Below are 230,686 nucleotides of genomic sequence, written 5' to 3'. Positions count from 1 at the left end.
AAATTTTACCTGCCTTTACGGCCGGGCTTTTTCTATAATAGAGAAAACCGTTAAAAACGGCGGAAAGGATGAATATTTACATGAACATCCGGCTTGTCAGACAGGAAGAAATGCGGGAGGCCGCCGATTTGGCGGATTCGGTCTTCCGGGATTCCGAGCAGATTTCAATGGCAGACGGTTTCCCGTTCCTATTCTCCGCTTTACACTCCCAATCCGTAGGAGCTTTCGAAAACGGGCGGCTCGTCGCCTTCATGGGCCTGCTCCCGTCCGTCATCCGCATCGGTCCCGCCCGGCTTTCCGTGTATTCGCTGGGCTCGGTGTGCACGCACCCGGAAAGCCGCGGAAAAGGCATCGCCGGCGAACTGTTCGCCGCCGTCCGCGGGCAGGTGTCGCGCTCGGGCGGTTCGCTGCTGCTCGTCTCCGGCGGCCGCTCCCTCTACACGCGTGCGGGCTGCCGGCCGTTCGGCTCACTCCGCCGGTATACGCTGGACGGCGCCTCCTCCCCGCAGACGGATGAGTCCGCAGGAGGCTTCCGTCTGCGGCCGTACGAGCGGGGCGATCTGCCCGCCATGAGCAGGCTCGCCGCTTCACGCCGCTCCGCCTTCGAGCAGAGCCCGTGGGACCTCGGCAGTCTAATCGAGGCGCGGGCGTACGCCAGCTGCCTGAAGCTGCGGCATGAGACGTGGATCGCCGAGAAGGACGGTGAGCCGGCGGCCTTTATCGTCGCGGCGGTGCCGGACCCGGCTGTGGCGTCCACGAGGTTTCCCCGGCTGATCGAGTGGGCCGGGGCTCCCGAAGCGGCCGCACGGCTGCTCGCCGGTCTCACAGCGAAGCTGGAGCTTCGCGAGTTTCAGGCAGCGGTCCCGTTTTATGAAACGGGACTGCGGGAAGCACTGCGAAGCTTCCCGTCGGAAGAAAGCCGAAATGAGGGCACCATCCTCGTAACCGGCGCCCAGCTTCTTCTGAGACAGCTCCGTCCTTACCTGGACGAACAGAGCGGAAGCAGGCTCGGGGAGCGGCTCGGCGTCCGTGAAACCGGAGAAGGCGGCGTATGGCTGACGCTGCCCGGACTGCCGGATCTTCTCCTGAGCGTGGACGACTGGACGGCGCTGCTGTTCAACCCGGACGCCGCTGTCCGGGTTGCCCCCGCCCAGTGGCAGGAAGAGCTTCGGTCCGTCTTCCCGCTCCCTTTCCCGTATACGGCGGGACTAAACTACATTTGAGGCTGTTCGGCTGTACGGCCGTACGGATTTACGGCGGCGGACGCAAGTTCGCCCCGCGCCTCCAGGAGCGTTCGCCCCTCCACGGGATGAAGACAGAACCCGGCGGCTAAGGAAAATAAACGATTTCCCGCCCCGCTCCCTGTTCGTTCCCTACCAAAAAAGTCCCGCTCGTGCACGCGAAATGCTGCACAAGCCGGGACTTTTTTCTGCCAGCCTGCCTGGTTTCCCAAGCGGCGGTGTCAGTTTTTATTCGGAAAGACTCTTCTGAACAATCTGCTCCCACTCTTCCTCGGTTAAAATCCCCTTCTCGACGACAAGCTGACGAAGCGGCTTCTGCGTTTTCAGCGACTCCTTGGCAATCTCGGCCGCTTTGTCGTAGCCGATAATCGGATTCAGCATCGTCACCAGGGACAAGCTGCGGTCCATCCAGTAGCGGCATTGCTCCTCATCGGCTTCAATTCCTTTCACGCAGCGTTCGCAGAACGCTTCCGCCGAGGTGCTCAAAATATGTGCCGATTGCAAAACATTGTGGGCGATGACCGGCATCATGACGTTGATTTCAAGCTGGCTGCCTATCATCGCCGTCTGGACGGCCGTGTCGTTGCCGATCACCTGGCAACAGACCATATACAGCATCTCCGGCAGGACCGGATTAACCTTGCCCGGCATAATGGAAGAGCCGGGCTGTACGGCGGGCAGCCGGATTTCGGCAAGGCCCGTCTGCGGGCCGGAATTAAGCAGGCGGATATCGCTGGACAGCTTGATCAGATGCACGGCCACATCCCGGAGAAGCCCGCTTACGCGCAGAGCCGCCGACGGGTTCTGCATAAAGGCGAACCGGCTCGGAGCTTGCCGGTAAGGCGTGCCAGTACGGCGTCCGATCTCCGCCACCATCCTGGCGGCATATTCGGGATGAGTGTTCACGCCCGTGCCGACGGCATTGCCGCCGATGCCCAGCTCCAGGAGGCCATCCGCTGCATGCCCCAGCTGCTTTCGCATCTGGCCGATAGTGGCCGCGTAGCCTTCGAACTCCTGCCCCAGACGAAGCGGAACCGCATCCTGTAAATGGGTGCGGCCCGATTTTACGACCGAATGAAACTCCTTCGACTTGTTCGTGAGCTCGCCCATCAGCTTATCCAGGGCGGGCAAGAGCTTCCGCTCCACGGATTCGTACAAGGAAATACAGATCGCCGTCGGAATCGTATCGTTGGTCGACTGGCCTTTGTTCACATGATCATTGGGATGGATCTTGTCCTTGCGGTCACGTTCCAATCCCAGTTTCTCAAGCGCAACGTTGGCGATCACCTCGTTGGCGTTCATGTTTTGCGACGTTCCGGCCCCGGCTTGAAAAGCATCGACGACAAACTGGCTGTCCCAGCGTCCTTCGATCACTTCGTCCGCGGCAGCCAGGATGGCGTCCGCGATTTCGTCGTCCAGTTCGCCCAGCTCTTTATGTACGGCGGCAGCGGACGCTTTAATAACCGCCTGGGCCTTGATAAACTCCCGCGGCAGCCGGTATCCGCTGATCGGGAAGTTCATCACCGCGCGCTGGGTCTGGGCTCCGTAATAGGCGTCGGCCGGGAGCTGAACCTGCCCCAAAGAATCGCCGGCGGTGCGCCGCTTCGTATTTTTTTCCATGGATGGTTGTTGGTCTGTCATGATCTCACCCTTCCTTCCGTTCACTCTTCTTCGCTCTCTTGTTACAAGAGCATGTTGACAGTTCCGGTATGCCCGTGCTTATTCGTTGTTCTTCTTACCGGGCGCCTTACCGGTTCCGGGTAGAAAGCCTCCTATCATAGATACCCGTTTTAGGTGCCGGTGATACCCGCTATGTGGAAAGGAACAGGCGCTGTTGATAAAATCCCCTGACGGGCCATGGGATGGAAAAGGCGCTTTTTCTACCGGCTGTCTTATGTGAGAGCATGCCCAAGCGCTGAATTAGAAGCCGCAGGAGGCCCGGTGTGCGATCGGCTTTTGGAAGGGGTATAATAAAGGATACCGGTTAGCGTATAATAGGCCGGCTTGCACCTGGTGTTAGCTATGTATACTTTTGATGTGCCGCTTTACAGACAAGGCGGACTGCGCTTTTTATTATTCACGTTTTTTGCTTCACATAAGGAGGAGATTTTCATGACAACAACGACTTCCGGCAGCACTTCCGAACGCTGGCTGAATTATGTGAACGGCCAATGGATTCAAGCGGGCAGCGGCAAAACGATTCCGGTCGTTAATCCTTCCACTCTGCGCGAGATTGCGACCGTACCGGATTCGGGAGAAGTCGAAACGAAGGCCGCTATCGAGGCGGCCCATACCGCTTTTCAGTCCTGGAGCACCTTATCCGCTTACGAGCGTTCCGATATACTGATGCGCTGGTATCACCTGCTTATGCAGCATCAGGAAGGACTCGCCAAAACGATGACAGCCGAACAGGGCAAGCCGCTATCCGAAGCCAAAGGCGAAATCGCTTATGCGGCCAGCTTCATATCCTGGTATGCCGAGGAAGCCAAGCGGCTTTACGGAGACATCATCCCGGCTACCAGCTCGGGCAAGCGGATGTTTGTCCTTCGTCAGCCTGTCGGTGTCGTGGCTGCGATCACGCCTTGGAATTTCCCCGCCGCCATGATTACGCGCAAGGTTGGTCCGGCGCTCGCGGCAGGCTGCACCTGCATCGTCAAGCCGGCGGAGCAGACGCCGTTAACGGCGCTGTACATGGCCAAGCTGGCCGAAGAAGCAGGGATACCCGCCGGGGTACTTAACATCGTGACCGGAGAAGCCTCCGTGATCGGCGATACGCTGTTTGCGGACTCCCGGGTAGCGAAAGTGACGTTCACCGGATCGACGGAGGTCGGCAAGCACATCATGCGCGCTTCCGCCGATACGATGAAGAAAATATCGCTGGAGCTGGGAGGTCACGCCCCGGTGATCGTGCTCGACGATGCCGACGCGGAGCTTGCCGCCGAGCAGACCTTGCTGTCGAAATTCCGCAATGCCGGACAAACCTGCGTCTGCGCCAACCGGATTTACGTCCAGAAGGGTATCCGCGAAACGTTTGAGAACTTGCTGGCGGACAAAATCCGGGCCCTGAAAGTCGGCGACGGCTTGGACCCCGACTCCGCAATCGGGCCCGTCATCGACGAAGACGGCCTGAGCAAGATTCAAAAGCATGTGACGGATGCCGTCGAACGCGGAGCAACCGTGATTACGGGCGGCAGCCGGAAGGAAGTGCCTGAGCATGCCGGCTACTTTTTTGAACCGACTCTGCTCACGGGCGTAGATAGCTCCATGCTGATCATGAAGGAAGAGACGTTCGGGCCCGTCGCGCCGATCGTGGAATTTACCGATCCGGACGATGCCGTCCGGCAGGCGAACGATTCTCCGTACGGGCTCGCGTCCTACGTGTTTACCTCCAACCTGAACCACGCCATCCGGCTCGCCGAACGGCTTCAGTACGGCATCGTCGGTATAAACGACGGCCTGCCTTCTTCCGCACAGGCCCCGTTCGGAGGCATGAAAGAAAGCGGCCTTGGCCGGGAAGGCGGCAAATACGGGATCGAGGAATACGTAGAGATCAAATACATCTCCCTCGGCCTTTACTGAATGAAGGGCGGACAAATGTCTTTCGCCTAAAATAAAACGTCCTGCAGCGACCTTGATTTCATCGGTCATCTGCAGGACGTTTTTTACCTTGCTTTTTACAAAATCAGCAATACCGTGTTAGACGACCGTGCACGGCCCCCCATCTCATACCCTGGAAATCTTCCCTCTTCCCGCGCCCGCCGTCTCAGATCCTTCCGGCCTCTCTTCGAAATACCGCATGACCTGATCCTTCAGGATGGCAAAATCTTTCTCCTTGCAGGAGAGGCGCACAGGGTCCAATGCGCCTGCAACAATAATATGGATCACAGGGCCGTTTCCTTCCGTAATTTCGTACGTGATCAGCCTGCCGCGCTCGTAAAATTTCGTCCCGACTTTAAGCCCTTCCGTACCTAAATAAAACCTTTTGACCCATTCCAGATAGAAAATGAAGCCGCATGATGCGGCAAACCACAATCCCTGCTGCCCTATCAAAAGAGCAAGGATAAGCATGCTGGCAGCAAAAAACCAAAAATCGAGGGGATGCATCTGTCCCTTCGCCACGACAACGCCTACCTTCTTATAAGCCTGCCGAGCTTTATACGACTTCCAGACCACGAGCCCCAACAAAAGCAATCCCACTACCGTGCTGGTCACCATTATGAAGATCACATCCCCGCTTAGATGTCTTCATGATACCTTTATTTGGTATATTTGTTAACCCTTAATTATGCAGTCCGCGTCTAAAAAAATAAGACCGCTTTCGCGGTCCAGGCTGCTCGTTATGATGTAGCAGGCTCTTTACTCATGCCTCGGGAAGCATCAAGCCAGCTTATCAAGTCTTCCATCACTTCTTCGCGGTTCACTTCGTTCAAAATCTCGTGACGCTTGTTCTCATACAGCTTGCATTCCACCTGCTCCAGCCCCAGTTTGCGGTACAAAGCCGCAAGACGCCTCACGCCCTTGCCCTGCCCGCCGACGGGATCTTTATCTCCGGCCATAAGCAGGACCGGAAGGTTTTTCGGGATGCTCCGCATATGACGTTTCAGATGAATATCGGACAGATGGATAAAAAAGTCTTTAAAAAATCCCGTTGTGCAAATGTACCCGCAAAGCGGATCTTTTACGAATTTATCGACCTCCGCCTCATCCGTGCTCAGCCAGTCGAACTCCGTCCGGTTCGGGCGGAAAGGCCGGTTGAAGCTGCCGAGCGCCATGTGGCTCAGGAAGCTGCTGCGGGCGCGGTCACCGCTGCGGGAGACGAGCATTTTTGCCAGAAGTATACCCGCTTTCAAAATCGCGCCCTTCGGTCCGTTCGTCCCGAGAAGAGCCACGCCTTCATAAAGCTGCGGAGCCCGGTACATGACTTTCTGGGAAAGAAACGAGCCCATGCTGTGCCCGACCAGATACAGAGGCAGGCCGCTTCGCTCCTCCTGTATCCGTCTGCCGAGATCGATCATATCGTCCGTCATGCCTGCAAACCCGTCCGGGCCCGGGTATCCCAGGTCGTTCATATGGCCGGCCGTTCTTCCATGCCCCCTGTGGTCGTTGGCGTAGACGATATAACCACGGGCCGTGAGCCTTTCCGCCAGCCGCTTGTAGCGAAACGCGTGTTCCGCCATGCCGTGCGCAATCTGCACGACGCCCCGAAGGGGAGTGTCCCGTTCCGGCTCCCACCGATACACAGCGACAGGCGTATCCGTCTCTTCATTTAAGTGAAAATGTGTTTCTTTCATCCGATCACCCTTGTTTTACGGTTTGAGCAGTACAGGGTTCAGCCGTGGAAAAATCCGATCTGCACAATAAACAGCGCAGCGAATATGTAAAGCACAGGATGGATTTCCTTGAACCGTCCCCGGGCCGCCTTCAGTATAATGTAAAAAATAAACCCGATTCCGATGCTCGTCGATACACTGTACGTCAGCGGCATCGTAACAAGAACGAGAAAAGCGGGGAAAGATTCTTCGAAATCTTTCCAGTCGATATGCAGCAGATCGGTAATCATATAATACCCGACCACAATAAGTGCGGGCGCCGTGACCGACGGCAGATTAGCCAGCGTTTCCGCTACGGGGGCCAGAAAAGACGTGGCGGTCAGCAGCGCGCAAGTGACGACCGCCGTTAAGCCCGTCCTTCCCCCTGCGGCTATTCCCGAGCCCGACTCGATCAGCGTCGTAACCGGGCTTGTCCCCATTACGGCACCGGCCGTAACGCCGGCTGCGTTCGCCATAAGCGCGCTTCTGGAACGGGGGAAAACGCCGTTTTTCATGAGCCCCGCCTGCTCCGCCAAGCTCACAAGCGTTCCGGTCGTATCAAACACCGAGATCAGCAGAAACGTGAATGTGACGGCAAACAGGCCCTGCTCGAATACCCCTTTCACGTCCATCTGCATAAACGTTCCCGTCATGGTTCCGGGCCAGGCAAACCAGTGGTCCGGTAAAATTAGCAGCCCCATCAGCCAGCCCATCGCCGCCGTCAGCAGCATCCCTATAAAAAGCGCCGCACGGACGCGGTACGACATCAAGATCAGCGTCAGCACAAGTCCGATAACGGACAGCAGCGCTGCCGGTTCGTGCAGGCTTCCGAACGTGACGAGCGTATCCGGGGAAGCCACGATCAGCTTGGCGTTTTGCAGCCCTACAAAACAAATAAACAAACCCGTACCGGCTGTAATCGCATATTTTAACGAGGCCGGAATGGATTCGATCAACAACCGGCCGTGCCGGCTGAGTGAAATCAGCATAAATAGAAGTCCGGCCAAAAATACGGAGCCCAGCGCTACCTGCCAGGATACCCCCGCTCCCTGGACGACGCCGAAGGCAAAGAACGCATTAATGCCCATGCCGGGAGCTATGACAATCGGGTAGTTGCCCGCCAGCGCGATGATCAGGGTCGAAAAAATGGTCGTCAGGATCGTTGCGATGAAAACCGCCTGAAAATCCATACCGGATGCGCTTAAAATGCCCGGATTCACGATCACCACGAACGCCATCGTCATAAAAGTCGTGCATCCCGCCAGCACTTCCGTCCCGATCGTCGTCTGGCGTTCTTTTAACTTAAACCACGCTTCTGCCTTGTCCAATCAATTCCAGTCCTTTCCTTGCCGCTAATCAAGAATTGTATCATGGATTGAGATAGACTTCACGCTGAATTTATTTTTCATTCTTGAATGGCACGGCAGATTCCGATTTTTATATTTACATTATTTCCCACATGCTATTGTTTCAAGCCTTTAGACGAAAAAGACCCGCTATCCCTATGGATAACAGGTCTTCATTAAGTACAAGGTTCAGGAAAAAGGAAGCTATCCCCGGCCGTCGCTGGCTTTGCGTTCGATATGCAGCTTGGCTTCGGTGCCGGCCGCGCTCCGTTTCGTCTCATTGTCGAAACGTTTCCGTTCCGTCCGCTCGATTTGAGCGACCCGGCCGTCATGAATAATGATTTGAACGGTTCCGTACTCCAATCCGTTAATGCTTTGAATGATCCGGTCAATCCAGACTTCATTCAGTTCAACAGGTTTGGCCATAATTCTCATCCTCTCTACCCTCGATTCAAATCATCCAATCGTACCATTCTTTTTTACGCTTCTGCAGGTCTACCAGCCAAGCGGACGTTTTGCCTATTAAAGTAAAGGTGGCGTCACGGTTCGAGAACGTATGGTCGGCCTGGAAAATGAGTTCCAGATCGCAGCGTCCGTCCGCGCGGAGCCAGAACATTTTTTGATAAAGCGGGGCATAATCTACGGGTATATCTTCGTCCGCCGTGCCGTGTGCGATGAGAACATCTCCCCCGAATTTGCGCAGCTGCTCGAACGGTTGATGCATGGAGAGAGAGTCGAAAAAAGCCGGGGTAAGCAGATACCCCTGATAATCGATGCCTTTGTCCGGCTCCAGCTGTCGATAAGCTTCCTTGCCTACAATTCTGACAATATCATTGTGCGGGTGGGCTACGGCCGACCACATCACCAGTGTCCGTACACGGTGGTCGGATGCGGCGGTAAGCAGGGCGACCGCGCCGCCGAGGCTGTGGCCCAGCAGCGTAACGCTGCCGGGATCCACGCAGTCCAGGCTGAGCGCATAATCCAGCACCCGGCGCGTCTGGGCGATCATCGGATCGAGTCCTCCCGCTCCGTAGTCGCCGGTGCTTTCGCCGCAGCCGCCGTAATCGAAGCGGAGTACCATGTACCCTTGGCTGCTCAAAGCCCGCGCCGTCTTGACGAACAGCCGGTCGACGCCGATCCGGTTGCCGATAAAGCCGTGGCAGATAACGACAACCGGCCATTTGCCGGCCCCTCCTCGGCAGTCGGAGCCCTCCCCGTCCGTCGGATAGTGCAGCGTAGCCGCCAGTTCCAAGTCCCCGCTCGGGATTGTGATGTGATGTTCCATAGCCCTAGTCCTTTCTGCAAGTGCGCTTCTGTGAGGTCCGGATCAGATATGAACCGGCATGGGATCGTTTTTTAAAGCATTTTCAACGGTTCTTGTCTGATTGCCGTCGAAGATGTACAGGCGGTGGACCAGAACGTGGACATGGTCCCCCGTTTCCAGCTGGGGCAGTTCCAGCGAGCGGTAACCTACCAGGCGGTAAGGTCCGCTCTCCACTTCGATCTGCCAGTTCGAACCGCGGAAATACGTGCTTCTGACTATGGCTTCCGCGGACGCCGTCTGACGGCTGATTTCACCGGGCAGCCCGATCTCCACGAATTCGGGCCGGACGATAGCGGGCGCCTCGCCCGCTTCCGCGAACCCGATCAGGGAGCCGGCTTCCTCCAGCGGCGAAGATTCGCCGATAAAGGAAGCGACGAACGGAGTCAGCGGTTCGCGGTAAATGTCGATCGGCGAACCTTTCTGCTCGATCCGGCCTTTGTTCACGATCATGATTTCGTCGGCCACCTCGACCGCTTCTTCCTGGTCGTGGGTGACGAAGATCGTCGTGATGCCGACGCGGGAAATCATTTCCCGCAGCCAGCTGCGCAGCTCCTTGCGGACTTTCGCGTCAATTGCCGCGAACGGTTCATCCAGCAGGAGCAGCTGAGGCTCGGGAGCGAGCGCCCGGGCGAAAGCCACCCGCTGGCGCTGGCCGCCGGAAAGCTGGTGCGGCAGCCGCTTCTCGAGACCCGCCAGGCCGGTCAGCTGCAGCAGCTCATGGACGCGGGTGCTTATCTCCGCTTTGCCGCGCTTCTGCACCTGGAGGCCGAAAGCGATGTTGTCGAATACGGACATGTGCTTGAACAGCGCATAGTTCTGGAAAACAAACCCGATATGGCGTTCCTGCGGCATAAGGGCATTCACCTTTTCGCCGTGGAACAGAATCTCTCCCGAATCGGGCGACTCCAGTCCGGCAAGCATCCGGAGGATCGTCGTTTTGCCTCCTCCGCTCGGGCCCAGAAGTCCGATCAGCTTGCCCTGCTCAATGTCGAACGAAATATTTTTGGCGGCTTCGTAAGAGCCGAACGACTTGTTAATTCCTCTTACACTGATATGCATGTGTTAACTCCCCTCCGTTGCCTGGTTTGAGCCGGAATCGGCATGCTGCCGGTTGGACTGGTGGAACTTCCATTCGGCCAGACTTTTCACGATCAGCGTCAGCACGGCCAGCATAACGAGCAGGGAAGCAACCGCAAATGCAGCCGAAAATTGATATTCGTTGTATAAAATCTCGATATGGAGCGGAACGGTATTCGTCTTGCCCCGGATATGGCCCGAGACGACCGAGACGGCGCCGAACTCCCCCATCGCTCTCGCATTACATAAAATGATTCCGTACAGCAGGCCCCACTTGATGTTGGGTAGGGTCACTTTCCAGAAAATGCGCCAGCCTTTGGCGCCGAGTGTGGCCGCCGCTTCTTCCTCCTGCGTGCCCTGAGCCTGCATAAGCGGGATCAGTTCCCTGGCAACGAACGGGAAGGTGATGAACACGGTCGCGAGCACGATGCCCGGCAGGGCAAACACGATCTTGAGATCGTGATCGGCCAGCCACGGGCCGAACCAGCCTTTCGTCCCGAACAGCAGGATAAACATGAGACCGGCAATAACGGGCGAAATGGCGAACGGAAGGTCGATCAGCGTAACCAGCACGTTCTTGCCGCGGAATTTAAACTTCGTGATCGCCCAGGCGGCCGCCACGCCGAACACCACGTTCAGCGGAACGGCAATCGCCGCTGTCGTCAGCGTCAGCCGGATGGCCGCCCAAGCCTCCTTCTGGGTCAGGGCCGCCAGATAGACCTCGGTGCCCTTTTTGAACGCCTGGATAAAAATCGTCACAAGCGGCAGCACCAGAAGCAGGGCAAGGAACAGCAGGGCTCCCCCGATCAAAAGCCATTGGACGGCCCTGGGCTCGGTGATATGCTTCGCGGGTTCCGAGGAAGGCCCGCTCAAGTTTGCAGCTACATTGCCTGCCATGTCGCTTCAGCTCCTTTCGCGGTCATCCGCTCACCCGCCGGTTGGATTTCATCTGCAGCGCGTTGGTGACGAGCAGCAGCACGAACGAGATGATCAGCATGACCAGAGCTATGGCTGTCGCCCCGGCATAGTCGTACTGCTCGAGCTTCGTCATGATGAGCAGCGGCGTAATCTCCGTCTTCATCGGCATGTTGCCGGAGATGAAGACGACGGAGCCGTACTCGCCGATCGCCCGGGCGAAGGCGAGGGTAAACCCCGCCAGCAGCGCAGGCACCAGCTGCGGGAAAATGACGCGGCGGAACGTACGCCAGCGTGAAGCGCCGAGGCTCACGGCGGCCTCTTCCGTTTCGTGCTCCAGCTCCTGCAGCACAGGCTGCACGGTGCGGACCACGAACGGAAGCCCGATAAACGTGAGCGCGATGATGATGCCAAGCGGCGAATACGCCGCCTTGATGCCGAGCGGAGCGAGCAGGCTGCCGACCCAGCCGTTGTCGGCATACAGGCTTGTCAGCGCGATGCCGGCAACGGCCGTCGGGAGCGCGAAGGGCATGTCGACCAGCGCGTCGACGAATCTTTTGCCGGGAAAGCGGTAGCGCACAAGCACCCAGGCCACGAGCAGGCCGAATACGGTATTGACCAGCGCCGCGGCCAGAGAAGCGCCGAAGCTGAGCTTGTAAGAAGCGACCACCCGTTCATCGGTGACTGCCTGCCAGAACTGCTCAAAGGTCAGCCCCGTCGTTTTCCACACGACCGCGGAAAGCGGGAAAAGCACGAGCAGGCTCAAGTAAAGCACCGTAAAGCCCATAGACAAGCCGAACCCGGGTAAAATACGTTTCGTTTTGTTTCGTCTTCCCATTGCGAACACGTCCCCTTGATCGCAGACCGAGTGGTGCCGGTTTGTACCGTCGCACCCGGGCACGCAGTTTTATTTCGGTTTGTAAATCTGGTCGAATACGCCGCCGTCGGCGAAGTGTGTTTTCTGGACTTTGGCCCAGCCGCCGAATTCGGGATCGTCGATTTTAAACAGGTTCACTTGCTTGAATTGATTTTCGTACTGCTTCGCAACGGATTCCAGACGCGGCCGGTAGTAATTTTTCGCGGCGATTTTCTGTCCTTCTTCCGTGTACAGGTAGTCCAGATAAGCCTGGGCCACTTCTTTCGTGCCTTTCTTATCGGCGTTCTTGTCGACCACGGCTACCGGGGGTTCCGCCAGCACGCTGATCGAAGGTGTCACGATTTCGAATTTATCCTTGCCCAGCTCGTTAAGCGACAGATAGGCTTCGTTCTCCCAGGCGATCAGAACGTCGCCGAGGCCTCTTTCCACGAAGGTGGTCGTTGAATCGCGTGCTCCCGTTCCGAGTACGGGCGCATTTTTGAACAATTGGGTCACGAATTCCTTGGCTTTGGCCTCGTCGTTATTGTTTTTCTTGAGCGCGTAGCCCCAGGCCGCTACGTAGTTCCAGCGCGCTCCGCCGGAAGTTTTCGGGTTGGGGGTGATGACGGATACGCCGGGCTTGATGAGATCGTCCCAGTCCTTGATCCCTTTCGGATTGCCTTTGCGTACGAGAAATACGATCGTGGAGGTGTAAGGAGTGCTGTTATCTTTTAATTCCGTTTCCCAGCCTTTATCAATAAGACCCGCCGCTTGAACCTGATCGATATCGTAAGCCAGCGCAAGCGTAACCACGTCCGCTTCCAGTCCGTCGATGACCGAACGGGCCTGTTTGCCCGAACCGCCGTGAGACTGGCTGACCGTTACGGTCTGGCCTTTCTTTTCTTTCCAGTACTTAATGAAGGCTTCGTTGTACGCCTGGTACAGTTCTCTCGTCGGGTCATAAGATACATTAAGCAGTTCGACCGATTTTGGTGCGGAGCCGCCGTTATCCGTTCCCGTTTTCGTAGATGTTGTCTCGTTTCCTCCGCCGCAAGCGGTCAACCCGGTGAGCAGCGAAGTCAGGGCAAGGACGGAAACCGTGCGTCCGAGAACCCTTTTGAAAGAATGCGATTGTAAAGCAGCCATGTACATATACCCCTTTCGAATTTGGCACCTCGTTGTCTATCTTTTCACATTCCCTACTGAACTTTTTCTTCGCGTCTCCGGTGATCCGGTGGACAAAATAAACAAATCCTATAAGTTTAGTAAGAATTATTTATACATCAATATAGCATCGCCTATAAATCGTGTCAATACGTTTTTTTGCAAAATATGTAAGTGCCTGTCCGCCCCTCCCCGGGAAAAAAATCCCCCGTTTCAAACGCACTTCCAGCGTGTAAGAAAGGCGTGGGAGTTATCTTGCAAACAGACGTCAAGCTTTGAAATCACTTGTTTCATGGAGGTCAAAGAAAGATGAACAACAACTTAACCGCAGACGCCGAACGCGTTTTAATCGTTTATTTGAATAATGACATCGTCGTGGAAAATGTACCGGGAGAAGTCGATGTGGACTCCTATCTCGACGAACAGGATTACGACGCACGTCAGGTCGAGCTGATTTCGATGGGCGAGTTTAACGAGCGCCTGGATCAAATGCTGCTTCATTACTAATCATTCGTACCGTCAAATGATGCGCGGCAGCGTAAAAACAGAAGCCCCCGGGCTTTTCACATAAAAAGGCAGTTCCTTTCATAAGAAAGGAACTGCCTTTTTCAATGTGTATGCGCAGGTTGGCTGGTTGGAAACGAACTCGGCGCCGGAATCTCCTGATGGTTTCGCCGCCGCCTGTCACGGAGCGCGGTTGCAGATGCCGGGTGATTCCCGTCCAAACCGCCGCTAACGGCTTAGCCGGCATCCGTTCCTGCTTATATATCACGCATACGCAGCCCTGCAACGAAGTCCTAAGCCCGCCGGCGTCAGAAACTTATCCCCTGCCGGACAGCTCGCCCGAACGCCAGCGACCGCAGCTCAGCATTATCCGAGCCTCTCCATGAGACGAACCCTCTAGCGGCCTTGGAACAGATTGCCGAGGCCCCCGAGCACGCTGCCTTCTTCCTTGCCGCGGACGGCTCCGCTCATCACTCTTTCGGCCAGGCGGCTGAACGGCAGCGACTGCAGCCATACTTTGCCCGGTCCTCTCAGTGTGACGAAGAACAGCCCTTCGCCTCCGAAGACGGCCGTTTTGATGCCTTTTACGAACTCGATGTCATATTGCACGTCCGGCGTCATCGCAACGAAGCAGCCCGTATCGACGCGAAGCACCTCACCCGGCTGAAGCTCGCGCTCCAGAATAGAACCGCAGGCGTGCACGAAGCCCAGTCCGTCGCCTTCCAGCTTCTGCATAATGAAGCCTTCGCCTCCGAAGAAGCCCGCGCCCAGCTTGCGCTGCAGCTCGATACCGATGGATACGCCTTTGGCCGCGCACAGGAACGAGTCCTTCTGGCAGATGAGCTTGCCGCCCAGCGCCTGCAGATCCATCGGAATAATTTTGCCCGGATACGGAGCGGCGAAAGTGACGTGCTCTTTGCCCCGCCCGTTGTTCGTGTAGACGGTCATAAACAAGCTTTCGCCGGTAAGCAGCCGCTTGCCCGCACCCATCAGCTTGCCCATCAGACCGCGGCCGCCACCGCCGCCCGATCCGTCGCCGAAAATCGTTTCCATTCCGATATTGCCTTCCATCATCATCATGCTGCCGGCTTCGGCGATGACGCTTTCCTGCGGGTCAAGCTCAATTTCCACGTACTGCATTTCATTGCCGTGTATAATGTAATCAATTTCGTGAGCGTTCAAGCACAAGCACTCCTCTGTTCATTGGGATAGGAACCGACATCATTAACGTATACCTTTACCTGTTGGTACGGTGCTGACGGACACCGGTTCCGCTTCCGCTCAAAAAAATTTAAGCTCGCCTAAGGCTCATCAATCGTCTTCCCGTTCCGCTTTGCGTTTCCTGCGCGCCTCATAGCGAGCCGGAGCGGATTCGTACAAGCGCGTTTCCCGTTCCGTCTCAGGTATGACCGCAGGGACGGGAGTCGGCCGGCCTTCGTCATCCAGGGCCACGAACGTGATAAAGGAAGTGGCGGTAGTCCGCCGTTCGCCGGTAAACATATTTTCGGCCACCACACGCACGTAAACCTCCATAGAACTCCGGTGCGTCCAGGATACGAATGCTTCCAGCTCGATGGCTTCCCCCAGATGCACGGGAGACAAGAAGTCTAGGCTGTCGCTTGAAGCCGTTACGACGCCGCGACGGCAGTGGCGCATGCTTGCGATTGTCGCGATCTTGTCGATATATTCCATAATTTTGCCGCCGAAAACCGTCCCGTGATAGTTCGTATCCAGCGGAAAAATAACCTCCGTCATAATGGAGCGGGAGATGCTCGTCGGTTTCGCTTCCATAGGGGTCAAAGCCTCCTTCTCGTCGGCCGGAGCGGAAGCCGGTAAACTTCGGCCCCGGTCCGTCCTTTTCCGTGACGCTAATCTGCCTGTCCCAACTTGCGCGTCTGGCTTTATTCCCCGTAGCGGATAAAAAGCTTGCCCGCCGCTTCGGCGGCCATCGCTCTGGCCGTTTCCGTATCCGATGCGGCGGCAAGGGCAACTGCCATCCGGCGGCCCGGCTTCGTTTCCGGCTTGCCGAAAATCCGCACCTGGACATCCGGTACCGCTAGCGCCTCTTCCAGCCCGACGATTTCGAAATCGGTGCTGCCGCGATCCGCCTTCAGCGTATGGGAAGCGCCAGGCGTAAGCAGGCGGATTTGCGGTATCGGCAGCCCGAGAATCGCTCTGGCGTGGAGCGCGAATTCGGACAGGTCCTGCGTCGCCATCGTGACCATGCCCGTATCGTGCGGACGCGGCGAAACCTCGCTGAAGTATACGCCCTCGCTCGTGAGGAACAATTCGACGCCGAATATTCCGTAACCGCCGAGCGCATCGGTGATCGTCCGCGCCATCTGTTCGGCTTCCGCGATTTGGGCCTCGCTCATCGCGTGCGGCTGCCACGATTCGATATAGTCGCCTTCCTTCTGCACATGACCGATCGGAGCGCAGAAGGAGGTGCCGCTTACCGAGCGGACGGTGAGCAGCGTAATTTCGGATTCGAACGTGACGAACGCTTCGACGATGACACGGGCTTTTTTCGCCCGGCCGCCTTCCAGCGCCGTATTCCAGCAGGCCTCGATATCCGCTTCGGACCGGCATACGCTCTGGCCCTTGCCCGACGAACTCATGATGGGCTTAATGACGCAGGGCGTACCGATTTCCGCGACCGCGGCATGAAGCTCGTCCAGCGTGTCCGCAAAGGCGTATTTCGCCGTGCGCAGACCGAGCTCCTCGGCAGCCATCCTGCGGATGCCTTCCCGGTCCATCGTCAGACGTGATGCGTTGGCGGTCGGAATGACGCGGTAGCCTTCCTTCTCCAGCTCGACAAGCTCCTGAGTGGCGATCGCTTCAATCTCGGGCACAATCAGATGGGGCCGCTCCCGCTCGATGAGCTCACGAAGCGACTTCCTGTCCAGCATGTCGATCACATAGCTGCGGTGCGCCACCTGCATGGCAGGCGCGTGATCGTAGCGGTCGACCGCGATCGTTTCGATCCCGAGCCGCTGCGCCTCCAGAACGACTTCTTTGCCAAGCTCCCCCGAACCGAGCAGCATAATTTTCTTCGATTTCCCTGATAGCGGTGCTCCAAACATACGGTGTCCTCTCCCCTGAGTGCAGTAGTGTGCCTCTATATTTTGTCGGCTTGCGGTTAGGCAAGTATTCCTATGGGTGATAACGTTCATGACGGCAGGCGCCTAAAATAGCCGACCGGCTATTCGGGATGGCGCCCTTTACCCGCCGCTGCGCAAAAGCAGCTTGCGCAGCAGCGGAGCGAGATGCTCCGGCAGCTCGGCGGCGTGCGGAACCACGATCCCGTGCCGGCCGTAAATGTTGCGCATCGTGCTGCGCTGCGTTTCGTGCACGTCGCCGCTGGCGAGGAAGACGCTGATCACGTCGATCCCGAGCCTGCGGCATTCCAGGACGGCTTCGTACGTGTCGAGGATGCCGTCCTCCTGGTATTCGGCGGCGGAAGGCTCGCCGTCGGAGAAGACAAGCAGCACGCGCTGCTTCTCCGGCCGCCGCAGCAGCCGCCGGGCGGCGTGACGGATCGCGAATCCGTCACGGTTGTCCTGCTGCGGCTCCAGCTGCAGCAGAGCGGCGCCGCTCCGCGGAGCCGAGGACGAGCCGAAGTCGATGACCGTGTGAAACACGTTCGGCGCTTCTTCGGCCGTGACCCGCTCCGCGTCTTCCCAGAAGCCCGTCACCTCGTGCGGGATGCGCAGAGTCCGGAGCGTCTCGTGAACGAGCGAGATGCCCAGCTTCGTCTCTTCCATCTTATCGTACATGGAAGCGGAGCAATCGACAAGAAGCGAGAAGGCCGCATCGAGCTCGGGCGCGGGGTTTTGCTTCTTGGTGAAGAGCCGCGGCGCTTTGTCCGTCACGTAGCGCAGCAGCTGCCTGCGGCCGAGCCGCCCGTAGAGCAGGTCGCTCCGCGGGGCGACCCGCTTGCGCTCCAGCGTCAGCCTCACCGTGCGGGTCAGCTGCCTCGTCAGCGGCTCCACCGCACGGACCGCTTCGCGGTAAGCGTCTTCCTCCGCCGGGGTAGGCCTGCGCGGGGCTTGAAACTCGGCGGCAGCGCGCAGCCCGGAAGGCCCGTCTCCGCTTCCCGCGGAAGCCGCGGACGGCAGGAACGGCGCGCTGCTGTCAGGCGGCGGCTCGGACGACTTCCGCTCGGAAGCGGCGGAACGCCCGCGCGCGGCTGCCGTAGCCTCGTCGGCCGAGTCGTCCCCGGGCCTTGCCGCGGCGCCGCTGAATCGTGCGGTCCTCGTGCCCCGTTCGAGCGACTGCCTCAGCGCTTCCCCGGCGGTGCTCCGCGTCTCCCTGTGCCACATGGACTGGCGCTCGCTTCTGCGGTCTTCGTCCCGCCGGGGGCTAAGCCGCTCCGCATCGTCATTCGCGAGGCGCTTCGCCTTCTTGCCGGCGGGGTGTTCGCCGCGCTTCAAGGGCGCATCCGTGCCGCTTCCGGCCTGGACCGAGAAATAGGCCTCCGCCGCATCCCGCTCCAGCCGGTATTCCAGATGCTCCAGCATATGAAGGCACAGCCGGGCGTTTTCTCCCGTCGTCTCCGCCGTTTCGGCCTCTTCCAGCAGCGGCTGAACGAGCCGGAGCAGTTCCTCTATACGCTTCGCCGGAGCAGAAGCTTCCGTGTCAGAACTCCCCGTCCTGTCATCCGCTTCCTTATAAAGCGCCTGCACGTCCGCCCCTTTAAACCACAAATAAACGGAAACGAACAGGGCGTCCGCAAACTCATTCCGGGCAAGATGTGTTTTAAATTTATGCGTGAAATATCCCTTATACACGTCCGCTCTTTCCTCGAACACAGCTGCGGTACCGGGACGGATGCGCCGGCAGATTTGTTCCAGCCGCAAGTCCTCGCAGAGGGCAAACAGCTCTATGCCCAGTCTGGAGAGCGGCGATTCCGTAACGGACTCCAGAAACGCTTCGGTATCCCGTCTTCCCGAATACCACGCGCTTCCTAGCGCGCGGAGATAGACGTCGCTTTTCATTCCCGCTTCCCGCTGCGCCGGTTTCCAGTCCCGCCAGAACTGGCTGACCGTCAGCAGCGCCTTGCCTTCCTCATAATGGGAATGAAAAGCGAGCTGAAGCTCCAGATCCCCGTTCCGGGTAAAGGTCCGGGCCAGATCGACAAGCTGCATGAGCATAAAGGCTTCCAGCCGGTTATCGAGCAGATTCAGCTTCCCGACGAACATAACTAAAAGAGCGTCTCCGCCACGTTGCGCACGGCAGCCCTTTCGCGTTCGTCTTCCAGCTTGGCGGTAATTGCCCGTTCAACGGCTCTCCGTGGAGGCATGAACGCGGCGAGATCGCATGCATCCAGCAAAGCGCGGATGGAGGCCGCTTCGTCGGACAACTGGCCCATCTGCACGAGAGCGAGCAAATCGGCGGACAAAGCCGCAAATGCTTTTAGAAGCCGGTTATCCCGCAGAACCGTACGTTCCGTCAGCAGACTGAGGAGCGCTTCTCCTTGCAGGTAGGGGACGTCGACGGCCACGAAACGGTTTTTCAGCGCTTCGTTAAGCGGCACGGTCCCGATGTATCCTTCGTTAATCGCCGCAATGACGCGGAAATCTTCATGGGCCGTGACCGTCTCGCCCGTAAACGGATTGGTCAGCGTTCTCCGGTGGTCGAGAACTCCGTTAATAAGCGGCAGCGTCTCGGGCTTAGCCATATTCACTTCATCTATGTAGAGGATATGCCCGGCTTTCATGGCGCTAATGACCGGCCCCGGCACAAATTCAATCGTCGTGCCTTCCCCGGAGCGGCTCAGGGTCTTGAACCCGAGCAAAGCTTCCGCGTCGAGATCCGTGGAACAATTGACACTGTGCATCGGCTGGCCCGTCAGAAAAGACAAGTGCTCGGCCAGCTTCGTTTTGCCGGAACCCGTCGGTCCTTTCAGCAAAAGAGGCTTGCCGAGCGCCATAGCGATGATCGCATCTGTGAGCACTTCGGGCTGTGCGGGGACAAATCCCGGTTTTCCGATTAAATGGAGCTGTTCCTCGGCCAGCCGGCCGGAATCAATCCGGCTGCGCAGGGTAAGGAGACGGTTTGTAATACTTTCTGGCAGTTCCCATTGCTGCATCATAGCGTCAGGTGTCCTATTCATCCGGCGTTCTTCCTTCCCGTGTTGCTTTCTCTCTTTTAACTATCTGCCAAAAGAACAAGCGGTGTCAAGTTCCCGGCTCCTCGATAAGCGCATACGGATAAAAATGCAGCTCATTTCCGCAGGAAGGACAACTCATATAAGACGGGATATCGTTAAGCATGAGCGCCATGGCATAGGAAGATTCATAATTAACTGCCCGGATAATATCCTGGGGATGCACATATGTACAAGAAGAAGATCCGCAGGTCGCGCGGACTTTATATGCGTTTGCCACTGGTAGCCTCATTTCCGGAGGACGCAGGCGTTAAGCCTTGTCCTCCCCTTGTTTGCGGTTGAAATCCAGATTCAAAATGACCGTAAACCGGTCCGGCTTTGTCGGCACGATCGACGCTATCTCGATATAAGAGGTGCCGAACTCATTTTCCGCCCGGTCCACGAGACTGTTCAGACTTTCGCTCAGCGTTGCGCTTTCATCCAATACGACTTCGGCAAAGTATTGTTTAATCATGCCTATTCTCCGTCCCCGGTTGTTCTTTTTCGTAAGCGATCAGGGTGATTGCTTCCCCTGTCTGTTCCTGCAATTTGCTTTCCAGGGTGCGGATTTCTTCGATCAGATCTTCTTTACCTTTCAATTCGGCAAACGTGTACCCGTTCGTTTTCATGTGATAAGCCTCCTGTCGGATGTCTTCCCGTTGAGTGTGATCCGGGCTTAAGCCGTACCGCTTCTTATTCTTTCCACGCCTGTTCTTTTTTAAAAGTAACCCCTTCCCCGTTGCCGGGCACCAATAAAAAAGCATCCTCCCAAGGACGCTCCCGTATAATTCGGGTATTCCGACCCTTAATAGGATAATAAATCGTGCTTATAATGTTAATTATCTGAAACTAATGTAAAAACTTGACATAAATAAAGTGAGCAACCGCCTGAATGGGTTTTCAACTCCCTTTTTCAGGTGACCTAATCCCAAAGAGGAGTGAGAATGATTTGAAGAAGAAACTAGCAGCAACCGCAATCGGTGCCGCCATGGTACTGAGTATGGGCACCGGAGTATTGGCCGGGGCCAATCTGCAGGAAATTAAAGCCTATCTGAACGGTTCCATTACGGTCAAATATAACGGTTCCCCTGTCCAACTGCAGGATGAGCAGGGAGCTGTCGTGCTTCCGATCACTTATGACGGCAACACCTATCTGCCTGTCCGGAGCATTGCCAAAACCTTGAATGTAGCCGTCAATTACGACGGAGCGACCAACACGGTCCTGTTAGGCGAGCAAGCGGAAGGGGTCGCACTGGCCAAGAGCTTCAGCGACTCGTCCTATCATACGAAAGATCCCAATTTGACTACATACAAGGGAAAGGACTACAAAGACGTTTATTTCGATAACGCAAAATCGAGCCGGGCCAGCAGTTTCATGCTGTATCCCAAAGGCAAATACCAGAAGCTCGTGCTCCAGGTAGCGGCGACCGGCAATGATATCGAAAGATTTTTCGTTCAAGACAGCGACAAAGATGTCTACCTGAAAACAACGACAATTGCCGTCGAAGAAGGCTTGAAGACCATTGTAGTCGATATTGCCGGTGTCGATAAACTTTTCGTTCATGCAGATATCATAGGAAATGGCGGATTGTTCGTCCCACTTACGACCTCGTATTTCAAATAATCCGATTTTATTCCGTGAAGATCTCCTTACGCTACAGTAAGGAGATCTTTTGGTTTCTGCCGTCCGCCGGCCTCTATCCATACGCGCCTCCCACGATCTTGGCGGCCAGCAAAAAAAGCGTCCCCGAGAGGGACGCTTACCGTAACGCTTATTTCAACTCATCGAGCTCGCGAAAAAGCCGCTTGACCGCTTCTTCGTCCACTTTGCCCGCCTGCTTCATTCGGAGAAGCCGTTCCCGGACTTCCCGGGCAAACTGTTCATCCGCGTCGGTATCCTCCGAGTAACCGGGATCAAACCAGATGTAGAACCCTTCGGGACCATTGCGCAAGAACGGCCGGTTCCAGGCGGCCGGGTACTCGTAAGGCTGATCCGAGAACAGGATTCCGAGAACATCGTCACTCTCCACGGGGAGGAGCTGATGAAACTGCTCTTCCTCGCCCGTACCCGAAATCTGCCGGTGTTTGTATGCATAATGTACGTAGTGCTCACCGGTTTCCTTGTCTTTGGACAAGGCATACATGTCCAGCTCGCTCTGTTTCAGATCTTTAACCGTTTGGAGTCTTTCCTGCAAAAGTTCGCCTGAAATTTTGGCATGGGCCGAGAAAGATTCAGCTGACATCGAACTCTCTCCTTTCTTCCTGCAAAGCGGGAGGGCGCTGTTTGTTCGGCACGTCATTTTGCTGCAGCAGCGTCCGGAGAGAACGGCGCGGAAGCTTCCATTTAAAGATAACCGAGAACATCCGGGATACGACGACGATCAGGAACAAAACAATCAGACCCAGCGGATTCTGGGGCCAGCCGATGCCGATAAGAAAGCCGGCCAGCATGGCCCAGACCGCGTAGATTTCATCTCTTAAAACGAGAGGCTTGCGCCCGGCCAGGAGATCGCGGATAACCCCGCCGCCGATTCCCGTGAGTACGGCCGCAACGATCGAGGCGCTTACAGGAAGCCCCTGATTGGACGCATAGAGCGCCCCCTGAATCGAGAAGGCCGCCAGACCGATGGCGTCGAAGAACGATTCCCAGGATTTCCATCGCTTAATCCAGGCAAGCGGAAATATAAAGACCAGTGTCATTGCGGCCAGCGCAATCGTGAACTGGAACCCCTGCTGCCAGAGCATCGTCACTTTCTCTCCGATCAGCAGGTTGCGGACAACCCCACCGCCAAATGCGGTTACAAAGCCCAGGACATAAACACCCAGGATATCATAATCCTCTTCCATAGCGACAATCGCGCCGCTGACGGCAAACGCGATCGTTCCGATTAAGCTTAACGCCATCCAATCCACTATTCTGCAGCTCCCCCGGGTTAGTTAGATAAATCCCAGTCCAGTTCAACCTCTTTGCCGGTACGGGACGATTCGTAGATTGCATTGAGAATCAAGTTGTTCGTGTAGCCCGACATGACGGATGTCATCGGTTCGCTTCCGGTCCGGATGCATTCCAGAAAATGCATGTTCATCAGGAGGCGAGGATCGGTCTGCTGCTCGGGCAGCTGTAGCTCCACGTCGATTTCCTTATCGAACATTTCCGCAAAAAGCTTGCCGTAGGAGCTTCCTCTCAAGGTGGCCCCGCCTTCCGTACCGAGAAGATGAATGTACGGCTGATTGTCCGTTTCGGTCAGTGCGGCCCAGCTAACGTCAAGTGTCAGCGTGCTCCCGTTGTCCATCTTGATCAGGGCCGTCGCCAAGTCTTCCACGTCATAACTGCCGCTCCAGTTCGGTTTGCCCCAGCTGCCGATTCCGCGGCGTTTGGGCCCGAATTCCGAATAGGTAGCTCCGAAGACGGAAACCGGACGGGGATTGCCCATCAGCGAAAGGGACAAATCCAGCATATGCACGCCGATATCGATCAGCGGCCCGCCGCCCGATTTGGACATCTGGGTAAACCATGTGCCCCAGCCCGGAATTCCTTTGCGGCGCAGCCAGCCCGTTTTGGCATGATAGATGTTACCGAGCTTGCCCCGCTGAACGAGCTCTTTTACCTGCATATTGAGCGGCTCCCAGCGGCGCTGATGCGAAATCATCAGAACTTTGCCGCTTTCGCGCTCAGCCAGGACGATTTCCTTAGCGGCCTTGACATCGATGGCCATCGGCTTCTCCAGCAGGACGTGTTTGCCGGCCTGAAGCGCTTTTACCGCAAGAGGCGCGTGCCATTCGTTCGATACGGCGATAACCACTGCATCTATGTCGGGATCATGGATCAAATCTTCACCATTTCCGTAAACTTTAGAGATCTGATGTTCTTTGGCCCGCGCTTCGGCAAGCGGAAGAAACACGTCAGCTACCGCGGCTACCGTAACGCCCGGGGTTTCAAGAAGCCCTAGTATGTGCACGTTACCGATATTGCCCGCGCCGATGACGCCTATTCTGATCTCATCATTGAGTGCCATTGTGCAAAACCCTCCGATATCACGTTAAAGTAAGTTCGGCTTTATTTTAACACAAATGAAGGACAGCATCAGCCTTCCGGCTATATTTTCAAAAAGGATTTCTCCAAGTGATTGTCCCAAGGAATAAAACGCTTTCTTTTTTTATATAAAGAATAATGAAGAATATTTTCTTCTATTTATTTAAAAAAGCGAACTATTTTATGGGAACACGGCTCATAAGACAGTCAACAAAATGCCCATCCTAACGGAAAGCAAGGAGGAATGACGACATGAACAGTCGGAAAAAGCACCGCCCCCGGCCAAGCAGCCGCAAGTGGGTCAAACCGTTTACGCTGATCATCCTGATGACACTTCTCGCCCAATTCTTGCCAGCCGTACCCGCACTCGCACAGGAAGGCTCCCAGGCCCCGCCCCTTCACTCCAAAGCCGCGGAAAAAAAACGCAAAGAAGCCGCCCTGAAAGGCCCTTCCATCCAGGTTGATCCCTCTTTTCCGTATTATCAGAACCGGACACCCGAAAGCATAGCCGATGAGCTTCTCCAGAACGGGTACAAAACGGTTCATTATTTTGTCGTCAACGAAAACGATGTAAACCGCACGTTTATCGAAGCCCTCCAGGCAAAAGGCATCGGAGTATGGGCGCTCGTCCTCGGTAACGGAAGCTACTCTACGGCACGCTTTCCGGCGGATTGGCCTTCGTGGCAGATGCAGCTGCTTAAGCCTTTGAACGACGGGTACTACCGTTTTTCTCCCCACAGCCCGGCCTATGTACAGTGGAAAAAGCAGGCGCTCGCCAAGCTCGTGCGCGATTATCCTTTTGACGGGATTGAGGTCGCCGAACCTTACTTTCCCGAATGGGACGGGATCAACCGGGGCGTGTACGGGGACGTCGGGTCTCTGGCGCAGAAGGCGTTCCGCGACAAAACGGGCCTGGAGATGCCGGATTTCACCGACGCCTCCTCGCCCCGCTATTTTTTAACCGACAAGGCGACATACCGGAAGTGGGTCGATTTCCGGGTGGAAGCCGTGAACGATTTCCTGAACGAGCTTATAAACGGGAAAGACGGAGTGCGGGAAGCCCGTCCGGGCATTCTGGTGGCGACCTGGTCTTTGGCCATAGATGCTGGTCCCGGCTCCTTTGACAAGCTGAGGGAACTGCAGGGCCTCGATGCCGCAGCCATGGTCGGCCGGGTTAAGCCGGACATCCATTTCCTTCAAACTCACTGGCCGGACTGGCTCAAACCGCAGGAGAGTCTTCCTCCCGATTACGTGAAGCCGTACAAGGTTTTTGCGGATAAAATCAAGGCGGAGCATCGGGGGCTTCCGCTCGGGGTTCAGGCGGATATCGGCTCGGCTCTGTTGATGGTTAAGGACGGCGGGTGGTTGAGCGCTTTTTCCGATTCCGTCCGCGCGCTCGGCTATTCCGCCTGGACCGCGTACGAATATCACCTGGGCGGTTATATGTACAAGGAAGCCCCGCTCCCCGGCAAAGCGCAGCGGCTTTCACCCACGGAAGTAAAGATACCGTTCCAGAAAAGAATCGACGAAGGCTCGTCGAAAGCCGAAGGAAACGTGACGGTTTCGGCAGGCACGGAGAGCTTTACGCTGAACCCCGGAGAAATCTCGGTAGATGGCAGCAACCTGCTTATCCGGTCGGCCCGCCTGCCCAAAAAAGAATTCCGGCTTACCCTGAACGGGATTACAGATACGCCGGCCTTCTGGTTTTATAACAAGACGCAAAAGCCCAACCTTATCGGACGGGATACGGTTGTAGACGTTCCTAAGCATTGACCGTTATGAATAAAAGGAACGAATAGTCGTCACAAGCATGCTTACATTTCTGCGGAAAAAGCAGGGAATACGTAAAAAGCAGAAAAATCCTGATCACGTTCGTGAAAACAGGATTTTTCTGCTTTTTAACGGATATATTTACGCTTGTCAGGTGTTTCTCATCGCTTGATAACCTGCGCGGCCAACAGGATTACTGCGGGAAATATTCGCGATGCAGCTCTTCCAGCTCCGCAATGGAACGTCTGGCCCACTCTTCCGTCTGATGCAGCATGTTCAGCTCGCGTTCGAGAGCCTGCTGGAGCGAAAGGGTGTAATCCGGAACATTCCCGTGGTAGGCGTGGATGCTAGACAGCGGCATCAGCGCAATTTCCTGGAAGGCCAGCGCGCGGCGCTGATGAAAGAACGGGACATCCCCCTGCTGCGGATTATGAAGATCCCCTTGCGAAGGATGCTTAACGACCGCGAGAACCTGAACGGCCGCTTTTATATTGGACGGCGGCTCCACGATGCGGCCTATATACTCCCCAGTTTTGTAAGATGCTATGACCAGATCACCGACAGAAGCCGTGCTTTCGTTTCTATAGTTCATAAGTGGATGCTCCTCTCTGTTACGGAGTATTTTCCGGAAAATCCGACGATGCGACGATCCTCAAATGCTGCATGCCTGTCAAATAACGAAGTTCGGCCAGCAAATAGTCCACCGATTTCACGGCGTAAATGAATCGTACGGCAGTTCCCTTCTCTACCACCACTATACAGGGGATGGACGAGATTTTCCACTTTTGCACGGACGCCCCCGCGTAATTCGCGTTGCAGGCTTTAAGCGGCAGTTCCGGCTCGATCGTCAGGGCTACGTCCAACATCCGTCCGGCGACTTTGCAAGTTCCGCAAAAAGGGGTATGAAAAAATACGGCGAACGACTGTTTTTCTTTCAAAGCCTGTTCGATTTGCTCATCGTTCCATTCCTGCATGCCAATCTCCTTTCCGTAAAAAGCCGTATTCCGGCAGCAAGGCTCCGGGATTATCGAGTAGTTCCCGTTCCCGGGAGCGCAGAAGCCCGCGCAAAAAAAGCGGACCCGTTGCGGGTTCAGAAAGTATGTTTGTCCCTGAGCACGGACAGCGACAATAACGTATGTTCAAGAAGCCCTTCGAAGTCGTCGAGATGGCTTTCGTTGACCTTGCGGCCGAATTCAAGCAGAACCTCATTGTGCCAGCCTTCGTTTTCGAAGCCGAACACGTAAGAAAGCGTCTGGGTGATGAGCGGCCTTCCGCTCCAGATCGATTCCAGGGAGGATCCGACCGCGGGGCAGTCCCGTGAGGGATCCCCGATAAGGAATCCGAATCTCACCGTCAGCGTGCAGCCCGGCTCGGCTCCTTTGCGGCTCAGCAGCTCCGCCGCCAAATCTTCCAGCTCAGCCGCCAGATGAAGCTCCGCCCACGGAGAAGACGTGTTCTCTTCGCCGCCGCGGAGGACAAAACGGATCCGGTAATGGCGGCCCAGGCTGGACAGATCCATGACGTCCGACCGGTTCGTAACCAGAATCTCGCCGGAGAGATCCAAATCGTAGACCGCTCCTTCCAAGACGACTTTTAAATTCTCATAAACCGTCGGATCAAACATACGCGGCAGCTCCTTTTTCTATGTTTTTGTGTTCAGGCAACGCGGCAGCGGCAATCGGAAGTTCCGGCCAATCCCGCTTCTCCGGAGCGCAGCAAAGGCGCCCGGATGATAAACATCCAAGCGCCTCTTCTGTGTATCCCGTTCGCAAGCCTCTGCTATTTAAGCGTAATACTCTTCACGCAGACGGCGTACATCTTCATTTTCCAGATATTCATCATAAGGCATCATCCGGTCAATCACACCTTTAGGCGTAATTTCGATAATGCGGTTGGCAACCGTCTGAATGAACTGATGGTCATGGGACACGAACAGCATCGTGCCGTCAAAGTCGATCAGCCCGTTGTTGAGAGCCGTAATGGACTCGAGGTCCAAGTGGTTCGTCGGCTCGTCAAGGATAAGAACGTTGGCGCTTGCGAGCATCATTTTGGACAGCATGCAGCGCACTTTCTCGCCCCCGGACAAAACACTCGCTTTCTTAAGAGCTTCTTCACCGGAGAAAAGCATCCGGCCCAGGAAGCCGCGGATAAACGATTCGTCCTGATCTTTGGAATATTGACGCAGCCAGTCAACGAGGTTCATATCCACACCCTCGAAGTACTGCGAGTTGTCTTTCGGGAAATAAGCCTGGGTCGTGGTGACGCCCCATGTATAAGTGCCTTCATCCGCTTCCGTCTCGCCCATCAAAATCTGGAACAGAGTCGTTTTCGCATGTCCGTCCGGACCTACGAAAGCGATTTTGTCGCCTTTGTTCACGGTGATGGAAACATTGTCGAGAATTTTCTGGCCTTCAACGGACTTGCTGACACTGTCAATCGCCAGAAGCTGCTTGCCCGCTTCCCGCTCCGGCTTGAAGTTGATGAACGGATATTTGCGGTTGGAAGGCTTGATATCGTCCAAAGTAAGCTTCTCGAGCTGTTTCTTCCGGGATGTCGCCTGCTTCGATTTGGAAGCGTTGGCGCTGAATCTCGCGATGAACGTTTCGAGCTCTTTGCGCTTCTCTTCCGTTTTCTTGTTCTGCTCTCTGGCAAGCTTTAAAGCCAGTTGGCTGGATTCGTACCAGAAGTCGTAGTTGCCGACGTACATCTGAATTTTGCTGAAGTCGATGTCCGCGATATGCGTACAAACCTGGTTGAGGAAGTGACGGTCATGGGATACCACGATGACGGTGCCTTCGAATCTGGCCAGGAAGTTCTCCAGCCATTGGATCGATTCGAGATTCAAATGGTTGGTAGGCTCATCGAGCAGCAGAATATTCGGGCTGCCGAACAAGGCCTGTGCAAGCAGGACGCGGACTTTCTCGTTGCCGTCCAGATCTTTCATCTTCTGGTCGTGAAGCTCTTTCGGAATGCCGAGACCGATCAGAAGCTCGGCCGCGTCGGATTCCGCCTGCCAGCCGTCAAGTTCGGCGAATTCGCCTTCAAGCTCGCCCGCACGGATACCGTCTTCTTCGGAGAAGTCCGATTTCGCGTAGAGGGCGTCTTTCTCTTCCATAATCTGAAAGAGGCGCGCATGGCCCATCATGACTGTTTTCAGAACATCGGTTTCATCGAATTCGTAGTGGTTCTGCTTCAGAACCGCCATACGCTCGCCCGGAGCGATATGAACATCGCCTTTGTTGGCCTCAATTTCGCCGGACAAAATTTTCAGAAACGTGGATTTTCCCGCCCCGTTAGCGCCAATCAGGCCATAGCAGTTGCCGGGAGTAAATTTAATATTAACGTCTTCGAAAAGAGCGCGTTTGCCGTATCTAAGCGTTATATCCGTTACAGTGATCATAAGTGCGGTTAACCTGCCTTTTTGTAGAATCACGGCTTCTTCCAAGCCAATTCTTTTTAGTATACCATAAAAAAGGGCTCCCCGCTCGGTATTGCGGGAATGAGCTTACTTGCCGCGCTCGATTTCCTCCACAAGCTCCGAGAGAACGGTCCATCGTTCCATGGCCTGCTCCAGTTCTTCGCCCGCGGCAATCTCCTCGGCGTACAGCTCCTGTACGCGGCCGTAGTCGCTTCCGGCTTTTGCGATATCGCTCTTGATCCGCTCCAGCTTCTCTTCCAGCGCCGCGATGCGGTCTTCGATCGTATCCCATTCCTTCTGCTCGTTGAAGGAAAGTTTTTTCTTCTTGGCGCGTTCCCCGCCAGATTCTGCTCCGCCGGCGGAAGGAACGGACGATGCGGAGGCTTGGGTCTGGGCTTTTTCTTTGGAGGCGGACTTAAGCTCGGAGTCTTCACGCTGCTGTTTGAGCTCCAGGTAATCGGAGTACGTTCCGATATACTGTTCGATTTCCCCCCCGCCCGTAAACGAAAACAGATGGTCGGCGGTTCTGTCCAGGAAATAACGGTCATGGGATACCGTAATGACGGCGCCCGGAAACTGCTCCAGATAATCCTCCAGAATAGACAAGGTTTGGATATCCAAATCGTTCGTCGGCTCGTCAAGAAGGAGGACATTCGGCTCTCCCATCAGTGTACGCAGCAGATAAAGCCGGCGCTTCTCGCCTCCGGAAAGTTTTCCGATCGGCGTCCACTGGAGATTCGGCGAGAACAGGAATCTTTCCAGCATCTGCGCCGCCGTGATGCTCTCCCCGTCTTTGGTGCGAATGACCTCGGCCGCCTCCCGGACATACTCGATGACACGCTGCTTGTCATCCATCTCCACGCTTTCTTGTGTGTAGTAGGCAAGCTTGACGGTGCTTCCCCGCTCGATTTCGCCGCTGTCCGGGCTAAGGCGTCCGGCAAGCATGTTCAGCAGCGTCGATTTGCCGCTTCCGTTGCGGCCGATAATGCCGATCCGGTCGTCCGGCAGCACAATGTAGCTGAAATCATGGATGAGTTCATGACCCTCGTAGCCTTTGCTCACCTGCTTGAGCTCGATGACTTTGCGTCCGAGGCGGCTGCCCGCCAGCGCCATATCGAGCTTGGCCGCAGGCCCGTCGACTTTGCGGTCGCGCAGCTCCTCCGCCCGTTCGACGCGGGCTTTCTGCTTCGTCGTGCGGGCTTTCGCGCCGCGGTGCAGCCAGGCAAGCTCTCTGCGGAGCAGATTGCGGCGCTTGTCTTCGCTGGAGGCTTCCCGCTCCATGCGCTCGGCCTTTTTTTCCAGAAACGTCGTGTAATTGCCTTCATAGCTGTATATGCTTCCGCGGTCGAGCTCCAGAATGCGGCTGGTCACTCGCTCCAGGAAATAGCGGTCGTGCGTGACGAGCAGCAGAGCGCCTTTCCATTTGCTTAAAAATTGCTCCAGCCAGTCCACCGTCTCGTTGTCGATGTGGTTGGTAGGCTCGTCGAGGATAAGCAGGTCGGCGGGCTGGATCAGCACGCGGGCCATCGCGACACGCTTCCGCTGGCCGCCGGACAGCTCGCCGACAGGCTTGCCGAATTCCGTGATGCCCAGCTTCGTCAGGACTGTCTTCGCCGTTGTGCCGGCCTCCCAGGCGTCCAGCTCGTCCATTCTCGCCTGCACCCGCATCAGCTTCTGCTGGACAGCCTCGTCCTCGGGGCTGCTCTCAAGCGCCGCAAGCGCCTGCTCGTAGTCGCGGAGCACCTTCATAAGCGGCGTTTCTCCGTAGAAAACCTGCTCCAGAACCGTTGAACGTTCATCGAACTCAGGCTGCTGCGGCAAGTACTCCACCCGGAAGTGATTGGAATGAACGATCGATCCGGAGTCCGGCTTTTCCAAACCGGCCAAAATTCTCAGCAGGGAAGACTTGCCGGTGCCATTGACACCGATCAGGCCGATCCGCTGCTTTTCCGAGATCGTAAAGGAAATATCGTCGAAGAGAACTTTCTCTCCGTAAGTTTTTACTAGATGTTCGGCATGAATAATACTCATGAGTTCCTCCGTCCTTAAGCGGTCGCGCCAAATGAATCCGGCTGCCCTCATGCCCGCCGTTCGGCGTTTTGGATGAGACCAGCCGGATGTACAAATCGAGTTCGCCGAATTAAACCGGGCTGACCGGATTTTCCGGCTGTCCGGGGTCGCTAGCTGCTGCGGCCGGATGCAAGATATATTGCAGCAGAAGAGAAGCCGTTCCCGCGATGGCGTCCACATGCGTGCGTTCCATGCCATGCGAGGCATGAACGCCCGGTCCGATCAGCGCCGCACGGATGTTGCTGCCTCCGCGAAGAGCCGCCGAAGCGTCCGAACCGTACTGCGGATACACATCCACTACGTGCCGGATGCCGGAATGTTCGGCGAGGCGGATAAGCTGAGAGGTCATCGCGTAGTCGTAAGGACCGCTGGAATCTTTTGCACAGATGGAGACGTCCTGCTCGGTGCAGGTCAGATCGTCCCCCATGGCTCCCATGTCGACGGCAAGGAGCTCGTCAATGTCGGCCGGGATGTAAGAAGCCCCGTGGCCGACTTCCTCGTAAGTGGTCAAAATGATTTTAACGGTGCAGGCCGGTTCGATCAGCTCGTTCTTTAGAAGATCCATAAGCGCGAACAAGGCGGCCACGCTCGCTTTATCGTCGAGATGACGGGATTTGACATACCCGTTCTCCAGCATGCGAACCCGCGGCTCGAAGGAGACGAAATCCCCGACACGAATTCCCAGTTTCTGCACCTCTTCGCGATTGAAAGCCAGTTCGTCCAGGCGCACTTCCATATTCTCCTCGACGCGCTTGTGGTCTCTCGCATCCGGAAAAACGTGAACCGAAGGCTTGGTCGTTAAAATGGTGCCTTCATAGCTGAGTCCCTGGCGGGTATGAACGCGGCAGTACTCGTTTTCGATGGCGGCCATCATAAAACCGCCCACCGATGTAAGGCGCAGACGCCCGTTGTCCTTGATGGACCGGACCATCGCACCGAGCGTATCCACATGGGCCGAGAGCCCGATCGTGTAATCGCTCCGTTTACCCGGAATCGTGATGATGCCGCAGCCTTTATTCGTCAGTTCCAGCGTATAGCCAAGCTTCTCGGTTTCCGCCTTCACTTTATCCATAATGTGATGGGTGTATCCGCTCGGACTCGGCGTTTGCAAAAGCATGTCCAGCACTTCGAGCAGATACGTTCTGTTTACTTGCTCCATAAACTCAACCTCTCCTTTTTTAACCCGGTGCGAGTAGTGTCGCCCAATCGAACCGTTTAGCGGCATTCTCACCGCCTGAACGGCGGCCGGTTTCCGTTTGTGAGCGCTATGTAAAGTCTTGCTTCTACTTAATACCCCGAAACTCCCTCTATCCATCAGTCCTAAAACAAGCGTCAGTTTTGACTTGCGTGCATCAATTTTCACTCGCAGATAGGCGATGGTTTTATTTTCATGGAAATTTTTGCCGAATACCTTCATTTTAGAAGGAACTCTCCGGTTTAGTTTCTTGCAATATGATTGTAAAACCGGGTTCGGATTCCGAAATTTCCAGGCGGATTCGGCGTGCATTCAAAAGCGCCTCTTACAGGTGATACTACACTGTTTCCCCTCTGTTTTCAAACGATAAACCCGTTTAGCGGAAAACAATCCGGCCGTTACTGGAAAACTTTGAGCGGTGAAATCTAGCAAATCGCATGCTAGGATTAAAAGGCTTCTTCCGGGACGGAGCGCAGCACAGAGCGTCATGCCTGCTGCTCTTCTCAGGCGGAAAGCAAAAAAACAAGGCCGAAGCTTCTACGGAAGCACGGGGGAACCCATTTTTGGGGTGAAGCCATGATGTTCATGGCCGGGTGATTGCTCTTTGACCCGAATCCGTCAGCTAACCTCGCAGGCCGAAAAAGGAGAGATTCTAACTTGAAATCTATCAAAAAAGCAACTCTCGTTGGTGTTTTTGCCCTTACGTCCGTTTTCGCTACAGGCGCCGCATCCGCCGCGCCATGCAACGTTTCCGGCGGAGACACGCTTGCTGCTCTTTCGAACAAATACGGCATTGATCTCGCCTCTCTTCTCACATCCAATCCGCAGCCCAATAATCCGAATTTCATTTGGAAAGGCATGCAGATCGTCGTACCGGCTGCACCTCCCGCCGCGGAAAAACCGTCTGCCGAGACGCCGGTCGCACCTGAAAAGAAACCGGAGGCCCAGAAGCCTTCCGCACCTGCGGCAAAACCGAGCGCTCCCGTGAACACGACGAAACCGACAAAACCGACAACCAAGCCTTCCGCACCGGCTGCTGCTCCGACACCGAAACCGGCTGAAAAACCGGCCGCTTCCCAATCGGAATATGCGGATCAAGTCGTAACGCTCGTGAACCAGGAACGTGCCAAAGCCGGCTTAAAACCGCTTGCTTCCGACAGCGCGCTTGCCGCGATGGCACTGGATAAAGCGAAGGATATGTACACAAATAACTATTTCGATCACAATTCTCCAAAGTACGGATCTCCATTTGATATGATGAAATCTTATGGCATCTCTTATACGTATGCAGGCGAAAACATCGCCAAAGGACAGCGCACACCGCAGGATGTCATGAATTCCTGGATGAACAGCCAGGGTCATCGTCAAAACATTTTGAGCCCGAACTTCACAAAAATCGGAGTCGCTTACTACAACGGCGAATGGGTTCAAGAATTTATCGCGAACTGATTGATTTTGTAAATGCACAGATGCAAAATTTAAATTAAGGCAATAATTTTATCATACGATCCAATCTAAATGCAGCTATGTACATCGGCCGTTCCTTAAATGGAACCGGCCGCTTTTTTTTGCGTAAAAGGCAGGCTGTAAGGAGCCAAATGCCTGGGTCAAAAGTAAGGAGTCGTCATAATGATGCAGGCGTTGGGGAAACTAGGCTGGACGATTTTTTGAAGTAACGCACCTATAAAAAACAATCTATCCATCGCAAACATTAAGATCAGGGGATTCTGTAGTAGAGCTATGATCATTATACGTTATTTTTATATTCTTTCAGATAACAACCTTACTGTGGCATTAAGCTAATCGGAAGGAGAGTTCCGCCGTTGAATGACATCGGAACAAAGGAATTCGCTCACCTTGAGATGATGATCATGACTTTCACGTCGCTTGTACTGTCGGCGGCTAAAACTATAAAAGAACCCGCCGCGATAAACGGCAAGTTCTTACGGATATAACTGATTTTTTGAAAAATTAGCTTTCAAAGTCTACGCATGGAGCAACGCCGTCTTTGGCTTCACCCATATAGGCGAGCACATCCTGATGGACGGGGTGCACATTGTATGCTTTGAGGTCTTCAAGAGAGTTAAACTTGGTGATCAAAACCAGATCATAAGAGCGTTCGGAATGGATTACATCCGCCCCTACTTCGATATGCAGCAGTTCGGAAATTTTACCTTCCATGTTTTGAAGTTTGGCTCTTGCTTGTTCCACGGACTCCGGGCTGCGGTCTTTAAGCTTGAAAAACACGACATGTGTAATCATTGGGCATTCTCCTCTTTCCCGTTTCTTCAACAACCTGTCCATTATATCATTAACGTTACGGGACCGGAACACATCAGCAGGTTCTGAAGCTAAATTCGGTGTGAATGATCCGCACGATATCACCGTCTTTCAAAGCGACCATTTGGTAAGGAATCAGCATCCCGTCGTTTAAAAACGTACCGTTTCGCGAGCCGAGGTCTTTGACCGCGTACCCTTCCGGCGTCCGTAAAAACTGCGCATGAATCCGCGAGATTCCCAGCACATTTTCGATATAGTCGGCATCCCCTTCACCGCGCCCGATTATAAAAGAATCCGTATCGAGCAGAATCGTTTCTTTACGCCCTTCCCGCATAACTTCGAGTACGGGATGACGGAACTTTGCAGGTGGCGGTGCTAACTCTGCTCCGAGAAAAACCGTCTCGTCTGCGGTCGTCACCGCAGATAAAGGAGGAGCCAGGAGCGTCGTACGTTCGCCCAAACCGGCGTAGTACTGCTCAAGCGACACCGGCTCCCGTTCAGCCGCAGGCGGATACAGGCTGCTGCCGGGGGGTGCCGCTTCTTTCGATTGGCTGGTACGGCGGCGGGGAAAGCCGATAGCCAGCAGAACGTAAGCGGCATCCAGCGCCAGCAGCGTCGCTCCGCTGCTGATATACAGCAGCGGGGACCCGGGAGCGCTGAAATAAGCGTTCCAGATCATCCCGATGATCAGGAATGCGCCTCCCAGCGCGAGGATTTTGCCGCGGGACCCGCGAAGCGGTCCCGCAGGGGCAGCCGCTCCCGCGGGCGCGGAGTGCGCTGGGGGCGCTGTATGCGACTGCGGCGCTGCGTGCGATTCGGCATGCGGCTGCGCCGGGGTTTGCCCGGCCGTCTGCACGCCGGAACCGGTCCGCCGCCGTCTAAGCGGCGCCACCGCAGCAGGCGGCGGCACGATTGACGCAGCCGCGATTGGAGCTGCCGCAGCAGAATCATCGAAATCGCGGTCATTTCGCTCGTCCCGTTGGGACCGAGAAACGCGATTACCCCCCCATGTTCCTGACGGAGCTGCGGTATGCGGAGCTTCAGTAGGCGGATCAGGCGTTTCGGGAACAGCAGGAGTTACCGCAGCCCCCCTTGCGGAAAAGCGGGTTACATCAGCGCCGACCGCCGCGGGTGAACCTTTTGCAAAGGAAGCTGAAATCGAGGCCGCACCGGAAACCCCAGCGGAAACGATTTTGCCCGGCAAGACCGGTTGCGTATAGCCCGAAGAGGCAGAAGCCGTACAATCCGGTCCGATAGTCACAGGATAATCGGTCCCGTCCGCAGCAATTTGTTGGCGTCTTTGGATAAACTTCTCTGCGGCACCGCGCGGCGGCTTCCGTTCTATACGACTTTCATGCCCAAGCCTTCGGGACGGCCCGGCCCCGCCTTGCAGCATATATTCGCTCTCTCCTGGCAAATAACCGTCACCAGCATCGTTACTTTGTCTGTGAAGCTGCAGCGGTTCCGTCTCAGGAATATTTTGCCCTGCTTTCTCCAAAACAGAAAGTGCCTTCCCCCTTCGTTCACTGAAATCCGCCGGGCTCTGTATGCCTGAATCCGGAAGAGTTGAATTCCGAATAAGCGAGACCACCTCATCCCCTCCTTCCCCGCCGTCAGTTCTAAAACTTTGCTTGCTCTCGCTTATTTCCAGATATATTCTCCTTTTGAAGTCTTGAACGGAGAAATTTCCATGCTCACAGTACTTGGCAAGTCTCTCGAGACTTCCGCTCGCTTCGGCCGGCAGCCGGTTGTTTAAGTCACGAACAAGCGCTCCCCACCTGTCGGAGGCGGGCACAGCCGGAATTTCCTTTAATGGAAGGCACAGCAGCGAGACGTCCGCCCAACCTCTTTCGATGTAAATGTAATTTTTGTCCACCACAAATCGGGATTCGGTCAACATATAATTGCCGCTATCGCTCACACAAGCCGCCGCTTCGTGCAGCAATTGTAGACACCCGGCGAGATCGGGACTGTGCTCCTTTAGAATAGAAGCCAAAGACCGTCTGGAACCCAGGTCGTAGAGCAGCTTAAGCTGACCTCCGGTCTCTTCTGTCTTCAAATTCAGCACCCTGGGTATCGGATATTCTTGAATCATCTTCAGCTGCAAAGGTGCCAGAAGTTCAAAGGTCAGCCCGTCTTCCAAGCCCACTTCCAGCCATCTTCCTTGTGATAACCGCATGCTTGCCTGCAATCCGAACAGTTCCATAGCTACATCCTTTCGCTTTCCTGAGGGGAATCAGTTAAAAGCAAAGCTTCCATACCAATAAGCAGCCACAACCCCCGGCAGTACCGCATACATAAAAGGAAACCGCAGCTGATCCTTTTGTTTCAGACTTTTCCAGAACGACAAATCTTTAAGAAATAAAAACATGGCCACCCCGCCGAATAAGCGGCCTAGTCGTTTGATTCCTCCTTTCCTCCCAAGAAGCAATCCCAAGCCGATCGCTCCCGCGAACAATAATGAATAAAGCGCGCACGTAAAAACGTAACCCCCGCCCGTTAAAGCTCCTATTGCCCCGAACAGTTTCACGTCTCCCGCACCGAGCGCCCCTGCCGCATACAAGATAAAGAGCGCAAAAAAACCGGTCATGCAGCCCGCCAGAGAGAAAACAAGTCCGCTCCAGCCATTTGTAAGCAGATGATACATTATTCCGGTGCCAGCACCTGCAGCAGTCAACACGTTCGGAATAATCGATTTTCGTACATCGGCTGCAAGCGCGGCCAGAATAAGAAGAGAAAGCAGCAGCTCCTCCATGGTCATGTCTCCTTTATGCGCCCAGCCAGACCCGCTCCAGCGCTTTCTTTTTCAAAACTAACGTTCGGTTGAAAAAAGGAACGGCAAGGGGAAAATCATAGGTGACTTCAAATCCGAGATAAGCCCGCTCCCGGTTCGTTAAACTGGGTAGTGTCACCCCGCTGATGCGGAATCGTTCCTTCTTCAGAATCCGTTTGTCCGCAAAACTGTACACAACCGGTTTCATGGCATCACGCAGTGCCGAGCTTGCCGCTTCCTCTGCCCCATCCACACCGTTTGCGCCCGCTTGGCGGACCCACGCCAGAAGCCCGACCACCGGATCCGGAATGTATGCTTCAACGGAGTCGATAAATTCCCCCGCTTGCGCGGCTTTTTCTCTTAAGCTTTGAAGAGTATCGACTACATTCTGCACCCCTGATGCAAGAGTCGTCTGATCGAAAGTTTCCTTGCCCTGTCTGTACAGCACTTCCGCCGGATAAATCCCCGCGGCCAAAACCTTCGTAGACTCGCTTACCGCAGACCGCAGCGCCATATCAGCTACCGCTATTTGGATGCATACGATAAGAGCGACGATAAATCCGACGAACATCGGCAAAATGAGTGCCGCCTCCAGCACCATTCCCCCTTGCTCGCTTTTTCTAAAAATGTACATACGTCTCGCTCCCGTCCTGTTCGGTTCGCGTATCTCCCTAATACGCCAAATCCGCACGACTGATAAAACGGCACCGGTTTTCTCTTACTTCGCAGGAAGAAATACCCGTCCCGTTCATCAGCTTCATTACCCCCGGCAAAAACCATAAGGATACGGAGGATTCGGCAGACCCCTGCATGTAAGTTACAGCGTTGTCTAATGTTCGTTCTGTATTCAGCTCGATCAAGGATTGAAGGCGTGCCAAAAGGTTTGTGTCACTGCTGTGCAGGAAAAGAAATATCCGCAAATAGTCTTTATAAGTGAAAGTAAACAAAGGATTCGGCAGTTTGCTTGATATCGGGACTGCTTTTCCTTCAGTTAAGCTGTCCATATCCGCCACTGCTTTGACGGCTGCCTCGGCCGCGCTGACCAGCAGTACCAGCAATGGAGATCCCGCCTGAAGCAATTCGTTTTTTGGGTCCATCAATTCTTCCACCATCCGAACCGCAAAGCGGAAAGCGAACATTTCCCCGTAAGCCGATGAAATGTTTTTGGCACAGGAATTAAATCCGTACAGTAAATACTCGGCTTCCTGACCGGGAAGTTTATGGCCGGACGGTTCGGACAGCGCATGAAGAGGCTTTGTCTGCCCCGATCCGTCCAATTCCCGTCCGTACGTTCTATAGTTAAACTGAGACAAGGCATATTCGTTTACGAATAGCTCATTGCGGATATTTCCCCCCGCTTGGCCAAGCCGCTCCAGTAAACTCATGGCATGCTGAATTTCCGTGTCAGGCTTGCCCTCCAGGTCGTATACCGGACTGCCGCCGGCATTCGAAGAGCTCTCGTTTAAAGTCATGTATTTTCGGTATAACCCCTCTTCTCCTTTTCCCTCCAAAATCTCGTAAAAAGACGTAACCGACCCAGCCGTCTGATCCGTGCCGCAGTCTCCCATGGCCTGCTTAGCCCGATCTAAAGCCGCCTGTATGTTCGAACGCTGCTTTTCTTTTTCTTTGCGGATATTCTCGTTTCGCTTGTTTCGCTCCGTTTCAATGGCAAGCTGTTTCTGGTAGGTTTCGTCCATTCGGGCCTGGTAGGCGTCGTTTGCGGCGTGTATCTGCTGAGCGTTGGCATTCGTGAACAGATTGGTGCTGCCGATGCTGCTGCGAAAACCGCTGAATAAAGCCGCGCTTGCAGCGATTCCCGTCTGATAGTTGCGGAAATCGTCTTCACTAAGAAGTTTCAAACTTTTAAACGCTTCGAAAGCTTTAAGTTCATTTCCCGTACCCGCTGATAAGCGTTTCAACTCCTTATTCAACTCATCATTTGCTTTCTTCGCTTCGCCGAGCAGCTCTTGAACGGATTTTTGCAGAATTTGCACCTTCTCGTCGTCACGGACGATTTCAAGCTTGGTTTCCGCCAGAAGTGCGGTGTATTTCAAAATATTTTCAAGCAGCGCCTTGAGATCGGAAAGCCTGCTTTGCAGGCCGGTCAGTTGGTCCTGAAGGGAACGAATGCTGTCCATCATTCCTTGAATGGCGGCGGCCGCTTCCGGTCCTGCCGCGGCAGCGGCTGCAATGGAGCCGTTCAAACTTGAAATGGAGTTCGAAAGCGTGCGGATCTGTTCTTCCAACGTTTTGATTTGCGACCTCACCTCGTCCGCAGTGTTTAAACCGATCAGTTCCGAGAGACGGTTCAGCTCGGTTATTGTTGCCCGGTACGTATGGTGCCGGCCGCTCAGCTCTTCCTTCAGCTTGACCGTTTCCACCCATGCCCGATCGAGCAACTCTTCCCGCTTCGCAAGCAGTTTTTCGATTTTCTCCGCTTCTTTGGCGTATGCCGCGCCGTTTGCCATCGTTTTGACGGCACCGGGTTTTTGAAGCTTATCCGTTATCTCCAGCACGAATTCGATCGGTGCCGCGTATTTCATGTGTTCAAGAATTTGTTCTTTAAACACCGTGTGATTGGCAAGCGTGTATAGAGAGGTCAGTGACTTTGCCCCCACTTCCGGCTTAGTATCCAGCATTTTATAAAAAACACCATTCGAACTGCCGGAAAGATTTTCTTTGTATATCGAGCTGAACAGGGATTCCGAGCTTTCCAGCTCTTCGGTGAGTCCGAACAGTCCGTATTTTTGAAGCTCGGGATCGAATGCGGACAGAACGGATCGGATCGCAGCCCTTGCGGCCGTATCCGCTTCTCTTTCAGCTGCCTTGACCCGTGCGAAATCAATCAGAACCGCTTGCAGAAAAAAGATGGGCACGAGAATAATGATCAAATAAATAGAAACAGCACCCGTCTCGGAGTTGTAGAAGCTTCTCAAAACACGGTCCTTTCCGGGCAGCCGAAGCCGCCCTTGATTTATTCGTGCAAAATGACGGAAATGCCGTTTTGAGCCAGCTCCCGCTGGATGGCTTGTGAAGGCGCTTTTCCCGACTTGGTTTTGAAAAAGTGCCATACGATCCCCTTAACCTGTGTCCCCTCCTTTTTCAGAAGGACGTCTTTGCGCATTTGTTCCTTAAGGTTCTTCTCATTAAACGTGTAGAAAGCAAGATGCGCCGTGCCTCCGGCATCTAAAGCGTCAATCGTTCTTTTATCTCCCTCCGGGGTAATTACTTCCGTTTTTCGTCCGCTGACCAGCTTCCGGATATAAGCGCTTGCCTGCGCTTCGCTCGTGATTGCGCTTGTCGGAGGGATAGCATCGGCTGCGGGCTCGGTCAGCACTTCCCTGGCTTTTGAAGCGGTAATACGGTTCTTAATCGCGGGGATGTAGCTGCGTGTCAAATCAACGGTCCGTATCAGTTCAACTGGGTCCACTACGTGGGAAGCGCCTTGACCCGTCACTTGGTCGCGTATGATGCTTCCGGGCAGAAAGGAACGCGTTCGGAAAGGCGCTTCCAGCTCGGCCGAAACTTTCCGTTCCCATATATGATTCACGTACGACATCGAGCCTTGGGCTCCGGCCGGAAGGAAAGCGGCCGCACGCGACAATTTACCCGCTGGACCACTTCCTCCCGATATGCCCGGCACTTGGACAGTAGAAGATTTTCCGCTGTAGCCGAAAATGCCGAGAATGCCGTCCTGCGTTAAACGCCAGTAGAGCCCGTCACCGGCTCCCGGTGTAAACGCTCCCGTAATGGGATCTTTGCGGCTGTTATTCCACGAGAACGCGGCTCGTTCGGAAGCGACTCCTGCTTGCTGCTGCAGAGCGACCCGATTGTATACAAACATGCCGAAAATGATAAGGGTTAAGGTAATTAAGATCACCACCGGAAACAGCAGGGTTCCTTCCAAGGTAAAATTACCGGCTTGAGAACGGAATAAGCGAATCGGGCTCACATACTTCCGTAATTCCGCGAGCTTCTTGCTACGGTGTTTTAATGGCATCATCGCTTTTGGAATTGTTGAATTCCGTGTCCGCTTTACCAATCAGTTCATTGAACCATTTAATAATCCACTTCCGGAATATAACGGCTACGGCTATGAGTACGGCGACAATAAGCAAAATTTCAAGCGTGCCCAGCCCTTCTTCATCGTTCCAGAAACGGATCATGGACGTTTGTAATCGGTTTTTCATTGTGTATGACCTCCCAAGAAATGTGGATCGGTTTCCGTCATCCGTTTATGGACAGGACGGCCGGTGAAGCAACGATAATCATGACAACCAGAAAGATAGCCACCATCGGAAACACCAGCTTCGAGGACGCTTCCTCGCCCAGCTTGCGGGACTCCGCCTTGCGGCGGTCCCATAATTCCTTCGCGAGTGAACGCAGGGCAACCAGAAAATCTTCTCCTCCCCTCCGGTAATTCAGCAGAATCGTCGTTGTGAACAGCGCCATTTCCTGCATGGCGCACCGCTTGCTCAAATCTTCGAGCACTTTGGGAAGCGAAACATTCATCTCCAGCTCACGCACCGCCTGCCCAAACTCGGCATGAAGCGGAGATGCCGCTGCCAGCGATCCATCCACACTGCGGATCAGCGCCTTCTGGACGGTTTCTCCCGCATTAATGAGCAGAATCATCTTGCTCAGCACTTCCGGAAGCTCCAGAACAATCCGGCGTTTTCGCAGCCTGATTTTCTGATCGAGCTGTCTTAGCATGAGCAGAGGAGTCAACCCGGCACCCAGCAGACCAAGGAGCGAGACCGCGGGGTCTCCGCCTCCCGCAATGCCCAGCAGACCGCACAACAGAAGAACGAGCAGTGCGGTCAGGAGCATGTCCCCCATCATAAGCTTGGTCATAACCAGCGTATCCTTGTGACCGTAAAGCGTCCGGATTCGCTGCATAATCCGGACGCCGGCATCCGGAAAACGCTCCATGGTTTTGAATCGTTCGACCGCATACAGACCTGCGGGAGCCAGCTTTTTCATATGCAGCGCACAGGGATAGTCCGTCCTCACATCTTTAAAACGCCTGGAACCCAAGACGTACAAGAGCAGCAGCACTAAAAACGAACCCATACTTAAACACATCAGTACAAGCATGTCGTCACACCTTTATGTCCATAATCTTGCCCGTCAGCCACAAGCAGCCTCCCAGAGCAAGCAGCCCTCCCGTCATAATCAGAGGGCCCGCACCACTGTAAAGAGGTGCCATATAGTCGGGGGAGCTGAAGCTTAGCACCGCGACCATACAGACGGGAGCGGCAAGGAGAACGCGCGATTCCAGCTTTTTCTGGGCCACCATAACCGAAATATCCTGCTCAATGTCCAGCTTATCTCCGATAATGCCGGCAGTTCGGCGGATGACCTCAACCAGGTTGCCTCCCGTCCTCTTGCAGGTCGTGAATACATCAGAAAAATTCGTAATATCGTCGCACTGTGCCCGCACCGCAAAATCCGTAACGGCATGTTCAATCGGCTCCCCGTTGTCTAACCTCCTTACGATGATTTCGAATTCCCGGACAATCAGGCAGTTCGGATCAGGATAGAGCAGCTGAAGATCTTTCCATGCTTCGCGGAACGAATTTTCCACGGACCTTCCGGCTGTAAGAGACGTGGACATGCAGTAGAGAGCCTGCTTGAACTGAAGGATCAATTTTGCCTTCCGCCCGGTTATCAGCCGTACTTTGCGGAAGCGGGGAACGAGTAAGCCGAGCAGCGCGCAAAACAAGGCAAGCAGAGGCTCCTTGTAAAAAATAAACGCGATCCCCGCAAAAGCGAGTCCGGATAATCCCGAGGTCAGCACCATTTCCTGGCCCGTCATGCGGTAGCTGCCGTAATCCGTAAGACCCGCGGTTGCAGCGCGTGCCGGCTTTTTGCTTTCAGGAAGGGGGGCTTCTTTCCGAAACTGCCGCGCATTCCTCTCATGCCCGCCACTATCGCCTGCCTCCGGCAATTTCCGCCGCTTTCTTTTGTCCTGCGTCAATAAAACAAACCAAAGAATCAACCCGGCCAGACAGGCCGTAAACGGAAGCATCATGACGCCGCCTCCTTCTCATGGGCAATCCAGCCGGGAAGCTCCACTCCCGCCACGCGGCATTTCCAGCCGTGAACGAGCGGATTTCCCGTATAAACCAATTCCCCTTTCACTCTGCCGTTCTCATCCTCACCTTGGTCTTCAAACCGGAACAGCGGGTTCAAAAAGATTTCGCCATTGGCTAATCCGGCGAGCTCGCTGATCTCAACGACCTTCCGGGAACCGTCCCTCATCCGGGACAAATGCACCATGAGATCTAGGGCCGAAGCGATTTGTTTGCGGATAACCTGCACCGGAAGGTCCGCAGCGCTAAGCACCATCATTTCCAGACGGCTCAGCATATCGAAGGTTGAGTTAGAATGCCCGGAAGAAAAACTACCGTCATGTCCCGAATTCATAACCGTCAGCATATCCAGCGCCTCCGCTCCGCGGACTTCCCCGACAATAATCCGGTTCGGCCGCATCCTGAGAGAGGAACGGATCAGATCCCGGATACCGATCCCGCCCTTGCCCTCGGTGTTCGCGTTTCGCGTTTCCAGGCTCACAAGATTGGGGACCGTGCCGATTTGCAGTTCGGCCGAATCCTCGATCGTGATGATCCGCTCGTCCGCCGGTATTCCCTGGGACAGAGCATTAAGAAAAGTCGTCTTGCCGGAACCGGTGCCGCCTCCGATAAAGATGTTGTATTTCGCCTTCACAAAAACGCCGAGCAGCTCCCCTGCCTGCCCCGTCAACGCCCCTCTGGCGATCAGATCGCTCATGGCCAGCGGTTGTGCCGGAAACTTACGGATCGTCATCGTCGGGCCTTGAAGCGCCACCGGGGGGAGCACCACATTGACACGGGAACCGTCCGGCAGTCTGGCGTCTACGATCGGCGACATTTCATTCACGGTCCGGTTCACTTTGGCGACGATGGCCTGGATAATGTCCTCCAGCTTCTCTCGGCTCTCGAACCGGGCATCGTTCCGGCTGACCCGCCCGTCACGTTCGATAAAAATATCCCGATGGCTGTTGATCATAATTTCCGTTACGGACGCATCGTCGATTAAGGGCTGTAAAATATCAAGGCCGCGGTAGGAGTGAAAAATCCGCTGCACCATCTCCCACTTTTCGCCTGCCGTCAGCCGTCCGTCCCCGGTTTCCCGCAGCACCACCTCCTCGATCAATTCCATCAATTCTCCGTCCGAAGTTGAATGTGTCGGGTCCAGACGGGCGTTGACGGCTTCCTTGAACGTACGGACCCAGTCTTCTTTCACACCGCTTCAGCTCCCTCGGAAAACCTGCGTAAAATATGGCCGACCTGTGCGGCAAAAACAGGCTCGCCGAGCCAGACCGCGGGGTCCGAAACACTTTTCCAGGAAGGGATATAAGGAAGCGTTTCAAATATCGTAACGCCGTGCTCCTTCGTCATTTCGAAATTCCCTCCCGTATATTTGTTCAAAACAAACAAGCTTTTGCCCGCACAGATACCCATGGACTCCATAGACTCCAGGGCTTCCCGGACTTTCCGTGTTTTGTACAAAGCGTGCGAGTCCTCCGTAACCAGCCACATGACGAAGTCGCTGGCCTGTAGGGCACCTACGGTTCTCGGCTGGACGGCACTGTCCAGATCGAGCAGCAGAACGTCACAAATTCCGCTGTCCGCTATGCGCCGGATCAACCCGCTCACGTCCTCCGCCTGCAGCTCGTCCGCTTCCCGGATGTTCGGTAAAGGAGCCAAATAATCGAAACCGTACGCGGGATGGCGGCATTGAAGCAGATCCGCATAGTCCGCAGCCTTGTCCGGGGACTTCCTCCACGCATAGAGAAGCCGCGAAAAGGAATCCGGCGGGCCGTCCTCCATCAGCAGTGCGGAAGAACTTACCGCTTCCAGAGACATATACAGAACCTTCCGCCCCTGCGCAGCGAGCTGTGCGGCCATGTTCAGCGCGAGAACGCTTTTGCCGCTTCCTCCGAAAGCGGAATACACGGCGAGCACATTCGTACGGCCGCTTCGGAATGCGGTTCTCACGAGCTCGGGTTCGCCGGTTTGTTCGGCCGTGCGCAGCAGCAGATCTCTTAGCATCGCTCGAAGCGGCTGATAGCGGTAAATCCGGTTCCCTGCCGGCAAATCCCCGCATTCGGGGGTCTCCGACAATCGGTAAACAAGGCTCACATGCCCCTCCCCGAGACAGCGGTTTACTTCTTCATCCGCAATGCTTTCCGCAAGAAGGATCACCAGAGGCTCTCCCCTGTTCTCCTTCATAAGCAGTCCGGCGTGTTCGCAATGGGCAAACATCCGGATATCCACCCGGTCACGGAACTCCCCCTCCCGGATAAAACGTTCCATTGCGGACGCAAATTCCTTGTCGGGCTCGATCAAGATCAGCAGTCTTTTCATCTTTCAGCCTCCTTACCAGCCATTCCACTGTACGATCCCGCCAAGGATAAGCACCGCGCCGGACACGCCTGCGGCAAGCGCTATACGCCATTTGGTTTGCCGTGTCATTATTCACCTCGCTTATTACCGGAAAACAACACAAAAAAGCACCACTGACAGGGAAGAAACGTGTTCTTCCACATCAGCGGTGCTTCCGCTTTTGTGTATCCGGTTGTTTAATTACCGCTAATTATACCACAATTACCCAGCCGGTCAACGGTTATTTTTCTTTTTTTACAGGCATACCTGTCCCGCATTCCCATATACCTATACTAATGGACAAACAATCCGGGAGGGGGTGTCTTTTTGTTCTACCCATTTATGCTGGCCGCCGTAGTAACGTATGCACTCTTACTCTTATCCGCCGCTCTCTTTCCTGCCGATATACGGTGGTATTCTTCCGTCAAAAAGCCGGCATGGGCTCCTTCCGGGCAGCTGATCGTCAGCGCAAGAGGATTTATGCACGCATGTATGGCCGCTTCCGTCGCGCTTGTCTACGTAAAAACGAGCGGATTTCAAAACGTGGGGATCGCCTGGATTTTTGTTGTGATCCTCCATTATTTATCCAGCCAAGCCTACGGCTTTTTTCTTTTCAAGGCAAAAAGCTATGGACTGGCTTTGGCAGACAGCATGTTCGCCGCCCTTTCGGGCTGGTGGATGCTTATCCTAACGGCGCCTCTATCGAAAGAGGCCGCCTGGCTGCTCCTGCCTTATCTGGTCTGGAACTGCCTGACGACTCTTTTCACGTGGATCATCCAAATGATGAACGCCGAATGACTCCGGCTTATTTTTTGACGAAATAAAGCGTAAGCTCTTCGCGGTTGTGAAACAGCTGCTTCGCCTGCCGCAGTTCCAGTTGGTCTTCAAAATCCTGCTTCAGCTCTTTCACCGTCTGAAAGGGTTTTTTGTGCATCAGTTTCGCCGTGATGATGGCCGTCCCCCCGCTTTGAAGCGCGGGAAGGAGATCGAGGATAAGCCGGCTCATCTGCCGCGGGCTCCAGCTCATATCGCAGACGAGCAGATCGAACTCGTCCTGGCGCAACTTAACGTCCGCGGCATTCTTGCCGTGATACGTGAGCCGCGGGTGTTTAATGAGGCTCGGATGCATTTTGGCCGGGTCGATCGCGGTCACGTAAAGTCCCCGCTCCAGCAGCAGCGAAGTCCAGCCGCCGGGAGCCGCGCCGACATCGACTGCTTTGCGGAAATCCGCAAAATGCAGCCGGAACTTGCGCTCCGCTTCGAGCAGCTTGAATTTCGCGCGGGATACCTGGTTCTCTTCGCGCTGAAAGCGGATAGCGCCGCCGCTCCAGTCGGACAAATTTTCTTCCGGTACGGAGACCCCGGCATAAATCGCCTGAGGCCCGACGTAGACCGAAAGGATCTTGTCCGCATGGCGCACCAGCGTCTCGGCCCCGGTCGCCTCGCTCATCGCGATCTCGGAAGCCGCGCGGACATCGGAAGCGCCGTAAGGCACTTCCAGGCCGTCGGCGATTCTCACCTGGACCGCGCAGCTGCTTCCGACGTGCAGACTGCCGAGTTCGGACGCCAGTTCCGCGGCAGCCAGGATGTCCTCGTCCGTTCCGGACAAATCGCGCTCCTCCTGAACAGGCTGCATATGCCGCAGAAAAATCGGCTCCTGCGCCCGGATGGCCGCCGAGATCTCCTCCCAGCTTCCGGGCGCTTCCGCAAGAAACGTCTCCGTCGGAACAAGCGTCCGGAATTTCACGCCGGGTATAAGGCGCCGGACTTCTTCTTGGGCTTGCTGGGCGAACCCGCGGTTGGCCGTGCCGATGAAGCGGGCCGTGTTTGTAGTCGAATCATGTTCTGTCATTCCTTACAGCACCTTTATCCATGGTCTATTGCGGAACCACTCCACTTCGAGCGGAACCTGAAAAGCTTGGTAGAGATGTTCCGGCGTCAGCACTTCTTCCTTGGGCCCGGCCGCAATGATCCGTCCCTGTTCGATAAGCGCGACGTGCGTAAACATCGGGATGATTTCTTCGATATGATGCGTGACGTAAAGCACGGTCATCTCCTGATCGCTGAATTCGCGGATCGCCGCCAGCAGCTTCTCGCGTTCGTAAAGGTCCAGTCCCGAGCAGGGCTCGTCCATAATAAGGAGCTCCGGCTTCTGCATCATGGAACGGGCCAGCATCACTTTTTTGCGCTCGCCCTGCGAAAGCGTCCCGATCGACTGCATCGCGACATGCGGCAGTCCGATTCTTTCCAGCATGCCGATCGCTTTCTTTTTCACATCTTCGGGAATTTCCTGGTAAAAGCGCAGATAGGCGTACTCGCCGGTCGCCACCGCTTCCCACACCGTATCCGCCAAATTCATTTTTTCAAACAGGGACTGGGAAATATAGCCGATCCGCTTGCGGACTTCGCGCACGTCTACTTGCCCGTAGCGGTTGCCGAGCACTTCGACTTTGCCCCTGGAAGGAAACTGGTAGCCGTTCATAAGCTCAAGGAGCGTCGTTTTGCCGGAACCGTTCTTGCCCAGCAGAACCCAGTGCTCGCCTTTTTCCGCATGAAAAGAAACATCCTGTAGGATATGCCGTTCTTCGCGTATAAAATGAATGTCGTTTAAATGAATCATATCGCAGACTCCTCTCTTCTCTAGAAAAAATGGTTAAATGAGTCAGCCCCCGGCAAGCTCGGCCAATAAACCGGCAGGCGGAGGTCCCGGATGAAGAGAGGTTGTGGAAGGAACCGAAGCGTACAAAGCCTGGTACATCCGGTTCCGGCCTTCCAAGCTGGACGTGTGCAAATAAATGCGGGCCGGAAAAGTGCCGGTCCCGATCATCCAGGCTACGATGTCCCACCCGGATTCGTCCCAGCCCAAATCGTAATCGAGCGACAGGATATCCACCTCGCACTCCTGCAAAAGCAGCCGGCATTCCTCCACGCTGCGCGCAAGGGTAAAACCGGTCGGACATCTGCGCTGATCGTCCAGAAAAACGTGAATCTTCATCAGGTTTCCTTTCCCGCCGCCCCGGCTGTCTGTTTGACCAGCGCAATCTCTTCCCTGTGCGTACCGTCCGGGCCGCTTCCCGTTTCGAGTACAAGCGGTATATCCCGCACGATATCCGAAGCCAACAAGGATCTGAATCCTTCCAGGCCGATATATCCTTCGCCGATATTGGCGTGACGGTCCTTGCCGGAGCCGTAGGGATAGAGGGAATCGTTGAGATGCACAGCCTTCAAATGGTCGAAATACCCGAGCTCGCCGCCTCTTTGCTCGACCTCGTCCCAATCGTTCCCGTGCCAGAGTCCTGACGCAAACGCGTGACACGTATCCAGGCAGAACCCGATTTTGTCCGGGTAATCCGAAAGCTGTCTGATCCGGGCCAGTTCCTCCATCGTCGTGCCCATTTGGGAACCGCTGCCGGCCTGGTTTTCAAGCAGAAGAAGCGCGCTGCCCCGCCACTGGCTCAGCGTCTTATTCGTACATTGTATTATATTTTTATAGCCTTGTAACGGATCTTTTCCGGAAAACTTCCCGAAATGCACGACGAGCCCTACGGAACCGCACGCATCCACGATCTCCAGCGCATTGAGCATCGCTTCCACCATTACGTCCTGCTGGCCGCCTTCCGCGGCAGGATTGAGGGGATAAGGCGCATGCCCGATCGAAAGAAGGCCGTTTTCACGGGAATATTCCGCACACCGCCTGGCATCGCTCCAGTCTACGTTTGTTTTCAGAATCAGGCTGCGGGGATTTTTAGGAAAATATTGAAAGGCCCCGGCTCCGAGCGCGGAAGCGGTCACTGCAGCCCCGTAAAACCCTTTGCGGGTGCTGATATGTGCACCGATGTGAAGATCTTTTTTCTTTTTGGGCGCCACGGTTCTTCTCTCCCCCTCGGCTCTTCATGTCTGGCAGCTGCTGCAAAAGAAACATTTACGCGAAGATAACGTCTGGAACACTACCGGGTTCCCGCATCTTACACACGGTTCGCCGCCCCGGTCGTAGACACGGCACAGCTCGTTGAAACCGCCCGTCCGCTCATCCCCTTCATAGAGGGGCATTTCCATGTACCCGCCCGCTCTGAGCGCTTCGGTGAGCACGCTGTGCATGGACGTGTACAAACGGCCCGTCTCGTGTTCCTCCAGAGCAGACGGACGTCTTGAAGGCAGCAGACCGGCGGCAAAGCAAATTTCGTCGGAATAGCAGTTGCCGACTCCGGCCAGCCAGTGCTGATCGGTCAGGCACGTTTTCAGGTTGCCCTTGCCGGTTTTCAGCATGCCTGCAAACCGGATAGCCGTCAGCTCCGCGTCAAACGGTTCCGGCCCCAGGGAGTCCAGCTCCGCCTCCAGGCCCTGCTTGCTGTACAGGTGCAGATAGCCTAGCCTCAGCCCGATAAAATAAAGCGCAGTTTCCCCGAAGAAAAGCTCGATCTGCGTGGTGCGGTCCGGCTTGTCCGCTTCCGTGCCGAGAACCATCATTCCGCCCAGCATAAGATGCAGGAGGAGATAACGTTCACCGCTCAGCACGAAAATGAGCTGCTTGGCCCTCCGATCCACCCGCTCCACGACCTCTCCCAGAACGGCCCCGCGAAACTCTCCTTCCGGCACGTTCAACGATTTCGGTCTATTTACGGTAATACCGCTGATCGTACGGTTTTGAATCCTTTTGTTCAATTCCTGTCGATAATGCTCCATTTCCGGCCATTCGGGCATAAGGCCACATCCTTTCTCCGGCTTCTTACTGGTATGTCCGTGCTCTCCCCCCTTTAAACGTCAGGTTCTCTTCAGCCCGCCCGCAAAAAACAGCGCGGACCGTGCAGACGGTCCACGCTAGGCTTTACTCTTCATTTTCGGTGATCAGAATGACCGACGCATTGGAAACGGCAACAGTAATAATGTGACGTCCCGAAGTCGAACGTACCCCGTAAGTGACCTCGGCGGTATTCACAAGACGGCGGTCGCGCCCGCCGGTGCCTGCCCTCGGCCTACCCGTACCCGCATTTTTAAAGACATCCAGAACGCGGATAACTGTCACACTCGCGGCCGCCTCAAGCGTCCCGCACGTTTCGCTTACGGCCGTGACCCGGTTCACGAGCAGCGTGCCGGCAGGCGTATCGGGCGGGATGCGGAAAGGCTGGGACAAGAGAACGCCGCCTCCGTAAGGAAGAGTGCCGGGCCCGATCCTTATACCTAACTGAAGGTCGTCAAGCACACCCGTAAGGAGCGTATTGCCGATATTCAGCACCCCGGCTGCGGTATTCGTTAACACCGTTCCGGGCGCAAGACCCTCCGGCAGAGGGCTTGGCAGACATGCTCCGTTTTTATCCGGTAAGAAAAAGGAAAACGCCATGCCACAAATGGGCATGACGTTTCAATAAATCGGACTGCGAGATGCGGGTAACCACCGTCAGGCGATGCCGCACCGCGTGTTCTTGGAGCCTCACGATATGGTGGGTCTTCCATCGTGATTTATGCCTGTCCGGCAGCAGACGGGACGTTCCCGGACGCTTCAGCCGGAGCTCCCGGACACATCGAACAAGCTGTCGGCCGCATAAGCGGGCCGGGACTTGCCGGAAGGCTTGGCGGACTTGACTTGTCCGGCGGACTTAGCCGGCTCGGCCGACTTCGCGGATGCCCGGCTCCTCGGGGCCGGCTTGCCGCAATCCCGAAGCTTGCGCTGCAGGCGTTCGATCCGGTGCGAGATCCGCCGCTCTTCGTCGGCCGACTTCTCGCTGCGCCGCAGGAGCCTGCGTCTTTGGCGGAGGATATCCATCGCTTCGCGCGACAGCTCCAGCGCGAGCGCGTAATCTTTGCACCCGTGCTCGTAGTGCATCGCAAGCTCGATATAGGCTTCCACATGCGCCGCAGCCGCAGGTCCCGCCTGCCGGATCTGCCGGGTCCACAATTCGACGGCTTTATCCCGGGCGCCCGCTTTTTTATAGTGGGCCGCATAACGGAGAAAGAGGTCTCCCCCGGCATGACGCCCCTCTTCCGCCTGCTCCAGGAGCCTGGAAAAGCCCAGTTCCAGAATCTTCTCGGCGGAAGGGAGCCGGTTCATTTTCAGCAGCCACTGGCCCAGCCGGAACAGATCTCCGGGCGATTTTTGATCCAGAGGCTCTCCATCGGCCAAATATCGGGAAATCAGGGCGGATAACGCCGCCAGGGACACGATATCCCGCTCGTTATGCACGAAGACGCCCCGCAGCACGTCTGTTTTCCCTTCCGCCAGATAAAGGACATACAACTCGGGAGCGAACGCACCGGAAACGTCGTCTTCCCGCACATAACCGAGCTGCGCTTCTTCTACCTTCCCCAGCCGTACGGACGGCATGGAATGCTTCCACAAGCTGCGGGATGGATGCAGCAGGTCCAGGTGCAGCAAGCGGTCGATGTCCGGCCGCATCCGGTTCAGAATAAACCGGTTCTGCAAAATCGGCCAGTCGAAAGTCCTTCCGTTGTACGAGACGATATGGGTGAACCGTTCTAATTTTTCTTCCAGATAAGCCAGCATCGCACGCTCTTCGGCCGGATGCCGGATGAAAAGCTGCTCGACGAAAAACCGGCCGGCATCATAGTAGCCGATGCCCACGAGAAAAGCGACATTGCCCGCACCGACTCCGAGCCCAGTCGTCTCCGTGTCGAAGAACAGGAGGCCTTCGGCATGGACCGGTTCCGCTTCGGGGTGGAAAGCCCCGAACTCCCCGACATGCTCATGGAGCGCATCGAGCCGGAACCGGCCGTGACGGGCATCGTGCGGGTAAGTGCACACGCGCCGTACGAAGGACCCTGCCGGGAACTCGTACAGTTCCGCGCCCAGCTTCGCCCACTCTACGGCTTCCGGATTTGCCTGGGCCGCTGCGGGTGAGGCCGGGCCAGCGGGGTTAACGGGGCTTCCCGGCGCCCCGTTGGCGCTTGCAGAAGCGGGTCCGGCGTTCCCGGCCGATTCGCCTGCAGGCGCTGTACCTGCGTCTGTCGGCCCGCTTGCAGGGTCCACGGCCGGATCCGCTCCTTTACCCGGCTTCAGATGCCGGGTAAGACGTTCCCGCAGCCCGCTCATCGGGCTGCTCCCGTCAGGACGGCCCCGCCCCGGCCGTCACCGCTCAAAGAACCGACCGCAATGGACCTGACGAGTCCGTCTATCTCGTGTACTCCCCGGATTTCATCCGGCGCTCCGGCAGCTACATCGTTATAATATTCAACACTTTTATTACGGTACCGATACATGATGGGCATCCATCCTTACCTGGGCATTTTCGGGTAACCCTTGTTTAACGTTCATTCACTGATAACCTTGGACATACGAATATTTGTAGCTTTAAAACCGGCAGATTTATAAAGGTTCAGGGCGATTTCATTGTCTCCGAAGACATGCAGGGAAATTTTCGCAGGATGTCCCTTTTCTTTTATGAAGGCCTCCAGAGCCTGAAGCGTTTTCTTGCCGAACCCGTTCCCACGAAAATTTTCATCCATGCGAATCCCGTAAATAAATACTTCTTGCTGTTCCTTGCGTATTTTGATCCAGAGCGTGCCAACGATTTGACGGCTTTCCTCGTCGGTTATGTTGAAAATATAGCTGTCCGCCGTGTTTAATCCTTCCGGCAGCAGCTCTCTAAATTCACGCGCGGAATCTTCCAGCCCTTTTTCGGCCTCCACATTACCGGCTTTGGTTTTACTTTCGGCATATTCCTTTACGGAAAGTTCCAGCCAGCTATTAAACTGTTCGGGCAGCATAGATTCTAACACGACCATACGGACATCTCCTTTTATATGAAAAGTTAGCCGCAAAGGCTCCCGGATTACAGCTGATCCAGCAGCTTAAGACTAGTCCGCTTCGCATGGACCCCTTCAATCTCCGACCCGATGCATGACGGGCAGCCGTCTTCACACGCGCATTTGCGGATGAGATTCTTAGCGGCCTGTTTAACTTCCTCGAAGCGGGTATAGACTTCCTCGGCCAGACCGATTCCACCGGGGTAATGATCGTAGATGAAAATCGTCGGCAGGCCCGTATGGGCCGCTTTGATCTGGGAAACGACGTGCAGATCGCTGCGGTCGCACATCACCAGAACGGGCGCGATATGCCGCATGACGTTTGAAATTCCCAACAGAAGCTGCTCCAGCGTTTTAACACCGAGCTCCGGATCGACCTCCGCAAGCTCCACCCAGGCCGCGCTGGTATGCAGCTCTTCTTCGGGGAGATGAATGGGGCCGGACCCGATATTTTCAAATGTGGTCAGTTTGATTTTTTTGAAAATGGTCGGCATCGCGTTCACGGTCACATCGCCGTAGTGCAAAGCCGTCTTCTCCCGGCTGCGGGTCTTGTCAATCTCCAGCACTTTCAGCTGGATGGCCAAGTTCGCATCCGTGTAATACTCGACGTCCACTTCGCGGACGTATGCTTTTTTGTGCTCCCAGTCCAGCTTTTCCACTTGATATTGGACACCTTCGTGCAGATAAATCGCTTGGTCGTGCAGAAGCGTCATAGCGCTGAACCGGTCCATCTCCCCGATGATCCGGACGTTTGCCACATCGGACTGGTCGATAATGACGACGTTCTCCTGGGACGCCGACCGCAGGCTTATATTGCTGGCGGGAAAAGACTGGTCCGCCCAATAGAACGTATCCGCATTGCGGTGCAGCACGCGCTCTTCCACGAGAAATTCCATAATCTCGGTGACCGCCAAAGGCCCGTACTCCTCGGTATCCTTGAAGGGAAGCTCGTAGGCGGCGCATTTCAGATGATCCACGAGAATGATCAGATTCTCCGGGTTGATTCTGGCGGCTTCCGGCGTCCTGTCGAAAAAGTACTCCGGGTTCTGGACCACGTATTGATCGATAGGCGTGGAGCTGGCCACCATGATAATGAGCGCTTCTCCGTGCCGCCGCCCGGCCCGGCCCGCCTGCTGCCAGGTGCTCGCGATGCTTCCGGGATAGCCCGTCATTACACACACCTGGAGCTGTCCGATATCGACGCCGAGTTCCAGCGCATTCGTGCTGACCACACCGAGAATTTCGCCGTCCCGGAGTCCTCTTTCGATTTCCCTCCGCTGTTTCGGCAGATACCCGCCCCGGTATCCCCGGATGGATTTCGTGCCGATTTCGTTTTTGACGAGTTCCTGGATATGACTCAGAATGATTTCGACCCGCACGCGGCTTCTCGCGAAAATAATGGTCTGGATTTTATTTTTCAGAAATTGCTTGGCCAGGTTGTTGACTTCGGCGGTCGCGCTTCTGCGGATATTAAGGGGCTTGTTCACGACGGGCGGGTTGTAAAACACGAAATGCTTCCGCCCTCTGGGCGCGCCGTTGTCGTCGATCAGCCTCATCGGAGAGCCGGTCAGCTGCTCCGCCAGCTCCTTCGGGTTGGCAATCGTGGCAGAAGTGCAGATAAACACCGGATCGCTGCCGTAAAACTTGCAGATCCTTTTCAGCCGCCGGATAACGTTCGCGACATGACTGCCGAATACGCCCCGGTACGTATGAAGCTCGTCAATGACGATATATTTCAAATTCTCGAAAAGGCTGACCCATTTGGTATGATGCGGCAAAATGGCGGAATGAAGCATATCCGGATTCGTAATGACGATATGCCCCGCTTTCCGGACGACCTGCCGGATGGCCGGCGAAGTATCCCCGTCGTACGTGTAGCTTTTGATATCGATGCCCATTTCGCCGATGATTTCGTTCAACTCGCTCTTCTGGTCCTGCGCCAGAGCTTTCGTCGGAAACAGATACAGCGCCCGGCTCGTATCGTCATCCGCAATGGCCTGCAGAACGGGCAGATTGTAGCAGAGCGTTTTGCCGGATGCCGTCGGCGTCACCGCCACGATGTTCCGTCCGGTATGCACCGTCTCATAAGCGGTGTGCTGATGAGTATACAGCTCTGTAATCCCCCGCTTCGCCAAAGCAGACTTGATCCGGGCATCCACGCTCCCGGGAATGGCTTTTGTTTTCGCTTCCTGGGGTTCGATCTCGTGCCAGTTCACTATATTTTCATCGGTCCGGAGTTCCTGAATTAAATCGGCAAGCTGTTTCTTCCTCATGTTTCGCGTCCCTTCTTAACCTCAACTGCTTAGAACGACTGTTCTCATTTATTATACGCTTCCCGGGCAAAAGAAAAAAAGCCCCAGTTTTATACGGGGCTTTCGTTAAGGCAAACACCGGCGCCGGGGGCGAAGGCTAGATCGTCTCTGTCCATCGTCTTTGCCCATCGCCTCGTCAAGCAGTTTCGCCCCCTGCATCACAATCGGGATTCCCCCGCCGGGACGCACCTAGGCTCCGACCGAGTACAAGCCGCGGATCGGATAAGGCTTGGCCCCCCCTTTCTTTCCCAGGTCTGGGGCTATATCGCGCTGTGCTCCCGGTATATCGGAATTACAAGACGGAGCTACTCTTGGAAAGGCAGGGTTTACAGATGAACCGCACACCTGAAGGTGTCATAATCGGGGGCGGAATCGGGGGCCTTGTCGCGACTTACGTCGGCTCCTCCCCTTACCGGACTCCGGCGACGTTGTCGATGATCGCTTACCTGGAGCTGTTAAAAGGAGGGTATGACGTTCAGGGCGGAGACTACAAGCTGATCGAAGCGCTGGAAAGGCCGGCACGCAAAAAAGGAGTGGACATCAGGACGTCCATTCCGGTCGGGCATATCTCTGTACGGGGCGGAAAAGTGCAGGGCGTGGAGACTCCCGGCGGCTTCGTTCCGGCTCAATTTGTCGTATCCAATAACGATTATTACGCCGTGCAAATAAACCTGGTACCGGTTGAGTTCCGCAGCATCCCGGTAAGCGTCTTCCGGAAGCGTCTGATCGGCCTCTTGAAGACAACGGACCCTGTAAGGATTGCCCGCAAACACGGAAGTCGAACGCGTCTTCCATCCGGGAGGGCATTGCCGAATTGAGCGGCTCCATGTACGGAGCCCTTATACGGGCGGGCGTCGCACGGGGTGAAGCCGACCTTCTTCCGGCCATCCATCGGGGATCGCCGGATTCAAGGCCTTTATTAGGCGGGCGGAACCACACATCCCGGAGGAGGGACGCCGATGGTCGCGCTCAGCGGTATACTGGCAGAAGCCGTACCCCGCATCTATCCGGTCCGTGACGCCTACAAGAGATCGGACGAATCGTCATAATCATAGCGGATGCCATCATGAACGGCGGTTGTGACGGCGCTATGTTCCTGCAGGGCCTGCAAGGAGCTAAGCTGGAGCTTATGAAGCACCTCGCGGTATTCCTCTGCTTTCGTCTCCTTCGTCTCGCTGCGGATGGCAAGCTGAAGGGCTCTTTCAATCACAATGATATCCTGGCTTGTAAAGTTCATGTTCAGCACCCCCATTTTGTTAAAAAGAAGCTGTACTAGCATGCCCTGTTTTTCCCTGCGTCATACGCCGGTTTGTTTAGGATTCGCCGTTTGCGTCCAAATAAAGAGGTGTTCCCTTTTTGATTTCGTCACCGAACCCGACAGGAGGAATGGTCATGCCGGAACATCGTTTCGACGTACAAAATGAGCGTCATGCCGCCTATGACATCAATCCGATCTTTCTTAACCGCTGGTCATCGCGTGCTTTTCTCGAAAAAGAGATCTCAGGCGAAATTCTGATGAGCCTGTTCGAAGCGGCCCGCTGGGCCCCGTCCGCCAGCAATCTTCAGCCATGGCGTTACATTGTCGCGCGTACGGAAGAAGAGAAGCAGGTGTTCGCCGAATTTATTTCGGCTTCCAACAAATCCTGGTGCCTGAAGGCGCCCGTGCTGGCTCTCCTGCTTTCCCATACGCCTTCCCCGACCGGAGGGGTGAACGGTTCTCATGCGTTTGACGCGGGAGCCTCCTGGAGTTATCTGGCTCTGGAAGCGGTCCGTCAAGGCCTGATTTCCCATGCCATGGCCGGTTTTGACCGGGAAAGTGCCCGTCGGCTGCTCGGTGTGCCGGGCGATTACGATATCCATGCCGTCATCGCCATCGGGTATCACGGAAACACGGAGTCTCTCTCCGAGCAGCACCTGCAGCGCGAGCAGCCGTCGGGACGGCGTGATCTTAACGAGTTTTTATTTGCGGGAAAATTCGGGAACTCTTTCGAATAAATTTAATCTTCATACCGGTCATCAAAGTCCGGGGTCCTCTCTTTTATACATAGGGAGGCTCCCAGGCTTTTTTCGTCCATCCCAGATGTTCGGACAGCACCTTCATTTCTTTATCCAGCGTGACATCAATACCGAACGGCAGCTTGTGCTCATGCCAGAATCTCACTTCGCGCCATTTCACCACATAACCATCCCCATGCGAATCCCAACTTACATGACTGCTCTGCGCAAAACCCAGAAATGCCCGGACGCCTTCGGCAGCCATCGCCGCCTCGACGACCGGATGCGGCCGGTCCTTGGTGTAGGTATCTTTCAAAACAATCTGCGCCCCCCGTACCGTTCCGCTGTGAAAGCTGTCTTCCGTTTCCGCCGCAAACTGCCAGCTTCTCCAGGTCAAACCCGGAACCAGCAGCAGCGGGTCGGCTGTTCCGAACCGGTCTTTCACATACCCGGTCAACCGGCGGAAAAGAATTCGTTTATGGAGCCATCTCGCGATTACGTAAACGAAACTGACCGCATATACAGCGGCCATCCATATCCCCGGGTTTACGTCTCCCGCCGCCCACAGCAGCGCCCCGCCTCCGTGCAGCGCCAAAAGAAACGGATCGGTGAGAGGCAGGATATCGAGATGAAGCCAGCGGGAGGAAAACGGCCTTAAACACTGCACGCCGTATGCGTTCAGCAAATCCAGTCCCACGTGGAGTATAACGGCCGCGGCCGCCCAGCCGAAGAGGAGAGCGTAATGGTCCCACATGGCGAAAACCGCTGCGGCCAGGGCGCTCAGCAAAGCGGGCCAGACCAGCAGGGCAGGCAGCGAATGCGTGATTCCCCGGTGGTGCCTGAGATAGACGGCATACCCTTTCAGGCGCGCGACCGTATCCAGATCCGGCGCATGCGAGCCCGCTACGGTTGCGGCCAAAACCGCCTGCAGAAGAAGCGGATTGTGTGCGACCTCCGGCTGCAGTGTGGCCAATCCCGCTAACGTGACTCCGAAAAGCAGATGACTACCCGTATCCATGCTTTTTCCCTCCCTGGACTGCTTTTCATACGGGGCATCTTGCTGCGGGGCTAGTTGGCTGCGGTGCTATCGGTCGTGGTTACAGCGGCCGGCTCAGGCTGCAAGCCTATTTTAACCGCCGATTTACGGCGTGGTCTTATGGTCGGCCTGATATCGTGTCCGCTCTCCGCACGGCACCGATATTACGCCGCGGCTGTAACTCCGGGCAAGTACATCCCCGTTATTCCAGGACATCCGTTTCCCGCCGCGGGCAACCGCCTGCGCGGTTTGGCGCCTTGTGACGATGGTTCGCCGTTCATTCCGCGCCCGCCTCCGTTAACGCCCGATCCCCTGGGATCAGCCTAGCAAGCCTGCATCATTGGAGCGTTAGCAGAAGATGAAGATTTTATGAATACGCCGTGCCTCATAAGTAAATCGTAGGAGATGGAAAGGAGGGATACCGATGGCCAAAAAAGATAACCGCGGGGATAATGCCGTTCATCTAAAAAACAGCATCCGGAACACGGAAGCCCGCCTTCATGAATCTCAGGAATACCTGGACGAGCATGCGGACGAGATTTCCGCAACGGAACAAGCGACGCTCGAAGCCAAGAACGAACGCCGCCGTCAAAGCGTCGACAGCTTCAAAAGCGAGCTGCAGGACGAAGCCAAATTCGATACGACCGAATGATTCCGGTTTTCACCGGTGGAGCGGAAGTAAACAGCGGATCTTGAGAGGCTGTGCATAGAAAAGCGTCCCGGCTGGATACATGTATCCAGCCGGGACGCTTTTCTATGCGTTTGTGCCTTGTCGGCCTTTTTTCCTTAACGCTTTCCGCCTTGCCGCTGCCGGATGCTTCCGTGTCCGCCGGCTGCCGGCAGTCAGGGTGCATAGTCACCGCGGGTCCGAAGACGAAGCCGATGTAACGGCAACCGTGCTCGGTGTGCCGCCCGACTGGATTCATCCCCGGAGTATGCGAGGCTGCATGAGACTTATCCCCAGCCGCTCTGACCCTTCGGCCTATTACAACGGCGAATTTCAGCCGTTGCTGCCGTGGAGCCGCGGCCGCCGGAGCCTTCGCCGTCAGCACGTACTGCCCCAGTGAACCCGCCGCCGTAAACGACCAAGGCCGCCCGGCCCGAGCAGTCCGGCTCAGCTCTGCTTGCGCGGGACAGCGTGGCTGTAGAAGTCTTCGGCCAGCCACGAATCCGGGTGGATCGCTCTCGCTTCCTCGAGAAGACGCTCGGCACCCTCTCCTTGATAGCGCGAGGAGATGTGCGTCATGACCAGCGTGCCCACGCCGCCTTCCGCGGCTGTACGCGCCGCCTGTTCCGTCGTCGAATGGTCGTACGCCCCGGCAAGATCTTCCCGCTCGGCTCCGAACGTCGCCTCGTGAACGAGCACGTCGGCGCCTTCGGCCAGCAGCGCCGAATTTCCGCACGGCTTCGTGTCGCCGAGAATCGTTACCGTCCGGCCCTTGATCGACGGGCCGACGAAATCGCTTCCGCGCAGCTCGCGGCCGTCCTCCAGCTTAACCGTCTGGCCCTGCTTCAGACGTCCGTAAAGCGGCCCGGCCGTAATGCCCAGCTCATGCAGCTTCTCCTGCTGGAGCTTGCCCGGAAGGTCTTTCTCGACGATGCGGTAGCCGAAGCATTCGATCCGGTGCTCCAGCGGCGCGGCTTCGACCCGGAACGTCTCGTCCTCGAAGACGACTCCGCCTTCGGACGGGATTTCCCGGATAGCCAGCTCATAGTCGAGATGAACCTGGCTCAGCTGCAGGGACATGTCCACATAAGCTTTAATGCCCTTGGGTCCGTAAATCGTGAAGGGCGTATCCCCGCCCTGGTAAGAACGGCTGCTCAGAAGTCCCGGCAGGCCGAATATATGATCGCCGTGAAGATGCGTTACGAACAGCTTCTCTGACTTGCTAAGCTTGACCGGCGATCTCAAGATCTGATGCTGCGTTCCTTCCCCGCAGTCAAAAAACCAGATGCTCCCCCGCTCCGGCAGCAAATTCAGCACAATGGATGTCACATTACGGTGCCTGGCAGGCATGCCTGCTCCCGTTCCGAGAAAATACAATTCCACGACCCTGTTCCTCGTTTCTGCAGATGTCAGTTCCCCTGCTTTTTAACATGCTATAAAAATTCGTTCCGGAAGTCAAACGGCTCTGTACCCTGCGGGAGTGTTCCTTTTAAGTCTCCGCAAGTTTCTTTCCGGCAGAAGTAATTCCGTCCGGGACTGACTTCCCGATCTCCTTCGCGCTGCTTCCTCCTCCGCCTCCGGAAGAGGGCAAAAAAGACGGCTCTTCTCGGAAGAACCGTCCTGCTTTTCGCAGCCTGGCGGCCAAATCTGTATTCAGCCGTCTATTTATTCATAATCATTTTGCGGGCGAAACGAAACGTTAAACTTTGTCGACGTTGAAATAGCGCGCCTGAGGATGGGCGAACACGATAGCCGATACGGACGCTTCCGGCTCCATCATGCAGCCTTCGGTCAGCTCGATACCGATATCCTCCGGCTTCATCAGCTCGAACAGCGGCTCCTGATCCTCGAGGTTCGGACAAGCCGGATAACCGAACGAGAACCGCTGGCCGGTGTACTTCGCCCCGAAACGCTCCTGCATCGTCATTTCCGCAAAATCCGGAATGCCCCATACGTCGCGCATAATATGATGCACGCGCTCCGCGAAAGCTTCCGCCACTTCCAGTGCGGTCGACTGAAGCGCATGGGAGCGCAGATAATCGCCCTGTTCGCGCCATTCGCGCGCCAGCTCGCTAACGCCCTGCCCCGCCGTCACGACGAGGAAGCCGATGTAATCCATGACGCCGCTGTCTACCGGCTTCAGATAATCGGCCAGACACAGGTACGGCTCCGTTCCCTGGCGCGGGAAGGTAAAGCGTTTGAGCACCTTCGACGGGTCTTCCGGATCGTACACGACGACATCGTTTCCATCCCCTTGGGCCGGGAAGAACCGGTACATCCCCTGAGTCCGGATGATGCCGTTCTTCTGCGCTTCGTACAGGATGGTATCCACGGTGTCCTTCAGCTGCATGGCTTTCGGGTCTTGCTCGGCAATGAGCTTGTCGACCTTGCCTTTCAGGCCCAGGTGATGCCCGAGCAGCATCTGCATGTTCACGTACGGCATGAGATGGCCGATCGGGTAATCCCGCAGGACGTGGCGGTCCAGATCCGGCGGCACCGCCACCGGCAGGGTGCGGTCGACTGTGGACGAGAATACGCGCGTAAGGACCGGCATTTCCGTCCCTTCCTTGCGGCCGGCTTCCATCACATCGGAATCTTTCGCTTCCCGAAGCTCCTGGATAAGGCGCTCCCGCTGAACGGGATCGCTCAGCTTGTTCGCGATGTCCAGACCGTCCATCGCGTCTTTCGCGTACAGCACGAGGCCGTCATACTCCGGCGAGATGCGCGTCTTGGTGAATTTCCGCGTCAGGGCGGCGCCGCCCACCATGATCGGAACGTCGATTCCGGCGTTGCGCAAATCCTGCGCCGTGATGATCATCTGCTGCGCGGACTTCACGAGCAGACCCGACAGCCCGATCGCATCCGGCTTTTCTTTGCGGAAGGCCTCGATCAGCTGTTCCGGCGGAACCTTGATGCCGAGGTTCACGATCTGGTAGCCGTTGTTGGATAAAATAATCTCCACGAGGTTTTTGCCGATATCGTGGACGTCGCCTTTTACGGTGGCCAGAATAATTTTTCCTTTCACCGCAGATTCGTTCTTCTCCATGAACTGCTCCAGGTAAGCTACGGATGCCTTCATAACTTCGGCGCTTTGCAGCACTTCCGCTACGATCAGCTCGTTGTTGTTAAACAGGCGGCCGACCTCCGCCATCCCTTGCATCAAAGGACCGTTGATCACTTCCAGCGGCGAATATTTTTGAAGCGCCTGCTCCAGATCGGGAATAAGCCCTTCCTTCGTTCCCTCGACCACGTATGAAGCCAGCCGCTCTTCGAGCGTAAGGGTTGATATCTTTTCCTTCTTCTCAACCTTCTTTACCCGGAAATGAGCCACAAATTCGGCCAGAGTCTCGTCGTTCGTCTCGTAAATAAGCCGCTCGGCAAGCGTTCTTTCCTCTTCGGGGATGGATGCGTAGCGCTCCAGCTTCTCCGTGTTCACGATGGCGTAATCAAGACCCGCTTTCGTGCAGTGGTACAAATAAACGGCGTTCAGCACCTCGCGTCCGGCTTCGGGAAGACCGAACGAAACGTTGCTCAGACCGAGAATCGTTTTGGTTAAGGGCATCGCTTCTTTAATAAGACGGATGCCTTCGATCGTTTCCTTGGCGGAACCGATGTACTGCTGGTCCCCCGTACCGACCGGGAATACGAGCGGGTCGAAAATGATATCTTCGGCATTCATCCCGTACTTGTGGACGAGCAGATCGTGCGAACGCTGGGCGACTTCCAGCTTATCTTCGCGCGTAATCGCCTGGCCGCGCTCGTCGATCGTACCGACTACCGCCGCGGCTCCGTAACGGTGTATAAGCGGAAGAACCTTCTCGAATTTCTCTTCGCCGTCCTCCAGGTTAATGGAATTGATAATCGCTTTGCCCTGCGAATGCTTCAACCCCAGCTCAATGACACGCGTGTCCGTCGAGTCGATCATGAGCGGAACCTTAATCTTTTTGACGACCAGCTCCAGGAAGTTGATCATGTCTTCCGTTTCGTCACGGTCCGGGTCCTGCAGACAGACGTCGATGACGTGAGCGCCGCCCTTAACCTGGGCACGGGCGACCTCGGATGCCTCTTCATACTTGCCTTCGGCGATCAGACGCTTGAACTTGCGGGAACCGAGCACGTTTGTCCGCTCGCCGACCATGTAGGGACGGTTTTCCGGCTCGATGTATACCGTCTCGATGCCGGACACGGCCGACGGGTGCGTACCCAGTTCGGTACGCGGTTTGTAAGCGCTCATCGTATCGGCCAGCGCGCGGATATGAGCGGGAGTCGTGCCGCAGCAGCCGCCCGCGATGTTCAGCCAGCCCTGCTCGGCAAATGCGGCCATTTTCTTGGCCAGGGATTCGGGCGACTCATGGTAATGTCCGTTCTCGTCGGGAAGCCCCGCATTCGGATAACACGAAATATAAGTGCCTGCAAGCCCGGACAAGGTCCGGATATGATCCCGCATGAATTCGGGTCCCGTCGCGCAGTTCAGTCCGATCGAAATCGGATTAAGATGCTCCAGGGAAATATAGAAAGATTCGATATTTTGCCCGGCCAGTGTCGTACCCATCGGTTCGATCGTGCCGGAAATCATGATCGGCAGCTCGATGCCCGTCGTCTTAAAAGCCCGCTGGATCGCGATCCCGCCCGCTTTTACGTTGAGCGTATCCTGGGAAGTCTCCAGCAGAAGGGCATCGACGCCCGATTCGATCAAGGCGACCGTCTGCTCGTAGTAGCTCTCTTCAAGGTCCTCGAACGTAACGCCTCCGGTTACCGAAAGCGTCTTCGTCGTCGGTCCGAGTGCACCCGCAACATAACGCGGCCATTCGGGAGTTGAATATTTCCGGGCGGCTTCTATGGCCAGTTTGGCGGCGGCCAGGTTAATTTCGCGCGCCTTCTCCGGTATATCGTAATCGGCCAGTACGACGCTCGTTGCCCCGAACGTATTCGTTTCAACGATATCCGAGCCGGCTTCGAAATATTTCTCATGGATGCGCTGAATGACATCCGGACGTGTAAGAACGAGCATCTCATTACAACCGTCGAGTTCTTCTCCTCCGAAATCTTCGGCTGACAAATTTTCCTGCTGGATCATCGTGCCCATGGCACCGTCCAGAATGAGAATTTTTTTCTGTAATTGTTCTTTCAAACTAGGTTTCATCGTCCACCCTACCCTTTCCACGAACCTCCTGCTGAGAACGCGCCCTTCAACATAGAAAAGCGCACAAGTTAAGAAATAGTTTAGCAGATACGTGGGGCGAAGAAAAGAAATTTGTCGATTTTCGGCCGCAATCCTCGACTGTTTGTAAAAGCCGTCGCGTCCGCATTTCGCAAACAAGAATATCTCCGGGACATGGACGCCAAACTATAGTCGGGAAACTTTTACTGAATGTAATCGAACGGAGGTGATCTGCATGAACAAACGGATGACAACCTTGATCGGCATCCTACTCGTAACCGCTTCGCTGACGGCCTGCGGTCAAAAGGAAACCGCGCCTACGCCTCAGCCGACGACCCCGGCCGCAACGGCACCGCCCACGGCGTCCCCGACCGCTTCCCCCGGAGCCGCCGCAGGCGGTGGCGCAGCGGAAGGCGAAGGCAGCGGAAGCCAGACGGCTCAGGCCGAATCTCTCTACAAGGCACAGTGTATCGCCTGTCACGGAGTGGATATGGGCGGCGGCGTAGGCCCGAACCTTCAAAAGGCGGGCAGCCGGCTCAGTGAGGCGGACGTCAAGAATATTCTTCTGAACGGAAGAGGCGGAATGCCCGCTTTCAAGGGCAACCTGAGCGATACGGATATTCAGGCGCTGGCCGCATGGCTCGCCGCCAAGAAGTAACGGTTCGCCTACTTGTAGGGCTTCAACGACTCCTCTTAGACAAGTATGCGGAACAAGTTTAGAAAACGGAATCTTCCGAAAGATTCCGTTTTTTCTTTTTCCTTACATACATATCGGCAAAAAGGTGATACTTGGATATAACAATCGTCTCGAAAACTCCACTTCTCTTACAGGAGGAACATCATGTCAGAAAATCAGCAGACCAAGCAGCCCCGGGACGAATCCCGTCGGAAGTTTCTGAAACTGTCCGGAGTAGCGCTCGGCGGAATTGTGGCGGGCGGAGTCGTCGGCGGTATTGTCGGCAATTCCATGGCCAAGAACAAAAAGGCCGCTCCGGGCAGTCCCCAGGGTCAGGGGCAGGCGCAGGCGGGCAACGCCAAGGACTACAACCAGGCTCCGATGTTTTTCAATCAAGAGCAGCTGCGTATAACCGAAGCGGCGGCGGAGCGCATTTTTCCGAAAGACGAACTGGGTCCGGGAGCCAAAGAGCTCGGTGCCGCTTACTATATCGACCATCAGCTTGCCGGCCAGTGGGGGATGAACGCCCGGGATTATATGATGGGGCCTTTTTACAAGGCCGAGGCGACTCAGGGCTATCAGGCGAGCTACAAGCGGCACGAGCTGTTTGTGATGGGCCTTACGGTCATGAACGACCACAGCAGGCAAAAGTACCAGAAAGGTTTTGCGGACCTTGCCGCGGGCGAGCAGGACGAAGTGCTGAAAGCGTTCGAAAGCGGCAAAGACGTGCAGCTTAACGGCGTGCCGAGCCAGACTTTTTTCGAAATGCTGCGCAGCTTGACCATCGAAGGCGCGTATGCGGACCCGCTTTACGGGGGCAACAAAAACATGGCGGGCTGGAAGATGCGCAAGTACCCCGGCGACCAAATGAGCTATACGGCCATCATTGACAAAAAAGAGTTTGCCGCCATGGAGCCGCTCAGCTTGCACGACCACACGAATCATTCCTGACAAGGAGGATCAACGAAGAATGGCAACCAAACTTCCCAAAGTACCTATCCTGATCGTCGGAATGGGCTGGTCCGGCGGTATTCTGGCCGCGGAGTTAACCAAGGCCGGACATAAAGTCGTCGCGCTCGAACGCGGCAAAAGCCGGAAAACCGAAGACTATTACATGGCCCACGACGAGCTCCGCTATTCCCAGCGCTACGAACTGATGCAGGACTTGTCGAAGGAGACGGTGACGTTCCGCAGCAGCGAGAAAGTACGCGCCCTTCCGATGCGTTCCTACGGTTCCTTCCTGATGGGAGACGGTGTCGGCGGGGCCGGCGTGCACTGGAACGGACAAAATTACCGTTTTCTGCCCTACGATTTCGAAATCCGTACCAAAACGATCGAACGCTACGGCAAAAACAAAATTCCTCAGGGCATGATGCTGCAGGACTGGGGCATCACCTACGACCAATTGGAACCGTACTTCGACAAGTACGAGAAAATGGCCGGGATCTCCGGCGAAAAGGAACAAAACGAAATGGTCGGCAAGCGTTCCGCCGCCTTTCCGACCGCTCCGATGAAGAAAACGCCCGCGATGGTTCTTTTCGAGGACGCCGCCAAGAAGCTCGGTTATCACCCGTATGCCATCCCGTCCGCCAACTTGTCGGAAAACTATACGAATCCCGACGGTATTGCCCGTGCGGCCTGCCAATACTGCGCGTTCTGCGACCGGTACGGATGCGAGTACGGGGCGAAAGCCGATCCTGTCGTCACCGTTATTCCCGTTGCCGAGAAGACCGGCAATCTCGAAATCCGCACCAACTCGAACGTCACCAAAATTTTGCACACCGGAGGCAAAGTCACGGGCGTCGTGTATGTCAATACGCCTACCGGCGAAGAATTCGAGCAGCCGGCCGACCTTGTCATCCTGGCGAGTTATGTGTTCAACAACGTCCGCCTTCTGCTGACGTCCAATCTGGGCAAGCCCTACGATCCGAAGAGCGGAACGGGAGTCATCGGCAAGAATTACGCCTATCAAATTACGGGGGGAGGCGCAGCCGGTTTCTATGACGACCAGGAGTTCAACATCTTCGCGGGAGCCGGGGCCCTGGGCAGCTGCTTCGACGATTTTAACGGCGACAACTTCGACCACAGCTCCCTGAATTTTCTGCACGGGGCGAACATCCGCTTTACCCAGGCCGGACTGCGTCCGATCGCCCATAACCCGGCGCCCAATGGCACCCCAAGGTGGGGCAAAGATTTTAAACAGACCACGATCAAATACGCCAACCGGTTCCTGAACGTCAGCACTCAGGGCGCCAATATGCCTTGGCAGCACCACTTTCTGGATCTGGATCCGACCTACAAGGACATTTACGGGCTGCCTCTGCTCCGCCTGACCTACGATTTCGAAGACCAGGACAAAGAAATGGTCAAATACCTCGCCGAGAAAACGACGGCGGTTATGAAAGAAATGAAGCCGACCAAGGTGGAGACGTCCAATACGATCAGCACCTATAACATCGTGCCCTACCAGTCCACCCATAACACGGGAGGCGTCATCATGGGGGCCGACCCGTCAACCTCCGCCGTCAACACCTACCTGCAGATGTGGGATGTCGAAAACCTGTTTGTCGTCGGCGCATCCGCTTTCCCCCACAACAGCGGTTACAATCCGACCGGAACGCTGGGGGCTCTCGCTTACCGAGCTGCAGAGGGAATTTTGACTTATTTGAAAAAAAGCGGCCCGCTGGTCTGAACCGCCAGGGCTTCGAGCATGAAAAGGAGGTGACTGCTTATGGACCGACCATCCGAAATGATCGGTCATCTGGAGGAGCTCCGTAAACGGCTGATTCTGGTGTCCGCCTGGTTTTTGCTGGCCCTGATCGGAGGGCTTTATGCCTCCCCCGTTATTCTGAAGGCGGTAAAAAATTCATCGGCGGCTCTATCGTTTCACTGGAACGTGTTCGCCCTTCCGGACGGCTTGGCCATTTACATGAAATGCGCCGTTTTGTTTGCCGTCCTGCTCACCCTGCCGCTGCTGCTGTACCAGCTTTGGGCGTTTGTCAGACCGGGACTGAGCGAGCGGGAAGCCAAGGGGACGCTGATCTATGTCCCCGCTTCCTTTGCGCTCTTCTTGTCGGGCGCGGCTTTCGGCTACACGGTTGTCCTTCCGATGATGATCCGATTTATGCAGACCATCAACCGCAGCATTGGAGCAGCCGAAACCTACGGCATCGACCGTTTTTTCAGCCTCGTCTTCAACGTCGTGTTCCCGCTCGGGATCGCGTTTGAGCTGCCCCTTCTCGTGCTGTTTCTTACAAGGCTCGGTCTGCTTACGCCCGAAAATTTGCGTAAAACGCGCAAGTATACCTACGTCGGACTGGCAATCGTCGGGGCTTCGATTTCGCCGCCCGACTTCTTCTCCCACATTGCCGTCACGATTCCGTTGATCGCACTGTTTGAATGCAGCATTCTTCTGTCCGCTCGCTATGTCCGCAGGCAGAACCTGTCCGCCGGAACAAGTTAATTCTAAACCGGACAGCTTAAAACTAACCAGGAAAGGAGGCATTCCCATGCTCAACAATATCGGTATTTCGGGACTGCTCATCATCTTGATGCTGGCCCTCATTTTGTTCGGCCCTTCCAAGCTTCCGCAGCTCGGCCGCGCTTTCGGGGATACGCTTCGCGAATTCCGCACGTCGACCAAAGAAATGGTGGATGATGTGGAAAAAAGCATCGAAACGACAGGCCAGGATAAACAATCCTGACGGTTTTGGAGGGTACAACGGGAAGCGGTGCATCCGCCCTTCACGCCAGAAACCGCATTACGTCCCCTTCGCCGACTCGACTTGTCTCCCTAACCGGATCTCTTGATCGGCCAAGAAAAGAGCGTCTCTCCATCCGGAGGGGCGCTCTTTTAAAATCCTATCGGAAAAGTTGTATTTTTTGCCGCGAATTATCGACAGCCGGGAGTTTATCCTCTATAATCAGGTATAAACCTATTCCGACCTACGGGCGGCTATTATTTCCGAGAAAGAAAGAGGGATGAGAAATGGCTGAAATTCATATTCGCAACACGGGTGAACGCATTTCCGGAGAGGAGAACGTCCGGGCGTTTTTGGACCGCCAGGAAGTTTTATACGAGCACTGGAACCCCGCTAAGCTGCCTGCCGGCATTCAGGAGAAATTTATTTTGTCCGACGAGGAGAAAGCTCAAATCCTGAGCACCTACGACGAGGAAATCCGCGATCTCGCAAAACGCCGCGGTTACCAGACCTGGGACATCATCGCACTATCCGACGCGACTCCGAACCTGGACGAGCTTCTTAAAAAATTCGAACAAGTGCATACGCACACCGAGGACGAAGTCCGTGCCATCACCGCCGGTAAAGGGATCTTTATCATCAAAGGTTCCGACGATGTCGGTTATTTCAACGTAGAGCTGGAAGCGGGAGATGTCATTTCCGTGCCGGAGCACAAGCCGCACTTCTTCACTCTGATGGATAATCGTCAAATCGTTGCGGTTCGCCTCTTTATCGAAACCGAAGGCTGGATTGCCCACCCGTTCGAGGATCCGACTTTTCAAAAAGCATAAGACGCTTCACGCCAATTAGCGGCACTCACTCATTAACTTTATAAAAAGCAAAAACCCGCCGCTCGTTTTGAACGAGAGACGGGTTTTGTTTTTATCCGGATATTTGAACTTCCCGCTCCGCTTCCAGAATAGTCCGGATGTCGCGAAGAGAGGTGATTTCAAACGTTGGCTTCGCTTCTCCGTTAAAGAGCATGCCGTGCCGATTAATCCACATGTTCTTCATCCCGCAGCGGAAGGACCCGAGAATATCGGTCGTCAGCTTGTCGCCTACCATTACACATTCCTCGGCTTGTAGACCGAGTAGCTCCATGGCGTGATTGAAAATCGTGACGGCCGGCTTACCGTCGCCGAAATCGCCGGAGATGACGATGTGATCGAAGTAAGGCGCCAGCTCGGGAACTCCCGCCAGTTTTTCGCGCTGCAGATCAGGGGATCCGTTCGTCAGCAGCAGCAATTTGTAAGACTTCTTGAGCTCGGCGAGCACTTCGAAAGTCTCTTCATAGACGATGGGACGCGATCTCCGTTCGGCAGGAAACTGCTCGGCGAGCCGCGCTCCAAGCTCCGGATCGTTAACGCCGAGAGCGGCGAGTCCGCGGGTCCACGCTTCTTTGCGGTAACCGGGAGCCAGAGCCTGCAGCTTGCGGAACTCTTCCTGCTTTCCTTCCGTAAAGTTAGCCCACAGCCCTTCAAACGGGTTGATTCCGATGTGCTGGGTGAAAGGAAACGTTTCGTAGGCTTCATACAAAGCGCGTGCTTCCTTGCGTACGGAAACTTCCAACTCTGCGGGATTCACATCCGCATGGCGGGCTGCTTCCTCACAGGTAGCTTCGAACGCCTCCTTCACACTCCGGTCATCCCATAGCAGAGTGTCGTCCAAATCGAACAAAATTGCTTTTACCGTCATCTTATAGATCCCCTTTACTGCCTCAGGCGGCCGATGATTTATTGTTCATCCGTATAATGGATGGAATCCAGCTGACCTCTTAGCTGTGATTTCATAGCTGCAATATATTCTTTACGCAATTCGTTGCGCTCCTCAAGCTCAGCCTCCGATAATCCGACGCTTTTTGCTTTCCGGGCCAACTCATTTATGCGCTGTACTTTAAGTTGGAAACTGTCGCTCATTCGTATTCCTCCTATCCAGCCGTTCAATATCTATTACTTTGCCACTCGCTATGTGGATTGTCAAGAAGCTGCCTGACTTAAAATGACACGATAAACGAAAAAAAGACATATCCCAACAGGACATGTCGTTCGATTATCCGGTATTTTCATTTCGGCCCGTCAGCGGCCTGCGGATAGGGCTTGCGGAAACACCTTTTAATAGAAGAAAGACTTACGGCAGCTTGATGACATCCCCTACTTTAAGGACGTCTCCCGCGGATAACTGATTAACCTTGCGCAGCTTGTAAATATACGCCCGGACGTCAGAGCCTTCCGGAGCTTGATTCGCAGCGATACTCCACAGCGTGTCCCCTCTTTGTACGATGACGGAAGTCTCTGTGCTCTCCTGCTTGTTAAGAGCCGCAGCCTGGCCCTGTCCGTCGGCCGGATTGTTCTCGCCGCTCGCGAACGCTTGAACCATAATGCCGCAGCTAAAGGCGAGCAGCAGCACAAAGGCGATTACAGCCGTACGGATGATGTTGCGGTTGGATTTTTTTGTATTACGAACCTTTGTTCCCACCCCTGTTATAGAGGCATCCTGTTCACCCTTGAAATCGGAAACACGCGACGTAAAACGGCTGCTGTTCTCCCGATGCTCGTTCGCTCCATTAACCGCGGGTGTATGCGGTGAAGCCTTATCAGCCGGGGGCTGATCCCCGCTTCTTGTATGTAAGGAAAGTTCCGGATTGGCAAAGTATGCATTCATCATTAACGCCTCCAAACATTTGTTCTGTTTTGAATTTAACACGAACGAATGTTTGTGTCAACGCATTTTTTCGAACTTATGTTTGTACGAACTCCGGTTCTGTGCTATACTTTAGGTAATTTATACATATTGGAGTGATACGTAATGGGCAAGGTCTCGCAGCGCCAACTGGCCATCCTTGAATTTATCAAGAATGAAGTGAAAGATAAAGGCTACCCGCCATCCGTCAGAGAAATCGGAGAAGCCGTAGGTCTGGCGTCCAGCTCGACCGTGCACGGGCATCTCGAACGCCTGGAGAAGAAGGGTCTGATCCGCCGGGATCCGACAAAACCGAGAGCCATCGAGATTACGGACGGAGATTCCGATTTCGCGCTTTCCGTCGCACAAGTCCCTCTCATCGGCAAAGTAACGGCCGGTATGCCGATTACGGCTACCGAGAACATTGAAGACTACTTCCCTCTTCCGATGCACCTCGTAAGCGATTATAACGTATTTATGCTCAATGTCGTGGGCGAGAGCATGATCGAAGCCGGCATTCACAACGGCGATATGGTTATCGTCCGTCAGCAGCAGACGGCGAACAACGGAGACATCGTCGTCGCCATGACCGATGAAGACGAAGCGACGGTGAAGCGTTTCTACAAAGAACGCGACCATATCCGTCTGCAGCCCGAGAATTCCACCATGGATCCGCTTCTGCTCAACAATGTGACGATTCTGGGCAAAGTTATTGGTCTGTTCCGCAATATCCATTAATCCGGCCTTGGCAATGGAGCTGCCTATTACGCTAATAACATAGAAGAACCCGCAGAAATTGCTTTCTGCGGGTTCTTTTTTATAAGGCGGCACGGGAGCTGATCTTGTGATCTAGGATACCGACCTTTGATCAGCCTTACCCGGTTATCTTAGTAAAGCGTCATGTACTGCTCGCGTTCCCAAGCGTGAACTTGAGTGCGGTACATGTCGTACTCGATTTCTTTCAGTTCCACGAAATGCGCAAGCGCATGTTCGCCAAGCGCGTCGCCGATAACTTCGCTTTTGAGCAGCTCGTCAAGCGCTTCTCTAAGGTTACCCGGCAGGCTAGGAATGCCCTGCTCGATACGCTCTTCTTCAGTCATCACATAGATATTGCGGTCAGTCGGAGGCGGCAGCTGAATTTTGTTCTTGATGCCGTCCAGACCCGCTCTCAGCAGAACCGCCAGAGCCAGGTACGGGTTAGCCGCCGGATCCGGGTTACGAACTTCAACGCGTGTGCTGAGGCCGCGGGAAGCCGGAATACGGATCATCGGGCTGCGGTTGCTCGCAGACCAGGCTACGTAACATGGTGCTTCGTAACCGGGCACGAGACGCTTGTAAGAGTTCACGGTCGGGTTAGTAATCGCTGCAAATGCGCGTGCATGATGCAGGACACCGGCCATAAAGTGACGAGCGTCTTCGCTGAGACCCAGCGGATCTTTCTCGTTTACGAATGCGTTTTCTTCGCCTTTGAACAGGGACTGGTTGCAGTGCATACCGGAACCGTTTACGCCGAAGAGCGGCTTCGGCATGAACGTAGCGTGCAGGCCGTGCTGTCTGGCGATCGTTTTAACGACGAGTTTAAACGTCTGGATCTGGTCGGAAGCTTTAATCGCGTCCGCATATTTAAAGTCGATTTCGTGCTGTCCCGGAGCCACTTCGTGGTGGGAAGCCTCGATCTCGAAGCCCATTTCTTCAAGCTTAAGTACGATTTCACGGCGGCAGTTCTCGCCAAGATCCGTAGGAGCCAAGTCAAAGTATCCGCCTTGGTCGTTCAGTTCGAGGGTCGGGTTGCCTTTCTCGTCGGTTTTGAACAGGAAGAATTCCGGCTCGGGACCTACGTTCATCGAAGTGTAGCCCATTTCCTCGGCTTCCTTCAGTGCACGTTTCAGAATTCCGCGCGGATCGCCAGGGAAAGGATTTCCGTCCGTCAGGTAAACGTCGCAGATCAGACGGGCAACTTTACTTTCCGTCACCCAAGGGAAGATGACCCACGTATTCAGATCCGGGTACAGGTACATATCGGATTCCTCGATACGCACGTAACCTTCGATGGACGAACCGTCGAACATCATTTTGTTATCAAGCGCTTTTTGAAGCTGGCTGACCGGAATTTCCACGTTTTTGATCGTTCCAAGGAGATCGGTGAATTGAAGACGGATAAAACGGACGTTCTCTTCTTTGGCGATTCTTAGAATATCCTCTTTCGTGTAAGAAACTGTCATGAACTTCTCCTCCTCTTACCCCATGCTTTTTATTTTGGAAAAAATCGGGATAACTCACCTTGAATCAGCGAAACCTGGCCCGGCCGTTTGCCTCCGCCGAGCAGCTGCTGCTTCAACATTTTGTGCAGCTGGGTGTCTGTCAGCTCTTTGCGTTTCACTTCGGTTTGTTCGGTAATAACGGTAGCTTCCTCGGAGTCTTTGGAGATCGGCAGCAGCACTTGTTTAATGCCCGCAATGTTAACGCCTTTCTCAATCAGAGCCTTGATCTCGAGCAGTCTCTCCACATCGTTGAACGAATACAACCGCTGGTTGCCGGAGGTTCTTGCCGGGATCACGAGTTCGTGCTGCTCATAGTAACGAATTTGTCTGGCTGTCAAATCGGTCAGTTTCATCACAATACCGATTGGAAAAAGAGCCATATTTCTGCGGATATCATCACTCATGATCGATTCACTCCTGAACGTTAAGTTCTGCTCTTATTGTAAAGGAAAGTACGGAAACATGTCAAGTCATGTTAGCTTAATTTACAAGAGAAAATAAAACAGACATTCCGGGGCCCTAAAACGCCGAAATGTCTGTCTCTTTTCCGTTTTTCGCATATTAACCGCATGCTTTCTCCCGAACCTCACATGACGTTTATAGCAAACCCCGCTTCTTCATATGCTGCAAAGCCGTCAATACACCCAGTTTGCAATGAGAATAGGTTAATCCTCCCTGCATGTAGGCGATATACGGCTCGCGGATCGGAGCGTCGGCGGACAGTTCCAGGCTTCCCCCTTGAATGAAGGTGCCCGCCGCCATAATAACGGGGTGCTCATACCCCGGCATATCCCACGGCTCCGGCGTCACATGCGCGTCTACCGCAGATGCCCGCTGAACCCCCTGCACGAAAGTGATCAGATGTTCGGCGCTCGTAAACTCGATCGCCTGAATCAGATCCGTGCGGGGGTCGTCCGGTCTCGGTCTGGTTTTGAAGCCTAGCCGCTCGAAAACGGCCGAGGCGACCACCGAGCCCTTCACGGCTTGTCCGACGAGATGGGGGGCCAGAAACAGCCCTTGATAAATCGAGCGCGTCGTTCCCAGCATGGCGCCGACCTCGCCGCCGATTCCCGGTGCCGTCAGCCGGTAGGCCGCCATCTCGACAAGCTCCTTGCGGCCGGAGATATAACCGCCCGAAGCCGCAAGCCCTCCTCCGGGGTTTTTGATCAGAGACCCGGCGATGAGATCCGCTCCGACCTGATTCGGCTCCAGTCGTTCGGTAAATTCGCCGTAGCAGTTATCTACGAAAACGATCAGGTCCGAACGGATGCTTTTCACAAGCTCCACCATTTCCCCAATGGCCGCAACCGTAAATGACGCCCGCCAGTCGTACCCTCTCGAACGCTGGATGCCGATGACCTTCGTTTTCGGCGTAATGGCCGCGCGGATGCCCGCTTCGTCGAGAGAACCGTCATCCAGAAGCGGAACCTCCCGGTAGCCGATTCCGAAGTCCTGCAGGGAACCGGTGCCGTCTCCCGGCTTTCCGATTACTTTATGCAGCGTATCGTAGGGCTTGCCCGTGATATAAACCAGCTCGTCTCCCGGCCTTAAAACGCCGAAAAGCGCCGTACCGATCGTATGCGTCCCCGATACGAAATGAGGACGGACGAGCGCAGCTTCCGCGCCGAACACTTCCGCGTACACGAGATCAAGCAGCTCGCGCCCTCTGTCGTTATAGCCGTAACCCGTAGAAGAAGCGAAGTGGTAATCGCTTATGCCCTGGTTTTGAAAAGCGGCGATAACCTTCCACTGGTTATGGTCGATCGTCCGTTCAATGTCACGGAAGCGCGGCTGGACGTCTTCTTCCGCCTGCTCCATAATAGCCATGATGTCTGAATCAAATTGCATATCGTCCGTTCCCTCTCCCTTATTCTCCCTGCTTGTCTTTATCTTCCTTAACTTCGTAAGGAGTAAGCAGATACTGCACTTTTTCGTAATCATCCTTATTAATGTTCACCCGGAACGTCAATACGTCTTCTTCCGCCCCGCTTTCCGCTACGTCGCCGACCCGGTATACAAGAGCGATGATATCTCCTTTATCCGCAGGAATATGGAACGTACGGCTGTCTCCCATCAGCGTTTCCTGAATCAGGAGCTTAACTCTTTCCTGGTCTTTCTCGTCATAAGCGGATATCCGCAAGTGCGGCAGGTTCGTCGTCAGCATTTGAAGCTCCTGCTCCGTGCACAAGTCGATCTTGTTAAAAAGCACCGCTTGAGGCTTGCCGCTCGCCCCCAAATCGCCGAGCACTTCATTCACCACCCGCATCTGCTCCTCGCGCATCGGGCTGGAGCTGTCCACGACGTGAAGCAGAAAATCGGCTTCGCAGGCTTCCTCCAGCGTCGCCCGGAATGCCGCTACGACATCGTGGGGCAGATTCTGGATAAAGCCGACCGTATCGGTCAGCACGATTTCCTTGCCGCTCGGAAGCTCCAGCGTGCGGGAAGTCAAATCGAGCGTAGCGAACAGCTCGTTCTGGACGTACACATCCGCGTCGGTCAATTGACGCAGCAGGGTGGATTTGCCCGAGTTCGTGTACCCCACAAGGGCCACCTGGTAGACGCCGGTTTTGCGCCGGCGTTCACGGTGCAGCGTGCGGTGGCGGACCATCTCCTGAAGATGAGCCTTCAGCTCGCCGATGCGCCCCCGGATATGCCGGCGGTCCGTCTCCAGCTTGGACTCGCCGGGACCTCTCGTCCCGATTCCCCCGCCGAGGCGGGACAAGTTTTTCCCGTGTCCCGAAAGCCGCGGAAGCAGGTAGCTCAGCTGCGCCAGTTCCACCTGCACGATCCCTTCGCGGGTGCGGGCGCGTCCGGCAAAAATATCGAGGATCAGCTGCGTCCGGTCGATAATTTTGACGTCCAGCGACTCCTCCAGGTTGCGCACCTGCGCGCCCGAAAGCTCCTGGTCGAAGATCGCCGTCGTCGCCTCGTGCTCATCGATCAGCGCTTTCAGCTCTTCGACCTTGCCTTTGCCGATAAACCATTTCGTATCGGCGCGTTCCCGGTTCTGCGTCATCGTTTCCAGCACTTCCACGCCGGCCGTTTCCGCTAACTGGATCAGTTCCTGGAGCGAGTAAGCCACGAGTTCTTCGTGTTTTTTCATAGTATCCGTCACCAGACTCACAAGAATAGCGCGGTCTTTCATTCCGGTTCTAACTTCATGACCTGTTTGTTTCATGCCGTGTCTCCTTTTGCGTATATGTAATCCGCCATGTTCGTGGGAATTATAGGGCTCGTTAGAGGATCTAAATCATCATTATCTCTCATTATTACCTTTTTTACAAAGGTATTCACCAATTTCTTTTGCATCCGGCGAGGACTCATCAGTCCCTTGCTTAGACAGGGTCTTTTCCCGCACTTGTTGAGGTGGATTTAAGGCGAAAAAGCACAAGCTGCTTCCAAATAAAAAAACTTATCTCGCTGCAGATAAGTTTTTTTCGCCCTTGGCCGGACAGATCGTCTCCTGGCTTTGTTCGGCGGTTTTCATATCCGCCTATGACGCTGCTTAAACCGTACACTCCCCTTTTAGGCGAGTCAGGAAACGCCGTACTCCATTTTAAGCTTATTTTCCGCCGCCGTCACATCTTGAGGCAGGATCTCCATCAGGTCCTGCTTGGACGGCTTTTTGTACCGGCTTAATAACCGGACGGCCTGATTTCTTATCGATTTCTCAATCACGTTGCGTACGAACCGCGCATTATTGAAGTTGAGGCTCGTTTCCTTCTCCATAATAATGATGTCCCTCAGTTTGTTGACCGATTCGAGGCGCATGGTATAGTCCCGCTCGCTGATCATTAATTCCGCGATTTGAATAAGCTGATCCACATTGTAATCCGTAAAATCAACCTGAATCGGAAAACGCGAAGGCAGCCCCGGATTCGTCGACAAGAAATAATCGATTTCGTCGGGATACCCGGCGAGAATCAATATAAAATCATTTTTGTGATCTTCCAGGCTTTTTACGAGACAGTCGATAGCCTCCTTGCCGAAGTCCTTTTCCCCGCCTCTTGCCAGACTGTAGGCTTCATCGATAAAAAGGATGCCGCCGAGCGCTCTTTTGATCAAATCCCTTGTTTTGATGGCGGTATGCCCGATATATTCTCCGACGAGATCGGCACGCTCCACCTCGATCAGATGACCTTTGCTAAGAACCCCCAGGCTTTTAAATAACTTGGCCAGTATTCTCGCCACGGTCGTTTTTCCAGTCCCCGGATTGCCTTTAAAAATCATATGGTAAACCTGCGAATTATCTTTAAGTCCGGCTGCGCTTCTCAACTTGTTGATATGCAGCGTAGCGTACATTTGATATATAAGATCTTTCACTTCCTGCAGGCCGATCATCGTGTTCAATTCCTTAAGCGTTTCGTTGAACGTTTCGGATTGGATGTCCAGAGTCGCGCTTTCCGGTTCCTGTATAAGTGGCGCAGCCTCTTGACTGTTGAACACAATATTGATCTGTGAATTGCTTCTCACCGTTATTCGTCTTGAAGTTGCGTCCATTTTCCTCACCTCTTTCGTAATTATATGCAGGGAAGGAACGGCGTCATGCAACAAACTTGGCGGCGGGACAGGAGCGTATGTTAAGCGAGGCTGCGGACCTGGGTACCGGGTTTCGAAACCCATCGTCGGATTGTAAAATTATGGTTATTGTGTTAAGGTCGCCTTGTATCTTCATCTTTTTCGAGGGAAGTGAGTCCGTGAACAAATTAGTTTCGGCATTGCTCGCCGCGGTCGCTGCGGCAGTCTCTCCGGCCACTAAGGCTTATGCAGCAACTACAGAATCCGTGTATACGGATACCTCGACCGGTATCAGGTTCAGCACGTTCAGCATTCTCTCCAAGCACCGGGGAATCTCAAATGCGGCAATTCCGTATACGGATCCTCAACGTAAACAACAGGGCACGGCCCTGCAAAGTAAACCCTCTCTCCGACCGGCGGAACAAATTTCCGAAGTTTATGACCACTCCGTCTATTCCAACGCGGGAACGAGCATAACCGGTTTGGATACCAGCCCGAGAGAAAATGACGTTTTTCTAGTCTCTACCGCTCGCGGCAGCAGCAATACCATAACCGAACCTAAGCAAATAAGAGCTTCTCTGCAAATTAACGGAGTATATAACAGCGGCATCGTCGGTCTTGTAAAGCTCGCCGTAATCGGTAATGCCTTGGGTGAATTCAGCTATGTATGGCCGGATTCCAAGGAATACACGGCACCCGAAACCGTGCCTTTTCACCGTGATTATTATGGAGCCATCCAATACGACGGCTATTCAACACAGGTTCGCCAAACCGATATTTATAAACAATATTACAAATCCATTTATGTAAGAGAGGTTCAATATGACCGGGGGATTGTCCAAACCGTTCCTTCCAAAGCCCCGAAAAGTATAGAATACTCTATTGATTTTTAGAAAATCGCTTAAACCGGTTGAACCGGGTTTACAATTTCATTTTCCTTATCGCAAAAGTTTCATAAAAAAGCCGGACCATTATCGGTTTAACCCTAAAAAAGAGGGGCTCCTCAGCCCCTCTTTTCACGTAAATTTACCTCAAAACAGCCATGCGCCCGATTCTTATCGGCTAACGGCAGTGTTTATTCACGGTCTTCCGTGCCTTCAGCTTGCTCCAACTGACCGGACTCATCCTCTGCCGAAGCGTCACCATTTTCGTCTTCCTCCGGCCCCGTGGATATTCGCTCCGAAGCTCCGCTGCCTGCCGTGTCCAAATAAAGGGAATCCAGATCGGCACGCCAATCCGCGACGAAGTAGAGGATATACTCCGAAGGCACGCCTGCCATGTCCGCCTGATCCCAATCCCCGGCCAAGTCCGTGAGCTTCAGATCCTCTCCCTTATAAGGTCCCGAGGCAAAAAAATCATTCGCCCAGTTCAGCTGGAAAAGATGGCCGTCAGGCGCCTGAACCGCAGTAGGCGCGTAGCCCATCCGGATCTCCCGGGCCCGGGACGTCGCCAGCCGGACATCGGCCCCAAGGGTATAAGGAGACGGCTCCACGCTTGCGACCTCGTCGCAAAAACGGATGCGGCGGCCGTCCTGCCACAAATCAATCGGGGGCCGGCTTTGAAAGCTGACATATGCCATGTCGAACGTTTCGCCGCGCACGGTCGTCACCCGGCAGGGAACTTCCGCGGAAGTCCGGCCGCCGGCAATGCTGCCTTGAGCCGTGGCCCCGATTTTCCCCAGCTCGTCCCAAATTTCATCGGATACCTCGTAGGTCCCCGCATTCCAATGCTCCACCAGCCCGGCTTTGGAAGGGTGAATATAAGACATCATAATGCCGTCCCTGCCCAGGTACCATCTGCTGCCGCAATTTTCACACGCGTATTCCCAGCCGTGCTTCAGCTGCCTCTCGATCTTGAGCGCCCGCTGCACCTGCTTCGATTCGGCATCGTGGCCGTGCTGGAATCTGGCCCAGTTAAAAGAAATGTACCTCTTGCCGCTGCACTGGGGACATGCCGCCGGAGGCGAGGATTTGCGGGAGAGACGAGGCATTACGCCTCCTCTCCTTTCAAAGTCAGCAGCCCGATAAATTCTTCCTTGCCGACTGCGCCGAAATAGGCGGTAATATCCGTCTCCTCCAGAGTCCGTTCCAGCGACTGGGTATCATACTTCACGCCGGTAAGCAGGCGTTCGATTTCCTCGACATCTTTGACCCCGAAGAAGTCCCCGTAAATTTTCATTTTGCCGATCCGGCCTTCCTCCAGATTCATCCGTACATCAATCGTTCCCACCGGAAAACGCTTGGAATTGACAAGCTCGCTTTTCGGCGATTTGCCGTAATTCCAATCCCAGTTGCCGTAGCGCTCCGCGGAAAGCTCGTGGATCGCCTTCCAATCCTTCTCCGTTAAAACATACTGAGGCACCTCCGATGCCTTCATGCCGAAAATATTTTCCAGAAGCTCTTGTCTGAATTCTTCGATCGTCATGGGTTTGTTAAGGAATTCCGTAATATTGGCAACACGGCTGCGGATGGATTTGATGCCTTTGGATTGAATTTTGTCCGCTTTGACCCGGAGTGCCGAGACGACATGCTCGATTTCGGACTGAAAAAGCAGCGTTCCATGGCTGAACAAGCGCCCTTTCGTCGCGAACATGGCGTTCCCCGAAATTTTGCGCTCGCCCACTTGAATGTCGTTGCGTCCGCTCAGTTCGGCATCCACCCCCAGCTTGCGCAAGGCTTGTACGACGGGCTCCGTGAACTTACGGAAGTTATGGAACGATTCGCCGTCATCTTTGGTGATGAAGCTGAAATTCAGATTTCCGTGATCATGATAAACGGCTCCGCCTCCCGACAATCGTCTGACGACGTGAATCCCGTTCTGTTCCACATACTCCGTGTTGATTTCCTCGACCGTGTTCTGATTTTTCCCGATAATAATCGAAGGCTCGTTTATGTAAAAAAGCAGATATGTTTCGTCTGCAGGCAAATTTTTCAATGCGTATTCCTCGATCGCCAAATTGATTTGCGGTTTTGTGATGGATTGATTGTCGATAAACAGCATAGGGACCTCCACAGCGTTTTTCTTTTATTTTAAATCATTTTTGTCGAAAAAGATATTTTCACGCCGACGGCGGATCTGGTCATGAAAATGCTTGAATAAAAATAAAGAACGATGTATTTTTATACACAACTATGTATGTTTATAAGATGCCGGCTCGTTTAATTGTTCCCCTTGTGTGGTAAAGACGAGTTAGGTCAAGGAGATGACCCGATGAACACGAAGATGGATTGGCTTGCTTTGGAAAAATGGGCTGCAAACCAGTGGCCACCGGAGGAAAGTGAGATGCTTGGCCATTGGCGCCTGAGAGCATCGGGCGGGTTTACGAAGCGCGCGAACAGCGTGCTTGCCGTCGGAGACCTTCCGGCCGTGCCTGACTGGTATGAGCGGATAAGCCGCTTCTATTCGGACCGCGGACTGCCAGCCGTGTTTCATATCAGCGATTCGTCGCCGCCGGAGCTGGATCCCATGCTGGAAGACAAAGGCGGCATCGTTACAGCCCCCTGCTTCGGCATGATGGCTCCGGCAGCGGAAATGAACGCGAGGCTGCGCCCGCATCAAGACCGCACCGACGTCGCCGCCGAGCTGCTTGCTGCCCCGGATCCGGCATGGATGGAGGATTACATGCTGCTGGAGGGTCATCCCGCGGAAGCTCGTCCCTTCTACGAAGGCTTGCTGGAACGCATGCCCGCTCCTAAGGTCTTCGTCCGTCTGATGTCGGACGATGGAGAGACCGTCGCACTGGGCACGGCCCTTGCCTCCGACGGATGGGCGATTTTGTCCACTATCATTGTCCGGGAAGACCGCCGAGGACCAGGCTTCGCGAAAGCGCTCCTGGCTCATTCGGCTGCCTGGTGTACCTCAAACGGCGCCCGGTCCGTCTTTCTGCAGGTGCTGCAGGACAACGCTCCCGCTCTTCATCTGTATGAAAGTGCCGGATTCAAACCCGAATTCAGGTACCATTACAGGGTTTTGCAGCAAGGTTGATTTTTTCCGAGGAAGGTAAGCTAGAATAGAAAGGAGACGGTTTTCATGACGACGAATAAGGAGCAGAAGCAGACATTTCCACCGCAGCATCAGAACAATCAACCCGGTATTGAGACGCAAATGACTCCTCAGCCGCAATTCAAGGACAGCAAATACAGGCCAGCCGGCAAGCTTAAAGGCAAGGTCGCGCTCATTACCGGCGGTGACAGCGGAATCGGACGGGCAGTCGCCGTCGCTTACGCACAAGAAGGGGCGGACGTGGCCATCGTTTACTTAAGCGAACATTCGGACGCAGAGAAAACCAAGTCCCTTGTAGAGCAGGAGGGCCGCAAATGTCTTCTCATTCCCGGAGACCTCGGAGACGAATCCTTCTGTAAAAAGGCGATCGACCAGACCGTCAGCGGGCTCGGCAAGCTCGATATTCTCGTCAACAACGCGGCGGAACAGCATCCGCAAAACAGCCTGGAAGATATTACGGCGGAGCAGCTCGAAAGAACGTTCCGGACCAACATTTTCTCGATGTTCTTCCTTACGAAGGCCGCTCTCCCTCATTTGAAAAGAGGAAGCGCCGTTATCAACACGGCTTCCATCACCGCTTATAAAGGAAACCCGACGCTGATCGACTACTCGTCCACCAAAGGAGCCATCGTTTCCTTTACCCGCGCGCTCTCCCAATCCATTATCGACAAAGGGATCCGCGTAAACGGCGTAGCTCCGGGACCGATCTGGACACCGCTTATTCCTTCCACTTTTACGGAGGACAAGGTAGCGGCTTTCGGTTCGGATACACCTATGAAAAGAGCCGGACAACCCGAAGAGCTCGCACCAAGCTACGTCTTCCTTGCTTCGGACGACTCTTCCTATATGTCGGGGCAAATTCTGCACGTCAACGGCGGTACCGTCGTCAATGGCTGAGCCGATAACAGCAGTGGCTAACGATAAAAACTGACGCAGAGAAATTCTCTCGTCAGTTTTTTGCTGTCCGGGTCCGGATATCTTGACAATTCTGTTAAAATCCAAAAAAAGACAGAAGTATTTCTGTCGAATTGTCCGATATGGGTTGTCTTTTATTGGAAAATGGGGTATCTTACTAGAGTAGTAAAAATTTGATAGTGAATGGAGGCGACAAAAATGGAAAAAATGTGCATGCAAATGATGATGACCATGTGTATGGATGAAATGATGTGCAAAATGAACACCATGAAATCCATGATGGACAGCATGATGCAAATGAACATGATGTCTGAGATGAACATGGATATGGACATGATGATGGGTAAAATGCAAGAGTGCGACGAGAAAATGACGATGATGATGAAGATGATGAGCGAAATGAAACAAATGTCTATGTAATCCGGACTTTCTAACCGAATCCCCTATTCATCCCACAATGAGTAGGAGCATCATCCCGGCAGAGCGGACGACCGCATGTCTTTTTTTTTGCCTTTTTAGGACTTTCCGCCGTAAGAAGCCGAGTAAGCTTCAAAACATGTCAGTCTTACTTGACCGCTAATATTTTCTTCGATATTTCAATTCTCTGCGATTTAAGAACCCAGACCTGCTCCCGGATGGTTTCAATCTGAGTACTGTCCTTGCTCTGCCTCAGCTGCTCGAACAACTCCAGCATTTTCAGATTGATCGAATCATACATCTTCCAAAGATCTTGTCTCAACTTCGCCTGAATTTCCTGCTGGATATAATTGTCTCGGAACTTGAGCGATTCCATTAGGGCTTCCTGCCACTCTGTGTCTCCAAGGGAGCCGGCGTAATTATACAAATCAAGATGATCATCTACCCATTTACGGGACCATTCTTGTACGGAGGGTATTCGCATGACCATCAGCTCCTTCAGCACCTTATACCTAGTATTATACTGGGATTAATAAGAAATACAAGAGGGGAATTGAAATAATTTACAACTATTTTTTAGGTGATAAAAAAACACCCCTTACCAGATAGGTAAGGGGTGTTGAATGTACGGCTGCTACCCGTTATTTTGCTTCCGGTCATCGTCTCTGGAACCCGAGGTTCCCGATCCGCCCGGACGTTCGGACGGTGTTATAGTCGGTGTCGGCGAAACCGTTCCGCCGGAACTTCCGCTGCCGCCGTTTCCGGAGTCCGTATTATTGCCCGGGTCCTTATCTTTATCTTTATCTTTGTCCTTTTCTTTGTCCTTTTCTTTGTCCTTGTCTTTGTCTTTGCCGGAGTTGCCGTTTCCATTGCCATTCCCGTTGTTATTCCCATTGTTATTTCCGTTACCATTACCATTGCTATTCCCGTCATTGTTTCCATTGCCGTTCTCTCCGTTATTATTTCCGTCCGGATCGGAAGGCGTCGGAGTCGGCTCCGTTCCCGGAATGGTAACGGACGCAACGTTGGATTGAACCCCTGCGGCGTCTCCGTTGGCCGGAACGACATAGTACTCGTAAGTACCGCCAGGTTGGACGGTTTGATCCATATATTCCGTTGAGTTTGAAGGCGTAAGCTGATTGAAGTCGGCTTCCCCCGGTCCTTTGCGGAAGACCTGATAGGCGCTCGTTCCTTCAGCCGCCGTCCAGCTCAAGCGCACGCCGCTGTTTTGCCAGCCTGCTCTCAAGTCCGTTACGCTCTTCTTCTCCTGGACCGGAGGCTTCTCTTGCTCGATTGGTTTGCCTCCGCTCGGACGCTCGAAGTCTTTTACAGGGATACCTTTCATCGCCTCGGCCATAACGGCGCTGAAGACCATGTTGGCGCGGTCCGAGTAATTTTTGCGGATATAATGCTTGGAATCCGTCTTGTCGAAACCGGCCCAGACGGCTCCCGTCCATTGAGGCGTATAGCCGACGAACCAGATATCGCGGTAGTGCGATTCCAGCCCCTTCAAATCAAGCTGGGTCGAACCTGTTTTACCGGCGAGAGGGCGGCCGAAATCCGCTTTAACGCCCGTACCGCCGCTCGTTACGACTTCCTTCATCATTTGAGTCATGTACCAGGAAGTTTTCTCGCTCATCACTTTCTTAGGCTCTGCTTTATAATCGAGTACGGTTCCGTCGCTTTTCTCGATTTTCAAGATTGCGTGTCCCTGATTATAAACGCCGTTGTTCGCGAAGGCCGCATAAGCTTGCGCCATTTGCAGCGGAGACTCCCCTTTGGTCATGCCGCCCAGGGCCATGGCCAGGTTATTGTCGTTTTCGTCGAACGTGATGCCGAGCTGCTTGGCGAAATCTTTACCGGTGTTGATGCCAATTTTGCTTAACGTCCAAACGGCCGAAATGTTTTTGGATTTCTTGATCGCATAGGTCATATCGACTTGACCCAGATACTGGCCGTCATAGTTTCTCGGGGCATATTTGCCGAATTCCTGCTTTGTGTCGTCCAACATGGATGTAGGCAGGTAACCCTTCTTCTCGATCGCCGGCGCGTAAACAACCAGCGGTTTAAACGCGGAGCCCGGCTGCCGCGGTTTAAACGCACGGTTCCACGTTCCCGATTTATAATCCCGGCCGCCGATCATCGCGACGATCCCGCCGCTGGCGTTATCGAGAATAACCATCGAACTCTGCATCGGCTGCTCCGGTCCGTCCGGCTGGAACAGCTTCGCGTTCGTGTATGCCTTATCCATCGCCTTCTGAGCCGTGCTGTTCAGCGTCGTATAAATTTTATACCCGCCGTTCGAGATCTGCTCGTCCGTAACACCGTACAGATCGTAAGCTTCTTTGATCACATAGTCACGGAAGCTCGGGAACAGGTCGCTTTGCGCAACCGGTGTCTGCTTCTTCGGATCGTAATCGACGGCCGCCGCCTGGGCACGTTCCTCTTCGGTGATCAACCCCTGATCCGCCATAAGTCTGAGAACGACGGCTCTGCGGTCTTTGGAGGCCTCGGGATCCGAGATCGGCGAATACTTCGAAGGTGCTTTCGGAAGACCCGCCAGCGTCGCGATTTGCCACAGTTCCAGATCTTTCAAATCAGTTACGCCAAAATACCGTTTCGCCGCCGCTTTTACCCCGTAAGCCTGGCTGCCGAAGTAAATGCGGTTGAGATATTTCTCCAGAATTTCATTCTTGCTGAACTGGTTGTCGATGGCCAGTGCAATAGACATCTCAGTCCCTTTACGGAAGAATGTCTTATCCGAGTTCAGAAAGACGTTCTTCGCGAGCTGTTGAGTGATCGTGCTCCCGCCCTCAACGGCGCTGCGTGCAATAACGTCTTTGACGACCGCACGGCCCAGCGACCAGAAATCAACCCCGGCATGCTCGAAAAAGCGCCGGTCTTCCGTCGCCACGAAAGCATTCACAAGCTGCTTCGGAAACGCCTCGAACTTGACGTTCTCGCGGTTTTCCTTGATGACCTTGGCGATTTCCTGTTTATCGGCATCATAAATAACCGATGCTCCCAGGGCATCGTCCAATTTATCAATGTTCGCATTAAGGATTTTAAGACCATTTAAATAAACGACTAAATAAATGCTCATCGCGCATATGAGCGCGAGAAGGGCGGCAATAATCACACCCAATATAACCTTCGCGGCACTCCCCTTTTTTTTCGGTTTCTTGCCTTTTGAAGGCGTTTTACTGCTTGCTGCCATCAACGCTCCCTCTCTTTCTGTGCATGGCTCTCTCTGGGGCAGGCTGCCTTGCAAAGTGTCAACTAGTAAAAGAACAACCCTATAAAATAAGGTTGTTCCGGACGGTTCTTTAATTTAGACGAAGCAGGTAAACAAAAAGTTGCCGACTGCTATTCGGCTGCGGACTGTTCAGGCGCCGGCATCAAAGATACGGAGCGCTGAGGCGTAAACGTGGAAATAGCGTGCTTGTACACCATTTGCTGTCTGCCGTCGCTGTCGATAATGATCGTAAAGTTGTCAAAAGCGCGGATCAACCCTCTGATTTGAAACCCGTTGGTTAAGTAAACGGTAACGGGAATGCTTTCTTTACGGAGCTGGTTCAGAAAATTGTCCTGAATATTGATCGATTGTTTCATCAGAAGGTCCCCCTTAACATAATCAAACTGAGCCAAGTCTAAAAGCAAGCGTTTGCTTATGCATTATATTCGTTATCGTGTACAAACTTTCCTGTTATTATAGCATGGAAATGTTCGAGATGCCCAGAAAAGTTTGCGGTATCCGTGACGTCTATCCACTGGATATCCTTCATGTGACGGAACCAGGAAAGCTGCCTTTTGGCAAAATGTCTCGTGTCCCGTTTCAAGAGTTCGACCGCTCTATCCAAGGAGATCTCCCCATCCAGGTAAGAGACCATTTCCTTGTAGCCGAGGCCCTGCATCGCAACTGATTGGCGGGGCACTCCGCTTTCGAGCAGCCTTTTTACTTCATCAACCAGCCCTTCGGCCATCATGATGTCGATTCTCTCTTCGATGCGCCCGTACAGAAGCTGACGGTCCATGGTCAGTCCGACTATACATAGTTCGTAAGGGGATTCTTTTTTCTGGGCGGCGTTATGGGCCGATAACGGTTTTCCCGTCAGATGATACACTTCCAGCGCGCGGACAACGCGACGCCGGTCGTTGGGATGCAGCTTAAGCGCGGAATCCGGGTCCACCTCGGCAAGCGTCCGGTGGAGAGCTTCATCCCCATGTTCCTCCGCAAACCGATTCTTCTGCCGGCGGAATTCTTCATCCGCCCCGGCTTCCAGGAACTGATACTCGTAGCAGACGGATTCCACGTAGAGTCCCGTCCCGCCGACGAGGAAAGGAAGCTTCCCCCGCTCCGTAATCTCAGGCACAAGCTGCCTGACGCGCTGCTGAAACTCCGCGACGGAGTAAGGGTAACCGGGATCGTGAATATCGATCATATGATGAGGGATTTGGGCCCTCTCTTCAGGCGTCGCTTTCGCGGTCCCGATATCCATCCCTCTGTAGACCTGCATGGAGTCCCCGGAAAGGATCTCGCAGTTCCACCTCTCGGCTATTTCAAGGCTCAGCTTCGTTTTGCCGACCGCAGTGGGTCCGATCAGAACGAGCAGCTTCGGTTTAACGCCTGGGCTGTTCAGCATCGGATCACCCCGTATGCCAGCTTGCTGCCCGTAGGAACGGTCTCCCGGAAACCGAGCCGGTCGAATTCTCCGCTTTGCCGGCCTTCCTTGAGGATGACGCAGCGCCGGGCGACACGCCGGGCTTCTTCCACGGCAGCCGTGTCCAGAGGCCGATCATACGCCGCGCTGCGCAGAGGCGACAAACCCGAAGATTCCTCGATCGGCGCCCGAAACATCGGATCGAAATACACGATGTCGCAGCTGTTGTCTTCCATGGCGCGCAGCCCGTCAAGATGATCTCCCTGCCGGATGGCGACGCGCCTCATGGCGGCGTCGAATTCGGTTTCTCCCGTCCGGTAGGACTCCAGGCCCTGCTCAAGCAAATAAGCCAGCACCCGGCCGTGCTCCCAAGCCGTTACGGAGCCTGATTCCCCCACAGCGAAGGAAAAAAGGATCGAATCCGAAGCGAGTCCGGCCGTGCAATCTACAACGGCATCGCCGCGGCCCGCTCCAGACAATTGAAGAAGCGGATCGGAAGAACCCTGCCGAAGCCGTTTGTAGCGGACAAGGGCCATGCTCGGATGGAAAAAGAGCGCGTGAGGGCCGCCGAAGTCATATTTTAAGCCTTCCTTCGTAATCAGAAGGATTTCGTTTTCTCCGAAGCGCGAACGCAGTCCGGAAAGCGTCAGCCGTTTTCGCGGTATAAAGCGGCCGCCCAGCGTCCGGGCTGCGGCAATCGCTTTATCCACGTCTTCGGTGGCTGGGTCGTAAGATGTGGTTACAAGCACAACATTCCCTCATTATCCGTTAGCGAGTTTTAAGCCGATGACGGAACGATTACCCGTTCCGCCAAAGGACATGTACACCATATCACAAAGTCTTTCCGCACGTCAAAACGCGTGTTCGCATCGTTTCACACCGGCCGCCGGCCGGAAAAGCACGCCGCATCAAGACTTGTCCGCTTATACCAGGCGGATGGATGCCAACTTTTACATGACGCGTTTGAACATTTTCTCCAGCTCGTAGACCGAAAACGAAATGACGATCGGTCTGCCGTGAGGACACGTGTAAGGATTGCCGCATCCGCCCAATCGGTCAAGCAGCGCTTCCATTTCCGCGGTACTCAGACTCTGGTTGGCTTTGATCGAAGCTTTGCAGGAACATAGCGTGGACGATTTTTCCCGCAGCTTGGACAGGTCCACTCCCTTGCGCTCCGTCAAAATCCATTCGCACATTTCCTCTACGATTGACTGCTCTTCTCCTGCAGGAAACCAGTGCGGATAGGCTCGCACCAGGTACGTATTACCCCCAAAGGCTTCCAGATAAACGCCTACCTGCTCCAAAAGCGGCAGCTTGTCCCGAAGGGCTTGAAAATCCGCCGAAGTAAACTCCAGCGGGATCGGAACAAGGAGCTCCTGACTGGCTTCCTGGGGTTCTCCGAACTTGGTGTAGTAGTATTCGTAATTGATCCGCTCGTGGGCGGCATGCTGGTCGATCATATAAAAGCCCGCTTCGTTCTGGGCGAGCAGATATGTGCCGTGCAGCTGGCCGATCGGCGAAAGCGACGGAAAATCCGGCCGCTTGAGCGCTTCCTTGTCGCTGCGCGTCGGCAGCGCGGCAAGCAGGCTGCCCGCCGCCTCGCGGGAGTATGGCCGGTCGTCCTGCGCGGGTGCGCGGCCGGTCCGGCCTCCCGCAGCTGAGGAGACCCCGCCGCGGGGCTGGCCGCCGTAAGCCCCGGAGCCGTAAGGCGCGCCGGATGGCTCCGCAGCGGACGGCCGGGACTGCGGCTCGCGCAGATGCGAAGCCGCCGCTTCCCGCGCGGCTGAAGCGGACACGCCGCTCGGGCCGCCCGGAGCTGCGGCGTCCCGGGCGGAGCCGGCGTGCCGGTCGTCCGCTGCCCCCAGCCCGGACGAGCCCGCGGAGCCTCTGCCGGCGTCAAGCGCTCCCGCGCTGCCCGGCGGCTGAAGCGGCGTCAAGCGTGCCGCCTCGGCCCCGGCTCCCGTGCCGGACGTTCCGGCAGCGGGAAGCTGCCGCTCCCGCGTGCCGACGCCGCCCGGGGTGAGGGCCTCTGCCGCGGAGTCTGCCGATCCGGCTCCGCTTTCGCCGGCGGCGCCCGGCGGAGCAAGCGAGTCGAGCGAAGCCAGGCTGCGCCGGTGCTCGTCCGCCTCTTGGGCGGTGTCACTCCCTTCCCCTTCGCGGTTGTCCGCCGCAGAGGCCGGAGCTTGTCCATCCGCGGAGGCGGAAAGCTGTTCTCTCCACTGCGCCGGAGTAATCCCCTGCTTCAGCAAAGGATCCGCTTCCGGGCGGTATAGCGTCATCGTTTCCTGAACGAACGATTCCTTGATCCGTGCGGAAGCCTGAACGCCTTTCGGGATAAGAACCTGGCGACCCAAAGCTTCCTTGATCATGTCCTCGATCATTTTTACCAGCTCCGGCTCTTTGCTGAAACGAACCTCAAGCTTGGACGGATGAACGTTCACATCGACAAGCGAAGGGTCCATCTCAATGTGCAATACGACTACCGGAAAGCGGTTAATCGGAAGAAGCGTATGGAATCCGTTCATGATGGCATGCTGAACGGCAAAGCTCCGCACGTACCGCCCGTTCACCATAATGGACATGGCGCTGCGGTTCGCCCGGTTCAGCTCGGGACGGGAGATATAGCCGGAAATTTTGTAATCCAGGCTCTCTCCTCCGACCGCGATCATCTGCTTGCCGACAGCCGATCCGTAAACTCCCGCGATAACTTGAAGCAGATCGCCTCCTCCAAGAGTTTGCAGCAGACTGTTGCCGTTATGCTTCAATGTAAAAGCGATATCCGGGTGCGCCAGCGCGAGCCGGTACATATAGTCGGAAATATGCCCCAGCTCCGTCTGGATGGTTTTCATATATTTCAGCCGGGCAGGAGTGTTGTAAAACAGCTCTTTGACCGAAATATCGGTCCCTTTGCGGGCGGATGTTTCTTCCTGCGTAACGACGTCCCCGCCTTCCACGGCAAGCTTGCGCCCCAGACCGCTGCCGTCCGTCGACGTCACGAATTCCGTCTTGGACACGGCGGCGATACTCGGCAGCGCCTCGCCGCGAAATCCCAATGTGCGGATGGAAAAGAGATCTTTGCCCGACTGAATTTTGCTCGTAGCATGGCGGTAAAAAGCAAGCTCGCAATCCTCGCTCTCGATTCCGGAACCGTTATCGGTTACGCGGATGAGCTGCAAACCGCCTTCTTCCGCCACGACATCGATGCGGCTGCTTCCGGCGTCAATGGAGTTCTCCACCAGTTCCTTTACGACCGATGCCGGACGCTCTACAACTTCGCCAGCTGCGATTTGGTTGGCGATATGCTCGTCAAGAAGCCGAATTTTGCCCATCTTAACCTACTCCTTCTCCGTCTCCAGCTGCAAAAGATTATCGGCATCTTCCCAGTGCAGCTGCGGATAGATATCGTCGAATTTATCCAAATTGATGTAGCTCGTCCCGTTCTTGAGCAGAAGCGTGTCGGGCGACATCGCGAATGTGTGTGTTCCTTTACCGGTGCTTATATTAACGGCCTGTGCGGCCTGATTCCACTTGATATCGGCACCGATCAGAGCTGCCAGCGTACGGGAAGCGACAAAAACATGGCCTCCTTCGCGAACCGGTCTGTACGGCTCCGTCACTTCTACTTGATTGACCGTTACGTCATGCTTGGTCACCCTCACCTGGAAGGAATTCGTTCCCGCTTTGCGCAGGGCCATAATCAGTTGGGCCGTGTAGCCGTCCGCTTCGATGTCTGGCACAATGCCGACTCCGTTGACCGGCTTCATTTTGGGCGTCAAATATTCTTCGAAGGTCACTTTCACGGCGCTTTCGTCGCTGAGACTGTGCAGACTCTGCATGCTTCCCTTGCCGTAACTCTTCATGCCCACTATCTTCGCCACTCCATAGTCTCTCAAGGCACCCGCAAGCATTTCGGAAGCGCTGGCGCTATTTTCGTTCAGCAGCATGAAAACCGGAATGTCTTGGGTCGTTCCGCCTTTGATTTGAAGAGGCGTATCTTCGTTGTTGCGGTTTTTCGTGTGGGCGAAGACGCCTTCCTTTACAAACTTGGAGGCGATATTCTGCGCCGAGTCCACGAGGCCGCCCGGGTTATCGCGTAAGTCGATGACCAGCGATTTCATGCCCATTTTTTGCAGAGCCGAAAGGGTCGCGTCGAAAATTTCATCGGCATCGCTTGAGAAGCTGTCGATTTTAATGTAGCCCGTGCTCGGCGTAATGAGGTAGCCCTCTACGTTCGGCAGATGTATTTTCGCCCGTGTCAACGTGAGGCTCCGTTCTTTGCCGTCCCGCTTGACCGTTAGTTCGACTTTGGTTCCTTCGGGACCGAGAACCCCGCTTACCACTTCGCTCAGGTTCTTCCCCTGCGCGGAAACGCCGGCGACTTTCAGAATATAGTCGCCTTTTTTTAGTCCGCCCTTTTCCGCAGGCGATCCTTCGAAAATCTTGTCCACATATACGCCGACATCGTCATAACCCATCTGGGCGCCGATTCCGTAATAATTATTTTCCAGGCTGTCCGTAAATTTTTCCAGCTGTTCTTTGGTGAAATACGTTGTGTACGGGTCCTTGGCGTTAATTTTTTTCAGCATGTCCGCGATGCTCAGACCTTTAAGCTCATCGGCCGTAATCCCGCTAACATGATATTGTCCGAGAACTTGTCTTACCTCATTAGTTGTTTGCACGCTTTCCTGAGCCCATGCCGAAGCCGGGATTACCGCACCGAACACGACTGCGGCGGCGGCGGCCGTTTTTAATTTGCGAATACCGGGAAAACCCATTCATAATCACCCTTTTATTAAGATACGATGCGGCAGGAAAACTGAGGCGGACCATAGGTATCGCTTAATCCCGGCTTCGTGCGTCATCTTGATCGGAACCATTTATTTGAAAAAAACCAAATTTCTGCTGTCAAGCCTGTAATTTTTTCTTCAGTTCGTAAATGGCATTTATCGCCTGAAGCGGTGTCATGTTGAGCAGATCCAGCGCTTTAAGCTCCTCGATGACCGCTTGCGTCTGCGGATCCGGTTTGGCGGAAGGTTCCTGTGCCTTCACCGGCTTCGACTCCTCGAAAAAGCTCAGCTGCTCTACAGCGGAGCCCGGAGACACCGCTCCCTTCGGCGCACCGTAAGGAGCGCTCGCCTCACCGGCCGCTGCCGCTTTCGCGGACGTACGGGCTGCCGGAACTCCCGTCAGGACGGCCTCGCCGGACAATCCGGCTTCCGGGTCCGGCGCATCTGCCGCCGCACGCGCCTCGAAAGTCTGCAAAAGCTCGTAGGAGCGGGATATAATGCCGTCCGGCAGGCCCGCGATCTGGGCACAGTAGATGCCGTAGCTCGTACTGGCCGCGCCCCGGATCAGCTTGCGCAGGAAGGTAACCTGTTGACCGCTTTCCTTGACGGCCATGCAGTAATTCCGCAGCTGCGGAAGACTCTCTTCCAGATGGGCCAGCTCGTGAAAGTGAGTGGAAACGAGCGTTTTGCATCCGATCTCGTGATGAAGAAACTCGATGACCGCCTGGGCGATCGCCATGCCTTCACCTGTCGAGGTTCCACGGCCCAACTCGTCGATAATGACGAGGCTGCGCTCGGTCGCTTTCTCCGTCATCACTTGTATGTCCATCATCTCGACCATGAACGTACTCTGGCCGCCGATCAGGTCGTCGGCTGCGCCGATCCGCGTGAAAATACGGTCGATGATCGGAATCTTCGCGCTGCTTGCCGGTACGAAACAGCCGATCTGCGCCATCAGGCAAATAACGGCAACCTGGCGCATATACGTGCTTTTACCCGCCATGTTCGGGCCGGTAATCAGCAGCATGCTTCCGTCCCCGGCGGTAAGCTTCGTCTCGTTCTCGATGAACGCTCCGCTTTCAAGCACCGCCTCGACGACCGGATGCCTGCCTTCTTCGATATGCAAATCGTAGCCGTCGCCGATCTCCGGACGGATAAACCGGTTGGACGCGCTCACCGCAGCCAGCGACTGGTACACGTCCAGCTCGGCTATCGCCTCGGCCAGCTTCTGGAGGCGTCCGATCTGCGAGGAAATCCGTTCACGAAGCTGAACGAACAGCTCGTATTCCAGATCGGTGCGTTTGTCCTCCGCCTCAAGGATAAGCGCTTCTTTCTCCTTCAATTCCGGAGTGACGAAACGTTCGGCGTTCGCGAGTGTCTGCTTGCGTTCGTAGCGCCCCTCGGGAAGGGACCCGACGTTGGCTTTGGTTACCTCGATATAGTAACCGAACACTTTGTTGTAGCCGACCTTAAGAGACTTGATTCCGGTCGCCTCGCGCTCGCTTCTTTCCAGCTCGGCGATCCACTTCTTCCCGTTGGTGCTCGCTTCCCGGAGCTGATCCAGGTAGTCGTGATAGCCTTCGCGGATCATGCCTCCGTCGCGTACGGACACAGGCGGTTCGTCTTCGATAGCTCCCAGAATCATTTCCGAGATATCGGAGCAGGGATCCATTTCATCGACAAGACGCTCGAGTACACGGGCGCCCGCACCGCCGCAGACGTCCTTCAGCCTGGGCACTTGTTCCAGCGAAACCCGAAGGGCAATCATGTCCCGGGCGTTGGCGCTTCCGTAGGCCATCCGGGCAACGAGCCGCTCCAGATCGTACACTTCTTTCAAAACGGTGCGCAGATCGTCGCGCAAAATAAATTGTTTGTACAGCGTCTCCACCGCGTCGTGCCGATTGCGGATCGCATCGGCCTGCATCAGCGGTTTCTCGATCCAACGGCGCAGCATACGGGCGCCCATGGCGGTGACCGTTTCATCCAGCAGCCACAGGAGCGACCCTTTACGGCTGCGTTCCCGGACCGTTTCCACCAGCTCAAGGTTACGGCGTGTGAAAGGATCCATCGTCATATACTGCTGGGGCGAGTAAGCGCGGATTTCTTTGATATGAGTCAAGCTCTGCTTCTGCGTTTCATGCAAATAGGCAAGGAGAAGGGAAACGACGCGTCTTGCGGAGGCGTCCAGCTTCCCGGCCGCCCCTTCGCCGAACTGCGGAGCAAGCTTGTCGTCCGCCGCCTTCTCCCACGCCGTAAACACCGTGGACTTCGCCGTAAGCGGAATCTGGCCCCGGACCTCGTCAAGAAGCGGTCCGTGCCCGATAATTTCTGCCGGTCCGTACGCATTCAGCTCGTCGATCAGCAGTTGGAACGAGTCCGACAAGGAGGTTGCGTACAATTCTCCGGTGGACACGTCGCAGGCGCTGAAGCCGTACCGGCCGCCGACCTGTGCGACGGCCGCTATGTAGTTGTTGCTCGCGTCACCGAGCGTCTTGCCGTCCATCACGGTGCCCGGCGTCACGATCCGGACAATTTCCCGGCGGACGACGCCTTTGGCTGCGGCGGGGTCCTCCACCTGCTCGCAGATGGCGGCCTTGTAGCCTTTCTCTATGAGACGGGAAATATAATTGTCCGCGGAATGATAGGGAACCCCGCACATGGGGATCTTTTCTTCCGTACCGCCGCCGCGCCCCGTCAAGGTTATCTCCAGCTCGCGGGAAGCGTTGATGGCGTCTTCGAAAAACAATTCATAAAAATCTCCCAAACGGAAAAACAAAAAAGCATCCGGCACCTGAGCCTTGATTGCCAGATACTGTTGGATCATGGGTGTGTATTGAGTCATTCTAAACCTCCGACGAAACGTTCAGCGGATAAGGCTGTCTATGATTCTTCTATTATAGCATGTTTTCCTGGGCGGCATCCTGTTTCCGTCCGTAGGGACCGATTTTCCAGCTCCGCCGGAAATCGGCGAGCTCCTGCCAGCCTTCCATGCGCCGCGACTGCTCCCGAAGCGGACGCAGGTACCTCGCGAATTCTCCGTACATGGGCTGTTTCTCGAGATCGGCCCATAAGCTTTCCACGGCATCCGCGAGGCCCGGTTTATTGCCGGCGTAGTAGTACTCCTGAGCCTCCAGGTCGTCCAGCGGCCGTTGATCCAGCTCGAAATAGCGGTCCGCGATAATCCGCGCAAGCGCGAACACGCCGAGGGCGATTTCGGGCGAAACCAGCCAACTCGGAAGCGTCCGGTACTCGAACCCGCCGTGCCGCTGCCGGCGGTAATCCCCCAGCAGCCCGTAGCGCGGGCGGCGCAGCGCCGTCGTCTCTCCCTCGATCATCATGAGAGGAAGCGCCAGGTAGTTATCCAGCGCGCGCAGCAGGTGCGAATTCAGCCAGCACCGGCTGAAATGAACGTGCCCGCCGAGCGGAAAGCCCGGCAGCGGCATGCCGCCGGCAATCCAGGCGAGGCTGTCGTCGCCGATCTTGCGCGCGGCCGTACGCATCGTCCGGCGCAGATTTGCGGCCAACTGCGCCGGGTCGCTGCTCGGCTGCGGCCGCAGCTCGGCCAGCGGCAGAATGACGCGGTGGCCGCTGAGCACGATCGCGTCGCAGCCGACCTGTCCTTCCCGCTCCAAATACTTGGAGGCGGAGACGACTTTGCCGCGCGGATTAACCAGCAGAAACTCGGGATCGCTCCCGAGTACCGCGGGTTCCGTCCGCGCCATCTCCTGCGAGAGCTGCGCGGCATAGCGCCCGATGGCGTGCGCGAAGAGCGCCGCCAGCGGCTGATCCAGCGGCGGTGAAGGATCTACGCGCAGCACGAGCGTCCTGCCGGAAGGCTCGATGGCGATATGCACGAGGCCGTAGTCGAGGCCGAGAGCGTACACCGCCTTGACCGACTCGCGGACAGCGCGCTGGGTGTGAAACGTCTGCTGCTCCAGGCTGACTTCTTGGAAACCGGACGGCTCTGTTCCGGCCGTGCCTGGAAGCAGCAGCAGGTTGTTTTTCTGCCGGTAAGCGGCGAGGGCCTCCATATGGAAAACCGGAATGCGGTATTCGTAGGAATACGATCCGCCGCCTGGACGGCTGCCGCGATCACGGCGGTCTGCCGTATCTCCCCGGGAGACCCGAAGGACCGTCCGGATGCCGTGCACGGCAAGCTGCATCCCCGCTTCCTCTTCCCTGAGCGCCAAGGAGACCGCTTCCGGAGGCTGCAGCAGTCTGCGCCTGGGCAGTGCGGTCAATTCCCTCTCCTGCTCCGCGGACAGTTTTCCCCAGCCCATCACCCTGACCGGTTTCTTGTCCGGAAGCTTTTCTCCATGCGGAAGGTTCAGGAGGCCCAATTCCCGGCCGATGGCCGAAGCCGTCTGCCTATCCCGCCCGGAGTACAGCACGAAGAGCTGCATAGTCGTCCTCCTCCCGGCTGCCCATTTTTACCCGGAGAAACAAAAAAGAGGGCAAATGCCCTCTGCCCCAGCTTCTTCCGCGGCATATGATGAATTAACCTTTAACTTAAATCATCTTCCAGCAGATCGGGGTTCAAATCTTCGTAATCTCCATCATCGCTGATGAGATCGAAGTCTACATGCTTTTCTTCGAAATCTCCGCCGCTCGGATCCACGATCACGTGCACCTTCGTTTCGGCAGTCAGCTCCACATGGAATTCGCGCTCTACGCGGATCAGCACGTTCCCGCCCCCGGAGATGCTCGCTTCTACACAGTTCGGTTCCTGCGTTGCGACCGCAGAAACTTCCGCTGTGGCAGACTTGTGCCGCTTGTCGAGGTACGACAAGCCGACTACCTCCGCATAAGATACCGTTTCTTTCGCGACATCGGTTTTCGTATTCCGATCATACGAATACCAGATGTTGATATCGTAAGTACCGACGACCTCGACTCCCTCTCCAGACTTGACGGCTTCGTACTGATTGTTGATAATCCAAGCGCCTAAGATACTGGTTGGAGCATGAGGCGGAGTCACGGTATGACTTACGTGCGAAAATTTGCGTCCTTTGCCGCAGACAGCTTTCACGATGATCTCTCTGCTTTGCAAATTTCTATCTATTGACATCCTTTCAACCTCCTCCATGCAATCATTCATTACAAGTGTATGCAGGACAGTCGCCCGGGGTGACAACTATTTCAGGAGCGCGCGGACGCGGGCTTCTGTTTTTTTTGCTTTTTGGCGATATTCAAATAATGGCTCAGTTCGCGCGTCAACTGCTGGAGCGCCGCTCTCGCCTCGAACTCGGAAAGCGTCTGGGGCAGCGTCTCCATCTTAAAGTTCGCCTGCAGGGCGGCCAGCTTTTTCTCCGAACGTCCGGTGTAGTAGTCTACCTTGCAATCTTTGCTGAGCTCTTCGAAAATAGAAGCGAGACTTTCCCCGAGAGGCAGCTCCCGGCTGACCTGGGACACCAGCAGCGCCATCCGCTGAAGGGATTCGAACTGCTCGTTGCGCATATAAAAATACAGCTGCATATCCGTATACGTATGAGTACCGAAAAGCAGCGCGTTCTCAATCGACCGGCTCGCCGTTTCGGTTCCCGTTTTCAGCACTTCGTCCAGCTCGAGGAGTTCCTTGCCGTTCCAGACGACGGTCGTATCCCTTAGATGCTCGGCAATATGCAGAAACACATCCGAGAAAAGTCCCTCGACCTTAGCCCGGTAAAACTCGATTTCTTTGTCCGCCTTGGGCATATACGAAATGTTGATCAAAGTGGCGCTTCCCAGGCCAACGATAAGAAGGATGATTTCATTTAAAATAAGCGGGGCGCTGATCAACTGCGCATTATAAATGTGAAAAATGGTTACGGATGCCGTGACCGCTCCGTCGCTCAGCTTTATCCGGTGCAAGACCGGGAAAACGATAAGTATGAACAAACTGAGCACCCAGACGTGGAAGCCGAGCAGGCTGAACAGGACGGATGCGAAAAGGACGGCCAGAATGGAAGCCGCGATCCGCTGAAAAGCGTTGTTGATGCCTCTGCGCTTCGTCACCTGAATGCCCAGAATAGCAAGAAGCCCTGCGGAATTGGGGCTGGTTAAGCCGATCCACCGGGCCAAGGTAATCGATACGATGACGGCCAGAGCCGTTTTTAAGACGCGAATGCCGATGAAAGGAATGTTCATAGATGTTTGCTCCGTCAAGTGGATTTTTTCTGCTTCGATTATTCCATGTTCGGCGTAATTGTTCAAGTCCATCGGTCATAGGTACGGCACGGGACGGCAGTTTATGCTTCTCTCAGGCTTACCGGCGGGACATCAGTTTATTCTCCAGGCAGACGACGGCTTGATACATAAAGGTCGCGACGATTGCGATTACGACCAGGCTTGCGATGACGAGGGTGAAGTTAAACACCTGGAATCCGTACACGATGAGGTAGCCGAGTCCCATTTTGGAAACCAGGAATTCGCCTACAATGACGCCTACCCAGGCAAGGCCGACGTTCGCTTTCAGGGTCGCCACAATCGTAGGAAAAGAAGCGGGAAGGATCACTTTGCGGAAGACCTCGCCCCGGCTTCCCCCGAAGATCCGGACGACTTTCACATAATTGTCGTCGACTTCCTTGAAGCTCCCGTACACCACCAGGGTCGTAATGATGACGGTAACCGAGAGCGTGGTCGCGATAATGGATAGCATTCCGGGGCCGAATCCGACGATAAAAAGCGGGCCAAGCGCCACTTTCGGCATGCTGTTCAGCACGACGATGTACGGATCGAGCACGCGCGACAGGAAGGGCGACCACCAGAGCAGCATCGCCAGCGCCGTCCCGAAAAGCGTGCCCAGTACGAAGCCTACAACTGTCTCATAGACGGTATACCCCGTATGGGGGAAAATGGAGCCGTCCGCGATTTTCGAAGCCAGGAGCACAAAAACTTTGCTCGGATAGCTGAACAGAAGCACATCGATCCATTTCAGGCGGCCCGCGGCTTCCCATAAGCCCAGACTGACTACAAGAATGAGCAGTTGGGTCACACGGACACGAACCGTCACTTTGCGTTTGGTCTCCAAATGAGCCGCATGGATGCTCTCCGCAAGCGTTCCGCCGCCTGTATGATCCGGGCCGGGCGCCTTCGCTCCGGTACCGGCTTTTTTATGTTGTGCGTTTTCATCTGCCGGATGAGTACTCACGCTTCCGCCCCCTTTCCGCCCATACGTTCGAATTCCTGCCAAATCTCGTGGAAAAGCTCATGGAAACCCGGCTTTTCTCTCGCTTCGAAAGGCAGTGTCTGCCGAATGTGCTCCGGAACGGCGATTTCCCTCCGGATCCGGCCCGGATGCGGTTCAAGCAGGATAATCCGGTCGCTCATCGCGATGGCTTCCGTAATATCGTGCGTGACGAGCAGCGCGGTCTTGCCCCGTGATCGAAGCGTCTGCACGACAAGATCCTCCAGCTGCAGCTTGGTCTGGTAATCGAGCGCGGAGAACGGCTCATCCAGCAGAAGCAGCTCGGGCCTCGCGGCCAGCGTCCGGACGAGCGCGACACGCTGCCTCATGCCGCCCGATAACTGGGCAGGCCGGTAATCGCGGAATGCGGCCAGCCCCATCTCCTCCAGGAGATGATCGACGTACGCTCCCGTTTCCTTGTTCAGCCTGCCCAGCAGCTCGAGTCCGATGACGGCATTGCCGTAAATCGTCCTCCACGGAAACAGGTAATCCTGCTGAAGCATATACCCGACCCGGGAAGTGGGAGAATCCATTTCCCGGCCGTTAATCAGCACCTGCCCCCGGGTGGGCCGGATCAGACCGGCGATAATGGACAAAAGCGTCGTTTTGCCGCATCCGCTCGGGCCGAGCAGGCTGACAAACTCGCCGGGCCGGATGGTCAGCCCGATATTTTCCAAGGCCGGGTTCGCCCGGGCATCCGACACGTACACATGCGTCATGCCGCTAACTTGAACCGTAGCCGCTGTATCCATGGTCGCATCCCTCCTTATCCGCTTGCACGAGAATGGCCCGGCAGCCTGAACCGGCAGCCGCGGCAGTGAACAGGCCGTCCCTGCTCACTTCACGTTCGCCTTGGCTTTCTCGGCAAAACTGTTGTCGACCAGTTTGCTCCAATCGGCCTTCGCTTTCAGTTCACCGGCCTGGGTCATGACGTCCTGGAGGTTGTTCCATTCCGTTTCGTCGATAACGGGGTCGCCGGCGTAGGTGTTCTGGTCTTTATACCGTTTGACCACGCTTCTCACGATATCAGGATCGGTATCCTTAAAATAAGGCAGAACCGCATCCGCGATTTCATTGACGCTTTTAGTATGCATCCAATTCTGTGCCCGCTGTACGGCATTCGTAAACTTCTGAACCGCGTTCGGATTTTTCTTGATAAAACTTTGTTTCGCCATGTAAACGGTGTACGGCAGTTTGCCGCTCTCGACTCCGAAAGAGGCCAGGACGAACCCTCTTCCCTCTTTCTCGAATACGGAAGCCTGGGGCTCGAAAAGCTGGACATACTCCCCGGTTCCGGACGAAAAAGCGGAAGCGATGTTCGCAAAATCGACATTCTGGATCAGGTTCAAATCCTTGTGAGGCTCGATGCCGTGCTTGCGCAGCGCAAACTCGCCGGCCATCTGCGGCATCCCGCCCTTGCGCTGGCCGAGGAAGGTTTTTCCCTTGAGAGCGTTCCAGTCAAAACTTCCGGCCGGCTTTGTGCGCGAAACGAGAAAGGTGCCGTCCGTCTGCGTAAGCTGGGCAAAATTGATGACGGGATCGTCGCTTCCCTGCTGATGCACATAAATCGACGTTTCCGATCCGACCAGCGCCACGTCGATGCCGCCGGACAGGAGCGTGGTCATCGTTTTGTCCCCTCCGGCTGTAGTCGTCAGGTCCACTTCCAGCCCTTCATCCTTGAAAAAGCCCTGCGAAAGCGCGACATATTGAGGCGCGTAAAAGATCGATCTCGTGACTTCACCGATACGGATTTTGCTGACTTCTTCCTGTTTCGAGCAGCCCGGCAGAAGCAATCCCGCCAACAGCACCGACAGCAGGAGGAAGACGATGGATCTGTGTAACACGGGCGTCTCCTCCATTCTTCTTGATTGCTATCAGCATATGCACAAGCAGGAAGGCGGGTTAACGGCCGGGGGCCTTACGCGCAAAAAAAAACGCCCCGAAAGGCGATGGCCGAAGCGGCCAACGTCATCCGGGGCGTTTTTTACAACTTCTATCAGCTTAAGCCATAGAGCGGCTTGTATTTGTCCTTGAGGTAATCCACCAGATACTGCGGATTGAGATCCTCGCCCGTCACGCGGCGGACGATCTCGTTAGGCGTCTGGGATTTTCCGTAGCGGTAAATGTGCTCGACCAGGAACTGTTTGATCGGAGCGAAATCGCCTTTGGCAAGCAGCTCGTCAAACGCCGGAATCTCTTTGCGCAGCGTGTTGGTGAACTGAGCGGCATACATATTTCCAAGCGCATAGGACGGGAAGTACCCGAAGGCGCCGCCTGCCCAGTGCACATCCTGAAGCACGCCTTCCGCGTTTGTGTCCGCCTCGATGCCCAGGTACTCGCGGTATTTCGCGTTCCAGGCTTCGGGCAGGTCGGCGACTTTCAGCTCGCCGCTGAACAGCGCTTTTTCAAGCTCGTATCGGATCATGATGTGGAGATTGTAGGTCAGCTCATCCGCTTCAATCCGGATCAGGGAAGGCTCGGTATGATTAATCGCCCGGTAAAACGCCTCTTCGCTCACGTTATCGAACTGTCCGGGGAAGGTGCGCTGCAGGTCGGCGTAGTAGCGGGACCAGAACTCACGGCTTCTACCTACCATATTCTCCCAGAAACGGGATTGTGACTCGTGAATGCCCATCGACGTTCCCGTGCAGAGATTCGTTCCGATCAAGTCTTCCGAAATGTTCTGCTCGTAGAGCGCATGCCCGCACTCGTGAATCGTACCGAAGAGCGCGCTTGTCGCGTCTTCCGGCAGATAACGGGTGGTGATCCGGACATCGCCCGGGTTCAGACCGGTCGCGAACGGATGAACGGTTTCATCCAGTCGTCCCGCTTCGAAATCGTAGCCCAGTTCCTTTAAGATGAACATGGAGAAATGCTTCTGCTTCTCTTTGTCGAACGTCTGGCGCAGGAACGAACGGTCCGGCTGCGGCGCCTTCTTGATTTCGGCCAGAAGAGGCACCACTTCGCTGCGGAGAGCTCCGAACACTTCGTCCAGCTTCTCGACGGTCATGCCCGGCTCGTACATATCGAGAAGGGTGTTGTATTTATGCCCCTTGTAGCCCCACAGGTCGACGAACTCCAGGTTCGTCTCCACGATCTTTTCCAGATAAGGCTGGAACATGGCGAAATCGTTCTTCTCCTTCGCCTCTTCCCATATGCTTTCCGCTTTGGAAGTCAGGACGACGTAGTCCTGGTACTTTTCAGGCGGAATTTTTTTGCTGCGGTCAAATTCCTTCTTCGCTTCCTGAACGACACGGCGGTTCGTTTCGTCCAGTTCCTCGGTGCGTGCCGAATCCGAGAAGAAATCCAGGTATTCGCCCATTTGGTCGGATACCGATAACCGGAACGCTTCCGTGGACAGCTCGCCGACTACTTCGGAACGTTCGGATACGCCTTTCTTAGGAGCGCCGGTGCGCAAATCCCAGTAAATAAGGCCGACTGCTTCTTCATAATGTTTGATTTTACGTATGTATTTGCGGAATTCATCCAGTTTGCCCTGATAGTCTGTCTGGCTCATGGTGGATTCTCCTTTCACTAAACAAGTATACTGTCATCATACTTTCTATGCGGATGATAATCAAATTCTTCCGTTTGTGATACAATTGATAAAAAGGAGGGAGCTTACGAATGTATATTCACTTTAGCGAAGCGGCCGTCGAAGCCCTTTCGAACCGTCTGCCGCAGGATGCGATCCTCAGGCTGTTTTACGATACGGAAGGCTGCGGATGCGCCTTGGCCGGGGTAGCCGCTCTTCAAATCCAGGCCGCTCATACCGAAGGCGACGTAGATGCGCGGAGCAATGCGTTCACCGTGCAGTACGATCCCCGCAAAGAAGTTTTCTTCGAGGACAATCTGTCGGTCGACTACATGCCCCAGCGGGGAACCTATGTCCTGAAAAGCAGCCAGCAGACCTACAATCCGGCCATGAGACTGGTCAACTGCGTGAATTAGCACAAGGCGGCCCGCAGGTTGCCTTTGCCATAAAAAGAAACCATACAATAGAAGCGGAGGATCTATATGAGTTTAATATCCGAAATTCTCAACTACAATGAATCGTTTGTGGAATCCAAAGAGTACGAACAGTATTTGACTACCAAATTTCCCGACAAACGGATGGTTATCCTGACCTGCATGGACACCCGTCTGGTGGAACTGCTTCCCAAGGCGATGAACCTGCGCAACGGCGATTCCAAGATTATTAAAAACGCCGGTGCTCTCGTCTCCCACCCGTTCGGAAGTATTATGCGGAGCATTATCGTGGCCGTATACGAACTGGACGCCGATGAAGTACTCGTAATCGGACACCGCGACTGCGGCATGACCGGCTTGAACTCGGAGAAGGTTCTGAGCAAGGCGCGGGAACGCGGCGTGCAAAATGAAGTGCTGGACACCCTGCATAATTCCGGCATCAACCTCGACAAGTGGCTGACGGGTTTCGAGCATATCGACGAAGCGGTCATCGGAAGCGTGAACATTATCCGCAATCACCCGCTTCTGCCGAAAAACCTTCCGGTACACGGCCTGGTCATGAACCCGCAGACGGGTAAACTCGACCTGCTTACGGAAGGATACGACGCCACCCCCGTAAAAACGAACCCGGAAGAGTATCCGTTCATTTAATTTCCCGGAACGTCTGCAGTCCACCCGTTTACATACAAAAAACCGCCATTCGGCGGCAGGCGCAGCTAACGCATTTGCGCCCGCCCGAAGGCGGTTTTTTTATGGAAAATACAAGCAGCCGTTAGCGGCCGGACCTTCCTGTGCTAGGAAGCTTGCGCGGGATTGCCCGATCTCCTCGTTTTTTTGTAGACAGCTTCGACCACCGCAAGACCGAGCAGATAGAAAACGGCGAAGCCGACCGTCATCCAGAGCGCCCATGAGCTGCCCGCCTGATCCATGACATATCCGATCAACGCCGGGAAAACGGCTCCACCGAGACCCGCCAGGCCGGTAATCAGGCTTGTCACAAGCCGGGCGAGACCCGGAAACGTGTGATTGGCATACACCATCGTAATGGAATACACGCCGGACAGCAGCAATCCCAGCGCGATAATCAGGACATAGCCCGTCCAGATGTTGTGCAGCACGATAAAGGCGGCCAGCACGATCAGACTGCTTGCCATACTGATAAACAGAAACCGGCTGTACGTCACCTTACGGATAATCCAGCCCGTTGCGAGTCGCCCCAGAACCATTGCGCCCCAGAAAAGACCCACGCTCAGTGCCGCAAGGGAAGGAGCCGCATCCAGATACGAGATAAAGATGGAAGACAGGAAATTGTTCATGCTTCCCTCGATGCCGCAGTACATAAAAATCATAAACCCGAAGAAAATGAGCAGCAGCCATTTCAGACGGGCCGAAATATTTTCGGGCGGCGCCATGTTGCTCGCATCCTTGGCGGCATTTTCATCCGTATCCGTTTTGGAGTACGTAATAACGGCCCACACTCCCATCATCGCAAGGGCCGTGATTCCCGTAACCACGAACGAGTATCTCCACAAATCCATCGAGATCAGCAGGCTGGAGATGACAGGCATCAGCAGAGCCCCCAGACCGAACGATACTTCAAGATAACTCATCACAACCGCCCGCCGCCCCACAAAAACTTCCATCATGAGCGTAGCCACAATCGTTTCAACGGCGGCGACTCCGAGACAATTCAGGAAATTGATGACCAGCAGAGCCGAAAACGGCGGCAGCGACCACATCATAAACTGGGAACCGGCTATAATCAGACAGGCTAATGCCAAAATCTGCTTTTCGCTAAAGCGGTTTAACAAAAGAGTGGACACCGGCACTCCGACCAGAAATCCGATGGAGCCCCAGAAAACAAGCTGTCCCCCCATTGTGTAAGTAACCTCGTAATGCCGTAAAATTTGCGGCAGCACGGAACCGATCGTGGTGATAACCAGTCCCGCCAGAAAGTACATCACATAGGATGCCTGTGCAAAACGTTTCAACTCCGATTCACTCCTCTATCGACAGGGCTGTTCTTTCTGTCTAAGCGCCCGGTCGTATTCTGTATAAGTGCCTCATCCCCGCTTTCCGGATAAACGCATCTCTTCTATGCTATAAAAGGAAACGGAATTTGACAACGGAATATTTTTCCCAAAAATATACAAGAGGAGAAAACCTTTATTATATTACTCTGTGAAGCTTTTTTCCTTGAAAAACCCGGCGCTTGTCTGCAATAATCATCCAGCAGAGGAGTCCGCATCCGGCTTTCCGCCCGGATACCCGCCGCTTCCCCTTACACGCGCAAACTCCACGTAAAAAGAGGTGCCTTCCCCGAGCCGGCTCTGTACGGTAATGCGGCCGTTCATGGCCTCGACCAAATGCTTCACGATCGTCAGGCCGAGTCCGACGCCTTCCGTCGTACCTCCGCGGGTGCGGTCGACTTTGTGAAACTTCTCCCAGATCCGCTGGGTTTCTTCCGGCGTCATCCCGATTCCCGTATCGCTCACGGTGAGAACCGCTTTGTCCTCTTTCCGTTCCAGCCGGACCTTAACCGTCCCGCCTTCGGGCGTGAATTGAACCGCATTGTACAGCAAATTGTGTACAATTTGCGCATAGCGGTCGGCATCGAGGCGGGCGAAAAGCCTTTCCCCGGCCGGCACGTGGGCCTGCTCGGCAAGCTCCAGCCGCTTGCGGGCGAAAATCTCCCGCATCACGTCCAGCACTTCCCAGGTCTGGGCCACCATGTCCACCGGCTTCAGCTCGCGCAATCCGGCTCCGTTCTGGATGCGGGCCAGATCGAGCAGCTCCTGCACCAGCCGCTCCAGACGGCGGACTTCCGACTCGCAGATCCGGAAGTAGTGGCCGTACTTGTCCGGCTCGATAATCCCGTCCCGCATGGCGGAGATGAGCCCTCTGAGCGAGGTCAGCGGAGAGCGGAGCTCGTGGGAGACCTGCGCCAGGAACTCCTGGCGCGTGCCTTCCCACTCCTGGAGCCGGTCGACCACGCGGTTGAAGCTCTCCGCCAGCTCGCCTACCTCGTCCTTCGAGGTGACAGGCACACGCAGGGACAAGTCTCCCTGCTCGATGGCCGAGGCGAGCGCGTTCATCTGCTTCAGGGGGGCCGTCATCCGGCGCGAAATGAAATAAAGCAGCAGTCCGACGGCCAGCAGCGAGAACAGAAGCGGCAGCAGGATGATCAGCCGGATGACCGCGATCGTCTGCCGTATTTCCGCCACCGGCACCTGCAGGAAGACGACGATCGTTTCGCCGCCGATCTGGGCCGGCGCGTAGTACGTCAGCAGCCTGTCCATCGGTCGCTTGTCGCCCGGACGCCTCTCGCCCGGCGGCTGGTCGAAGAGAAAGCCGGACTTGCCTTCAAGGCCGCTTCCCAGCGATTTTTCCAGCGTAGGGGGCAGTTTGAAGGTCTCGTATTCGGTGGACCCGTTCAGAATAACTCCCTTTCCGTCCACGAGAAAAATCCGCCCGTTCACTCCGCGTGCGACGATGCGTGTCGCCATCCGCAGCTCCCGGGTGGACAGAGTCCCTTCCTGAAGGGGAGCCAGCAGCTTCGTTACCTCCACATAGCCCTTCTTCAGAAATTCCTGCTTGTCTTTGTAAAAGAAATTTTGGAAATACATGTTCCAGAACAAAGCCAGTCCCACGAAGAACAGTACGCATACGGCGAGAAACAAAAGAAAAACCCGCAGGTACAAACTGCCGAACCGTCCCCGCCAAAAATCCAGAAGGCGCTCAGCCCTTCTCATGCGCCGTCACCTCGAACGAATAGCCGATGCCCCAAAGCGTTTCGATCCGCCATTCGGGACGGTTGCCCAGCTTTTTGCGCAAATTTTTGACGTGGGCATCCACCGTTCTCGTGCCGCCCGGAAAATCGAACGCCCAGACGCCGGCCAGCAGATCGTCCCGGGAGAACACCCTCCCCGCCCTGCAGGCGAGGAAATAAAGAAGTTCCGTCTCCTTCGGCGTCAAATCGATCCGGCTCCCCTCCAGTTCGACCCGGTAACGGGCGAAGTCGATGGTCAGGGTGCCGATGCGGATCGGCTGGGGCAGCGAAGGATCGGCCGGAACGGCAGCGGCTTCTTCCGGTTTGCTGCGCCGGAGAACCGCCTTGACCCGCGCGATCAGCTCGCTGGGATCGAAGGGCTTCACGAGATAGTCGTCCGCTCCGACATTGAAGCCCTCCAGCTTGTCGAACGCCTCGCTGCGCGCGGTGAGCATAATCACCGGGACGTCGCAGAGCGGCTTGCTCATGGAACGGATCGAGCGGCACACGTCGAAGCCCGACCCGTCCGGCAGCATCACGTCGAGAATCACAAGCGACGGATTGTGCTCGCGCAGCAGAGGGAGCACCTCCGACGCGTGATCCACCAGCAGCGGCTGGTAACCGGCATGCTCCAGATAGAGGCGGGCCACTTCGGCAATGTGCGGCTCGTCGTCGACCACCGCGATTTTGTCCTTCACTGCGCCTCGCCTCCCTTCCGGCGCAGTTTCCTGGCTTCCAGCTGGCGGGCTCTTTCCTCCACGACATCGCTGCGGTCCCGCAGCTTGTGGCGGTCGATCAGCATGAGATTGCTTGCGTCGCTCGCCGCTCCCCAACTGAATCCGCGCAGAGCGCACTCACGCTTGCACGCTTCCAGCAAGAGAGGATCTTCTACGGGAAGATCCAGATCTTCGTACGGCCCCACATCAAGCTCCGCTTCCCGCACTCTTTGCCGCACCCGGGCAACCAGTTCATCCCCTTCCAGGCCGAGACCTTTCAAATCTTCCCCGTTCAGATAAGAAAGAGAACTGCCCAGCATTTTAACGGCCCCCGCCTTGTTCCCTCTCCGCTGATGGTAAAGGCCGACAGCCACCTGGATCAAACCGACCAAAGTGTCCGCATACGGATGGCCCGGGTTTTCCTTCCAATATTCTTCCAAAATTTCATGACATTCAAAAAAATCACGGTCCCCGTGAAAATGAACCAAATAATCCAGTACCTCTTGCGGATAACGCTCCATAGTCCGTTTCCCCTCATCCCAAGTAATCGCCGACATCATGCTTTCATTTCCATGTTAACCAAAATACGCGGCATCGTCCAACGTCGCTGTAGACGGATATCCGCAGAGACCGGAACATCGCTTTAAAAAATTTGCCCAATGCCCGCAAAACTTAAAATTTTCTTGGCCAGGCACGTATAAAACCATGCCGAATACGCCCACCCTAATAAAGTTGGAAAAGGGAGGTGAATCAGCATGGCTAAAGATGTTTTGTGTGAAGTAAATTCCTGCAGGCACTGGTCCAACGGAAACAAGTGCGCGGCCGAATCGATTTATGTCGTGAGCCACCACGACGGCAACCAGGCCCGTCATTCCGAAGAAACCGACTGCAAAACCTTCGAATCGAAATTGTCCTGATGCTTACCGGAGAAGAGAGGCCTTTCGCGGGCCTCTTTTTTTTGTTTTCCTAAAGCCATTGTAACCAATAATGATAATTATTATCAGTGATTATCGAAATTTTTGACTCCTCCCCTGAAATTTTTATAAAAAAGTGAAACCGTCTCCCGCTTCCGCACGTATAGCATGTTTGCAGACGAACATTGTTCGCATAATTATTTAAGGGGGACATATATTTTGAAGAAATGGTTGCTTTTAGTTATGGCCTGTATGCTTACGTTTTCGGTGACTATGCCTGGAACCGTCGAGGCCAAGAAATCGTACAGCTCCACCAAAAAATCGTATACACCGTCCACAACCAATAAATCCAACGATAGCGTTAACAAATCGACACCAAGCAATTCGTCCAAAACGACGTCTACCGCTCCGACTCAAAAACGCGGATTTTTCAGCGGCGGTCTGATGAAAGGCCTTCTGATCGGCGGTCTGGCCGGCATGCTCTTCGGAGGATTGTTCGGGGGCATGGGAATGCTCGGCAACGTACTCGGTTTCATGGTCAACATGCTTGCCATCCTGCTCATCGTGATGGTGATCCGCCGTATTGTCGTCTACTTCATGGACAAGCGTAAAGCCGACAAGCTGAAGGAGAAGCACAACCTGACATGAAACTGACCGAACAGGAAATCACGAACGCGTTATGCGTCAACATGGCGCAGCGCAAACAGCTCCACCCTTCCCAAGTCGAGGTGGTCCTCATGTGGGACGAGGATCTCGGATTCTCGGCGGAAGTATTTGCGGAAGGCCGCAATCAGATTCTGATCGAGGCTAACATTTATGAGGCCATCATGCAGTATCTGAGCCAGCAGCAGCTCCGCGTTTTCCGCGATCAGATCCAGCTCGATCTCGAAGACGAAATCGTCGCTTATATCCACGAGTAGACGAAGAGATTGGAAAAAGCCTTTTCCGGCAGAAGCCGGGGAGGCTTTTTCTTTTTTTATCCCGGAAAACGCAACTAAACGGCCCCCCTGAACGTCAAATAGTAGGAAGATTGATAGAAAGAGGCGTGATAAATGAAAGCAGTGCGTTGGATACTAACAGGAGCCGTCGTCGTCAGTCTTTGCTCCCCCCTGCAGGCTCAGGCGGCGGACAAAACCACGAAATACCGGGTTTACCAGAACAACAAAATCGTAACGGAGCTCTCCGACTACAGTCAGGCCGAGGCCTACGCCAAGCAGTTCAAAAATTCCCACGTCGAAGAAATCTCCAACCGCAAGTGGCTTTGGAACAACTTTCCCCGTTATCAGGTGTTTCAATATGATTTTACACAGCCTCAGTGGACGTTTCCTACCCTGGACGCAGCCGTGGCCGAAGCCAGGCGCTGGGGACATGCGAGCGTAAGAGATTTGCAGAGCGGCGGCTGGGTTTGGAACAACTATCCCCGATACCGTGTTTATCAAGGGGACAGCACGCAGGCATCGTGGGAATTCACGACGCTGGCCGACGCGACCGCGGAAGCCCGTAAGTGGAGGCACGCTCATATTATCGACCTGAGCACGAACAAGTGGGCCTGGGACAATATCAGTGCCGCCGACAAAAGTTCCCTCCGTTCCGGAACGCCCGTCTACCGGGTCTATCAAGATACATATTCGGCGCCTGCCTGGAGCTTCGCTTATCTGGAAGACGCCATTGGCGAATCTCTTAAATGGGGGGGTTCCAAAGTCGTCAGAACGACCGACAATGCGGTTGTGCATACGAACGAAGCTTCCTACAAAGTGTATCAGAGCGACAATTTTCTGAGTGAATTCCAGTCGCTTGACGCGGCTGCGGCCTATGCTTCCCGCTGGGCCCACAGCGAAATCTCTTATAACGGCAAAATTATCTGGAGCAATTATCCGAACTATCAGGTTTTGCAGAACAACACGCTGATCGGAGATTTTAACACCATTCCTCAGGCGCTGGAGTACGCATCCAAATATTCGAACAGCACGATCCGTACCTTGGACCGCAATGTCATCTGGGATAATCTCCGCAAAATGCAGTACTGGGGCTGGACGGGCTCTTCCGCAGCCTCGACCATCCAAACGCAAGCATCCGGCACCGTCGGCCTTGATGTGGTATCGCCTACCTACTTCCAGCTTGCGGACGCGAGCGGCAAAGTCGACGACAAGTCCGAAGCGGCTACGGTCGACTGGCTCAAAAAGCAGGGATTTACCGTGTATCCCCTGATCAACAACCAGTTTAATGCGGAAATGACCTCGGCTTTCCTGGCGAATCCCGCTGCGCAGACCGCCTTCATCCGCCAGATCGTCGATAAAGCCGCCGCTTTGAAAGTGGACGGGCTCAATCTCGACTTTGAAAGCCTGAGCGCCAAAGACCGGGCGAGCTACACGGCTTTCGTCAAGCAGTTTGCGAATGCCGCTCACGCGAAAAAACTGAGCGTTTCGGTCGATCTGCCGCGGGGAAGCATCAAATGGAACGACAAAACCGCGTATGACCATGAGAAACTCGCTACATACGTGGATTACATCGCCATCATGGCCTATGACCAGTACTGGAAAGGCAGCACGGAGCCGGGCTCCGTATCCGGTCTTCCCTGGGCGGAGCAGGGCGTGATCGAATTCCTGAGCTACGGGATTCCGCGGGACAAGCTGATCATGGGCATCCCCTACTATGTCCGTGACTGGACCCTGGATGCCGCAGGCAAGCCTGTGGAGAACAAGGCGATCCTGCTCAAGGACATCCCCGCGCTCATCACGGCCAAGAAAGCCGCTAAAACGTGGGATAACGAGTTCAAGCAGTACCGGGTCGACTATACCGAAGACGGCAAAAAGCACGTGTTCTGGTTGGAAGACAACGACACGGTCAAGCAGCGCCTGGCTATCGCGCGCAAGTATGACCTTGCCGGCGTCGCCGCCTGGCGTCTCGGCTACGACACCCCGCAGTTGTGGGAAATGATGCTGCAGGAGAAATAGAAAAAAGTTGGCACCGTCGGGTGTCAGCTTTTTTTGCTTGGAATCCATAAAATTCTAGGTGAAAAATCATACACACTCGCTTAATTATGCAAACTATCGTCAACCCTATTTCAGAGCTTAGTATATAATTACACGAACATCTCATCAATGGCAGGTACGTGGACCTCAGCTTTCTGTTCAAACAGGTTCGAGAGCGTCAATCTTTCGGATATGGATGAGGTTAAGCTCTATAAATTACGCATTGACCGCTACGGAGGTGCCGGGTCTGAATTTATCGAATAAATCAGGGATTTATTCCAATACTTGAAAGTGTTCAGCGGCTTCATGGGTATGAACCGTGAATTTTTTTACGAAAGAATTAATGGGTACTTTATAATGTAGATAAAGAGTGTGTTATGGAGGGAAACAAATGGTAAGTCATAAATGGGTTTTAATCATTGACGATGAAGATGATTTAGCGCGTCTGATGAAGACAGTTTTACATAAAGAAGGTATTGCAGACGTTGTAACTGCCGGGACCGTTGCGGAGGGTTGGGAAAAGTTTCAGGAGTATAATCCTGAGCTTATATTGCTAGATATTATGCTGCCAGATGGAGAAGGATATGATTTATGCAGGAAAATTCGGGAAACGTCAAATGCACCGATCTTATTTATGTCTGCAAAGGATGAGGAAATTAATAAGCTTTTAGGACTGGCGATAGGTGGCGATGATTATATTACTAAACCGTTCAGTCCGAAAGAAGTCGCTTATCGGGTAAAGGCACAGCTGAGAAGAGCTGGCTTTACAGAGGAAAAGAAGGCTCCGAAAAGTTTGCAAGTTGGCCCCTTTGAGCTTAGTGCCAATGAGACAGAATTAAAAAAGAATGGCGAAGCCGTTGTGCTTACTGCCAAAGAAGTCGGTTTAATGAGCTGTTTTATGCATCATCCGAATCAGATAATAAGCAAAGAAACCTTGTTTGGACAGGTGTGGGGTGAAGATTTTTTGGGTTCCGATAATACAGTGATGGTACATATTCGGCGCTTACGCGAAAAAATTGAGGCAGATCCTTCAAAGCCTTCCTTTTTATTAACGGTTAAAGGGTTAGGTTATAAATTACATACCAAGGGGTGAGACAAGTTGAAATGGAAATTGACACTCCGCTTTTTAAGATCGGTTATGACTATTGTTGTGATCGTTGGTATTGTAAACGCGATTTTGTTCCTTTCCCTATTCTTTATGCAGCTAAAGTATAATATTTTCGGCATTGAAGAAGCGTCTGCAGAAACCTTTAGCCGGACCTTTTCACAATATGTAGAACTACATTCTGGCAAACCTGTTGTGAACGAAGAAGGCCTCAAAAAACTACAAGATATGAGCGCTTGGGTACAATTCTTGAATAACCATGGGGAGCAAGTATCAGCATTTTATACACCTGAAGAATTGCAAACAGAGTATTCCCCTATTGAAATTGTCCAAATGTATAAATATAAAGAATTAGATGCAAGCACGACTGTTTTTGTCAGCAAAGCTCAAAATTTCAGTTACTTTTTAGGGATTAAAAATCCGAAAGTAGCCCGCTACGTAACGACCTATGATTATGCTAAAATTTTTAAGGACGTTAATGTTTTTCTTTCCATTTTTTTTATCGTTGATGTTCTTATTGTAATCATCATTGGATTTTTATTTGGGAAAAAGTTAACTGCACCACTTCATACATTAATAGATGGTATTCAACAGCTTAGGGAACGACGTTTTAAGAAAATGCCTACTCCCAGAGGCGTTTATGAAGATGTTTTTCGTAATATGAATGAACTATCTGAAAAGCTCGATCGACATGAAGAGGAACGTAAGCGTCTCGACCAAATGCGTGAGGAATGGATTAGCAATGTTTCGCATGACATGAAAACACCACTTGCTTCTATTCAAGGTTATGCAGAATTTATAAACGACAGTGCCACAGATTTAACAGCCCAAGAATTACAGGAATACACATCCATTATCAAGAGTAAATCTATGTATATGAAGGATTTGTTAGATGACCTTAATTTAACAATGCGTTTGCGTAATCACCAGCTATCCCTGCAATTTGAAGATGTGAATCTCGTTCAGTTTCTACGAGAAATGACGATTGAACTTTTAAATGACCTGACATTTGGTGAACGGCAGGTGGAGTTTGAAGCAAATGTGGTTAAAGCCGTGCATAAAGTGGATAAAAAATTACTAAAACGAGCGATCCTTAACTTTATCTACAACGCGCTGGCGCATAACGATGAAAATGTCGTGGTGAAGATTCGAGTGGAAACCATTCATCCCAAATATGGACAAGAGCACCCGTCCGGCAGCCTATCTCCAGGTCCAGAATTTCATACCCAAATTTCGATTTCTGATAATGGCCATGGTATTCCAGCTAAAGATCTGGAACAGGTTTTCGAACGCTACTATCGGGGTACAAATACGGCAAGCAAGCATGGTACTGGGTTAGGAATGGCAATCGCAAGAGACATTATTTGGGCTCATAAGGGGAAACTCGATTTGACGAGCGTTGAAAATATGGGAACCACCATTACTATACTTTTATAATACAATTGTCTTACTTACTCGTTAGGCAGAGAAAAGGACTGTTCTTTTTTGGAGACAGCCCTTCTTCAATTTATTAATTTTTTTGCGCCTTTTGCGGAATATCCTCTAATTTCACTTCATCGTAGGATGATACTTGATCGCCTTTTTTTACATACATTTTCAAGTAGGCTCCTTTACGAAGATTTTTTTGTGCATTAAATTCAAGTGGAATTGTTTTACCTTTGGCATTTGTAGCATCTAGTGTATACGAATAGGAGGTCATCACTGTACCATCGCTCAGTTTATATTCATGGGGTTTCCCGTCCTCTGTTATTTGTAAATAGTAAGTTTCGGCATTAAAGCGATTGAAGTCAATTTTAGCTAGAGCAAAGACACCTATAGCTCCTATAACAAACAAAATACCAATAGTAATTAGAAATTTTCTCATCTCAATCATCCTTCTGTTCTATTATTTAGTGTGATAATACGATTGTAAGAAGCTACGGTTAAGAAATAATACAACCCGTAAATTACGGTATAAGCAATCATCCAGAGCAACACAGGTTTTGCTAAATCTATCATCAGTAGACCAGAGAATGCTTTTAAAGCCACTACACTGTGCAATAACCCTACTGCCAACGGTACAACAAAGATAACGAATACCTGTGACGCAATGGATTTTCGCATTTCTTTTGCACCGACACCCATTTTATGCAGCATATTGTACTGTGATTTATCTTCTTCTGCCTCTGTTAAAACTTTAAAGTAAATGATACTGCCTGTTGCAGCCAGAAATACGAGGCCAAGGAAACTTCCGATAAAAAGTAGAGAACCCACACTTTCCAAACTTGTTTGGTAATCTTGAGGAGCACTGGAAAATAGCGCTTCTTCAGGTAATTGGTTTGCAATTTTTTTAGATAAATCTACAGAGGCATGATCTACTCCAAGAACACGATAGTGTAGCACTTCTCCATCATTTCGCAATACTTTATACTGGTCATCCGAGACTACCACTGTTATACCTGCTGTGCCTCCATTCAATACGGTTTGTGTTCTAAAACTTTGAAACGTGAGTAGATGGCCGTTTCCTGTTGTTATCGTTTTTCCTGTATATATAGGTGAGAACCTCTTATCATATCCGATATCTAAAATAACCGCGCAGCCATCATTTACATTTAATTTTTCTTTATGTTGTACACTTGCTAATTTGTTGTATGTTTTTTCATCGATAACTGTATATCCTCTTTTATCAGAGCTATCGAATGTTGATGGCGAGTTTAATTCTTTCGTATGAAACGTAATGGACAGTGCTTCGATATTTTCATCGTATTTTGTATCTGATAGTACAGCACTCACTTGTTTATCCATTTCTGCATCTGTTGATTGATACATAAAGGTATTCGGATTAATAGTTTTCGCCGAGTCATTCGTATTGTAATAAAGACTATACACCGCTCCACCAGCAGTTACTGTCGTAGCACTTAACACGGCAATCACAGTTAATGTACGTGCATTCCCACGGATACGATAGAGCAGTTGCGAAATGGTTATTACATGAAGGCCTTTCCACAGCCACTTTTCATTTTTCTTAATCATTGCTAACACAAAGCCAGTCACACTGTGGAACAATAAAAATGTACCCATAATAACCGTTGTTAAAATAATTAATACGGTCATGAGAAATCCAACTTTTTCCCATACCTTAGAAGTGAAAAGGTCCTGCATCGCCAACCAATAGCCCAAGACAATTAGCAATACTCCAAGAACAGCTACTATCATAGATGATTTGGGCGCCAGTTCTCCCTTTTTCGAAGCATGAAATAAATCAATCAGCTTAAATTGATAAATCAAGCGATAGCCTTGATACGATGTCACTAAGAAAATAACCAGAAATACGATAGCAGTGTTCATCGCTGCAGCCGCTGAAAATGTAAAGGGTGCTACAACGTCATAACCCATTAAATGAATCAAAATCGTCATAAATCCTTTTGAACAAAGGAACCCAAGTACAATCCCTACTACTAAAGAGAATAATCCTAATAATAAATTTTCAAAAAAGAGCATAAAGCCTATTTGACGATTACGTACACCCAGCAACGCATACAATGCCACTTCTTTTTTACGTTTTTTCATAAAAAATGAATTGGAATAGGCTATAAATATGAAAACGAAAAAGATGAGAATGACTGCCGCCCCACTCATTAGCGAACCTAGTTTTTGGGATGAAGCCGTCTGTTCTGCTATCGTATCACTATATTTTAATGTCACAAATGTAAAGTAAATGATGATACTAAACACCATCGATGCAATGTATAAAAAATATTGAGAAAAGTTTCGTGCTATATTTCTTCTTGCTAGACTATATAACGTCATCTACCTCACCTCCAATTGCTGCATGAACATCTAAGATCTCTTGGAAGAAGGCTTTGCGTGTCTGATCACGACGATATATTTCTGTTGAAAATGAACCATCCTTGATGAAAATAATCCGGCGGCAGAAGCTTGCGGCAAACGCATCATGGGTCACCATCATAATGGTCGAATTGTTATTTTCATTTAAAGTACTTAAGCTTTCCAATAAATCTGTTGCTGATTTGGAGTCAAGCGCACCCGTTGGTTCATCAGCCAAAATCAGTGCAGGCTCTGTCACAAGCGCTCTAGCCGCAGCGGTTCTTTGCTTTTGACCACCAGAAATTTGGTAGGGATATTTTTCCAGTAAATCTTCAATACCAAATACTTTAGAGATCTGAGTCACGAGGTGATTGATTTTCTTCGCTGGAATTTTAGCAATCGCCAGAGGAAGCAATATGTTTTCCTTTACAGTCAAGGAATCGAGTAAATTGTAATCTTGGAAGATGAAACCGAGATTATCACGTCGGAAGTCTGCCAAAGCTGCTTCCTTCATGTCATGAATACTCTTGTTCTTCATATAAATCTTCCCTTGAGTTGGAGAATCAATGGTTGCTAACAAATTTAGCAAGGTTGATTTTCCCGCTCCGGAAGGTCCCATAATCCCTACAAACTCACCTGCATGAATGTCAAAAGACACGTTTTCTAACGCTGTGTAAGCAGCACTTAACTTCCCGTACACTTTTTTTATATTTTCTACTTTTAATAATGGTTCCATTCATTTCACCTCTTAATTTGCTGATACTTATACTATAGGCTGCGAACCTTACAGCAAATTCATACCAACCTTACAACAAGCTTAAATCCACAAAAAAAGGGGTACCCCGTAGCCATTTAAGACTACGGGGTACCCCTTTGCTATTGAATAGGATTTAGGTGAATCTTTTGAGCGGGCGCTCCGTGGGGACTGTCTCGGCGATCTTCTCTAAAAATAACAAAAAGGAATCGCCCTTCTGCATTATTTTTTTCTGGTTGTATATAAATCAGAAGCTTCATCAAAGTAAAAGCGGCGTTTTTCTTTGCCAAACACGACTAATACAATATGGATGAACAACACGATCATTAAAGTGATAAAGGTCAATCCAGCACCTAGCGTTAAGAATATAGATGCCTTATAAAATGGAGAATCCATTGATATTTCCACGTTATTCAAAGTATTCGCAATTGCTGTTGTGAAGTATATCGCGTAAATAGCACCAAAGCGTTTAAATAATCGCTTGTTTGTTTCCACACGACTTACTTTACTGTCATAGCGATAGCGCATAATTTTCGTACCGACTGTCGATCCGTTCCAAATCCATGGAATAATAAAAAATGTTACAGAAAGTGTAATTGTACTCGCAATAAATTCAGTAACCATATTAACGTTGGTCATACTCAACACTATTTTAACTACCATGTTGCTGATAAATAGATCAATACTAACAGCCAGCAACACAGACATCCCTCTTACTTCATCAAGAGCCAATAATCTTTCTGCTTTCTCATTAATTTTCTTTTTGGATGGGAATAACGCTAACACAGCTGGAGCAATAAAGAAACCCAGTACCCCGCCAGTAGTATTCAACAATAAATCATCCACATCAAAAATGCGATAAGGGCAATTATAAATCCCGTAAATGCCGGTTACCTGTGTTACCTCATAAAATAATGTTAATAAGAACGTGATTCCTAGAGCTTTCTTCCAGTATTTCTTGTCTTGAAAAAAGTATCGCAAGTAAACACCAAAAGGTAATAATAGCAAGAAATTGAAAAACGCTTGATAGAAGGATGGTTGGTTAAATAACAGTTTATAAGTTGCAGGCTGTGATAACACAATGCCGCTATTCCCAAAGGTGTCCACTATAAATTGAAATGGCAGAAGTGAATAATGTTGTGTACCCGGTTTTTGTAGCGAACAAGTATTGCGTATTTCTGGCAAAGGCAACAATACTAAAAATAACGCGGCTAGAAAGTAAAAGATAAATGAAAATGAAATTAACGTGGTAGAAAATGGCAGAAAATTATATTTTCTATATGTATAAATGAGCCATGGGATAACTAAGGCAAATGTTAAAACAACAAAAAAGATCGCTGCCACAAAGATTGGTTGAATATATGCTGACATTGTTTCTCCCTCCTTTATAGGAACTTTGATATTCCGCCCCTGATTCACTCACTAAATTTATTTAGTATTTATATTTACCATAAAACTGATTCTAATTCAAATGAAGTTGGAACATTTTATCCTATTTAAGGATCCTGTAATGTTGGCATTAATTTAATGTAAGGTTCGCAACTTAGCTGCTCCTGAATAATCCCCTTATTGTTTATACATAAATAAAAAAGCTCCTGCTCACCACATGCAGAAACTTCTACTAGAATTGACTCACGCGAACATCCCATCAATGACAGGTACGTCACTAAGTATTTATAACAGAGACCTTATCTTTTGTCTTGAGTCTCGTAAATTCTTTTCTGACCATAACAACAGTCCAGAGTACAATGATGGCATCAATCGCAAGCGAACCCAAATAAATGCCGGAGACTCCCATCATTTTAGGTAAAATCAACATGACCGGTATATAGAAAACGAGCTGTCTTGCAATTCCGATAATGGCTGCCGGTTTTCCTTTATTAATAGAAGGGAAAAATGTCATTGCCATAAAAATCATCGACAATAGCGGTAAAATAGCCATGTGAATTCGGAAATACATCGATTGTGTTCCCGTAAATACTTGATCCGGCAGCATGAAGCCCAGAATCATTTCGGGAGCGGCCATGGAAAAGATCCAAAAAGGCAAGGTCAACAGCATGGAGGCAACGGTAAATATTCTGTAGGCTTTTATAACGCGCTCATATTGCCCAGCGCCGTAGTTTATACCAATGACTGGCTGCAGGGCACGCATTAAACCAAAGATCGGCGTAAGTAAAAAAGTAAACACACGATAGACCACGCCATAAAAGGCAATATCCAGCATCGTCCCAAATTTAGCAAGTGCGTTGAAAACGACAACCCCCTGCACCAGACTCATCACATTCATAATTAGCGAAGACAAGCCCAGTCCAATGATCGATTTGACAGTGGCGGCATCCCTATAAATGGAGAAGACCTTTGTTTGGAAGGAAGCAAAACCTTTGCCAAAGTAAATCCAGCCCAGAAGCGTGTAGACAAACATGCTGATATTGGTGGCCCATGCGGCCCCTTCTACACCTGAATCAAGAACGACCACCAGAATATAGTTGAACAAGATATCTGCCGCCAGACCGATTCCCATCATGACGGCCGCCGACTTCATCTTTCCTTCACCTCTTACAATCATGTTGGCTGCCAGACCATAGATCCAGAAAAACGAGCCTATGACTGTAATTCTAAAGAAACGGTCCCCCAGGAACAACACTTCGCCTTCTCCTCCCATCATCCTTATGAGTGGAGTGGAGAATAGCAGACCCAGTATCATATAAATCACGGTTACAATAAGGGAAAGATAGTTGACATGCCCGAGCAGCCGTTCCTGTGTGCGCTTGTCCTGCCGGCCGATGGCCATACTTAATACTGAGCCAGCGCCAACCCCGATTAAGGAGCCTAGACCGACACTGATCTGGGTTAGCGGATAGGCTACGGAAACCCCGGCCAGAGCGCTTTCTCCGATATAACGACCTACAAAAACGGCAGCAATGACCGCATTTAATCCATAGAGAACCATGGCAATGATCGCCGGCCATGATAATTGAAGCATCACTTTCCACAGATTTACATTCAAGATGAAATCCTGCTGTTTTCCTTTTTCATCTACGGTTGTTGGACTCATATAAAATCCTCCTGACTTTCTAGATACAAAGCGTCCTTATTTGACTCGCCATCCGTCGGATTCTTGCTGCAAGCTCCACAAATCTGCATATAATCCCTTTCTTTTCAACAACTCCATATGAGTACCTTCTTCAACAAGTTGACCTTGATCAAGTACAAGTATCTTATCCGCATGTTGAACCGTCTTCAATCGATGCGCGATAAGGATGACGGTTTTATCGGCGACCAGTTCGTTAATAGCCTTTTGTACAGCAGATTCATTTTCAGGATCAAGTGAAGCGGTTGCTTCGTCGAGCAGCACGATCGACGCGTCTTTCAGCAAGGCACGGGCAATCGATATCCGCTGCTTCTCTCCGCCGGATAGCGTCGAGCCGCCCTCTCCTACCGGCGTATCATAGCCTTGAGGCAATTGAGAGATGAATTCATGGCAACAAGCACGCTTGGCCGCTGCTTCCACTTCTTCTTGAGCAGCGTCCATCTTTCCGATTCGGATGTTGTTGCCGATAGTATCCTGGAATAAATAAACGTCTTGGAACACCATAGAAATATGTTTCAAAAGATCCTCCGGATTTGCATGTCGAATGGATTGACCACCAATCTCGATCGTCCCCTGTTGGATATCCCAAAATCGTGCAATCAAGCGCGTTACCGTACTCTTCCCGCTGCCTGACGGTCCAACCAAAGCCGTAATGGTTCGCGGTTCAATCGTAAATGACAAGTCCCTAATGATAAGTGCATTGTCATCATAGCCAAATAGGACCCGGTCAAAAACAATCTGCCCCTGAGGTTGAATGCTATCTGTCCCCTGCATCGGTTGTTCCTGCTGCACGTCCATGATGCGTTGGGCGCTATAGGCCGAATACCGAATTTCTCCATAGTTCATCAACACCACAGTCAGCGGCTCGAATACTCGGGTACCCACCAGCAAGAACAGGAGAAAAACGGGAAGTGAAAGTGTTCCGCCGACCAGCAAGTAGCTGCCGACAAAAATCATGATCGTCATCCCAGAGCGGGTCAGCAGCATCGCGCCCATAATCAAGGGTCCCATAACGCCTTCCAAGCGGATGGACGCACGCATTAACCGATCAAATGAAAGACGCAATCGCTCAAACCGTTTCCCTCCCATATTATGGGCCTTGATCTCGCGTATTCCGGTTAAATACTCCTGCAGCCGGCTGGCGGCTTCATTCTTGGCCTTGACATGAGTTTCGCTTAAACGCGCCTGAAGCGCGTCCGTCAGCCAAAGCAGCAGTACGCCGAACGGAACAGCAACGAACATCGCTAATGCCATTTGCCAATCCAGAAACATAAGTCCCGACAATGCCAGGAGGGGCAGTATGATAGCGCTGATGAGTTGAGGCACATTGTGGGAAATCGTGTGCTCAACTTGCGAGTAGTCACTTAATAATAGGTTGGTAACATCCCCCGGATCTCGTTTGCCAAAATATCCGAGCGACAGATGACGCAAATGTTCGGCCAACTTCAGGCGGCCGGATGCAGCCAGGCTATAGGCTGCTTTGTACGACTTGTCGTAAAGTAAGGCGTACGCCCCATAAGACACCATCAGCCAAAAAAACAAAAAGGCGCATACCACCCATAACCGTCCGGTACTCAAGCCCGCCTCCGGTTCCGCAAAGGAGCTATAGATCGTATTAAAAATATCAACAAGCAAAGCGGCCGGAATGACTTTAGAGATCCCATCCAGTAAGGCCGCAAAGGAGGATGGCCATAAGCTTCTGGTGTTTCCTCCCGAGATGTTAGTAAAGTAACGGTTCATTAGCCTAAGCCCCCCTTTGCAGCGACCGCATGTGCCGGCGAGTTGTCTTTCGCGCCGAGTCTCCATGAAGCTGCGCTGATATGAGCTTGCCACATCTGCTCATACAGGCCGTTTAATTTCCGCAGTTCGTCATGCGTTCCCCGTTCCGCAATTTCTCCCCGCTTCACGAACAGAATTTGATCTGCCGCGCGAATCGTAGACAGGCGGTGAGCAATGATGAGGACGGTTTTTCCTTTGACCAGCTCGGCCAGACCCCGCTGGATCTTCTTTTCGTTCCCAGCATCCGCATAAGCTGTTGCTTCATCCAACACGAGGATCGGCGCATTTTTCAGCAATGCACGGGCAATCGCAATCCGCTGCGCCTCTCCGCCGGATAAATAGGTTCCGCCTTCCCCGATTTTGGTATCGTACCCGTACGCCAGCTTCTCGATGTATTCATGGCAGCAGGCCGTCTTCGTAGCTGCGATGACCTCTTCAATGGAAGCGGTCGTATTTCCCATCCGGATATTCGCTTCGATCGTATCATAGAACAGATGCACATCCTGAAACACGAAGGAAACCGTATCCATCAGCTTTTCCGTCCCCATCTCACGAATCGGAACGCCCCCAATCGTAATGTCGCCCTCCTGAACATCCCAGAAACGCAGCAGCAGATTGGCAATGGTCGATTTCCCACCGCCTGAAGGACCGACCAACGCGGTCATCTCACCCGCTCGCGCAACAAAATGGATACCGTTAAGCACTGGCTTAAAATCCTTGCTTTCTTTCGTTTCGTAAGCGAAGGAAACCTGCTTAAAGGCGATATCGTGCACGGTTGGAACTTGGGGAGATGCCGGTTCCGTCACCATCGCTTCGGAAAAAATGGCCTCAATACGCTTATTGCCTTCAACAATTTCTCGCATCCCGCTTCCCGCATGCATCAACTTCAATAACGGTACCGATAAGCTCGGTGTAACGATCAGAAACAGAATAAAAGTAATGGCAAACGATTGATTTCCGGAATGACCATTTCCAAGAAGAATGCCCACAGGTACGATAAACGTGAACAAAGAACTGACAATAACGAAAAAAAGACTGTACGGCGTCTTGCATAAATCCGTTATTTTCAATGAGATATCACGGTAGTTGGCAACGGATTGCTTAAACGTCAGGAAGGATTCGGCCGAAATACCGAATATTTTCACAGCGGGCATTGCACGGACATATTCGACACCGGTTGCATTCATTTCTTCCACGGCGTATTGAAATTCGCGATATGCTGTTTGTCCTCTTTCGCTGGTAAACATACGGGTCTGAAGCCAAAATCCGAATCCGATCGGGATGAGCAGAACCAGCGCCAAGCGCCAATCCAGCCAAAAAAAATAGCCCATCAATAAAAGCGGTATCATGACCGCACTGACAATATCGGGTAATTGGTGGGCAATAAATTTCTCGATTTTTTCGACACTGACTTCGATAATTTTTTTCAATTCGCCCGTAGTCGTTTTCGTATGGTAACCCATTGGCACTTTGGCAACATGCTCTGCCAGGCGCACCCGAAGCTGATAGAGAATAGTAAACGCAGCGATATGTGAGCACATCCCGCCGATATACAGAGCTACCAAAGCCCCCATACAGGCTATAAACGCGACGCCCCCCCAATACAGAATAAGCTCCTTGTCTGCACCCTCAGGACTTTGTGCATGGTTCAACAATTCCTCGACTATCTTATACACCGCGACAAAAGGAACAAGCTGCAACAAGCTGGAAAAGAAGGAGAACACGCTTGCGACCGTCAACAGCCCCTTTTTCTCGCCGGCAATATGCAACAGGCCCGACACTTCGGACTTGAAACTCATCTGCCTCCACTCCTTTCCTTTTATGTAGTGAAAAACAAAATCATCCCTGCCCGAATATCAGGCAAGGACACCCAGACCTTCTATACAAAAAATTGGAGTTATCTATTCGTTGCTTTTATGGTTTTTCAATATTTGCTCTCCGAGTCGGTCGAGCAGCTCCATACGACCAATCGCCGTGAAGGAATAATTGTAATTGTCGATATTCGATATTTTGTAGACATTCCCTTTCTGTACGGCTTTGAGATTGTTCCAAACTTTACTGTCGTTCATTGTGTTTTCGCTGTTCTCCATTAGTATCAAGTTGTCAGGATTGATCGTCGCTAAGGATTCAAGGTTTATTTCCCGCCCTCCCCAGCTTTCAGGTTCTGGAATGCCGTCCGTACGCTTCAATGCAAGATCCGTATAAATAAGCTCAGCAGTTCCGGATGAGGAGTAGATGACAAGATTTTTAGGATAGGTTTCGATTACAGCAAAGGTTTCGTTCCCAAGAACAGGTTCTAATTTCTTGCTCCATTCTTCTACCTTTCTGTCATACTCAGACAACCATTTATCCTTCTTCTCTTCTTCTCCAAAAAGATCCGCTAAAAAGGCAAAACGGTTTCTCCACTCGTAATAGGGATAGGGCACAATCACTGTCGGGGCAACCTTGGATAGCTGCTCGTACAGATTTTCATTAAATAAGGTTCCCAGAATAATCAAATCCGGTTTAGCGGATACGACTAACTCCAGGCTGATCGGCTCTGCGTACCAACCCAAATTGACTGTATCTGCGCTTAAAAGATTTTTAATCGTTGGAGACAATACGGCTCTATTGCCGAAATCCGTATTCCCTGAGGCAATCGGTTGTATTCCAAGTAACAGAAGCTCCTCCGTTGATCCTGAAAGGTCGGCGATGCGCTTAGGATGGATCGGAATTTTAACCTTGTCGCCCTTGGCATTTTCAATCTCTTTAAAATTTTGTTGATTCTCCCCGTCGCGGGTCGTCTGGTTTCCGCATGCGGTTATTACCAACATGCAACATAGGATGGCCAAAACTAGTACTCGTTTCATCGTCTCTCCCTTTCATTTATAGATAATGATAATCATTATCAATTATTTTTTTAAAAAAAAGCCTTTACGATTGCTTCCTAGCAACTGTCATGAACTAGTATCCCACTTCCCCCCTTGATCCAGATACCCAAATCGGGAGTAAAAAACACAAATACGGATTTTGTTCTTTCTTACTGGCGAAATTGTCGGAAGTACTCGGAGGGATTGACACCGTATTTTCTTTTGAATTGTTCGGAAAAATGACCTGTCTTCCCGAAACCTACTGCATAGGCCGCCTCCGTAATCTTCATTCTGCCTTCTTCTAACATGTGGAAGGCAGCTTCCAGCCTTCGGTCGATCACATAAGCATGAACTGGCAGGCCAAACAGCAATTTGAATCCTTTTTTAAGTTTGAATTCGTTCAAACATACCCGCTTGGCGAGTGCTCCTAGACCAGGCGGGGAAATCAAATCGCCATCCAGTATGTCTTTGGCGAGATGAAGGCTTGCAACCTCCGTTCTGGACAGACCAAGCGCTGGAGAGGAGGTGTTCTTTTCCAAAATAACTTCGTATAGATACAAGGCAATTAGTTCCAATATTTTTCCTTCCAAGTAAATATGCTTGATATCACCATGGTAATAGCAGTGAATGATATCATGAACAATTCGTTTCATTCCGGATGTCATTTGGCTGTTATAGAAGAGTCCGGAATTTCCTGATAAGGCGGACGATATTTTGTGTAGGGGAAGATGGTGCAGGGGCCCAATCGACTCCATGTGATTAAGCTTTAGAGTAAGACCTTGAAAGTGACTGTCGACGTCATACTGACATCGATTGCTAGTTTGAATACTGCCAAAAGCGGAGACCTCCCACGGATCGAGTCCAAATTCGCCCTTTCTTCCTTCTACGCTCCAACGGATGCTGTCTCCGAGACAGAATCCAAGGTTTATGTTATTCCCTCCTTCTTTACTGCTCAGGGTCATATTTTTAGTAAAGCGTACGTCGCATATTACTAGGTCTATAGAAGAATACGTACGAATACATTTCCAGTAGCCCTTGCCCATCTCTTCAGGCACCTTCACTATCTGTTCAAAAGAGCATGTTCGATACATTTCATTTAGATTAAGTGTGAGTCCGCAGTTACTATTTTCTTCATTCGCAATCTCACAATGTCGCTCAACGCTTTCCACAAATTCAACCCCGTTTCTATCAGAAGCCGCCCTTTCGGAGGACCACATATTTTCGAATGGATGGATATTATCCTTGCAGGAGTTTCCCGATCGCATCCGCGAATGCTTGTTCCTAACGATTGGAAACTTATCATAAGTAATGATAATCATTATCAATTAAATAATCAATAGCAACCCATGTATCCAGGAACCGCCTTGCTCCTTGTCTTCCGCTGACTGCTTACTTATCACGGACTCGTTATATACCTATTCCGAGAATTATACGAACCCTTTGCCTCCTTTTCATAAAAACAAAAAAGAACGCAAACCTCGGAAGTACATCCGAAATTTACGTTCTTCACAAACTATATTTTCATCTCAGTTCAATCATTATGAACCTAAAGTATCACCGCTAATTAGGCAGCGTCGCCTGATACTGACTCCAAAGCGTATTCACGTCTGTTCCGGTAATCACTTTAAATTGATTTTCTTTCCACAGCTGAATTTCATTTGCATTCCCGAAGAGGTTGTAAGGGATCGGAGCCGCATTCAATTCACGGATGAAGCCGCGTTTCTTCGTGTCTTCAACCCAGCGAAGGAAGTTCGCCGTTCCTTTCGTCTGCCAGGTTCCACCCTTGGTCGCGCCATAACGGTCGTGATAGCCTGTCTGGTAACGTAAGCTATCCGCTATCGCTTCCACATCAAAGTTGCTGTACTGATAAACATGGCCTATTTCATGATACAGAATGCCAATGATTTCTTCGCGCAGCGATTTGGAAGGGCTGGCTACAAAATTTTTCAGATACTGGGAACTGAAGCCAACTGTCTTCTGCGTAGAGTCTCCGGATGTCCAAGCCACTCCGGGAACATCTTCAATGGTCACCAGGATTTTTTTAACATCGACAGGCGCATCTGCGGGATTGCTGTATAACAGTTCGTGTACTTTACGTGCGACGGCCAAGATTTCTTTCTCGGCATTGGGAAGGGCATTCGTGAATAAGCTGCCGTTGCCTGCCGAATCCAGATTTTTTACTTCGATGACCGGGTTGACGGCATGCCCGATATCATTCGTGCGCGAAAATTCAACTTCTCCCAATTGTATGGAGGTTCCGCTGTGATTCTTTATGTTGTTGAGCCTGTAGTACCGATAGGCCGTGGTATTGTTAGTTAGAAGGTAATGCTTGCGCTGGTGCCGAGCGTTGAAGTTCTCATCGCTTTTCGTGTCTATGCCGGTCCAGGTATTGTTATCATTGGATCCTTGCAGAACCCAGCTTTTGGGATCGCGTTCGGGTCTATCATTAGCTGCCGTAAGCGCGTAGCCATCGAGCGTCACCTGTTCGCCGAAGTCGAACTTAAGCCATGCGGTATCGTCTTTAATTAACCATTTGGTCACGCTTGTCCCATCCACCAGGTTCTCTTTGATGTTGGTAGGCGTATGTTCTCCGCTTGCCGTAACCGTGGGCTTGGTCGTACTCCATGTTTTCGCGCTGCCGTCATATAATTTGATTTCAGACAGCTGCAGGATACCGCTTCCGCTCTGATTGTTAAAATCATCGAATTTCACGTATTTATATGCGGTCGTATTGGTAAATGAATAAGTTTTCGTCTCATGCCGGGAAGAGAAACTTTGGTTTTGCCGTGTGTCCAGCGGAATCCAGTCAGATCCGTCGTTAGAGCCTTTTAACACCCAGCTTTTCGGATCTCTGTCAGGTACGTCCTCGGCGGAAGTAATGGTGTATGAGGTTACGGCTTTGGGAGCGGAAAATTCATATTGAAGCCAAGCCGGACTGCTGAATGTCAACCATTTCGAAAAAACATCCTGGTCGAACGCTTTATCCTTCCCTTGGTGCGGCGCAAACTCCCCACTTGCCGTTACATTGCCGCCTAAAGCCAAATTAGTCGGTATAGCGATTGAAGTCGGTTGCGCTGCCGCCGCAGATGGAATGTGTACACTGCTGCTGAAGGCTATTCCTACGGCGGCCGCTAAAACAAGAGCTCTAAATTTCCTCACGTTTCGTCCTCTCCTCTATCCTTTTATTTGGTATTATTAGTAAAATATACCATGTTAGGCGTGGAGTCTCAATTGACGATAATTACGGAAATTTTTAACGGATCCTAAAAGAGTTCATTTTATCACTCTACAGGCGGCTTATTATATCCCCTGTCCCCATAAGGCTCCAACTTCTCCAGCCACCGCTTTTTCAGCTGCTTCCGCTCCCAGCGCATGTCTGTAATTTCTGCAGCTTCTTTCTGCTCCAGCACCTCAAAGGTGAAGTTTTCTGCGCCCAGTTCCTTCCAATCCTTTTGAAGCTGAGAGTTGGCAAATCTGCCCATGTCCAGTTGAGCCTGCAGGGTGATCCATTTGTTTTTCAGGTTGGGATAGGTGTCTACGTACATTTTACCGTTGGTCTTGTTGAGAATCTGAATAGCCCCCATGTAGGTCTTCACCTGCTTGTATTCTTCCAAAAGCTCCTTGCGCTTGGTTTTATCCATGTCTTTCTCTCCTTTCGCCACTATATAACAAATACAACTTTACAAATACCGGGCGATAATCCGGACTAACTTAGCAGGCAAATCTGTCAGATTCGTGATATCCAAAAATCGCTCGCTTCCATAGATCTGATGAATGACATCCTTGTCCTGGCCTATCGCGGCTGCAAGAAAAGTAATTCCTTTGCGTTCATATTCGGCCATGGTCTGCCGCATGTCTTTGATGGCGTAGGTTCCGGTATAATCCTCCATCGCTTTGGGCTGCCCGTCGCTTATGCTGATCAATAGTCTTGTCTGCTGCGGGGAACCGGCTAACCGGTCTGCCATAATGCGAAGCGCCATCCCGTCACGGTTGTTGCTTCTGGCGCGAATTCCCGTCAGTCTGTACCGGTCGTTGGGATCTGTTTTGTCCAGATCCGTATAGGCGTAGACGGACATTTGCTCCAGCCTGGAAGCATCTGCCGTATCCCCGTAAATCAGGACCGGAATATGACATAGTTGACAAAATTCATAGACGGCTATCACCGCACGCTTTGCGGCTTCCAGTCTCCCGAAAGCGGACATCGATGCCGACTCATCCACCCTTAGACCGACGACAAGAGAAGGAGAATCGGTTGGCGGAATTTTCTTGGCGAAATTCCTGAGATCCCGGTAAACTGCGCTGTCCGCCTGAAATTTGCTGCCGTAATAGTGATGCCTCGCAAATTCGGAGGAAGTCTCGTGTTCCAGCAGCGGAAGTGTTTTTCGGGCAATTTCCCGTACGACAGGCATGAGCTCCGCACTTAAACGGGCATATTCCGCTTGAGAATCATTATCGTAATCCGGACGGTGAACAATAAGCTTCACCTTGCTGTGAATCGAACCGGACACGATCTCCCGGGCATCGCGATTCAGCTTTTTGCGGTAATCCCGCTCCTTTTGCCTGGCTTCGTCGGACTTCGTTTCAAGATTCGCCTGATGATACTTCGGAGCTCCGTCCTCTTCCCTATCTGAAAACTCCGTGTCGGTGGAGTCGTCAGAAAGCCCGGATGTGTTTTCGTCACTATCGGCGGATTTTTTTAAAGCGATCCCTTGTTCTTCAAGCTCATCGTCCTGTTCAACATCCGTGTTGCCGACCGTTCCCTCTGTTTTTAGTTCTGCTTCGTCCGTTATTCTTTTTTTTTTGCTTCGGCATCGACTTGGTCCAGCCCGTTCAGCAGCCCCCGGCTTTTCAACGCTTCTTCCAATAGGTGGATCTCTTCGGAATCCGTGGTTATCTTGTAGATGACTTTGTGGTAAAGGGATTCTTTAGCCGAAGCGCCTCCGGCCACCGCATCCGCCCAGTAGAAGAAGGAGCGCATGCCCGCTACACCCTTAATCGCGTTGGCCCGGGCCGTTTTGTCCAAAAGGATAATGATCTCCGCTAACATATCCAGCGTTTTTTCATCGCTGAAGCCGGTTTTGGACATGGCCCGTTCTACCATAATTTCTTTGGTCGGCAGGTCCATTTTTTCCGTATGCTGAACTCTGTCGCGCAGGGCCTCGTTTAACGGCCGGGTTCCCGCATAACTGCGGTTCGTCGTGATGACCGCGATGAAATCGGGATGTCTGTGAATGATTTCCGTGGGAAGGTTAATGCTGCCATCAAGCTCTAAGGCGGAGTTGAGTGCCATGAGCACCGCGGCGTCCCGGATAACGGTCGGTTCCTGAATTTCGAGAAGATAGCCGCTTCGATAGGCTCTGACGATTTCGGAGGGGTAAAACCGGTACTCTACCCCTTCATCAGGGGAGTTTTGCTCCATCTGGTCCAATAACTGCTTCAGCCTTAAGGCAGCCCCCTCCCGGGTAACTCCCAGCACGTTCATCACGACTTCAGCCGCGCTTTGAAAACCGTCGCTTTCATATAAAGCTTTCAAAACGGTTTGCTCCGCAGCCTCCATATGCTCCAATCGGTCCGTCGAAATAACGGGCAAAATAGCCCCGATAATATCGGTTTTATCCATATCGGCAAAACAGGTCACTTTCGTGTAAGGCAGCCCCAAATCAGCCGACAAGGCTTTGGCGAGTTGGGTTTTGCCGGAACCTGCGTCTCCCTCAAGCAGAACATTGGCGATTTTCATTTCCCCGCGATTCCAGTTGCGCTTGATTTCTTTGCAAATCCGAATTTCCTCTTCGCTGACCTTGTGAGAGGCCGGCTTTTTCCAAACCAGTGCTTGTTCCGCATCCGTCAGCTGCCTGTCGGGAGACACGTAATAATCCCCGTTGACGTTCATCGCTTTTCACCTCTTATAAGGGGTCAATACCCCATTTCCTCCAGCAGCCGGGATAACACGCGAAGCCGTTCCCCGATCATTTCGCCATCCTCGCTGAGCGCCTGAGCGAACAGCTTAATATCTTGATCCAGCATGGGATTGTCTTCGCAAACGGACACACTCATCGCATCCCCCTGCAGCCCGATACGGTCAATCATGGGGTTCTCGGGATCATACAATTTCGGAAAACGGTAGGCATCCTGAAAATATAAGCTGCTTCTGCAAATCATAATGGCAAGGTCAAGAACACGGTGCATGGGAAGCTCCTCCGACTGTCTGGACCATTTTTCTCCCGTATGTCTCCATACTTTGGCCGAAATATCGACCTTGCCTCTATCGTTCCATTGGGCCAGCCCCAGAGATAATCCTTTGGCGTCCGTGTTCCGGGCGAGCCGTCCGTCGACCTGTTCGTAATTTTCTGAAACGATAACCGGCTTATGCTTTAACGTTGTCGGGATTTTCATAGTTAACACGCTCCAATTTGTATTTTACTGATTTACTAATTTACTAATTTACTAAATCTAAAGTTATCTTACTCTTCATTCCATCATCTGTCAATCCGGGTATTGGTTCAAAAACAAAAGACCGGTAAACCAGTCGGTTCAGCGGCCTGTTTGTTGTGGATTAAATAAGTAGTCTTTCCTTACAAAAACGCCCCGAAATAAAACTCCAGCGCTTCCCGCGAATAACGGTCATCCCCCTGCCAGCCCGCCACGGAATTAAAGTCATGATCTCCGCCGCGACGCCTGCGCGGTGTGTCCCCCTGTGCCAGCAAGCCGGCATATCCCCATATTTCCATCACCACATCCCGTTCATTCTTGCTCGAAGGGAGTACATCCTTCCAACACTTTTCCAGCTTTCGGGCACTATCGTGATCCTCGCATTCCTGAATCGCTTCGGTCATTTTGTGAAGAATGGCCTTATCCTCCGGGGTTACGTCGAAGGCTTCCTCTTTGCTGAATAATTCGAGATCCAGCCAGCAGTAAAGAAGCCAGTTCAAACGAATTCCTCCCCATTTGATCCGCTCGAAATTCAGCACGTTCAGATCCGTATTGACATATTCGAGGTCCGACATTAGCCCGTGGTGGTTGCAGTCCCCGCAGCTGCTGTAATTAGCCCGCACTGCACGGCGCTCTCCATACGTATGGAGGGGCAGCTTAGCTGTCAACGCCCAACTGGAAAGGGCGCTTCGCAAATGAACTTTTTTTGTGGAAAGACTATGCAGAAAAGCGGCGGCTACTTGTTCCTTCGTAATGGTTTGATGGAGGTCGTGGAGGCGCTTGATCAGCTCATCATGCTTAACGGTAAGGGGATCGAACATGAGCCCTTTGCTCTTGGCATATTCGAAATCTTCACCGGCGAAGTCTTCCGGCCTGTATTTCCAACCGGCGGCAGTCCAAAAAGTGGTTGTCAATATTTTTTTCGCTTTTTTATCTATCGGATTCACGTCCTCTTCCGTTTTTCAATCCCCATTCTTCATGATTCAGGAGATGATATGGTATACAGCAGTCTTTTTGTCATGATGATTTCCATGGGTTCGTTTTCGAGCAGCAGACATCCCGCGTCCCGGTACCCCAGCTTTCGGTAAAAATGCTGTGCTTCTTCATTGGCCAAAGTGGATGTCATAACCAGCTTGAACCCGCGTTGTGTCATTTCTTTTTCCCAAAAAAGGACAACTTCCTTTCCGAAACCTCCCCCCCGATACGGTTCGTCGATCCAAAGCATGTTCATAAACGGAGTGTTATCCCAAAAGTATCCGTATCTCATCCAGCCGATGTTGATATTCTCTTCATTCCGCAAGATGTAAATTTCTTTGTTTCTAATTTTGGGAAGGATCAGATTTCCTTCAATATGAGGATCGCGATCACGCAGGTAATCAAAATCCGTTATGGCTGCCGCAACAATTTGCATGGTGTTCTCCTTTGTTTTAATAGGATATACTTTATCTATCATATAACATACGAGTGTGAAAGAAAGAGGTGCGCAGCCTATGAAAAACAACAACACTGTGAAAAAAATCGAACAGCACTATGGAATCGTCTTCCCTTCCGATTATTTGAGCTTTCTGCAAAAGGCGGAGAAGCAGGGATATAACTTCGTAGAGGATGGTGACGTTACCGATTGGGAAATCCGATTTTCCGAGCTGGATGAACGCTTCATCGAAACAAACCGGAATCTTGTGGATGATGTGAATCCCGATCCCAAACGGCTCATTCCTTTTGGATGGAGCGTAAGCAGCGGCAACAATTACTTATTCGATTATCGCACGAACCCTTCCTGCCCTTCCGTTGTTCTAATGGATCACGAGGAAGCGATGGTGCGGGAGGACGCGGAAAGCGAGTCGGAAACGCCCGAAGAGGCGCAGGAGCTGATGGAGCAAAATGTGAGGAAGGTAGCCGGCAGTTTTGCCGAGTTCGCTTCCCGCCTGCAAGCTTATACAGCCGAGTAACTCTATGCCGGGGATAGCCGCCGCATTTCTGTCGCAAAACTTGGCACATTCATTATTCCGATCAGGTATTGCCGCAATAGGCCACGGGAAACCTCGGCCTTTTTTGGTTTCCCTGCAACTCCCTCTAAACGCGAGTCACATCAGCTGATAGACTAGTATGGAACGGTTCTAATTCACATGCCGTCAGGCTGTTCCGTCCAAGCATAAAGGACACCTACCCGGACGTTCTTTCATCACCAAGACATCCTACACAAGTGACAGGAGGCGAGAACATGTCTCTGCTTATCGGTTCGCATGTCTCCATGAGCGGGAAAACGATGCTGCTGCGGGCAAGCGAAGAAGCGGCATCCTACGGCGCAACGACTTTTCTGATTTACACGGGTGCCCCGCAAAATACACGGCGTAAACCTATTGAAGCGCTTAACCTTGAAGCGGGGAAAGCGCATATGAAAGCCCATGGCATTTCGAATATCGTGGTTCACGCCCCTTTTCTCATTAATTTGGGGAATACCGTGAATACGTGGACTTTCGAGCACAGTATCGAGTTTCTGCGTTCTGAAATTCAGCGGACGGAGGCGTTGGGATCGGATCAAATCGTCCTTCACCCCGGCGCACATATGGGAGCCGGAGCCGAGACCGGGATTCGGAGAATAATCGAGGGTTTGAATGAAGTTCTGACTGAGAAAAGGAACGTCCAAGTTTCACTCGAAACGATGGCGGGCAAAGGAACGGAATGTGGCCGAACGTTCGAAGAGCTTGCTGAGATCATCGACGGAGTCACCCACAATGAGCGGCTATCCGTCTGCCTCGATACGTGTCATATCCACGATGCCGGATACAACATCGCCGAGGATTTCGACGGAGTTTTGAATGAGTTCGATCAAATCGTCGGGCTGGACCGCATTCAGGTCATTCATGTCAATGATTCCAAAAATGAACGAGGCTCCCGCAAAGACCGGCATGAAAACATCGGACACGGCTTCATCGGGCTTAAAGCCCTTGATTATATCGTCACCCCGAGTTCGATAGAGTGCCTAAACTGTTGGAGACCCCTTCCATCGGTCCCGTTAAATATAAAAACGCTCCGTACAAACATGAGATCGCTCTGCTGCGAAGAGAGATTACGGAGCCGATCGTCAAGTAATCAAGACATGCGAAAAAGGCGGTACTCCCCTGTAATGAAAGGAGACCCCCTTTTCTGTTTTTCAAAAGCAAGAACGGCAAACCCTACTCGGGACCGTTTGCGTATTCAGTTTACCCGCTTTTCCGCCTTCGCCAGCAGGTTTTCCATAACAAAATCCAACTGCTTGTCCAGCGAATAAATGTCGTTGTAGTACGACAAACCGAAACTCATCTCGGTTAGCCGCCCTTCCTTCACCGCGGGAATTTGATTCCAGACAGGATTCTGGGACAAATCCTCCATCCCTTCGTACGCCGAACGGAACACATAATCGCCCGAATATTGATGGAGCACTTCCAACGAAACGTTCTTCGAGCTCGCCGCTTTGCTTCCGCCATCGATCTCTTTTTGAAGGACAGCAGGTGCTTTCATGCCTAAATATTCATAGATGACCTGGGAACCGCGGCCGTAGTTTCGTGATGAAATGATGGTCATGTTGCCTTTCCCGCCTTCCATGATGGTAACGGTTTTATCATAAATCCCGGCCTGTTTCAGCTTTTGCTTGCTTTGTTCCACCTTCTTATGGAAGTTGTCCAGCAGCTTGGCGGATTCCTTCTCCTTGCCGAGCGCTTCCGCAAGCTTATTTAACCGTTCCTCCATCGTCATCTGTTCATAAGGGAGGTAGACGGTAGGCGCAATTTTGTTCAACATTCCGTAGGTCTCTTCCGAAGGGGCGATAATCAGATCGGGTTCCAGGGCAAGCACGGCTTCCGGACTTGGTTTGAACCATTCGCCGAGCGTTTGGACTCCCGACATTTCCTTTTCAAACGCCGCTCCTTTGTAAACGTCCGATATCCCCACGGGCTTCACATCGAAAGCCAGCACATCGCCCAATAAATACAAAACGACGACCCGTTTGGGATTCACGGGAATTTCGACGTCGCCTTTGGCGGTGGAAATTGTCTTAGTCGCAGGCTTGCTTGGCGCAGTCTGACTGCTGTCGGTATCGGCGCCAACAGAAGCCGGACTTGGCGAAGGAAGCGAATTGTTGTTCGCGGATCCGCTCGTCTTTCCCGTCGAACAAGCACTGAGCAGGATCATCAGGCAAAGCAGCAAAGTGATTGCCGCGGAAGGTCTTCTGCTGTATAACATGGGGAAGTTTAGCTCCTTTTTATATTGAGAATGATTATCATATTCAATATAAAACAGCCTATCTTTTCCCGCAATGTCAAATACGGCCGTATCCGATGGCAAATCGGGACAAGTTCTTCCGTTTCTTTTTTCCGTCCGGTAGCGAATCGGCGCAATTCCTGCCTGTTTTTTGAACATTTTAGCCAACGAATAACTGTCGGGATACCCGATGCTTTCGGCAATCTCCTGTAAGGTCATATCCGTCGCCAGCAGCATTTCCTTCGCTTTGTTCAGGCGGAGCCGGATTATATAATCAATCGGGCTTGTGCCGGTTTTGCGTTTGAACAATCTGGTTAAATGCCGGGGGCTGCTGTCCAGCAGTTCCGCTAATCTCTCCAAGGTAATAGGCTCTGTGTAATTCTCCTGGAGATAGCGGCGCGCTTGCTCCGCGACATCGGCTTTTGCAGCCGGAATGTTGCGGGCGTGAACCTGGGCCAACAGTTCATGCACAAACTGATAAAACAGCGCTTTGACATGAAGCCGCTCCAGATTTCCCTGCGTCACCCACTCCTGATGCATAAGCCGCATTTTGCTCATCAGAGAAAGAGGATGATGCGGCGCAAGGCCATACTGCAGCTGAAACGGATTACAGCCGTCCGCCGTCTCAGCCGCTTCTTTTCGTAAAGGGACAGGGAAATACGCTTTGTAATAGATCAGATAATAGCTCAACGGTTCTTCAACCGCATATATATCTACGCGGCTGCCTTTGCCCCCATGCAGAACATGAAAACCGCTTATCCGAAAAAGCTCACCATCCATTCGCACATACGCTCTCCCGCTCACCGTGTACATAAAACAGCTGGCCGGCATAATCCATGACCGCATCTCCTCGTCCGAAATCAACGCTATGCGGCGGACGTCCAAGATTTTAACGGAAGCCTGATTCCAAAGGAATAAATGGTCGTCTACCCGCATCGATTTTACCAACTCCTCGGAACAATGCTGGTTACCTTATCCGTTTATTATAATTGATAATGGTTCTCATTATCAATTATAAGTTTTCAATAGGGCTCGGTATTCCGGAAGTTTTGTTGGAAATGTTTGCAAATTGGGAGCCTTTTTGCCCGGTTTGGCTGTCTATCGGACAAATGGAAAGCACGCTCATTCCTTTACAGGAATTTGCGTGCTTTTTGTTTGCTTATCCAGATGCTACCTGCGACAGCCGCGAATGAGATTGTGCTTACGATGACATATACGTCAGGTAGGCTGCCGCTTCGTCGTAAACGTCATATTTTCCGCCGCGAGTCACGATAATCCCGCTTTTGCCGGAGGAAGGTATCCTTTTGGCATCTATCACCTCATGCCTGGTCCACTTCTTTTCCCTGGCGGCAATCAACCAGGAAGGGGCATGAATCACCACGATATATTCGGGATCGGGACCGTCAGCGCTCGTCGAAAGCAGGGAGTCGATCTTTTGGAAGGCAGGGTCCTTATAATCCACGAATAAAATCCTCGTCACGTTCCCTTTCCAACCCGAAAGGACTTTGATCTCATCAACCATTTCGGTTATTTCGTTATGTTCTTTTCGCTTATGAATAAACAAAACCAGGATACAAGCAAGGAAACCTATCAAATTACATAGGAACAGCAGATTGCTCACGTTCCTGCCTCCTCTTCCTATGGGTCCATACGGATTGAATAAGCCCGATTGCTATCGACAAAGTCATTACAAAAAGAAGCGAATTGATCCTGGCGTATCCGTCCTGCTCGGGAGCAGGCAAGAGCATATCCACCACCAACAAACCGATAAGAATGGCATTGCGGTAAACGGGAGACCGATTCAGGAATGCGATATCTCCGTAACAAGCGCAAGCGTCGACACCCGTGAGTTTTGTTTTCCGCCATGAAAAGAAGGCAAACGCCGCCAGAAGAACGATGGCGGGAAGCTCCTTCCATCCTTCGAGCAGCCCGCCGGCAAACGAAATAAACAGGATGAATTCGAAAACCAGCACGAAAAAGGCCGCAATCGTAACAAGAGAACGGGGAAGAAGACCGTAAGAGTACAGATCAATCCGAAAATTGGGAAAACGAAACGCTTTTATGTAAAACGGCATGAAAAACAGAACCGACATAGTCATATCCAGAACATAGCCCAACCACTGGATCAAAGTATAATCACCCATTTCTTTATCGCGAGGCAACCGTAACTAGCATCAAGAGACTTTTTGTTCTTGCAGACGAATCGTTAACGGGTACCAGGCCGCTTCTTCTCCGTTTATCATACACCGGATGTAAATAATCCCCGGTTCCGTTACGATCAAGCGGAGGGACACATCCTGATCGACTCCGGGAACCTGATCTTCCGCTCTGTAATTACGCAGAACGGCAGCCGGGGTACGATCAATAATTTCTCCCGACGAGTTTGTAATCATTAAAGCGGTATCGACGAATTCATTACGCGGCAAATCAAACAATTTGATCAGGATATGCATTTCTATCACATACGGCAGCGCCGGAATAGACACTTGATTCAATACAGTGCCCAAAGCATGGCCTCCCAGTATGGTATTGTTCGTAATCTGATCACAGACGAGTAATTGAGCATTCATAACACGCAGCCCCTTTGAAATGGAATAAAAGAGAAGGGACGATCGCCCTTCTCTTTGTCGTGCTTAGTAGCAGCAACCAGCATTGAAAGTGCAAACTACTGTTCTACCGTCATTACAGCCGACACTTTTAGTGGAAGTCAAAATTTTTGGGTAAGAAGTTCCGTTTGCCGTACAGTAACCAGTCAGGCAAGCTCTGGACTCGCTCAATACTACTCCATCTGGACATTCACAAGCCATCTTTTTCACCTCCTTTCAATAAGAGAGTTGTATCGTCAGGCGCAAGCACCGTGATACCGGGTTTTAGAAAGAGGAGATCCGGTTAAATTGTACGATCTGTTCAAAATCATCGGCGTTATAGACGACACCTTTCGCCGCAACGGAATCCGACTCGTCCACAAGCATCATGAAGGGCAGCGCGGTAACCTCGAAATAGGCTTCCATATCGCTTTGATCCATCGTGCTCACAGGGAAATTCCAGCCGAAATACTCCTTCATGCTGCGATGGTCCTCTTCGTCTCCGGTAGTGAACAGACGGATGGAAAAAGACGGGTGATTCTCCGCTATCGTCTGAAGATGAGGCAGCAGATCTATGCAATGCGTGCAATAAACAGAGGCGAACAGCAGGACTCGAATCGTGCCCGATTGATTCCAGGCGGCCCCCACGCGTTCCTTCAAGTAGTCCGGAAGTTCAGGCAGCGTGGCGCCTAAAGGCAGACCGGTATCCGACAAGCGGGACGATTTGGTTGATGACGTCATGGATCTTTCCCTCCTTGTAAGTTCGTTACACATACCACTGCTTCTGCTGATTCCATATCTCGCTGTAGAGACCTTGACGTTCCAGCAGTTCCTCGTGATTTCCGGTCTCGGCAATTCGTCCGCGTTCCATGACGATAATGCGGTCCGCATTTCGCGCGACTCCGACCCGATGGGAAATGAGGAGAACGGTTTTGCCTTTAAAATGGCTCAGAAGTTCATTCATCAAGCGGACTTCGCTAAGCGGGTCCAAAGCGGCGGTGGGTTCATCGAACACGACAAGGTCATCCTCTTCCCGGACGAAAACGCGGGTTAAGGCGAGTCTTTGCCATTGTCCTCCCGACAGATTGACGGCACCGTCATCCAGAAACCCCAACCGGCTATTCAGTCCGTGTTGGAAGGCATCGGCCAGACCGACTCTGGCAAGCATCTGCTCGAGTTTCTCCGAATCTCCGATTTCGGCTATATTGCCGGCAGCCACATTTTCTCTTACGTCCGTCATATAGCGGATGAAATCCTGGAATACGGCACTGCTTTTTTGCCACATTTGAAGGCGGTCCATGTTCTTCAAGCTGACACCGTCATAAAAGATCGAGTCTTCTTCCGTCTGATACAGCCCGAGAAGCAGCTTAATGAGCGTCGATTTGCCGGAACCGTTCTCGCCCAGAATGGCGACAACTTCTCCTTTCTTGATTTCAGCGCTGATCCCGTTCAGAGCAGGCTGATCCTGATTCGGATATCGGAAGGATAAGTCTTGAATCCGGATGTCCTTTTCGAAAACGAACGGCTTGCTCCGGACGTTTTTCTCGGCACTGACGGCCACCTCGTTTTTCTCTTCGATCAGCTTCAACTTCTCGATATGCGTGCAGTATTCTTTTAATCTCGAATAAGAAGTAAACATAGAACTGATGTTGCTTTCCGTCATACCGAGCGCCATCGTGATCGCCACATAATCTCCGATACTCAAAGATCCTGCATAAATCAAGTAGGCCGTTATGGCGGTGACTAAACCGGTGTTCAAGATGGAGACAAGCTCGCCCCGAAAGCTCCTTTGATGATTGATTTTCTCAAGTTTGATTTCCAGCTCCGCGGACTCCGCTTTCTTATCCAGCCATCGTTTTCGAAAGTACGGGAACAACCGGAACAGCATCATTTCTTTCTGAGTCTCCGAATTTGTAAGAAGGTCGTAATAATAATGGTGGCTTCTTGTATTTCTCATCAGCTGCTCATTGATCTCTACACGTCTGCGTACGGCGAGCAGATCGTAAACACCTCTCCAGGCTCCGACAAGAAGAGCGAGAATCCCCGTAATCCAATACGAATGGAGAAGAAAGAACAGGCTCAGAGAAGCGAGAATGATTTGTTTGACCAGACCGATTGCAATCAAGTAGGTATCGTAATATTTATTGTTGCTGTAAGACCAGTAAGAAAAATCGCCTTTGAATCGCGGGTGTTCTTTCTCGATCAGTTCCGTCTTCTCTACAAGATCGATGAGCTTGCCCTCGCACTGGATGGCAAACATCAGGCTCATCTTACGGCTTTTCAGCTGAGCGTACGCATCCAAGGCCGCCCGGAGAAGTTGAAACAAGATTAAAAGTCCAATGCCGCCCATCAGCAGATAGAAGTTTTTAATCGTTAGCTGATCCACTACTAACTTGCTGAGATAAACACTTACATTCGATTGAACAGCCGAGAAGACGTAAGCGAACAAGGAGAAGAGAACAACGATTTTGTTAAACGCGTAAACCTTGGAAAAGGCGCTCCAGGTCGTGCGAATTGTAAACGCCAGCGATCTCATTCGTTCGGATTCAGATTGCGGTAGACATGGATCAAGGGAGCAGCGGCACGGTTCAACTTATCCACTTTGTCAAAAATATCCGCCCCGACAGCCTGTCCGACCTTGTTGAGCACAATCGCATATGGAACCGCATTTACCTTGAGCTGGCTATGCAGTTTTACCGTTTCGCACCGGTGAATCCGTACGTCGGGAGCGATCTCCTCGCGCAGGTCCTCCACTGATTCCGGGCTTCCTTCGAAAAGGATGCAGTAGTTGAAACCGGGGTGACTGCTCATAAAAGATACCGCAAAATCCATGTTACAGGCGGAACAGGTGGCGCTCATCAGGAAAACGATCGTCCCGTGTTCGGTATGCCTCATCCACTCAAAGGATACAGAATCGGATTTGGCAAGAAGAATAAGTTCCTCGGGAAAAAATTGCCCCAGTTTATAATGCTCGATCGTTTGTTTTAAAAATCTTCTATGATCTTTTTCCTCTTGTACCGACTGCACTTTCTTCCCTCCCGGTAGAATGGAATGAGGAAATCTTATTGTGAAGCGTTTTCCTTTATTTGATTTCCTTGTTTATATCTTACCTTTTATCCAGTTTAACTTTAAGTAGGCTATGATTACTTTTTCTGGTACTTTAATGACATTTATAACCTAATTTATATAAATAATTTAATATATAGGAGATCAATATAAAAAAAGACACTGAAATACAGTGTCTTTCTGCTACGCATGCAAAGGAATAGTATCGGGGTACGGTCGTGCGATTCTCCGAAAGAAGACATCCATTATCATTAAATACATTTTAATAATGTATTACTATATTTTTTATATTTTTACCTTTTTCAAGGTTTTCGCTTGGCGTAATATGAACGGGATACAAAAAAAGACACCCTTCAAAAAAGGATGTCTTTTACGGCGTTTCAAACCATTCGTCCTCTACAGACGCATCGGCGAGGACTTGACAACGCGGAGCGGAGAACCGCCCTACAATTCTCTTCTCATGACGGCGAATTGTTTCACCGTTTTAAATCCGGCTTTCTCGTAAATACGGATAGCCGGGTTGGCGCTGCCGGTGTAGAGGGACATATATTCGGTCCCTATGCCCTTAAAAGCCTCGCACAGCTCGAAGAAAAGGAGGCTGCCCAGCCCGTGCCCTTCATGCTCGGGATGGACGCCGATGCCGGCAAAATAGCCGCGGCCGCTTTCCTGGCGGATAACGGGACCGGCGAAGCCGACCGCTTGGCCCCGGTGGGCGGCGATAACGACGGGCACGCCGTTTGCCGTGCTTGCGGCAATTTCTTTCTGCCACAGCGGGTTATCGAAGCCCTGCAGCATGGCCTCGATACCCTCGTGCCGGGCGGGATCGAAAAGCTCGACCGCATAGCCGTCGCCCGCCGTGCGCGCTGCCTTGGTCCGGACTTCATCCGGGATGGAGAACTCCGCCAAATTCAGGTACATGGCACATTCTCGGGCGCGTTCGATATAGCCTTCGCCGAGCAGAAATCCGTACAAACGGCTGTCTGCCGGCACACCCGGAGCATTGTTGTGCTCGTGCCCGGGAGTATCCGGGATGTACCACGGCAGCATCATCGGATTGAAGAAAAGAACGTCGGCCTGCTTCTTCCCCGACTGCCGGAACCGCTCTTCGATTGCCTCCAGCAGCAAGCGGTAATTCGCATCTGTCTGACGGTCCTCGGACAACACGATGCAGGTGATATAACCCGCGACAGCGCCCAAAGGCAGGTCGTCTCCTGTGCAGCCGCAGGCGAACCCCGTGACGGCTCCGTCCTCCTCGCGCATAACGAACGTATTGTCTTTGTCAAAGTAAGGACTGGACAAGAAAATTTCGTTAAAGCTCCGGTCGGTCAGTTCTTTGTAGCCGTCCTTTACGGCTTCCGTGTTCCACAGCCGGATCACCGCGTCCGAATAAGATTGATTCCATGATTCGATCATGTTGACGTTCCCTCCCCGCTCCCCATAAATCTGGTATAGCTGCCGCTGCGTGCCCCTCAGGACGGAATAACGCCCGGGACCCCACCGCCGCTTATAAAAAAACGGGCCTCTGTACTCCGCCGAGATTCTCGGACAAAGCACCTCGCACCGGCATCTAAGGAATGTTTAGATGCCTGTATGCAGGCTGCTTTTCGGAACAAAAGCCCGTCTTGGTTCAGTACGCTGTGATCCCGCCAGCCCGCTATTCCGTCACGATAAACGGAGATAGCCGGATCAGCGCGCTCGTGTTACCCCTTCACCGCACCGACGGTGACCCCTTCAAGGAAATACCTCTGCAGGCTGAAGAAGAGAACGAACATCGGCAGGGCGGAGATCGTGGCACCCGCCATCATCGGCGCAAAATAAGTCGTGTTCGCAAACCGGAAGTTTTTAAGTCCGACCTGAATGGTCTGCATATCCATCGTATTGGTTACGAGGAACGGCCAGAAGAAGGTGTTCCAGCTGTCCATGAACGTCAAGATCGCCATGACGGCCAATACCGTTTTGGACAACGGAAGAATGACCCGGAAATAAATCTGGAACTGATTGCAGCCTTCAATCTTGGCGCTTTCGATAATTTCGGTCGGAATGCTGCTCATGAACTGCTTGGCAAGGAAGATGTTATACACCGTCACCAGACCCGGCAGAATGAGCGCACTGTACGTATTTTGAATATGAAAGATGTTTACGATCAGGATATAAAGAGGAACTTGCGTAACCTGATACGGAATCATCATCGCGATCAATAGGATGGTAAAGAGCATCGCTCTGCCCTTGAATTTAATTTTCGAGAACGCATAACCGGCCATACTGGCGAAAATCACATTGGACACCATCACGGTCGTGGCTACGATCAGAGAGTTGAGCAGCCAGCGGATGGAATACTCGCTATAATCGAAGAAAAACTTATAGGATGCCAGTGTAAATTTGGTAGGAAGCAGGGAATAGCTCACCGCACCAGCCTCGATCGGATCTCCAAAGGAAGAAATAAGCATAAAGTAAATCGGGAAAATCGTAGCCAGCGCAAACAGGGTAAGGATTACGATAATGACCGCATTCCGGCTGTATCTGGCGGTTCGATTTCCTGCGTGATTGTTATAGAGCGCCATAGCTCGCCCCCCCTTTCCTCAATATTCCACTTCTTTGCCGAGGAATTTGAACTGAACCAGTGAGATCCCCGCAATAATAAAGGCCAAAATCAGGGACTGTGCGGCCGCTTTGCCGAAGTCGAAGTATTTGAACGCATTGTTGAACACGAGCAGGCCGACCATCGTCGTCGCATTGTCCGGACCGCCGCCCGTCATGAGATACGCGTTCTGGAAAACTTGGAACGAGCCGATAACGCCTGTTACGAGCAGGAACAAAGTAGTCGGTTTCAAACAAGGAATAACGATGTACCAGAGCTTTTTAAAGAAATTCGCTCCGTCAAGCTCGGCTGCCTCGTAATAGCTCTCATCGATACCCAGCAGCGCGGCCAAGTAAATAATAATGCTTGTGCCGTGACTGGACAGCCAGGCCATGAGAACCAATGAGAACATTGCGGTAGCGCTTGATCCGAGCCAGTTCTGGTTGCTGATTCCGATATAGCTGATCAGTTTGTTCAGAATACCGGACGGCATCGGGTCGAAAATCCACAGCCATACGACCGACAAGGCAACGCCGGAAGCTACGGCAGGCAAATAGTAAATCGCTTTGAACGTCGTCTGCAGCTTTTTCTTCAGCGGAAGAACCAGGATCGCGACCGCAAAAGAAAGGAACAGCGCGACAGGCACCGTCAGAACCGTATACACGATCGTATTTACGACGGATTTCCAGAACAGCGGGTCTTTAAAGGTCGCCGTATAATTGTCGAATCCGATAAAGGTGGAACCCAGCGGTCTGTATTTCTGAAAGCTAATGATGAAGGCACTAATAACCGGGTAAGCCGTAAACAGCGCATAGACGAGAAGCGCAACCGCGATGAAGGCATAGCCCCAGGCGCCGTCTCCTCTGATTTTCCGTCTTTTAACCGGTTTAGCTGGTTGAGTCATCTCTCGCACCCCTCTCTATCCTCTAATTCACTCTACATATCAGATAGCCGCATGTTGAGGCACACGGCTATCTGATTCAAAGCTCTCTATTCTTTTACGACACCGTCTGCGCCGAACGTTTGCACGGCTGCCGACTTAACCGCTTCGAACATCGCTTCAGGAGTCATTTCACCCGAAATTAACGCCTGCAGCTTAGGAATGATCACTTCTTCTTCCAGCTTGATCGCTTTGGCACCCAGGTCGGCCGGGATATCCGGACGGGCAGGAGCCGCGTTTTTCAGCATCGTTTCAACCGCCGCTTTGTTGTCGGCATCACGATTAACGGTCATGCTTTCGGCTTCTTTCTTGCCGCTCTTCGTGATATGGGCGACAAACAGGTCGTTGTTCGTCGTTGCCGCTACTTTACCGCTTGCGAGGAAGTAGGCCGCTTTTACGACGTTGGCTTTATGCTCGGCCGTCGGTTCTTTCGATCCGCGGAAAGTCACGTAACCGTCGACCGCTACGCTGGACTGCTGTTTTTGTCCGGCGAAGGTCGGAACCGGCAGGACCGTATATTCAACCGGGACGCTACCTTTGACGGCGCTGCCGTCATTGGCTTTCAGCTTCTCGTTGTTTTTCTTGGCGGAGTTCTCGAAAGTCGCCAGTCCTTTACCGGTAATCATGGTTTGACCGGTCAGGAACATGTTCCAACGCTTACCGGCGTCGATGGAGCTGAGCTCTTTCGGCATGGAGCCGTCATCGATCATCGTGCGGATGTCTTTTAACACTTCGAGATAATTCTTGCTGGTGTAAGCGTATTTCAGATCTTTGTTGAACGGAGCAGGCATGCCGGCGTTTTTGATCAGGATGTTCAGATAATCTTTGGACGCTACGCCCGCTGTCGCAAACACGAATCCGTAGCGGGATGTTTTGCCACCCTCGGAAACGACGCCTTTCTTGATCGCTTCACGGAACTCGTCAAACGTCCAGCCTTCTTTCTGGACTTTCTTCCAGTCGATGCCCGCTTTCTCGAGGTATTCGCGGTTGCCGCCGATCGCGTGAACTTCCATATAGCCCGGGAAGCCGTAAAGGCCGTCGCCTTTCTTCATATACTCCAGCGGAGCCTGGTCGAAATCTTCCACCATTTCTTTGGTGGCCACGTCCTTAATGTCCATCATCATTTCCTGCTGCATGTACTTGGAAATCCCGTCGGAACCCATGAACGCGATATCAGGAGGGCTGCCCGCATTCACCTGCGTATCCAGCTTCTGTGTAATGTCTTCCCAGCTTGCGGGTTCGATTTTCAGCGTCAGATTCGGGTACAGCGCGTTGAAATCTTTCGACATCTGGGCAAAATTGTTCTGGTAGCTCGCGGAAACCGGCGGAAGCAGGGCCGTGATGGTGTCTTTGGCGTTCGGATCGCCCGCCGCGCCGCCTTCTTTTTTACCAGAATCTCCGCAAGCCGCCAGTGTGGACATTGCCATGGTTAACGCCAATACCGATGCTGCTGCACGCAATTTTCTTTTCATGAATAACAAGCCTCCCCCAAGGATATGAAAATTTACACCACGTTGGTCGTGGTTCGTATTGCCGCTTTTAAACTGCCCTCGCACTGATCCAGTACCCGCTGCGCCGAAGCCGCGTCCAAGCCGCTTTTGATCATCATGATCGCCAGCTTACAACTCATGGAAGCGCTTTCCAAAACTACAGCAGCGGTCTTGTCATCCACGCCCGTAGCCGCTTTTATGATTCGTATGGAGCGGTCTTTCAGCTTGATGTTGCTCGCTTTCAGGTCTACCATCAGATTGTTGTAGGTTTTGCCGAGCTTCACCATCGTACAAGTCGTAAGCATATTCAGGACCAGCTTCTGTGCCGTACCCGCTTTCAATCGGGTTGATCCCATGATGACTTCCGGCCCGACAACAGGGGCAATGCATACGTCGCAAACGGATTCGAGTTTGGAATGTTTGTTGTTCACAAGACCGATGGTCGCCGCTCCGATTTCCCTTGCCTTGTTCAAGCCGGCAATGACAAATTGCGCGCTTCCGCTGGCCGTAATTCCGATTACCGCGTCTTTATCCGTTACGCCGCATCGTTCGATCAGGGCGATTCCCTCATCTTTATTGTCCTCAAAACCTTCAACGGCTATTCTTAGTGCCCCATCTCCTCCGGCGATATGCCCCTGCACCCGCAGAGGATCGATACCGAAAGTTGGAGGACATTCAGATGCGTCGAGTACACCGAGCCTGCCCGAAGATCCCGCTCCGATATAGAACATTCTGCCGCCGTTTTTAAGCACTCGATGCAAAATATCAACCGCTTTCACAATTTGCGGTATTTCAGCCGCAACCGCAGCCGGAACCGTTGCATCCTGCTCGTTCATCAGACGCAGCATCTGTTCCGTCGTACATTCGTCTATCGTTTGTGTTTTCTCGTTGATCTCTTCGGTCGTTAGTCTCGCCAGATACTCATCCACAGCTTTCTCCCCCCCATCTGTTTAGTTCAACTTCTTGATTTCATCTTAACGAGAAATTTCAGTTTGGTCAACAGTTTTTGAAATAATATTTTATGATGAAACATTTCATTGTTTTTTATTTTCGTCTTCTCCTTGCCGCACGGCATTTCCCTCTTCTTTTCGCGCAAAATAAAAAGGACCCTATGCCGGCCCTTGATTTGTCTTATTCGGTATAACGGCGGTTTATGCTTGGATGGCAGCCGGGATCCCGGCATCAGCGGCCGCTGTCGTCTACCCAGCCGAACTCGACTTCCGAAGGCAGGTCCTTGTCCTTCATTTCGGACAACATTTTCTCATGGAGACGCGGCGCGTGCTCTTTCGTCAGAATCATTCCGCCCAGGATGCCGTGAAGGGTTTCCAGATCTGCCGGGTCCCACTCCGCCAAGCTCTCTGCGGTAAACGGAACCGATTTGCCGAATACTTCTTCTCCCGTGGCGGCTATCCTCGCTTTCTCTTCAGCGGAAAACCGCTCCAATCGGGCGGCCACTTCATCTGCTTTAGAGCCGAACATATCCTTTCCTCCTCTCCGGTTCAGACTAGCGCCGCTGTTTGCTTGCGACAATATTGTGCGTTTTGGTTAAATATTTTTTCACGTGTTTGTATTCCGCACTTGCCACTCCGGCGAAAAGAATATCCACGACCGTGAGCATCGCAATCCGCGAGCCCATCGCGCCGCTGCGGATCGTAATTTCCGGCGTGGAAATGCTGAGCAGGATGTTCGCCTGATCCGCCAGCCGACTTTTCGTATACTTCGTGATGGCGATTAGACAGGCGCCGTTCTTTTTGGCGATTTCCAGCGCATCGAGAACTTCGACGGTTTCTCCCGAATTGGAGATGAAGATGGCCACATCGCCTTTCTCCAGCAGTGTCGCCGCCGTCAGCATACTGTGCCCGTCCGTATAGGTGTGACACATCTTGTTGATCCGTGAAAATTTCTGCTCCGCATCGATTCCGACCAGACCGGATGCCCCGATTCCGAAAAAAGCGATCCTCCTGCACGAGCGGAGGACGTCAACGGCCCGCGCAATCTCGCTTTTGTCGATTACCTGCAGCGTATCTTCAATGGACTGGCTGTTGGTGCGGGAAATATTCAAAATAATCGTGGACAGGTCGTCGCCGGGCTGGATATCCCGGTACGGATCCGCATCCTCTTCGTGCATAGAGCCGAGGGAAGCCGAAATACTGACGATAAAGCTGCGGTAGCCCGAATATCCCATCGTTTTGCAGAACCGCAGAACGGAGGCATCGCTGGTTCTCGTCAGCTGGGCCAGATTTTTGATCGAAAGGTGCGGGATTTCCTCCACGTTCTCCAGGATATACTCGCCTACCGCTTTCTCCACGGGAGTCAGGCTCGTTTTCATTTGGCGGATTTTAATTAAAACGTTATCATTTATGGCCATATTTTTCCCTACTCGCTATAAATTCTTGAAGCTGAACCGGTAAGAAAAGAAGTTGAAACGGTGGACATGATTGACCTCTAAAACAATTTCATCATAAGCGCAATTATTATAAAATACAAGATTAATAGCTAAAACTGAAAAATAATAGAAAAAGGAGGAAAGCGGCCGCAGCGCGCCGTTATAATGCCAATGAATAGCAAAAAAGCCCGCAGAATCCGTCCGAAGGACTTGACTGCAGGCATCTTGGGGAGTGCCGGTATTCCGGGGCGGATACCGGTTAAAGAGAATGACCCGTTGAACCTGGCCGAGATTTCGCCAGATAAGCCGCTCTCGAGCCCAAACGATCCGTCCGGGCTAGTTCCGCCCATTCGCTGCCGCCATAGCAGGCATACCCTGTGGAAGGGTGGACACGGAACAGAAGGACCGGGCCCGGTCTTACCCGTTTCCGTTCCGGCTTTGATTGTTCTCGCTCTCGTAGATGGCCATCTGCTCGAAAGCGGCCTCAACCATAAAAGCTCTGGCCTGCTCGGCTTTTCCGGTCGTAATAAACATCCGGACCAGAGAACTGCTCGTCTGCATGTTCGGCGTATACGGCGATAAATAGACGGTATCGGCTTTCGTCGTGTTCCGGACGTACTGCTCCAGCTGCAGCTCGTATTCGAAATCCGTCGCGTTGCGGATGCCGCGGACAATCGCCTTGGCTCCCGCTTCATTGACATAGTCGGCTACGATGCCTTCGAATGCGACGATTTTGATCCTCTTGCCCGGGGGAACGGAAAGCCTGACCAGCTCGGTTCTCTGCCCGATCGTAAAATGATGCTTCTTGGCGCGGTTGTTGGCAACCAGAATGTGGAGCTCGTCGAACAGGTTCGTAGCTCTCTCAATGACCGACGTATGCCCGAGGGTGACGGGATCGAAGCTTCCCGCGTAAACGGCTATCATGCCTGCTCCTCGCTGACGACAACCGCATCCCGGATCTGCCCGAAGGTCAGCGGAGTATAGTCCCAGTGCTCCACGCACACGTTGAAATAGTTCTTGCCTTCATACTTCTGGCCATGGATATGACCGTGCACATTGACGTACGGCATATGTTTGTTCATATAGACCGGTTCGTGCGAGAGCAGGAAGAAGTCTTTGTACAGAATCGGGTATTCGCTCACTTCGTCAAATCCGGCGTCCAGCCACCAAGACCGGGACCTGCCTCTGTCGTGGTTGCCCAGGATGAGAAATTTACAGCCGTTCAGCCGGCGGACGATTTCTTGCGTTCTTTCCTGATTCAGAAACGAGAAGTCCCCCAGATGAAACACCTTGTCTTCGCTTCGGACTACGGCATTCCATTTCTCAATCATGACGTCCGTCATTTCATCCGCATCCGCAAAAGGCCGAGACTCGAAATCGATAATCAATTTATGTCCGAAATGATGATCCGAAATAAAAAAATCGTTAGGCACGCCTTCCCCCTCCTTACATCATATTTCCGGAATGTTATTCCAGCAAGGCGCTATGCTTTATACTTGTTAGTTTACCAACTTCGCCGCAAAAAGGCACGAACGCTGCCTAATCTCCAAGCGTCAGGCAAAAAAAGCAGCGCCACTTACCACTCTCCGCCAAAAAACAGCACGGCCCCGTTCCGGGTCCTTTCGTTTTCTTCAAAATAAAATCAAGTTAATTTAGGGTGAACAAGGTTCTCTCTTTTTGCTTTTACATAAAATGTGGCTAACTAATTTAGGACATTCGTTTCCGTGCGGCGATCCCCCGATTCATTCCTAGCCCTAAAACTTTTGCCCACAAGAAACTTTTTGTTGACAGGAAAAAACTGTTTGCCTATACTAACATCATAAAGCAACGTTAACGGAAGACGGATTTCCATAAACAAAATTTTGCACTCGGCAAACAGTTTGTCCAAAGGGAAAAAGAAAGGTGGGCCCCATGTCTATATCGGAATTGTCATTGGACCAGGTCAAAGTGGGAAGCGTCGTCCGGTTAAACCGGATCGAGGTGCAGGGAGCCATGCGAAGACGGCTCCTTGATCTCGGATTCGTCCCGGGTAACCGCGTGGAAGTGATCCAGCGGAGCCCGCTCGGCGATCCGACCGCTTTTCGCGTCAGCAATACAACCATCGCGCTCCGGAAAGAAGAAAGTTCGCTCATTTACGCGGAGCCGGAAGGAGGCGACAGTCCGTGAAAACCTATACCGTAGCACTGGCCGGCAACCCGAACACCGGCAAAAGCACGCTGTTCAACCGGCTGACGGGACTCCGGCAGCATACGGGAAACTGGGCCGGCAAAACCGTGCTGACCGCGGAAGGCGAATTTGAGCGGAACGGAATTTTTTACAAGCTCATCGATCTGCCCGGCACGTATTCCCTTTATTCGAATTCGGCGGACGAAGAAGCCGCCAGGGATTACATTATTTTCGAGCAGCCGGACGTCACGCTGGTCGTACTGGACGCGACCTCGCTGGAGCGGAATTTGAATCTTGCGCTGCAGGTCCTGGAAATGACCAGCCGTGCGGTTGTCTGCATCAATCTGATGGACGAAGCCGAGAAGCTCGGCATCCGGATTGATCTGGACCAAATCCGCGAGAGGCTCGGCGTGCCCGTCGCCGCTATTTCCGCACGCAACAACAAAGGCATCGGCCCCATGCTCGATCTCGTCGAAAAGGTGGCGGAAGGCGTCCTTCATCCCGAGCCTCCGCCTATCCCGTACAGCGAAGAAATCGAGCGGCAGGTCCGGGAGCTGGAACCTTTCGTCCGGGAGACGCTAGGCGCACGCTTCCCGGCCCGCTGGATCGCGCTCCGTCTGCTCGACGGGGATGAGAACCTCATCGCTTCCCTGAAGCAGAGACTCGGCGGCACGGCCGCCGCCCAAGGACAGGGGGTGGTGAGCTATGGCCACACCGCATGCAACTAACCGGCCCGATTCGATCGATTCCCTGTTGTCGATGGCGCAAACCATCACCAGCGGCAGCTCCATCCGGGATGAAATTGTAAGCGACATCTATAAAACGAGCTGCGACATCTGCAACGCGGCCGTCCGCTACGAGGACAGGAAAAAGCTTGCCGGCACGCACAAGCTCGACAAGATTCTGACTTCCAAGCTGTGGGGCTATCCCATCATGTTTGCAGTGCTAGGCGCGATCTTCTGGATCACGATTGCCGGGGCCAACGTTCCATCCGGCTGGATCGCGGATTTCTTCGGCGTAATCGAAGGGTATCTGACGGCTGGCTTCCAAGCCGTCCATGCCCCTGCATGGCTCCACGGCATTCTGGTACTCGGCTTCTTCCGCGGAACCGCCTGGGTGATCTCGGTCATGCTTCCGCCCATGGCGATCTTCTTCCCGATTTTCGCACTGCTCGAAAATTTCGGCTATCTGCCCCGGGTCGCGTTTAATATGGACCGCCTGTTCAAAAAATCGGGCGGCCACGGCAAACAGGCCCTGACGATGTCGATGGGCTTCGGCTGCAACGCGGCGGCGATCTTGTCCACACGGATTATCGAATCCCCCCGCGAAAGAATGCTGGCCATCCTGACGAACAACTTCGTCCCGTGCAACGGCCGCTGGCCTACGCTGATTTTGCTGTCGTCCTTGTTTATGGCGGCGGGTGCCGCAGGAGGCTGGCAGACTCTGGGAACCGCTTTGTTCGTCATGGGGCTCGTGCTGTTCGGGATAGTCGTCACCTTAACCGTGTCGTGGGTGCTGTCCAAAACGGCTCTGCGCGGTGTACCCACTCACTACACGCTGGAGCTTCCCCCTTACCGGAAACCCCAGATGTGGAAAACGATTCTGCTCGCCTCCCGCGACAAATCGTGGGCCGTGCTCAAACGCGCGGTAATCGTGGCGGCTCCCGCCGGAATCATCACCTGGATTCTGGGCAACATCATGATCAACGGAACGAGCATCCTTGCCCATACGGCAGCCTTCTTTGATCCTTTCGCTCATCTGATCGGTCTGGACGGCTATATCATCATGGCATTTATACTCGGCCTGCCGGCCAATGAAATCGTACTGCCGATTCTGCTCATGGGCTACATGTCCTCCGGCGCCTTGGTCGATGCGGACGGGCTGGACAACATCAAAGATCTCTTCCTTCAGCACGGCTGGACCTGGCTGACGGCTCTTAATATGATGCTGTTTTCGCTGCTTCACTACCCGTGCGGCACGACCCTGTACAACATTTATAAAGAAACCAAGAGCACGAAATGGACGATCCTTTCCGCCCTTATCCCCTTGGCGATCGCCCTTCTGGTTACATTCGCCACCGCCCAGGCGGCCAGAGCGTTCGGCTGGGTATAAGACGTGCTTATGAAATTTCTGGCATGGCTTCTTAAAGCGATTTTCGTCCTGCCGGCCGTGGACAGCCCACAAAACCGCACTTTTAAAAGCGCAAAAAAGAGACCGTCCGACCGGCGGTCTCTTTACGCTGTTTCCCGGGAGTTCATGGAGTCCCTCCGGAGCAGATTGTATAGAATACGTTCTAAACAGTGAATGATCTGTTTGGCGGATGAGGAGAGTTCCCACGCGCAGTACAAAGAGACACTGCCATAATCAGCTTGCCTCCACCCATCTCTATAAGCTTTTCTAGCAACCGTCCACCGTTCGCTTTTTTGCAGGCTCTGCTGCGGCGAACCGCCTGGTTTGCCGCAGCAGAGCGGCAGCGGGATTGTTACGGAAGCGCAAGCTTCCCCATCACAGTCGGACGAGCCGCCCCCGTCGCGGAGGGCAGATTGTTGGGGATGCCGCGCAGGAAGTCGTTTCCGAGCAGCGCGAAAATGACGGCCTCCTTGGCGTCGTCATGCACACCGAGCGCGCCCGAGGTCGTTACCTGCTGGTCCGGCAGAAGCTCCGCGAGCATCGTCAGCAGCGTCCGGTTGTGAGCGCCCCCGCCGGAAACGATGACCTCGTCCACGCGGCAGCGCGGAAACACGAACCGCCGGCAGCCCTCGGCAATCGTACGGGCCGTGAACGCCGTGGCCGTCGCCACGATGTCCGCGTCCGCCAGTCCGAGGGCCTTCGCCCGCGCGATAAAATCGGCCGCATACGCTTTGCCGAACACTTCGCGGCCGGTTGATTTGGGCGGCTTCAGCGAGAAGTACGGATGTGTCATGGCGTCCGCGACAAGCCCTTCATCCGCACGTCCCTGCGCCGCCCACGAGCCGCTTTCGTCATAGGTATGCCGGCCTCCCGACAGCTGATAGACCACCTGGTCGATCACCATGTTGCCCGGCCCCGTGTCGAAAGCGAACACATCGGACGGCCCCGCCTGAGGAGGCAGGACCGTGCAGTTGCCGATGCCGCCTATATTTTGAAGCAGGCGGCCTTTCGTTTCATGGCGGAACAGAATGAGATCGCCATAAGGGACCAGCGGCGCGCCCTGTCCGCCGACCGCCATATCCGCCGGCCGGAAGTCGCCGACGACAGGGACGCCCGTCCGCTTGGCGAGGACGGAGAGGTCGCCGAGCTGCAGCGTCGAACGGACGAGATAAGGATCGGCAGCATCTCCCTCGGGGATGTGCCACACCGTCTGTCCGTGAGAAGCGATGAAACCGATGCGGTCCATGGACAGGCCCGCTTCGCGCACCGCCTCCAGCGCGGCTTCCGCCATCCGCTCGGCAAGAAAGACGTTCATTCCGCAGACGAGCGCAACGTCCGAACGGGCGACGGAGCAAAGATCTTTCAGCTTTTCCCGGAGAGCGTCGTCGTAGGGCCTGCTGTAGAAATGCAGCAGCTCCATCCGGGTATCCATCCCGCTTCCGTTTATCCGCACAACCGCGGCATCGATCCCGTCCAGCGAGGTCCCGGACATCAGCCCGATTGCGATTATTTCCTCTTCCTTTATGCCGAGTATCATGTATACCCCTCCCAAGCGTTGTCCCCGCGCATCCGTACAAGTACATCGAAACGGCCGCACGGGTTCCAGTTGGCTTCATTATAGAAGGAGAGAAAAAATTTTTCAATATAAATATGATTTATAAACTTTTATTTCAAAAAGAAACTCATTCCTTCTGGTTCCCCCCCTCTTCCTGTTCTGTCATCGTCATAGGGATGTAACATGTATCCCCTTTCTTTTACTCACTTCGACTTTTTGCGAAAAAACACATCCGCTTTCTCGCGGATAGAGAGGGCGGGCGTAAACACCCATTCCTCCTCCGAACCCGGGGCCGCTTCCGTTTGCTCCTGCCCCCCTGTATTGTCTCCGGCTTTCTTCCACTTTCGGATCATGATCCAGGTAACCAGCCCGATGGCGCCGATAAAGCCCATGCTGACATAAAAACCCGGGCGGCTGCCGTGATGCGCCAGCGTTCCGCTGACGGCAAGCAAAATAAGAGCGATGCCCGTCATCCGCTTCGTTTGTCCCAGCGCTTTCAGACGAAGCAGTTTTCCCGCCGTTATCAGAATAAACAGCCAGTTGTAGATCAGCAGCAGTCCTGCCGCGGTAGTAATGTATTCATATACGCCTTCGGGCATGAGCAGGGCCAGGACGATCGAAGCCGCCATCCCGCAGGCCGTTAATCCGAGCGCCGGGAGCGGGAGATTTTTTTTCCACCGGCGGGCGAACATTTGCGGGGCATCCTTATCTTCCGCTAACGTTACGAGCATGGTGGTCACCGCGAAGAGCGAAGCTACCATCGTGGAAAATCCGGCGATAATAAGCACTCCGTTGAAAACGTGCGGGATAAACGGCAGCCGGTAATGGCTCAGCGCCAGCACGAACGGGCTTTCTTTCGTATGGAAAACGCCCCATGGCAGAAGCGTAACTGCCAGTCCGATCGACAGCACATACACGACGGCGAGCAGCAGCAGCATGATTTTCCCCGCCTTCGGCGCTTCTTCCGGCTTTTCCAGCCTGAGTGCCATCAGCCCCATAATTTCGATGCCGCCGAATGCGTAGAAAGCGAAAATAAGCGAAGACCAGAGGCCTGCCGCCCCTGCGGGAAATAGCGTCGAAGCTTCTGCGGGAAAGCTCGGCGCCCGGCTTCCGCGAATGATGCCGAACAGGGCCAGCCCCGCGATGACGAGAAACATCACGATGGCGGAAATTTTGATTACGGCAAACAAGTTTTCCATCCGTTCGAATCCTTTTGTGCCGAGCATAATAATCCCAAGCCCGAGAACACCGTAACCCGTCGCAAACACCCACATGGGAACAGCCGGAAACCAGAAACGGGAAAACAGGGACAATGCCGTGAGCTGGCTGCCCATGATGAGCAGCTCCGAGCTCCAGTACACCCATCCGCTGCTGAATCCGGCCCAGCGGCCGTAAGCTTTTTTGGCATAGGAGCGGAAAGAGCCCTTGACGGGGTCCGCAGCGGTCATTCTCGCCAGCACGTCGAACACCATATAAGTTCCTAAAGCGGCCAGCACGAACGATATCAGCACGGCGGGACCGCCGATCGTAATCGCCAGGCTGGAGCCCAGAAAATAGCCGGTTCCGATCGTAAACGCCACTCCCAGAAGGGAGAGCTGCCACCATTTCAGCTTTTTTTCGTTTTCCCCGGCCGTCTGCTTCTTTTCCACGGAAGTCTCTCCTTTGCAATTGAGCTATGATGTTCTTTTAAAAAGAGTTCCCCCAGGGCAACCTTTGTATGCCGATATAGGCCGTACCGATAGGCTTAAGGCGGATCGGAAAATAGACTACAACGCTGTACGCCGGTGCGGATGCCTCTCATAATTTTCAGCTTGCGTAAAACCGGCCTCATATCGAATGCGTGACGATTGGCCCGGCCCGACTCCAATAAAAACAACCGCCTGCATGATGCGGACGGCTGCGGAAAATATAGATTCCTTGTTATTGTTAGGTTGTTGTTAGTTCGTCCTAGTTTGGAAGGAGACCCGATTTCATCGTCTGGGCTTTTATCGGATGACGGGGTTGACCGGTTTTCCTTTCGCCAAGTAAACGGTCACCCAGCAGGATACGGCCGCAGTCAGGGAAATAACGACGCCCATCAGGAGTCCGACGAATTGCATGAAAGGATCTTGTTCCGGTGTGGACGGCGGAAGCAGGAGGATTTGCAAAAGAAGATAGACGGTGAGCGCCCAATAAAAAGCGCTTCCGACCGCACCGATGATCCGCTTTTCTTTCTTCGTGCCCTCACGCGATACGCTCATCTGAATCCAGATCAGAAAGCTGATACACACGCCGGCGCCCGCAAACAAAAACAGGGAAAACGCGACATTCATCATGATGGTGAGCACCACAAGCGCCGTAATGACCAGAAAAATAACCATGTTCACGAGAAATAAGAAACCTCCGTACGCGTAGGGGGATTCCAGCCTTGCCGAAGCGGCCATTCTGGTAAACCAAGGAATCGGACGGAACGTGATCCTTCTAATAAGGATGATTTGGATAAGGACAAGAACCAGACCGAACAGCAGTAGAACCGTCACTTCAAAGCACTCTCCCTTTCAACTCTGCATGTTTTCCTGATTATAGCAAAAGCCGACGCGATGCAACAAGACAAGGCTGCTTATATCGAAGAGATCAGGAGCCTGTTTTCCATTGACAATAATAGTTGTTTGACATATAGTTGTTAAGACAATCATTAATGCGGAGGAATCCAATGACAACGGACCCCATCTTGTACAGGAACGGAATGAACGATTCCCTGGGCTTTTTGCTGGGCGTGGCATACCGGAAAATTTCCAATCTGCTCTCGCAGCGGTTGAAAGAGTACGACATTACGCCCGAACAATGGTCGGTGCTGTACCGGATCTTCGAGCATGACGGCCTCATCCAGAAGGACATCGCCGCCAGGGCGGGTAAAGACAAGCCGACAACGACACGCATTCTGGATTCGCTGGAGGCGAAGCTATTTATAAGGAAGCAAGTCGAGCAAGGAGACCGGCGTTCTTTTCATATTTATATCACGGACAAAGGCCGCTCCCTGATCGAGGAAACGAAGTCCCTTGAGCAGCAGACCATCCGGGATGCCGCCGCGGGCTTGTCTCGGGAGCAGTATGACCAGCTCATTACTTTTTTGCACGTGATCATCGACAACCTTACTTTGACATCAGAAAGCGAATAGGAGTGTCTACACCATGTCTAAACATCCAGAACAGCTGGAACTGCTTCACCATCCGGATGCGGAGAAAACCGAACCGCTCTGGACGAAATCGTTTATTATGCTCACGTTTTGCTATTTTCTTCTGTTTCTCTGCCTGCAAATGCTGCTGTCGCCCTTCCCCACCTACGCGAAGGACCGGTTTCATTCGGGCGATTTCACTTTGAGTCTCTTAACCAGCCTCTTCGCCATCTCGGCCATTATCACCCGGTTCGTAACGGCTGCCTTGATGCGCCGTGTGCACCGCAACACGCTGCTGTTCTGCGGAGTGGCATTCGCCGCCGCCTCGACGGCGGCTTATTCGTTTGCCGGCTCCATGAGCACGCTGCTGGCGCTGCGCGTCTGCTTCGGCATCGGCTTCGGGATGGCCAGCACGGTCATGCCGACGCTGGTATCCCAGATCATCCCCCGCCGCAGAATCGGCGAAGGCGTCGGGTACTTCGGGCTGTCGAGCAGCCTGGCGATGTCCGTCGGGCCGACCATCGGCCTCGCGATGATCGGCAGTTACGGCTTCGCCCCGCTGACCGCCATGGGCACCGCGGCAGCCGCCCTGATCGTGCCGCTGCTGCTCGGATCGCGGAGCATTCCGCCGCAGCCGGCGGCCGCGGCCGCTTCGCCTGCCGGTAAAGCGGCAGGCGATCAGGCGGCAGGCGAAGCCGGCAGAGCCGCGAAGCGCAGCGGCTTCAACAAGAAGCTGCTGCTGCCGGCCCTGCTCAACGCGCTGCTGTCGGTGACGTACGGCGGTCTGCTCAGCTTCATCGCCTTATACGGCAAGGAAGTGCATCTGGAGCAAATCGGGCTGTTCTTCCTGTTCAACGCGATCACCGTTCTCGTTGTCCGACCGATCTCCGGCCGCCTGTTCGACAGCAAGGGCCACGCCGCGATTCTCATTCCCGGCGCCCTCATTCTGATCGCGAGCCTGCTCGTTCTGTCCGTGGCGACAACGATGCCGGTGCTGATCGTCTCGGCCCTGCTCTACGGTCTCGGCTTCGGCGCACTTCAGCCGACGACCCAGGCCTGGATGCTCCGCGAAACTCCGCCGGAGCAGCACGGGACGACGAACAGCCTGTTCTACAACTCCATCGATTTCGGAGTGGCTGTCGGCTCCATGCTGCTCGGCCTCGTCGCCTCCGGCACCAGCTATGCGGTGATGTACCGCTATGCGGCCGGTGTGATGGTGCTGTTCCTCCTTGTGTACAGCGTCTATATGTTGACGCGCCGCCGGAACTCGGGCGCTTCCGCCGTACAGACAGGGACGGAGATGGAAGTTTCCTCCTGAGCGGCGCCTTGAACCTGGACGAGTCGTACACCCGGCTTTCCTTTGTAATCCCGGCACGGAATCACCTGCTTGCATGCGGTGAAATCCGTGCCTTTTTTGGCTATGCAGCCTGCGCTTGATTCTGGACTGGCCGCACAGTTTGGCACGGCTGACACACTTGCCTACCGTCTAGCCCGTAGCCCCTTCACGCTGACCGACTGGCCCCGGCACTCCCAGCGAAAGCATCAGCGCAAGTTTATAAAAAGCTTTCCATCGGATGGACGAATACGTTACCGCACTGATCGGCGGATCGAAACTATGATTGTAAACGGCGTAATCTTTTACATAATCGTCTTTCATGTACCGCTCTTCGATCAGCAGCCTTTCTTTTGGGTGAAGACGGCTTACCGCCATCTCGATTCTTTCGCAGTAGCGGCGCCGGCGTTCCGGCTCTTCCACGTTATAAATCGCTATGCTCGCGGTCTGATCGCTTGTGACATTCGTCGGCCCGTGAAATTTTTCCGTATAGCTCGAAGTTATTGTCGCGGTTCTTTCTTCGAAGGTAATCGTTTTATACATCCGGTATTTGAGCAGCGCTCCCTCAACGGCTGTTTTCGTCTTTTTCCGGTCAAGTTCCGGCATCTCGATACTCGTTTTCATAGGCGGTAAGCCCTCCTTTATAGGTTAAATCTCCTCTTGCGGCAAGCTTCATGGATTATCGTTGAAGCCACTCTTTTTCCTGTCTTAAGTATATTACAATATAACGTTATTTCATAATTCGGTAATATTTTGATTACGTCATGCGAACAAGTGTTCCCTTTAAAAAGCTCTTGTTTTCTTGACTATTCTTAGTTTTTTAACTAATATTACAGTATTCTGGAATAGATAGAGGGTGAATCTCATGACACTTGTCGATACTATAAAAGGATTAATGAAAGAGCAGGGCCTTACCCAATACAAGCTCGCGCAGAGGGCCGGAATTCCGCATTCTACGATGAGCACTTTACTGAACGGCAGCATTAAAAATCCGTCCGCGGATATGGTCGCCCGGATTGCCGAAGTTTTACAGGTCACGACGGATTATTTGCTCGGTCTATCGGAACTTCCCACCCACGAGCACGTGCAATCCCCTGACGAAACGGAAAGAAAAGAAAGCCGCAGCCAATCCAAAAACTCCGACCCGCATAGCAACGAGAAGGAGTTTGTCGATAAAATCGAACTGTCGGATGAAGAATTGCTGAAGCATTTCAGTCTGGAACTTGACGGTCGGGAGCTTTCGAAGTCGGAGACGAAGAACATAATCGCTTTTGTCCGCACGCTGCGCCAGAATAAGTAGCGACCTTAATCAAGGTTTTCAGCTCGATGCCAAGTATGACCGCCAATGATTTCAGGTCTACTTTCACGGGTGCGATGGGTCGTCACCTCCAAGATGATGGTAGAGATCCGTGTGAGATGTAAGTTTATTATACCACAAAATCAACCAAAATAGGAACGTAAGTTCGTACTTTATGTGCACAAAACCAATTATCCCCTTATGATTATGTTCCTCACGCTTTCCAGCCCTTCCATTCTGTCGTTTTTAGCTCCTTAACTGACCCGATTAAATCTCAGAAAATATTCATTAAAAATATCCAGAAAACAAAAAAAGCCCTCCCAACCGGATTCGGTTGAAAGGGGTATCGGTATCATGAAAAGGTTCCTGCTATATTATACGGACATTAACCGGCTGCCGGTGTCGTGTCGGATTCCTTCATTTCCAAAGCTTTATCCGCCTTATCTTGAGCGGGGTTGTATTCCATCCAGGCTTTCTGAATAGCCGCGAGGAGCTTGTCCGGCGTTACGTTCAGTCCTCTTGATTGAAGTTCGGTAGCCGCGTATACGATGGCCGCGTTCATTTTTTCCTTTCCCGTTAAAATCAATCCCTGCGTTTCCGCGAAAGCCATCGCTTCCGATGCCACTCTCATGATGATTTCCTGCTGGGCAGCGTTCGTGCGGGCCTGAAGCCAGGCGATTAGCGACGTTTTAGCCGCGTGAATAAGGACAGTCAAGACACCGGCCAAGGCCGTTACGAGCGCCAGAATGACCGGTGTCAGCAAATCCGTCAGCTGCTGTGCCATAGGAATTCCTCCTTTAAGTGCATAGTTGTGCTATCAAAAACGTCAAACAATGTCCGCCGGAAGCCTCAGCCGATGACAAAACAAATCGGGGGGGGGGCCAGCGTCATGTGACCGAGCACTGCGCGCTGTATTCCAGGTCCATGTGTCCCCCCATTATGTGAGAGCTTCTCTGCGTGTGGAATGTGCGGGTAGGCAAACAGACTGCCGAAAGTTTGCTCCGGTTCGCTGCAGGTGACCGCTCAGCCGCGCAGTTTATCGGCCATTCGCCTGATAAGCAGAGCGGTGTACTCGGTGTCAGGCGTCTTTCCGCTGTTCATTACATTGTTCCAGTACACGGGTGAATCGATCACTCCGTGTTCGTGAAGCTTGGCGATTGCCGCTTCCAGCACTTTGGAAGAATCGGGCTGCGCCTGCGGCCGGGATTTGTCGGGGGACACGGAAATCAGCCCCAGCGAAAAAGCCTCGGCCAGACCTTCCGCCGTCGATGCGGCCAGCTGATCAAGAAACGCCTCGTTTTTCAAAAGCGAAGCATCCGCTGCCCGGTCGATAAAACCGTATTCCAGCAAAACGGCCGGCATAGCAGTCTGACGAAGCACCGCGAGATCGCCGGACTTCCGGCCGCGGTCCTGCAGCCCGTATTTGGCAAATACCGCCGCCACCTTGGTGTGAATGACGGATCGGAGGGTTTCTGTCCGGGAGCCTGCGGCCGTCCCGCTGTACACGTAGGATTCAAATCCTGTGCCTCCCCCCGCGTTGATGTGGACCGAAACGAAATAATCGGCTTGAAGCCGGTTAGCGAACGCGCATCTTGCTTTCAAATCGGCGGACTTGTCCGTATCGAAAGCCAGATCATCCGTACGTGTCATGCGGACGTCCGCCATGCCCCGGAGTTTATTCGCAATACGGGACGCGATTTTCAGCGTGAGCTCTTTTTCCATTAATCCGCTGCCTATTGCGCCGGGGTCGTTCATCCCGTGTCCGGGATCCAGGACAATTACAGGTTTTTTCATCGGTCGTGACCTCCTTGTAAAATAGAAAAAGCCCTCAGCCGTTAAGCCGAGAGCGTTGCGCGGGCAATCAGAACGGGATGAAGCTGAATATATACGCGATCACGGCCGCAATCGTAACCGCAATCACATATTTGGAGAAGCTCATCCAGGCCTGCTGCGCGCTTGTCCGTTCTTTCTGTCCTTCGAGGCGTTCAGAGCTGCCGTCCCGCGTTACCTGCTGGAGCAGCTCGGCGTTGTCTCTGGTCATCTGCTGAAACACGTTGAACATTCTCGTTTCAAAGCCGTCGAATCTCGTCAGCACCTGCCCGACCAGAGTCTCTGTCTTGGCCTGACCGGCGTAAAGCTGCCGGATATCGGCTTCGTTTTTTTGCTCGCATCTCTTCAGCTCTTCGATGTCCGCGCGGAACTGCCGGCTTTCCATGTTCAGCCTTGCGAGATGCTCGGCGAAGTTTTCAGGGGCGATGGCCATCGTTATCGTCACCTCCCCTCATAGGCAGGGTGTTTACCTGCCGGTTTGGTGTTCGGGATGAGAAAGGCCGGGATCCGCTTGAGCCGGAGCAGTAGCTTGGATAACAGCCAGGGTTTCCTCGTACTCCTGCTGATTGATCCAGCCGTTTTCCAAGGCTTCCTTCAACAGCTTCTCCTCATATGTCGCGGCAAAATATTGCTGCACGGGCTCCCTGTATTCCTCCCGAATGCCTTTAAAACCATCCCGCTGCGTAAAGCGATCGGTACCGTAGACGTAAATGCTGCGGCAGTAGGTATTCCGTAAAAAGTCATGAATAACCATTTTTGCTGTCTCCCCTTCCCTGATTTAAGTCGTAACGGATTCCATGAAATTACGGAAATCCTCGTTCATCTTGGCCTGCTGGTCCTTAAGCCTGGTCTGTTCGTTTATCGAATACTCGATATAGGCTTGAAAATCAGCGTTCTGCCGTGCGATTTCCATCCGCAGCTTTTCGTTTTCAACGGACAGTTCCGTCAGAGACGGAGGTTTCGGAGGCTCCGGTTTGCTCCCGATCAATAGAGCAGCCCCTCGTCGGCCTTCCGCTTCCGCTGTCACTTCGTAGAAAGGTTCGCCGGACAGCGAAACAGAAGAAACGCCCTCGTTAACCGAGAGCGTTTGCTGCTTGCCGTTTATGGTTAGCTGTACGTCTGCATTTTCCGGCGCCGGCTCTCCAAGATAGTCGTAGATACCAACTGTGAGAGTAACGGTATCTATGGCGGATTCCGGCTGCTTGTCTGTGGATAAGCGGAGGTGGGTCAGCGAGTCAAAGTAGGACTCGCCGTAAGGTTCGACAATGTAGACGACGGTGCCGTCGATGCGATATTCGCTCATTGAAAAACGCCTCCTGAAAAGTCAATATCAATGTTTATGCTTGATGTTGAATTATTTGTCAACTCAATGACTATCGAAGATTTTGCAAAAATAGGTTGAGAGATAATAGCTGCAGATCCTTGTAACGCATTGCTATTCGGAAAGTCGCTGACCCTGCCATATGAGGAATTGGAACTGTTATAGCCAATATTCCCGGAAGACGGCCTTAATGTCGGTTGATATACGGCTAAGCTACTATCGGAGTTATAACTAACATCATTGTTTTGAAAAATACCGTTCACATAATTAACAACTAATGTTGAATCATAATATAAAGAACCGTCCACAAATACCCTTAACCTTCCAACTCCACCGGATAACGCCGCAATCCTTGATAAATAGCATTTTCCAGTAAAATGTATTGCGTTTAAGGTCTGATTTCCGTTAAGCACTATCGTTTGTCGTTTAATGATCGGCTTATACTGTTCCATTCCGCCTCCCACCGCCTTCCAAGTTGATCCATCCAGGTATTCCAATGTTCCATTATTCATCCTTAAACGCGATTCATCCCAGATTGGAAAACCGTCTTTCGTTAGTTTACCTCCAGCTCCAGGGTTGAATTGAATGTCCCCAGTAGGATACTCATTAACGAATTGAATTGTTTTGGATCCGGCCGCCGGAAAGCCCAGGTACATTTTACGTCCTTTATAGATTCCTTCAGGATACATCGTTAAATAGGAATGGGTCCGACCAACGAGGTCTATAATAGATGCATCATCAAAGAATCGAGTTTTGCCCATATTACCACCATTCTTTGACATAGCGTCTATCTCCAGGATACTAACCCGCGTTTCAACATTAGCCTGAGCCCTAGTTGTCAAATCCGTTGCTGTCTTCAGATTAGCGGATGTGCTGCCTTTTATGCTTTCGATAGGAGTCGTGAGAGTATACAGATCGAGTGCTAGATATGTGACATCATAAGTAGAACTCAAATCAATATTTTGCGGTGTGATATAGGCAAAGGCTCCGCCGTTCCCACCCGTGTTATTAACAGCAATTATAGCTGCTGCGCTTAACGTGCGATTCCTGCAGACCATTAGTATTCGATTTGATCTTCTAGATAAAAATGTTGGGGGAGATGATATATGGTTAATTAAATAATTCAAACCAACAGTTTGAGGATATACTCGCTCACGGACTATTAAACCGGCACCTGTTTCAATTTGATTTAATCCTTCGTGAAGCGTAATACCTCCTTCCGGAATAATTTCCGTTTCGAATGATAGTGACAGCTGATAGGTTAGACGATATGGTGTGTGATTCTTCCATTTAGTTGCGGGTAAAACAGAAGTTTCAGCCCCTGCCTCTGTATTTACGATCGGTTCCCAGCTTTTTGTGCCTTGATTGTTAAAAAGTTCCGTTTGTTGGGTCGTTGAATTCCAATAATACATTCTCCAGCCGTTAAAATAAGCTTTAATTTCCTCTGATGTCGGCGTGTAGTTGTCTCCCCAACCACTATCAGCATTCGGTACTGTAATGTATATCTGATCAGTTCCCTCAAATGAAAAACAATCTGGACCTGTTATATGGTTTCCGATATTTAATATCCTACCATCGTATTTCGTTAATGCCGATTTCCAATGATCATCATAATCAGGAATAGCCCCTGTAGCCACAACTCTTTTCAATCCTTGAGTAGCAATGTTAAAACTCCAAGGAAGTCTACCATCTAGCACTATTTCTTTATAACGTGACGTTTTCCAGTACTTACCGTCACGTTCTGTGATTTCATCTGCTACACTTCCGTCCACACTGGAAGCAAGCTTCACGTCCGAAAAAAACAAATAATCGTCTTCTTTCGGTTTAAACGGAAGAGCGGCTCCTCCCGGGTTAACCATAACGTCCGAAAACGTTACCTTCCCTATAATAGGTTTTAAATTTACGTCTACAGCCTTCAATACAACCTCAATAAAGGCGGATTTTAAAGGAGCCACGTTACTTCCCCGAAGCACATCACTTAAACGATTCTTTTCAGAGTCGGTATAGTAGTAATAAGCTGCCGCATTTGACGGAGTCGTCTTTGCGGAAACGGTATAAGATTGACCAGCTAAAACGGGAGCATAGAACCGCGCGTAAACGTTCACACTCGGATTGTGCACGATATCCGCCGTATAGGCCCCCTTAAAAACGACTTCATTCTTGGCCGCATTTCCCCGCTCCCACTCGTTAGACGAAGGAGCAAGATTTTCCCCGTGTTTAATAATGTAGGCATTCGTCGTATGCTTCACATCATCCACGTATGGAAATCGCAAAGCCGCTTTATCCCAGCCGCTTGTTGTCAAGAAGTTATAGTCAGCCGGACCAATTTCATATAACCTCAAAGAATCAAAATTGGCATACTCAGGTGTGGAGGAATTTGGAATAAACGGACCGCTTCCATCAGGTTTAAACATCTGTCCACGCCATTCAAAAGTGGCTGCCGCTGCCGGTGTTACAAAACGTAAACCGACGACTGACCAGACGCCTGTCTTCGATGCGGTAGTTGTTGGGGCATCACTAACAACGTTTCCTGCCGCATCCCTGATAATAAGTCTATAGCCTGCAACAACGTTCCCCGCTCCGACTCGTGTATCACCAATCAACACGTAGGACTTACTAGGCTCGATAAAATACCGGGGACTTTCATAAAAATGTTCACGTTCTTCGGTTCCCGATGCCGTGACCTTGTACGAAGACGTCCCTGTTGTATAGGTCGATGCATCCTTGCTAATCAGAACGTTAGCTTTAATAAAAATTGAAACATCCGCTTCGCTTCCCGTCCTCCCAACCCGATTCACAAGCGTACGCCCCTTCAAACTTTCCAGCTTGAAGCGGGATGTCCTCTCGGCGTTAACGACCTGCAATCCGTTCTCCAAAGTAAAAGACCTGGAAGGTACATCTTCCAGATGTGACTCGGCATAGTCTTTCAAACGTTTCTCCGAATCGGCCAAATCATTCTGGGAGGCGAAAACCAGAGATTTATCGATCTCCGCCGTCACATTGGCCGCATTGCCCACAACGACGATCGCATCGATGGACTTTTCGATGATGTCCGCGCCGCCAACAGGCGGAATATATTCCGCATTGGCGCCCGCATTGCCGTAGCAGTAAAGGATTTCTCCCTCGTCCGGGTCTTGGGCATAGATGCCGATTTCCCGGAAATAAAAGCCGGTTGTCACATCCTGATTGGACAGAACGGCTCCAATGACCGCACGGCCCTGCGTCTGAATTTTCAGCTTGGAAATCGCCAAGGATTTCTTTTCGCCGATTAGTTTCGTCAATGCCGGAATGGACTGCCCGCCAAGCTGACCGTCCCCTACTCCCATCCGGGTATAGTTCAGCGTTACACCCGTCTGGGCTTTGGCCTGTAAATTGCGCCCTTTGTTCGTCAATACAAATCCGCCAAAGGCTCCCATTATCCCACCTGCCTAATTGTCATTTTTTCGCCCATATGAAAAACGCCCCCGATATACAGAGGCATTTCTTCCGTCTGGGATAAAATCACGCGTTCGAGCCGGGCGCTGAGCCTCTTAACGGACTCGACCGCCCGGTAAAATTCGCGCGCTCTTTCCTGCGTCACTTCCGGGTTGTTCGTGATGACCCGGAAACGGAAAGGCTGACCGCCGTATTCAAACCATTCCTCGACTTTGCCTTCGCCGAAAAGTGCGGCGACCAGCTCTTCTACCGCGGAAGGCGTTCCTTTGCGTTTGTGCCAGCGGAAAGCGTTCCGGACGAGCTCACGCTTTTGCTCCAGAGGAAGCTCCGGTTCGTAGAAATCGACGTGAAACTGCCACGCCAGCTCGTCCGCCTCTTCCTCGGTCAGCTTGTCCAAACGGTCGTAGTACGTCAAACGTCCGATGTCTTCGCTAAGCTGCCGCAGCTGCCCGTCCAAGGAGAGAGCCGCCGCCCCTACGGTCTCGTCTCTCTTCAAATTCGGCGGTAAAATATCCAGCAGACTTGCGTTCCTAAGCTCAATCATCGGCAAGTCCTCCGTAAACGATGTTCACTTTGCCGTCCTGAGCGACTTTTAGGGCGGAAAGCTCCGTGTACGCCGGGCTGGCGACATTCATGCGCAGAGCTCCCGCCGCCATCACCCGCCCGATCAACTCGGAGGGGTTAATGTCCCGGCCGAGCCTGGATTTCTGCCAGAGCCGGTACCCCTCGACCGCTCCCGCGACGGCCGCTTGTATCGCGGCCGAATCGGCGGCACGGCTGCGGCTGACCCAATAGGTCAGGCCGATGTCGTAAGGCACCGTTTCCGGAGCCTGCACGGTGACATGATCGGTCAAAGGCCTGACCCGCCGGTCATTGACGGCCTCTTTTACTGCACCCAGAATATCTGCCGTCGGCAGCTCGCCTCCACGCAGAAGCGGCAGCACGACAACCTCGCCTTCGGCGGGAGAATGTACCCCTACATCCACGATGGCGGGGTTCGCCGATTTCGCCCAGTATTCGTACGCGCCTTCTGGGCCTGCCGTCGAAAACGACTCCGGAGCCGTACGGATCCGTTCGCGGTACGCATCGTCCGACTCCGTCTCGGAACCTCCCGAAGATTCCGTCGTATTCCGGACACTGACGACAAACGGAACCGGGTCTACGAGGACGTTCAAAATCCCCGGCTCAAACCCGTTGCCTGCCGTTCCCGGTGCCGTGCATTTCGCGGATACGGACGCCTTCAACTGTCCCGGCGGGATTTCGGCGACTTCTGTCGTCATGAAATAAAGTGCACCGCCGCCGCCCTGGGGCCCGATCCGGGTCGCTTTCGGAATCAGCGTAGCCGAATTGAGCGGCATGGACAGCGTAAACTCCACCGTCGTAACGGCCGCCGCCGCTTGAAGCCGCTTCGTTTCCGTCATCTCCCCCATATGATCGAGCAGGGCTCCCCTCGCATATCTCAGCAGATTTTGCCTCGCCGTCTGGTTGATCAGCACGCGCTGATGCACGATCATATTCGCCAGCGACATCAAAAAAAGGCGTTCGGGGTCCGCCGGAAACAGCTTGCGGCCCGTAATTGCTTCGTGCACGGCAAGAATCTCCTGAATCGTTTCCGCCGCATCCTCCTGTATGAACTGAACAGCGCCTTCGCTCAAACTCATCACCCCTCTCTCAGCCTGAAGCGGACGACAGGGATAAGCCTGCCTGCGCTTCCGCTCGTTTCATCTTCGTAAAACCGAATCTCTTCCACCAGAGCCCTCGGTTCCTGCTCCAGAATCGCGGTCATCACGCCGCCGCCTAGTCGAGCTTTCGCAACCGGTATCGGTTCGTCAAGATCTTCGAACGGAATCCCCATATTTCTGGCGAAAGGAGCCGACCCCGCAGGCAGACTCAGAATCGTCCGCAAATTCTGGATGACTTCTTCCGCTTCGCTCTTAGGGCCGAAATAAAATCCGCCGGGTTCCCGCATGTCTAAGGTATAATTATTTTTCATACATATTCCTCCAAAGAAATGGAAGCCGACGCGAGCAAAATATTGCCTCGGTTATCGACTTTATCCCAGGATTGCTCCAGAGACGTGATGACCCAGAAGGCTACGCCCAGTCCCTTGCCTCCGATTGTCAGAGACATCGCTTTGCCCGAACGCTCGGTCTCTACCAGCTTATCCAGCTCCTTGCGCGGGTTAATCCCGTACCGGAGGTCGAACCGCATCGTAAATGAGATCGTATCCAAACCCGGACCGATCCACTGTGTTCTGGCTTTTTTGCCGAGAATCTCGTGCTTGGCCCAGCGGCTTGAACTGCTTCTTTTAAATTCGTCGAAGGTCCGTATCGTGTCTGCGGTCGCAATAAACACAATATCGCCCAATGTGCCGATCATAACGCCTCACCGCCTCTCGTTAATGTTCCGGTTACGATCAGGTCACCCTCGATTTTCACGCTGCCGGCGGGTTTAACATGGAGCACGCCCGACTGCCGGTCGTAATAGACGCTGCTGCCGTCTTCAAACCAAACGCCGCGCTGTGACGGTAAGCCGGGAGGCCTTTTATCGGCCGTAAAAAAAGTCCCCAGGCAGTACCCCGCCTGAAGACCGCTGCCCGCAAAGGCGCAGAGCACATTCTCGCCGACCGCCGGCAGGCTGTTTCCCCGCGCCCATCCTCCCATGGGAGAAACGACCGGCAGACCTGCCGTAACGTAATCATTCCGGTCCGGAAAAGTGACCCTAACGGTCCCTTCGGAAGCCTGGACGCTGGATACGATGCCGGCCCGGATTACAGGATATTCTGAAGCCATCTCACCACCCCAGTACTTTTCGGATTTCAATATCGGTCGTGTAGCCGCCGCTGCCCACTTTGTGGCTTGCACTCTCGATCAGGTATTTGCCGTCGAACCGGTTCCATCCCTGAAGAAGAAGGGTGACCCCGGAAGCCAGGCGGACATCCCCGGACAAGGAGAGACTCGCTTTTCCGGCTTCTTTGTTCTTCTCGCGCAAGCTCTTGGCTGCAAGACGCATAGCCGCCGCCTCGGAATCGACCTGCTCGTTGATTTTCAGCACAGGACCTTCCGCCGGAGCGCCCGGAGGCACGTACATGGCCTGAAAAGTCGTGTTTTTCACGGAATCCGAATAGGTGACCTCGCAGGCCCGGTAAGCGGTATAGGCGGTACTCCAGCCGAACTTGTGACTCGCAACGGCGTCTTCTCCGCGGACGAGGGTCAGCGCCGGATCTTTTTTCTCATACTCCGCCTCATCGAACATGACGAGCTGACCCTCGGACACTTTTACTGCAATTCCCTCTTTCATGGCCTGCTCGTTCAAAAAGCCCAAATCGGACTGATCGGTCTGCTCCAGTCTCTCATAAGAAGGATCGACGTCAGCCGAATAGAACAGCGTCAGTCCGGCCGCTCGTGCCACATCTCCGGCCAGCGTACGCAGGGTGACATTTTCCCACGCTTTCGTGCGCTTTTCCTGACGGATGCCGGAATCGACGGGCAGCGAAACAGCCTTAATGCTTACGGTGTCCGGCGGACCTCCGAAATCAAAGGAATCGACTTCAAACGTTCCGCAGGGAAGCTTCTGTTCCTCCCCCGGATAACTCCAGCCGAAGGTCCTGATTTCGGCTTTAATCGTATCACCGGCTGAGGGCGACCAAGGACCCTGCCAATTTTGCAGTCTGTCCTCAAGGGAAAGCTGAAGATCGTCAAGCGATCCCGGCGCCGCATCGTTGTACGTAAAATCCACCAGTGAGTCCGCCAGGGATCGGGTAATGTCTTTCCCGTTGTACTCGATGACCAGCTCCGCCCTTCTTGCGTCCAATACGTCGTTCATACGGGGCTCCTCCTTCTCCAAGGTGGGAGCGTATCCGACGATTGGGCCCGTTTAGGCGGAATTTCAAGTGTAATGCCTGCCGGAAAAACGACGATTGCCGCATGTTTTTCGTTAAAATTCAAGAGGAGCGGCATAAACCGCTCGCTCCCGTAAAACGTATAAGAGAGCCCGTCCCAGGTATCTCCTTGAATTGTGGTGTAGATCATACAAAGCTCACCCGCGCTTTTTGACGTAAATAGGTGTTAAATTCTCTTTCGAAGTCCCGTCTCGTTCTCTGCTCCATCTGCTGGATTGCGGCCTGATCGGCATTTCCGTAGAAGTTATAAGACGGGTTAAAAACAAAGGCTCCGTTCCCCGACGAGGCGCTGCCCGAAGGCGAAACGCCCAGCATCCGGCCGGCTGCCGCATACAATCCGCGGCTGCGGTCGGAATTGTTGATCGGAATAATAACCTCGCGGTCTCCTCCTTCGCCTATCCAGGCGATCGTCGGGCTGCTTACCACACCGCCTCGTGCAAATCCGGGAATGGGGGGAATAAGTGGAATATTGGCACTGAATGTCTGGCCCCCCGCCCATGGAGACCATTCCGGAATCTCGATCTTAATATTATTGATGGCCTTGATAACTTCGTTTATTACGCCGATTACCGCATTGATCGGAACCGCGACCACATTCCCAATGGTGGAGAAGATCCCTTTTAACATATCCATAAGTCCCTGCCAAGCGGCCGACCAGTTGCCCGAGAAAACATTCGTGATAAAATCGGTCGCCCCGTTCAGAGTTTGAATAACGCTGTCGACAATGGAACCGAAGCTGTTCAGAACTGTACTGACCCCGCCTTGGATCATCGTGAACACGAATTGCACGGCACTGAAGATACTGTCCAGCACCGGCTTAATAATGGTGAACAATGTACTGAAGGCCTGAATAATCGCATTGCCCAACCCGTAAATAGCCGGCAGCATATCCGACACGGCCTTGGTCAGAACAGGAAACACTTGGGTGCTCAGGAAAGTGAAGATTTGACTGACAATCGGCCAGATCTGGTTCATTAAATAAGCTCCGACGGGAAGAAGGGCCGCCATTGCGGAAGTAAACAAGCTGTAGAAAACGACGCCGACCTTCATAATCACGGGCAAAATCTGCTGAATAATGCTTCCGATGGAGCCGAAAATCGATTGAATATACGGAAGAAAGCTTTGCCACGTGGTGAAAAACAGATCCTTCATTCCGCCCATTTTATCGAAAATGGAGGCTATACCTTGCACAACCATCGCGGCATCACTGTCGTTCATGCCGAGCATTTTGGCGTAGTCGATAGCTACCCCGCTCATCTTTCCGTCAAAGCCGTTCTGAAACAGATAAGCCACATTGTCCGCCACACCCGTAATGGCAGGGCCCACCGTAGAAGCGATGCTGCCGAATACATTTTTGACGATAGGACCCACTTTCATGATGACCTCGCTGAGCTTCTCCAGCAGCGGAATCGCCATGTCCGCAAGGGGGAACAGGAAATCGGCGGTCAGCTGTCTTCCTAATCCCTTGAACGCATCGCCGATCGTGTTATATTTGACTGATGCCATTTCATTCATGGTGTCCTTCGTCATGTCGAATTCGCTGCGCGTGCTGCCCATGGCCGTCAATACATCGTCTCCGAGATCCTTGAACGATTCCCCGAACAACTGAACGCCGAGTTTGCTTTTCAAAATAGGGTCCTGTACGTTCCCCAGGGCCTGAGCCACCTGTTTAAAAGCGGCTTGCGCTTCAGGTCCTCCGGCTGCAAAGGTTTTGACCATTTGTCCGGCATTCAGGCCAAGTGCAGCGAAAGCGTTCCTGCTTTCTTCGCCGCCTTCTTTCGATTTCTCGCTGAATGCTTTAACGGAATCCCCTATGGCTTCCATATCTGCCGAACCGGATTTCAGACCCGCACCAAACGTGTTAAACATCTGGTCGGCTGAGAAGCCGATTTCTTTAAAGGAAGAACCGTACTTGTCGGCGGACTCCAGCAGTTCATCCGTACCCAGTCCTTTCTGGGAACCTTGAGCGAACAAGTTATATGCTTCCTTACCGGAAATGCCAAACTCCTTCATAACCGACTTTGCCGATTTGGCGGAGTCTTTAACATCGGTTTCAAACACGTCGCTGAAAATCATCGCGTTGCGTGTAGTCTCCTCAAGCGCCGAGCCCTGCTCGCCGGTCAGCTTTTTAACCTCCGTCAAGGTACCGACCACGTCGCCCCAGCCTTCGCCCAAGTTTTGCTTGTACAAGGACGTTGCCGAACTTTTGATTTGGGCCATTTCCGCTTCTCCGGCGCCTGTAGACGCTTGGGCCTGGTTTAAAGCCGACTTGTATTCATCGATCTTCCCCACCACGTTCACGACGACATCGGCAACCTGTCCGAATACGTTGAACCCCTTTTTGAATCCTTCCAGCGCTTTCTGTGCGCCCCCGATCGCCTGCTCGGTCTGCGCCAAATCCTGCCGGATCGGCTCGGTCATATTAGCCGGCACCGCAACCTGGTTCACGCTTTTTAACTCATTTTTTAATTCGACAATCAGCTTGACACATTGGAGGATATTTCCGATCATATCGAAATCCACTTTAGACAAGAAATCGCCAATGGAAGAGCCTGATTTGGAAGCGGATTTCTCAGCAGCCCCGGAAGCGGGAGCGGCATTCGAATTCGTAGTTGCCACCGCAGTCGAAGCCGATCCTGTACTTCCGCTAGATGAAGAACCGGAACTGCCAGTGGAACCGGACGATTTTTTGGGCTTAGCCGCTTTCTTAGATGAAGATTTTTTTTTCGCCATCTATTCTCACCCCCTTTTTGCGAGTACTTCTTGTATCGGCTCCGTCCACTCCAGCAGCTCGGCTACCGGAAGACTGAGCCAGTAAGGAATGGGCGTCTTGGTGGCAACCGAGAAGGAGGCCACCAGCTTGCGCAGGGTGCGTCCCCCTTCTTTGCCCATCCCTAGCCCAGCAAAAAATTTTGCGACCGGACAAGAATTTTGGAGAAATCCTTGCCGGGAAGCGCCTTGATCAGATCCACGGGGACTTTGGCCGCACGGGCGGCTACCAAGGCTTGATATGCCTGGGAAATTTGCTTGACAGGCACGACTTCGTTCCCGGAAGACATCGTGTTCATTTGTCCCTCGCAGGAGAGCAGATCTCCGCCCGTCAAGCTGTCGAAATCGAGCAGCAGCTCGGTATATTCGGTTCCCTCAAAAGTAAACGGCCGACTGAGCTTATAGACACGCTCATCGACCGTTTCGGTTTGACCTGCTTCTGCGGCTGGAGTTTTGGTTTTATTTTCAGACATGTGGATAATTTCTCCCTTCGGATATCAGATGGATTTGAATTAAAGTGCGAGATCCGCGCGGACGGATGCGAGCTGGTCTTTCCCGTTTACGACAAAAATGTAGTTGAATTTGTCCACTTCCAGCATAACTTTGCCTCCTACGGACACTTTCAGGTAAACGACTTCAAACTCGGTGGAGCCTTCCATCGCCGCACCGACTTCGAGACTGCCCAGCGTACCTGTTTTAGGGAAAGCTCGGACCGTAATCTTGGCGCCCTCGGTAGCGTAAATACCGGTCCCCGTATTATAGGATTGCTGGGAAGCGCGGAAATCGAGCGCATGCGCTTCGGGAGCAAGAAGCTCCAGAGCGGCCGGATCCATCGTATTCCAGGTCAGCGAACAGGTCATGGGACCGAATTGGCCGATTGTCGGGCTCTCGACTTCACCCGCGATACCCGCTCCTTTTACGGATTCGGAAAGATATTCGAGGCTGGGCAGTTCAACGGTCGCTACCCCCAGAAACTGACTTCCGTTCTTATATACCGTATACCCTACAATTTTATCGCGTACTTGTTTAGCCATTGTGAAATTCCTCCTTAGGATTGGATGGCGCCGAGATACTGCGCATCATATTCGATTTTGAATTGGATTTCCTGAGCCGGGCTCGGCGGTGTAACGAAAATGTGGAATTTCAGCTTGCCGTTCATGAGATCGGCTGCGGGATTCTCTTCTTTGATAAACTCGACGCGGCCGCCGAGGATGTAACCGCTCGCCTGAAGACCGTTCATCCAGATGTTCAGGGAATCCGTCACGGATTCAACCAGACGTTTGTTGGCGGGGTCATCGACATGCTTCCAGTACGTCAGGATGACCGAATTCTGGATCCAGTCGAACATGCGGCGGACCGGAATAAACGCATTCTGCGGGTCCGTAACTTCCGGGAAAGCGGCCGTACGGTTGCCCCAAGTCTTCCAGCCTCCGACAAAGTTCAGCGCGGTGAAGATGCCTTGATTGTTCAAATATTCGGCCTCGTCCGGTCCAAGCGGAAGCTCGGTGCCGTTGTCCAGTACCGTTCCGTCGGCTTGGAGCAGTTTGTTGGACGGCGAGCGGTGCGGTACACCATCGCTCTCCAGATCGGTCCGGCACATGACGCCGGCGAGGTGCGTGGAGAAGCGGTACGTACGGCCGTCCTTGGTCACGTTCGGATAAGCGGCGATTTGACGCTCGCTGACATACCCGTTTTCTTTCTTGAAAACGGCAAGGTCCGTGAAAGTTCGGTCTGCAGGCAGATCGGTCAGCGCCATCGCTTTGAAATGACCGTTGATGCTTTCCGCTTTAGCGGCCAGAACGGATGCGACTTGCGGGTCGTGCGAGAAGCCCGGAGCGAGCACAAGCGTCGGAACGAGCTGAAAGCGCGGGAAAACCTGCTTGATCAGATCGAGCCCGGTCACTTCGCCTGTAGCCGCGTCCGTACCGCCGATAAGATCGGCTGCCGTCACTTTGGAGCGGTCCAGCTTGTCGTAGCCGACTTTCAGCGCGGTTGCGGCCGGACTGATGGCGCCGCCTTTCACAACGGAGAGCGTCGGACGGCCTTTTTTATCAAAAGCCAGCGTGTAATCTTTCTCTTTGTTGTAAGTCGTCGTGCCGTCTGCGGATTGAACCGTTACGCTTGAAGGCAAAATACCCTCCGCACTCAGTACGGCCATTCCCGCTGTCACCATCGCTTCGGACGGAGCGGCGGACGTTTTGTGCTCGGCCGGATCGAGAATGTTGACCAGCACAACCGGCGCCTGCTTGTACAAGCGGAAATGCGAGTACATGAATTCGCTCAGCGTGTAAGACTCCCAGTCTTCCGAGTAGCCGAAAGCGTCCACCGCTTCATCCCAGCTTTTGCAAAGGACCGGCGTATTCACCGGCGCTGCGGCCAGCTTCGACAGATGAACGGGCGCCGTACCGAATACGACCGGAATGGTCGCCTGCGGGGATACCGGGGTCATGACCGAGAAAGGCACCTCGCTTGTATAAATACCGTGACGTTCTGACATAGTTAATAATCTCCCTTCGAATGTTGACAAATTGGTTTGGGTGGAACTATTAATCCTTAAAACCTGAAGCTGCTGCGCTCTCTTGCGTCTCTACGATCTAGTCGTAGATCAGATCTTCACGTACCGGCGCCGGTACGTTCCATTCGGTGACCATTTCGGCCGTCCACTGCGGGTAAGCCTGCGTATTGGCAAGCTTCCATTTCAGCGGTCGCTGAAGCTCGAACATCCCGCCGATGATTTCCTTCTTAAGAACGGCCTGGCGTACTTTCTCGATCAGATTCAGCACGTCGGCATAACCGAACGGGTCGGTCGAGGAGGTTCCGAAATGAAGCCGGACCTTGACGGAGCCTTCCTCATTCCCGTCCTGCCCTTCCAACGCCCGGAGCAGGACAAAAGGAAACAAGCCCTCCGGCAGCGGTTCCGCGGGCTCGTCCAGCTTGGCCGGCGGAAACCTTTCGGCTCCGGGAAGCCAGCCGACATGGACGGTCACGGGCCTTTCGCCCGCTCCGCTGTCCCGCACCGATTGTTCCACGAAGCTCTTAAGCGTCTGGAGCAGCATGCTCGTGCTCATTGGCCTTCACCTCCACGGTTGCAGTTCGGGACGCCTTCCAGCCGAAGCCGCTGCCTCCATTCATCGCGGTGTGTTTTCGTATTCACCGCCTCCTTTCAATCGTTAAAAATCCGTCGTGACCGGCTGGGCGGTTACAGGCGGATTTTTGGGTCAGGTAATCGGGAGAGCCTTCGGATGATCCGGCGAAACAAAAAAGCAGCCGGGCTATAAAAGCCGATGGCTGCTGAATGGAGTGTTTTCCGGTGTTCGTGTCTCTCTCTCGATTTCCTATGTTATAAATATACCTGACCCTGAAGCAACTAACACATGATTTTCCCATAAAAAACAAACAACAAAAGCATAGCTTTTTTAAAGTAATTTTATCAGGGAAAGGCGCGACCCTCTCCGCTGTGCATGGGCGCTCAAAACACCATAAGCCACCCGGTCTTCCCGCGGCAATCATACCCGAGCAGGATCGGCCGCCCAGCCGAAGCTCTCGAACCAGAGGTTCTCCTGCCGGTTCAAAAGCGCCTCGCGTACATAGGGCACCATCTCGGCGGGAAGCCCGTCCTCCGGGAACCAGCGGAGCTCTTCGCACTTATGGGGTTCCATGTTGCCGATCTCGCCCTGCCAGCTGCGCGCCCTCAGGAAAAAGTCGATCCATTCGGAATTCGTGTTTTTGCGGTGCATGATGCCGGTGATTTCCAGATCCTCGGGCCGGATGTCAATTCCCGCCTCTTCCTTCGCTTCCCGTACGGCAGCCGCTTTCACTTCTTCTCCGCCGTCGATTCTTCCGGCCACGACACTCCACTTCCCGTCCGCGAACCCCGTATTTTTTCTCTTTAATAGAAGCGTTTCCCCATTGCGGGACAGAAAAACATGAACGGAACCGTAAAATATAGGTGTTCTCATTTTAAAACCTCCAAGGAATTGAACATTAAGCAAAACTTTTCTGAAACATATTTCGTTTCATATTATGAAAAACGGTTTAGTAGGAAGTGGATCTTTGCAGATTGACCGGCAAACTCCTCATTTTTGACTTTACATTTATGAAAACAAACGATTTTCCACCTAAATTTCAAACATTCTGTGGCGGAGGTTGATCATTCCCAAAAAAAAATTGCAAAATCTATCGTTTTTTTAAGTTTCCTTTAATATTCGTAATTTATACTATTTTCAAAGATTGATCTATCTTACAGGAGGTAGAAATCACATGAAAACCATTATCGTATTCAATAATCAAAAAATACCCGTCTTTTATACAGAAGCGAGCAAAAAAGCATTAAGCTTATTGAAAATTGCCCTGGAAGCGAAGTGGAACAACGGAAAACGCGCTGTAAAGACGTGTCTGGAGAACCTTATCTCCATCGAAATCGAGGGAACGGAAGCGATTCTGCATTCCCGCCGCGAAAGCGATACGCTTGCCTTGTCTCTCTATTAAAACTCAATCATCAATGATTTGTCAGGCCTCTTACATACGGCCCCGCGAAAAAGATCCCGCCCGGGATCTTTTTTGTGCGTTAAGGGGGAATTTTTCCGGCTTAACGCTTTTCGTTAATCGCTTCATTGCGGAGCGCCTGCTCGAAATCGGCGATGGTCTTTTTAAGCAGCGGCCCTTTATGGCCCGAAAGCATCCTTTTATTTTCCTTCTTCAATACCGCCAAAATAAGCTCTTTCTGATCCCGGCTGAGCAGCATGATCCCAACCTCCCTTTCCTCGGCAAATCTTTTGCACGCCCGCCTGGCAGGCCGGCTGCTTTTCTTCCCTTTTCACGGGGTCCCATTATTTTATCATGTTCACTCCGCAGCGGGATAGACCCGGAAACTTTGCAAGCTTCCTGTCATATTTTCCGCGCTAGTTTGATATAGATACAATATCACGGATGACAAGCTATGAGAGATGAGCCGAGCATAATACCTTTCCTAAGGAGGCATGTGTGAAATGAACGAACTGATCCTGACGGTCCGACCCAAAATCCAGCGGTTCCTGAACGGAACGAAGCGGCTTTTCATCGACGGAGAATTTGTCGATTCCGTTTACGGGCGCACCTTTACGACCCCCAACCCGGCAACGGGCGATATTTTGGCGGTCGTGAGCGAGGCGACCGAAGAAGATATCGATCTGGCCGTAAAAGCCGCCAGGCGCGCTTTCGACGAAGGCCCCTGGTCGACCCTGAACGCCGCGGAACGGAGCCGGCTCATTTACCGGCTGGCCGATCTCGTCGAAGACAACCTGGAGGAACTCGCCCAGCTCGAAACGCTCGACAACGGCAAGCCGATCGTGGAGACGCGTGCCGCCGATCTGCCGCTGGCCGTCGAGCATCTCCGCTACTTCGCCGGCTGGTCCACGAAAATCGTCGGCCAGACGATCCCCGTCAGCGGCGGGTATTTCAACTACACGCGCCATGAGCCGGTCGGTGTTGTCGGGCAGATTATCCCGTGGAACTTCCCCCTGCTCATGGCGATGTGGAAGCTCGGCGCCGCGCTGGCTGCCGGCTGCACCGTCGTGCTTAAGCCGGCCGAGCAGACGCCGCTCTCGGCCCTCTATCTCGCCGGGCTGATCCAGGAAGCGGGCTTCCCGCCGGGCGTGGTCAACATCGTGCCGGGTTACGGCGAAACGGCGGGACAGGCGCTCGTCAATCACCCGCAGGTCGACAAGATCGCCTTCACCGGCTCCACGGAAGTCGGCCGCTCGATCATGCGGCAGGCCGCGGATCGCCTCAAGCGGGTGACGCTGGAGCTGGGCGGGAAATCCCCGAACATCATCCTCCCCGATGCCGACTTGTCCCGGGCCATTCCGGGGGCGCTTTCGGGGATTATGTTCAACCAGGGGCAGGTCTGCTGTGCGGGCTCCCGCCTGTTCATCCAGAAGAAGATGTTCGACAACGTCGTCGCCGACCTGGTGCTGTATTCCCGCAAGCTCAAGCAGGGCGCGGGGCTGAGCCCCGACACCCAGATCGGGCCGCTCGTATCCGAGGAGCAGCAGAACCGCGTGCTCGGCTATATCGAGCGCGGTCTGGAGGAAGGAGCCGAGCTGCTGACGGGAGGGACGAACCCGTTCGAAGAAGGCTACTTCGTGGCGCCCACGGTTTTTGCCGGCGTCCAGGACAGCATGACCATCGCCAAGGAAGAAATATTCGGACCCGTCGTAACGGCCCTGCCTTTCGAGGATCTGGACGATGTGATCGCCCGCGCCAACGATACGGATTACGGACTGGCTGCCGGGCTGTGGACGGAAAACGTCAAAAACGCCCACTACGTCGCAAACAAGCTCCGTGCGGGCACCGTCTGGGTCAACTGCTACAACGTGTTCGACGCGGCTTCTCCGTTCGGCGGCTACAAGCAGTCCGGCATCGGACGCGAGATGGGATCCTACGCGCTGAACAATTACTGCGAAGTCAAAAGTGTCTGGATCAATATGAACTGATCCCGATTTACGGCTCAACCTAGTCAAGCTCTCAACGGAGAAAAGCTCTGTCCCCCTGCGGGACAGAGCTTTTTTATTCACTCCAAAAGCCTGTTGAATGACTCAACAGACTTTTAGCATGCGCCGGCAAATCAATCCTCCATGATCAGCACGATTTTTCCGCGGCCGTGGCCGATCTCCATCTCCCTGTGCGCTTCGGCGGCTTGGCTCAAAGGGAATGTTTTCCGCACATGGATGGAAAGCTGTCCCCTGACATACAGCTCAACCAGCTCGGACAGCCGCTCCGCCGACCGCCTGCTGCGGATCCAGCGGACGCCGAGTTCGCCGGTAAGCTCGAATGCGACCGTCGTCGCTATCCGGTTCCGGTCGGGGACAAGTTCCACCGCCGCAAGCAGCCCATCGGCTCCCCCCGCGTCCAGAGCGGCGTCCACTCCTCCCGGGGCGTGTGCCCGCACTCTCTCGGCAAGTCCCGGTCCATACGTGACCGGAATGGCCCCAATCGAGCGCAAATAGTCGTGGTTGGCGGGGCTGGCCGTCCCGATCACGGTTGCCCCCTTCGCCCGGGCGGCCTGTACCGCAACCGTTCCCACTCCGCCTGCGGCCCCGTTGATCAACAGCGTATCGCCGGGGCCGACGGCCAGCTCTTCAAGCGCCGTGAGAGCCGTCTGCCCCGCTCCCGACAGGCCCCCCGCTGCCTCCCACGGCATAGCGTCCGGCTTCCGCACAAGCTGATCCTGAGGGACGACGACATATTCGGCGTACGTGTACTGCATGCGGTAGCCGAGCACCTCGTCTCCGGGAATAAACGCGGTGACGCCGCTCCCCGCCTGATCCACGATACCGGCAAACTCGCCTCCGGTCACGTGAGGCAAAGCGACGGGAACGCCCTGGGGCTGAAATCCCGTACGGATCGCACAATCTACCGGCTGGACGCCCGCCGCCTTGATCCGCACTCTCACTTCTCCTTCGCCTGCCTGCGGCGCTGCAATCTCCAGCCGCTCCAGAACCTCCGGCGGACCGAACTTGGTAAACCCCATTGCTTTCATCCTTATCTCCTCCTCTTTATAAGGCCGCATATGCAGAAACGGCCCTTTGCAGCGCAGCTTTTCAGCTTCTAATAAACCTGTGTTCAATGAATTTCGTCTTTCAAACTTTCAGGCTTTCAGACAATCCGTCATGTGATGCCGAGCAACGCGCGCTGAGAGCTTCGCGCCCACCGATTTCACCGCATGCTCGGCGGATGCCAAAGGAAGGTTCCTTCTGTGTTACGGGCTACCGAATCCTTGCCATAGCCGACGGACCCAATGATAGCCGGATCTTCACGGGAGCGTGGTTGCCGGCCCCCGTACCCGTATTTTATAATGGAGGCCTGATAATAAAAAATACATCTTATCGCATAGCACTCATTCCATTGAGTATATAAGAGGAGGAGCATATGGAAATTTTGCAGCTCCAATATTTCCGTACAGTCGCCAGGCTCGAGCACATGACCAAAGCCGCCGCAGAGCTTCATATCGCCCAGCCGGCGCTGAGCAAAACGATTGCCCGTCTCGAAGAAGATTTGGGCGTGCCTTTGTTCGACCGACAAGGGCGCAAGATCAGCCTGAACACGTTCGGCAGAGCCTTCCTGAAAAAAACGGAGATTGCCCTGACCGCGCTGGAAGAAGGCCGGAAGGAAGTGGCGGATCTGTCCGGTATGGAGCAGGGGAGCATCTCCATCGCTTCGCCGATCCTTAACCGGCTGTCGGGTCCGTTGGGCGAGTTCCTCAGGCTGTATCCCGATGTCCGCCTCCGTCTCACGCAGGCGCCCACGGAAGATTTGGGCGGTATGCTCGAAAGCGGGGAGGCGGATTTCTGCTTCACCGCTTATCCGGTCGGCCAGACCGGAATCGTCGAGGAGCCTGTCCTCAGCGAAGAAGTTTTTCTGGCCGTGCCGCCGGGGCACCGGTTGGCGGACCGCACGAGCATCGCTTTAAGTGAAGCGGCCGGGGAGCCTTTTATCGGGTACAAAAAGGAGCACGTCTTCCGTAAAAGGGACGACGCTTTGTTCCGGCAGGCGGGCATGACGCCCGATTTCGTGTGCGAAGTAAACGAACCTTCGGCCAAAGCGGCTCTCGTCCACGCAGGACTTGGCGTCGCCTTCGTAGGAGCCTGCAACCGCAGCGAAGAGCCGCCGACGGCTCTCATGGTCCGGATCCCGATATCGGACCCCGTCTGTTTAAGCTCTTACCAGCTCGCTTGGCACGAGAAACGTTATTTATCCAAAGCCGCGCAAAAATTCCGCGACTTCATCCGTCACTATTTCTCAACCGGAACCGATACGATGATATGATCTTGGACTGCGATAGGACTTTGGGTGATCGTCATACAAAGCTTCTGCGTTCAGGACGATGCGGATGATCCGGGTCGTGTCGATTCTGTTCGATCGGCCGCGATTAGAGAGCGTAAGCCTCCCTGTGCGATGCTTTGCGATGCTTTGCGATACTTTGCGATACTTTGCGGAGAAAGCTGCATACTAACACAATAACGGTAGCTTCCTTGGGTGTTTCTGGTTATAATGATTCAAGCGAAACGGATACGGATTTACATACCCGGCGTTTCGAGGGTGGGCCGAGGGATACTTCAGAAAGAAGGATGAATGTTGGTACGTTTTCTCGATCGCCGGTTCGGGCTTGAGGCCCACGGAACGACCGTGCGCCGCGAGCTCATGGCCGGATTGGTTTCATTCGTGACCAGCGTCTACATTATTATTGTCAATTCCGCGATTCTTGCGGATGCCGGAATTCCCGTTCAAGCGGGAATGATCGCCACCATCGCCACTTCATTCGTCGGCTGCTGGCTGATCGGCTGGTGGAGCAACACACCGCTCATTATCGTGCCGGGCATGGGAATCAACGCCCTGTTCACGTACACCGTCGTGCATACAATGGGACTATCGTGGCAGGAAGCGCTTGCGGCCGTCTTCATCTCGGGGCTTCTCTTCTGCCTGGTCGCCTTCACCGGGCTGGCCGGGCGGATCTCGCAATCGGTTCCGCATACGCTGAAAGAAGCCATCGGGGTCGGTATCGGGCTGTTCCTGACGTTTATCGGCCTGCAAAAAAGCGGAATCGTCGTGCCAAGCGCCTCGACGTTTGTTGCGCTGGGCGATCTCGGCAGTCCCGAAGCGGTCGTGACCCTGCTGACGCTCGCCCTCATGACCGTTCTGTACGTCCGCGGCGTGAACGGCAGCTTCCTCATCGCCATCGTGTTCGGAACCGCCGTCGCCTGGCTGCTCGGCCTGGTAAACCCGGCTGCGGAAGCCCCGGGGTTCGGGCTTCGCGATGCCGCCGCCGTCTTCGGCGCGCTCTCCTTCGGGAGCCTCTGGACGCTGCCGTTCTGGATCGCGGCCTTCTCGATGGCGATGGTCATCGTCTTCGAAAACCTCGGCCTGATCCACAGCCAGACGGCCAGCTTCGGGCGCCCGGACACCTACCGCCGCGCGTTTCAAGCCACGGCCGTGTCGAACATGGCCGCCGGACTGCTCGGCTCGAGTCCGACCGTATCCGCGGTCGAAGGCTCGGCCGGAATCGCTTCCGGCGGACGCACGGGGCTGACCGCCGTGTTCACCGGCGTGCTGTTTCTCGGCTCCTACTTTGCGGTGCCGCTGCTTCAGGCCATTCCGGACAGCGCGATAGCGCCCGTGCTGATTATCCTCGGCTCGCTTATGCTCGGCAGCATAAAAGCGATCCCTTTCGAGGATTTCAGCGAAGCGTTTCCCGCTTTTCTCGTGATCGCGCTGATCCCGCTGACTTACAGCATCGTCGACGGAATCGCGCTGGGCTTTATCGCTTACCCGGTCGTGAAGCTTGCGGCCGGTAAAGGCCGCCAGGTTTCCGCGACCCTATACGTCATTGCGCTGCTCTTTCTCCTGTACGAAGTTTTGCAGGTTATGAACAAGTAACGGAATCTGCGGGCGAACCCGGTTTACCCGCTTGCCGCAGCTCTCTTTTCCGGCATAAAAAAACGCCTGTCCGCGCTTCCTTTTCGGAAGACGGGCAGGCGAATTTTTTAACACGAAGCCGCACGGTCACGAGCTCCATCCCGAAGCCATGACGATGAACGTAACGAGAGCCGCCAGACCGACTACGAGGTAGACGGTCCCCTGGACTTTCTTTTTCTGAAAAAACCGCATGATGCTCATGCTGACCATCGACCCGATAAAAAGGATCAGCAGCAGGCTCGTTACGAACATGCCGGTTGTTAACGCGTCCAAAGAAGTTGTTGCCACGACGTTTTCCACCTCGATAAGATTGGTTTTCCGGTATCCTGTAAAGATCCTTCCTCGATTATAACCGGAATCTGGGCGAAAACGGTACATTCTTTCTACATTTCTATGAACAAAAAGAAAGGCGGGGGTCCGGATGATTCTGCATAAAGGTGAAATCCTGTTCCGGCAGGGCGAACAAGGTCCCTTGTTCCGCATCCGAAGCGGTCTCTTCAAGGTCGTGCGCCTTCAGGAGAACGGGGAACAGTTTCTGTTCAACATCCTGAACCCCGGGGAGCTGATTCCCCACCATTCCCTGCTCACGCCCAAAGAATACCACGGGACGGCGATTGCTCTCATCACAAGCGAAGTCGAGGTCATTCCGGCCGCGGAGTGGTACGCGGAGCTTCAAGAGAACCCCCTGCGCTACCGGGACGCCGCCCTTGTGCTGCAAGACAAGCTGAGAGCGATGCAGCAGCGCATCGACCAGCTTACCGCGCTCACTCCCGCCCGCAAAATCGAGCTGCTCGGCCAGTGGTTCGCCCGCTATGTCGGGGACATTCCGCTTGGCGATGTGCTGACCCAGGAAGAGATCGGACAGCTTGTCGGTCTGCGCCGCGAAACGGTCAACCGGCTTCTCCGGAAGGGGCGCTGAGCGCCGAAAGAACAGGTCCGCCATAGAGGCGGACCCGTTTTCTTTTTTACAGGTTAAGGGACGGTCCGAAAAATTCATAGTGGAGAGATTCCGCCGGAACGCCGGACTCCTGCAAGTACCCGATCATGTCACGCATAAACGATACGGGGCCGCAAATATAATAGTCGGCATGCTCGCCGGATTCCGCCGTTATTTCCTTCAGCTTCTCCGCCGTCAGCCGGCCCTCCGAATGGAAGGCGCCCGCGGCTTTGTCTTCGTCCGTCGGCTGTGTGTAGCAAATATGCGTGCGCAGACAGGTTTCGGCCGCCGAGGCAATCCCCTCGTCCTTCATCGCATCCTTCATGGCGTGCAGCCCGCCGTCGGCAGCGCTGTGGATGAAAGCAACGGACCGCGCCGGCTGCTCGGCCCGAATCGTTCTCAGCATGCTCATCAGCGGAGTTAAGCCTACACCAGCGGACAGGAGCACGACCGGCGTATCCGCGGAACGGTCCAGCGTAAAGTCGCCGGCGGGAGCGGAGAGCAGAAGTGTGTCGCCTTCCCGCACGGCTTCGTGCAGATAAGTCGAAGCGACTCCCGGCTCGCGGGTATCCATGCCCGGCTCCTTCTTCACCGAAATCCGGTAATAAGGCTGTCCCGGACGGTCCGACAAGCTGTACTGCCGGTTCACGAGATGTTCCCGTCCGGGGATTTTCATCTGCACGGTCACATACTGACCCGGCTCGAAAGCCGCCAGCGCTCCCCCGTCCTCCGGCACCAGGTAAACCGACGTGATGTTCCCGCTTTCCGCCGTTTTCCTCCGCACCGTAAACTTCCGGAATCCCGCCCAGCCTCCCGGCTGATGGAGCGCCTCATCCGCCATTTCCGTCTCCACGCCGATAAAAGCCGCGGCGATTACGGAGTATGCCTCTTCCCAGGCGCCGAGAATCTCCGGCGTCGCCGCATCGCCCAGCACCTCGGAAATCGCGCCGAGCAAATTCTCGCCGACGATCGGATATTGGTCCGGCGTAACTCCGAGACTCCGGTGTTTATGGGCGATCCCCTTGACGGCCGGCATGATTTCATGAAGCCGGTCGATATGAACGGCGGCCGCATACACCGCGTTGGCCAGAGCCGTCTGCTGCCGGCCCTGCTTCTGATTGCCGTGGTTAAACAGATTCAGCAGCTCCGGGTGGCTTTCGAACAACTTTTCGTAAAAACGGGTCGTAATGGCTTTTCCGTGCACTTCCAGCACCGGTATGGTGGACTTAATGATTTCGATCGTTTCGGGTTTCAACATGATTAATCTCCCCTTCGTCTTCGTTCTTGCTTACAGTATAAAAAATCACACCCCTTCCCCTAGTGATTCCAATCACATCGTATATTGCAGCTTTGTGAACACTCTAGCATCCCTTCCTTCGGCTTTTTTCGTCATAGAGTCGGTTTTCCCCTCATAGAATGGGGTATCACCTGCAAGGAGGATGTCTTCACTTATGAACAAAAAGCACATCGCCGCACTGGTCGCATTAGCCTTTACAGCAGCCTTGCTCGTGCTTCTTACCGGCTCCCTGGGGGACCGGAAATCGCTTCTTGCCGAAACACTGAGCGCTGCAGGCTCCAAGGCAGGTTCGATTACACAGGCGGAAAACCAAGCTTTATCCGCCCCACGGCAGCTCCGGGCCGTCTGGATCGCCACGGCCTGGAACATCGACTGGCCGTCGAGCCAGGGGCTGTCCCCCGCCAGACAACAGCAGGAGTTCGTCGCCATGCTGGACGAAGCCAAGAGTGTCGGAATGAACGCCGTCATCGTGCAGGTCAAGCCCAACGCGGACTCTCTCTATCCTTCCGAGTACGGCCCCTGGTCGGATATTCTGACGGGCAGGCAGGGCCAGTCCCCCGGGTACGACCCGCTCGCCTTTATGGTCGAAGAGGCGCACAAGCGCAACCTGGAATTCCACGCCTGGTTCAACCCCTACCGAATCGGCAAAACGAAAGACGCCGGCAAGCTGGCCGCCGATCACCCGGCTCTAAAGCACCGCGACTGGGTCGCGTCTTACGCGGGAACCCAGTATTACAACCCCGGTGTCCCGGAGGTCAGGGATTTTGTCGTGGCCGGCATTACCGAAGTCGTCCGGAAGTACGATATCGACGCGGTTCATCTCGACGATTATTTTTATCCGTATCCCGAGAAAGGCAAAGATTTTCCCGACGATTCCGCTTACCGGAAATATGGTAAATCGGAGTTCGGCTCCAAGCCCAATTGGCGCAGGGATAACGTTAACCGGCTCGTTGAATCTATTCATGCCGCCATCAAAAAGGAAAAGCCCTACGTCAAATTCGGCATTTCTCCGTTCGGCGTATGGCGCAACCAGAATGCGGACCCGACCGGATCGGAAACGACGGCGGGTACTACGAATTACGACACGCTTTTTGCGGATACGAGAGCGTGGATCAACGCCGGCTGGGTCGATTATATCGCTCCGCAGCTGTATTGGAACTTCGGCTTCAAGCCGGCGGCCTACGATAAGCTGGCCGACTGGTGGATCAAAGAAACCGAGGGCAAGCCGGTCCAACTGTACATCGGGCACGCGCCCTTCAAAATCGGCCAGCAGGACCCGCCGGGCTGGCAAAACCCCGACGAGCTGCCGGATCAGCTCAAGTTCAACGCCCGCAGCGCCGGCAAAATCAGCGGCAGCATCCTGTTCAGCCTCAAGGATATCCGCCGCAATCCGCTCGGCTTCCGTGACCGGCTGAACACGGAGCTGTATGCCAGCCCGGCGCTGGTGCCGCCCATGCCTTGGCTGGGAAGCGCGGCGCCTCAGCCGCCGAAGGCTCTCTCCGCCGAGAGCACGGCGGACGGCGTCCGGCTGGACTGGCGCGACGGCGGCGGGAACCCGGCCTACTACGCCGTCTACCGCGCGGAAGGAAGCGGCTCCGAGGCCGCACGTCTGATCGGCACCGTCCGCAGCGGCGGAAGCGGGGCCCAGACGTTCACCGACCGTGCCGCCCCGGCCGGGAAGCCCCTGCGTTACGTCGTGACCGCGCTGGACCGGCTGCATAACGAAAGCACGACGAGCCGGACCGCCTCCGCCGACGTGCCGGGCAGGTTCGCGAAGGCGAAATAACACGAATACCCTCCATCCGCTTATTCGGGATGGAGGGTATTATTATGGGCGGAACATACCGGGAACGGCAAGCGGCTTACCCGCTCCACCGGTCGGCCCGGTCTACGCGTCCGGTAAATCATCTACGTGCCGGTTGATCCCAGCACCCGCCCGGCGGGAACGTGGTACCGGCAAATGCCGTCGATGTTGTCCTGCAGAACGCCTCCGCAGCTTTCGATCACACGGCGCGAAGGCGCGTTATCTTCGTTGCAGGTCAGCAGCGCCTCACGTATGCCTTTGCCGGCCGCTTCCCGAAGAAGGAGCTGCAGCAGCAGCTTCGCGTAGCCTTTGCCCCGCTCCGAAGGGCGGATAACATAGCCGATATGGCCGCCCCGCTTTTTCAGCTGGACGTTCAGCGCGTGCCGCATTTTCCCGTATCCGACGGGCCTGCCGTCCACATAAAGCCAATAAACCGTTTGAGGGACGAGCCCTTCCGGCAGCTGTTTGGCCCGCGCCATGTTATAATTTTTGACAAGCAGATTATGAAACTCGTCCCGGGTTTCGCTGTAAAAGCTGTTTACGAAGCCGTTTGCTCCCAAACCGATCTCACGCGTCATTTCAAAGATGTCCGAGCCTTCCTCCACATTCAGTTCGCGCAGTTCTTCCTTCATACGGGCAGCTCCTTTACTCCTTTTGAAAAATATACGGGATTTGGCGGCAGAAAAAAAGCCCCCTTTTATAGAAGGAGACTTTCGGACCATAATTGGATGCGTCAGTTGAACCAGGCGCCGCCTGCCAAAAAAACACCGCAGTCCAGGAGGAGCAAGGTAGGTCAATCAAACTAAGAACAGGAGATGTTTATGCCGGAACAAAGCAAACATAAGAAGAAATGGTACCTAAGAAACGGTTTTGTACTCGCTTTATGTGTTATAACACCGCCTATAGGGTACATTCATGTTCTAGTTAACCGGAAACAATGGGAACGCAAAGAAATGTTGCGCTACTTGGCTTGGGCAACCGTGTTTACATCCTTCTGGCTTTTAAAATTTATCTCAAAAGAATTGCAGCTTGTTGCATGGATCCTAGCCTTGGTTTACTTGTCTTTAGGAAAAAAAAGGTAGTGCCCGGCCTTATTTCTTAACACCTTACATATTTACGTTTGAAACCAAGTCGGCCTTTATTTACGGCCTTTTGAATATTTTCGGAAACTTGTAGAAACTTACTTTTTGTCTTGTCCCGATTGACTTCTACCGGGCCTACCGCCTTTGCGGTCTCGACTGCCTTATCATGGAGGGGCAAATAGGATACCCCCACGGTATAAATAAAATTATTCATCGCGTATTTAGCTCTTTCGGGAGCATCATGAATCGTATCTTCTACAATTTTAAGCATATCGGCAAGTTTGCTTTCGGAAAATTCACCGTCATGCCGATTCCCCAAAAGCCAGCAGTAACAACTCCAGCCCGCCGACATTCTCAACTCTTGGCCGCTTGCGATCCATTTATCCGCAACTTCTTGTGCAATATCTGTTTCTGCCAAGGTTACGGCCACCACATAATCGGACAGCATATAAAAATACGCGGCATCTATCCAACGCTCAAAATCCGCGGCAGTCATTGCTTTCGGGTCTGCGATTACGCCGGCAAAGTACATGGCGTCATAATTCCCCGTGTTGTAAAGCTCCTCGGCCAAAGGCTGATTTTTTTTAATTTTCTTAGCCATGGGCTTCATTGCGCCTGTAGCCACACCAAAGAGCGGTTCGTGCGCGCCATTGGAAACGTAAATTTTCTTAGTTCGTTCCTTGCCGAGACTTTCAAGTTCCTGCATAACCATTTCAACATTCATTGTTTATCACTTCCTTATTTCCGAAGGATTTCATCACGTTTATTATAGCCAAAACCGGATAAAGATTATCTGTTGTATGGCCCCATTTAGAAGCTTCACTGCTTATTATACAGTCATTTTCCTGTCGCAAAAAATGATTGACGTATATTCATGTCCTAAACCCGCGACAAGAACATACGTCAATCCGTTAATAAGGCTTTCTCCCCCGTATTTTAATCACATTTTTTAACTTCCCCACGGTAATTTTCCAGTCTGAAACTAGCTCCACATCCACATGAAGCTCTTGCATGAGGGTTATTCAAGGTGAAACCGCCTATCATCCCCCTTTCTTCATAATCAATTTGAAGACCTTCCAAATATTGAATACTATTCGTATGAACCACTATACTAAATTCACCTTTATTTAATAAGATATCACCTTCTGTTTTCTGCTCATCCGCTATAAGCGTATAGGATAAACCGCTGCATCCCCCCTCATCAACGCCTATTCTAAGGAAAGAATTTCGGGGATTAGTACTGGATAAGATTTCGGCGATTTTTTCTGATGCTGCTTCACTGATCTGTATCATCGTTGTATTTCTCCTTGGAACGTCATTTTTGGTTAGCCGGTAGGTTTGTAACAAGAGCAGATCTATAAATGGTTTGCATAGAACCGTTCTATGTCACAACCGGCATGAAACTTCTGTTTTTGTATGTTTAGAAGGCTTGTTTATAGGTTAGTTTGCCGGTCTAATCCGGGTGCTGGCGAATAAACTCATTACGATTAACAAGAGATGAAAACCCATCGTTACAATTAATCCGGATTGCAGCGACATCCCTGCAGCTTGACAAACGACAAGAATAGAACCGCCTATCCCGATGACCACGCCCGGTGTAAAAGAATCCGCGAATTGCAGATTTGCCGAAGTTTCTCCAACATCTCCATTCCCTGTTTGGGAGAATGCCACAACGCCGCTAATAGGATGCGCCAATCCAATTCCGATTCCAGCTATGATTTGTCCGATAACCGCAACGGCAACTGTCACAACAGGTACCCAAAATACAAAGGAAATCCCAATTGCAAGCAATAGCACACCAAGAATAATTCTTGTATGACGTCCGCGACCTTGGTCCGCCGAATCCCAGCGTCCTTGCAAATAGGCAATGAGGCACCAACTTAGCGCAGCGCTCGCTACAATTAATCCGGCCTGAGAAGGAGTAATCCCTTTCACATCTATTAAAGCCAATACCAAGAAATTTTGTGTGCTGGTATAGGCAGCGAAGAACAACCCGCGTGTCGCTAGAATAGCCGGCATGCCTCTCCGGAAAGCAAGCGTCCCCTTGGGCAGCAATTTGCGCAGCGGATATCCCATCAGCACTAAGCCGATCATGACTAAAACAAATCCTGTAAGGATCGGCAGCATGCTTAGACCAACTAGGAAAATCCCCGTACCTAGCGTTAATAGTAAGGCCAGCCATGCAGCTGAAGCCCCGTTGTTCCCTTGTTGTGTCCTCTGTATCTTTAATTTCCTGAATGCAGGTAAACTAAGCAGGGCTGAAACAGCCAGGATCGGCAATATCCCCCAGAAAACAAACCGCCAGGACCACTGATCGGCGATTAGACCTGCAATGTATGGACCGAGCATGGACGGAAGAACGTAGGCAGTACCGAATGCTCCGAGGATCTTGGCACGTAATTGATCCGGATAACTTAAGGATATTGCCGTGTACACGCAAGTCATCATAGCTCCGGCCCCTAACCCCTGCATAGCACGCGACCCTATCATGGTATACATATCGCCTGCTGTTGCGGCAGCGATCAGCCCGACGATAAACAAAATAAGTGCGAAAGTGAACGGTGCTGCAGGTCCTTGTCTATCAATGATTCGACCGACGACCAAGGTGCCGATAATCTGCGCAAGCAGATACGTACTGAATATCCAACCGAACAGGTCGAGGCCGTTTAAGTCACCGGCAATGGAAGGGGCAATCGTCGTTACCGATAAGCCTTCGAATCCGACTGCCATCACCGACAGTATGATTCCTATGGACAGGGCAAAATAACGCGGGCTGAAAATGCTTTGAGAATTAGACGACATGAAAGGTGACCTCCAAGAAAATTATTATGTATACATCGTATCCGGATACTTAGTAAACATTTATGTTGATAAAGTTTAAGTTACAGTCCGATTTTGACTTTGTCAACATTTTTGTTTAAAATGTAGGGAGTGATGTAGATCCGGTCATTGGATAAGGAGGTTCATCATGAACCGAAATCGAACGAGTAAGGATGCTTCGACCAGTACCCGGAGAGCGATTATTGATCTGCTAAAGCAGCAGGGAGGAATGGATGTTGTGGCACTATCCTCCAAATTTTCGCTATCCGGAATGGCTATTCGTCAACATTTAAATGCGCTGAAAGAAGAAGGCTTGGTTACTTATGAAGAAGAAGCCCGCCCCATGGGCCGACCAACAAAGCTATGGAGATTAACCCAAGAGGCTGATCGTTTTTTTCCAAGCGGATATTCTGAGTTATCCGTCAGTCTGATTAATTCGATGAAAGAGGCTTTCGGAAACGAGGGGCTGGACAAGCTGCTGGCTGTCCGGAATAAAAATATGCAAGAGCAATATCTCCAATACCTTGGCGGCGCATCCGGCATAAGAGAGAAGCTGGACAAACTGGCCGATATTCGAACCGGCGAAGGCTATATGGCCGAGGTCAAGGATCAAGGCGATGGCAGTTTCTTGTTTATTGAGAAGCATTGTCCGATCTGTGAAGCTGCTGTTGTATGTACCGGGTTATGTAAGAATGAGCTGCATTTATTTAGTACAATTCTTGGGAAACATGTTCTTGTTGAACGTGTAGAGTATATTTTGGCCGGGGGAAGAAACTGTGTATACAGGGTTAGGGAAAATAATCTGTGACCAAAAAGAGTAAAGTACACAACAATTGAACCGAATGAATTGAATTTGCGGACAAAAAAACACCGCAGTCCAGTAGGACTGCGGTGTTCGAGTATGCCAAAGAAGTTAAAGCTCCACTACCTTGGTCGCAATATTGTCGCAAAATTCACGGTCATGCTCCACAAAAAGAAGGGTCGGCTTATGCTCAAGCAGCAGCTCTTCAATTTGCATCCGTGAAATGACGTCGATGAAGTTCAGCGGCTCATCCCAGATATGCAGATGAACGTGCTCGCACAGACTTTTGGCGATCAGCACCTTCTTTTTCTGCCCGCCGCTATAAGACGAAATGTCCTTCTCGAATTGAACACGAGCGAAATCAAGTTTTCTCAAAATCGATTTAAACAGGCTTTCCTCAATTCCATTTTCCCGGGCGTAGTCGGTTAAGCTGCCCCGCAGATGGGCGGTATCCTGCGATACGTAGGATATTTTCAGCCCGCTCCCTTTCCGGAAGGTGCCGGTGTAATCGATATCTTCACCGAGAATCAGCTTCAGAATACTCGATTTTCCCGAGCCGTTTTTGCCCGAAAGCGCAATCCGCTCTCCCTGTTCCACCGTAAAGCTGATATCGCTGCAGACCGTCTTATCCCCGTATTGAATCGACACGTGGTCGAGCTCGGCCAGCTGGTTTTTGTGATAAACAAGCTGGGAAATCTTCAAGCTTTCGGAGCTTTCGATGTTTTTTAGGAGATACGAACGATCTTCAATCGCGGTCTGCTGTCTTTGCTCGATTGTTTTGGAGCGTTTCATCATTTTGGCAGACTTGTGACCGATATATCCTTTATCTACCTTGGATCCGGAATTTCTTGTGCCGTTTTTCGTCTTCTCCACCTCATGCGACCAGTTGCTTGTACGTTTGGCCGCATCCGACAGCCGCTTGATGTCTTTTTTCAGCTTTTCGTTCTCCGCAAGCTCAAATTCGTCCTGCATTTCTTTGTTTGTCCACCAGTCCGAGAAGTTGCCTTTCCGGATTTCGATGTTGGTTTTGTTGATGGACAAAATGTGGTCGACGCAGTGATCGAGAAAAGCTCTGTCGTGAGAGACCAGAATATACCCGCTTTTGTTCCTCAGATAGCTGCTGACCAGTTTGCGTGCTTCCATGTCGAGATGGTTGGTCGGTTCGTCAATGAGCAGAAAGCTGTTCTCCTTAAGAAACAAAGCCGCCAGCATCACTTTCGTCTGCTCCCCGTTCGACAACGAGTCGAAGGGCCGGTCCAGCACATCCTCGGAAACCTTCAGCAAGGAGAGCTCGCGCAATAGTTCCCAATGAGCATAATCCGGAAAAATGTCGCCGATCACATCCAGCGTCAGATTTTCCTTGTGCTCCACCGGATAAGGAAAATATTCAAACTGGACTTGAGCGGAAATCGTTCCGCTGTATTCATACTTGCCCTGCAGCAGGTTCAGAAACGTGGTTTTCCCCCGGCCGTTTCTCCCCGTAAAACCCAATTTCCAATCGGTATCGATCTGAAAGCTTACCTCTTCGAATATGTTATCGTAACTGCCGTCATAAGCGAAAGTCAGGTTAGAGACCCTAATCAATGACATGATAGAATCCTCCTTTGAAAAAAAATAAGAGCTGCAAGAAAGTTACCTTTCCCGCAGCTCAAATATAAAAACAAATCCAACCCGCGACGGGGTCAGACCTGTATATCCGATTTGAGTTGAAAAGGAGTGTAACTTTCTTGCATAATAATACATAAAACAAGCGATAATTCTCGCTATTATGTTTTATTATTATGAGCAAGAAAGTTTACATTATCCTCTTCAACTCCATTCAGTAAATTATTGTCATAGTAGCATACTCACTCTATAATTGCAACCCGCAGCCGTCGGCGCGAATCCCCGTGCCTGACTGCTGCTCCCCTTCCAAAAAAGGCCGAAGTTACCCCGACCGGGCCAGCCGGAATCCGAGATCGTCTATGCCAAAGGTCGGATGGCTCCGGCGGCGGCACGTTGCCCCGCAGCCTCTGGCCTCTTCCGCCCAGCTGCCTCCCCGAAAAATTCGATAGGAGCCGTATACTTTTTCATCATAGACATCCCAGCACCACTCCCAGACATTCCCCAGCATATCGTAGAGTCCCCAGGCGTTCGGTTCCTTGGTCCCTACTTCTTGCGCCCCGCCTCCCGAATTTTCGTTGTACCAGGCAATCTCATCCAGCTCTCCGTATCGGTAACCGGCCGTCCCTGCTTTGCATGCGTACTGCCACTCCGCTTCCGAAGGAAGCCGATAACCGTCTGCTTCCCAGTCACACAGGATGGTTTCATCCTCCCCGCTTATCGAATAACATTCTTTCAGTCCGGCCTGCCGTGAAAATAGATTACAAAAAGAAACGGCTTCCTCCCAGGAAATATTCACAGCCGGCTTCAAATTTTCGTCCGGTGAATAGGGTGAGTTCGTCGTAACTGCCTTGTACAGCCCCTCGGTTACAGGATAACGGGCAAGCAGAAACGGTCTTATTTCAGCTTTCCATTTGGTATGGACCCGATCATCTCTTAATTCGATTTCTCCGCCCGGAATGTTTACCATCGGATGGTCTATGTACGCTTTTCGTTCATCAGACAAACGGTCTTCCTCCCAACGACTATGATTTTACAAATCTTATCGTGCTTGGAACCGTTAATCAATATAATAATTACCCGTGCACGGATGTTAAACACGGTTCATGATTCCAGACTCACACCATACTTACACGACGGTCTGCAAAATGCGGCTTGCCTGCAGCATACTAAGCGGCATGATAAAGCGATACCGTACCCTAGGATACGCTTAACCGCATCGCTAAGATTACAGGTTGACGCCCTGGCGACCGCATTAAAAAACCGCGATAATCACGGACCCGAATCCTAAGAGGATACGGAACTTTCGTCCGGAATGTTGTCCTTTCGAAACCGGGCGGCGATGAGCTTTTCTAGCAGCATCTGCCCCGCATACAGTCCTCCCATGATGAGCAGAAACCCAAGCGGCCCTTTCTGCAAGGCCGTCTGCCAGCCTTCGTAGTAAGCAAAAACACACGTTACCACACTTAGACCGAGCACGCACACGAACATTTTCTTTTTGCGAGATTCTTCTTGGGGAACAAACAAAAGTTTTTCACGAAGCCGGATATTCATCGACGCCAGAGTGATCAGGACAAAAAAGACCGTTTTGGCCGGATGTGACGATTCGAAGAGAATGAACTGATACACGAAATAAAAAGCGACCCCGAACGTACCCGAAAAGATTGCGTTATAAGCCAGCCTGATTTTCAGCGGAACCATTTAGCTCCTCCTTCGTTTCCGGCGGAAGTACTGCCGTATTCGGTTTGGATGCCATGTACGTATCGAGAGCTTTATTTGCTTTGAGGGCGAGCCTGATTGCAACGTTCAGGAAGACGATACCGAGGATCGATAAGACTGTGTAACCGGCGGTCATAAGCAAATGAATCCGAATGAACGGGTTCACCGCCAATGCTTCCGCTGTGTCCACTTCCATCTTCCTGCCTGCGATTGATTAAGCTCAGATCACGGGTTTTCCAATTACCTGTTATATTTTACCATCTATAAAGTTTTCTTCATAGCTCTTATTTGCCCTTGTCGTAAAGCTCCAATATCCCCCTCGTTACCGTGACTAATCCCGAACGCAGTTCTTCCGGTGCGAGAACATAGATCCCGCTCCCGTAACCGAGCAAGATGCCTATAGCGGATTCCAGCGTATTGAATTCGATGTCAGCTTCCACCCAGCCGTTATTTTCTCCGTTTTGATGCCGTACTTTTGCAAACCGTTCTCTAGAAAACCGGGGAAGCACCGTCTCCCTGATCTTAATCTTCGCCGGATAGCGTGGAAGCCTCGCTTGAAATTCTTTCAGCGATTGTTCCCAGTACTCGGCGAGATCGAATGAAGGGGGTCTGGAAAAGCTTTCGTTCAACAGCTCCGCGCCAAGCAGCCGGGAGATTCTGTAGGTTCTCATCTCACCGTCCGTTTCGGCGGCCGCATACCAAATGCTGCCTTTGGCGACAAGGCCGAGCGGATGGATGATCCGCTCCACGATCTGCTCGTCGCGACGGTAGCGAATGAGCAGCTTCTTCTCCTCCCACACCGCTTCTTGTACAAGCGGAAGATGGGGAAGCTGCTCGGTCGAGCGGTGCCAGCCTGCCCCGTCGATGTGGATGCGCTGCCGGACGCGCTCCGTTTCCTGCTGCATAGCCGCAGGCGAAGCGGCCAGCAGCTTTTGGAAGGCGCTGTCGTATTCGCTCCGCATGCCGAGATCCGACAGCAAAGCTGAAGCGTTCGCGATCAGAAGCGTTGCGATTTCTTCCGCTTTCATTCCGGTGAGTTGAGTACGGTAGCCTTCCGTCAGGGTCCATCCGCCGCCCGAACCCCGCTCGGCATAAACCGGAATACCCGCCGCACTCAAAGCCTCCATGTCCCGGAAAATCGTCCGTTCCGACACCTCGAGCTTCTCGGCCAGTTCCCGGGACGACATTTTTCCGTGGTTTTGCAGCAATAATAGAAGAGACAGCAGACGGTCCGCTCTCATGATTTTTCCTCTTTTCTTTCCCGACGGCATCCCTGGCCGTTCTCCTTCCTCCGCGGTTTTGCTTGGCCGGTTTTTTTCTACCGGTTTTCCGATGGGTAGTTCTGAACGGCGCGGGAGCTTTTCGTTCAATATTACTATATCAATTATGACAAGAGCTGTCATATATGCGGTCTTATACTGGAAACAAGGCGGCAGGTCGACCCGCTGCCAGTATACACAGATCATCAGTAATCATTTTCGCACCAAAAAGGAGAGATCGCGATGAAACCGAAAACACTGGAAGGAACAATCGCCGTAGTGGCAGGAGCTACGCGCGGCGTCGGACGAGGCATTGCAGCTATGCTCGGGGAGGCGGGTGCGACCGTGTACTGCACAGGCCGCAGCGTCCGGGGAAACCTCTCGAACATGGGCCGCAGGGAAACGATTGAGGAAACGGCGGAGCTTGTGACCGCCAAAGGAGGGCGGGGAATTGCCGTCCGGACGGACCATACGGTAGAAGCGGATGTGAAGGCGCTCTTCGAACGGGTGAACCAAGAGCAGAACGGCCGGCTTGACCTGCTCGTGAATGACATATGGGGCGGAGATCCCTTGACCGAGTGGGGAAAAACGTTCTGGGAGCACTCTCTGCCGGACGGGCTTCTCATTCAGGAGCGTGCGGTTCATTCCCATATGCTCACCAGCTATTACGGAGCTCCTTTGCTTGCGGCTCGAAAACAGGGCATGATTCTGGAAATCACCGACGGTTTCGATTACCGCTATCGGGGGAACTTGTACTACAGTCTGGCCAAAATTTCCGCTATCCATCTGGCGGAGGCGATGGCCGCGGATCTGCGGCCGCACGGAGTAACGGCGGCAGCCGTCACACCGGGTTTTCTCCGCTCGGAAGCGATGCTTGATCATTTCGGCGTCAAAGAAGATAACTGGAGAGACGCCATCGCGCAGGAGCCTCATTACAGCGAGTCCGAAACGCCGTTCTATATCGGACGGGGAATCGCCGCACTCGCGGCCGATCCGGACAAATTCGCGAAGTCGGGCAAGGTGCTGACGAGCTGGGGATTGTCCGACGAGTACGGCTTCAGCGATGTCGACGGCAGAAGACCACATTGGGGCCGGCATGCGGCAGAGCACGGCTTGTAAGACGAGCGGCAGGACGCTTAAGACGCCAAATAAGGCAGCCACGATTTCGGTGGCTGCCTTGAGGTTTTTTATGCGGTTTAGGAGAGCAACCCCGCGCTACTCTTCCTGGAACAAATCGGTAGACAGGTAGCGTTCCCCGGTATCGGGAAGCAGGACGACAATCGTCTTGCCCTTGTTCTCGGGGCGCTCCGCCAGCACGGAAGCCGCATGAACGGCCGCTCCGGAAGAAATTCCGACGAGAAGACCTTCGTTTCTCGCGAGCAGACGGGCCGATGCAAGTGCTTCCTCGTTTTTCACGGTCAGAATCTCGTCTACCACGGAAGAATCGAAATTCCCCGGCACGAAGCCTGCTCCGATTCCCTGGATTTTGTGCATGCCTCTTTTCCCTCCAGACAGGACAGGCGAATCCGCCGGCTCTACGGCGACGATGTTCACCGCGGGATTTTTCGCTTTCAGCGCCTGGCCGACACCGGAGACCGTTCCGCCCGTACCGACTCCGGCGACAAAAATATCGACGGCACCGTCGGTGTCGCGCCAGATTTCTTCGGCTGTCGTCCGGCGGTGTACGTCCGGATTCGCCGGATTTTCGAACTGCTGCGGCACGAAGGCGCCCGGCAAATCGGCTGCCAGCTCCTCCGCCTTGCGGATCGCGCCCGACATCCCTTCTTCCGCCGGTGTTAGCACAAGCTCGGCGCCAAGCGCCGCAAGCAGCTTCCTGCGCTCGACGCTGAAGCTCTCCGGCAGCGTGATGATGAGCTTGTAGCCGAGGGCCGCGGCCGCGAAAGCGAGACCGACGCCCGTATTGCCGCTCGTCGGCTCGATAATGACGGAATCCGGCCGCAGCAGCCCCTTCTCTTCCGCGTCTTTGATCATCGCGTATCCGATGCGGTCTTTTACGCTGCCCGCCGGATTAAAATACTCCAGCTTAGCCAGCAGCCGCGCCTCGACCTGTTGTTTTTTGCCGTAATTCACCAGCTCCAGCAGCGGTGTGTTTCCGATCAACTGCGTCAGATTCGTTGCAATGTTTGCCATATCCAGATCCCCCGTTTGAGATGCTTTATCCCTATCATGTTAGTCGGTTATCTTACTACGATACCACCAACGGGGGGATATGACAAATGGACGCCGCCTGCCTTTTACCGGCCTCCGGCCGCTTCCAGCATCGCGGCGATTGCCGTGAAATTCCGGGAAACGGCATGCCGGTACGGCGTAACGCCGTCCCCGTCGGGCAGATTCGCGTCCGCCCCGTGATCCAGCAGAAGACGGACTATTGTCTGGTGAGCCTCTCCCCCGTCACCGAGGATGACGGCTTCCAGAAGCGCCGTCCAGCCGAGGCGGTTCACATGGTTCACATCCACTTCCGTCCGGGTGAGCAGCTCCTTCACAATGTCCACATGTCCCCGCTCCGAGGCGGGAATAAGAGCCGTCCCACCGTACCGGTTGGTGAGGGCGGGATCGGCACCGGCGGATATGGCCAGCCGCAGCAGCTCCATCTCCCCTTCGGCTCCGGCATACAGAAACAGATTATCGGAGCGGTCGTTGCGGATATTCACATCCGCTCCGGCTTCCAGCAGAACCCGGACGGTTTCCGCATGCCGGTTGATCGCGGCCGCCATGACCGCCGTATTCCCCTGGCTGTCCCGCGCGTCCACATCGGCCCCTTCCCCAATCAGCGCCCGGACCTTCTCCGCGTCACCTTTCGCAGCTGCCTCCGGCAGCTGTGTGTTGTTTCCGCTATTTATACCCATCTCGTCTTTTCCCTCCGCTTCGTGTACTTGGGGTTCTTGATGAACCGGTGATTGCGCTGTTTCCGGGTCCGAACTGCCGACGGTCTGGCATCCGGCCAGCGCTGCGGCTATCAGTATCGGGATAAACCGCGAGATCCTTGCGGACATGTGCAACCGCCTCCTTAAATGGTATAGGCAAAAGACCTCCGCAGAGGTCTTTACGAAAGCGTGCGTTTAGCTGCTTTTCAAAGCATCGGTATTCAAGCTGATCTTGCCCTGCTGGATTGCCCACGCGCCGGATGCCGCGACGGTGTAAGACTTGCCGGGACTCAGCTGCGTGCCCGCTGCCAGCTCGAACGTGCCGACCGCTCCTTTGCGGCTCGTCACCTTGTAGACGGCCGTCAGCTTCTTGCCTTCCCCGTCCGTCAACTCCACGCTGCGGCCGGAGAACAGCTCGTCACGCGGGTCGGCCGTAAGCGCAATGTCGACGGCGGCCGGGCTGACGGCTTTTGCGGACGCGATCACGAGCGGTGCCGCGGCACGGGCGGTGAAAGACGCTTCCGTCACGGTCGCCCAGTCCGCCGTTACGGTATATTTTACCCCCGGAGTCAGGGTCTGTCCCGCCGGAAGGCGGAACTTGGGAGCCTGTCTGTCATCCGTAGCCTGCGTATACGGAACATACGCGGCCCGGATCGGCTGTCCGCCCTCCGGCGTGAGGGTGACGGACATATCCCGGAGAGAGGAAATGATGTCGTACGATTTTCCGCCGCTGGTGTTACGGTCGTTCAGGTACATTTCCAGTCCCCCGCGCGTACCGAAGTACGACTCGACCACATATCCGTAATCGACGACTCCGTCCTTGCGCAGCGATTCCAGCTCGAACGTATCTGCCGTCACCTGCCGAGCTGCCGCCAGTTTTACCGGATGGGCAGAGCCTGTAAACTTGCCCGCGGCTTTGCCTTTGTATGTCAATGTGTAGGTTTTTCCCGGCTGCTGGACGGTGACGGGAACCACATACGTGGAACGGGCCCCGTTCTTAAGCTGCGGAACGTTGCGGATCGTCATCCCGTTGTCGAATTGGAAGTTCGCTTTCGCTTTATCCAGATTTACGTCGGCTGCCGTCAAAGGAGAGTCGAACGTAACTTCAAGCGTTGCGCCGGATAACACATTGATGTCCGTCACAGCCGCATGCTCCGACGGAATATGGGCAATCGTTTTATATCCGAGGCGGGCCGCCTCTCTTTTCTGGACGCGCGCTTCGGGCTCGTAGTTTCTCAGCCACTGCTGGATCACCAGCGGTTTCTTCTCCGTCAGCTGGGCGATCCGGCTGACAAGCTCCTGCTGAGTCAGCATCAGTCTCCCGCGGTCTATCGCGTGCACCGAAGCGGAGGCGTTATCGTTCATACCTGCCGCCAGCGCAAAGTTCGCGGAAGCGACAGGAGCTTTGGCGGATTGGGCGGAAGCGGGAGCCGCGTTCACAGGGAGCAGCACCGAGGCGGCGACTGCCGAAACCGTAAGTAGTTGAAGCAGAGATTTTTTCATAAGATTTCCTCCTGTAGGGTGAGTGATAAGTTCCTGATTTCATCCTACAAAATGAAAATAAACGGCTCGGAAACAAATTCGAAACTTTTTCTAAACAGCTCTCCCGTTAACCCGAAAACCGGTAGCCGACTCCCCAAATCGTCTCGATATACTCCGGCGCGGAAGGATCGGCCTCGATTTTCTCGCGGATACGGCGGACATGCACCGTTACCGTGGCGATGTCCCCCATCGAATCCATCCCCCATATTTTTTCGAATATTTCCTCCTTGCGGAAAACACGGTTGGGATGCCGGGCCAGAAAAAGCAAGAGATCGAACTCCCTGGCGGGAAGCGGTACTTCTTTCCCCCGGATGTAAACCCGGCGGGATTCGGGTTCGATGGCCAGCTCACGGATGCGGATTTCGCCCGGAGCCGTTTCCTTCAGCCCAACCAGCCGTTCATAGCGTGTTAAATGCGCCTTTACGCGAGCAACCAGCTCGCCCGGACTGAACGGCTTGGTCATGTAATCGTCGGCGCCCATGCCAAGTCCGCGGATTTTATCGAACTCGTCTTTACGTGCGGATACGATGAGGATGGGGACTTCCATGGCCATGCGGATTTGACGGCATACCTCGAAGCCGTCTTTTCCGGGAAGCATCAGATCCAGGACGATCAGATCGTAGCCTTCCGTCAGCGCCTTCTGCAACCCTTCATCCCCGCGGTTTGAAATCTCGACCTGAAACCCGTGCAAATTCAAATAATCCCGGTGCAGTTGGGCGATCGTCGCCTCGTCTTCAATGATCAGAATTTTTTTCATCGTTATGATTTCCTTTCAGCAGCGGGAGCCGGATTACGATGCGCGTACCTGCCTGCGGATGCCGTGCGGATGCGCTGTCCGAGGCGTTCTCCGCGCAGATGCTTCCCCCGTGGTTGTCGACAATCTGTTTGGCGATGGCGAGCCCCAGCCCCTGTCCGCCCGATTCCCTGTTCCGGGACGTCTCCGCCCGGTAAAACCGGTCAAATACATGAGGCAGCGCCATGGGATCGATCCCCGGACCGGTGTCGGTTATTTCGAGCACCGCCGTTTCCCCGTCGCGCCGGAGATCGAAAGCGATCGTTTTCTGCGGACGCTCCATGAACTTGAGGCTGTTTCCGACCACGTTGTTCACGACCCTTTTCATGTGCATAGGGTCCATCCGGACGTAGAGAGGACCGGGTGAACGTGCGCCATTTTCCAGGCCGACGCCCTCTTTTTCCAGCTCGTAACGCAGTTCATACACTACGTCCGCGACGAATCGCGTCAGGTCGACTTCCTGCAGGGTAAATGGAACTTTATTGAGATCAAGCCGGGAAAAAAGGAACAACTCCTCGATGAGATGATCCATTTCCTCCGCTTTGCTGTAAATGATATCCACATAACTTTCCAGTTTATCGGGCGTATCCGCCACCCCGTCCCGGATTCCTTCCACATAGCCGCGTATAGCGGACAAGGGCGTTTTCAAATCATGCGAAATATTGGCGATAAGTTCCTTGCGGTTGGTTTCGTACTGCTTTTGCAGCTCCTCGGATTCCTGGAGCTTTCCTCTCATTTCCTCGAAAGCCGCGGATACCTGCCCGATCTCATCGTCCCCCGGTTGAATCCGGAACCGCAAGTCTCCCCGCTGGATGCGTGCCGCCGAAGCGCGCAGCAGGTTGAGAGGCCGGATCATCCGCCTGGTGAGGAAGAGATAGATATAAATATTCGAGCCTACGAGCAGCAGAAACAAAACCGACACGAACAAAGGCAGCAGCTTGCTCATCAGAACGGCGAACGGGCTGACCTCCCGAAACACGAACAGCCTTCCCTGCTCCCCGTCCGCAAACCGGAAGTCGTATTTGGCGTAGCCGAAAAAGTTTTTCCCCACCTGCAAAGTACTCCGCATATGCACGTTTTCCGCTTCGTACGGGGGCAGGACGGCGTCGGCTTGTGTTTCCGCCAGGGCCGGTGAAATAAACGCGTTGACGGACTCTTTGCGGATCAGAAGGGAGGCCTTGGCGACCTTCAGCTGAAAATCGTATTCTTTGTAGATGTCCGGTACAAGCAGTTCCTCCGGCTTCGTTTTGGAAAGATGCTTAAGATCGAGAAAAAGCGTCTCCTGTTCGGGCGTAAGCGGCTTCAACCGGAGGTGGACGTTATAAAAGGACGAAATGCCCCTCACATCCCCCGTTACGGCTGTCGTTACGATAAAAGCGGTTGCCGTGAAAAGCAGGACCGTGGTCACGAGCAGCAGGGTAAAAGAAGCAAGCAGGCGGGCACGGATGGACATGATTGTTTTTGCCTCCAGATGATTTAAATCGTGAAGATTTCCTACAGTCTACCAAGGAATTTTACGGGGATCAAAATAAATTTTTCGTTCCGGAAGATTAAATATCTCTTGATATGATCAATCATTTTTTGATGTAAACGGTTTATTTTCTCTTAAAATTCCTAGTTTTATGCTTTTTTATGTAACATTTAGTCGAAAAATAAGCGATTCCAGGTAGACTTCCCGCCCTTGCATCCCTTACTATGAAAGTAACAGGAATACTAGTATAGGAGACATGCAAATGCAACATGAAGCTGGGAATTATGATGCGCTGCTGGTCATTCTCTCGATCCTGATGTCCATAACGACCTCCTATACCGCGCTGGACATGATCGACCGTCTGCTGCGCGGTGACCGCTCTTTCCGTAAAATGCTGCTGACCGCTGTCGTAACGGGCCTGGGCATCTGGTCCATGCACTTTCTGGGCATGCTGGCGATGAAGTTCCCTTTCGAAGTCCATTATCATCTGCCTCTGCTCGCCGTCTCTTTGATGCTGCCCGTTCTCGCCGTTTTCCTGTCGCTGCTCATCCTGGACCCGGACCGGAAGCTCGGGAAACGATTTTTGGCAGCCGTCGGCCTGCTGGCCGGGCTCGCCTTTGTTTCCATGCACTTCTCCGGCATTCTTGCCATGAAAATACCGGCCGTATACCACCAGGCGCCGGGCAGTTTGATCGTTTCGATTATGCTGGCCCTGCTCGCCTCGTATCTTATGCTCGCACTGGCGATCTACGGACGCGGGATGCCTGTCTACAACCTGCTTTCACCCTGGAAAATCGGGGGCAGCCTGCTCGTTGGCGGCATCATTGCGGGCATGCATTACACGGCGATGGCAGGGGCTGCTTTTACTCCGTCCGACCGGGAGCTTTCCCTTACAAGCAGCTCGATTATCGGCAATACGCTGTTAACGGCTCTTGTCGTTATTACGACCTTCTGCGTGCTTTTCTGGGTTGTGTTCGTCCTATACCGCGACCGGCAGAAAGTGCTTACCGCCTCGCGTTTCAACGAGCAGAGATATACCGCTCTGTTCGAACACAGTCCCGACCTAGTCGTCTGCATGGATCCCGTTAAGAAGATGATCGTCAGCGCGAATCCGTCCGTATTTGACAACACGGGCTATACGCAGTCGGAGCTTATGGTCCTCTCCCTGCAGGATCTCCTATACTCCCGTGACGAGAAAGCGAAAATCATGAAAGCCCTCGCGGAAGCGGCTCTAGGACAAGCTTCGAAAATCGAAGTGTCCATCCGCACGAAGCAGGGAGCGCGAAAATATCACCGTACCTCGGTTTTTCCGCTCGAACACAACGGCCAGCTGCTCGTCTATTTCGTCTCCAAGGATATATCCGACCGGATCGTGGTCGAACAGGAACTCCGGAGGGCCAAGGATCTGGCTGAAAGCGCTGTCAAGATGAAGAGCGAGTTCCTCGACACGATGAGCCACGAGATCCGGACGCCGCTGACCGGCATTATCGGAATCAACCAGCTGCTGGCGGAGTCGGCGGACTCCCCCGACGATCAGGAACTGCTGGCGCTTCAGGCCAAAAGCTCGCAGGCGCTTCTAAGGGTCATCAACGACATCCTGGAGCTGTCCAAAATGGAAGCCGGGCGTATTTCGCTTCACCAGGAACCGTTTCAGCTTCGCGAGCTTATCCAGGAGTGCCTCGATTTCTTTGCGATTATTATCCGCGACAAAGAGCTTACCATGGACACGGCCGTAGACCCCGGCGTGCCCGATACGCTCGTCGGCGATTACGGCCGTGTCCGCCAGATTCTCGTAAACTTGATCGGCAACGCCGTGAAATTTACGGATCGGGGCCTTATTTCCCTCGAAGTCCGTCTCTCGGAACGCAGCGATGAAGGCTGTCTCCTCGAATTCGCCGTCAGTGATACCGGTATCGGCATCGACTGCGGCAAGCTGGACCGGCTGTTTCAGCCTTTCACCCAGCTGGACGCGGCATCCAACCGTAAATATGAAGGTACCGGCCTGGGGCTCGCCATCTGCCGCAAGCTCGTTACGCTCATGCAGGGCCGGATTTGGGTCGTTCCCGGCCGGAGTGTGGGAACGGAATTCCGGTTCACGATCCGGCTTCGGGAGCTCAGCCATTATATGGACGAAGGAGACGGCCAGGAAGCCGGATAATCCCTTACCGGGATGCCCATCCGCACGAAAAGGAACAAAACCTCCAATCCTGACGGATCGGAGGTTTTCTCTTTTATTCCATCAGGCCCAGCTTTTCATAGACGCTTATGGACACGACGCCATCCGCTCTGAGCCCGTGGTCCCGCTGGAATCTCCGCACCGCTTCGGCCGTCGAAGCAAGAAACTTCCCGTTGCAGACTCCGCTGTAATAGCCGGCGCTTTTCAGCCGGTTCTGGATGAGCTGGACGTCCGCCCCGATCGCCCCTTGGGCAAGCTTTCTCGGTTCATGGCCGGGATCGCCCAGAACATGCCCCGTGATGGTCACCTTCGTACCCAGCGGAATCAGGTCGTAAAGCTCCTCCACGTCGCGGTTTCTCATCCGGATGCAGCCGTGGCTTAAATGCTGGCCAATGGAATACGGCTTGTTCGTTCCATGGATGCCGTACGCCCCCCACGGAACATTCAGCCCCAGCCAGCGCGGTCCGAAAGAAGGCCCCCAGTCTTTCCCTTTATAAATCACCTGATATTCGCCGACCGGCGTAGGCGTTGATAAGTTTCCGACCGCGACAGGGTATGTCTTGTAATGCTTCTTATCTTTGAATACGACAAGCTTGTGACGGAGAGGGTACACCTCGATCGAATAAGGCCCCCGATCCGCAACGATAGGAATAGCGGGCTCCATCCCGCTAACCGAAACCGGTCCGTCCGCTCCGGCGGCATTTCCCGGTATCAGCATGTTAAGCAGGCACAGCGCGGTCAGCGCGAATCCCTTTATCTTCAAAATCGTTTGTCCTTTGTTCATGTTGATCCCCGCGCCTGCATTCATTTTTTTTACCGGCTGTTCCGTCCGCCTACGCTACGTTTCCCTGGACGGTCCGGCTCCGGCTCCGGATATTCGAATTGGGTCAATTCCCACGGATCGTACAAAGAAGCGCGGGTGAAACCGAAACGGCAAATCGCTTTACGCGGACGTTTTCCCGCTTCTTCGAAAGCGAGCTCGACCGGAACTTCATAGGCATACTCCTGTTCCGTCTTACGCCTTTCTTCCGGCTTCCATTCCGTCAATCTGCGCACGGATACGAAAGACCGGCTGTCTTTCTTCAACTTCTCGAGCTTCTCCCGGTTATGCGGGCGGCCAAGCAGATCCAGCAAGGCGTCATCATGCTGGTCGACAGCCGCGACAACCAGATCGATCAGTTCCTGGGGCGAAGCCTGCCCCACAAAGCTGTCCGCCTTGCCCGCGGCACGGTAAGCCATGAACTGGTGCGCCGTGTCCTTGGAACGGGATTTGTGGGTCGTGCTGCCGGCAAAATGGATGCAGGAATGTCCGCTGAACCCGTTTTCCGGGATGCCGTCTCCCCCATGCGGCATTCCGTTCATCGAAGCGGCATAACTATGCCCGTCGAACCGGACGAGAACCGCCCGGCGGTTCCAGCTCCATTTTCCCCCATAGATGGACTTCATAACCGCCGTATCCTTCTTCGTAAGCGGCTGCACGTCCGCATGCTGTTTTCCCGCTCTGCGCTGAACCCGGAACGTAAGCCCGGTTTCCAGGTCGAGCACCTCGAATTTGGCCTGACGGGGAACGGCTTCCTGCGCGTCGCTCCAAGAAATGAGCTCGCCGTAATGCCTGCGATGGAGAGCTTGGATTTGCCTCACAAGTTCCGCTCTATGCGATTCGCCAGGCCGGATTACTTCGTGCCCCGTTGAGTCGTAGAGCTCCCCCATGGCGCTGACGGGATAGATGCGTTCTCCGCCTGTCTCCCTCACCTTCATAAACGTATCCGTAAAAGGGAATGACTCCGCCTTTGTGCGGACGCTTTGGCCGAAAAGTTTGCGCACGCTAAGCGTTACCCCTGTTTCGCTCCGGTAAACCGCATCCGGCGTCGTCTGTACGGAAAGTACAACGTTCCCGTCATCCCCGGCGGCTGAAAATTTTTGCATGTAAGCCGCTTCAGGACGGAGTAAAACTCCCCAAACCGCAAAGAGCAGAAAGACCCTCCGTATCGATTTTCCCATTCCGGTTTTTCACCTCGTTTCGTTTCTATCGGTCTTCCTGCATTCCTTCAGAACCTGAACATCCTGCCTTGTTAGTTTCCGCCAAAGCTCCAAAAACATGTGAAGTTACCCGCAAATTTTTGTGCCGCGTTGCCGGAAAAGGCTTTTGAAAAATTAGCGGATTACGGAGAATCCCGAAGTTTGTATATTTGTAAAAATCCCTTTTTTGTTTTGACTCAAACGAAACGGGTAATTAACCGTCGGGAAGCGAGTAAAATTTTATTTTATTCTCTTCAGGCATCTGAAATCGAAGGAGGAAGTTAACTTATGTTCCGTCATCAGAAAGAATTGCAGTTCGAAGTAAAAGTAGATCGGCCGGACCCTATGCTGGCCCGTCAAGTGCAGGAAGTATTGGGTGGACAATTCGGAGAAATGACTGTCATGATGCAATATCTCTTCCAAGGTTTTAACTGCCGTGGAGAAGAAAAATATAAAGATATGTTAATGGATATCGGCACGGAGGAGATCGGACACGTCGAAATGCTGTGCTCCCTGATCAGCCAGCTCCTGGACGGCGCTTCTCCGGAAGATCAGGCCGAGGCTGCGAAAGACCCTGCCACGGCTGCCATCATGGGCGGCATTAACCCTCAGCATCTGCTTGTCAGCGGTTTGGGCGGCCTGCCGACCAACTCGCTCGGCGTGCCGTGGAACGGCGGTTATATCGTAGCGAGCGGTAACCTGCTTGCGGACATGCGCTCCAATCTGCATGCGGAAAGCCAGGGCCGTCTCCAGGTAGCCCGCTTGTACCACATGACCAAAGACGAAGGCGTACGCGCGACGTTCCGCAAAATGCTTGCCCGCGACCGCTATCACCAGTATCAATGGATGGCCGCGATCAAGGAGCTGGAAGAGAAAAACGGTGTCGTCGTACCGGCTTCCTTCCCGCCGGAAGCTGAGCTCGAATCCCAGCCGGAAGCCTATGAATTCTGGAACTTGTCGGAAGGCACACAATCCGGTGAAGGCCTCTGGGCAACAGGTACGGCGCCGGACGGAACGGGCGACTTCGTCTATGTGGCGGAGCCGGTTCCGAAAGGACAAGTTCCCGAACCGAAAGTTCCCGCAGCCGAGCTGCATCACGATCTGGACGACCGGGCAAGCCTGAAATAAGCCGATATGAATTTAAAAAAGGCTCTTCTCCTTGGGAGAAGGGCCTTTTTCGCCGTCTTTTGCTTAGTTGTGCCTGCCCGTGTTTAAAGCCGGATCTCCACAACCGCGTGCGCTTCGTGTTCGATGTCCGTCATAAAGAGTCCGCAGCCCTCGGAAAAACCGCTCTTACCGGCCGTTTTTTTACCGTCCCGGTAAACTGTAAACGGCCGCTTGTACCCGATACGCATAGTTCCGGCGAGCGAAGCGGTAACACGTCCTGTGGCCAACCGGCCCCGTTGCCATTCCAAATCCACTTCATAACCTCCTCGGGCTCGCAGCCCTTTGACGCGGCCGCTTGGCCAGGCCGATGGCAGCGCAGGCAGCAGATCCAGCATCCCCTCCTGGGACTGGAGCAGCATTTCGGCTACTGCGGACGTTCCTCCCAGATTCCCGTCGATCTGAAACGGCGGATGCTCCGTAAACAAGTTAGGGTCGGCCGCGTGCCGGAGCAGGGCTGTCAGATGATGATGAGCTTCATCCCCTTCCTTCAGCCTTGCCCAGTAGTGCGCGATCCACACGCGGCTCCAGCCGGTATGGCCGCTTCCGCCCGCCAGCCGCCGCTCCAGCGTCACTCTGGCCGCTTGGGCCAAGGCCGGCGTTCGGACCGGCGAAATGAGCTCGCCCGGGAACAGGCCGAACAGGTGCGAGATATGCCGGTGGCCCGGGTCAACCTCGTCCTCGTCGCCTAGCCATTCGAGCAGCTGCCCGTGCCTGCCTGTCGCAGGCTGCGGCAGACGGGTCTCGGCCGCCGTCAGCTGCTCCAGCCACGCGTCCTCGTCCGCTCCGCCCTCGCCCGCCAGCACAGCAGCCGCTTCGCGGACGGCCCCGAAAAGCGTTCGCGCGAGCTGGATGTCCATAGCCGGAGCCATGCACAGATAGCCGCTTTTTCCGCCGGGAAGCACATATTTGTTCTCCGGCGATACGGAAGGTCCCGTGAGCAGTCTGCCCTCGCCGTCCTCCGTCATGAAATCGAGCAGAAACTGGGCGGCTTCCTTCATGACGGGATATGCCCTGCGGGTAAGAAAATCCCCATCCCCGCCGAACCGGTAATGCTCCCACAGATGAAGGGCAAGCCATACCCCGCCTATCGGCCAGACCGCCGCTCTCGGAAGCATTCCGTTGATGCCGCTTTCCGCCCATAAATTCGAATTGTGGTGCACAACAAAGCCTCTGCAACCGTAAAGCTTCCGGGCGGTCTCCCTGCCGTTTCGGACCAGCCTGTCGATAAAATCGAACAGCGGTTCATGACTTTCCTTCAGATTGCACACTTCCGCAGGCCAATAATTCATCTGTAAATTAATGTTCAGCGTATAATTGCACTCCCATGGAGGCTGATAATCGGCGTTCCAGATTCCCTGAAGGTTCGCCGGAAGCGTGCCGGGCCGTGAACTGGCCAGGAGCAGATAGCGCCCGTACTGAAAAAATAGCGCAAGAAGCTCCGGGTCCTCCCCTCCCTCCCGGACGCGATCAAGCCGCTCGTCCGTCGGAAGAAACCTGACCTGGTCATGCGGTGTTCCGAGCTCCAGGCTCATCCGGGCGTAGAGGGGCATATAGTCCGCCTTATGCTCCGCTTTGACCGCTTCGTAGCCCCGCCGCCCGGCCTCCGCAACCTGCAGCCTGCAAGCGGCCGCGGGATCCTCGTGGCGGAAGTTCGTCTGCGCGGCGACATAAATCGTCGCCGCGGCCGCTCCCGCCACCTGGACGAAGTCGCCGGTCGTCCGGACCGTGCCGCCTTCCGCCGTTACGCCGGCCAGCGCGGCATACCGGACGCCGTCCGGTCCGCAGCGGCCCTGCATAAGCACCGCATGCGGGCCGTCGGGCACTGCTCCTTCGTCGAAGGGACGCCGCCCCAGATGAAACCGGAAGCTCAGTCCTTCCGGATGAGTGGTCGTGAGGCGGCAGGCCAGTACTCCCGCCGGGGCGCTTGCGAACAGCTCCCGGGTGTAGCTTGCGCGTTGCGACGTATACTCGATGCGGCAAAGTCCCGTCGCAAGGTCCAGCTCCCGGCGGTAAGTACCCGCTTCCGGCTCATGCTCTCCGAACCAGATGCGCAGGTCTCCCAGCGGCTGGTACGGACCGGCATATTTCGGAATCGGGGTCAGCCCCATGTGTGCCAGCTCCTGTGCTTCGGTCACAAGGCCCTCCATGAGCAGCCTTCTGACTTCCGGCAGTGCGGCGGTGGCAGCCGGATTCGTACGGTCTTTGGGACCGCCATACCACAAGCTTTCCTCGTTAAGCGCGATCCGTTCTTCCTCCACGCGGCCGAAAATCATGGCGCCCAGTCTGCCGCTGCCGACCGGCAGCGCCTCGGTCCATGCTTGGGCCGGTTTGTTATACCAGAGCTTGTCAGCAGCCATGGTCTGCCTCCTTTACAGGCTCGCCGGTGTCGTATCCGACAACAAGAAACCCGCCTGTTTGTTAGTTGCCCATCCATATGACGTGCATGTGTACGTTTCACGCGGTGTCACGCTATGTTCTCATGTTCCGTACTTCATGTTTCGTACTGTTCCATACTTCATGTTTCGTTCTTCATGTTTCGTACTGTTTCGCTCTTCACGTTCCGTACTTCATGTTCCGACTTCATGTTCCGCTCTTCCGGTTCAATCGGTTCCTTCCGTTTCCCCGGGTTCGGAGCGTCCGCCGCTTGGGGGGGCCGGCAATTCACCACGGGCTTGGTCCCCGCTTTCCCTCCCAGGCTTTGAAACCGGCATGATCATCGTCATCTTCGTTCCGATGCCCGGTTTGCTTTCGATACGAAGGCCGAATTCCGCACCAAATACAAGCTGTATCCGCCGGTGCACGTTCAAAACACCGATCCCGCCCCGCCCGTTTTCTTCCAGACCTGCCGGTTCGGGGTCATCCGTCAATCGCTGTGTTTTCAGCTTGGCTTGAAGTGTATCCAGCGTCTCCCGGCTCATCCCGCTCCCGTTGTCCTCCACCGAAATCCAAAACCTCCCGCCTTCTTCTCCGGCATCGATCCGTATCCAGTGACGATCCTCCAGACCGTCCGGAAAAGCATGCTGGAACACATTCTCGATCAGCGGCTGGAGGGTAAGCCGAACCATTTTCTTAAGCAGAAACTGCGGCGGAACCGCGACATCCAGTTCGAATTCCCGGTCGTGCCGGTGCTTCAAAATAATCATATAGTTCAGCACATGATTCAGCTCGTTGGCGACGGTTATCTCTTCCAGGTTCGTCTGAACCGAGTAGCGCAGCATATAGGCCATCGATTTGACGATTTCCGAAATTTCCTCGGAATCCTGCACGACGGCGTAGCACACAATCGTTTCCAGCGTGTTGTACAGGAAATGGGGATTGATCTGCAGCTGAAGCGCCTGGAATTCGGCCTGCTGCCGTTCGAGCTGGGTTTTCTGCTGCTTCAGCTCGCCTTCGTAGACCTGTTCCACAAGCTCCGACAAGCGCCCCACCATCAGGTTATAGCGCTGCATAAGCTCCGTGATCTCGTCCCGCCGGTTCGGCAGCGGCACCGTGGACCATTTGCCCTGTTCCGTCTGCCGCATGCCCTGAATGAGCACGAGAATCGGCCGTGTGATCGAGCGGCCGAACCGGTACGCGAGCGCGACCGCGATAGCCAGCGTGAACAAGCCGATCAGAATCGTCGTCGTGCGGATGGCCGTCACCGGCTTTTTCAGCTCGCTCAGGGGCATCGAAACGACGAGATTCCAGCCGGAGTAAGATGATTTACGACTCATGTAAAGCCGCTCCTGCCCGTCCGGCCCTTCATGCTCGAAGGAACCCGTCTCCCCGGAACGGACAATCCGGGGCAGCAGCTCCGGCAGCGCCTGCGGGCTGATTCCGTCCTTCGACGGCTGATAAATCATCTCGCCTTTGTCGTTGACGATGAAGAAGTAGCCGCCTTCGCCCAGATCGATCCCTTTCCAGAGCATGGAAAGATCGGTCGAGCGGATCTCGACAGCAAGGATTCCTTTGTAATCCGCCGACTGCAGCCCTTTGATCTGCCGGGACAGCCGGATGACTTTTCCGTTCATGGCCGGAAGAAGACTGTCCGTCGTTATGCTCAGCGTCCCGTCCGGTTTCGTGACATTCTTCAGCCGCTCCATCTGACTGAGCGTTTGTTCCCGGGTGAAGGTTCCCTCCGCCTGGTCGTTGCTGTAGCCGTAGATGCCGTTGCCGGCAAAGCTGATCGCATACATGGACACAATCTCCGGGTTCCGGATAAAGATCGGCTGAAGCGCGGTTTCCCGGATCGTGCTCCAGAACTTGTAATAGTCGTAGGGTTCGGGGGAAGCGGGAAGATCGACGAATTTTTTGATATCCCGGTTCGTCAACAGCGAAATCGTCAGCCGGTCGTAGCTTTTCACATACACATCCGTATGATGGAGCGCATTAGTTAAAATTTGGTTCATGTGAAGCCGGTTTTGTTTATCCAGCTCATCGGACGCCTTTTTATACGTAAAGATCCCGACAGAAGTCAAGGTGATCAAAATTATCGAGAGCAAGTAGAGAAAAATTTTGCGGGAAAGGTTCCATTTAATCATTTAATCCCCAGCTGCTGCCGGTACTCCGAAGGGGAATAGCCGGTCGTTTTCTTGAACATTTTCGTAAAATGCGGATAGTCTTCGTACCCGACTTTGGCGGCCACATCGACGATGCGGATATGCGGGATCGCCAGAAGCTGCTGCGCCTTCTCCATGCGCTTCTTGATCCGGTATTTCACAAACGTTTCATTGGTCATTTTCTTGAACATGGAGCTGAAATAAGTCGGCGTGAAGCCCGCCATCTCGGCCACCTCGTCGAGCGTAATTTCCTCCGCCAGATGCGTGTCAATATAGGTCTTCACTTCATCGAGCAGATTTTTGTAGGTGCCGCTGCGCTGTTGACGCAGCATCTCCATAATTTCCTCCAGCCGGGTCTGCATCTGCTCGAAAATCTGATCCTTGGAAACACACCTCTTGTCTTCCCCTTCCTTCTTGACCGGGAGCCCCCTGGACTGGAGCCTCTTGAGAACCAGCGCCATGCATTCCTTGATCAGCTGCCGGAGCTGAAGCATGTTCATTCCGCTGGACAGACAATTCTGCTTCCAATCGCCGATCAGCGTGCGCAGCTTGTCTTCCTCAAGATTCCAGACGAGCTGCTCCAGCTGTTCGATCACATCCACGCAATCCGACAAGGCTACGAACCCTTTGACGCGGTTTTTCATAAAATCGGCCAGCACCTCATGAAGATCCGGCGCCGTCACCGGCTTCAGCAAATAATGCTTCACCCCGTAGAACAGGCATTTCTGGGCGTAGGAGAAATCGCCGAAGCCCGAAATTACGATACACGGAATGTGGCTGTACTGCTCATGAATAATCCGGCACAGCTCCAGCCCGTCCATCTTCGGCATCCGGATGTCGGTGAACACCAGGTCGATTTCGCGCTCCCCGATGATCTCAAGCGCGGCGACGCCGCTCGCGGCCGTATGAATGCCGGCGAATTCGAACGGATAAAGCTCCGCCATTTTTACGAGGCCTTTGCGAATAATCGGCTCATCGTCGACGATCAACACATGCATGGTACCAGCTCCCCCGTCCCGAAGTAAGTGCTTTTGCAAAAAAAAGGGGGCCTCCCCGATACGTCTGCAAGGGAGGCGAACCTTTTGGGCAGCCGAAATTTAAAACGCTTTCATTCCAGCTTAAGTTTAGCTTTGTTTAACGAGCGCGGTCAACCACGCCTTCTTTGTTGGTATACCGTTCCGTGGCTTCCTTGATAATTTCTTTGCCCCCCTTGGCTTTGTACTCTTCCAGTACTTTGGGCCAATCGGAGATCGGGCGCTTGCCGTAAATCATCTGAATCATCTGGTCCAGAATAAACTTGGGACCCGTATCCCCGCCGGAAGCCAGATCGGGATATTTCGTAAAGGAAGCCAGATTCGTCGTAAACGTAATACCGCCCAAGCCTTCCTTGGAAAGCACGTTATCGAACGCTTTCACCATATCCTTGCCGTCTTCCGTCAATTCGGAAAGCTTCTTGTTGTAGGTCAGGTCGTGAACCATCCAAAGCGTTGTCTGGCGGTAGTTCGCTTCGTCGATTTCTTCCTTCGTCTTCGGCTGCTTGTAGTTGATTTTGCCGTTTTCCTTCGTATACGTCTCGCCTTCAATCCCGAACGTGAAGAACTCTTCCGCTTCTTCCGTACTCATCCAGTCGAAGAATTGGATAATCTTCTTGGCTTTCTCCTTATCCACCTTGCTGTTGATATACTTCGCCGTGGAAATATACCCGTACACCCCGTGGCCGCCTTTACCTTCGGGACCTTTAGGGGATGAGACGATATCGACTTTGCCATCCTTGACCGCATCCTTGATCTTGCCCCGGAAATTGAGCAAAGCCTCTCCGTTTGCCGACCAGACGCCGGATTTGCCCGACGCGATGTTTTTGTTGTAGTCGGTTTGGGAAACGGTCGCAAAATCTTTCGGAATGAGTCCTTCCTCATACATCGTTTTGTAAGTTTGTAGGGCTTTCGTCATATTCTCCACATCGAAAAACTTCGGCACGACTTCACCGTTCATCAGCTCGAACTGATACGGCATGACATCGTACGCGCCCAGGAATGTGTCCGCATATTTGAACTGCTCGCGGATCTGGTACGGATTTTCGACGCCCATCTTCTTGAACGCCCGCAGAACGTCCAGATATTCCTCGACTGTGACAGGCTGCTTCAGGTTCGCTTTCTCCAGCAGATCCGTCCGGATAAAAGTCGCCCGTCTAGACGGGTTGGTCAGCCAGCCGGGGATGCCGTAAATTTTGCCGTCGTACGACGTTTCCTCCCAGGCTTCCTTCGGAACGAGCTTCATCAGATTCGGCGCGTTTTCCTTGAGCAGATCGTCCAGCGGCATAAACACGCCGGCTTCCACCGACCCGGACATAGAGGACGTTGTCGGGCCTCCGCGCAGATTGCTGACAACATCCGGGATATCGTTGCCGGCGAACATCAGGCTCATTTTCTGATCGAATTCCTTGTGAGAAAGCGGTTTCAAATCCAGGTCTGTGTTTGTGCGTTTTTCCAGCTCCAGCACCCATTTGTCTTTGTTGATATCGGATGCGGATTCCAGATAGGCGTTGCCTCCCGTAGAGAAGGAGACGGAGAATTTAACGGGACCCGCGCCCGCCGCGCCTTCTTTTGCCGGTTCCTTGGAATTGCAGCCTGCAAGCGTCCCGGTAGTAAGAACCGTCGCCAGAAGTAAACCCAAGCCTTTTTTCATCAAGAATCCTTCCTTTCATCTCTTCCTCGTTATACGACCCCGGTTACACTTTCATGATAAGGGCTGGAGATTTTTACGGGTATTGGGATTCTTATTTTGGCGTTGTGTTCTTTTATGATTTAATCGACCCGATAAGCATACCTTTAATGAAGTATTTCTGCAAAAAAGGATAGATGAGCAGGATCGGCACCGTCGCCACGACGATCACGGCCATTTTGATGCCTTCGGGCGAAATGTTAAGCGTATTCTCGAAGGTGGACGTCATCTCCCCGAAATTGTCCGTAATGACGATTTCCCTCAGTCTGACCTGCAGCGGAAACAGATTCCGGTTATTGATATAATACAAGGCATTGGAGTAGGAATTCCAGTGGGCCACCGCGTAGAACAAGCCCATCGTCGCCATAACCGGCTTCGACAGAGGCAGCACGATGCTCCAGATCAGCCGCATTTCGCCGCAGCCGTCAATCCTGCCGGAATCGACAAGCTCGCCGGGCAGCCCCGAGAAGAACGAGCGCATAATAAACAAATTGTAGGCGCTGATCATGCCGGGAATCATGAGCGACCAGACCGTGTCCAGCAGCCCCAGATTTTTGATCAGCAGATAGTTCGGAATAAGCGGCGCGCTGAAAATAAACGTAACGAGCACCATAAGCAGCAAATACCGGCGCCCGATATATTCCGGACGGGAAAGCGGATAAGCCAGCGAGGTCGTCGCGATCAAGTTCATAAGCGTACCGACGACCGTCACGAACACGGAAACGAGAAACCCCTGCCAGACGGAGTGGTCGCTGAGCACGAACGCGAAGTTGGAGAAGGTAAACTCCACCGGAAAAACGGATACCCTGCCCTGGTTGAGCGCCAGCTCGCTGCTGAACGACTTCGCCAGCACGTGGACGATCGGCAGGATCATACAGATCGCCACCACTGTCAGCAGTACGTAGTTGAACCCCTGGAAAGAGCGCTCTCCCCTGCTTTCTTTCATCATTAAAGTCACCTGCCCCTAGTATAAAGATTCGCCTGTCGCTTTTTTGCTGAGACGGTTTCCGATCATGATAAGCACAAGGCCGATCAGCGATTTAAACAGCCCGATGGCGGTCGTGTAGCTGAACTGTTTGCCCAGGAGCCCGACCCGGTAAATGTACGTATCGAGAATTTCGCCGCTGTTCGAGTTCAGCGAGTTCAGGAACACATAAACCCGCTCGAATCCGAAATCGAGAAAATGTCCGATATGAAGCAGGAACATGATCGCGATCGTCGGCATAATGGTCGGAATCGTAATGGACGTCGTCTGCTTCCAGCGGCTCGCTCCGTCGATTTTGGCCGCTTCGTAAAGCTCCGGATTGACCCCGGCGAGCGCCGCCAAATAAATGATCGTTCCCCAGCCCGCGTCCTTCCAGACGCCCGAACCGATCAGAATACTCCGGATATAGGAATCTTCCCCGAGAAAATATACCGGCTCCATGCCGAACCAGCCGAGCATCGTATTGACGATCCCCGTCGTCGGTGAAAGGATACCTACCGCGATTCCCCCGATGATGACCCAGGACAGAAAGTGCGGCATATACACGACGGTTTGAAGAATCCGTTTGTAGACCATTTTGCGCACTTCGTTCAGCAACAGCGCCAGAATAATCGGCACCGGAAACGCAATCACAATGTCGTACAGCCCGATCAGGAGCGTATTGGTGAAAATGTTCAAAAACTCGTCGTATTCGAACATCCGGATAAAATTGTCCAGGCCGACCCAGGGACTGCCCGTGATTCCTTTAAACAGGTTGTAATTCTGAAAAGCCATGACGCTCCCCATGAGCGGCACATACTTGAAAACGATAAAATAAAGAATGCCGGGAATCGAGAGCAGATACAGCGCTTTGTATTTGCGCAGATTCGATCCGACTTCATGCCTTTGCACGTACCTGACTTTGTCGGACGGCTGAATTTTGCTGGCCATAAGTACCTCCTGGGCTGTCGGAATTGGCTGATGATAGGCTTGATATTCTGTATGGACGGGGTTAAAAAAGGGCGCGTGGCACGCCGGCCGCTCTCAGCCACGCATCCGCGATAAGCGCATGTCCCGCGGGAGACGGGTGTACCCCGTCCGGGGCCCAGTACGGGCCCGGCGCCTTCGCCGAAGCCTGCGCGAACAAGCCGTCCAGCGGCACGTAAGCCGCCCCGTATTCCCGCGCCAGATCCCGGACTCCGTGAATTTTCGGGTCGAGGTCTTCCCGCCAGTGCCGCCTGTCTTCGGGTACCGGCAGTACGAACGGCTCGATCAGCATCAGCTTCACGCCGGGAAGTCCTTTCACCGTCCGGTCCAGAATATCCCGGTACCCGGAAACGAACGCTTCCGCGGGAGTCGGATCGCTGCGGTCGTATCTTCTCCACGTGTCGTTGATCCCGATATAGATCGAGACCACGTCGGGTTTCAGCTTCAGGCAGTCCGCCTCCCAGCGGGCCTGCAGGTCCCGGATCCGGTTGCCGCTGATTCCCCTGTTGAGGAACGTGACGTCCAGTTCCGGGTACATGCAGCCGAACCGGGCTGACGCCATCCAGGCATAGCCCCTGCCGAGCTCATGGCCCGGCTCCCGTTTGGCGTCGGTAATGCTGTCTCCCTGAAACAGCACCACATTATTCCTTTGAATCAGCATGACGGGGGCCCCTCCTTCAGCGGAATCACCATGTTCCAGGTTTTCGTGCAATCGTGAAAGCCTTTCGTACCGTCGGAAGCGGCCGCGAACAAATGAGTGGGCACTCCGCCCTCCATGAGCAGGAACGGCCGCTCCAGATTGCCCGCCTGCCTTATGGCGCCGTCATCCCACAGGAAGGTGCGGGAGTAAGCTTTCGGCGGATCGCACAGCGACCACGTCACCCCGTCCGGCGAAGAGGCGCGGATGCCCCCGTATTTTTCTCCGCACAGGCGGCCGGTCATGTCTTTGGCGATCATCGAAAATCCGTCCTCCGTCTTCCACACAAACGGGTCTTCGATATTGAAATCCGGCGGGAAAAGAGGCCCCTCGGCCAGCCTCGTATACGGGCCTTCGAAGTGAGGAGCCTTCGCCGCCCCGATTGTCATTGCCCCGTGACGGAAGCCTTCGTACTTCCTTGCCTTGTAAATGAGGAGGACCGAGCCGTCCTCCAGTACGCAGGGAGCCGGATTCGACGTCAGGAAGCTGTCGAACCTGCCCGGACGTACGGTCAGCACCGGCTCGTCACGGCGCAGCCACGGACCTTCCGGCCGGCTTGCCGTGGCAATGCCGATCCGCTTATTGGAACGGGCCACGACCGTGACGGGATCTTCCAGGCCGAGCGGTTCTCCCGGCTCCGGGTCCGCGAAGGGATGGGTAGAGCCCATGTAGTACAGCACATAAGTGCCGCCGATTTGAACGATTTGCGGATTGTGCGTGCTGCGGCCGTCCCAGTATTCCGCTCCGCGGGCGGGAAGCACGGTTTCCGCGTACGTGTATGGCCCTTCGGGCGTGTCGGATACGGCGCGCACCACCTCGGACGAGACGAGCCAGCCGGGATGCATCGGCAGACGGTCCGGCCAGCGGGAGGCGAACAGATGATACCGTCCGTCCTCGCCCTTCACGGCCGAACCGCACCAGACCCAGTATCCTTCCATGCGGAATCCGCCGCCGACCGGAGCCGGCTTAAAGCTGAACATCGGGCTTCTCCTCCTCCGTTAACGCTTTCATAACTACCTGCTGCAAATTCATCAAATAGCCGCCCCGTATGTCTTCGGCCCGTACGGTCAAGGTGTACGTGCCCGGCTCCGGAATCGCGAGTTCGCCGATCTCACGGACCGTAAAATCATACGGCCCTTCCGTGGGAACGACCTCCGCCCGGAGCACATGATCTCCGCACGAGACGGAGTAGGCGCCTCCCGAGACGCCGGTCTCCGCCGCATACGACAGGCCGATCCCGTACCTGCCGGGCTCCGCCGCCCGGAACGTCCACGAGAGGCTGTCGCCCGCCCGGCTCCAGTCCGTGACGTTGTCCCGGCCCTTCTTGCCGGTGTCGTAGCGCAGCCGCTCCCCGGCGGCTTCCCCGTCGAAAGCCGGGAAAGTCGTCGCGCCCTCCTCCATCAGCCGCTTGTGCGGATCGGCTGCAAGTTCCCCTTCGTATTGGAGCACCAATACGGAAGAAGCGTTGTCCGGCAGCGGACCGGGAAGCTCCACGAGCAGGTCGGGCCCGTTCAGACGCCGGAAGCGGAGCGCGGGCGCCGCCGGATCGTGCAGCCAGCGGAGCGCGGTGACCGGGCTTGCGATGCCGGGCACGACCAGCCTGCCGCCGGGCGGCCTTCGCAGGATGTGCAGGAACAGCTTCCGCTGGCGGAGGTTTGCCGCGCAGCAGCCCCACTCGGGCCGGCCGATGGGGCTGCCCGTCGTGCCGCGGATGCTCGCGTGATGGACGGCCATCCAGCGTCCGACTTCCTCCAACAGCCTGCGCGAAGGTTCGTCGATGCGGCCGCTGCCTTCGGGGCCGACATTGAAGACCGTGTTGCCGCCCCGGCTCGCCGTTTCAACCAGAATCCGGATCAGCTCCTCCGGCGTTTTCCAGTTCCGGTCGGCGAATCGGAAGCCCCACGAATCGTTCAGCGTGAAAATCGATTCCCAATCCGGCTGTGTTACGCGGACGCTGAGCTGGTTGTCACCCGGATTGCCGTAATCCGCAAATTCGTCGGAGCGGATCCTTTTGTTGATCAGACAGTCCGGCTGAATCGAACGGACCAGCTCGGCGAATTCGCGTCCCTGCTCATCCGTAATCTTGTGGCCGCAATCGAACCAGAGGATGCCGACAGGCCCGTAATTCGACAGCAGCTCGCGGATTTGGGGGAACGCTTTCTCCCGCAAATACCGGTCATACCTGCGGCTCTTCGCTTCATCCCGGGTCCAGCTTTCGAGCGAGTCCCAGGCTCCGATATTATCCGGATAATCCAATGTGTTTCCTTGGGAATCGGGGTGATGCCAGTCCATCGCATGCGAATAGTAGAGGCAGAACGTTATTCCGCCTCTTCCGCAAGCCTCGCTCAATTCGCGGATCGGGTCCCGGCCGCTCGGACCGAGCCGTACGATATTGTACCCGCTCGCTTGCGAGTCGTACATGGCATAGCCGTCGTGGTGCTTCGCCGTGACGATCATGTATTTCATGCCGGCCTTTTTGGCGGCCGCGACCCATTCGTCCGCATGAAATCCGCTCAGGTCCATGCCGGCGGCCACTTTCTCGTACTCCCGGACGGGAATGCGTCCTCTTAGCTGGATATGTTCGGCGTAGGCGGCCTCGACCTCCTCGCCCTTCCATCTACCTCCGAGCAGCGAGTACGGTCCCCAATGGACAAACATCCCGAATCTCGCCTCCCGCCACCAGGCCAGTCTGCCATCGGAGCTTTCGCCGCCGGAAGCGCGCATATCCGCCGCCGGACTACCCGGCTGGCGGCTGCGTCTCGCTTCCGCTTCGGCTCCGTCCATCAGCGGATCATTCTCCCGCACGATGCATCCCTCTCTTCCGCTTAGGATTTTGGAACGAGTATTAACGTTTCACGAGATCTTCCCGGACCGGCGTAAAGCAGTCCAGCAGAATACTGGCTTCCAGCGCTTTCGCACCGTGTTTGGCATGAGGGGGAATGCAGATCGTTTCTCCCGCTCCGATGATCTTTTTTACACCGTCGATCGTGAACTCCATCCGCCCTTTCATGCAGTAAGACAGCTGCTCGTGCGGGTGGGCGTGCTCGTACCCCTCCGCCCCCGGCTCGAAATGGACTTCCATCAGCATCAGCGACTCTCCCGGCTGCATGATTTTGCGCTTGACTCCGGGCTCCGCGTCTTCCCATACGTTAATATTGCTCATCGTGTGATTCCTCCTTGTATACGTTTCAACTCAGCTCCTGCTTACGGTCGCCGGATAATGCCTGCAGTCCTTCCCGGCACCCGGCGTGACCCTATTCTAGAAAGCTTTCTGCACGTCGATTTTCCGTGTCTTCCCGTTATCCGTAAAATATAGCGAAAACACGAAGCCCTGGTCGTCCATAAAATAAGATACATAGCGGTCCTCTTCCCCCGGTTTTTTCGGGACGAGAAGCGTCACGAGACGGTGGGAAGCCGCCGGAGGCGATTCCGCCTTCAAATGCCACTGACGGGGAAGGCCCTCGATCTCCTTCTCGTCCACGCCGGAGAATTCATTGCTCTGGGAAAGCGTCAGCTCGCCCGACGAGCAGAATACGAAGCGTCCCTCCAGCGAAGCTTTTTTCCCGGTCACCCGGAAGGACTGCTCCTGCAAATCCATCTCGTACATGGCATGGTACAGCCATTCGATTTTACCGGGGCGGTTCAGGTCGACGGAATCCACCACAACGAAATAGCTGTTGTCCACAAAATAAATCTCCCGCTCCACCCGCTTCGCGTAAGGCACCTGCACCAGATAAGCGGCGGTCACGTCCATCTTCACATAACTTCCGTTTTTGTCCCGTTTCGCTTCCGCAACCGTACCCGAGGATGCCATATTAAGGGATTTGTCCGTGTCCGCATACTGCCCGGCTCCGTCGATCAGTAGGCTGTTTTTGGAAACCGTCTGCCTCCGCCAATTGCGGTGCATCGTGCTGTTAAACGCGACATAATACCCGGTCTCCACCGCCAGCGCTTCCCCGAACGCATGGATATAGAAGGCGCCCTGGTCCGCATGGCTGTGGCTCACGGAACCGTACTTGCTGGCCTTCGTCAGCAGCATGATCTGCTCGCCGGGGTCGTCCATCCGGTGATGCATCGCCACCCAGCCGACATCGCGGAACCATTTCAGCTCCGCCGCATCCGAAGGCGCTTCCGCCTGAATCTGCGGGTACGCCTGCCGGTACACGAGCTCGTCGAAGCGGAAATCCCACCAGCCGTGATTGTGGAACAGCTTGGCCGCTTCCGGGTCCATCTCTTTGATCCGCTCGTAGTACCACTGGTATCGGCCGTTGCCCGTTACACCCGCCAGATGGCGCATATTGTAGCCCGTTTTGGTGCCGAATCTCCCGCCCAGGCTTGAATTGTCCCCGAAAGTCGTGCGCGTGGAAGCGTTGGGATTGTAGACATACAGCGGAAAATCCCCGGTTTTGTGAAAAAAGGGCCGGTCGAACAAGTTCAGCTTCGTACAGCCGCGAATCCATTCGATCGCTTCCAGCAGCGCCGCCATTCCGGTCGTCCAGTAATGGGGACCCTCCGCCCATCCGCCGTCCTCTCCGCCCCACGGAGTGTACAAGGTCCAGAAATACTCCAGTGTGTAATGAAGCCACTCTTCGGCTTCCGGTTCTTCATGCAGAAGCGAGATGCAGCACGGCGTGAGCACAGACGACAGCGATCGGACCGCATGGCTGTCGTAGGGCACCTGGTGAATCTTGGACCGCCGGATCGCATGGACCGCCACCTGCAGGGTCCGGGCGACCAGGCTCCGCTTCACCCGCTCTTTCTCTTCGGCATCCAGCTCACCGTGCAGCCAGTCGTAGCCCCAGGCGAGAGCGCCCGCTAGGCGGAAAGCGGATTCGTCGTTGTAGTCGCGGCCCGTCGGACCATCCGGGTCCCAGGAAGCTGCGGCCAGCAGCCACCCTTTCGCCCGGTCGAGCAGACGGGAGTCGTCCAGCACCTTTCCCGCTATGCTGAGGTGACGGATCGCGTACAGCATTTCCTGACAGGTGACGTAAGATTGCCTCCAGAGCTCCACCGTCCGCTTGTTCCCCGGATACGGCTCGGGTTCCGCATGCGGCTCCCGCTCCGCCCAGGGCAGGACCGATAGCTCATAGAACAGCTTCCAGCCGGTTCCTTCGGGGTCGGTAGCGACTTGATCGCGGTAGCGAGCTATCCCCTCTTCGCCCTGCAGCCATAACCGGGGCCTCGCGCAACCGCTTTCCTTAAAGCGTTCGCCTCTTTCCGGCAGCGGAGTTTCGGGCAGATTTTCCGGTATCGAAAATGAACGCGCGACGCTCCATTCGGAGGCCCGTTTATCGCTTTCGTACAGCGCATACCGCCAATAATACGTGCCGGGCGCGAAACTTTTTTCCGGCGTAAAAAAATTATAGGGAACCGGAGCATACGTCCGGGAAAACCCTGCGGAGAAATCGTCCCGTCCGGATATTTCCAGCACATAACAATCTTTCTCGAGCCTGGCGGGAATCCACGTGAAGCGGGGCGGATTCTCGATCACCTTCGTCTGTTCGTCCGGCCCGTACTGAACCGTCAGCACGCCGCTGCGGGGTTGGTACAAAGATTTGCTCATCTCATCGTTCCCTCCGGTGGTCAGCCATTTTGCTGCAGCTTACGATCTATACCAGCTTTCATTGTCCTCTGTATCCAGTATAAAAGTGTTTGCCGCCGGCCTGAATAGAGTCAATTAAGATCGAGTTGTGCTTTTTTACGATTGCGGGGGCATGGGCAACTCCTTAAAAAAAACCATATTTTTCTAAAGCGCCTCTCTGCTATAGTGAAGGTGTTTTAAACCATTCTTACGAAGGTGAGGTGTTTCGGAACATGAAAGCCGTTTCCGCCAAGTCAAAAAAGCTACTGGTCGTCTTGACCGCCGCTCTCGTGCTGCCGCAGCCTCTGGCATTGACGTCACGGGCCCAGGCTCAGGAGCAGGAGCAGCAGACCGTGCAAACCGCGGTGCCGACAGCCGTCCAGGCAGCGGGCCTGACAGCGTCGGCCAGCTCCGAAGTAAGCGGCCGGGAAGCATCCAAAGCCGTCGACGGAGACGCTGCGACTTACTGGCAGCCGTCCGGCGCCGACCGCGAGGACATGAATGTGTGGCTCTCGGTCGACCTGGGTCAGAGCACGCCCGTCAACAAAGCCTTGATTTCGCTTAACCGGGCGGATAATCTGGCCTCGTATACCATCCAGTATTCGTCCGACGGCATAACGTGGAGTACCGCCTACTCCCGGAACCAATCGCTGAGCAAAAATGAGAACGCTTTCTTCGAAGAGGTTACGGCCCGCTATTTCCGCCTTAATCTGACCCTCGGCAAAAACCTGAATGTAAATGTGTTCGAATTTCAGCTTACGAAGGATGTGAATAGTGAAAATCCCGTGCCTAGCGACCTCAAACGTATCTATTTCGTAAACGACAACGGTCAGGAAGTTCCGCTTAACGGAGAACTGACCCTTCAGAAAGACGCCGTGAAAACATTAACCGTGAAAGGCGTCACCTCTTCCGGCAGCATCGTCCCTCTGCCCGGCACGGCGGTTAGCTGGATTTCCGCCGCCAAAAGCATCGAAATCAGTTCCGCCGGAGTAGTCAAGGCACTCAAAACCGGCGCTTCGATGGTCTATGCGGAAGTCACCGTAAACGGCGTAAAAATCAAATCCCCCGACTTCTGGGTGGTCGTGGAAGATCCGGCCGAATTCGAAGGAGAAGCGTTCATCGCCGGGACGGGCTTGTCCCATCCTACGCTCCGCACCGAAATCGGCCAGCCCGCGATTCTCGCAGCCGGCGAAGCCCTTCCCGCCCTCGGAGTCCGTGCTAACACGGCTCTGACGCTTAGCGGGGAAGTTCGCCTGAACGGCAGTCCCGCTGCGGGGATAACGGTACCGGTCACCGCTTTTGACAAAGGCCAGCGGAAAACGGTGCAATTGGCCGGTCAGACCGCAGGCCCCGGACAATACGACATCCGGCTTACCTTCTCGTCGCCCGGCAACCCGGATTACTACGATACGTTCTCGTTCACCGTGCCGGACGAAACGAAAGCCGCCGGGACGCAGAGCAGCATCGCCTATCTGAACAAGGACGGGCAGATGACGTATGTCCCGGATTTTAAAGGCAACCGGATTCTCGATTTTTCCGGCAGCGGCTATAAAGGCGGCGGGGTCCCGATCCCGAATGTCCAGGCGAAAGCAGCCGTCTCACCCGGAGAGGGCGACGACACCCGCCGCATCCAGGACGCGATAGACGCGGTATCGCGGATGCCGGTCGGTCCCGACGGCTTCCGGGGCGCCGTTCTGCTGACGAAAGGCCGATTCGATGTGTCTGGCACGCTGAAAATTACCGCCAGCGGAGTCGTCCTCCGGGGTGAAGGCCAGGATGCAGACGGCACGGTTATTCTCGGAACGGGCGCCACGGCCCGCAACCTCGTCGAAATCGGCGGCGCTACCGGCGTTGTGACGGATACCGCCTCGAAAACGGCGATTACGGACCTGTACGTCCCTTCCGGCGCTTCTTCTTTCCACGTGGCGGATGCAAGCGCCTATCAAGCCGGAGACAAGGTCGTCGTCCGCCGGATCGGCAACGACCGGTTTATCCATGAAATCGGAATGGATCATATTTTTATGCGGCCGGGGCAGGGGGGCACGCAGCAGTGGAGCGCGTTCAACCTCGATTTTGACCGGACGATTCTTAAGGTGGAAGGAAACCGGATCACTCTCGATGTGCCCCTGGCTAGTTCCATCGATCTGAAGTGGGGCGGCGGCGAGCTGTATAAATACAGCGATACGGGACGGATCGAGCAGGTCGGCGTGGAAAACATGCGCGTTGACTCCGAGTTCGACAAAAGCGTGATCGATACCACCATGGATAACGGAAAAACGGACCCGTACTATGCCGATGAGAAACATGCGGAACGGTTCGTCGTGTTCAACAGCGTGAAGAACGGTTGGCTGCGCGAAGTGACCACGTCCCATCTCTCCTATGCCACGGCGCTGGTCGGCCGTCAGGCGAAATGGATCACCGTCCAGGACACGACGACGCTGGACATGGTCAGTATCATCACGGGCGGCCGCAGATACGCCATTCACTTCCAGGGCCAGCAGAGCCTCGCCCAGCGCAATCACGTCGAAACGTCCCGCCACGCTTTCGTCGTAGACAGCCGGGTGCAGGGACCTAACGTTTTCCTGGACGGAACCACGGACAAGAACTTCAACACAAGCGAGCCGCACCACAAATGGTCGGTAGGCGGCTTGTACGACAATATCCAAGCACCGATTTCCATACGCGACCGGGCATGGCTCGGAAGCGGTCACGGCTGGGCGGGCGCGAACTACGTGACGTGGAACACGGAAGGCGCGCTTACCTCGCAGCAGCCCCCGACCGCGCAGAACTACGCCATCGGCCATGTCGGGACCACGGTGCCCGGACTCGTGCCGAGCACCTATGATCCGAGACCGCGCAGCGAAGCGTTCTGGGAATCCACCGGGGCGCACGTGACGCCGGTCAGCCTTTACAAGCAGCAGCTTCTGGAGAGAAAAGGCCCGGATGCGCTGCAAAATAGTTCCCGGCTTCCGCTCGCGTCCGGCTCCCTTAATCAGCCGTAACGCAGCCCTTCTTCGCAGTAGCCGTGCAGCGGCCTGCTGAGCATAAGCACCGGCGGCCGTGCAGCCGCAGGCCGGTGCCGCCTGCCGGGCCGGGACGGGCAGCGGTAAACCCGGTGCCCGTCCCGGCCCGGCAGGCGGCCGTCAGAACGCCCCTGCGTGAACGACAAAAAGCAGCCGTATCGCTACGGCTGCTTTTTCATGTACGAAAATATCCCCCGCCCGACATAAACGGTATCATTCCGAAATAGAAGTCAGCGCTCTCTTGCGTGACCCGGAAAGCTCGCCTCCGTCTAATGCTCCCTATTCTTGTCAATTTCCAGAATCGGCAGCTTGTCATCCTGCATGCCGCCGCACTTGCCTAACTGGAGTATATACCGCTCGGAGGTTTCGATTTTTTCGACGGCAGCGCACGTATACGATTGCTTCTGTTTCGATGAGCTGTATACGTCTCTGGTATTGTCTACCGTCCATACGATTGCCGTCCCGTCCGTATGCACATCGTGAATCCAAGGGCCGCTGTCAATTGTAGGTGAGACCACCATCATATAATCTCCCTGTGCCCGGTTAAAGCGGTCTACGAACTCGTCCAGCCGGTTCAAATCTTGCTGATCGAGATTAACAAGAATGTCAGCGTTCGCTTGAACCTTGGCAGGTTGGAACCAATTCGCCTTGACCGCAACAAAAGGCATAAATCCGATAAGAAAAGCTGCACTTATAAAAACGATCGCAAGCTTTTTGTTCATGTGATTGAACCACCCCGCTTCCCGAATTCGATCAAGTCCGCTTCCATTCTGATGCTGCTCCCCGCCCGGTTTGGTGTCGCACGATGCTTCCGCATGTCCTCTAGTCCAGCAAAACCGGTCTGCCGGGATCCTCGGCCATCTCGAACATGGTGAGCAGCTGAGCCGCCGTATTTCTCTCCGCCGACAACTCGGGCAGCTCCTCTTTTGCGAAAAAAGCCGCCTCGCTCGTTTCGATCCCTCCTTGAAGCTCGCCCCCCGTAATGGTGCAGAGCACAAAAAATTTGTACACATGATACGGGGATTCCGGATGATCGTGAAATTTTTTATCGAATACGGCCAGCAGCCTGTCCGCTTTCACTTCCAGTCCGGCCTCCTCTTTGACCTCCTTCACGGCCACTTCCGAAGGCGACAGCCCGATATCCGCCCAGCCTCCCGGCAGCGCCCAGGCCCCGTCCAGCTTTTCCCGCACAAGCACGAGCTTGCCCTCCCGGAAAACAACCGCGCGGATGTCCACTTTCGGGGTGGCGTATCCGGTTTCGTTCGCGAAAAGATCCCGGATTTTCTCACGATGAAGGTCCGTATACTCGCTCATGATCTCCAGGCTCAAATCCCGGAGCATCTCATACCGTTCCAGATCGTACACGTCCTTGCTGTAGGTCAGCCCGATTTGCGAGATCGCTTGTATCTGCTTGGCC

217 protein-coding genes, 1 pseudogene and 1 riboswitch (1 of these 219 cut by a window edge) are annotated in these 230,686 nt (G+C 53.6%); of the genes and pseudogenes, 49 read left to right on the top strand and 169 right to left on the bottom strand.

The genetic code is table 11. From position 1 onward, the window contains the following. Positions 1-80 precede the first annotated feature (80 nt). Positions 81-1,223, top strand: coding sequence for a GNAT family N-acetyltransferase (locus AC58P5_RS17240; RefSeq protein WP_497388569.1), 1,143 nt, complete (start codon positions 81-83; stop codon positions 1,221-1,223). A gap of 246 nt (positions 1,224-1,469) precedes the next feature. Here AC58P5_RS17240 and AC58P5_RS17235 read toward each other — a convergent pair whose 3' ends face one another. Continuing rightward, a complete protein-coding gene (locus tag AC58P5_RS17235) occupies positions 1,470-2,882 on the bottom strand; it encodes a class II fumarate hydratase (RefSeq protein WP_497388567.1) in 1,413 nt (470 codons plus the stop codon). 471 nt (positions 2,883-3,353) lie between these two features. Here AC58P5_RS17235 and AC58P5_RS17230 point away from each other — a divergent pair, with 471 nt between their 5' ends. Beyond that, positions 3,354-4,820: an NAD-dependent succinate-semialdehyde dehydrogenase gene (locus AC58P5_RS17230; protein WP_497388565.1), complete on the top strand. Its 1,467-nt coding sequence runs from the start codon at positions 3,354-3,356 to the stop codon at positions 4,818-4,820. Positions 4,821-4,964: 144 nt separating this feature from the next. Here AC58P5_RS17230 and AC58P5_RS17225 read toward each other — a convergent pair whose 3' ends face one another. The 9 genes from AC58P5_RS17225 to AC58P5_RS17185 form a co-directional block, all read right to left on the bottom strand. Continuing rightward, on the bottom strand, positions 4,965-5,456 hold the full coding sequence (locus AC58P5_RS17225) for a hypothetical protein (protein ID WP_497388563.1): 492 nt from the start codon (positions 5,454-5,456) through the stop codon (positions 4,965-4,967). 122 nt (positions 5,457-5,578) lie between these two features. Beyond that, complete coding sequence (locus tag AC58P5_RS17220; RefSeq protein WP_497388561.1) at positions 5,579-6,532, bottom strand: alpha/beta fold hydrolase; 954 nt, start codon at positions 6,530-6,532, stop codon at positions 5,579-5,581. Between the two features lie 38 nt (positions 6,533-6,570). Continuing rightward, positions 6,571-7,878 (bottom strand): NCS2 family permease, encoded by a 1,308-nt coding sequence (locus AC58P5_RS17215; RefSeq protein ID WP_497388559.1) that lies wholly within the window; start codon positions 7,876-7,878, stop codon positions 6,571-6,573. Positions 7,879-8,100: 222 nt separating this feature from the next. Next, on the bottom strand, positions 8,101-8,322 hold the full coding sequence (locus AC58P5_RS17210; RefSeq protein WP_497388557.1) for a YezD family protein: 222 nt from the start codon (positions 8,320-8,322) through the stop codon (positions 8,101-8,103). A 25-nt stretch (positions 8,323-8,347) separates the two neighbouring features. Beyond that, on the bottom strand, positions 8,348-9,181 hold the full coding sequence (locus AC58P5_RS17205; RefSeq protein ID WP_497388555.1) for an alpha/beta hydrolase family protein: 834 nt from the start codon (positions 9,179-9,181) through the stop codon (positions 8,348-8,350). Between the two features lie 42 nt (positions 9,182-9,223). Then, positions 9,224-10,279, bottom strand: a complete 1,056-nt coding sequence (locus tag AC58P5_RS17200) for a sulfate/molybdate ABC transporter ATP-binding protein (protein WP_497388553.1) — start codon at positions 10,277-10,279, stop codon at positions 9,224-9,226. A 3-nt stretch (positions 10,280-10,282) separates the two neighbouring features. Further along, on the bottom strand, positions 10,283-11,194 hold the full coding sequence (gene cysW / locus AC58P5_RS17195) for a sulfate ABC transporter permease subunit CysW (protein ID WP_497388551.1): 912 nt from the start codon (positions 11,192-11,194) through the stop codon (positions 10,283-10,285). Positions 11,195-11,216: 22 nt separating this feature from the next. After that, complete coding sequence (gene cysT, locus AC58P5_RS17190; protein WP_497388549.1) at positions 11,217-12,050, bottom strand: sulfate ABC transporter permease subunit CysT; 834 nt, start codon at positions 12,048-12,050, stop codon at positions 11,217-11,219. A 69-nt stretch (positions 12,051-12,119) separates the two neighbouring features. After that, on the bottom strand, positions 12,120-13,214 hold the full coding sequence (locus AC58P5_RS17185) for a sulfate ABC transporter substrate-binding protein (RefSeq protein ID WP_497388547.1): 1,095 nt from the start codon (positions 13,212-13,214) through the stop codon (positions 12,120-12,122). Between the two features lie 327 nt (positions 13,215-13,541). On the opposite strand from AC58P5_RS17185, the gene AC58P5_RS17180 reads away from it, so the two are divergent. Next, positions 13,542-13,739, top strand: a complete 198-nt coding sequence (locus AC58P5_RS17180; protein ID WP_009672458.1) for a hypothetical protein — start codon at positions 13,542-13,544, stop codon at positions 13,737-13,739. A gap of 393 nt (positions 13,740-14,132) precedes the next feature. On the opposite strand, the gene AC58P5_RS17175 is transcribed toward AC58P5_RS17180, so the two are convergent. The 7 genes from AC58P5_RS17175 to AC58P5_RS17145 form a co-directional block, all read right to left on the bottom strand. Continuing rightward, on the bottom strand, positions 14,133-14,918 hold the full coding sequence (locus AC58P5_RS17175; RefSeq protein WP_497388545.1) for a TIGR00266 family protein: 786 nt from the start codon (positions 14,916-14,918) through the stop codon (positions 14,133-14,135). A gap of 129 nt (positions 14,919-15,047) precedes the next feature. After that, on the bottom strand, positions 15,048-15,527 hold the full coding sequence (locus tag AC58P5_RS17170; protein ID WP_497388543.1) for an acyl-CoA thioesterase: 480 nt from the start codon (positions 15,525-15,527) through the stop codon (positions 15,048-15,050). A gap of 110 nt (positions 15,528-15,637) precedes the next feature. Next, complete coding sequence (purT, locus tag AC58P5_RS17165; protein ID WP_497388541.1) at positions 15,638-16,819, bottom strand: formate-dependent phosphoribosylglycinamide formyltransferase; 1,182 nt, start codon at positions 16,817-16,819, stop codon at positions 15,638-15,640. 138 nt (positions 16,820-16,957) lie between these two features. Next, complete coding sequence (locus AC58P5_RS17160; RefSeq protein WP_497388539.1) at positions 16,958-18,937, bottom strand: vWA domain-containing protein; 1,980 nt, start codon at positions 18,935-18,937, stop codon at positions 16,958-16,960. Between the two features lie 2 nt (positions 18,938-18,939). Beyond that, complete coding sequence (locus AC58P5_RS17155) at positions 18,940-19,851, bottom strand: AAA family ATPase (RefSeq protein WP_497388537.1); 912 nt, start codon at positions 19,849-19,851, stop codon at positions 18,940-18,942. A 304-nt stretch (positions 19,852-20,155) separates the two neighbouring features. After that, positions 20,156-20,359: a hypothetical protein gene (locus tag AC58P5_RS17150; protein WP_497388535.1), complete on the bottom strand. Its 204-nt coding sequence runs from the start codon at positions 20,357-20,359 to the stop codon at positions 20,156-20,158. Further along, positions 20,352-20,513 (bottom strand): hypothetical protein, encoded by a 162-nt coding sequence (locus AC58P5_RS17145; RefSeq protein WP_497388533.1) that lies wholly within the window; start codon positions 20,511-20,513, stop codon positions 20,352-20,354. Before AC58P5_RS17145 ends, AC58P5_RS17150 begins: the two co-directional genes overlap by 8 nt. A 320-nt stretch (positions 20,514-20,833) precedes the next feature. On the opposite strand from AC58P5_RS17145, the gene AC58P5_RS17140 reads away from it, so the two are divergent. Further along, a complete protein-coding gene (locus tag AC58P5_RS17140; RefSeq protein ID WP_497388531.1) occupies positions 20,834-21,508 on the top strand; it encodes a stalk domain-containing protein in 675 nt (224 codons plus the stop codon). A 148-nt stretch (positions 21,509-21,656) separates the two neighbouring features. On the opposite strand, the gene AC58P5_RS17135 is transcribed toward AC58P5_RS17140, so the two are convergent. From AC58P5_RS17135 to AC58P5_RS17125, 3 genes are read right to left on the bottom strand one after another with little or no spacing between them, the layout of a single operon-like run. Next, positions 21,657-22,127 (bottom strand): hypothetical protein, encoded by a 471-nt coding sequence (locus AC58P5_RS17135; RefSeq protein ID WP_497388529.1) that lies wholly within the window; start codon positions 22,125-22,127, stop codon positions 21,657-21,659. Beyond that, positions 22,117-22,797 (bottom strand): trimeric intracellular cation channel family protein, encoded by a 681-nt coding sequence (locus AC58P5_RS17130; protein ID WP_497388527.1) that lies wholly within the window; start codon positions 22,795-22,797, stop codon positions 22,117-22,119. Before AC58P5_RS17130 ends, AC58P5_RS17135 begins: the two co-directional genes overlap by 11 nt. A gap of 20 nt (positions 22,798-22,817) precedes the next feature. Next, positions 22,818-23,900, bottom strand: coding sequence for a Gfo/Idh/MocA family protein (locus AC58P5_RS17125; RefSeq protein WP_497388525.1), 1,083 nt, complete (start codon positions 23,898-23,900; stop codon positions 22,818-22,820). Positions 23,901-24,169: 269 nt separating this feature from the next. Here AC58P5_RS17125 and AC58P5_RS17120 point away from each other — a divergent pair, with 269 nt between their 5' ends. Next, on the top strand, positions 24,170-25,690 hold the full coding sequence (locus AC58P5_RS17120; protein ID WP_497388523.1) for an N-acyl-D-glucosamine 2-epimerase: 1,521 nt from the start codon (positions 24,170-24,172) through the stop codon (positions 25,688-25,690). A 190-nt stretch (positions 25,691-25,880) separates the two neighbouring features. Here the strand turns inward: AC58P5_RS17120 and kapB are convergent, their stop codons facing one another. The 6 genes from kapB to AC58P5_RS17090 form a co-directional block, all read right to left on the bottom strand. Next, the gene (gene kapB / locus AC58P5_RS17115) at positions 25,881-26,279 is read right to left on the bottom strand and encodes a kinase-associated lipoprotein KapB (RefSeq protein ID WP_497388521.1); all 399 of its coding nucleotides are present in this window, start codon (positions 26,277-26,279) and stop codon (positions 25,881-25,883) included. 19 nt (positions 26,280-26,298) lie between these two features. Beyond that, positions 26,299-26,661: a thioredoxin family protein gene (locus AC58P5_RS17110; RefSeq protein ID WP_497388519.1), complete on the bottom strand. Its 363-nt coding sequence runs from the start codon at positions 26,659-26,661 to the stop codon at positions 26,299-26,301. 116 nt (positions 26,662-26,777) lie between these two features. Further along, positions 26,778-27,311 carry a hypothetical protein gene (locus tag AC58P5_RS17105; protein WP_497388517.1) on the bottom strand — a complete coding sequence of 178 codons (534 nt, stop codon included), beginning with the start codon at positions 27,309-27,311 and terminating at the stop codon, positions 26,778-26,780. 159 nt (positions 27,312-27,470) lie between these two features. Next, on the bottom strand, positions 27,471-29,087 hold the full coding sequence (locus tag AC58P5_RS17100; protein ID WP_497389104.1) for an ABC-F family ATP-binding cassette domain-containing protein: 1,617 nt from the start codon (positions 29,085-29,087) through the stop codon (positions 27,471-27,473). Between the two features lie 105 nt (positions 29,088-29,192). Further along, on the bottom strand, positions 29,193-31,136 hold the full coding sequence (locus AC58P5_RS17095) for an ABC-F family ATP-binding cassette domain-containing protein (RefSeq protein ID WP_497388515.1): 1,944 nt from the start codon (positions 31,134-31,136) through the stop codon (positions 29,193-29,195). A 109-nt stretch (positions 31,137-31,245) separates the two neighbouring features. Beyond that, positions 31,246-32,334 (bottom strand): M42 family metallopeptidase, encoded by a 1,089-nt coding sequence (locus AC58P5_RS17090; protein ID WP_497388513.1) that lies wholly within the window; start codon positions 32,332-32,334, stop codon positions 31,246-31,248. Positions 32,335-32,886: 552 nt separating this feature from the next. Then, positions 32,887-33,022, top strand: a riboswitch (cyclic di-AMP (ydaO/yuaA leader). A gap of 5 nt (positions 33,023-33,027) precedes the next feature. Here AC58P5_RS17090 and AC58P5_RS17085 point away from each other — a divergent pair. Beyond that, positions 33,028-33,819, top strand: coding sequence for a CAP domain-containing protein (locus AC58P5_RS17085; RefSeq protein ID WP_497388511.1), 792 nt, complete (start codon positions 33,028-33,030; stop codon positions 33,817-33,819). A gap of 522 nt (positions 33,820-34,341) precedes the next feature. On the opposite strand, the gene AC58P5_RS17080 is transcribed toward AC58P5_RS17085, so the two are convergent. From AC58P5_RS17080 to AC58P5_RS17030, 11 genes are all read right to left on the bottom strand, one after another. Further along, entirely contained in the window at positions 34,342-34,632 is a 291-nt protein-coding gene (locus AC58P5_RS17080) for a Dabb family protein (protein ID WP_042228061.1), read from the bottom strand. 73 nt (positions 34,633-34,705) lie between these two features. After that, positions 34,706-36,856: a DUF6382 domain-containing protein gene (locus AC58P5_RS17075; RefSeq protein WP_497388509.1), complete on the bottom strand. Its 2,151-nt coding sequence runs from the start codon at positions 36,854-36,856 to the stop codon at positions 34,706-34,708. 30 nt (positions 36,857-36,886) lie between these two features. Continuing rightward, entirely contained in the window at positions 36,887-37,405 is a 519-nt protein-coding gene (locus tag AC58P5_RS17070) for an A24 family peptidase (protein ID WP_497388507.1), read from the bottom strand. A 13-nt stretch (positions 37,406-37,418) separates the two neighbouring features. Further along, positions 37,419-38,057 carry a hypothetical protein gene (locus AC58P5_RS17065; RefSeq protein WP_497388505.1) on the bottom strand — a complete coding sequence of 213 codons (639 nt, stop codon included), beginning with the start codon at positions 38,055-38,057 and terminating at the stop codon, positions 37,419-37,421. Between the two features lie 37 nt (positions 38,058-38,094). After that, positions 38,095-40,359 carry a hypothetical protein gene (locus AC58P5_RS17060; protein ID WP_497388503.1) on the bottom strand — a complete coding sequence of 755 codons (2,265 nt, stop codon included), beginning with the start codon at positions 40,357-40,359 and terminating at the stop codon, positions 38,095-38,097. A 38-nt stretch (positions 40,360-40,397) separates the two neighbouring features. After that, complete coding sequence (locus AC58P5_RS17055; RefSeq protein ID WP_497388501.1) at positions 40,398-41,375, bottom strand: TadE/TadG family type IV pilus assembly protein; 978 nt, start codon at positions 41,373-41,375, stop codon at positions 40,398-40,400. A 28-nt stretch (positions 41,376-41,403) separates the two neighbouring features. Beyond that, positions 41,404-41,613 carry a Flp1 family type IVb pilin gene (locus AC58P5_RS17050; RefSeq protein WP_042228068.1) on the bottom strand — a complete coding sequence of 70 codons (210 nt, stop codon included), beginning with the start codon at positions 41,611-41,613 and terminating at the stop codon, positions 41,404-41,406. Between the two features lie 37 nt (positions 41,614-41,650). Beyond that, on the bottom strand, positions 41,651-42,520 hold the full coding sequence (locus AC58P5_RS17045) for a type II secretion system F family protein (RefSeq protein WP_497388499.1): 870 nt from the start codon (positions 42,518-42,520) through the stop codon (positions 41,651-41,653). A 4-nt stretch (positions 42,521-42,524) separates the two neighbouring features. Then, positions 42,525-43,457 (bottom strand): type II secretion system F family protein, encoded by a 933-nt coding sequence (locus AC58P5_RS17040; protein ID WP_497388497.1) that lies wholly within the window; start codon positions 43,455-43,457, stop codon positions 42,525-42,527. Next, on the bottom strand, positions 43,454-44,710 hold the full coding sequence (locus AC58P5_RS17035) for a TadA family conjugal transfer-associated ATPase (protein ID WP_497388495.1): 1,257 nt from the start codon (positions 44,708-44,710) through the stop codon (positions 43,454-43,456). Before AC58P5_RS17035 ends, AC58P5_RS17040 begins: the two co-directional genes overlap by 4 nt. After that, positions 44,707-45,834: a P-loop NTPase family protein gene (locus AC58P5_RS17030; RefSeq protein WP_497388493.1), complete on the bottom strand. Its 1,128-nt coding sequence runs from the start codon at positions 45,832-45,834 to the stop codon at positions 44,707-44,709. Before AC58P5_RS17030 ends, AC58P5_RS17035 begins: the two co-directional genes overlap by 4 nt. A gap of 345 nt (positions 45,835-46,179) precedes the next feature. Here AC58P5_RS17030 and AC58P5_RS17025 point away from each other — a divergent pair, with 345 nt between their 5' ends. Next, the gene (locus AC58P5_RS17025) at positions 46,180-46,650 is read left to right on the top strand and encodes a TspO/MBR family protein (RefSeq protein WP_497388491.1); all 471 of its coding nucleotides are present in this window, start codon (positions 46,180-46,182) and stop codon (positions 46,648-46,650) included. A gap of 7 nt (positions 46,651-46,657) precedes the next feature. On the opposite strand, the gene AC58P5_RS17020 is transcribed toward AC58P5_RS17025, so the two are convergent. The 10 genes from AC58P5_RS17020 to AC58P5_RS16975 form a co-directional block, all read right to left on the bottom strand. Then, positions 46,658-47,704, bottom strand: a complete 1,047-nt coding sequence (locus AC58P5_RS17020; protein WP_497388490.1) for an SAM-dependent methyltransferase — start codon at positions 47,702-47,704, stop codon at positions 46,658-46,660. Between the two features lie 3 nt (positions 47,705-47,707). After that, entirely contained in the window at positions 47,708-48,472 is a 765-nt protein-coding gene (locus tag AC58P5_RS17015; protein ID WP_103994883.1) for an ABC transporter ATP-binding protein, read from the bottom strand. Positions 48,473-48,514: 42 nt separating this feature from the next. Further along, positions 48,515-48,847, bottom strand: coding sequence for a cyclic-phosphate processing receiver domain-containing protein (locus AC58P5_RS17010; protein WP_497388488.1), 333 nt, complete (start codon positions 48,845-48,847; stop codon positions 48,515-48,517). Further along, positions 48,847-49,719 (bottom strand): deoxyribonuclease IV, encoded by an 873-nt coding sequence (locus tag AC58P5_RS17005; RefSeq protein WP_497388486.1) that lies wholly within the window; start codon positions 49,717-49,719, stop codon positions 48,847-48,849. The genes AC58P5_RS17010 and AC58P5_RS17005 overlap by 1 nt, the downstream gene beginning before the upstream one ends. 24 nt (positions 49,720-49,743) lie before the next feature. After that, positions 49,744-50,553, bottom strand: a complete 810-nt coding sequence (locus AC58P5_RS17000) for an Fpg/Nei family DNA glycosylase (protein ID WP_497388484.1) — start codon at positions 50,551-50,553, stop codon at positions 49,744-49,746. A 124-nt stretch (positions 50,554-50,677) separates the two neighbouring features. After that, entirely contained in the window at positions 50,678-51,109 is a 432-nt protein-coding gene (locus AC58P5_RS16995; RefSeq protein ID WP_497388482.1) for a hypothetical protein, read from the bottom strand. A 240-nt stretch (positions 51,110-51,349) separates the two neighbouring features. After that, the gene (locus tag AC58P5_RS16990) at positions 51,350-52,897 is read right to left on the bottom strand and encodes a ribonuclease H-like domain-containing protein (protein WP_497388480.1); all 1,548 of its coding nucleotides are present in this window, start codon (positions 52,895-52,897) and stop codon (positions 51,350-51,352) included. Then, positions 52,894-53,064, bottom strand: coding sequence for a hypothetical protein (locus AC58P5_RS16985; RefSeq protein ID WP_497388478.1), 171 nt, complete (start codon positions 53,062-53,064; stop codon positions 52,894-52,896). The genes AC58P5_RS16990 and AC58P5_RS16985 overlap by 4 nt, the downstream gene beginning before the upstream one ends. Positions 53,065-53,115: 51 nt before the next feature. After that, a complete protein-coding gene (locus AC58P5_RS16980; protein WP_497388476.1) occupies positions 53,116-53,589 on the bottom strand; it encodes a GNAT family N-acetyltransferase in 474 nt (157 codons plus the stop codon). Between the two features lie 47 nt (positions 53,590-53,636). Continuing rightward, positions 53,637-55,883, bottom strand: a complete 2,247-nt coding sequence (locus AC58P5_RS16975; protein ID WP_497388474.1) for a DEAD/DEAH box helicase — start codon at positions 55,881-55,883, stop codon at positions 53,637-53,639. 371 nt (positions 55,884-56,254) lie between these two features. Here AC58P5_RS16975 and AC58P5_RS16970 point away from each other — a divergent pair, with 371 nt between their 5' ends. Continuing rightward, on the top strand, positions 56,255-56,740 hold the full coding sequence (locus AC58P5_RS16970) for a hypothetical protein (protein WP_497388472.1): 486 nt from the start codon (positions 56,255-56,257) through the stop codon (positions 56,738-56,740). A 203-nt stretch (positions 56,741-56,943) separates the two neighbouring features. Here the strand turns inward: AC58P5_RS16970 and AC58P5_RS16965 are convergent, their stop codons facing one another. Continuing rightward, the gene (locus AC58P5_RS16965) at positions 56,944-57,201 is read right to left on the bottom strand and encodes a hypothetical protein (RefSeq protein WP_497388470.1); all 258 of its coding nucleotides are present in this window, start codon (positions 57,199-57,201) and stop codon (positions 56,944-56,946) included. Positions 57,202-57,314: 113 nt separating this feature from the next. Between AC58P5_RS16965 and AC58P5_RS16960 the strand changes: the two genes are divergently transcribed. Then, positions 57,315-57,917 carry a nitroreductase family protein gene (locus AC58P5_RS16960; RefSeq protein ID WP_497388468.1) on the top strand — a complete coding sequence of 201 codons (603 nt, stop codon included), beginning with the start codon at positions 57,315-57,317 and terminating at the stop codon, positions 57,915-57,917. A 43-nt stretch (positions 57,918-57,960) separates the two neighbouring features. On the opposite strand, the gene AC58P5_RS16955 is transcribed toward AC58P5_RS16960, so the two are convergent. After that, on the bottom strand, positions 57,961-58,935 hold the full coding sequence (locus AC58P5_RS16955) for a metal-dependent hydrolase (protein WP_497388466.1): 975 nt from the start codon (positions 58,933-58,935) through the stop codon (positions 57,961-57,963). Positions 58,936-59,377: 442 nt separating this feature from the next. Between AC58P5_RS16955 and tlp the strand changes: the two genes are divergently transcribed. Next, the gene (gene tlp, locus AC58P5_RS16950) at positions 59,378-59,605 is read left to right on the top strand and encodes a small acid-soluble spore protein Tlp (protein WP_497388464.1); all 228 of its coding nucleotides are present in this window, start codon (positions 59,378-59,380) and stop codon (positions 59,603-59,605) included. Between the two features lie 462 nt (positions 59,606-60,067). Here the strand turns inward: tlp and rnz are convergent, their stop codons facing one another. Both rnz and metH read right to left on the bottom strand, forming a co-directional pair. Then, on the bottom strand, positions 60,068-61,003 hold the full coding sequence (gene rnz / locus AC58P5_RS16945) for a ribonuclease Z (RefSeq protein WP_497388462.1): 936 nt from the start codon (positions 61,001-61,003) through the stop codon (positions 60,068-60,070). Between the two features lie 316 nt (positions 61,004-61,319). After that, positions 61,320-64,763, bottom strand: coding sequence for a methionine synthase (gene metH, locus AC58P5_RS16940; RefSeq protein WP_497388460.1), 3,444 nt, complete (start codon positions 64,761-64,763; stop codon positions 61,320-61,322). A 253-nt stretch (positions 64,764-65,016) separates the two neighbouring features. Here metH and AC58P5_RS16935 point away from each other — a divergent pair, with 253 nt between their 5' ends. The 6 genes from AC58P5_RS16935 (at position 65,017) to AC58P5_RS16910 (ending at position 69,988) form a co-directional block, all read left to right on the top strand. Continuing rightward, positions 65,017-65,439, top strand: a complete 423-nt coding sequence (locus AC58P5_RS16935) for a c-type cytochrome (protein WP_497388458.1) — start codon at positions 65,017-65,019, stop codon at positions 65,437-65,439. 183 nt (positions 65,440-65,622) lie between these two features. Beyond that, positions 65,623-66,408, top strand: coding sequence for a gluconate 2-dehydrogenase subunit 3 family protein (locus AC58P5_RS16930; RefSeq protein WP_497388456.1), 786 nt, complete (start codon positions 65,623-65,625; stop codon positions 66,406-66,408). Positions 66,409-66,427: 19 nt separating this feature from the next. Beyond that, on the top strand, positions 66,428-68,149 hold the full coding sequence (locus tag AC58P5_RS16925) for a GMC family oxidoreductase (protein ID WP_497388454.1): 1,722 nt from the start codon (positions 66,428-66,430) through the stop codon (positions 68,147-68,149). A 39-nt stretch (positions 68,150-68,188) separates the two neighbouring features. Next, positions 68,189-68,920, top strand: a complete 732-nt coding sequence (gene tatC, locus AC58P5_RS16920) for a twin-arginine translocase subunit TatC (protein WP_497388452.1) — start codon at positions 68,189-68,191, stop codon at positions 68,918-68,920. 46 nt (positions 68,921-68,966) lie between these two features. Then, complete coding sequence (gene tatA / locus AC58P5_RS16915) at positions 68,967-69,161, top strand: twin-arginine translocase TatA/TatE family subunit (protein WP_497388450.1); 195 nt, start codon at positions 68,967-68,969, stop codon at positions 69,159-69,161. A 284-nt stretch (positions 69,162-69,445) separates the two neighbouring features. Next, positions 69,446-69,988 (top strand): 1,2-dihydroxy-3-keto-5-methylthiopentene dioxygenase, encoded by a 543-nt coding sequence (locus AC58P5_RS16910; protein WP_497388448.1) that lies wholly within the window; start codon positions 69,446-69,448, stop codon positions 69,986-69,988. Between the two features lie 91 nt (positions 69,989-70,079). Here AC58P5_RS16910 and AC58P5_RS16905 read toward each other — a convergent pair whose 3' ends face one another. The 3 genes from AC58P5_RS16905 to AC58P5_RS16895 form a co-directional block, all read right to left on the bottom strand. Then, positions 70,080-70,892 (bottom strand): HAD family hydrolase, encoded by an 813-nt coding sequence (locus tag AC58P5_RS16905; protein ID WP_497388446.1) that lies wholly within the window; start codon positions 70,890-70,892, stop codon positions 70,080-70,082. A gap of 38 nt (positions 70,893-70,930) precedes the next feature. Beyond that, positions 70,931-71,113, bottom strand: coding sequence for a DUF896 domain-containing protein (locus AC58P5_RS16900; protein ID WP_497388444.1), 183 nt, complete (start codon positions 71,111-71,113; stop codon positions 70,931-70,933). A 211-nt stretch (positions 71,114-71,324) separates the two neighbouring features. Then, the gene (locus AC58P5_RS16895; RefSeq protein WP_497388442.1) at positions 71,325-71,861 is read right to left on the bottom strand and encodes a LysM peptidoglycan-binding domain-containing protein; all 537 of its coding nucleotides are present in this window, start codon (positions 71,859-71,861) and stop codon (positions 71,325-71,327) included. 141 nt (positions 71,862-72,002) lie between these two features. Between AC58P5_RS16895 and lexA the strand changes: the two genes are divergently transcribed. After that, on the top strand, positions 72,003-72,614 hold the full coding sequence (lexA, locus tag AC58P5_RS16890) for a transcriptional repressor LexA (protein WP_497388440.1): 612 nt from the start codon (positions 72,003-72,005) through the stop codon (positions 72,612-72,614). A 149-nt stretch (positions 72,615-72,763) separates the two neighbouring features. On the opposite strand, the gene glnA is transcribed toward lexA, so the two are convergent. The 5 genes from glnA to AC58P5_RS16865 all read right to left on the bottom strand — a co-directional run bounded on the left by glnA (position 72,764) and on the right by AC58P5_RS16865 (position 78,637). Next, complete coding sequence (gene glnA, locus AC58P5_RS16885) at positions 72,764-74,098, bottom strand: type I glutamate--ammonia ligase (RefSeq protein WP_497388438.1); 1,335 nt, start codon at positions 74,096-74,098, stop codon at positions 72,764-72,766. A 29-nt stretch (positions 74,099-74,127) separates the two neighbouring features. Further along, the gene (locus tag AC58P5_RS16880; protein ID WP_497388436.1) at positions 74,128-74,541 is read right to left on the bottom strand and encodes a MerR family transcriptional regulator; all 414 of its coding nucleotides are present in this window, start codon (positions 74,539-74,541) and stop codon (positions 74,128-74,130) included. Positions 74,542-74,734: 193 nt separating this feature from the next. Then, positions 74,735-75,985, bottom strand: coding sequence for a methionine gamma-lyase family protein (locus tag AC58P5_RS16875; protein WP_497388434.1), 1,251 nt, complete (start codon positions 75,983-75,985; stop codon positions 74,735-74,737). Positions 75,986-76,004: 19 nt separating this feature from the next. Beyond that, positions 76,005-77,315, bottom strand: a complete 1,311-nt coding sequence (hflX, locus tag AC58P5_RS16870; RefSeq protein WP_497388432.1) for a GTPase HflX — start codon at positions 77,313-77,315, stop codon at positions 76,005-76,007. Between the two features lie 356 nt (positions 77,316-77,671). Then, on the bottom strand, positions 77,672-78,637 hold the full coding sequence (locus AC58P5_RS16865; RefSeq protein WP_497388430.1) for an AAA family ATPase: 966 nt from the start codon (positions 78,635-78,637) through the stop codon (positions 77,672-77,674). Between the two features lie 197 nt (positions 78,638-78,834). Between AC58P5_RS16865 and AC58P5_RS16860 the strand changes: the two genes are divergently transcribed. Then, entirely contained in the window at positions 78,835-79,548 is a 714-nt protein-coding gene (locus AC58P5_RS16860) for a hypothetical protein (protein ID WP_497388428.1), read from the top strand. 182 nt (positions 79,549-79,730) lie between these two features. Here AC58P5_RS16860 and AC58P5_RS16855 read toward each other — a convergent pair whose 3' ends face one another. Both AC58P5_RS16855 and lplA read right to left on the bottom strand, forming a co-directional pair. Next, positions 79,731-80,645, bottom strand: a complete 915-nt coding sequence (locus AC58P5_RS16855) for a hypothetical protein (protein ID WP_497388426.1) — start codon at positions 80,643-80,645, stop codon at positions 79,731-79,733. Next, a complete protein-coding gene (gene lplA / locus AC58P5_RS16850; protein ID WP_497388424.1) occupies positions 80,645-81,655 on the bottom strand; it encodes a lipoate--protein ligase in 1,011 nt (336 codons plus the stop codon). The genes AC58P5_RS16855 and lplA overlap by 1 nt, the downstream gene beginning before the upstream one ends. Before the next feature lie 210 nt (positions 81,656-81,865). On the opposite strand from lplA, the gene AC58P5_RS16845 reads away from it, so the two are divergent. From AC58P5_RS16845 to AC58P5_RS16835, 3 genes are all read left to right on the top strand, one after another. Then, positions 81,866-82,639 carry a GNAT family N-acetyltransferase gene (locus AC58P5_RS16845; RefSeq protein WP_497388422.1) on the top strand — a complete coding sequence of 258 codons (774 nt, stop codon included), beginning with the start codon at positions 81,866-81,868 and terminating at the stop codon, positions 82,637-82,639. Between the two features lie 45 nt (positions 82,640-82,684). Next, a complete protein-coding gene (locus AC58P5_RS16840) occupies positions 82,685-83,554 on the top strand; it encodes an SDR family oxidoreductase (RefSeq protein WP_497388420.1) in 870 nt (289 codons plus the stop codon). A gap of 216 nt (positions 83,555-83,770) precedes the next feature. Continuing rightward, positions 83,771-83,992: a hypothetical protein gene (locus AC58P5_RS16835; RefSeq protein ID WP_009674360.1), complete on the top strand. Its 222-nt coding sequence runs from the start codon at positions 83,771-83,773 to the stop codon at positions 83,990-83,992. Positions 83,993-84,137: 145 nt separating this feature from the next. Here AC58P5_RS16835 and AC58P5_RS16830 read toward each other — a convergent pair whose 3' ends face one another. From AC58P5_RS16830 to AC58P5_RS16760, 15 genes are all read right to left on the bottom strand, one after another. Continuing rightward, entirely contained in the window at positions 84,138-84,473 is a 336-nt protein-coding gene (locus AC58P5_RS16830) for a hypothetical protein (RefSeq protein ID WP_497388418.1), read from the bottom strand. Between the two features lie 150 nt (positions 84,474-84,623). Continuing rightward, positions 84,624-87,206 (bottom strand): transglycosylase domain-containing protein, encoded by a 2,583-nt coding sequence (locus AC58P5_RS16825; RefSeq protein ID WP_497388416.1) that lies wholly within the window; start codon positions 87,204-87,206, stop codon positions 84,624-84,626. 149 nt (positions 87,207-87,355) lie between these two features. Next, on the bottom strand, positions 87,356-87,601 hold the full coding sequence (gene hfq / locus AC58P5_RS16820) for an RNA chaperone Hfq (protein WP_009674373.1): 246 nt from the start codon (positions 87,599-87,601) through the stop codon (positions 87,356-87,358). Positions 87,602-87,657: 56 nt separating this feature from the next. Continuing rightward, complete coding sequence (gene miaA, locus AC58P5_RS16815) at positions 87,658-88,632, bottom strand: tRNA (adenosine(37)-N6)-dimethylallyltransferase MiaA (RefSeq protein ID WP_497388414.1); 975 nt, start codon at positions 88,630-88,632, stop codon at positions 87,658-87,660. Then, positions 88,626-89,399, bottom strand: coding sequence for a class I SAM-dependent methyltransferase (locus AC58P5_RS16810; protein ID WP_497388412.1), 774 nt, complete (start codon positions 89,397-89,399; stop codon positions 88,626-88,628). Before AC58P5_RS16810 ends, miaA begins: the two co-directional genes overlap by 7 nt. A gap of 201 nt (positions 89,400-89,600) precedes the next feature. Continuing rightward, a complete protein-coding gene (gene mutL, locus AC58P5_RS16805; protein ID WP_497388410.1) occupies positions 89,601-91,979 on the bottom strand; it encodes a DNA mismatch repair endonuclease MutL in 2,379 nt (792 codons plus the stop codon). 6 nt (positions 91,980-91,985) lie between these two features. Further along, positions 91,986-93,425 (bottom strand): S41 family peptidase, encoded by a 1,440-nt coding sequence (locus AC58P5_RS16800; RefSeq protein WP_497388408.1) that lies wholly within the window; start codon positions 93,423-93,425, stop codon positions 91,986-91,988. Between the two features lie 130 nt (positions 93,426-93,555). Continuing rightward, a complete protein-coding gene (gene mutS, locus AC58P5_RS16795) occupies positions 93,556-96,279 on the bottom strand; it encodes a DNA mismatch repair protein MutS (RefSeq protein WP_497388406.1) in 2,724 nt (907 codons plus the stop codon). Positions 96,280-96,331: 52 nt separating this feature from the next. Next, positions 96,332-97,840: a putative amidoligase domain-containing protein gene (locus AC58P5_RS16790; RefSeq protein ID WP_497388404.1), complete on the bottom strand. Its 1,509-nt coding sequence runs from the start codon at positions 97,838-97,840 to the stop codon at positions 96,332-96,334. A 101-nt stretch (positions 97,841-97,941) separates the two neighbouring features. Next, on the bottom strand, positions 97,942-98,505 hold the full coding sequence (locus tag AC58P5_RS16785; RefSeq protein ID WP_497388402.1) for an outer spore coat protein CotE: 564 nt from the start codon (positions 98,503-98,505) through the stop codon (positions 97,942-97,944). A 71-nt stretch (positions 98,506-98,576) separates the two neighbouring features. After that, the gene (locus AC58P5_RS16780; protein WP_497388400.1) at positions 98,577-99,563 is read right to left on the bottom strand and encodes an aromatic acid exporter family protein; all 987 of its coding nucleotides are present in this window, start codon (positions 99,561-99,563) and stop codon (positions 98,577-98,579) included. Positions 99,564-99,681: 118 nt separating this feature from the next. Further along, positions 99,682-100,566: an ABC transporter permease gene (locus tag AC58P5_RS16775; protein WP_497388398.1), complete on the bottom strand. Its 885-nt coding sequence runs from the start codon at positions 100,564-100,566 to the stop codon at positions 99,682-99,684. Beyond that, on the bottom strand, positions 100,563-101,354 hold the full coding sequence (locus AC58P5_RS16770; protein ID WP_497388396.1) for an ABC transporter ATP-binding protein: 792 nt from the start codon (positions 101,352-101,354) through the stop codon (positions 100,563-100,565). The genes AC58P5_RS16775 and AC58P5_RS16770 overlap by 4 nt, the downstream gene beginning before the upstream one ends. Before the next feature lie 84 nt (positions 101,355-101,438). Then, a complete protein-coding gene (locus tag AC58P5_RS16765; protein WP_497388394.1) occupies positions 101,439-102,446 on the bottom strand; it encodes an ABC transporter substrate-binding protein in 1,008 nt (335 codons plus the stop codon). Between the two features lie 152 nt (positions 102,447-102,598). Then, a complete protein-coding gene (locus tag AC58P5_RS16760) occupies positions 102,599-104,119 on the bottom strand; it encodes a carboxypeptidase M32 (protein WP_497388392.1) in 1,521 nt (506 codons plus the stop codon). Between the two features lie 110 nt (positions 104,120-104,229). On the opposite strand from AC58P5_RS16760, the gene AC58P5_RS16755 reads away from it, so the two are divergent. Next, positions 104,230-104,553 (top strand): iron-sulfur cluster biosynthesis family protein, encoded by a 324-nt coding sequence (locus AC58P5_RS16755; RefSeq protein ID WP_497388390.1) that lies wholly within the window; start codon positions 104,230-104,232, stop codon positions 104,551-104,553. A gap of 66 nt (positions 104,554-104,619) precedes the next feature. Beyond that, the gene (locus AC58P5_RS16750) at positions 104,620-105,222 is read left to right on the top strand and encodes a beta-class carbonic anhydrase (RefSeq protein ID WP_497388388.1); all 603 of its coding nucleotides are present in this window, start codon (positions 104,620-104,622) and stop codon (positions 105,220-105,222) included. Between the two features lie 143 nt (positions 105,223-105,365). Here the strand turns inward: AC58P5_RS16750 and AC58P5_RS16745 are convergent, their stop codons facing one another. The 4 genes from AC58P5_RS16745 to AC58P5_RS16730 all read right to left on the bottom strand — a co-directional run bounded on the left by AC58P5_RS16745 (position 105,366) and on the right by AC58P5_RS16730 (position 109,577). After that, positions 105,366-106,562, bottom strand: coding sequence for an MFS transporter (locus AC58P5_RS16745; RefSeq protein WP_497388386.1), 1,197 nt, complete (start codon positions 106,560-106,562; stop codon positions 105,366-105,368). 234 nt (positions 106,563-106,796) lie between these two features. Then, entirely contained in the window at positions 106,797-108,323 is a 1,527-nt protein-coding gene (locus tag AC58P5_RS16740) for a sensor histidine kinase (protein WP_497388384.1), read from the bottom strand. Next, the gene (locus AC58P5_RS16735) at positions 108,310-109,038 is read right to left on the bottom strand and encodes a response regulator transcription factor (protein WP_497388382.1); all 729 of its coding nucleotides are present in this window, start codon (positions 109,036-109,038) and stop codon (positions 108,310-108,312) included. The genes AC58P5_RS16740 and AC58P5_RS16735 overlap by 14 nt, the downstream gene beginning before the upstream one ends. Next, positions 109,035-109,577 (bottom strand): DUF309 domain-containing protein, encoded by a 543-nt coding sequence (locus AC58P5_RS16730; RefSeq protein ID WP_497388380.1) that lies wholly within the window; start codon positions 109,575-109,577, stop codon positions 109,035-109,037. Before AC58P5_RS16730 ends, AC58P5_RS16735 begins: the two co-directional genes overlap by 4 nt. A gap of 234 nt (positions 109,578-109,811) precedes the next feature. Between AC58P5_RS16730 and AC58P5_RS16725 the strand changes: the two genes are divergently transcribed. The 6 genes from AC58P5_RS16725 to AC58P5_RS16700 all read left to right on the top strand — a co-directional run bounded on the left by AC58P5_RS16725 (position 109,812) and on the right by AC58P5_RS16700 (position 115,484). Further along, entirely contained in the window at positions 109,812-109,973 is a 162-nt protein-coding gene (locus AC58P5_RS16725; RefSeq protein ID WP_009674350.1) for a DUF1540 domain-containing protein, read from the top strand. A 216-nt stretch (positions 109,974-110,189) separates the two neighbouring features. Then, a complete protein-coding gene (locus AC58P5_RS16720) occupies positions 110,190-110,618 on the top strand; it encodes a hypothetical protein (protein ID WP_497388377.1) in 429 nt (142 codons plus the stop codon). Beyond that, complete coding sequence (locus tag AC58P5_RS16715) at positions 110,615-110,890, top strand: DUF2653 family protein (RefSeq protein ID WP_103994948.1); 276 nt, start codon at positions 110,615-110,617, stop codon at positions 110,888-110,890. Before AC58P5_RS16720 ends, AC58P5_RS16715 begins: the two co-directional genes overlap by 4 nt. A 132-nt stretch (positions 110,891-111,022) precedes the next feature. After that, on the top strand, positions 111,023-112,924 hold the full coding sequence (locus AC58P5_RS16710) for a glycosyl hydrolase family 18 protein (RefSeq protein WP_497388375.1): 1,902 nt from the start codon (positions 111,023-111,025) through the stop codon (positions 112,922-112,924). Between the two features lie 409 nt (positions 112,925-113,333). After that, the gene (locus AC58P5_RS16705) at positions 113,334-114,035 is read left to right on the top strand and encodes a response regulator transcription factor (protein ID WP_497388373.1); all 702 of its coding nucleotides are present in this window, start codon (positions 113,334-113,336) and stop codon (positions 114,033-114,035) included. Positions 114,036-114,041: 6 nt separating this feature from the next. Continuing rightward, positions 114,042-115,484 (top strand): sensor histidine kinase, encoded by a 1,443-nt coding sequence (locus tag AC58P5_RS16700; RefSeq protein WP_497388371.1) that lies wholly within the window; start codon positions 114,042-114,044, stop codon positions 115,482-115,484. A gap of 73 nt (positions 115,485-115,557) precedes the next feature. On the opposite strand, the gene AC58P5_RS16695 is transcribed toward AC58P5_RS16700, so the two are convergent. From AC58P5_RS16695 to AC58P5_RS16620, 16 genes are all read right to left on the bottom strand, one after another. Beyond that, entirely contained in the window at positions 115,558-115,911 is a 354-nt protein-coding gene (locus AC58P5_RS16695) for a YxeA family protein (RefSeq protein ID WP_497388369.1), read from the bottom strand. Positions 115,912-115,916: 5 nt separating this feature from the next. Beyond that, positions 115,917-117,836, bottom strand: a complete 1,920-nt coding sequence (locus AC58P5_RS16690) for an FtsX-like permease family protein (protein WP_497388367.1) — start codon at positions 117,834-117,836, stop codon at positions 115,917-115,919. Continuing rightward, a complete protein-coding gene (locus tag AC58P5_RS16685; RefSeq protein ID WP_497388365.1) occupies positions 117,823-118,590 on the bottom strand; it encodes an ABC transporter ATP-binding protein in 768 nt (255 codons plus the stop codon). Before AC58P5_RS16685 ends, AC58P5_RS16690 begins: the two co-directional genes overlap by 14 nt. Positions 118,591-118,830: 240 nt before the next feature. Further along, positions 118,831-119,979: a VanZ family protein gene (locus AC58P5_RS16680; protein ID WP_497388363.1), complete on the bottom strand. Its 1,149-nt coding sequence runs from the start codon at positions 119,977-119,979 to the stop codon at positions 118,831-118,833. 295 nt (positions 119,980-120,274) lie between these two features. Beyond that, a complete protein-coding gene (locus tag AC58P5_RS16675; protein ID WP_497388361.1) occupies positions 120,275-121,663 on the bottom strand; it encodes an MATE family efflux transporter in 1,389 nt (462 codons plus the stop codon). Between the two features lie 36 nt (positions 121,664-121,699). Then, on the bottom strand, positions 121,700-123,439 hold the full coding sequence (locus AC58P5_RS16670; protein ID WP_497388359.1) for an ABC transporter ATP-binding protein: 1,740 nt from the start codon (positions 123,437-123,439) through the stop codon (positions 121,700-121,702). Continuing rightward, positions 123,439-125,277: an ABC transporter ATP-binding protein gene (locus AC58P5_RS16665; RefSeq protein WP_497388357.1), complete on the bottom strand. Its 1,839-nt coding sequence runs from the start codon at positions 125,275-125,277 to the stop codon at positions 123,439-123,441. Before AC58P5_RS16665 ends, AC58P5_RS16670 begins: the two co-directional genes overlap by 1 nt. Positions 125,278-125,379: 102 nt before the next feature. Further along, positions 125,380-126,327, bottom strand: a complete 948-nt coding sequence (locus AC58P5_RS16660; RefSeq protein ID WP_497388355.1) for an ABC transporter substrate-binding protein — start codon at positions 126,325-126,327, stop codon at positions 125,380-125,382. Between the two features lie 170 nt (positions 126,328-126,497). Next, positions 126,498-127,496, bottom strand: a complete 999-nt coding sequence (locus AC58P5_RS16655) for a helix-turn-helix domain-containing protein (protein ID WP_497388353.1) — start codon at positions 127,494-127,496, stop codon at positions 126,498-126,500. A gap of 391 nt (positions 127,497-127,887) precedes the next feature. Further along, the gene (locus AC58P5_RS16650) at positions 127,888-129,486 is read right to left on the bottom strand and encodes a basic secretory protein-like protein (RefSeq protein ID WP_497388351.1); all 1,599 of its coding nucleotides are present in this window, start codon (positions 129,484-129,486) and stop codon (positions 127,888-127,890) included. Between the two features lie 122 nt (positions 129,487-129,608). After that, the gene (locus tag AC58P5_RS16645; protein ID WP_497388349.1) at positions 129,609-129,968 is read right to left on the bottom strand and encodes a GIY-YIG nuclease family protein; all 360 of its coding nucleotides are present in this window, start codon (positions 129,966-129,968) and stop codon (positions 129,609-129,611) included. Between the two features lie 39 nt (positions 129,969-130,007). Beyond that, positions 130,008-130,835, bottom strand: a complete 828-nt coding sequence (locus AC58P5_RS16640) for a vWA domain-containing protein (protein ID WP_497388347.1) — start codon at positions 130,833-130,835, stop codon at positions 130,008-130,010. A 278-nt stretch (positions 130,836-131,113) separates the two neighbouring features. Then, positions 131,114-132,217, bottom strand: coding sequence for an AAA family ATPase (locus AC58P5_RS16635; RefSeq protein WP_497388345.1), 1,104 nt, complete (start codon positions 132,215-132,217; stop codon positions 131,114-131,116). 23 nt (positions 132,218-132,240) lie between these two features. Continuing rightward, positions 132,241-132,720: a DUF6530 family protein gene (locus AC58P5_RS16630; RefSeq protein ID WP_009671971.1), complete on the bottom strand. Its 480-nt coding sequence runs from the start codon at positions 132,718-132,720 to the stop codon at positions 132,241-132,243. Positions 132,721-132,899: 179 nt separating this feature from the next. After that, the gene (locus tag AC58P5_RS16625; RefSeq protein WP_497389102.1) at positions 132,900-133,694 is read right to left on the bottom strand and encodes a hypothetical protein; all 795 of its coding nucleotides are present in this window, start codon (positions 133,692-133,694) and stop codon (positions 132,900-132,902) included. A gap of 38 nt (positions 133,695-133,732) precedes the next feature. Beyond that, the gene (locus tag AC58P5_RS16620) at positions 133,733-134,167 is read right to left on the bottom strand and encodes a GNAT family N-acetyltransferase (RefSeq protein WP_497388343.1); all 435 of its coding nucleotides are present in this window, start codon (positions 134,165-134,167) and stop codon (positions 133,733-133,735) included. A 79-nt stretch (positions 134,168-134,246) separates the two neighbouring features. Between AC58P5_RS16620 and AC58P5_RS16615 the strand changes: the two genes are divergently transcribed. Both AC58P5_RS16615 and AC58P5_RS16610 read left to right on the top strand, forming a co-directional pair. After that, positions 134,247-134,705, top strand: coding sequence for an SMI1/KNR4 family protein (locus AC58P5_RS16615; protein ID WP_497388341.1), 459 nt, complete (start codon positions 134,247-134,249; stop codon positions 134,703-134,705). 272 nt (positions 134,706-134,977) lie between these two features. Next, a pseudogene (locus AC58P5_RS16610) lies at positions 134,978-135,849 on the top strand (deoxyribonuclease IV). A gap of 105 nt (positions 135,850-135,954) precedes the next feature. Here the strand turns inward: AC58P5_RS16610 and AC58P5_RS16605 are convergent. The 16 genes from AC58P5_RS16605 to AC58P5_RS16530 all read right to left on the bottom strand — a co-directional run bounded on the left by AC58P5_RS16605 (position 135,955) and on the right by AC58P5_RS16530 (position 151,473). Continuing rightward, positions 135,955-137,931 carry a helix-turn-helix domain-containing protein gene (locus tag AC58P5_RS16605; RefSeq protein WP_497388339.1) on the bottom strand — a complete coding sequence of 659 codons (1,977 nt, stop codon included), beginning with the start codon at positions 137,929-137,931 and terminating at the stop codon, positions 135,955-135,957. 265 nt (positions 137,932-138,196) lie between these two features. Then, entirely contained in the window at positions 138,197-138,616 is a 420-nt protein-coding gene (locus AC58P5_RS16600) for a hypothetical protein (protein WP_497388337.1), read from the bottom strand. After that, on the bottom strand, positions 138,591-139,124 hold the full coding sequence (locus tag AC58P5_RS16595) for a MauE/DoxX family redox-associated membrane protein (RefSeq protein ID WP_497388335.1): 534 nt from the start codon (positions 139,122-139,124) through the stop codon (positions 138,591-138,593). The genes AC58P5_RS16600 and AC58P5_RS16595 overlap by 26 nt, the downstream gene beginning before the upstream one ends. Before the next feature lie 45 nt (positions 139,125-139,169). Further along, positions 139,170-139,565, bottom strand: a complete 396-nt coding sequence (locus AC58P5_RS16590) for a hypothetical protein (protein WP_497388333.1) — start codon at positions 139,563-139,565, stop codon at positions 139,170-139,172. A gap of 300 nt (positions 139,566-139,865) precedes the next feature. Further along, positions 139,866-140,321, bottom strand: coding sequence for a TlpA family protein disulfide reductase (locus AC58P5_RS16585; RefSeq protein WP_497388331.1), 456 nt, complete (start codon positions 140,319-140,321; stop codon positions 139,866-139,868). Between the two features lie 25 nt (positions 140,322-140,346). Next, positions 140,347-142,116, bottom strand: a complete 1,770-nt coding sequence (locus AC58P5_RS16580; RefSeq protein ID WP_497388329.1) for an ATP-binding cassette domain-containing protein — start codon at positions 142,114-142,116, stop codon at positions 140,347-140,349. Continuing rightward, positions 142,113-142,607, bottom strand: coding sequence for a hypothetical protein (locus tag AC58P5_RS16575; protein WP_497388327.1), 495 nt, complete (start codon positions 142,605-142,607; stop codon positions 142,113-142,115). Before AC58P5_RS16575 ends, AC58P5_RS16580 begins: the two co-directional genes overlap by 4 nt. Before the next feature lie 483 nt (positions 142,608-143,090). Then, complete coding sequence (locus AC58P5_RS16570; RefSeq protein ID WP_497388325.1) at positions 143,091-144,059, bottom strand: GNAT family N-acetyltransferase; 969 nt, start codon at positions 144,057-144,059, stop codon at positions 143,091-143,093. Between the two features lie 287 nt (positions 144,060-144,346). Beyond that, complete coding sequence (locus AC58P5_RS16565; protein WP_413002664.1) at positions 144,347-145,207, bottom strand: carbohydrate ABC transporter permease; 861 nt, start codon at positions 145,205-145,207, stop codon at positions 144,347-144,349. A gap of 18 nt (positions 145,208-145,225) precedes the next feature. Beyond that, positions 145,226-146,128, bottom strand: a complete 903-nt coding sequence (locus AC58P5_RS16560; protein ID WP_497388323.1) for a carbohydrate ABC transporter permease — start codon at positions 146,126-146,128, stop codon at positions 145,226-145,228. Between the two features lie 86 nt (positions 146,129-146,214). After that, complete coding sequence (locus AC58P5_RS16555) at positions 146,215-147,636, bottom strand: ABC transporter substrate-binding protein (RefSeq protein ID WP_497388321.1); 1,422 nt, start codon at positions 147,634-147,636, stop codon at positions 146,215-146,217. A gap of 32 nt (positions 147,637-147,668) precedes the next feature. Continuing rightward, on the bottom strand, positions 147,669-148,583 hold the full coding sequence (gene murQ / locus AC58P5_RS16550; RefSeq protein WP_497388319.1) for an N-acetylmuramic acid 6-phosphate etherase: 915 nt from the start codon (positions 148,581-148,583) through the stop codon (positions 147,669-147,671). A 253-nt stretch (positions 148,584-148,836) separates the two neighbouring features. Next, complete coding sequence (locus AC58P5_RS16545; protein WP_497388317.1) at positions 148,837-149,133, bottom strand: hypothetical protein; 297 nt, start codon at positions 149,131-149,133, stop codon at positions 148,837-148,839. A 25-nt stretch (positions 149,134-149,158) separates the two neighbouring features. Then, complete coding sequence (locus AC58P5_RS16540) at positions 149,159-150,022, bottom strand: MurR/RpiR family transcriptional regulator (RefSeq protein WP_497388315.1); 864 nt, start codon at positions 150,020-150,022, stop codon at positions 149,159-149,161. 435 nt (positions 150,023-150,457) lie between these two features. Beyond that, complete coding sequence (gene coaD, locus AC58P5_RS16535; protein WP_497388313.1) at positions 150,458-150,964, bottom strand: pantetheine-phosphate adenylyltransferase; 507 nt, start codon at positions 150,962-150,964, stop codon at positions 150,458-150,460. Further along, the gene (locus AC58P5_RS16530; protein WP_497388311.1) at positions 150,961-151,473 is read right to left on the bottom strand and encodes a metallophosphoesterase; all 513 of its coding nucleotides are present in this window, start codon (positions 151,471-151,473) and stop codon (positions 150,961-150,963) included. The genes coaD and AC58P5_RS16530 overlap by 4 nt, the downstream gene beginning before the upstream one ends. A gap of 478 nt (positions 151,474-151,951) precedes the next feature. On the opposite strand from AC58P5_RS16530, the gene AC58P5_RS16525 reads away from it, so the two are divergent. Genes AC58P5_RS16525 through AC58P5_RS16515 form a run of 3 tightly spaced genes read left to right on the top strand, consistent with a single transcriptional unit; the run spans position 151,952 to position 154,318 of the window. After that, complete coding sequence (locus AC58P5_RS16525; RefSeq protein WP_497388309.1) at positions 151,952-152,206, top strand: FeoA family protein; 255 nt, start codon at positions 151,952-151,954, stop codon at positions 152,204-152,206. Beyond that, the gene (locus AC58P5_RS16520) at positions 152,203-152,934 is read left to right on the top strand and encodes a FeoB small GTPase domain-containing protein (RefSeq protein ID WP_497388307.1); all 732 of its coding nucleotides are present in this window, start codon (positions 152,203-152,205) and stop codon (positions 152,932-152,934) included. Before AC58P5_RS16525 ends, AC58P5_RS16520 begins: the two co-directional genes overlap by 4 nt. Then, positions 152,912-154,318: a nucleoside recognition domain-containing protein gene (locus AC58P5_RS16515; protein WP_497388305.1), complete on the top strand. Its 1,407-nt coding sequence runs from the start codon at positions 152,912-152,914 to the stop codon at positions 154,316-154,318. The genes AC58P5_RS16520 and AC58P5_RS16515 overlap by 23 nt, the downstream gene beginning before the upstream one ends. 370 nt (positions 154,319-154,688) lie before the next feature. Here AC58P5_RS16515 and AC58P5_RS16510 read toward each other — a convergent pair whose 3' ends face one another. The 3 genes from AC58P5_RS16510 to AC58P5_RS16500 all read right to left on the bottom strand — a co-directional run bounded on the left by AC58P5_RS16510 (position 154,689) and on the right by AC58P5_RS16500 (position 158,410). Beyond that, positions 154,689-155,873 (bottom strand): anhydro-N-acetylmuramic acid kinase, encoded by a 1,185-nt coding sequence (locus AC58P5_RS16510; protein WP_497388303.1) that lies wholly within the window; start codon positions 155,871-155,873, stop codon positions 154,689-154,691. 221 nt (positions 155,874-156,094) lie between these two features. Beyond that, positions 156,095-157,540: an amino acid permease gene (locus AC58P5_RS16505; protein WP_497388301.1), complete on the bottom strand. Its 1,446-nt coding sequence runs from the start codon at positions 157,538-157,540 to the stop codon at positions 156,095-156,097. A 336-nt stretch (positions 157,541-157,876) separates the two neighbouring features. After that, on the bottom strand, positions 157,877-158,410 hold the full coding sequence (locus AC58P5_RS16500) for a hypothetical protein (RefSeq protein ID WP_497388299.1): 534 nt from the start codon (positions 158,408-158,410) through the stop codon (positions 157,877-157,879). A gap of 173 nt (positions 158,411-158,583) precedes the next feature. On the opposite strand from AC58P5_RS16500, the gene AC58P5_RS16495 reads away from it, so the two are divergent. Then, entirely contained in the window at positions 158,584-159,048 is a 465-nt protein-coding gene (locus AC58P5_RS16495; RefSeq protein ID WP_497388297.1) for a MarR family winged helix-turn-helix transcriptional regulator, read from the top strand. Positions 159,049-159,061: 13 nt separating this feature from the next. Beyond that, positions 159,062-160,363 (top strand): MFS transporter, encoded by a 1,302-nt coding sequence (locus AC58P5_RS16490; protein WP_497388295.1) that lies wholly within the window; start codon positions 159,062-159,064, stop codon positions 160,361-160,363. A gap of 168 nt (positions 160,364-160,531) precedes the next feature. On the opposite strand, the gene AC58P5_RS16485 is transcribed toward AC58P5_RS16490, so the two are convergent. Next, positions 160,532-161,002: an ArpU family phage packaging/lysis transcriptional regulator gene (locus AC58P5_RS16485; protein WP_497388293.1), complete on the bottom strand. Its 471-nt coding sequence runs from the start codon at positions 161,000-161,002 to the stop codon at positions 160,532-160,534. 241 nt (positions 161,003-161,243) lie between these two features. Between AC58P5_RS16485 and AC58P5_RS16480 the strand changes: the two genes are divergently transcribed. Further along, positions 161,244-161,678 carry a helix-turn-helix domain-containing protein gene (locus AC58P5_RS16480; protein WP_497388291.1) on the top strand — a complete coding sequence of 145 codons (435 nt, stop codon included), beginning with the start codon at positions 161,244-161,246 and terminating at the stop codon, positions 161,676-161,678. Positions 161,679-162,060: 382 nt separating this feature from the next. Here AC58P5_RS16480 and AC58P5_RS16475 read toward each other — a convergent pair whose 3' ends face one another. The 20 genes from AC58P5_RS16475 to AC58P5_RS16380 all read right to left on the bottom strand — a co-directional run bounded on the left by AC58P5_RS16475 (position 162,061) and on the right by AC58P5_RS16380 (position 178,890). Continuing rightward, complete coding sequence (locus AC58P5_RS16475) at positions 162,061-162,459, bottom strand: phage holin, LLH family (RefSeq protein ID WP_497388289.1); 399 nt, start codon at positions 162,457-162,459, stop codon at positions 162,061-162,063. A gap of 239 nt (positions 162,460-162,698) precedes the next feature. Continuing rightward, positions 162,699-163,469, bottom strand: coding sequence for an N-acetylmuramoyl-L-alanine amidase family protein (locus AC58P5_RS16470; protein ID WP_497388287.1), 771 nt, complete (start codon positions 163,467-163,469; stop codon positions 162,699-162,701). Between the two features lie 67 nt (positions 163,470-163,536). Further along, on the bottom strand, positions 163,537-163,938 hold the full coding sequence (locus tag AC58P5_RS16465; RefSeq protein ID WP_497388285.1) for a hypothetical protein: 402 nt from the start codon (positions 163,936-163,938) through the stop codon (positions 163,537-163,539). Positions 163,939-163,971: 33 nt separating this feature from the next. After that, positions 163,972-164,259: a hypothetical protein gene (locus AC58P5_RS16460; RefSeq protein WP_497388283.1), complete on the bottom strand. Its 288-nt coding sequence runs from the start codon at positions 164,257-164,259 to the stop codon at positions 163,972-163,974. 24 nt (positions 164,260-164,283) lie between these two features. After that, positions 164,284-164,808, bottom strand: coding sequence for a hypothetical protein (locus AC58P5_RS16455; protein WP_497388281.1), 525 nt, complete (start codon positions 164,806-164,808; stop codon positions 164,284-164,286). Beyond that, positions 164,805-168,242 (bottom strand): phage tail-collar fiber domain-containing protein, encoded by a 3,438-nt coding sequence (locus tag AC58P5_RS16450; protein ID WP_497388279.1) that lies wholly within the window; start codon positions 168,240-168,242, stop codon positions 164,805-164,807. The genes AC58P5_RS16455 and AC58P5_RS16450 overlap by 4 nt, the downstream gene beginning before the upstream one ends. Continuing rightward, on the bottom strand, positions 168,242-168,805 hold the full coding sequence (locus tag AC58P5_RS16445; RefSeq protein ID WP_497388277.1) for a phage tail protein I: 564 nt from the start codon (positions 168,803-168,805) through the stop codon (positions 168,242-168,244). The genes AC58P5_RS16450 and AC58P5_RS16445 overlap by 1 nt, the downstream gene beginning before the upstream one ends. Continuing rightward, positions 168,798-169,922: a baseplate assembly protein gene (locus AC58P5_RS16440; protein WP_497388275.1), complete on the bottom strand. Its 1,125-nt coding sequence runs from the start codon at positions 169,920-169,922 to the stop codon at positions 168,798-168,800. The genes AC58P5_RS16445 and AC58P5_RS16440 overlap by 8 nt, the downstream gene beginning before the upstream one ends. Beyond that, entirely contained in the window at positions 169,922-170,254 is a 333-nt protein-coding gene (locus tag AC58P5_RS16435; RefSeq protein WP_497388273.1) for a GPW/gp25 family protein, read from the bottom strand. Before AC58P5_RS16435 ends, AC58P5_RS16440 begins: the two co-directional genes overlap by 1 nt. After that, positions 170,251-170,640, bottom strand: a complete 390-nt coding sequence (locus AC58P5_RS16430) for a phage tail protein (RefSeq protein WP_497388271.1) — start codon at positions 170,638-170,640, stop codon at positions 170,251-170,253. The genes AC58P5_RS16435 and AC58P5_RS16430 overlap by 4 nt, the downstream gene beginning before the upstream one ends. Beyond that, positions 170,637-171,053 (bottom strand): phage baseplate assembly protein V, encoded by a 417-nt coding sequence (locus AC58P5_RS16425; RefSeq protein ID WP_497388269.1) that lies wholly within the window; start codon positions 171,051-171,053, stop codon positions 170,637-170,639. The genes AC58P5_RS16430 and AC58P5_RS16425 overlap by 4 nt, the downstream gene beginning before the upstream one ends. 1 nt (position 171,054) lies before the next feature. Beyond that, on the bottom strand, positions 171,055-172,086 hold the full coding sequence (locus AC58P5_RS16420) for a phage late control D family protein (protein WP_497388267.1): 1,032 nt from the start codon (positions 172,084-172,086) through the stop codon (positions 171,055-171,057). Beyond that, positions 172,083-172,292 (bottom strand): tail protein X, encoded by a 210-nt coding sequence (locus AC58P5_RS16415; RefSeq protein ID WP_497388265.1) that lies wholly within the window; start codon positions 172,290-172,292, stop codon positions 172,083-172,085. Before AC58P5_RS16415 ends, AC58P5_RS16420 begins: the two co-directional genes overlap by 4 nt. After that, positions 172,289-174,895 carry a hypothetical protein gene (locus tag AC58P5_RS16410; protein WP_497388263.1) on the bottom strand — a complete coding sequence of 869 codons (2,607 nt, stop codon included), beginning with the start codon at positions 174,893-174,895 and terminating at the stop codon, positions 172,289-172,291. The genes AC58P5_RS16415 and AC58P5_RS16410 overlap by 4 nt, the downstream gene beginning before the upstream one ends. A gap of 6 nt (positions 174,896-174,901) precedes the next feature. Continuing rightward, entirely contained in the window at positions 174,902-175,054 is a 153-nt protein-coding gene (locus AC58P5_RS16405) for a hypothetical protein (RefSeq protein WP_497388261.1), read from the bottom strand. Between the two features lie 2 nt (positions 175,055-175,056). After that, positions 175,057-175,404 carry a phage tail assembly protein gene (locus tag AC58P5_RS16400; RefSeq protein ID WP_218229912.1) on the bottom strand — a complete coding sequence of 116 codons (348 nt, stop codon included), beginning with the start codon at positions 175,402-175,404 and terminating at the stop codon, positions 175,057-175,059. Between the two features lie 39 nt (positions 175,405-175,443). Further along, entirely contained in the window at positions 175,444-175,965 is a 522-nt protein-coding gene (locus tag AC58P5_RS16395) for a phage major tail tube protein (protein WP_497388259.1), read from the bottom strand. Positions 175,966-175,979: 14 nt separating this feature from the next. Then, positions 175,980-177,428 carry a phage tail sheath family protein gene (locus AC58P5_RS16390; RefSeq protein ID WP_497388257.1) on the bottom strand — a complete coding sequence of 483 codons (1,449 nt, stop codon included), beginning with the start codon at positions 177,426-177,428 and terminating at the stop codon, positions 175,980-175,982. Positions 177,429-177,525: 97 nt separating this feature from the next. Further along, on the bottom strand, positions 177,526-177,999 hold the full coding sequence (locus AC58P5_RS16385) for a hypothetical protein (RefSeq protein ID WP_497388255.1): 474 nt from the start codon (positions 177,997-177,999) through the stop codon (positions 177,526-177,528). 438 nt (positions 178,000-178,437) lie between these two features. Further along, positions 178,438-178,890, bottom strand: coding sequence for an NUDIX hydrolase (locus AC58P5_RS16380; RefSeq protein WP_497388253.1), 453 nt, complete (start codon positions 178,888-178,890; stop codon positions 178,438-178,440). 301 nt (positions 178,891-179,191) lie between these two features. Between AC58P5_RS16380 and AC58P5_RS16375 the strand changes: the two genes are divergently transcribed. Then, positions 179,192-179,419, top strand: a complete 228-nt coding sequence (locus tag AC58P5_RS16375) for a hypothetical protein (protein ID WP_009675610.1) — start codon at positions 179,192-179,194, stop codon at positions 179,417-179,419. 100 nt (positions 179,420-179,519) lie between these two features. Here AC58P5_RS16375 and AC58P5_RS16370 read toward each other — a convergent pair whose 3' ends face one another. Next, positions 179,520-179,675: a hypothetical protein gene (locus tag AC58P5_RS16370; RefSeq protein WP_218229909.1), complete on the bottom strand. Its 156-nt coding sequence runs from the start codon at positions 179,673-179,675 to the stop codon at positions 179,520-179,522. 244 nt (positions 179,676-179,919) lie between these two features. Between AC58P5_RS16370 and AC58P5_RS16365 the strand changes: the two genes are divergently transcribed. Beyond that, complete coding sequence (locus AC58P5_RS16365) at positions 179,920-181,404, top strand: aldehyde dehydrogenase family protein (RefSeq protein ID WP_497388250.1); 1,485 nt, start codon at positions 179,920-179,922, stop codon at positions 181,402-181,404. A gap of 131 nt (positions 181,405-181,535) precedes the next feature. Here AC58P5_RS16365 and AC58P5_RS16360 read toward each other — a convergent pair whose 3' ends face one another. Next, complete coding sequence (locus AC58P5_RS16360; protein ID WP_497388248.1) at positions 181,536-182,450, bottom strand: NADP-dependent oxidoreductase; 915 nt, start codon at positions 182,448-182,450, stop codon at positions 181,536-181,538. 389 nt (positions 182,451-182,839) lie between these two features. Between AC58P5_RS16360 and AC58P5_RS16355 the strand changes: the two genes are divergently transcribed. Next, on the top strand, positions 182,840-183,736 hold the full coding sequence (locus AC58P5_RS16355) for a LysR family transcriptional regulator (RefSeq protein WP_497388246.1): 897 nt from the start codon (positions 182,840-182,842) through the stop codon (positions 183,734-183,736). Positions 183,737-184,045: 309 nt separating this feature from the next. Beyond that, positions 184,046-185,344, top strand: coding sequence for an NCS2 family permease (locus AC58P5_RS16350; protein WP_497389100.1), 1,299 nt, complete (start codon positions 184,046-184,048; stop codon positions 185,342-185,344). 126 nt (positions 185,345-185,470) lie between these two features. On the opposite strand, the gene AC58P5_RS16345 is transcribed toward AC58P5_RS16350, so the two are convergent. Further along, positions 185,471-185,671 (bottom strand): hypothetical protein, encoded by a 201-nt coding sequence (locus AC58P5_RS16345; RefSeq protein WP_009675561.1) that lies wholly within the window; start codon positions 185,669-185,671, stop codon positions 185,471-185,473. A gap of 133 nt (positions 185,672-185,804) precedes the next feature. On the opposite strand from AC58P5_RS16345, the gene AC58P5_RS16340 reads away from it, so the two are divergent. Continuing rightward, positions 185,805-186,302, top strand: a complete 498-nt coding sequence (locus AC58P5_RS16340) for a Crp/Fnr family transcriptional regulator (RefSeq protein WP_497388244.1) — start codon at positions 185,805-185,807, stop codon at positions 186,300-186,302. A gap of 46 nt (positions 186,303-186,348) precedes the next feature. On the opposite strand, the gene hmpA is transcribed toward AC58P5_RS16340, so the two are convergent. Beyond that, the gene (gene hmpA / locus AC58P5_RS16335) at positions 186,349-187,578 is read right to left on the bottom strand and encodes an NO-inducible flavohemoprotein (protein WP_497388242.1); all 1,230 of its coding nucleotides are present in this window, start codon (positions 187,576-187,578) and stop codon (positions 186,349-186,351) included. 193 nt (positions 187,579-187,771) lie between these two features. On the opposite strand from hmpA, the gene AC58P5_RS16330 reads away from it, so the two are divergent. Then, complete coding sequence (locus AC58P5_RS16330) at positions 187,772-189,403, top strand: glycoside hydrolase family 10-like protein (protein WP_497388240.1); 1,632 nt, start codon at positions 187,772-187,774, stop codon at positions 189,401-189,403. A 122-nt stretch (positions 189,404-189,525) separates the two neighbouring features. Here the strand turns inward: AC58P5_RS16330 and AC58P5_RS16325 are convergent, their stop codons facing one another. Then, positions 189,526-190,053, bottom strand: a complete 528-nt coding sequence (locus AC58P5_RS16325; RefSeq protein ID WP_497388238.1) for a GNAT family N-acetyltransferase — start codon at positions 190,051-190,053, stop codon at positions 189,526-189,528. Positions 190,054-190,242: 189 nt separating this feature from the next. Between AC58P5_RS16325 and AC58P5_RS16320 the strand changes: the two genes are divergently transcribed. Then, complete coding sequence (locus tag AC58P5_RS16320) at positions 190,243-190,503, top strand: hypothetical protein (RefSeq protein ID WP_497388236.1); 261 nt, start codon at positions 190,243-190,245, stop codon at positions 190,501-190,503. Between the two features lie 16 nt (positions 190,504-190,519). Here AC58P5_RS16320 and AC58P5_RS16315 read toward each other — a convergent pair whose 3' ends face one another. The 3 genes from AC58P5_RS16315 to AC58P5_RS16305 form a co-directional block, all read right to left on the bottom strand. Beyond that, positions 190,520-191,227 (bottom strand): DNA alkylation repair protein, encoded by a 708-nt coding sequence (locus tag AC58P5_RS16315; RefSeq protein WP_497388234.1) that lies wholly within the window; start codon positions 191,225-191,227, stop codon positions 190,520-190,522. A 212-nt stretch (positions 191,228-191,439) separates the two neighbouring features. Next, the gene (locus AC58P5_RS16310) at positions 191,440-191,796 is read right to left on the bottom strand and encodes a HesB/IscA family protein (protein ID WP_497388233.1); all 357 of its coding nucleotides are present in this window, start codon (positions 191,794-191,796) and stop codon (positions 191,440-191,442) included. Positions 191,797-191,943: 147 nt separating this feature from the next. After that, positions 191,944-193,305, bottom strand: coding sequence for an MFS transporter (locus tag AC58P5_RS16305; RefSeq protein WP_497388231.1), 1,362 nt, complete (start codon positions 193,303-193,305; stop codon positions 191,944-191,946). Positions 193,306-193,471: 166 nt separating this feature from the next. On the opposite strand from AC58P5_RS16305, the gene AC58P5_RS16300 reads away from it, so the two are divergent. Next, complete coding sequence (locus AC58P5_RS16300) at positions 193,472-194,131, top strand: helix-turn-helix transcriptional regulator (protein ID WP_497388229.1); 660 nt, start codon at positions 193,472-193,474, stop codon at positions 194,129-194,131. A gap of 105 nt (positions 194,132-194,236) precedes the next feature. On the opposite strand, the gene AC58P5_RS16295 is transcribed toward AC58P5_RS16300, so the two are convergent. The 5 genes from AC58P5_RS16295 to AC58P5_RS16275 form a co-directional block, all read right to left on the bottom strand. After that, positions 194,237-195,715 (bottom strand): Lsa family ABC-F type ribosomal protection protein, encoded by a 1,479-nt coding sequence (locus AC58P5_RS16295; RefSeq protein ID WP_497388227.1) that lies wholly within the window; start codon positions 195,713-195,715, stop codon positions 194,237-194,239. Between the two features lie 337 nt (positions 195,716-196,052). Then, a complete protein-coding gene (locus tag AC58P5_RS16290; protein WP_497388225.1) occupies positions 196,053-196,733 on the bottom strand; it encodes a formylglycine-generating enzyme family protein in 681 nt (226 codons plus the stop codon). Positions 196,734-197,014: 281 nt separating this feature from the next. Further along, positions 197,015-197,428, bottom strand: coding sequence for a hypothetical protein (locus AC58P5_RS16285; protein ID WP_497388223.1), 414 nt, complete (start codon positions 197,426-197,428; stop codon positions 197,015-197,017). Next, a complete protein-coding gene (locus AC58P5_RS16280; protein ID WP_497388221.1) occupies positions 197,397-197,642 on the bottom strand; it encodes a hypothetical protein in 246 nt (81 codons plus the stop codon). The genes AC58P5_RS16285 and AC58P5_RS16280 overlap by 32 nt, the downstream gene beginning before the upstream one ends. A gap of 88 nt (positions 197,643-197,730) precedes the next feature. Further along, entirely contained in the window at positions 197,731-198,687 is a 957-nt protein-coding gene (locus AC58P5_RS16275) for a helix-turn-helix transcriptional regulator (RefSeq protein WP_497388219.1), read from the bottom strand. A gap of 261 nt (positions 198,688-198,948) precedes the next feature. Between AC58P5_RS16275 and AC58P5_RS16270 the strand changes: the two genes are divergently transcribed. After that, positions 198,949-199,824 (top strand): SDR family oxidoreductase, encoded by an 876-nt coding sequence (locus tag AC58P5_RS16270; RefSeq protein WP_497388217.1) that lies wholly within the window; start codon positions 198,949-198,951, stop codon positions 199,822-199,824. Between the two features lie 96 nt (positions 199,825-199,920). Here AC58P5_RS16270 and cysK read toward each other — a convergent pair whose 3' ends face one another. The 5 genes from cysK to AC58P5_RS16245 form a co-directional block, all read right to left on the bottom strand. Continuing rightward, positions 199,921-200,856 (bottom strand): cysteine synthase A, encoded by a 936-nt coding sequence (cysK, locus tag AC58P5_RS16265; protein ID WP_497388215.1) that lies wholly within the window; start codon positions 200,854-200,856, stop codon positions 199,921-199,923. 104 nt (positions 200,857-200,960) lie between these two features. After that, a complete protein-coding gene (locus tag AC58P5_RS16260) occupies positions 200,961-201,719 on the bottom strand; it encodes an ankyrin repeat domain-containing protein (RefSeq protein WP_497388213.1) in 759 nt (252 codons plus the stop codon). A gap of 66 nt (positions 201,720-201,785) precedes the next feature. Then, a complete protein-coding gene (locus tag AC58P5_RS16255; protein ID WP_497388211.1) occupies positions 201,786-203,093 on the bottom strand; it encodes a hypothetical protein in 1,308 nt (435 codons plus the stop codon). A gap of 106 nt (positions 203,094-203,199) precedes the next feature. Then, complete coding sequence (locus AC58P5_RS16250; RefSeq protein ID WP_497388209.1) at positions 203,200-203,889, bottom strand: response regulator transcription factor; 690 nt, start codon at positions 203,887-203,889, stop codon at positions 203,200-203,202. Next, positions 203,867-205,378 carry a sensor histidine kinase gene (locus AC58P5_RS16245; RefSeq protein WP_497388207.1) on the bottom strand — a complete coding sequence of 504 codons (1,512 nt, stop codon included), beginning with the start codon at positions 205,376-205,378 and terminating at the stop codon, positions 203,867-203,869. Before AC58P5_RS16245 ends, AC58P5_RS16250 begins: the two co-directional genes overlap by 23 nt. 280 nt (positions 205,379-205,658) lie before the next feature. Here AC58P5_RS16245 and AC58P5_RS16240 point away from each other — a divergent pair, with 280 nt between their 5' ends. Next, complete coding sequence (locus AC58P5_RS16240) at positions 205,659-207,554, top strand: sensor histidine kinase (RefSeq protein ID WP_497388205.1); 1,896 nt, start codon at positions 205,659-205,661, stop codon at positions 207,552-207,554. A 73-nt stretch (positions 207,555-207,627) separates the two neighbouring features. Here AC58P5_RS16240 and AC58P5_RS16235 read toward each other — a convergent pair whose 3' ends face one another. Together AC58P5_RS16235 and AC58P5_RS16230 are read right to left on the bottom strand one after the other, a co-directional pair. Continuing rightward, positions 207,628-208,236 (bottom strand): L,D-transpeptidase family protein, encoded by a 609-nt coding sequence (locus AC58P5_RS16235; RefSeq protein WP_497389098.1) that lies wholly within the window; start codon positions 208,234-208,236, stop codon positions 207,628-207,630. 149 nt (positions 208,237-208,385) lie between these two features. Continuing rightward, positions 208,386-209,573 (bottom strand): hypothetical protein, encoded by a 1,188-nt coding sequence (locus AC58P5_RS16230; RefSeq protein ID WP_497388203.1) that lies wholly within the window; start codon positions 209,571-209,573, stop codon positions 208,386-208,388. 306 nt (positions 209,574-209,879) lie between these two features. On the opposite strand from AC58P5_RS16230, the gene AC58P5_RS16225 reads away from it, so the two are divergent. After that, positions 209,880-210,719 carry a manganese catalase gene (locus tag AC58P5_RS16225; protein WP_497388201.1) on the top strand — a complete coding sequence of 280 codons (840 nt, stop codon included), beginning with the start codon at positions 209,880-209,882 and terminating at the stop codon, positions 210,717-210,719. Positions 210,720-210,802: 83 nt separating this feature from the next. Here AC58P5_RS16225 and AC58P5_RS16220 read toward each other — a convergent pair whose 3' ends face one another. The 11 genes from AC58P5_RS16220 to AC58P5_RS16170 form a co-directional block, all read right to left on the bottom strand. Next, positions 210,803-213,115 (bottom strand): glycoside hydrolase family 95 protein, encoded by a 2,313-nt coding sequence (locus tag AC58P5_RS16220; RefSeq protein WP_497388199.1) that lies wholly within the window; start codon positions 213,113-213,115, stop codon positions 210,803-210,805. Positions 213,116-213,358: 243 nt separating this feature from the next. Continuing rightward, positions 213,359-215,278, bottom strand: coding sequence for a cache domain-containing sensor histidine kinase (locus AC58P5_RS16215; protein WP_497388197.1), 1,920 nt, complete (start codon positions 215,276-215,278; stop codon positions 213,359-213,361). Next, positions 215,275-216,294 (bottom strand): response regulator transcription factor, encoded by a 1,020-nt coding sequence (locus AC58P5_RS16210; RefSeq protein WP_497388195.1) that lies wholly within the window; start codon positions 216,292-216,294, stop codon positions 215,275-215,277. Before AC58P5_RS16210 ends, AC58P5_RS16215 begins: the two co-directional genes overlap by 4 nt. A gap of 136 nt (positions 216,295-216,430) precedes the next feature. Next, a complete protein-coding gene (locus AC58P5_RS16205) occupies positions 216,431-217,981 on the bottom strand; it encodes a type 2 periplasmic-binding domain-containing protein (protein ID WP_497388193.1) in 1,551 nt (516 codons plus the stop codon). A gap of 112 nt (positions 217,982-218,093) precedes the next feature. After that, a complete protein-coding gene (locus tag AC58P5_RS16200) occupies positions 218,094-218,966 on the bottom strand; it encodes a carbohydrate ABC transporter permease (protein WP_497388191.1) in 873 nt (290 codons plus the stop codon). 15 nt (positions 218,967-218,981) lie between these two features. Further along, positions 218,982-219,932, bottom strand: coding sequence for an ABC transporter permease (locus tag AC58P5_RS16195; protein WP_497388189.1), 951 nt, complete (start codon positions 219,930-219,932; stop codon positions 218,982-218,984). A 61-nt stretch (positions 219,933-219,993) separates the two neighbouring features. Then, positions 219,994-220,629, bottom strand: a complete 636-nt coding sequence (locus AC58P5_RS16190) for an SGNH/GDSL hydrolase family protein (RefSeq protein WP_497388187.1) — start codon at positions 220,627-220,629, stop codon at positions 219,994-219,996. After that, positions 220,623-221,645, bottom strand: coding sequence for a glycoside hydrolase family protein (locus tag AC58P5_RS16185; RefSeq protein WP_497388185.1), 1,023 nt, complete (start codon positions 221,643-221,645; stop codon positions 220,623-220,625). The genes AC58P5_RS16190 and AC58P5_RS16185 overlap by 7 nt, the downstream gene beginning before the upstream one ends. Further along, a complete protein-coding gene (locus tag AC58P5_RS16180) occupies positions 221,632-223,470 on the bottom strand; it encodes an alpha-L-fucosidase (RefSeq protein WP_497388183.1) in 1,839 nt (612 codons plus the stop codon). The genes AC58P5_RS16185 and AC58P5_RS16180 overlap by 14 nt, the downstream gene beginning before the upstream one ends. Before the next feature lie 40 nt (positions 223,471-223,510). After that, positions 223,511-223,828 carry a cupin domain-containing protein gene (locus AC58P5_RS16175; RefSeq protein ID WP_497388181.1) on the bottom strand — a complete coding sequence of 106 codons (318 nt, stop codon included), beginning with the start codon at positions 223,826-223,828 and terminating at the stop codon, positions 223,511-223,513. Positions 223,829-223,924: 96 nt separating this feature from the next. Further along, a complete protein-coding gene (locus AC58P5_RS16170) occupies positions 223,925-226,228 on the bottom strand; it encodes a heparinase II/III domain-containing protein (protein WP_497388179.1) in 2,304 nt (767 codons plus the stop codon). A 251-nt stretch (positions 226,229-226,479) separates the two neighbouring features. Here AC58P5_RS16170 and AC58P5_RS16165 point away from each other — a divergent pair, with 251 nt between their 5' ends. Then, complete coding sequence (locus AC58P5_RS16165) at positions 226,480-229,248, top strand: discoidin domain-containing protein (RefSeq protein ID WP_497388177.1); 2,769 nt, start codon at positions 226,480-226,482, stop codon at positions 229,246-229,248. 290 nt (positions 229,249-229,538) lie between these two features. Here AC58P5_RS16165 and AC58P5_RS16160 read toward each other — a convergent pair whose 3' ends face one another. Both AC58P5_RS16160 and AC58P5_RS16155 read right to left on the bottom strand, forming a co-directional pair. After that, a complete protein-coding gene (locus tag AC58P5_RS16160; protein ID WP_497388175.1) occupies positions 229,539-229,991 on the bottom strand; it encodes a DUF4362 domain-containing protein in 453 nt (150 codons plus the stop codon). Positions 229,992-230,091: 100 nt separating this feature from the next. Then, positions 230,092-230,686 carry the 3' portion of an NUDIX hydrolase gene (locus AC58P5_RS16155; RefSeq protein WP_497388173.1) on the bottom strand. The gene runs 23 nt beyond the window's last position, so only the last 595 of its 618 coding nucleotides appear in the window; the start codon falls outside the window, past its right edge; its stop codon occupies positions 230,092-230,094.

This window comes from Paenibacillus sp. JT31N7, from assembly GCF_059692095.1.
Note: the sequence above shows the minus strand (reverse complement) of the source record. Positions and strands in the feature narration are given on the sequence as shown.

What these genes read in the sequence shown, in the direction of transcription:
- AC58P5_RS17240 (WP_497388569.1), top strand. Translation starts at nt 81, where the DNA reads ATGAACATCCGGCTTGTCAGACAGGAAGAAATGCGGGAGGCCGCCGAT.
- AC58P5_RS17235 (WP_497388567.1), bottom strand. Translation starts at nt 2,882, where the DNA reads ATGACAGACCAACAACCATCCATGGAAAAAAATACGAAGCGGCGCACC.
- AC58P5_RS17230 (WP_497388565.1), top strand. Translation starts at nt 3,354, where the DNA reads ATGACAACAACGACTTCCGGCAGCACTTCCGAACGCTGGCTGAATTAT.
- AC58P5_RS17225 (WP_497388563.1), bottom strand. Translation starts at nt 5,456, where the DNA reads ATGGTGACCAGCACGGTAGTGGGATTGCTTTTGTTGGGGCTCGTGGTC.
- AC58P5_RS17220 (WP_497388561.1), bottom strand. Translation starts at nt 6,532, where the DNA reads ATGAAAGAAACACATTTTCACTTAAATGAAGAGACGGATACGCCTGTC.
- AC58P5_RS17210 (WP_497388557.1), bottom strand. Translation starts at nt 8,322, where the DNA reads ATGGCCAAACCTGTTGAACTGAATGAAGTCTGGATTGACCGGATCATT.
- AC58P5_RS17205 (WP_497388555.1), bottom strand. Translation starts at nt 9,181, where the DNA reads ATGGAACATCACATCACAATCCCGAGCGGGGACTTGGAACTGGCGGCT.
- AC58P5_RS17200 (WP_497388553.1), bottom strand. Translation starts at nt 10,279, where the DNA reads ATGCATATCAGTGTAAGAGGAATTAACAAGTCGTTCGGCTCTTACGAA.
- cysW (WP_497388551.1), bottom strand. Translation starts at nt 11,194, where the DNA reads ATGGCAGGCAATGTAGCTGCAAACTTGAGCGGGCCTTCCTCGGAACCC.
- cysT (WP_497388549.1), bottom strand. Translation starts at nt 12,050, where the DNA reads ATGGGAAGACGAAACAAAACGAAACGTATTTTACCCGGGTTCGGCTTG.
- AC58P5_RS17185 (WP_497388547.1), bottom strand. Translation starts at nt 13,214, where the DNA reads ATGGCTGCTTTACAATCGCATTCTTTCAAAAGGGTTCTCGGACGCACG.
- AC58P5_RS17180 (WP_009672458.1), top strand. Translation starts at nt 13,542, where the DNA reads ATGAACAACAACTTAACCGCAGACGCCGAACGCGTTTTAATCGTTTAT.
- AC58P5_RS17170 (WP_497388543.1), bottom strand. Translation starts at nt 15,527, where the DNA reads ATGGAAGCGAAACCGACGAGCATCTCCCGCTCCATTATGACGGAGGTT.
- purT (WP_497388541.1), bottom strand. Translation starts at nt 16,819, where the DNA reads ATGTTTGGAGCACCGCTATCAGGGAAATCGAAGAAAATTATGCTGCTC.
- AC58P5_RS17160 (WP_497388539.1), bottom strand. Translation starts at nt 18,937, where the DNA reads ATGTTCGTCGGGAAGCTGAATCTGCTCGATAACCGGCTGGAAGCCTTT.
- AC58P5_RS17155 (WP_497388537.1), bottom strand. Translation starts at nt 19,851, where the DNA reads ATGAATAGGACACCTGACGCTATGATGCAGCAATGGGAACTGCCAGAA.
- AC58P5_RS17150 (WP_497388535.1), bottom strand. Translation starts at nt 20,359, where the DNA reads ATGATTAAACAATACTTTGCCGAAGTCGTATTGGATGAAAGCGCAACG.
- AC58P5_RS17145 (WP_497388533.1), bottom strand. Translation starts at nt 20,513, where the DNA reads ATGAAAACGAACGGGTACACGTTTGCCGAATTGAAAGGTAAAGAAGAT.
- AC58P5_RS17135 (WP_497388529.1), bottom strand. Translation starts at nt 22,127, where the DNA reads ATGTCAGCTGAATCTTTCTCGGCCCATGCCAAAATTTCAGGCGAACTT.
- AC58P5_RS17125 (WP_497388525.1), bottom strand. Translation starts at nt 23,900, where the DNA reads ATGGCACTCAATGATGAGATCAGAATAGGCGTCATCGGCGCGGGCAAT.
- AC58P5_RS17120 (WP_497388523.1), top strand. Translation starts at nt 24,170, where the DNA reads ATGAACAGTCGGAAAAAGCACCGCCCCCGGCCAAGCAGCCGCAAGTGG.
- kapB (WP_497388521.1), bottom strand. Translation starts at nt 26,279, where the DNA reads ATGAACTATAGAAACGAAAGCACGGCTTCTGTCGGTGATCTGGTCATA.
- AC58P5_RS17110 (WP_497388519.1), bottom strand. Translation starts at nt 26,661, where the DNA reads ATGCAGGAATGGAACGATGAGCAAATCGAACAGGCTTTGAAAGAAAAA.
- AC58P5_RS17105 (WP_497388517.1), bottom strand. Translation starts at nt 27,311, where the DNA reads ATGTTTGATCCGACGGTTTATGAGAATTTAAAAGTCGTCTTGGAAGGA.
- AC58P5_RS17100 (WP_497389104.1), bottom strand. Translation starts at nt 29,087, where the DNA reads ATGATCACTGTAACGGATATAACGCTTAGATACGGCAAACGCGCTCTT.
- AC58P5_RS17095 (WP_497388515.1), bottom strand. Translation starts at nt 31,136, where the DNA reads ATGAGTATTATTCATGCCGAACATCTAGTAAAAACTTACGGAGAGAAA.
- AC58P5_RS17090 (WP_497388513.1), bottom strand. Translation starts at nt 32,334, where the DNA reads ATGGAGCAAGTAAACAGAACGTATCTGCTCGAAGTGCTGGACATGCTT.
- AC58P5_RS17080 (WP_042228061.1), bottom strand. Translation starts at nt 34,632, where the DNA reads ATGATTACACATGTCGTGTTTTTCAAGCTTAAAGACCGCAGCCCGGAG.
- AC58P5_RS17075 (WP_497388509.1), bottom strand. Translation starts at nt 36,856, where the DNA reads ATGGAACTGTTCGGATTGCAGGCAAGCATGCGGTTATCACAAGGAAGA.
- AC58P5_RS17070 (WP_497388507.1), bottom strand. Translation starts at nt 37,405, where the DNA reads ATGGAGGAGCTGCTGCTTTCTCTTCTTATTCTGGCCGCGCTTGCAGCC.
- AC58P5_RS17065 (WP_497388505.1), bottom strand. Translation starts at nt 38,057, where the DNA reads ATGTACATTTTTAGAAAAAGCGAGCAAGGGGGAATGGTGCTGGAGGCG.
- AC58P5_RS17050 (WP_042228068.1), bottom strand. Translation starts at nt 41,613, where the DNA reads ATGAAAAACCGATTACAAACGTCCATGATCCGTTTCTGGAACGATGAA.
- AC58P5_RS17045 (WP_497388499.1), bottom strand. Translation starts at nt 42,520, where the DNA reads ATGCTTGTACTGATGTGTTTAAGTATGGGTTCGTTTTTAGTGCTGCTG.
- AC58P5_RS17040 (WP_497388497.1), bottom strand. Translation starts at nt 43,457, where the DNA reads ATGATGCTTCCGTTTACGGCCTGTCTGGCCGGGTTGATTCTTTGGTTT.
- AC58P5_RS17030 (WP_497388493.1), bottom strand. Translation starts at nt 45,834, where the DNA reads ATGAAAAGACTGCTGATCTTGATCGAGCCCGACAAGGAATTTGCGTCC.
- AC58P5_RS17020 (WP_497388490.1), bottom strand. Translation starts at nt 47,704, where the DNA reads ATGACAGAACATGATTCGACTACAAACACGGCCCGCTTCATCGGCACG.
- AC58P5_RS17015 (WP_103994883.1), bottom strand. Translation starts at nt 48,472, where the DNA reads ATGATTCATTTAAACGACATTCATTTTATACGCGAAGAACGGCATATC.
- AC58P5_RS17010 (WP_497388488.1), bottom strand. Translation starts at nt 48,847, where the DNA reads ATGAAGATTCACGTTTTTCTGGACGATCAGCGCAGATGTCCGACCGGT.
- AC58P5_RS17000 (WP_497388484.1), bottom strand. Translation starts at nt 50,553, where the DNA reads ATGCCCGAATGGCCGGAAATGGAGCATTATCGACAGGAATTGAACAAA.
- AC58P5_RS16990 (WP_497388480.1), bottom strand. Translation starts at nt 52,897, where the DNA reads ATGAGCGGGCTGCGGGAACGTCTTACCCGGCATCTGAAGCCGGGTAAA.
- AC58P5_RS16985 (WP_497388478.1), bottom strand. Translation starts at nt 53,064, where the DNA reads ATGTATCGGTACCGTAATAAAAGTGTTGAATATTATAACGATGTAGCT.
- AC58P5_RS16980 (WP_497388476.1), bottom strand. Translation starts at nt 53,589, where the DNA reads ATGGTCGTGTTAGAATCTATGCTGCCCGAACAGTTTAATAGCTGGCTG.
- AC58P5_RS16975 (WP_497388474.1), bottom strand. Translation starts at nt 55,883, where the DNA reads ATGAGGAAGAAACAGCTTGCCGATTTAATTCAGGAACTCCGGACCGAT.
- AC58P5_RS16970 (WP_497388472.1), top strand. Translation starts at nt 56,255, where the DNA reads ATGAACCGCACACCTGAAGGTGTCATAATCGGGGGCGGAATCGGGGGC.
- AC58P5_RS16965 (WP_497388470.1), bottom strand. Translation starts at nt 57,201, where the DNA reads ATGCTAGTACAGCTTCTTTTTAACAAAATGGGGGTGCTGAACATGAAC.
- AC58P5_RS16960 (WP_497388468.1), top strand. Translation starts at nt 57,315, where the DNA reads ATGCCGGAACATCGTTTCGACGTACAAAATGAGCGTCATGCCGCCTAT.
- AC58P5_RS16955 (WP_497388466.1), bottom strand. Translation starts at nt 58,935, where the DNA reads ATGGATACGGGTAGTCATCTGCTTTTCGGAGTCACGTTAGCGGGATTG.
- tlp (WP_497388464.1), top strand. Translation starts at nt 59,378, where the DNA reads ATGGCCAAAAAAGATAACCGCGGGGATAATGCCGTTCATCTAAAAAAC.
- metH (WP_497388460.1), bottom strand. Translation starts at nt 64,763, where the DNA reads ATGAAACCTAGTTTGAAAGAACAATTACAGAAAAAAATTCTCATTCTG.
- AC58P5_RS16935 (WP_497388458.1), top strand. Translation starts at nt 65,017, where the DNA reads ATGAACAAACGGATGACAACCTTGATCGGCATCCTACTCGTAACCGCT.
- AC58P5_RS16930 (WP_497388456.1), top strand. Translation starts at nt 65,623, where the DNA reads ATGTCAGAAAATCAGCAGACCAAGCAGCCCCGGGACGAATCCCGTCGG.
- AC58P5_RS16925 (WP_497388454.1), top strand. Translation starts at nt 66,428, where the DNA reads ATGGCAACCAAACTTCCCAAAGTACCTATCCTGATCGTCGGAATGGGC.
- tatC (WP_497388452.1), top strand. Translation starts at nt 68,189, where the DNA reads ATGGACCGACCATCCGAAATGATCGGTCATCTGGAGGAGCTCCGTAAA.
- tatA (WP_497388450.1), top strand. Translation starts at nt 68,967, where the DNA reads ATGCTCAACAATATCGGTATTTCGGGACTGCTCATCATCTTGATGCTG.
- AC58P5_RS16910 (WP_497388448.1), top strand. Translation starts at nt 69,446, where the DNA reads ATGGCTGAAATTCATATTCGCAACACGGGTGAACGCATTTCCGGAGAG.
- AC58P5_RS16905 (WP_497388446.1), bottom strand. Translation starts at nt 70,892, where the DNA reads ATGACGGTAAAAGCAATTTTGTTCGATTTGGACGACACTCTGCTATGG.
- AC58P5_RS16900 (WP_497388444.1), bottom strand. Translation starts at nt 71,113, where the DNA reads ATGAGCGACAGTTTCCAACTTAAAGTACAGCGCATAAATGAGTTGGCC.
- AC58P5_RS16895 (WP_497388442.1), bottom strand. Translation starts at nt 71,861, where the DNA reads ATGATGAATGCATACTTTGCCAATCCGGAACTTTCCTTACATACAAGA.
- lexA (WP_497388440.1), top strand. Translation starts at nt 72,003, where the DNA reads ATGGGCAAGGTCTCGCAGCGCCAACTGGCCATCCTTGAATTTATCAAG.
- glnA (WP_497388438.1), bottom strand. Translation starts at nt 74,098, where the DNA reads ATGACAGTTTCTTACACGAAAGAGGATATTCTAAGAATCGCCAAAGAA.
- AC58P5_RS16880 (WP_497388436.1), bottom strand. Translation starts at nt 74,541, where the DNA reads ATGAGTGATGATATCCGCAGAAATATGGCTCTTTTTCCAATCGGTATT.
- AC58P5_RS16875 (WP_497388434.1), bottom strand. Translation starts at nt 75,985, where the DNA reads ATGCAATTTGATTCAGACATCATGGCTATTATGGAGCAGGCGGAAGAA.
- hflX (WP_497388432.1), bottom strand. Translation starts at nt 77,315, where the DNA reads ATGAAACAAACAGGTCATGAAGTTAGAACCGGAATGAAAGACCGCGCT.
- AC58P5_RS16865 (WP_497388430.1), bottom strand. Translation starts at nt 78,637, where the DNA reads ATGGACGCAACTTCAAGACGAATAACGGTGAGAAGCAATTCACAGATC.
- AC58P5_RS16855 (WP_497388426.1), bottom strand. Translation starts at nt 80,645, where the DNA reads ATGCCTCGTCTCTCCCGCAAATCCTCGCCTCCGGCGGCATGTCCCCAG.
- lplA (WP_497388424.1), bottom strand. Translation starts at nt 81,655, where the DNA reads ATGCTGTTTATCGACAATCAATCCATCACAAAACCGCAAATCAATTTG.
- AC58P5_RS16845 (WP_497388422.1), top strand. Translation starts at nt 81,866, where the DNA reads ATGAACACGAAGATGGATTGGCTTGCTTTGGAAAAATGGGCTGCAAAC.
- AC58P5_RS16840 (WP_497388420.1), top strand. Translation starts at nt 82,685, where the DNA reads ATGACGACGAATAAGGAGCAGAAGCAGACATTTCCACCGCAGCATCAG.
- AC58P5_RS16835 (WP_009674360.1), top strand. Translation starts at nt 83,771, where the DNA reads ATGGAAAAAATGTGCATGCAAATGATGATGACCATGTGTATGGATGAA.
- AC58P5_RS16830 (WP_497388418.1), bottom strand. Translation starts at nt 84,473, where the DNA reads ATGCGAATACCCTCCGTACAAGAATGGTCCCGTAAATGGGTAGATGAT.
- AC58P5_RS16825 (WP_497388416.1), bottom strand. Translation starts at nt 87,206, where the DNA reads ATGGCAGCAAGCAGTAAAACGCCTTCAAAAGGCAAGAAACCGAAAAAA.
- hfq (WP_009674373.1), bottom strand. Translation starts at nt 87,601, where the DNA reads ATGAAACAATCGATCAATATTCAGGACAATTTTCTGAACCAGCTCCGT.
- miaA (WP_497388414.1), bottom strand. Translation starts at nt 88,632, where the DNA reads ATGCTGAACAGCCCAGGCGTTAAACCGAAGCTGCTCGTTCTGATCGGA.
- mutL (WP_497388410.1), bottom strand. Translation starts at nt 91,979, where the DNA reads ATGGGCAAAATTCGGCTTCTTGACGAGCATATCGCCAACCAAATCGCA.
- AC58P5_RS16800 (WP_497388408.1), bottom strand. Translation starts at nt 93,425, where the DNA reads ATGGGTTTTCCCGGTATTCGCAAATTAAAAACGGCCGCCGCCGCCGCA.
- mutS (WP_497388406.1), bottom strand. Translation starts at nt 96,279, where the DNA reads ATGACTCAATACACACCCATGATCCAACAGTATCTGGCAATCAAGGCT.
- AC58P5_RS16790 (WP_497388404.1), bottom strand. Translation starts at nt 97,840, where the DNA reads ATGCAGCTCTTCGTGCTGTACTCCGGGCGGGATAGGCAGACGGCTTCG.
- AC58P5_RS16785 (WP_497388402.1), bottom strand. Translation starts at nt 98,505, where the DNA reads ATGTCAATAGATAGAAATTTGCAAAGCAGAGAGATCATCGTGAAAGCT.
- AC58P5_RS16780 (WP_497388400.1), bottom strand. Translation starts at nt 99,563, where the DNA reads ATGAACATTCCTTTCATCGGCATTCGCGTCTTAAAAACGGCTCTGGCC.
- AC58P5_RS16770 (WP_497388396.1), bottom strand. Translation starts at nt 101,354, where the DNA reads ATGGATACAGCGGCTACGGTTCAAGTTAGCGGCATGACGCATGTGTAC.
- AC58P5_RS16760 (WP_497388392.1), bottom strand. Translation starts at nt 104,119, where the DNA reads ATGAGCCAGACAGACTATCAGGGCAAACTGGATGAATTCCGCAAATAC.
- AC58P5_RS16755 (WP_497388390.1), top strand. Translation starts at nt 104,230, where the DNA reads ATGTATATTCACTTTAGCGAAGCGGCCGTCGAAGCCCTTTCGAACCGT.
- AC58P5_RS16750 (WP_497388388.1), top strand. Translation starts at nt 104,620, where the DNA reads ATGAGTTTAATATCCGAAATTCTCAACTACAATGAATCGTTTGTGGAA.
- AC58P5_RS16740 (WP_497388384.1), bottom strand. Translation starts at nt 108,323, where the DNA reads ATGAGAAGGGCTGAGCGCCTTCTGGATTTTTGGCGGGGACGGTTCGGC.
- AC58P5_RS16730 (WP_497388380.1), bottom strand. Translation starts at nt 109,577, where the DNA reads ATGGAGCGTTATCCGCAAGAGGTACTGGATTATTTGGTTCATTTTCAC.
- AC58P5_RS16725 (WP_009674350.1), top strand. Translation starts at nt 109,812, where the DNA reads ATGGCTAAAGATGTTTTGTGTGAAGTAAATTCCTGCAGGCACTGGTCC.
- AC58P5_RS16715 (WP_103994948.1), top strand. Translation starts at nt 110,615, where the DNA reads ATGAAACTGACCGAACAGGAAATCACGAACGCGTTATGCGTCAACATG.
- AC58P5_RS16710 (WP_497388375.1), top strand. Translation starts at nt 111,023, where the DNA reads ATGAAAGCAGTGCGTTGGATACTAACAGGAGCCGTCGTCGTCAGTCTT.
- AC58P5_RS16705 (WP_497388373.1), top strand. Translation starts at nt 113,334, where the DNA reads ATGGTAAGTCATAAATGGGTTTTAATCATTGACGATGAAGATGATTTA.
- AC58P5_RS16695 (WP_497388369.1), bottom strand. Translation starts at nt 115,911, where the DNA reads ATGAGAAAATTTCTAATTACTATTGGTATTTTGTTTGTTATAGGAGCT.
- AC58P5_RS16690 (WP_497388367.1), bottom strand. Translation starts at nt 117,836, where the DNA reads ATGACGTTATATAGTCTAGCAAGAAGAAATATAGCACGAAACTTTTCT.
- AC58P5_RS16685 (WP_497388365.1), bottom strand. Translation starts at nt 118,590, where the DNA reads ATGGAACCATTATTAAAAGTAGAAAATATAAAAAAAGTGTACGGGAAG.
- AC58P5_RS16680 (WP_497388363.1), bottom strand. Translation starts at nt 119,979, where the DNA reads ATGTCAGCATATATTCAACCAATCTTTGTGGCAGCGATCTTTTTTGTT.
- AC58P5_RS16675 (WP_497388361.1), bottom strand. Translation starts at nt 121,663, where the DNA reads ATGAGTCCAACAACCGTAGATGAAAAAGGAAAACAGCAGGATTTCATC.
- AC58P5_RS16670 (WP_497388359.1), bottom strand. Translation starts at nt 123,439, where the DNA reads ATGAACCGTTACTTTACTAACATCTCGGGAGGAAACACCAGAAGCTTA.
- AC58P5_RS16665 (WP_497388357.1), bottom strand. Translation starts at nt 125,277, where the DNA reads ATGAGTTTCAAGTCCGAAGTGTCGGGCCTGTTGCATATTGCCGGCGAG.
- AC58P5_RS16660 (WP_497388355.1), bottom strand. Translation starts at nt 126,327, where the DNA reads ATGAAACGAGTACTAGTTTTGGCCATCCTATGTTGCATGTTGGTAATA.
- AC58P5_RS16645 (WP_497388349.1), bottom strand. Translation starts at nt 129,968, where the DNA reads ATGGATAAAACCAAGCGCAAGGAGCTTTTGGAAGAATACAAGCAGGTG.
- AC58P5_RS16635 (WP_497388345.1), bottom strand. Translation starts at nt 132,217, where the DNA reads ATGAACGTCAACGGGGATTATTACGTGTCTCCCGACAGGCAGCTGACG.
- AC58P5_RS16630 (WP_009671971.1), bottom strand. Translation starts at nt 132,720, where the DNA reads ATGAAAATCCCGACAACGTTAAAGCATAAGCCGGTTATCGTTTCAGAA.
- AC58P5_RS16620 (WP_497388343.1), bottom strand. Translation starts at nt 134,167, where the DNA reads ATGCAAATTGTTGCGGCAGCCATAACGGATTTTGATTACCTGCGTGAT.
- AC58P5_RS16615 (WP_497388341.1), top strand. Translation starts at nt 134,247, where the DNA reads ATGAAAAACAACAACACTGTGAAAAAAATCGAACAGCACTATGGAATC.
- AC58P5_RS16605 (WP_497388339.1), bottom strand. Translation starts at nt 137,931, where the DNA reads ATGCGGGTAGACGACCATTTATTCCTTTGGAATCAGGCTTCCGTTAAA.
- AC58P5_RS16590 (WP_497388333.1), bottom strand. Translation starts at nt 139,565, where the DNA reads ATGAATGCTCAATTACTCGTCTGTGATCAGATTACGAACAATACCATA.
- AC58P5_RS16585 (WP_497388331.1), bottom strand. Translation starts at nt 140,321, where the DNA reads ATGACGTCATCAACCAAATCGTCCCGCTTGTCGGATACCGGTCTGCCT.
- AC58P5_RS16580 (WP_497388329.1), bottom strand. Translation starts at nt 142,116, where the DNA reads ATGAGATCGCTGGCGTTTACAATTCGCACGACCTGGAGCGCCTTTTCC.
- AC58P5_RS16570 (WP_497388325.1), bottom strand. Translation starts at nt 144,059, where the DNA reads ATGATCGAATCATGGAATCAATCTTATTCGGACGCGGTGATCCGGCTG.
- AC58P5_RS16565 (WP_413002664.1), bottom strand. Translation starts at nt 145,207, where the DNA reads ATGGCGCTCTATAACAATCACGCAGGAAATCGAACCGCCAGATACAGC.
- AC58P5_RS16560 (WP_497388323.1), bottom strand. Translation starts at nt 146,128, where the DNA reads ATGACTCAACCAGCTAAACCGGTTAAAAGACGGAAAATCAGAGGAGAC.
- AC58P5_RS16555 (WP_497388321.1), bottom strand. Translation starts at nt 147,636, where the DNA reads ATGAAAAGAAAATTGCGTGCAGCAGCATCGGTATTGGCGTTAACCATG.
- AC58P5_RS16545 (WP_497388317.1), bottom strand. Translation starts at nt 149,133, where the DNA reads ATGTTCGGCTCTAAAGCAGATGAAGTGGCCGCCCGATTGGAGCGGTTT.
- AC58P5_RS16540 (WP_497388315.1), bottom strand. Translation starts at nt 150,022, where the DNA reads ATGGCCATAAATGATAACGTTTTAATTAAAATCCGCCAAATGAAAACG.
- coaD (WP_497388313.1), bottom strand. Translation starts at nt 150,964, where the DNA reads ATGATAGCCGTTTACGCGGGAAGCTTCGATCCCGTCACCCTCGGGCAT.
- AC58P5_RS16525 (WP_497388309.1), top strand. Translation starts at nt 151,952, where the DNA reads ATGTCTATATCGGAATTGTCATTGGACCAGGTCAAAGTGGGAAGCGTC.
- AC58P5_RS16515 (WP_497388305.1), top strand. Translation starts at nt 152,912, where the DNA reads ATGGCCACACCGCATGCAACTAACCGGCCCGATTCGATCGATTCCCTG.
- AC58P5_RS16510 (WP_497388303.1), bottom strand. Translation starts at nt 155,873, where the DNA reads ATGATACTCGGCATAAAGGAAGAGGAAATAATCGCAATCGGGCTGATG.
- AC58P5_RS16495 (WP_497388297.1), top strand. Translation starts at nt 158,584, where the DNA reads ATGACAACGGACCCCATCTTGTACAGGAACGGAATGAACGATTCCCTG.
- AC58P5_RS16490 (WP_497388295.1), top strand. Translation starts at nt 159,062, where the DNA reads ATGTCTAAACATCCAGAACAGCTGGAACTGCTTCACCATCCGGATGCG.
- AC58P5_RS16485 (WP_497388293.1), bottom strand. Translation starts at nt 161,002, where the DNA reads ATGAAAACGAGTATCGAGATGCCGGAACTTGACCGGAAAAAGACGAAA.
- AC58P5_RS16480 (WP_497388291.1), top strand. Translation starts at nt 161,244, where the DNA reads ATGACACTTGTCGATACTATAAAAGGATTAATGAAAGAGCAGGGCCTT.
- AC58P5_RS16475 (WP_497388289.1), bottom strand. Translation starts at nt 162,459, where the DNA reads ATGGCACAGCAGCTGACGGATTTGCTGACACCGGTCATTCTGGCGCTC.
- AC58P5_RS16470 (WP_497388287.1), bottom strand. Translation starts at nt 163,469, where the DNA reads ATGAAAAAACCTGTAATTGTCCTGGATCCCGGACACGGGATGAACGAC.
- AC58P5_RS16465 (WP_497388285.1), bottom strand. Translation starts at nt 163,938, where the DNA reads ATGGCCATCGCCCCTGAAAACTTCGCCGAGCATCTCGCAAGGCTGAAC.
- AC58P5_RS16460 (WP_497388283.1), bottom strand. Translation starts at nt 164,259, where the DNA reads ATGGTTATTCATGACTTTTTACGGAATACCTACTGCCGCAGCATTTAC.
- AC58P5_RS16455 (WP_497388281.1), bottom strand. Translation starts at nt 164,808, where the DNA reads ATGAGCGAATATCGCATCGACGGCACCGTCGTCTACATTGTCGAACCT.
- AC58P5_RS16450 (WP_497388279.1), bottom strand. Translation starts at nt 168,242, where the DNA reads ATGGGAGCCTTTGGCGGATTTGTATTGACGAACAAAGGGCGCAATTTA.
- AC58P5_RS16445 (WP_497388277.1), bottom strand. Translation starts at nt 168,805, where the DNA reads ATGATTGAGCTTAGGAACGCAAGTCTGCTGGATATTTTACCGCCGAAT.
- AC58P5_RS16440 (WP_497388275.1), bottom strand. Translation starts at nt 169,922, where the DNA reads ATGAGTTTGAGCGAAGGCGCTGTTCAGTTCATACAGGAGGATGCGGCG.
- AC58P5_RS16435 (WP_497388273.1), bottom strand. Translation starts at nt 170,254, where the DNA reads ATGAAAAATAATTATACCTTAGACATGCGGGAACCCGGCGGATTTTAT.
- AC58P5_RS16430 (WP_497388271.1), bottom strand. Translation starts at nt 170,640, where the DNA reads ATGATCGGCACATTGGGCGATATTGTGTTTATTGCGACCGCAGACACG.
- AC58P5_RS16425 (WP_497388269.1), bottom strand. Translation starts at nt 171,053, where the DNA reads ATGGCTTCAGAATATCCTGTAATCCGGGCCGGCATCGTATCCAGCGTC.
- AC58P5_RS16420 (WP_497388267.1), bottom strand. Translation starts at nt 172,086, where the DNA reads ATGAACGACGTATTGGACGCAAGAAGGGCGGAGCTGGTCATCGAGTAC.
- AC58P5_RS16415 (WP_497388265.1), bottom strand. Translation starts at nt 172,292, where the DNA reads ATGATCTACACCACAATTCAAGGAGATACCTGGGACGGGCTCTCTTAT.
- AC58P5_RS16410 (WP_497388263.1), bottom strand. Translation starts at nt 174,895, where the DNA reads ATGGCGAAAAAAAAATCTTCATCTAAGAAAGCGGCTAAGCCCAAAAAA.
- AC58P5_RS16405 (WP_497388261.1), bottom strand. Translation starts at nt 175,054, where the DNA reads ATGGGCAAAGAAGGGGGACGCACCCTGCGCAAGCTGGTGGCCTCCTTC.
- AC58P5_RS16400 (WP_218229912.1), bottom strand. Translation starts at nt 175,404, where the DNA reads ATGTCTGAAAATAAAACCAAAACTCCAGCCGCAGAAGCAGGTCAAACC.
- AC58P5_RS16395 (WP_497388259.1), bottom strand. Translation starts at nt 175,965, where the DNA reads ATGGCTAAACAAGTACGCGATAAAATTGTAGGGTATACGGTATATAAG.
- AC58P5_RS16390 (WP_497388257.1), bottom strand. Translation starts at nt 177,428, where the DNA reads ATGTCAGAACGTCACGGTATTTATACAAGCGAGGTGCCTTTCTCGGTC.
- AC58P5_RS16385 (WP_497388255.1), bottom strand. Translation starts at nt 177,999, where the DNA reads ATGAGCACGAGCATGCTGCTCCAGACGCTTAAGAGCTTCGTGGAACAA.
- AC58P5_RS16380 (WP_497388253.1), bottom strand. Translation starts at nt 178,890, where the DNA reads ATGAGAACACCTATATTTTACGGTTCCGTTCATGTTTTTCTGTCCCGC.
- AC58P5_RS16375 (WP_009675610.1), top strand. Translation starts at nt 179,192, where the DNA reads ATGAAAACCATTATCGTATTCAATAATCAAAAAATACCCGTCTTTTAT.
- AC58P5_RS16370 (WP_218229909.1), bottom strand. Translation starts at nt 179,675, where the DNA reads ATGCTGCTCAGCCGGGATCAGAAAGAGCTTATTTTGGCGGTATTGAAG.
- AC58P5_RS16365 (WP_497388250.1), top strand. Translation starts at nt 179,920, where the DNA reads ATGAACGAACTGATCCTGACGGTCCGACCCAAAATCCAGCGGTTCCTG.
- AC58P5_RS16360 (WP_497388248.1), bottom strand. Translation starts at nt 182,450, where the DNA reads ATGAAAGCAATGGGGTTTACCAAGTTCGGTCCGCCGGAGGTTCTGGAG.
- AC58P5_RS16355 (WP_497388246.1), top strand. Translation starts at nt 182,840, where the DNA reads ATGGAAATTTTGCAGCTCCAATATTTCCGTACAGTCGCCAGGCTCGAG.
- AC58P5_RS16340 (WP_497388244.1), top strand. Translation starts at nt 185,805, where the DNA reads ATGATTCTGCATAAAGGTGAAATCCTGTTCCGGCAGGGCGAACAAGGT.
- hmpA (WP_497388242.1), bottom strand. Translation starts at nt 187,578, where the DNA reads ATGTTGAAACCCGAAACGATCGAAATCATTAAGTCCACCATACCGGTG.
- AC58P5_RS16330 (WP_497388240.1), top strand. Translation starts at nt 187,772, where the DNA reads ATGAACAAAAAGCACATCGCCGCACTGGTCGCATTAGCCTTTACAGCA.
- AC58P5_RS16325 (WP_497388238.1), bottom strand. Translation starts at nt 190,053, where the DNA reads ATGAAGGAAGAACTGCGCGAACTGAATGTGGAGGAAGGCTCGGACATC.
- AC58P5_RS16320 (WP_497388236.1), top strand. Translation starts at nt 190,243, where the DNA reads ATGCCGGAACAAAGCAAACATAAGAAGAAATGGTACCTAAGAAACGGT.
- AC58P5_RS16315 (WP_497388234.1), bottom strand. Translation starts at nt 191,227, where the DNA reads ATGAATGTTGAAATGGTTATGCAGGAACTTGAAAGTCTCGGCAAGGAA.
- AC58P5_RS16310 (WP_497388233.1), bottom strand. Translation starts at nt 191,796, where the DNA reads ATGATACAGATCAGTGAAGCAGCATCAGAAAAAATCGCCGAAATCTTA.
- AC58P5_RS16305 (WP_497388231.1), bottom strand. Translation starts at nt 193,305, where the DNA reads ATGTCGTCTAATTCTCAAAGCATTTTCAGCCCGCGTTATTTTGCCCTG.
- AC58P5_RS16300 (WP_497388229.1), top strand. Translation starts at nt 193,472, where the DNA reads ATGAACCGAAATCGAACGAGTAAGGATGCTTCGACCAGTACCCGGAGA.
- AC58P5_RS16295 (WP_497388227.1), bottom strand. Translation starts at nt 195,715, where the DNA reads ATGTCATTGATTAGGGTCTCTAACCTGACTTTCGCTTATGACGGCAGT.
- AC58P5_RS16285 (WP_497388223.1), bottom strand. Translation starts at nt 197,428, where the DNA reads ATGGTTCCGCTGAAAATCAGGCTGGCTTATAACGCAATCTTTTCGGGT.
- AC58P5_RS16280 (WP_497388221.1), bottom strand. Translation starts at nt 197,642, where the DNA reads ATGGAAGTGGACACAGCGGAAGCATTGGCGGTGAACCCGTTCATTCGG.
- AC58P5_RS16275 (WP_497388219.1), bottom strand. Translation starts at nt 198,687, where the DNA reads ATGAGAGCGGACCGTCTGCTGTCTCTTCTATTATTGCTGCAAAACCAC.
- AC58P5_RS16270 (WP_497388217.1), top strand. Translation starts at nt 198,949, where the DNA reads ATGAAACCGAAAACACTGGAAGGAACAATCGCCGTAGTGGCAGGAGCT.
- cysK (WP_497388215.1), bottom strand. Translation starts at nt 200,856, where the DNA reads ATGGCAAACATTGCAACGAATCTGACGCAGTTGATCGGAAACACACCG.
- AC58P5_RS16260 (WP_497388213.1), bottom strand. Translation starts at nt 201,719, where the DNA reads ATGTCCGCAAGGATCTCGCGGTTTATCCCGATACTGATAGCCGCAGCG.
- AC58P5_RS16255 (WP_497388211.1), bottom strand. Translation starts at nt 203,093, where the DNA reads ATGAAAAAATCTCTGCTTCAACTACTTACGGTTTCGGCAGTCGCCGCC.
- AC58P5_RS16250 (WP_497388209.1), bottom strand. Translation starts at nt 203,889, where the DNA reads ATGAAAAAAATTCTGATCATTGAAGACGAGGCGACGATCGCCCAACTG.
- AC58P5_RS16245 (WP_497388207.1), bottom strand. Translation starts at nt 205,378, where the DNA reads ATGTCCATCCGTGCCCGCCTGCTTGCTTCTTTTACCCTGCTGCTCGTG.
- AC58P5_RS16240 (WP_497388205.1), top strand. Translation starts at nt 205,659, where the DNA reads ATGCAACATGAAGCTGGGAATTATGATGCGCTGCTGGTCATTCTCTCG.
- AC58P5_RS16235 (WP_497389098.1), bottom strand. Translation starts at nt 208,236, where the DNA reads ATGGAGCCCGCTATTCCTATCGTTGCGGATCGGGGGCCTTATTCGATC.
- AC58P5_RS16230 (WP_497388203.1), bottom strand. Translation starts at nt 209,573, where the DNA reads ATGGGAAAATCGATACGGAGGGTCTTTCTGCTCTTTGCGGTTTGGGGA.
- AC58P5_RS16225 (WP_497388201.1), top strand. Translation starts at nt 209,880, where the DNA reads ATGTTCCGTCATCAGAAAGAATTGCAGTTCGAAGTAAAAGTAGATCGG.
- AC58P5_RS16220 (WP_497388199.1), bottom strand. Translation starts at nt 213,115, where the DNA reads ATGGCTGCTGACAAGCTCTGGTATAACAAACCGGCCCAAGCATGGACC.
- AC58P5_RS16215 (WP_497388197.1), bottom strand. Translation starts at nt 215,278, where the DNA reads ATGATTAAATGGAACCTTTCCCGCAAAATTTTTCTCTACTTGCTCTCG.
- AC58P5_RS16210 (WP_497388195.1), bottom strand. Translation starts at nt 216,294, where the DNA reads ATGCATGTGTTGATCGTCGACGATGAGCCGATTATTCGCAAAGGCCTC.
- AC58P5_RS16205 (WP_497388193.1), bottom strand. Translation starts at nt 217,981, where the DNA reads ATGAAAAAAGGCTTGGGTTTACTTCTGGCGACGGTTCTTACTACCGGG.
- AC58P5_RS16200 (WP_497388191.1), bottom strand. Translation starts at nt 218,966, where the DNA reads ATGATGAAAGAAAGCAGGGGAGAGCGCTCTTTCCAGGGGTTCAACTAC.
- AC58P5_RS16195 (WP_497388189.1), bottom strand. Translation starts at nt 219,932, where the DNA reads ATGGCCAGCAAAATTCAGCCGTCCGACAAAGTCAGGTACGTGCAAAGG.
- AC58P5_RS16190 (WP_497388187.1), bottom strand. Translation starts at nt 220,629, where the DNA reads ATGCTGATTCAAAGGAATAATGTGGTGCTGTTTCAGGGAGACAGCATT.
- AC58P5_RS16185 (WP_497388185.1), bottom strand. Translation starts at nt 221,645, where the DNA reads ATGTTCAGCTTTAAGCCGGCTCCGGTCGGCGGCGGATTCCGCATGGAA.
- AC58P5_RS16175 (WP_497388181.1), bottom strand. Translation starts at nt 223,828, where the DNA reads ATGAGCAATATTAACGTATGGGAAGACGCGGAGCCCGGAGTCAAGCGC.
- AC58P5_RS16170 (WP_497388179.1), bottom strand. Translation starts at nt 226,228, where the DNA reads ATGAGCAAATCTTTGTACCAACCCCGCAGCGGCGTGCTGACGGTTCAG.
- AC58P5_RS16165 (WP_497388177.1), top strand. Translation starts at nt 226,480, where the DNA reads ATGAAAGCCGTTTCCGCCAAGTCAAAAAAGCTACTGGTCGTCTTGACC.
- AC58P5_RS16160 (WP_497388175.1), bottom strand. Translation starts at nt 229,991, where the DNA reads ATGAACAAAAAGCTTGCGATCGTTTTTATAAGTGCAGCTTTTCTTATC.